This window comes from Candidatus Krumholzibacteriota bacterium, assembly GCA_034520215.1.
Classification (GTDB): domain Bacteria; phylum Krumholzibacteriota; class Krumholzibacteriia; order Krumholzibacteriales; family WJIX01; genus JAGHBT01.
Genome location: JAXHNR010000002.1, coordinates 173,014 through 403,699, shown reverse-complemented (window position 1 = coordinate 403,699; position 230,686 = coordinate 173,014). Strand labels below are relative to the sequence as shown.

The window sequence follows — 230,686 nt, the reverse complement described above, 5'->3', positions numbered from 1 at the left end:
TTAAAAATACTAAAATAGTTTGCGGAGACTTCGAGAGGGCCAAAAGGCATATAACTAAAAACAGCATGGTATACTTTGACCCTCCCTATAGACCTATAAGTAGTACGTCTAATTTTACCGGCTATTTTAAAGATGATTTTAACAATGAAGATCAAATAAGATTGGCTGAATATTTCAAGAAAATGAACAAGAAAGGCGCTTATTTGCTTCTCAGTAATTCGGATCCCAAAAATTACAATGTGGATGACGATTACTTCGATGATCTTTATTCGGGATTTAATATTGAAAGAGTGACTGCCAAAAGGGTTATCAATTGTAATGCTGAAAAAAGAGGCGAAGTTAAGGAACTGATTATAAGGAATTACGATGCGTGAAACTAAAAATCAGAAGGCTTGGAAAGAAATAGACAAGCATCTAAATCTTATTGAAAAGATAGAAGAACAAGGGATATATAAAATTTCTTCAACTGAAATAAAGGATATTTCAAATAGGGAACCCCGATTAATGGCCAAATTTGATCATTCCGAGAACAGACCGGAAATATTTAAGGAGAATGATATTTCAATTCTACCCGTTGCAAGGAAAGACTATGTGCTTTTAAAGTTCAATTCTTATTGTGAGGTTAAATATTCAGATAAAAATAGAATGATTGACAGCTCAATTATTGATGATTATGAAACAATTGATTTAAAAAGTATCACTTCTGAGGACAATGCCATAGTTATCTCTGATATTTCGAAAATGTTATCCGAATTTCTGGACGATGAAATAAAGTTCACAGCCAGAGGAAAATTCGGCACTGATGATTTTAAATTTAAGGTTAAAACATTTGATAGAGATAGAGAAATTACAGTTTCAAAAACTGGAGCCGAACTTGATGCAGGATTTGAGGGCGACCAGTTTTATATTGTTGAAGCTAAAATAGGCAAAGTGAATGATTTTAATATCAGACAGTTGTACTATCCTTATAGACATTGGATGTCTAGAATCAATAAAAATGTGATTCCGGTATTTTTTTCATATTCTGACGGTGTTTTTAGTTTTTGGAAGTTCGAATTTGTTGAATACGATAATTTCAATTCGATAGTCCTTTTAAGTAGAGCTAATTTTTTATTTCAGGAAGAAATACAGCCAATTCCCGATGAAATTCTTGATATCAAGGACTTTTTACCAATTGATCCTGCGAGTATTCCATTTCCGCAGGCAGATGACTTTGAAAAGGTTATAAATATAATGGAGCTGGTTAAATCGGACGTTAACAGTAAAGAAGATTTCGCAGATTATTTCTCTTTTGATCCAAGGCAGGCGGATTACTATTACAACGCCGCAAAATATTTAGAACTTGTTACAAAAGAGAAAGGGATTGTATGTCTGACTGAATTAGGGGAAGAACTCGTGAAACTTCCCAGAAGCAAGAGACATGAGGGTCTGATAAGACAAATATTCAAGCATAAAGTTTTTTATGATTCCTTTAATGCCTTGAAGTCAGGCGATGAATCGATAGAAGCCATTACAGAGATAATGAGAAAGAATTCAGTTTTAAATGGTGGTACAGAAAGTACTTTAAGAAGAAGAGCATCAACCATATTATCCTGGTGCAGGTGGATTGAGGAAAAGATTGAGGAAAGTAAAAGGGTATGATGAGGTGACGGAGACCACAACCGTGTGGTCTTTTCCTCAAAGAGGAAGTTGGGTTACACATAATTCGGATTACAGGGGTAATTTCGCACCTCAGATAGCGACGAATGTAATTCTGAGATACTCAAAAGAAGGAGATCTGATTTTAGATCCCATGGTTGGTGGGGGTACAACTTTAATTGAAGCAAAATTATTAAACAGAAGGGCAATAGGGCTTGATATTAACCCGGAAGCCGTAAAACGAGCACAGAGAAATATAACATTTAAAGGTGATTATAAGTATGAACCTGAGGTTAAAATTGGCGATGTAAGAACCTTAAATGGCATTAAAAATGAAAGCGTTGATTTAATACTCACACATCCTCCTTACCTTAATATAATCAATTATTCAAATGGAAAAATCAAAGGTGACTTATCGAATATCGGTGGAGTCAAGAAATTCTGTTATGAATTAGAAAAAGGTATTGCGGAATTTTTCAGGGTATTAAAAGAAGACTGCTTTTGTGCAGTTTTGATCGGGGATACTAGAAGAAATCGGCATTATATTCCTTTGTCTTCATATGTTTTAAAAAGATTTCTTAAGCAGGGTTTTGCTCTCAGAGAAGATGTTATAAAAATCCAGCACAACTGCAAATCCAACCCGTACTGGCAGAAGATGTCAGAGGAATTCAATATTCTTCTTATAGCGCATGAGCATTTATATATTTTCCGAAAACCCAGAAGCGATGAAAATTTAAGCAGAATCAGATATAGTATAATTAGTTGAATATATATCACTCGATGCTTCGATCATTAATTTTCTGATTTCGCCAAAATAATGTGTATTCCGGTGAAAGTTGCCACTCATTCCGGTTTTAACCTGCCACCCCTGAGGTACTTTCTATTCCCTGCTGTTTAACCATACCAAAGTGGCAGGTTTGATCCGGAATCTACACAACTATCTGATCAGGAATGAGCAAAGCAGATTCACTCTTATTTCCATGCCTATAGACAGCAATAATTTTATAGAAGAAAGTCGACCCAACATTCCATTCGGAATCAAAAGCATCTGTTTCCGATGTTGCAGATATTTGGTTTGCCAAACTTGGGAGAAAATCTTCAAAGATCCAATGGTAACTGCCGCAGCCATAGATCGAATGGTTCATCATAGCGTTATACTTGAACTCAATCTAGCCAGTTACAGATTAGAAGAATCAAACAAAGGAAGGAGAAATAAAAAAACGAAATCGGCCACAAGAAAATCCAGAAACTCTACCGGAAAGAAAAGGGAAATTTAATTGTCGTTAAAGAGAAAAAATAGTTGACGCTAGACACCCTTGTTTTGTTGGTACCTTTTATTATACAATTGGAGCCTATGGAGGACTTTATTAGCGTAAAGAGTTGTGTGACTGAGCTGTGATTAGCTGGTATGTTTCTAACCACAGCTCAGCTGAAGCCTTTTTCAAGAAATATCAATCAAAAGTCTTTATTTCTTAAAAAGAGCAGAAACGTAGTTTGACATTTCTTGTGGAGACTGGTTCGAAAAAGCTTTGCCGAAGCCTTTCTTGTAAGACTTGTGAGACTGACCAGGCATCTGTACTAGGGGTATGCCCGAAGGATAAAAATTAATGCGGAGTCCATCCTCAGTCACTTTACTGATCTTGTCTCCATTCCTAAAGTAACCATTACTATTTGACATTATTCACCTCCTTTCCCCAAGTTGAAAACTCTAATTAAGCATCATATACTTCCATCTCGTTGATAACGGATACATACTCATCAACTGCCTCCAAATCCATGTCACTCACAAAAGCCCCTTTAAACCGTTCTCTTCCCCTTGAATGTTTAACAAGCCCATCACCCTGCCCTAGCAATTTGTAAGCATCTGATTCTTCTATAATAATCCTGCTTGCAGATTTAGTGGCTGTCTTAAAGGCAATTCTGCCAGGGCAATTTGCAGTCAGCTTGGTGGGTAAAACTGTTGATTTAGGGTGCTGGGTTGCAAGAATAATTGATATTTTGAGGCTCCTGCACACAGCAAGAAGTCCGGCAAGTCTGTCTCTATCCTCAAATCCGTGAACTTCGTCTATTATCGCAACCACTTTAGGTAATCTGTCAAACTCCTCTGTACCTATAATCTTTTTACGGAATTCCGTCATATCTTCAAGATAATTTATGAAATCGATGAATTCATTATCATCTTTTGCTATAGGTATTTTCATATGAGGGAGTGCTTCAAGTCGGCGAAGATCTCCCTTGTGATCTGAACAAACCAGCCAAAGATTTTCAGGAGAATAACGACATGCAAGGCCGAGTGCGATAGATTTCAGGCATATCGTTTTCCCACTTCCAGTACTGCCGCCTATGAGGTAATGAGGATCTTTACCGAAATCCAACAGTGTCGGTTTTCCGTAGCTGTCTTTTCCGATGGCCGCTTTTATTGAATCATCTGAGAGGTCTTTTAAGTCATAGAGAAGTTCTTTTAAATAAACTGTCTTGCATTCCTCAGGCTTCAAAGGTATTTCAAAGACCACGTTATCCTTGAAATATATCGATATCGGGTTCCTTCCTATTTTAATCTGAAGGTCATTTACAATCCGGGAAAGATTTGTTATCACAGGTCCTTCCCTGCCATTTCTTGTAAACTTAATAGTCATCGATGTCATACCTATTATTTTGTTATTGTCCATAATGCCGAGACGGACCCCTTCCATCTGATAAGCCATGCGAATTATAGTCTCTTCTATGAAATCCATTTCATCATGGAGTTTCTCTCGAGCTTTATGTATCTCGTTCGGTACATCAGGTAGTATTTCAAGAGGGAGAGGATTCTTTAAAAGTATATCCGGTAGGTTTCTGTGCATATCTGGATATCGGCTCTCAGTTTTATTTGAACTTATTACTTGGCTTTCAGTATCTTTTTCATTTTCACTATGATCGAGTGAAGAAGAATTAGAAGCCATGTTATAAGTTATTCCATTGATAGGTTTGGTTGCCTGAGGATATAAACTTGCTCCTGATAATGATTCTTCTTTTTCATCCTCAAGGAGAAAATCAAGGGTTGCATAATACATTCTGTGCGCCAATCTGATGATTTCAGAATGGTGATTCTTTAAGAAATTCATAATATTCCTTGCCCCCTTTGAGATCATATTTCCTGCTGAAATAAAAAGATTTTTTATATTCTTGTGGTTAATAATTGACAATCTGAATCCGAACTGAATTATCGCGATTACCAGTAAAGAGATAAAAAGCAGTCCTCCGATTATTCCATACTCACCCATACTGCTTTTAAGAACTGCTTCTCCTATAAGGCCTCCCCATGGTTTGCCTGCATCTCTAATCCTGCCGATGATCTGCATAAAAAAGATTGATATGATAAGAGAAGTCATTATACCTGCTCGCTTTCCCCTGCCCGGCACTAAACTCCCGGAAACGTTCTTTGTCAGGTAAGCCAATATCATTGCCCATGCAACGAGAAGTCCTCCCTTACCCACCAAAAACCTCAAAGAATGCAAAGGATACCTGCCAATTTCCATTACAGTTTCAGTCCATGGCGTCCTGATGTATTCAAATCCATATAGAAGGAGTATGAAAATTCCAGCCAGTAACAAACCATATTTTCTTAAAAATGACTTATTATTTGCTTTTCTCTTTTTTCTTTTCATGACATCCTCCAAAATTCATGTTTTCTGTTTTAGCTTGCGGTTTCTTCGGCGCCAGATTCTCCGGACTCAGGATCATCCTCAATTTCCTTTTTTGCCTGCCTGTAATCCGCTATTGAGGGCATGCCCATTTCTATTCTCCTCTGGAGAATTCTCATCGCGATTCTTAGAGCCGCAGGGCTGGTATTCTTGGAAAGTTTCCACAGGAATTCCGGATACAGGTAGTTTGTTGAGTTCTTCGCTTCCTTTTTGAAATAGGGTTCCTTTTTGGGGTCGATCTCTTTCACCAGTTTGTCTATTGTCCAGAGATCGAGCATTTCAATAATCGTATCCCTTTCAACACTCTCAAGATCCTCGGAATCAAAATTGATAATATACCTTCCATCCGGGAGCAGAGTCATATTTTTGCGAAGGAACCTTCCGAGATCCTCAGTGTCCCTATCCATACTGATGTAACTTAACAAAAGCCTCTTATATTCAGGGCGAACCAGCATCTTTTTGAGTGTTCCAGCAGCATTGCCGAGAAGGGGAGTGTTCGGATCAGGAGAAGAGCCCCCCGTTGGCCCATAAAGAAAACCAACCAGGATTATAAGAAGATCTACAGTGCATCCAATGAGAATGGCAACAGGTTCAACTTTCTTAGAGGAATCTTCATCGACCGCGGGAGAGTTTATCTTTTCTCTTCTTTCAGCTTCAAGCTGTTCAGTCGATTTGGGCATAAAAGTAAGTGCGTTCTTGAAAGCACTGTAAACGTACTTGATAGATTCGATTGCATTAGAATCGTCAATCCTGATATCTCCGGGATTCGGCAGAGGAGAAAGATGTTCAATGGAGCTTCTTAACTCCAGCATTTTCTCTTTGAGAATGGGATCCGGGCAGGTGTACTTCTTGCCTTTATCATAAAATCCATCTTCGTTCTGCTTGAGCCGCTTAATGAGCCATCCGTCAAGAATGGCTATCTGTTCGTCTCCAATGAACTTGTTTGCTCTGAGAATGTCAACCTTAAAGGATTTAGAAAAGTTGTCTACATTATGGACATCGAAGTTCTCAGTCCGCGCAATCATATTATTATATACGTAATTCAAACTATCCCTGAGAGCCTGTATATGCGGAATACGAGAACGCATGGTATGAAAATCTGTCATTCTCTTTCTCCAGCGTGGTCCCTGCCCGTCCCTTACTTTACAACCACAAGAGGATCCCTCTTTATCTTCTAACTCAGCCATTTTTTCTGAATGCTCGGCAAGGTCCTCGGAAGCGCGAACAAATGTGTCAAAAGTGCTGATCCCTTTTCCCAATGTTTCCATTGCGTTATAGGCTATGCCATCTGCTTTGACCTCTATTCGTTCTCTAGCCCCTATGGCTTCATCCCAGTATGAAATTCCATACCCGGTAGAAATCATCATCGCGAGTACGATCATTACTACCCAGGCAAATCTTCTTATTAATCCTTTTGAGCGTTTGAATTTAATCACACTGGCGATCAGGAGAATTTGAACTCCGAAGGTGATAAATATGGGGAGAAACCATGTAAGCCAAGCTTCTTCAGCATGATAAGCATAGGTTGAGCGAAAACCATAGTAGGTAGAATTAAAACTGGCAATACTGCAGAGGACTATTGCTATGGCCAGCAGTGAATCGATTGAAACTCTTCTCTTCTTTTTCGCTTGATTGGGTATGTCTACACGCACTGTAATGCCTCCTTTTCAAATGGTTAAAGTACGTCATTAATTGCCAGGCGGATAAGCGGTGCTAGAAATTCACCAGCGGATATATTTTTTCCAAGAGGGCGCGTAGGCATAGGTGACCTTATGGCCACGAAGTAAGTCAATCTCTTGTAGTTGGAATTTCTCAATACAATTCCACCTGTCATTAAAAGATCAGTTATCTCATTATGATCTTCTGTTGTACCAGTTCCTGTCTTTCCGATAGCAAGTTCAATCCTTGGATCGTTTTCGGGTATTAAATCTGACATTCTCTGACCGGTTCCCCCCAAATGCACCACTGAACTGAGTACACTTTCAACGAAATCTCTGGATCGATAGTCATCCAGCCAACTTTTTATTCTTGGCCTGAATGAATCCGACATAATAATTCTTTCAGAGCTTCTATATTTTCGGACAGATTCTACAATATGTGTTTCTCTATCAGGGAGGCCCCCGTCATCTATATAAGCCAGCAAATCTGATATGAATGTATGTACTCGTTGAGGTGTAGCAGAGCAATGTCCCAGAACAAATGCAGTAGCCAGAGGAGTACCATCCCACAAGGTAATCCCAAAATCCTTCTTTGCCTGAATAATTTTATTCCTGTCTGCTCTTATCATTCGGTTCAGCAGGGGAAGATTAAGTGACCTTGCGAAAGTTATTTCAGCTGGATAATATGCATCACGCTCTGAAGAAGATTTTACACCAGGAATGCCTCCAGGATTCCTTACACCGGGGATACACTTATTAATAAACATATCATCAGGAGAACAGTTTTCATCACCGAGAATTACCGCACAATAGGCTTTGCTAATTGAGCCGAGTGTTCTCCCGCCGATTCTATGCTGATATTTTCCATCGGAATTTCGCAATGAATTTTTTCCAAAGTATGCGCCCGCTGTATTAGAGTAAAATCGTATTATCCGCCCGTTTTCATCCGCCATCGCGAAAACTATTTCTGCTGTATTATACTTGGAATCTTCGTAGATTAATGGGATATTAATTTTGTCCTTATAGCACTTCTCCAGATGTGAAAGTCTTTCTTCAAACTTTTCCTTGAATGTCCGGTTTGCCACCGCATCAATAGATATGGTTACCGTCGCAATTTCTTCTCTGAAAGACCATCCGAACCTTTCCAGAAGTTCAGCTATAACTGAATTGCTTTCACCTTTGACCGCATATATTGAAAGCCTCTGGGGATTTGCATAGGCCTTAAAAGTTTCTGATTCATCTGAGGGTAAAATTCTTAGCCATTCCGGATCAATTCTTACTGTCGGAGCAGACATGCCTTGTAACTCGTTAATAGCGGCATTCTTTTCTGTCTCATCCATGTCAATCTGGGAAATTCCGTAAACAGCCCTTCTTCGTGTTTTTAAAAATTGCGTTTCGTCTACCGAATAAGAATCTTTACGAAGGGGTTTGAGCAAAAAGTGATGTTTGACTGCCGCTGCCAGCAGCGCCTGCTCTGCTGCAGAAAGCTCATTGGGTGTTTTGTTAAAAACGGCCAGGGAAGCCGGGCTGATGCCGTGGAGAACGGCACCGAAATCCGATCCCCTCGCTCCCCTGGCCACGGCGAGATGTAGCGAAGCCCAGCGGATAATGCCATCTTCGCCTAATCTTAAATACATTGCCGGAGTATATAGTATTTCCTTTAATTTTCTGTTGTAGCGATACTCAGGAAAAACAAACGAGCTGTCATCTATGAGCAAGGTCCTAATTATCATCATTCCTAGAGTTGATCCTCCAAATTTTCCTCCCGAAACAACGGCCCGAATTAAACCCACCGGATCAAGGCCCATGAACCCCGGGAAATTACCGAGGTTACGGTCTTCCAGAATTCTAAGAACTGACTCCCACACTTCAGGGATTTCTGGTGACGCTTCAAAAGTTTTGTGATCAATTCCCCAGCTTCTACTGGTTGAGAAATCAGCGTGAGGATCTATCGCGCCAGCAATAATGCCGCAGTACTTTCCGCTAGAATCGTATATTGCCGGGTGGAGGCTCCTAACATGAGCGTAATCCATTTTCGGCCAGACATAGGAAGAAACTAATAAGGAAATTAAAATGACTAATATCAAAATTGAACTGGCGAGTATTAAACTGCACCTGATAATTTTTTTTCTATTTCCATATATAGTGATGCCCTTTATACGTGATGCATATTTAATTCGCTGCAGCATAATTCCTCCTTTGACTTGGAGACAAAATACCATTGAGCATATAAATATTTTTCTAACTTTTTATTTGGAATTTCGTTTCCGGAGATGGAATGGATCGTATCAATATTACTATTTATCTTCGTTATTCATTAGGGCTCATATTTTCAGTTGGAAGCTGCACCAACACTATTGAAAGTTTCTCTATCCACTTATCTATGCTCAGTTCCCAGTTCCATTCACAATTATGTAAGCCTTTTATCTCCTCAATAAGGGTATGCTCACAATATTCTAAGCTCTCAGAAATAAGTGTTAAATCTTCAATATACCAGGGTTCCGGTTCAATCTTTGACAACTGCCAATGAAGAAAATCAAATTCCCTTCTGATCTTAACGAGATCCGGAAGTACACTGAGATCTACACCTTTCGGTTCAATCCCCAACAACTTGCAACATTTAATTTCCTCAAGAAGTTCTTCTAATCTATTAGTTGTGCTTTCGCAAAGGGTTCTCACTTTAAATAAATTATTCTTCATAAGATTCTTCCATTCATTTTTTGCTCTAACACTCAATAGATTTTAAAAGATGGGGGCGGGATTAATCGCCCCCATCTTAAATAAGAGCTGCTAGAAACCGATCCTGGGAGGAGGGAGAAGGGTATTACCGGGCCCTATCTCTCCAATCGTGTTTCCCAAAGGATCTCTTATAAAACCTCCCGGACCGATATCCATCGGCATAGGGTCACTAAGCGGTTTAAAGCTATTCAGGTACCTATCTCGATGCCCCAAAATGGTGCCACCTATATCTCTAACCGGATCAATGGGGTCAGCTACAGGCTCAGGAAGGTCATTGTAATAATCTTTCTTATGATTAATGCTTCCATATCCAGGAAGTTCATAATCATCATTATCGTCACAACCATAACACCAGCAATTTCCGCAATTGTAACACATAGCAACTCCTATTCTTTTAAGCTTCAAATCACTGATTAAAACTATCAATTTCAAAATTTTCGTAGAATGCATCACCACCGGGAAGGCGTGTAGTCACAGTGAATCCATTCCCATCACTCCAGGGATGAAAATGCGTGTCACCCCCATCCTCAAGCGGCATACTTGACTGGCGAATAATATCCTTTTCGAATGATTCCATTTCATCTCCTCTCTTTCTACCCCTAGTCGTTTTCTGTTTTGTGGGCAACGGGGCTTTTTGCCCAGAAATTTTTACCTGCTGCTTATATATCTTTTAGGATAATAAGTTTTCTGACATTTACTGACAGGTACAATCAGAATTGTTTTACAAGAATTATTCGCTTCTACCCAATTATAATTTGAACAGAGAAAATTACGGACAATTGTCGACGACACTTAAAGGACAATTTCGTAATCACGATTTATATAAATTAAAAGAAAATTAAAGCTTCAGACAGTTTACATCTTCTGTCAGTGATTGTCTGAATTTTTGGAATATATCTGCATATAAAAATAGAGGCCCATAAGTTTGGACATTATTTATTCACCAGGAAAACATTTACCTGTGCGGGAAATGATAGTAATTAAACCCTCATTTTATGATTCTTATACAAAGATTAACCCTAAGGGAGAACAGTATGAAAAAACATGCTTCATCTCATGGATTAGCAGTACTCGTTTGCACAATATCAGCTGGATTTATTGTCAAAATTTGCGAGGAATATTATCCCAAAGCGGTGCAACTTATTAACAAGTTTAGTGATTACTTTGTCAGGCTATTTGATCTTAAATATTCAGTTAATACAATTTCTGTCCTTGCTATCGCATTCATTCTTGCATGTATCTGGGGATGTGCATTCTCCTTCATGCACGCAGATTAGACCTGATTCTTATTCTTTCGTCTCAATTTCGGCATTTTCTCCACTAAGCCCGTATTTAATAAAGGTATTTCTGCGGGATAATACAGCTAACCTCTGAGCTTCAGTTTTGTCATCTTTTAAATAAATATCAGGATGAAGATCAAATCCAAGACCTATGTATACTCCACTCCAATTCTTTTTCCCAATTCCAAATTCGATATACATGCGACGCCTTGATAATACCCTTTTCCCTCTCTGATGTTCTCTTTTAGCCGATTCTAGTTCAGAAATTAATTCTTCTGCTCTTAGCTTTCTTGTATAAGCAGTGTCAATATTCATATCCAGGCTATTTGGCATCTGAGTCTTACTTTTATCTATTTTGTCGTCCTGAAAATCTAATACTTTTGGGCCAATCAAATCATCTTTGCCCTTGAGTTCTCTTGTAAACTTATGATACAAACTTCCTCTAGCATAATTCTCAAAAGGGCGAATTCTGTCCCAGTTTTCAATCATTTCGCTATAAAGCAAACTCATGGCAATAATCTCAAGTTCTTTATCCGTATATCTATTCGAGACAACTTTCAAATTATTATTTGCTCTTAATCGCCCTATAAATTCTTTGGCAAATTTATTTAGTTCATTTATAGAAAGGTCTTCAAGCATAATACTGTTTCACCTCGGAAATGAATCAAAAAGGTCCAAATAATATGTTATTCAAAACAGAACCTTTCTTTAAGTTCTGTCTGTTGCCACAACCAAGCCCTACAGAGAACATTCGAAGAATTTTCCTTTCAAACGAAAATAACCCATGTGAATTTTCGTCAAAATCTTTGCCTGCTAATACATCAACGACACTTATCCCAATTTCACCCCAGCCGCTTGAAGTGGATCCGTCTCTATTTAATCTTTTCAAATATTTTGTATGCTCACCTGATTCTTTACCCATAGGCTCATGCAGATAATAAGGCAGGTTAATTGCCAGGGGGAAAAGTGCCATATATACGTCGTGAGAGGAAATTCTTATATCACGGTCCAATTCCCTTGAGGCATGCCATGCAATAATTGCAAGCCTTACAATCGTGAAGAGAATAGCCCACCTTTTTACAATAACATCACAATTATAGGCTCTAATATCCCCCCCATCTGTCTTAAGAGTATACTTTCTTTTTTTTAAAGTATTTATAACGTCTTCCAGGACTAAGTCATATTTAGCGCACCATCTATCCAGTTCTTTTATTTCATCTTCTTTTAAATCTCTTTCGCCCGCTTTAACTACCTGTTGTACTTGCCCGAATATTCTTGAACATTCCATATGTTGGGGCACTTCTTCGCCTTCCCATTTATCCCAGAGGTCTCTAGCTACTCCTAAACCTTCTTCAATTTGATCTAAAGTACTTACATATTCCTCTGGTTCAGATCCTTTCTCCATATAAGTCAAGGCTTCTTCGATTATTTCTTCGGCCCATTTCTTGGCTTTTTCTTTTCTTACTTTTTCATCACGTTCATCTATAAATAGGCCTTGAACTGGCAAACTTCTTTTTCCATATCTTGAGGAATATGATACTGTTGGGTGGCTTGTATTATGGATAAGCTGCAAAATATCCTCGAGGTCCAATGTTATTATACCAATGCTGGCAAGTTGCTTAATCCTTTCACGGAGTTTTATGGCACCCTCAGAAATTATTTCAGTCCAATCCAAACTTTTTGCTCCCGTACCCTTTAATTGAGTATTTGTCTGTTTTTCCATCATCCATTCAAAAAATGCTACATCCTTGGCATTTTCTAAGAAGTCCGACTCGCCATATCTTGTTATTGTAACGGCTGAAACTGGATAATCCGCGAAGGTAGATAGAATAAGGCCACCAATATAACAGCCCCAGAATTCACTTCCAGCAGACGGTGTTACCGGCGGTTCCTTCAAGACTGATATGCCTGAACTACTAATTCCAAGTTTGGAAAGAGCATCCTCAAGGTTGGGCAAGGGGCTCAAATCTGTATACTTATCTTTATTTCTTCTAACTCTATCTAATACAGGGATTTCTTCTTGTGTCAGCGCGTAATCAATTACAAATATTTCTGGCACCCATCCAAGTTTATTTAACAATTCAGGTTCTCTGGTTATACAAACCCATGATGAATCCCTATAGGCACGAGCTTCTGATGGTGTAGCAATCCATTTTACGTCGAACCATTTCTTTAATCTCGGAGAAAGTCCGTCCTGAGGTCTGAGACTGTCTCTATCATCTAAAAGCAGAATGCGGATTTTGTCAAAACCTGCCGCCATCATTTCTAACCCCCATGTTTATCATTAGTTCTATTTATCATATTGAATAAATAAAGACCAATCCTAAAGTAATATTTATCATTTTTTAAATCAGGTTTGGCTAATAGGAGCCCCTGATTTGTCGCTTTTAGACGAATGGCGATTTGCCTTAAAGCGCCTTTTGGCCCTTTCTCCCCGATATCCCATTCAGTCCAATTCCCAACAGAAAGCCCAAGCCTGCTTTCAAAATCACTATACCTGGTTTCATTTGATATTACAAGGCATTCAAATTTATCTTTAGAATTATCTAATTTTAAATCTATTGGCTGATAATTAATTTCCAGTTGTACAATATTATCTGTAGTTGCTTTTACTGCATTTGCTAATAATTCGTGCAATATGTCATCATAAAATTCATCATATAATCTTCTTTTATTTTCATCAACATTATCGATAATACGTAGATTTTCAATATTACTAGCGTTCAACTCGAAAGGCACATCAAAAGTCTTTATTTCATCTTTTAGATGTTCGTGAATGTTGTATGGTCCTTCATCTTCTTCCGGAAAGAATCTGGAATCCACTTTTTCGATCTCCCCGTTAACTTGAAACAAGTTAGCCATAAAATCCATTGTTGTTGAACTATCTGCTGCCTTTTTCGCGCTTGCTCTCGCTTTACTTACCCATACAGCAGCTTCGGCCGAATCAAGAAGATCAGGGGACAAATAATCTTCAGCGTTTTCAAGCTGCCCCCGAAGTCTGGTAAACCTGTCTTTTTGAGTATGGCCAACTCCATAAGCACTTTCAGCAAGAAGAAGGTTTCTTTTTGTAGTCTCGTGCCTGTGTTGGAGCACTACCGCTTCTGCTTTTGAAATAGAGGATATGGCCGTATCGGCCAGCAGACTTATATAGCTGAGAAGTTCATCCCTAAGCATAAAACTGTTAATTGCCAGCGTACCGGTACCGACCGGAAAATCATCATCTCTTTCTTCTTTAATTGCCGGCCCAAAATGCAACAGATAAAAATAGGGCGCCTGGTAAATAACCGACAAAGATAATACAAGATTGGCGAATTCCTTAAGAGAATAATCATGGCCCGTTTCCAAATTTTCCGTTGAAAGGTAATTAATGTTTTCTAGTTGTAATTTGTTCGACATTTTCCTTTCTGATTCATTGAATTTGCCATTTGATAGTGGGAAAAGGGCTGTTGATTTAAATTGTTCGTAGATATCCACAACCAGATCTAGAACATCTGGGCTAAGGAAATCAGCTGTCTCAGCCAGCTCCTTTTTTATGGAAGAAGAAGATCTTATAGAATCGTTTTCAACGATAGATTTGCCTGGAGCAATATCTGCTAATTTTTTCAGCTCTGTAAATACACGTTGTGCTTCAGCATCATTGGATGCTACTTCATTTAGTTTTTCTAATTCAAATGAGATAAATGATCTTACAGGTAATTTTCTCTCAATAAGTCGGCTACCAGTATATTTAATCCTGTCGAGAAATTTGCCTAGGCAATTTCGCAATTCTGGACATTCATGTATGTTTTCAATATCGGGATGATTACAGATTTCGTTTTCATTAGATTGAGATCTCAAGGTATCGCAATACATTTTAAAACCCGGATTTACTGAATGCTGCACTTTGCCGTCTGTCTTATCCCAATTTAAGAAATAGGGAATGGCCTTCCCGGCTTCACCGGAGAAATATGTGAAAGCCCCAGAGATAATATTCCAATTGTTCTTCAAATCAAGAGGATTTGCCTTGAGGAAAGGTAAAATTAATTCATCCTGTATAGTCCTGAAAGACAAGCTTAAGAAATTCTCAATATGTGCGGGGTAATCACCGGACTTCATTACACGGTCTAAATATAATCGAATATTTTTATGATCATTTGTATTTTTTAAGGAACGCAGGTATTTTGAGAATTCCATTCTTGGGCGTATGCGATGAACCAGGCTGAACAAATCCTTTTCCTTGCTCAAAAGCTACCTCATGCTTTTCTGTAAATACCCAAACGGTAATTGCCCAACACTGAATATACAGGCTCTATGAAACCCGCTTGTTTAACTAGGTCTTCGATGTAATCCAGATTCTGTATTTTGCCATGGCTGGTTATCAAATACAACAATAAATCAAATCCTGCAGGTGATGAAGTTAATTTATTATTAGCACTGTAAAAATAATCCAGAATCGCCAGACGGGAACCTTCATTAAGAACCCTAGAGCAACTCTCGAGTATATTAAGAATATTATCACTACTTTCATTATGAATTATATTTGATAAAAGAATAATATCATATTTCTCATCACTCCTTAAATTCAAATAATCTCCTTCAGTTAAAATTAAGTTCTTGGATATATTCCACTTCCCTGAAAATTCTTCTTTTAGAAGTTTAATAACAATGGGTCTATCAAGTAATGTTACTTGAGCATCTGGATGTTTTGACAATATTGCACGTGCATGTACGCTGCTTCCCCCACCTAAATCAAGTACTCTATCTCCAGATTTTATGTCGAGAGCATTTACAAGCTCTTCCGAAATGGGCATTCCAAGAGCATCCATAGCTTCAATATACGATTTCACAATTTCAGGAGAAACAGAGATATTCGGATCAATTGGCAGCGAAGATCCCTTTTTAAGTAATTTATCGAGATTCGCCCAATGATTGCTGAGCAACGAGTGAAATTTTATATAACCAGATAAAGACCTGTCTGGAAGAGATGTTTCTCTACCTAATGCCGTAAGACTTATTACATCGTTCTCATTATTGACTATCCCAATGTCACTTAAAGTTGATATCAGAGCTCGCATCCCTCTCTCATCAACAGATAGCTGATCCGCTAACTGGGGAATTGATAGACCTGACTTCATAAGAAGTTCCATAATTCCTAATTTCTTTGCCGCTAAAAGAGCATGGCCTGTCCACAACCCCCTTATCTGCCTAAAAATTGCATCTTCAAAATTGCTCAATTTTCTTCTCTTTCTATACTCTGGACCAATGAATAACCATTTTTTCAGTGTATAATAACCCGCGACTCGCTATATAACCGATAGCGCCGAGAATTATTATCACTGCATACATCGTAGGAGTATCGTATGCCAGTTTTGAATTCATAATTAAGAATCCAAGCCCTCTATTTGTTCCAATGAACATTTCAGCTACAACTGTCATAATAAGCGCTATCGAAAGCGCATTTCTTAAACCGGCAAATATTTGAGGCAAAGCATCAAAAAGAATGATTTTTGTAAATATCTGATAATCATTAGCGCGAAATGCCTTGGCCATAATAACTCTTGTCTTCGGCGCATTCCAGACTCCGTATATTGAATTAATTAATATTACGAAAAAACATGCAAACGACACTATAGCGACCTTTGAGCTGTCTCCTATTCCGAAAGCGAGAATGAATAGCGGATATAGAGCCGTTGCAGGAATAGAACGTGAGAAATCAATTAGAAATTCGCTATATTTATAGGCGCGTTTCATATAACCAAGAACAATACCAATGGGGATTCCGGCAGATGCCGCCACGGCAAAACCGGCAAACATTCTCCATAAAGTTGCGCCTGCTCCTTTCCAAAAATCTGCTTCCCCAAAGAGTCGCAAAACGGCATTACCCACTAGATACGGGCTCGGTATGTAGAGAGGATTCACCAGGCCGGATGAAGATATTAATTGCCAGAGAATTATCGCTGCCAGGGGAACCATTAATCCCCTTTTTATATTAACCCAACATGAAATTTTCATTGGATCTCCTCATTAGCCTGGAATATTTCTAAGACTTTATTCCTCATCTCGTTATAAGCAACAGAACCGGCCGTTCGATCTCTGGGCCTCTCCAGAGTATTTGGTATCACCCGCAATATCTTGCCAGGGCGCTCAGACAGAACGACTATCTTATCTGATAGATAAACCGCTTCTTCAACATCATGAGATACGTGAAGAGTGGTTTTATTCGTTCTCTGCCATATCTCTTCTATGGTAGCACGCATTCGAAATCTTGCTTTTAAATCCAGTGCGCTCAATGGTTCGTCCATTACCAGTACGTCCGGGTCCGAAACGAGTGCTCGGGCTATTGCTACAAGTTGCTGCTGCCCGCCACTCTGCTGGTATGGGTAGCTTCGAAGATCAATATTTAAATAAAGATCTTCAACTATTTGTTCAGCTCGATTTCTACTTTCCTTTTTGTCTATTCCAGATATTTCTAAAGGAAAAGCAATATTATCAAGGCAGGACCTCCAGGGAAGTAAAGCTTCTCTGTAATTTTGGAAAACAAACCCAGTGAGCGCCTCATGCGGCGAACGATCGTTAATGAGGATCGAACCGGTACTTGGTTCTTCAATACCGGCAACACACAACAGCAGGGTTGTTTTCCCGCATCCATTAGGACCGAAAATAGTTACAAATTCCCCTGATTCTATTGTTAGATCAATCCCTTCAAGAGCAGAAATGTCCTGGCCATTTCCCCCGCTTGATTGTTTATATTTCTTGGTCAGATTATTAATTTCAATCGCATGAGACATAGTACAAGTCCTAACCCATTATCTGATGATTAAAAAACTCAGCTTTTCTTTTTCCAAACCAGCCGCGACGCATCGAGGTTACTGTTTAATTTAAGCCAATCAATATCATAAATATAGTCACATGCCCTCTGAAGCTGCTGAACATCGATCTCGCTGTGCTTGGCATATTTTACTGGCTCCATCGTCTTGGCGATTTCAACCGGCAAATTCGTCCATTCAGCGAGCGATTCCACGGTTTGATCAGGATTTTCGCGGACAAAATCTATTCCCCGCGAAATTACTCTCTCCACCTTCGCCACTATTTCAGGATATTTTTCTGCAAATTCACGATTAACCGACGATGCGGCCGCAGGAAAGTTATCAAAGATATATCTGGCTGAAACTCGATCCGCTAATACCTCAGCATCGTACCTTTTCTCTATCCCGCTTGTGATTGGATCGAGTGATAAAAGAGCGTCTACTGATTTAAACGCTGTCATCTGCTCTTGCGGCGGAATCTGGACAACATTAACGTCTTTTTCTACATCTATGCCGTGTTCACTTAAAACGGCCTCCAGGAATATTCTGAAATTGACTCCAGGGAATATACCTACGCTTTTCCCCTTTAGATCTTCTATGCCGCTAACCCCGATACCTTTCTTTACCACAAGTGTGGGCCCACGCATGGGTGAATCTAAAGCGTCCAGGTCTAGAGATAGGAAGAGCACCTTATACTCCCCTGTGCGCATCATGGGAAGCAATTGGGTAACCATACCTAAATCCGAGGCGAAATCAACATCTCCGGCCATTACAGCGTTAGTAAGGTCACTGCTTCCCCTGAATATTTTAACCTCAACATTTAAACCTTCGTCTTCAAAAAAGCCCCGGTCCATTGCCACGAAGAAATCTATGGACGGAGAAATTGGCCTGTAGCCGAATCTGATAGTGCGGCTCTCCGAAACTTCCCTCTGAGAAAGAACTACAGCCAAAACAACTGCCACAATTACTACAATTATTGCTGATAAAGATATAATCTTTTTTGTGCTCATAATTCGCCTCCCTATTTTAAGAATCCACCTTCATTTTAACCAACCTGCAATTCGCAGCAAGGATCGCCATAAAGACCTCCTGTCAAATAATAAGACATAGTTCTGCACCCTCCCCGGCAAATATCTGATTGTTCACACGCAGCACAATCCCCAGCAAGAAATTTCCTGTCAAAAGTTCTGTTGTAACTGAAGGAATCATTATCTTCCCAGATCTCTTTCAAGCTTTTATCTCGAAGATTCCCGGCTGTAAGTTCATCTGGCATGGTTAAACAACCTGTCACGTCACCATTACTTCTTATTCCGACCATGAGAACGCCCGCATAGCAGCCAGTCCAAAAACCAAGCCCTTCATTTCGCGCGGTTCGGATAACTTCTTCCTTATCTCCAAGATAACCGACGTTACATCCCGCATAAGTCAACAGGTTGGAATTATCCTGAACTTCGGCGATAAAGTCTACAAGCTTTTTAGCTGTTTCCGGCTTCAACCAACTTTTTAATTTGTAACGCCCGCAGGGAATTGGCAGTTGTAATTGCCAGTATTTCGCTCCCCGAGATTCCAATATCCTCGCAAGGTCATTGAGTTCATGAAAATTCTCAGGCAGTACTACCGTTACAGCACATACTGAGATACCGGCCTTCACTGCCAATTCAGAGGCTCTCAGAACTTTTTCAAAAGCATCATTTCTTCCTCTTAATCGGTTGTGGGTGTTTTCGAGGCCGTCAACGCTTAACCCTAATGACCTTACTCCAGCATCTCTTAACCGATGGACCACTGAATCATCTACGAGCACACCATTAGAAATTAACGTGGTCTCAATCCCGTTAGATACCAGCCGGGAAGCTATTTTATCCCAGTCGTCGCGTAGAAACGGTTCTCCGCCCAGAAGTGTTACATTCTGGCATCCCATTTCAGACAATTGGTCTGCGACTGAGAACGCTTCCTCTGTATTGAGTTCATCTGAAAGTTTCTGGCCTGCAGAAGATCCGCAGTGCGAGCAGCTCAGATTACAACCAAGCGTCAGTTCCCACGAACAGCGCCGGGGAACCGGTTCCAGCTCTGAATTTATTTTTTTCATGACTATCTCAAACTCTTTTTAAGAAATTCGTCTTCTTCATCCCTGCCTGAACCTGCATGACTGTAAATGTCAGAAACAGTAGGCATTACAGCATCTTCCGCCAACTCGGGATGCTTACTGACTAAATTAGTAATCAATTTGCGTCTTTTTTCTGAAAAATTTGCCAAAATAGAATTTTTTTTCATTTAAATGCCTCCATTTAGTCCATCGTTAATATTTGCATAACTTATTGTATTAACTTAGCTTATTGTAATAAGCACAACTTAATGCATATAGTTCGACACTTTTATCTTTCGCTATATATCAATATAGATATTTATATCCGGACAATAGCGGACAAGGGTTCACGATTTTGATTAAAAAAGAATCAAAAGAGTTAAAAAATATGGTTCATTAAGTGAATTCATTCGTGTTATACAGAAGGCTTATAATGCAGTTATTTAGTTATACAGTGCTGTATACTGTATGCCCCAAGTATTAATGATAATTGGAAAAGTACATAGAGTGTTAAATGAATTGTCATGATCGAAATATAATGGAACAATGGTTTTACATGAAATTTACGGATACCCTTTCAGATATTCGACGTGAAGAATATGGCTATTACAAATACTTTGTCCATAATTTCGTTACATCTTTTTTTACTGAAGAAAAAGTAAATCGGAAAAAAGTTCTTGACTATCAATAAAAATAATATAAATATAGACAATAAAAAGATATGAAGCAGTCCAATATTTGGGCATAACACCTATGAGGCCTTCCCTTGTCAAGGGATAAAATTCTCCTCCTTGTTAAAGGTGAAAATAGCCGATTAATCTTTATTATACCTCAGTGGTATGCTGAGGGGGAGGCCTCAATGAGTATCAAGTGGCTGCTCTTGACGGCGGAGGCACCGTGCAAAATTTAGAATTAGTCGTTTGTCTCAATTTCTGTGGTATATTGATGTTCTGTGATCGAAATCCCCGCCGCAAGAGAGCTGCAGCGTTAGCATTCTCGATGGGACATAAAATACAGAAAATCAGATTAAAAGTGTAACGAGTGAAAAGATGAATATGTTTTATGATACCAAGCACTTCTTCAGTTATAGCAACTCGCAATGGGAGGAAATAGAGCAGATTATAGATTCATTCCAGAGGGGGCTCTGTTGAATTCAAAACAATATAAGTCAACTAAACTTATCCATGGTGGCAGCATATTAAAGGCTATGTCTATGATTTTTTTTATTGGTTTTCTAGTGCTGCTGATTATCAATTTCCTTATTCTTCTTTTGGCCACAATACTAGGTGAGCACATTTCTGGAAGTGACTTAATAACTGCACTTTGGATTAGCATTCTGTGTCCAGTTTTTCCGTCACTAATATCTGGGCTTGTCCATTCAAAAAATAAAAAGAAATTAGCATATTATGAAGAACAGCAAAAACTAGTGAAAGAAGATAAGAACCGACAAAAATACCCGGAAGAAGTAGACAAGAAATTCAATTCCAAAGCATTTATGAATGGAGTTCTCAGTGGGGATATTAAGCCGGCAAAAACAACAAAGGATAAAGATAAAAACGGATCTCCGTTTATTTGGTTTGATTTTCCAAAATATAATTGTCAAATTCATGCTCATTACAATGATGAAAATTATGAAAAAGTTGGAAAAGCACTTATAATCCTCTATTCAAGGGATAAATCAAAAAATATCTTTATAAATAATTATGAGTTAGCAATTTTACGTCACTATATTGAAATTAATTAGACCATTCCTAATATTGAGGAGTGATTGATTTCCTTAATGGGTTTTTCTCTGTAATTGATAATGCACTAATATCTAATAAGTTAAAGATTTTCTGGGATCATGCAACATCTTTTCTGTAAATTCTATCAGCGGGCCATTCGTTTTCCATGTTTAAATACCTTCTACCGGTCTCCCATTCTTCACTGATCTCAGATAAAACTGCACTGACCAGCCGAAGAAGCGACGCTTCATTGGGGAACAGCCTTGCTACTTTGGTTCTTCTCTTTATCTCTTCATTCAATCTCTCCAGACCATTGGTAGTTCGGAGTCTTCTTCGGTGACTCTCCGGAAGCTCGAAGATGGTGAAGTGTCTAGCGTCAACTATTTTTTCTCTTTAACGACAATGAATTTTCCCTTTTCTTTCCGGTATAGTTTCTGGATTTTCTTGTGGCCGATTTTGTTTTTTTATTTCTCCTTCCTTTGTTTGATTCTTCTAATCTGTAACTGGCTAGATTGAGTTCAAGTATAACGCTGTGATGAACAAGTCGATCTATGGCTGCGGCAGTTACCATTGGATCTTTGAAGATTTTCTCCCACTTTGAGAACGGCAGATTGCTTGTGAGCATCACACTGCCTCTTTCGTATCGTTCTGCTAGCAGAACGAACAAAACTTCCATTTCTTCCCGGTTCTGCTGCACGTAGCCTATATCATCAATGATGATCGCGTCATATTTTGACAGTTTTTTCAGTAGTCGCTTAAGTTTCAGGTCTCTCTTTGCTTCCAGTAGATCCTGGACCAGGGGACTGCACGGTCTAAAATAGATTCTCCGGCCCTGATGGATCAGTTCCTGCCCTATTGCACAGAGAAGGTGAGTCTTGCCAGTGCCCGGATTACCAAAGGCCAGCACATTCTCTCTGCGGTCTATAAAAGAACCTTCCAGAAGTACATCGAGATGAGCGTTAACATTACGTGGAAGACGGTTCCTGTCGAAAGTATCTATTGTTTTCTCCAACGGCAGCTTCGATTGCCGTAGTAACCGGATTACACGGTTTTGGGCTCGAACCTCGCGTTCACGCTCCATAACTTCTAACAGATAATGCTCATAACTTAAGCTTTCCCGTCTTGCCTCTTCAGCCTGATCTTCGTAACACTCACGGACTGTCGGCAGCCGGAGAGTCTTGAGGCATTTCAAAAGAAGATCTCTTTGTTCTGCTGCTTTCAGCATGTCGCCACCTCCTTTTCACCGAGAAGAGCGTCATACTCACTGAGATCCACATCTGCTATGTTCACATCAGTGGCAGGCTCCGGTTCATTGCCGCTGAGTGCTATCTCCTCGACAGAATCGGCTGTAATGATGGCATTCCCATCAGCACACGCAGCGCATCATTAACACGCTTTTCGTTCTCTCTGGGTGCCAGATATAGTATCCGAAGATATTCTCTGCTCGCCTTTTGCTGTGAATGCCTCCTTTTAAACGCATCATAGGCCATCCTGAAACGGCTCGTTGGGAAAAGATCATCTCGGTAGCGGTAGTTCTCGAAGGCTCCCGGCTTCCTGACAAGCCAGTCTATTATGTGCCGGTATTGGATATAATGCTTTCCTTCACCTCTCTGCCGGGGGATGGTCTCAACCAGGCGTTGAGCGTACCAGACCTCAAGATGCTCAACGTAGAGCCGAACATTGACAGTCTCTCCGATCAACCGGCCGTCAACTGAGTACACGTTATGGTTAACCCTTATAGTACTCCCGCGTGTTACCCTCGCATCAAGACGTTTGCATGCCTCATGACGTCTTTCTGGTAATCGCCGCAGCACCTTCAGCTCCTCTTTAAAGCGCTCCCTGCGGCCAGAATTCAGCTGATCGTATATCTGGCCCAGGAAACCGGAATATTCATTTCTGTCGGCAAAGTCCCTGCTGCCACGAAGCATTAGAGACTGCTCTGCCGCTTTCTTGAACCTATAATGACTCTGCTCAATATCACCATTCTCGTTCGGGGATGCTGTCTGTATTTTCTGGCCCCTTAGACCATAGTGTTTCAGCAGACCTTTATAACGCCGGGTGAATTCCTCCGGATGGACAGTCTTATGAACCGCTGTTGTTAAACGATCAGTCCTGTGTGATACCGGAACTCCCCCAAGCTCCCATAGCGCGTTCTGAAGACCCTCTGAAAGACTCTCAAAACTCTCCGAGAAACATATCGTCCCTGTCTCCCAGTTCGAGTACGGCAGGATAAAATGGTAGATCAAATGATCAAACGGTTGCCCCCCGATAGTGATATTCAACTTGTTCATACTGGTGAAATCAGACTGGCAAAGAACACCAGGCTCGTATACCTGGTCAAAAAACACTTCCTTCGAGGGCCCTTCTGTAGCTCTCCACGTTTTTACCCTTCGTTGAAAGGTGCGAAGCTGCCCATCTGAAAATCGCCCCCGATATTGTCTCTGCAAATCCTTAAACAGTGTCTTCGCTTCCAATCCGGGATTCAAGCCCAACATGGCGCTGACCTCATCCCATACCTCCGCAAACGGATCCCTCCTGGTTCGCCAACTATATTCTCGCTTTAATTCACTCGGTGATTTCCCCAGTTTCCGGTACTTCCTCGCTGTCTTCTCATCCATACCCGATTTCGCCGCAGCTACCCTTAATGTTTTCTCATTTTGTAATAGTTTCATCAGTAATTTCACCTGCCTGTCCGTGACCATCCAAGCCTCCTTATTCTCATGACTTGGACAGTCTATCAATTCCCTTAATAACCGGGAATTCTAATTGTCGCCAGACGGGAAAAATAATTGTCGCTAGACACTGAAAGCTTTCCATAAGATCGGGAGAAAGAATTATCTGTTTCCCAGCTCAAACCGAGAAGTAAAACGAGCAGCAATGTTTTGCTCATTCTTTGCAAGCTTTTTAACCTAATGGAGCTAATTTGTATTGTATTTCTGATTTAGTGATTTTTTTAATCTCATTTATTGAAATTAAACTGTCCTGATAGTATATGGGATATATTTGATTATTATCGTATTTAGCTACGATATCGAATATGTATTTTTGTAGAATTATTAATGTCTCTTTTTTTCTTTCGTATAACTTTAATGGCATGATTTCATTCTCAAAGTTTATTAGCATTGATTGAATGTCTATGTCATTGGAATATGGATACCTATATTTTATTGGGAATATTGATTTCGAGAAACAAAGGATTAGAGAAAAGTGCCAATATGCTTTTGATCTATCAATATAGTGTTCTTCATTTATCAATTTTAAAACTCTACCAAGATGGTAGGACAATAGATGTAACCAAAATCTCTTAATAGATTCTTCTATCCAATATGAAATTTTTTCTTTAATATTAACATTTTGCCACAGGTATAATCCTTCTGCAAATTTGCCCGCAATAATGAACCATCTATTTGGATCATAAAAAGGATGATCAATAAAATGTTTAATAGAAAAAAGACCAATAATATGTTCATCAATTGGGATAATCGATCTATTAAAATAATTAAACTCTTGTTTCCCTTTAAATACAATTTTTGTAATATCAAAATCACTGGGCTCTTCGCTATATAATGCTGAACCATATAGAATAACACCAACACAATAATAATCAGAAGAATATATATCAACGCACTCTTTTAAATGAGCTTGATAAATTGGCTTGAGTTGTTTTGGAATTAATGAATATGCTTTTTCATTTTTTGGTGAGATCAATACTTCTTCATCATTAACTGTAGCTTCTTTTTTATTAAAAAGGGCACGAAGCATGAGAAAACCTCTATCCTTTGAATTTTTAATATAAGTATTCCAGTTAATTCCCCAATGCTCTTTCCATCTATATGGTTGAACAAGATGATCATAATGCCAGACCAAAGATGGAGCCATACTAATAAAATTGACAGTTTGTATTAATTTTCTCATTAGATCTGTATCCTCAAGACCCCATCCCTCAAACTCTTCATCATAACCACCTACTTCATTAATACATTTTCTTGATGCTCCACCAAAACACGATATAAATGTCGATTGTTGTAGTAAACCATTATATTCTCCCTTAGGAGAGGGTTTATACGATGGTTCATCAGAAGCTAGATTATCTATATCCTGATAATTTTGCTGCTTTAAATATTCATTAATAGTAGAGACTTTAGTATTTTGAGGAATATAGCGTCTCCAAGCACCACATAGAAATGAATGCATAGATATATTTTTGACGAAAAAATTAATTGCTTCAGGAGATACTATTATATCATCATCCATAAACATTACAAAATCTGATTTGCTTTTTCCAATACCAATATTTCTTGCTTTAGCCCGATTTGCTACTTTTTCTTCAATTAATACTACATTTTTAAACATTGAACATGTTTCGTGCAAACGGTTCTTTGTTTTCTCATCATCGCCATTACTTATTATGAATACATTGATTGGTTGAACAATAAAATTAGAGATTCCTAAAAGTGTTGGTAAAATTGATCCTTTTTTTTCATCAAAATTTTTATGGGTTGGGATAATTATATCGTATTCGATCATGTTTAAGCCTTAAGTTTTGATAAATAGTTAGTTGCCGTATGTAAAAAATTTAAAATATGAAAGACTTCCTTATCAAATGTAAATCTTTTACTTTCCACAATTTCATTATGAGTTCTATTGTACAATTCCAATTCTAATATCCTATTGGATTCAGATATAAGTAGTTGTGATTTACTTGAGTCATTTTCAGTTAGATATAATAAAAAGGAACGAATTATATGTCTAGAATATCTAATAAGTTCTAAATATTGATTTCTAGAATTGACATTTTGCCATTCCATTTTCATTTTCAATTTGTTCTTATTTTCTTTTTGATAAAACTCCCAATACCATATCTTTCCTTGACTAATTGAAGTAATGGTATTATTAATATCATTAATTAGGACTTTTCTATCAATACCTCTTACATTAATGATCTGTGACAATTCTTTGCCAAAAAGTCTAGAATTATTCATTAACCAACTACACAAGAAAGGATGTCCTTTTTTCCTTTGGATTGCCGAATATTCAAAAAAGAAGAAATGGATTTGTTTTTGTTTATTATTGTTTGCTAGCTTAATTGGTCCTTGTTTAAACTCGGGAATAAAATTTATAGAATCAAAATTATTGCTTAGTTTTTGTGATAACAGCTCCGCTCTTTCTATTGCTACCCGCAACATTTCAGTGTCAAGGTAATCAAAAATAATTGCCACATCAATATCTTTTGGGTCAATGAATAGTTCCGCGTCATGAAAACTCCCTACAATAAAGCCTGAATCTCCTATATCATTATAAAATTCTACTATAGAATTCTGAATAATATCTTTCCATGACTTAAATAAGCAATTAACCATGAGTTTTTTATATGTTTTAGTTTGTAATTCTAATATTTATTTATCATTTATCCATAATTATAAGAAATTCGATTTTTTCTGTCAACGGGGGAAGTGCGAACAAGGGGGTTTTGCGCCCCATTTATACTGTGCTTCGTCGCCATTATTCTGATTTCAGGGATGGAGAAATTTTCTTCAGCCATGTTCCGGGCCCATAAAGCAAGTTTGGATGTGGTGTAGGGAGATAAGGCCAAATCAGACCACACCCCACCTAACATCCTCTGTAGGTAACACAACTTACGCTTAATACGCCCCGCTTCAGGTTAGCGGTGAGCTGCAGATCTGGAGCGGAGGATAATAACGGGGAGGAGGTTGATCGCAGTGATTCCAGCCAAAGCGTCCGTAGAATCCTATCAATTACCACCGGATCGGCGATAAAGGAAATAATCCTCATTTTTCCCTCAGCATTTTTTGCAGAGAAGGTGGTCCTCTTTCCAGACTTTAGCTATCAGCTTAGCCCAGCTTATCCGTCTTGACTTGCTGTATTCACTCTCACCTGATCTCGAGAAGCCTTTTGCCGGCGGTGTCAGTTCTTTTCCATCCTGTGTTGTTCTGCGCCTGCCGGAGGCGTTCGAGTATGGGCCGTAGTATAAGACAATCCTCTCATGGGGATCCGGGATTTGTACCGAAAGCCTGGCGATAAACCTGAGTACATCCAGGACGATCTCATCACCGATTGCAGGGTTACGTTTTTTAATCCTGACCTACTGTGCTTCTCTGTGATAGATTAGTCGTGAGATTACTACGGGGCTCCTCATCATATATCTGGCAACCCGGGTGAGTGCCTCTTTGTCACCTGCCCGGATCGCTTCTGAGATATGAACATTAAACCCCGAATGCCTTTGCTTCTTGAAGTACTTGAGAGGATATCTCTCTACAGGAAGATCTTTAAGCTCGCTCTTCTCGATCTCCTCAAACAGCTCCCTTCTGGATACTCCAAGCCGCGTGAATGGCTTATCATTATGACGCCCCAGAAGTGGAAGGATCGCTTCGTTTATCTCCTCAACAGAGTGGAATATCTCGTTTCTGAGAGGCGCATATATTCTCTGATAAACCAGCTTTACCCCGTTCTCAGCCAGTGCCTTATCCCGGGGAGCACCAGCTCTGGCAGGAAGTATCACCGTCCTGTAATACCCGGCAAAATCATCGAGGAGATCATTAATGCCCGGTTCATACCTGCTGCTGAGAGTAACACCGCTTTTTAAGTTGTCAGGTACTATCGCCGCCGGTACACCGCCAAAATACCACATCGCCCTCTCGTTGGACCTGATCCAGTCTTGCTTCTGCTGCGTCATGGACTCCTCCTTTAGGTTATATTGTAACCTAATTGGTGTCTAGAAAACCAGGGGAAGCCCATTCAGCACTGGGGCATCAGGCATGCGTCTATGGCCACAAGGTCGGCTACTTCCCCTGCTCAAAGCTGTTCGCTAATCTTAAGCTCTCAAAAGCAGATGGAACTTATCTGAAAGAGCTGATCAAAATAAGAAAGCTTGATGTCTTTATAATCGACGACTTCGGCCTCGAGCCCCTCGACGCCCCCAACCGCCTCACCCTTCTGGAAATCCTTGAAGACAGGCATGGCCTGAAATCATCAATCTTCGTATCTCAACTGCCAGTTAAAGACTGGCACAAGATAATCGGTGATCATACCATCGCAGATGCTATCTGTGACCGGGTAGTCCACAGCGCTAAAAGAATCGAACTGAAAGGAGAATCTGTGAGAAAAATGTACTCAAATCGTTGATTCAAACCTGCCACTTTGGTATGGTTAAACAGCAGGGAATAGAAAGTACCTCAGGGGTGGCAGGTTAAAACCGGAATGAGTGGCAACTTTCACCGGAATACACACTTTTCCTTAAACCTTGCTGATACCCGACAAAAAATCGAGGATTGAAGGTGCGAGCACAATACATTCAGGCCGCACAGTTCACTTGGGAGCATGCCCCCAAGTGAGTTTGCTTCTAGACAAATGAATGAATAAAGAAAGATTAGCTTTGAGCGTGGTAGATTATTAAACGGGGGAAGGTCACATGAATGAGTTTAATGTTGAAAGGTCACTACTACAAACCAGGTTTTGAGTAGGGTTAAAAGTAAGCTGGCTTGATATAATCAGAATGATATACTTAGGCTACCGTAAAAGAAGAATGCTTAAAAAATTATAAAACGAAAAATTGTTGGCACAATCTTTATTACCAAATATCTTCGTTTATAAGTTTAGGGATACCATATTGTTGAAAAAAGTATTTTCTCTTTGCACAAATTAGATATTTCACCATTTCAAATTTAGCAATAATACGCTGCAAAGTAATACTCAAGCTCCTTTCGTCATCTACATCATATAAAAAACCAGTCGCCTCATTTTCAATTGATTCTCTAAATACCTCTAAATCCGGTGCAATAGGGACTTTACCTAAAAGCTGTGATTCACGAATTATTCTTGATAAACCTTCTCTTTGCGACGTTACAACCAAAATGTCCGCCTTATTCATAAAATCTAAGGTTTGTTCATAAGGTAACCATGCGATATTTACTACATTGTTTTCTATGTCAATAACAGCTTCATTAAGATGAGGATTACCAATTGCTAAAAATTTTAGATTTTTTCTATCCTTCATAATTGAAGCAAGTCGATAGAATTCATTTATTTGTTTCCCTTCTTTAAAATTTGATACATGCATTATTTGAATCTTTTTTTGACTACTTACTTGTTTTCTTTTATAAGAATTGAAAAGATTTGTGTTTAATCCATCGCCAAAAGGAAGTGAACTACGTATATGGAATGATTTCAACAAATCACTTAAATATTTAGATATTACAAATACTTTTTTCATTTGAGATAATGTGTTTAAAAAATAATCTCTTTCAATACTGCCATAGTCTGAAAGTTGAGTTATAGGCGATCCATGACAAAGGCAATAAAAAGGTACATTCATTTTTAATAAGTAGCCCTCTAAATACCATAATATTGACTCATGCATAATAAATACAATATCTGGTTGAAATGAATTTATATAGTTTAATATCTCAGGTGAAAACCTTTTCCCAATTTCTGTAATTGTATTTTGATAAACCCTTTTTGAAGCAGGCGGCAATTTATTTTTTAATTTTACTAAAGAATATTTTTTTGTCTTAAAATACTTGTCTACCGGCATTTTTGCATGCACTTCTAAGAGCGGAGAAAGAGCAATTACTTTATTGCTTAATGATAACTTATTGCATATTTCATGATTAGTAATTGCAGCTCCGCTTCTACGAGGTGGGAAAAAACCAATAGAAAGTATTTTTTTAATTACCATTTTCCCGTTCCCAAGACATCCAGATATTCAACAATTTGATAGGTGTGATAGGAATATTTTCTGAAACTAAATATTTTTTAGGGTATGGTAAATCAAAACAGACCCCTGTTAGCTTTTCAACTGGAATAAATACTTCCTTAGATGTATTTATCCGTTCTATTATTCTTTTTTGTGATTTGAATATATTTAATAACTGCGATTTTTGATAAACATCAATATTATTAAGTTTAAAAACAACATCATTTAAATTTTCATAGGAATATTCATAATAGAATCTCCCATTGTAAGTACCATACATTGGAAATGAATACATATTAAATCGAAGATCTTTTGAAATTTTTCTAACAATAAAATACAAAAGATCGTGATCAGGATGTCCAAATTCAAGATGATGACTAATTATTATTGAATTCGTAATAACATTCTTTACTACTATATTTTTTAAAGAATGATACAATAGAGAGACATTACTACTCAAATACTGATCTATGAAACTTAAATTTACAGAGTGGTAAGAATAAGAATAAAATAAATTATCAAATTTACTCGCCTCATTTTCTCTTATATTTACAACTAATTCCCTCTCCTTATTATTTAAATAATAAGGAGCCCCCTTAGTAACTCTTATAACACAAATAGAAAAACCTTGTTCCAGAGTTTTTAAAATTAGGTTACCACAAGCTATCGCTTCATCATCGGGGTGAGCAACAACTATTATTTTATTTTTTTTATAGAATTCGTCTCTAAGCATAGCTACAATTGCCTGCACAATATTTTCTTAAATAGCAATCATAACATTTGCTAGAATATAATTCTCTCCTAATATTTATTTGCAAGATATTCCATAACTCAATGAAATTCCCATCATCAATTTGACCTACAGGAGCCCTAGTTACTGGACAATTCTGAAGATAACCATAACTGTCAATAGAGCAAAATGCTCCTCCCATCTTGCATCCAAAAAAAGCTACCCTTTTGTCTGAGTTATAGTTATGTGAATCATTATATTCCAACTTATTGGGTAAGTTTATTTTTTCAATTACGCTATCAATTCTTTGGAAATCTTCAAAAGATAACGAGTACATGTCTATAAATTCTGGGTCTAATGTTTTGCTCTTCAAAGGAATCAATTTTATAATATCTATGTTTTGCTCTTTTACTAATCGTGAAAGATAATCAATACAATCTATATTAATTTTTGAAACTGCCATTGAAATACCCAGCTTTATATCATGTATTTTAACTTCTCGGATCGTATTAATCGCTTTAACAAATGATCCTTTTCCTCTTATACTGTCATGTATTTCTTCATTTCCGTCTATTGATATGAATATTTCAACGTTGGGATAGCATTGCAATAGCTCGTAGAGTTCATTACTCCAAAAATATCCATTCGACATGATACGAAAATAGCAATTATTTTCAATTAATAATTGAAGTATCTCCTTAAAATGTGGATGTAATAGTGGTTCTCCTCCAGTGAGCTCAAAATTTTCAATGCCAAGATTTATTAGTTCATTTAATATTGAGATGTTAATCCCTTTTTCATTTCTTTTTTCAGTAATACAACAATGTTTACATCTTAGATTGCATTTATTTGTTAATTCAATAATTGCATTTAGAGGCTTTGCAATAAATTGAAAGCCATCATATTCAACATATTCTTCGTTAATTTCTACAAGTTCTACTTCATCCTTTATCTTGCAAGGGCAAAACATGGATCTTAAATCATTAATTTGACTATTAGTTCTCATGTTGTAACATCCTATCGATTGAAGTCAATGCATCATTAGCAATAGAATCATCAACAATAACTTCATGTTCTACATTTTGAAGTGCACTTAAAATGTTTTCTATGTTATTTTCTTTCATTCCTCTACACAAATGTGCAGCTCCTGTAAATTTCTTATTTGGAAACATTTTGCTTAGAAATTGGACATAATTGTTTTCTGTTGCTATAATAAACTCGTTATTATTAGTATTATTAACAAATGATATCATAGCACTTGTAGAACCTATAAAGTCAGCACGTTCTTGGATACTGCTATTGCATTCAGGGTGCACTAGTAATTTAGCTTTAGGATATTTAGCTAGTTTTACATTAATTATAGAATCACTAACTTCTTTATGAACATAGCAAAATCCTTTTGGCACTGAAATATGTTTATTAGTATTTAATGAAATATATGAAGCCATGTTTTGATCTGGTACAAAAATAATATTTTTAGATTTTAATGACTCTACAATCGAAATTGCATTGCGAGATGTACAACATATATCACTCATAGCTTTAACCTCAGCTGATGTATTGACATATGCTACAACTGCAGCGTCAGGATTTTTTGATTTAATTTCCTCTAAGTAATCAGCTTCTACCATATCAGCCATTTCACAATAGCTATCTAAACTTGGTATAAGTACTTTTTTAGTCGGATTAAGAATTTTTACCATTTCTGCCATAAACTTAACGCCAGCCATTATTATTATATCAGCATCAACATCTTTCGCTTTCATTGCCAAATCAAGAGAATCACCTACGAAATCAGCCACATCTTGTACATCAGAAGAAACATAATAGTGCGCTAAAATAATAGCTCTCTTATTACTTTTCAAATCTATGATTTTATTTTTAATTTTGCATCTCCTATTCATACTAAATTTTTATTTCACCAGGTAATCTTATTCCGTTTTTCACAGCAACTAGGTGTGATTTTATATATGGTATATTTAATTTTTTATGATACTCGCTTGGAAAGTAATTATATAACCGCATAGATTGAAAACGACAATCAATGTTAGGGACATATTTAGAAAACATTTTATTTGTATAATACAAAAATGAATTATAATTCCAAAACGAACAGTGTGTGGGGTCTTGAAACGCTCCTCGACCATCCGTACTTGGAGTGTCAGATATTAGCCATCCTCCATGAATTAATATTCTATATATTTCATTCATAGTATGCACGGGGTCTTTTAAATGTTCTAAAGCATCTGTTGCTTTTACAACTGCTACAGAATTGTCTTTTAATGGAAAATTGCAATTTAAGTCTGAAATTATATCTCCTTGAGAAATATCCATACCGATATACCCTTTATTCGGTGAGTTACCGCAGCATATATCAAGTTTTTTGTAATTATTTATGGAGCACCATCGATCAATTAATAAATCGATATACTCGTCATATATTGAATAAGTAATATCATTCATAATATCAAGATTCTGCTTATAAGTGTTCTTGCTATGCTCTCTGTGCAAATACAAACACTTTGGTATATATTTAAATTTTGCTTTAAGATAAAGCTTGCATAATAATTCATGATCAGCTGCTACTATTAAATTAGGATTATGTCCATCAACTTCTTTATATAATTTAGTTTTCCATGCCCTAATATGGATAGGAGCAAAATAAACGAGAGAAATTGATTGAGCTGTTAACTTAAATGCCCTACAAACATCAAACTTTTTGCCATAAAACTCTTCTTGTCGATATAACCAACCATTTTTCTCTGAATTACGATGTGGCCTCCACGATTCATCAATAAAATCAGCAAAGTCGCTATACACAATCCCAACACAATCATCCTCAAAAGCTTTCTTTACCAATTTCACAGCATTCGGTGTTAATAAATCATCATGATCTAACTCCAAAGAAATTCCATCATCAACAAGGTTAAACGCATAATTTTTTATAGCACCAACATTATTTCTGGGTATGTCTGTAGGAGCTTCAACAACAATGACTCTATCATCTTGAATTTCTGGATTTTTCGCTCCACTATTTAAAACAATTAGCCATTTCCATTTTCTATCTGTTTGCTTTAGTAAAGATTCATAAGTTTCGCGCAAAAAAGAAATATTATGTGTAGGGGTTACAATGTTAAGATTAACCATCAGATAACTGCTCAATCTTTTTAAAATTTTACAACCATTTTGTACTTAGTTCACCGCAATAACTGCTTCCTTTTCTAAGCGAAGTAACGTTTCATAAAATTCATCATCATAATAAATATTATTAACTTTACACTTAATTATGCATTTTCTAATCGTACTTCCTTCACATGCTAATTTATAAATTGTGGCTTCTAACTGATTCATATACATGATGCTATCATCAAAAAGGAGTTTAACATAAGCATTATTATTATGATCATATTTCAATTCTCCGTAAGCACATCTTTTTATTGTTTTGCCTAACTCTGATGGTTGTCTCTTATGAAATTTTCTTTTATTACCTTTTTTTATTGCAATAAATTCATATCCATTTTCTGACATAATAAGATTATCTACAAGAAAATATTTTTCATTTTTCGACAAATTAGCAATTTCCTTTAAAAGCTCAGGATTATTGAAATATAGGTTTGGGTCCCAAGAAGTTTCGTTAACAAATCTTACAAAATCCAAATTGGCCCTATCCAAAAATCTGAACACTTCAGGAAGTGAAAATAGTTTTTCAAAACCTGGGGCAAACATATCAACCAAAAAATTATCACTATAGCAATCATTTAAAACACCATGGTTTTGTTTCCAGGAAAGAACCGTTCTTAATCCTTTGTTATTTTCATTTATTAAATCCCTAACTATAGAGATTTGCTCAGACAAAGTCTTTTCTCGATACAATAATGATAAAGCATTCTGGATCCTTAAAACGTCAAAACGTCCATTTAATGAATATATATAAAATGCAAAAACACATGAATCAGTACATAGCTTTAAAATATTATTAATTCCGATTAATGGATTTTTTAAATGATGGATAACGCCACTTAAAATAACCGCATCAAATTTTATAGGGAGATTTATAGTATATATACTTCCCACATAAAACCTGATATTATCAACATTATATTTTTCTGCTAATTTTTTACCATACTCTAATATATTTTCACTAACATCTACACAATGTATCGTTACATTCTTATACTTAAGAGCTGCAGCTACCGCACATTCACATGTTCCACATCCCATATCAAGCACATTAATCTTGTCTTTAGCATACCAATCAATAGTACCAAATGATGAGTAATGAAAAAGCATTTCAAATAGCCATAGTCGGTCAAAGCGCAGAATTCCAGTATTTAAACAAGGGTAATCCTCATAATTAAGATTACACATTAACTATACCTCTTTATTTTCAAGAACATTACAGTTTGGTCTAGAAACCAAAATATCATTCATGATTAAATAATCCAAATTTAGAGTTTTAAATGCTACGATGGCCTCATTTGGAGTATTTACAATAGGTTCCCCTCTTGTGTTAAAAGAAGTATTTATCAATAAAGGAATACCTGTAATTTCATAATACTTTTTTAATAGATTATTTAATTCTTTTTCTGATTCTGTAACAGATTGAATCCTACTCGTATTATCAACATGCACAACTGCAGGGATTTGTTTAGCTTTATTCTTTCGAACGGGCAATGCAACATTCATGTATCTTAGATCTGGCAATCTTTCTGTATTTATTTCGAAATACTCTGCAATCTTGTTTTCTAGTATAATGCAACCAAATGGTCTCCACTTCTCTCTGCCCTTAATATAGTTAAGCTCATCTTTTCCTGAATTAGTATCAGCGGAGGATAGAATCGATCTATAGCCTAAAGCTCTAGGTCCAAACTCAATACCTCCTTGAAACCATCCTACATTCTTTCCATCTGCAAGTACTCGTGCTATAAAATCGATTGTGTTACTAAATTTCGAAAATTTAAGGTTGTGTTTATTCAAGCATTGCAATATTTCATTTTCCGAATAGATGTGGCCATTAGCAGATTCATGGTCAACATATGGTATTTCGTCTGAGTTCAAAAAATAAGCATAAACTCCTGCTCCAATTGAAGTTCCAGCGTCATTACTACCAGGGGGCACAAACACGGAGCTTACTTGTGGATTTAGCAATAACTTACCATTTGCAAGGCAATTTAGTGAACATCCTCCCGCAAGACAAACGTTTGAAATTTTTGTTTTTAAAATCCAATACTCGGCCATCGACAATAAGATTACCTCATATATATTCTGTGCTGTTGCTGCAAAATTAGCCATTGATGTTTTGTGTAATTCATCACAAATAAAGCCTTCATTTAAAATTAAGTGTTCAAACTTATTTTTTAAATATTTATTGATCTTCCTTGTAGCAATTCTAAATGTACATTTCTGGTCAGATTTAACTAAATCATTTACAATCGTATCATTTGCTGTTCCATATGATGAAAGACCCATTACTTTGCCTTCATCATAATGCGAGCTATATCCTATAAAATCTGTAAATGATTCATACATTGACCCTAAACTGTACTTCAAAGGAATTCTATGCAATATTTGAAATCCTCTTCTATAAAAAACAGAAATCAAACCAGATACTGTTTCGCCCTCACCATCTAATGAAATTACTAAAGCCTTTTCAAATTCTGATGAAGAAAATGAGTGAAATGAATGTGCTAAATGATGTTCAACGTTAATTAACTTATTTTTATTCTTATTTAGAATATTCCAGCTATTAAGTTTCTTGAAATGCTCACTATTTTTAAAATAATAATATGGAGCTAACAGATCGTCTATTGAAAGATACTTTAGACCATACAAAAATCTACGGACAAGATACTCTTCATTACTCATGTATGCAGTAGCTATACAATCAATATCTTTCATGCTTAGATTTGATGTTTTTAAGCAGAAATCAATAGAATTAATTGGTTCATGATGAGGAGCATGCTTTATACGTATAATTTTTTCTTCTTCTGCAGCAGCGAATAATTGGCCAGACTTAAGTATGCAAGCTGACGAATCCCAACTCATAGGAGATGTAATGCCAAGTATATTACAATCACTTTTCAAAATACAATTCCTAAAAAAATGTCAATATTTCCAGTTACGTAATTAAATGAAGAATTAAATTAGACTACAATAACCTGTGTATATTCCGGTGAAAGTTGCCACCCATTCCGGTTTTAAACTGCCACCCTTTGAGCCCTTTCTATTCCCTGCTAGGTTACCATACCAAAGTGGCAGGTTTGATTCAACGATTTTAGTACATTTTTCTCACAGATTCTCCTTTCAGTTCGATTCTTGTCTGGCGTCAAGCATTTTTTCTTTTCAACGACAATTATAATTCCCGTTTCTTTAAGGCAAAAAGCCCTGGTTATTTTGCCACCGAATTTATTGTTTCTTTCTCCTTCCTTTGTTTGGTTCTTCTTCTCTCAACATCACTAAATTTTCATCCAGTCCGTGGCGTATCATGTCCAATCGAGATGATATGGAAACTAACTGCTCTGCTGACATATGTATAAATCGAAAGGGGAAAAAAATTGTACTATCAAGCAGGTCCTTTATCACAGCAGAACCGTTTGAACGTGCGTGCAAGGAGACCTCGACAAGCCAGGAGATAAGTTTAGGGTCATTTATAGAAAATGTGCGTCCCTGACTGTAGATACCTCTATTTTTAGTGTTACTTAAAACATGCCAATAGGTAAAAGACTGAATAACACGGCTCGCCGCTCTTGAAACCGTTTCTCGCTCTCCATACTGTTCCCTAAGACGCCGCTGTATTTGGCTTGCAGCTACATTCTTCTGAAGACGAAGCAAGCGCCCGGTTTGTCCGGCAACAACCCCCCAGAAAGGGTAGGCAGCCATAATCATTCCCCAGTGGATTGCTAAACGGTCATTTTTTTTCGCCGATTGAAGTAGTTCGAGGCCAGTGTCTCTCAAAGAATAAATATCTCGAGGTACGCGGACCCATGTCTTTAACAAGATTGTGATTGTCTTAGAAATTGTACCCCTTTTACTCGCCGACGAAGAAGGGAAATCAATTGTTAGTAATTGCTCAAGTTCATTCTTGATTATATTCTCATAGTTACCGGCTAGCAGCAAATCAGATGTACGTTCAAGCCATTTTAACCTAATAAAGCGATCAACACCAATTTGTTTCAGTCGATTGTTCATTTATTCCTCCTATAGATCTGAACCAGAGGAACTATCAGTTCTTCGATAGAAATTCCGCCGTGTCCGACGGTGGTTTCGTTTTTCCGAATGAATGCCTTTCGGTCTGGTGCCAGCAGGGCGCGATAGTCCTCCGGCAGGCCAATCGGCGGCCATTCTATAGCTTCTGGAAAATCTTTCCTGACCGATGCCCGCAACAGATCATCCGGATACACGCGAATTCGCTCGCCCCTTATATCCGCAACAGAACCTTCAGCCGGCCTTCCACAACCCTGCGCCTCAATGTTACCATGATCTGAACTTAAAAAAACCTGAAAGCCCTGACAAAGAAGAATGTCAATAAGATCAGACATAAAACCCTGCATAGCCCACTGACGAACCTGGCTCAACATACCAGCCGCACCCAGTTCCATGCCGTGCATAATTTTGTCTACCTTATCGATAACAAGCCCTACCACACGAATCTTCGGGCGCGATAGGATCTCACGCACCTTGTCGATATCACCATCCCCAATGCCCCTTGCGTATGCTTCAGCAGTGCCTGTCAGTCCTTGATCCGCCCAGAATTGAGTCCAAAGGGATTGTTCCTTATTCGTGGTATGTATACTCGAGGGAAAGTAAATCGGTGGTTTACCGGCAAAGGCAGCCTGCCGTGACACTGATGTCACGGTGGGAATCCAGGCGAAAACAGCGCTTTCTCGGAATTCTAATTTTTTCCTTTGATACTGGAGCACATCACGTAAGACAAGCCACTGATTAAGAGCTAACCCATCCACCAGCAGAAATGCGACCTTCTTTTTACTTGAGTCACCAATCTCCCTTGCCAGGACCCTCGGGATGTGGTGAATCATTGCCGGTGGCACGGGGGGCTGATTATGTAGACCTGCAAACCGATCCTCAACCCACTCGCGAAATGCCTCATCAACTGATAAACGAAGTGAAGCAATACGCTCTTTTTCATCACCCGACAGTCCGCTGTTTATCTCATGTTCGAGTACACTAATTTCAGCATAGCTATAACCGAAACGGAACCAATCTGTATGCCTGGCATCCTCTGTTGGAATATTGTTACGGATCATATCAATCAATCTGTCCAGTCTATACTGATGATCTTCTTCTGCATCGGTCTGGATGCCAACTCCGGCCCAGGTTGACTTCAATTCATCACCCTTTTTGTGATAGACAGAATGGAGTAATCCCTCTATGAACAAATTGTCAATATAAACCCGAATATCGTCATGGTCGAAGGGAATATCTAGGGGGCCTGAGTATTGGAGTCCGTAATCACCTTTTCCTTCATTTCCCGTCTTTGGTTGTTTTCCCCGGTCAGCCATGCAATCCAGGAAAGCCGGCCAGCGCTCTTGCAGAAAAGCAAAGAAAACTTCACGGTCGGAAACAATTTTGTCGAGCTGCCAATCTTTAAATAGACCATTCTGTCTTAACACCTGGATAAAACGCTGATCAAGCATGGCAGGTATCCGCTGTCTCCGGTAGTGACGGCGCAGCAAAACCCGCAGAAGATCGGATGGCTGTTTTATAAGTTCGGGGGCAATCTCGAATACATGACGCAGCACAAATTCTTTTGTCGCATTATCACCCATGTTACCAGGCATATACTGTAGCTGAGCCAGAAAAAGAGCATCAAGATCTTGCGCGTCCAACGCGGCAATCACCGGGTAACTTAGATTGGGAAACAGCTCTCCTAGATTAAAAGACAGTTTTCGCCCTGCCTGCAGAAGATCATAGGGAAGAGAATCAAGGTCGCTTGAGGGCGATCTCAATACGACCACCAGATCAGTGTGTTCACCATGATCCCAGCGAGAACGGAATTTAGATTCGTAAGCGTAGCGAAATGCTACATGATCCTCGAAAAGGATTAGTTCGAAGCCACGTTCGCGAATCCCCTTCAAAATACCTTCCTCCAGTAAAAGCCCATCCGGGTCGGCAACCAGCGTCAGGCGTGCAACCCGAGGAGTAAATTCCTTTAGAATCTGCCCTCGCCAACTATTCATTAGTATCTTCTCCATTTATACTGAGCAGATCCCATGGAGTAATAAGGCCAAAAGGTTTTTGATCAGACTTACCCGACTCTGACACGAGGATGGCTTGCAATCGTGGTATGTTTCTTTGAATCGCCTTTTCAAATAGTTCAAAGGCAGAATCAATTGGTTCGTTTCGAGACAAATATTCGCATGTTTTTTCGTCTTCGAATATTAGGGAATTCTCAACTTTAGAACCTTCCAGATCAGCAATTCCAACACCGATGGCGCTTCTTAACCATCCTACAATAGCCTCAGAAGACAATGTTTGGTAATGCTCATTGTTATATACAACAACCTGCGAGAAATCGTTTTTGCCCATATATTTTAAAACCTTAGTAAGTTTTTCTTCTAGGGAAAATACTTTGATATCTTTCTGAAACTTTGGAATAACTTTTTTAGGGTTGGTGATTGCTTCAAATACATTTTCTAAACTATCCAAAGTCTCACGCCGCGGATCGGCTAGAATCTTCTTGGGATACTTAGTATCATGAACAATAGCGTTCCTAAGATTACCAAAATCTTTCAGAATATCCCGATTTCTATGAACTACGGAATACTTTTTAGCAGCCACATTTACTAATTGATAGAAAGACTTATGATTATTCCAGTTTACTTTTTGTCTTAGAGTTGTCTCGAGCTTATTAAATAATTCGATAAATTTGTCACCTGATCGCATTGGTTCCCTCCATGTATATCAAAAGAAGAGCTGCCATTTCGGGAATCACTTTAGCTCTGCGTTCCAATTGCTCACACCATTCATCCTCTTCACGATTCAATTTACCCAACCTGTGGTCTCGAACTTGCGGCAATCCAATTTGTTCCATGGCCTTTCGCCTTGCATTAAAGGCATATGTTCCCTTGCTGCGTTCACGAATTAAGCGTTTACGGTGCATTTGAACGATTCCATCATAAATTGCCTTTCCATCCTTTTCTGCTGCTTCCATTACTCGATCAAATGCGTCATGAGCGGAATCGCTTTTAAGATGTCTGCCAATCTCCGGAGAAACTGCCAGTAATTTATTCCAGATGTGGCGTGCTGTAGGCTTAAGAATTCTGCCGTCATCGTGCAAAAATATGGCCAATACCCGCTGCCATTTCCAGTCATCAGCATGAATTGTGATTGTCCAGAGAGACCAAAACCCTTTAATTTCATTGGAAAGCCCCGGAATATTAACTGACTGTATTGGCTGCCCCCTTACCATTCGAGGCAACTTCATTACCAAATTGCGAACTTTTTTATTCTCCAAGGTCAAGTGGTGAGCAGTTGGAATATCAAAGGCATCCTTTCTTGTAAAAACCATGTTCGAAAACAACTCCCCGTCCGGCCACTCAAGGTCCCACGTGCGTCGCTTTTTTTCCGCCCTGCCTCCGTTTGCATGCAGATAATTAACCGTCATACTTTCCACCCAGTCGGGAAGCGGATGAACCATCAGACGTTTTGCTTCACCGGGGTCTAAATCCTCGGCTTTTCCAAGGACCGAAGAGCTTTTCTTAGCTTCCAGAATCTGATCATGGATACGGGAAACAACCGTATCAACTGATGATTCCACGTCTTCCGGATGAAGAATGGCTTCCACATAAAGATCGTCGAAAATCTGTCCTGCTTGTGCTGAATCAAGCACATCACCGGTTTTATCGATACCAAACTCTTCGAGGATAACAGCCAGTTTTTCTTCTAGCACCTCCTGCACACGATGCTCCACGGAACTATCAAAAATAAAGTTAACAGCTCGTACAACATGCCCCTGACCAATGCGATCTACTCGTCCAATGCGCTGTTCAAGCCGCATCGGGTTCCATGGAATATCGTAGTTAATCACAGCATGACAGAATTGTAGGTTTAGGCCTTCGCCGCCCGCATCTGTAGAAACCAAAACTCGCACATCCTCCGCGAAAGATTCCTGGACATCTTTGCGGTCATTCATGTTCAGTGAACCATTCAGACAAACCACTGAAAACCCGCGATCTTTCAAGAATTGTTCGAGCATTTTCTGGGTAGATACAAATTCGGTAAAAACGAGGATCTTTAGCTCCGGATCGCCTTCTTCCTGTTGCAACCGATAGATCCAGTCCAGTAATGCCTCAGTCTTCGCATCCGGTCCAACTTGTGCGCAGCGTCTTGCGACATCGAGGAGCAATTTTACCTCAGCTCTCTCATTTTTCATGGCATTCAAACGGGTCATCAGCAGAGTTTCGATCTGTTCCTCTCCATCCATATCCGCCCAATCCTCTTCTGAATAATCCGGGAACAGATTTAACTGTTCCTGCGGCGCTTTTAACACCTCCAGTCTTCGTTCAAGAGTGCTGCTGATCGCTGCTGTACTTGAGACTACTAGACGTTGCATAAGAATCATAAGAAAACCAATATAGCTTCGCTTTTCCTTTCTAGCCTGATTGTAACCCTGCCTTACATATTCGGTAACAGCTTCATAAAGAAGTTCCTGATCCCGATGTCGTTTTTCCCATGCGATCGGGGCAAGTTCCGTACGCCGGGGCTTAAAGAGCGGCCTTCCCTTTGCGTCTATGGCCTGACGTTTCTCGGTGCGTATAACGTAAGGTTGAACCCTCTCACTAGTGACACTGGCTTCATTCGGAAAGGCCTCAGAATCGACAAGGGAAACCAAACGGTGAAAAGCATCGGTCTTTCCCTGATGAGGTGTAGCGGAGAGCATCAAGAGATAGGGAGATGCCGCGGCCAATCCCTTGCCAAGTTTGAAGCGGGCGATCTGATCTGTGCTTCCACCAAGACGGTGCGCCTCGTCCACGATAATAAGATCCCAGCCGGCAGCAATCAGATCTTCGAAACGTTCGCTGTTGTATTCAGTGATCCTCTCCTGCGTCCAACCACGATGTTTGTCCATCGGTTTTACAGAATCCATGGAACAGATAATTTGATCATGGCTTTTCCACATATTTTCTTCACGGGTTATACGCCTATAGGTTGAAAAATCACCTGGAATAAGAATTCGAAAATCCTCTCCAAAATGAGTCTGCATTTCGGCCATCCATTGCGTAAGCAGGCCTTTGGGTGAAATAACTAAAGTTCTTGTAACCAAACCGCGCAATTTAAGCTCTCGCATGATCAAACCAGCTTCGATGGTCTTTCCGAGCCCAACCTCGTCTGCCAAGAGATAGCGTATCCTATCACCAGAAATCGCCCGGGACAGTGTCTTGATCTGATGGGGGAGAGGAATAACCGAAGATTCAACAGGCGAAAGCAGGACATTCTGAGTAAGCGCTTCTGCTACCCTGGCTGCAGCTGCAATGTAGGTAACATGCTCCGGCGTACATGTTACAATGTCCTCAATCGGTTTAAGTCCTGCCGCAGAAACATGCACCACCGAGTCCGAAACCGGAAACCAGACACAGCAGGTGGTTTTGCCCCAAAGCTTCTGGGTTTCAATAACCTTGCAGATTTGGTCGTGATCGAGACTGTAGTGCCATTTGTTCCCGTTCATCAGATCACACTTCCTGCCAATTTTCTTATTCCATCACGGAAAATCCTGAAACTTTTTGATTGATTATTTTCTACATCCATATGAGGAGCAATCTTTTTCGCCCAACGACATTTTAACTGTCCTGTATGGGGCCATCCCTGTTTTTTAACTTTTTTCGATCCCCCAGAATATATGGCATCCGCAAGTTTCTCCCATGTATCACATATACTGTCTTGCTGATAACTGTTTAAAACCTGATTTTTTGCGTGAGGGTAAGCAGTTTTAATAGCATTACGATCTCCCAACAACCAAGCTTCTATTTCCTCTATCGCAATCCTGAATAGCGTTTTTGGCTTTGGATTGCAGGCATTTAATACATCAATCATTTCTTCTTTGAATGCTATACAATCCCTATAATCGAGATCTACGACAAACACCACAACAGAAACAGAACTATGCTGCAAACTTTTCCCGTACCCTCTTAGTAACTTTGGCAATCTATCCATAAGAATGCGCTTTTGTGGATCTATTGTTCCTTTTAGGTCATTTGGAATACGCCCAATGCCTTTGTAAGAATATATTTTATATGTGTGATTTAGGTCCTGTGGGCTCAGAATCTTATCCATAATAGATTCCAACACGATTTTCCCAGACGCATCTTCAACATGTATTTGAAAGTGCATTGGCTCACCTCGCATCCAGATAATCACTGTACCAGAGGCCACCAAGCGGTAATCCTTCATCTACCATGGCTTTGACGGTTGCATCCTCGCTGGCCCTTCGTATCCTCGAAAAACCGTCCGAGCCTTTTTCAAGAATCCATGTCTCTTCTGGCGTTAGTGCATCCACAAAATATGGTTGATGCGTGGTAATAAAGAGTTGCGGCGAGTTTTTTCTGCCCGTTGCATGCGTACGGAATTCAGCGGCCAAAGGCTCCAACAATTTGTGATACAGCCCGTTTTCAGGCTCTTCAATACAGATAAAAGGCGGGGGTGTCGGATCCTCCAATAACAAAAAGTAAGCAAAGACTTTTAGCGTACCATCAGACATTTGCTGAGCATAGAACGGACTATCGAAGCCTTTATCATTAAAACGCAAAAGCAGCCGTTTATCCGGACTCTCTTCGGTATCAATTTTGTCAATTCCGGGAATTTTTTCAGCAATGCGATTGAGTATACTATTAAAACGTTTAGGATGATCACGCTGCATGAACTGAACGACATTACCGAGATTATCTCCGTGGATATTCAAATGCCTTTGTGGCCCGGCCAATGGAAGACTGCGAGCAGCATCCGGAGTAAAGTAACTCATATACCAGCCCTCGATAAACTGGCGAAATGCCGATATCCTGGGATGTTGTTTTAGTGCCCCAAGGGTTGCAATGCCAAGCTTGCGCTTGTCTTGTAGTTCAATAATCTCTGTTTCGCGGCTTTCTTCTTTTTGTGGTGTTGCTCCAATTTTCTTCATCAACCCGAACAAGTCAAAATCCACTTTACCTTCATCAATCTGCTGTCCATGTTCTTCGCCTTTCCATACGACTCCTTTTCCTTCATTCAACACAAGAAACGAAAAAGGCCATCCATAGCTCTGTCCCTTGCGCCTCTGTCTGAGCCGTTCCTTTTTTACGTAGGATCGGCCAGCCTTATCTTTGTCAATTGCAATTTCATATGTAATAGGTCTGGCATTACCATGCTGCCTGTAGTATATCTGAAACTCGATCGGGCCATTACTCCCTTGAGAACAAATACGCTCAAAGCCGCCCCGCCCCCTGGCATTACATGCATCTTCAACTCCCAATTTCAGGCAATCAGCAAGAAAACCAAAGGCATCGAACAAAGAACTCTTACCTACCCCGTTTTTTCCAATAACCGCAGTCATGGGTGTCAGTGGTTTGGCATTTTGTAAGTTCCATAACTTTCCCAGTATTATATCTTTTAACACACCGTAATTTTGAATTCTGATTCCTTCTATTTTCGCCATAATTATTCCTCTCCTGTTCTCGTTACAGCCTGATCGTACCACATAAGGAGCTTGGGATCTTCCTGAATAATCTTGTCCGGAATCTTTTGTGCCACATCAATTATTGTGGTGTAGTCTCGCTCCTGCCATGCTTTCTTAAAGCCAGCGCGGACAGCTTCCATACGAAAAACACGTATTCGTTTCTTCTTGTACTCAACATATTCTTTAAATTCCCTCATCAAAACCCTCGTTCGGAGTTGTTCAAGATCACTAGCCTTCCGAGGATCAGGTACATACCAGCGGTCTTTGGCCTTGGCTATAAGCGCAGGATCATCCTTTTCAAGGTTGCGCAGCTCTTTAAAATTTGAGGAGAGATAGCTGTGAATCTGACTGGGCACATTGCTCTTGCCGTCGTAACGCAAAAAGTTCTGTTCCAGAATTTCAGAAAGCTCAAGGGCTTTTTCATGCTTATCCCAACCGGAAATTTCTTTCAGAAACTGTGGATTTATATCTTGGAAGGTCAACGGCTTTTTATTAAGTATCTGTTTAAGCCACTGAATAGAGGTTGCCTCATCTGATACAAAGAGGTTCAGTTGAATAATTTCTTTTGCGTTCATCCGTTTCTTGTCGTATTCCGCTGTCTGCTCAGGCAGGAAGTACATACCGTCGCGAAGAGAAAAACGCTCAGCTAATCCCTTCTGAAACTCCGGGCTAGATACTGGAACCCGATAACCTTTGCTGACATAGAAAGCAACAACCTGATCGAAGAGTATGCGCGGATCTCGTTCAGGGACAGGAACAAGTTCATTCCCCTGTTTCTTTATTACGGGTAGATAGCCGAGATGAGTACGAATAAAATCCCATACACCTTCTTCGGTTGATGCTTCTTTCAAGAATCGTTCTACAAACCCACCGTTGGGTTTGTAGGCGGAGATTACGAGATCTTGTTTGACCGCTGTAGGTCCAATCATAGCATGTAGCCCCCCTCTTGTTTTGTCCAGAGCGGCAACAGATGCCACAATAAAACCTGCTTCAGAAAGAGCACGTTGTATGCTATTCCACACAGATGATTTAGTGTTTGAAAATTCAACCGTCATCCAATGTCCTGGTTTTAGCATTCTATATGTTTCCTTGAAACACTCGGCCATCAGTATTCTATACACATCAATTGTTTTCTTTTGCGATTTATTTTCAATTGCTTCTGGTTTAGAATTTGTAAAAACCTTTAACCAAGCTTCCCTGATAAAGCTTAACTCTGAGTACATTATATTTGCCCCAAATGGAGGATCAAGAAACAAATAATCAATTGAATTATCAGGCACATTTATCTGTTGCGCAGCTTGTGTTAAAACCAAGTTGCTCTTAAGTGAATTTAATGCTTTGGCGATTTTATTAAATTGAAACCGAAATTGATCGATCACATTCTTCTCAACACATACTGGGGGCACATAAAGTGTATTTGCCATGGGGCCAACAAGTGCTCTTCCCCCATGTTGTGGCATGTACCTATTCATAATAGTTAGTTTTGGTAAAGCACTTCCGAATAAAAATAATAACAAAGGATTATTGTCAGCTTGTTGAACGAATTGCGAAAGAGATTGAAATAATAATCTTATTTTAAGTGAACACATATTCAGCACCGCCCCCAACACCCACAAATTCCTTTTCGTATAAAAATGATGCACATGGGTAATGCCAAATCTATCGTTGCGCCTTGTTTCCTCACCTTCCATCATACGGTCAGCAGGAAACCAATATGGAATCTCACTATTCTCTATTCTTTCAATAAGCGCTAGATCAGATTCTTCAGGTGTTTTTTTAAACCGCTTTGGCCTTTTCCTGTCGGGGACAGGAAGAGAATAGTTAATCAGTACCGGAACCTGTTTGGCCTGTCGTATGGATTTGTTTAGCGCGGAATCGTACTTTGTTACCCATGCCCTATCCATTTTCCTTTTGGTAAGTTGAACCTGGCAGTGCGGGCATGGAAACTCTTTATGTACCTTCCCGGCCTCTTTATCCACCGCCGCTTCCGAAAAGATTATTTCCCCGGAACATTCCGGGCAGACGAAGACATCCGACCAGACCGTGTAATTAATCCTGCCCTTTTGTCCATCTTCATGAGCAGTCTCATACATCCAGCCGCATTCTTCTTCTACTTCCTTTAAGATTCGTTTTGCTTCCCTTTCAAACTCAACAACATCAACGGGGGTGTTATAATTATACGCAATAAAGGTTGCCGCTGGGGAAAGGTCATTTAGAACCGCTTTCCTTGCTCCAATTTTGGAAAATGGTGTCCATACGGTTTTCCCCCCTTCGTTCACCTTTTTTTCTGATATTGTTCCATCCTTTTCAACTCTGTATTTCTTTTCAGGAGATTTTTTGGTAACACCCAGAGATTCAACCGCATCTTTGTTTCCACACATCTGCGCCGCGACACCCGTCATACCCGTACCGCAAAATCCATCAAAGACAATGTCTCCAGGGGCGGTGTAGTGAAGAATATACCTCATGATCGCTTTGTGAGGCACCTTTGTATGATAAGAATGGGCGTTGTATATTGGATCGTTTTTACCTTCACTAACATCAGCGACAAATGGTTCTCTGTGATATTTTTTGTTGTCCCTCTCTGGTTTCTGACTTTCCCATAGCTTTATAAAACCACCGATCCACGGGTTCGGACAAGCAGTGTAGTAAGGGGGATCGGACAGATTGAGAATATCTTCATCCTCTCCGAGTGGAAAACCCTCGATTTTGCGAAATTCAGGGTCTTTAAGTTTTTCTTTTAATATTTCCAGAAAATGCTGCCGGCGCTTTTTATCATTTTCAAACGTCATACCGAGACATTCCACGAGTCCCTCATCACGGATAAATTCCTCTTCAAATAGATTCTGTGAACCTGGTTTGCCGGGGACAATTTTTGTCTTAAATAATGGTTTCTGTTTATTGTTTTCTTTTGATCTACTCATCACAAATAACCCCTTCGGCCATTAATGGATTCGAATAAACACAAATAACAGTCGTGGATAATTTATACCTTTTCATTCGTGATCATCTTTTCCTTCGGATTGAAGCTTTTCAATTAGTATCCGTTCCCGCTCCAATTCCTGCTGCAGCTCTTCCTCTGTAGGCAGACAGAGCATATATTTGGATGCGAAGAGCTGTTTGCTGTCTTTTAGTACCGAATAGCGGGCGATGGTTTCGTTTTTCTTTGCGCAAAGAATAAGACCTATTGATGGATTATCACCCTCTGTAAAATATTTATCATCGTACATCCGGATATAGCTGTCCATCTGACCGATATCCTGATGTGTCAACTTACCTATCTTCAGGTCAATTAGAAGATAGCACTTCAAAATGCAGTTATAAAAAACAAGATCAATATAGAAATATTCATCCTCGTACTGGAGACGTTTTTGCCGGGCAACAAATGCAAATCCTTTACCTAATTCCAGAAGGAATGATTGTAGATTGTCAATAATCGCAGTTTCCAGTTTTGATTCGTGTATTTGCTTAAAATCAGGCAGACCAAGAAAATCAAGGATATAAGGATCTTTTATGCTGTCACTCGGAGTTTTTATTAATTGTCCTTTTTCTACCAACTCCATAACTCCGTCTTTATCCCTACTTTTCAAAAGCCGAGGGAAAAGGAAGGAGTCTATTTGGCGTTGCAGGGCAGGAACGCTCCAACCTTCTTTTTCGGCCTCAATCTCGTAAAAGAGGCGTTCATTCTTTTGCTCAACTTTACTTAATGTACGATAATGCGACCAGCTTAAGAGAGGGGAAAATCCTTTGATATCTTCGCATTTTTCAACAACCATACTTAAATCATTTGAAACTCCACAAGCCTTGTGGAGTTTTTCTCCAGAATTCAATTCTCCACACGCCTTGTGGCGAATCCTGGGTTCCCGATCTGAATACACCAGATAGAACTGTCTAAAATACCATAAATTTGTTGTAGAGAATCCCTTGCCGTATTTTTTATTCAACTCTTTAGAAAGCTCTTTAATAACTTGCTTTCCATATCCAGCACGTTTATCACCGCTCTGCACTGACTGGACAATCTCTCGTCCGATTTGCCAGTATGCAAGCACCATTTCGTTATTAACTGTGCGAATAACATTTGTTCGCGCCTGCTCCAAAATAGTTACAACACGACTAAAAAGGTTACCTTCAGATTCTATTGATTTCTTTGATTTTTTTTTCATATAATAAATCCCTACTCCAATACAACCCGCACCTTGCCGGGTTCCTTTCCCTTGGAAAGCTCGTCGATGTAGTGCTCAAACCGTTTTTTCATCTCTTGCAGTGTGGCGGGAGAACCTCCTACCAGGAGCGCTTCTCGTATATCAGCTGTTTTTACCGACACCTTCACCAATCCTGAGAGTACTTCCCTTAGCGCATTAATGAAAACCTGATCCATATCCTCCGGCAGCTCCCTGCTTTTGATAAAACCTTTTACCAATTTCTTTTGTTTGGGCTTAAGCAGTTCCAAATGTTCCTTTGTAGTGGGATCCTCCATGTTGTTAAGAAGCGTTCGAATCCAGTCATTAACAAGTTTATCGAGCACATCATCAAGTTCGTCGATCAAGTTTTCGGCAGGTACCGCTGGTATTTCTTCTCCAGGCCTGTAGTCGCAGTGCGGACAAACTGGAGAAACATCGAGGTCCTGCTCTGTAAAAGCAAAACAACTCTTCAGACCTGCAAGTCGGTTCTGGAAATCGCTCAGATGCTGACGCGGCATCAGATCAATAGTCGATAGTTTCTGCAATACTTTGAGCCGTTCGTCCTTCGTCAGGCGAGTTTTGCGTTTATCGTAATTCACCCCCAGCCGTGCCTTGGTGTGCATTGTCAGGTATATTTTATGATATTCCTTCTTTAGTTTGGTGAGTTTGCGCATCATATTCTGGCGAAAATTCGTTGCATCGCGCTTTTTCGGATCGATAATTTTTTCTAAAACATCCTTCCTGGCAGTTTTTATCTTGTCTGTCCACTCATAATCAGATGGTAAGACCGCTTCAGCTGTTGACAGATAGAAAGCAGTGCCCCCCAAGTCCTTTACCAATTCCTGAAGCGATTCGATCTCTTTTAGGGTTTTAATTCCATCCCGGTGGTTTTTGACTTCTTTTGTATCGTAGCGAAAATTCTTAAGCTTGCCCGGAGAGGAATAAGCCTGCATGGATTCCAGAAAATCCTTCGTTTTATCCAGCCGGGTTAAAATTTTTTGTGACTCCTTTTCTTCAAACAACTTGCTTCCCCAGAACGGTATACCATCCTGCAAATTCTGTCTGATACGAACCAGTTTCTCTACCCTTTGCGTAATTGCTTTCTGAAGCTGCTGTACTGGTTCCCCTTTCCCCTGTGAGATCAGCCGGGCCATACCGGGTGTAAGATCAAGTAGTTCGAACAATGTCTTTAACGCTGGTAAATTCCAATCCTTTGGTTGCTTGATGTGTTTGAACTGAGCCAGATCCTCCACTTTGGTTCCGGCGAGTTTAGGAAGCTCCGTTGCATCAAACTTTTTGCCCGGGATAACCAACACCAAATCGCCGGTATAAACCAGTACGGCTAGAATTACGACAGCCCACTCCGGTTCGAGCCTCAGGGTCTGTGGGGCGAGGTATTCTACACTAAATACATCCTGGATCAATTCCGAACGATTGATTACCTGACCACGACCCTTCTTCTTGAGCAACCCGAGGATATACTTGACATACTTTGATTTATAGGGATCGAGACGTTCACCATCAAGAAGCTCCAATGCGTCAAGAACAGCCGTACCCTGTTTTGTGGCTTTTTGACCCGCTATGAAACGGAGTGCATCCTGAGCAGCTTGTGCCCTGTTGTCGCTGGTAATGAGAACTGAAAAATGCGGATACTCAGGCGCCTGTTCCTTAAAATTCGGGGCGAGGCATACGCCCGCCACTGTGTTTATTAAATCACGGAAGTTGAGCCGCTCGTGTGAGGCGATACCAGAAAGTTCGCGTATAGATTTGCCTTTGTTCCACTCAGTGATGGTTTTGCTGCGTCCCTGATAGGTCACTTCAAATGCGTCTGTCATATGCTTCTGCAGCCACTGCACCAGATCGCGCACGAAATTCGATGATTTAGATTCATAGGTAGATTTGGCATGCCCTGAAGAAGTGGATGCAAGATCGAGCGCTGCAGCGTAATTGCTGAGTGTGGTACGGAACTCATCGCCCGGGTTTTTCAAATGCAGAAATACTTCATCTGCTTTTTTTTTATCCTTAAACTTCGGCGTTTCAAAGGGCTGGATGAAATAGATATAGAAATCACGCGGTGGAACGGCGGTAGAACGCTCGTTGGGCGCTCCAAAGAAGAGATACCCTTGGCGGGATGCTTTACATTCCAGCCATTCCAGTTCGTGCTGCCATATTTTGTAGCCGGTAACATAAGTCCGATCTGCACACTCCATAACAATTCTCAGGGCTGCATAGTAATAGCGATCGAGCTGGGATATATCGAGACTTTCGGCCCGTTTTTCAATCAGGGCATCGAAGTCATCGGTTTTCTTAAGATCAAGATAGAATTGCTGGTTGGCAGGGTTAACGGAGATAAACTGTCCGCTTACTGTCTTATGAATTTCCCGCAGAACTGTTTCTACATGAGAAAGCAGATCATCGGCCGGATCACCACCCAAATCCTCAATCTCAGGCTGATAAAGACAGAGCGCATCCCGCAGTTCCTTGGGTGTAGCCCCGAGAGTAGCATGAATATCGCCAGTAGTAAGCCGATGCACAGATAGTGCATGGATAAGCCGAATCGCCATGGGCTTGTAGGGCGGGCGTGTGAAAGCCTGCTCTATACGAGACTCCAGCACCCGGCTGCAGTCGATAACAGCCTTGATGTCGGGCACGGAACGAAACGAAGGGTTTTCACATAGCCTGTTCCAATAGGTATCGTAGGCAATAAGACCAGGCCTATCTTTCGGAATATCATCGCTTAGACGTTTTTTCATCGCCATAGACAGGGTCTTTAACACTTGACGTTTTTCCACCGAAGTTACACGTTCAAATGTATCGATGTAGTCAGGATGTACGGGGAACAACCGAACGAACTCGTTCATGCGTTCATTCATATGCCCGTATAATTTTGCATAAGGTGTGAGATACTCCTGAATTTTATTTTGCTGCTCCGCAGTTTTCTTGAGAAGTCGTTCTGCTACTACAAACTTAACATCCTTACTGGCGATGAGAATCTGTTCGAAACGATCCTTTACACGGCGAATACTGTCGGATACGAAGGAAAAACGGGGACTGTCGAATATGGCTTCCTGCACACCGGCTATAAAGCGGAACCGCAGATCCTTGCAGACCTCACCGATTTCACGGAGAAAATTTAAGTCCAGAATGAGTTCCTGGTCTTTGCGTGTACGCAGATAGTCGAGCAGCTCGTCAACCACCAGGAGCAAACCGTTATCTGGATACTTCTGGTGAAATGCAGCCATCATCTCCTCAAAGGAACTCTTGTTGTTAACTACATCGTCTGCAGATGGAAAATTATAATTAATATCCATCTCCCCCAAATGTTCTTCGAGCTCGGCTACAATGATGTCACGCAGAGACATGGTGGTAGCCCCTATCTCGGTTCGTACAACCTTAAATTTTCCACTAATCCTTGAGGCAGCAGCTGCAACCTTCGCATCGTTTATACTGGAGGCGAGATCAGGGTTCTCGGCAAGTGCGGAAATTACCGACATTAGGTGTGATTTACCGGCTCCGTAATTACCTACTACAAGCAGTCCTTTATTGTCAATTGGTTTTTCAAACTGAAGTTGAGGAATCACAATATTGGAAAATTTATCAGCCATTTCATCAGAAATAACATAGGTACTTACAAGCTGCCGTGCGGCAACTGCACCATCAGCATCCCGCAACTGAACTACGGACTCGATAGGCTCAAACTGAATTAGATCACCATATTTCATTCCATATACCTCCCTGTAATTTTCTCAGCCAAATTCATGGCGTAACCTCCGGACTCACCACCAGAAAATCACGGATTTTATAGCGTCTGTATTCCGGATGGTTTGGTTCAGCATATATCAAGTTGTCGCCGTCAATGTAGCCATTCCATGATGCAACTACTGTCTTGTTACGAGAAATTCCCTGAAGAATTTTCAGAGGATCCTGCTTTAGTGACACATTAAATAAAATCTCTATGTTGTCAAACAAAACAAGTTCACCAGCTGTATCCTTTATAATATCTCTCATTAGTCGTGAAAGCTGCAACGCTCGCTGGCGCTCAGTCATGTCAAGCATCTGTTGTGACAATTCAAGATTGATGTTAAATACTGGAGCGCCAACATGTTCTTGTACATTTTGAAGAGTAGTAGTTTTTCCCGATCCCGCTGGAGCAACAACCAACATCAGCCGGTAATATAACGCATTTGTTTTTTTGATTTTATTCATAATCTTATCTGTGAGCGGCTCTGCCATTATTGTTCTTTCTTTCTATCAGGTTCTTAAATTCGCTTCTCATCCAACCATCTATCGATTGTCTCCTTCCGGAAACGCCAGTGCCGTCCTACCTTGTGTGACGGAATCTTGTCTTCCCGAACAAGCTTATAGAGCGTAGATTTAGAAATTTTCAGGTACGCGGATAGCTCTTCGATGGTCAGAATATCGCCAGGGGTTCTATTCATCAGGTACACCTCTAAAGCTTCGGAATAAAAGTCTCTTCTAAATGGATTACAATAGTTATTCACTTTACAGTTAGTGGCAGTTACTGTCAAACATCTTCTGAATTGTGGGCAAGAATAATTTTCTTGAGCTTGGGATACGCTTAAAACTAAAATATTTTAACATGGGGAAAAAGCCTGTTATCACATTTTATCATGTTAAAATGGGAGATATCCACTTGAAGCCAAAGCGGGAATTAATCTGCGCAGTAAAAATTTATTGTTTTATGATAAAAAATATAATCCCAACCTATTATCCCGAACTACATTATTTAATTTGAAACATGACGTAAAAATATGCAATTCCCCTCTTTATGCGATTTTTTTATTTCCTGAATTGTCAACTCATATCAATCGGTAATAATGAATTGGTGAAGAAAAAAATCAAATGCATCTCTGGGTTATCACTATTTTGGCTCTGCTGAAAAAGCAATAAATTGTTAAAGCCGGATTATTGGTACAATGGGGCAAGAAGAAAAGTGAAAGCGAAAGGTATTAACGAAACAGCGCTCAAAATCCTTGCGATTTCAAAAACAAAAGGACGGCCGAAATGTACCATACAAAGTGACAGATTGATATTCAGAGTCCTATGGGAAACTAAGAACCGGATGGAGAATCAAGATAAAAAATGGGGTCGCTGACTGAGATAGGTTAGAAATTGCCTGATCGCCGAACCGGTAACCAATTAGTATTTTTTTCATAATACAACAAGCCTTGCACACTTGGTAAAACCGTAAGGAGGCTATTAAATGGGAAAAGTAAAAGTACCAAAAAAAATGTTATGGAAAGCTATACGATCAAAATGTTTAAATTGTGCAGCTGGAAGTTATAAGGCGATCAGATTCTGTTCATCAACAGACTGTCCTCTATATTCTTATAGATTAGGTCATTTTATAAAAAAACTCTGACAACAGTGGCTGAGTTATTGAAACAAAAAGACATCTGGTGGTATTACTACATTTCAATGCTTTTATTGCTTATTTTGAATATTTACGAATTTTTCCGATTATCTTTGAAATGAAATATTTGGGTGTTTAAATGAATAAATTTTGTTTTTATATAGGTTCAAAATAGCCTAAAAGGTAAGATTGATAGCTAAAACGTCACTGAACTATAAGACATCTTGTAACCACATGAATCTATGATTTCGAAGCTCACTAAAATTAAAACCCTACCGATTTCTATACGAATCCTTGCCGATAAGTTCGTATATCATAATTTTTTATTCTTTTGAATTATTGGGGGAGAATCGCCAGCGCTAACAACAAGAAATTAACGGTGTATATTCCGGTGCAAGCCGGACAGTGATTCCGATTGATTCCGGACATCTGATCAAAGGTTTGATAATCAATAGCGACAAGAGATAAATGGCGGCGCTGGATAACCAGAAAAATAGTAATCTATACCCTTTGTAGATAATTAAACGGGAGGTACAAATGCCAGCAAAGAGGTTATCAATGCGCAAAATAAAAGAAATACTAAGGTTAAAGAATGAGGTTGAGCTCAGCGTCAGGCAAATAGCAAAAAGTTGTTCTGTAGATAAGAGTACGGTCTATGAGTATCTGAGCCGCGCCTCTGATAAAGGCCTGAGCTGGCCTCTTGACGATGGTATGGATGAGATAAGTTTACAACGATTTTTGTTCTCATCGGACTTGCAAGTGCCATCTTCAAAACGTTCCTTACCCATTTTGGGCGGATAGTTTATCAAAATCCCCTTTAAACCGGTAATTATAATTGTCGTTAGCGGGAATTTTGAGTGTCGCTGATCAGAAACCAATGTGTTTCTAGGTCGTGTGAAGCTTAAAGTTTCCCCAGTTAATTTTTGAACTGTGAACCTGTATAAATTTTTGGCCGCAGGGACTTCCCGGCGGCCAAATCAGAAATTAAGTTGGGATATGGACCTATGATAAAAAAACTGGAGATTTAACCGCTCGTTATTGGGTAACTTTTTGCCTTGACAGTGGGAGGCCTCATAAGTGTTATACGAAGAGCGAAACTACACCTAATATTTATTCTATATTCAATTCCCCTTCCAATAAAAAAAGGATTAATTTTGTAGGAATGTCAAACATCTAAAGTCAATGATATTTATAATGCTCTGAATATTATATCCAGAATTAAATATTAAAATCATATTATATGAAATTAACTTCACAAAGAGATTATAGATCTCAAGGCTGAGAATGGTGTTGTTCCCCCCGTAAGCAACAAGCCATTATAAATAACAAAGCGATTCTTAACCATTATATTTAATAAAATTACAATTAAAGATAATGTGTAACTAAAATCACATTCAAATTATATAAAAGTCTTAAGTAATAGACAGCAATTTAAGCTGAGATGTTTACTGTTGATCCCTTTTGTATTAGTTTTTAGTTGATGAATAAATATAAATATTTATGAAAAAGATCAATCTTCCACTAGACTCGGTCTTCTAGACCACAATTTTGGTCACTCAATTTACCCGAATCATAATCTCCACAGTTAAAATCCATTTCTCTTACTGTTCGTTTTGCTATATTAACAGGATCAACGGCCTCAACATTCCATCCTTTTTTCACTGTTCTAATTTTCATCTCCGCCTCCTATTTTAATAAAACTTGTTCCCCATATAATGATAATCGCATTTCCCATGTATCACATGAAGGGTTTTCGATATCATTGGATAATATCCCTGCTGGACATATTCCCCCACAAAAAGTATAGTATTTGCAACCAATGCATTTGTCAAGCATAATATTATCTAAGCTCAAAAAATCATCAAAAGTTTGAAAATCTATGCTATGTTGAGGATTTTCCAAGAAGCTGTCCAAATTAATTGTTTGTGGCACACCTAATTCAGCTTGGTGCTGACATTGAAATAACTCTCCATTAGTTGAGATCCACTTCGGTATTCTAAATGCTGCGTAACATGATAAATAACGTTTCTTGGGCACAAGAAATGGGTGTGCTCGCAAAAATTCAGAATAATACCATGAGAAAAAGTCATACAAAATATTTGAATATTCATGACCTGAAATAGTATTAAATTCTTTTGTATTTTCAAAACGTAAATGCGACAAATAAATATCTAGATTACTAGAACCAAGCAGATTTATAATTCGCTGTGCTAAAGGTATTATGTCTTCTTTATTTTCTTCGCATACATTTAATCTGCAAATCAATTTCTGGGTTCTATCAGATATTTCAGTTAAATTATTCCACAGGATGTCGAAAGAAGATTTTCCATCTCTACTCAAGGGTCGTAAAAGATTATGATTATTTCTAAGACCATCAAAAGAAACCTGCACTTTGTAAAGATTTTCTTTTGAAAAAATCCGTTCAATGTTTTTTGACCATAAAGTTCCATTAGTTGTAATTTCATATAATATCTTATCCCAATTGCATTCATTTTTTGCTTTTTCAAATGCCTTGACAATATAATGAAGCAAATCTATATCAAGTAACGGTTCACCACCAAATAGATGAATTTTTAAAAGCCTATTATCCTTATAATTTAATTTGGCATAATTTATAGATTTGTCTATTGTGACTTTATCTATAAATGCAGGGATATTTTTGTTTTTTTGATAGCAATATATACATTTACAATTGCATTGATAAGAAAGGAATATTGTCATATTAGGAGCAGATTTTCTTTTTTGCTGTAATGCATCTGCAAGCACGATTTCTTTTAATAACTGATTTTCATTGATGTTCTCTTTTACTAATACCCCATTTTTAATTAGTGTAACTAAGTATTTATTAGGGATTGTATCAAAAGACTCGTTGATAATCATACGAGCAATATTTGGTGAAACTACACCGATATAACCCGTCAACCCAGACCATATTAATGAAGCATGATTAGATAATTGTATAGTCCCAATATATACAGAGGTTTTTAACTTTTCGGAATCCAATGGAAAAGTACTTTCTCTAATTTTATAATTTTCTTTCTAAGGGTATTCTGTTTTTCTAAAAGTTCCCGGCAACAGCGTTTTTGTTTTTCTGCCTCCTCAGCAGGAAAAGTTAGTAAATCTGATGCACTATATGATTCTATTTCATCATTAATTATAGCTTCCTCCAGTGCCCGCCACATTGTATAATGAAAAAGTAATTTTGAATAATCGGTATCATCCGTAGAAACTTTATGATACAATTGATTAAGTATAAGATTTTCAATGCCCGTGTTTAATGGTAAGAAAAATCGTCTTACTACAATATTTCTTAAGGCTCTTGAATTTGACGATTTAATATTTAATATAGAATTATGATATTCTGATTTAGTATTTAACCAAGAACGGGTTACATTAAACAAACTTTCCATTGTAATCAATCTTTGGTACATAGGTAAGTAGAATTCGCTGATTCTATGATCTAATTCATCAAGCATTTTGCTCAAAGTATCATGAAGCGATTGTAATCTTTTTGCTTTAACTATACCCCATACTTCTTTCCCGACTAAAAAAAGTAATGTTAACAATATTACGCCTAATGCAGAAAAACCTAACTGCTTTAATATTTCAATCATTTAGCACCAAACTATTAACAAAATTGTTCTTTTGAAAGATTGACCCCATAAATAAAAGTTTTTATTATATATAATATACTATGTTCCAGCAGCTAACAATTCAAGCATCTTTATGTATTCTATGATATTTAATAGTTTTTCTTTTTTATTTCTTTATCCCCAGTTTTATTTCATTTAGAATCCTTAAATCTATATTCATAATTGGGTGGGGTCTATTAAGATAAATTAACTCATTTCGTGGATTAGTTTAGTGAAGAAAGGTCATGGCGAAGAAACCCAGAATTTATGTGACTACAAATCCTCTTGTCCACGATTCACTCGTTGACAGAAAAAATCGAACTTCCTATAATGAAATGAAACTGTATTCTCTGTTTTACTAAATGTTAAGGAAGTAGATATGGTAGAAAAACAAATTGTATTTTTAGCCTTTGCTATGGAGGATAAGTCAGCTCGAGACTTCCTTAAGGGTCAATCACTTAATACCAATTCACCATTCGAGTTTATCGACATGTCTGTAAAAGAACCCTACGATAGTGAATGGAAGAAACGGGTCAGAACTAGAATTCGTCGGTCCGATGGAGTTCTTGCAATTGTTAGCAAGAACTCCTTAACCTCTAGTGGACAGAAGTGGGAAATCAAGTGTGCAAAAGAGGAGAAGGTCAAGTTAAAAGGAGTATGGGCATATAAGGATGATCGCACTAATCTTGAACGTGTAAATACTATGGTTTGGACTTGGAATAACATCGCCAAGTGGATTGATACTCTATAAAGGTTGAGATATGAGGAAAGCACTAGTTGTTGGGGTAAATTACTATTCCAATTTTTCATCGCTTTCAGGCTGTGTTAATGATGCTAATTCAGTGAAGGCAAAACTGGAGCGTAATGGCGATGGCACAGTTAATTTTCAAGTTAAGCTCCTTCAAAGTACGGGCCCTACAGAAATTGTAAGCCGTCCAATCTTGCGCAATTCGATTGAAGAACTTTTTTCTGGAGATGGAGAAATAGCACTTCTTTATTTCTCGGGACATGGATACATTGAAACTGCCGGTGGTTATTTATGTGCGAGTGACTGCGAGAGAGGCGATGATGGAGTTGCAATATCAAATATCCTGACTTGGGCCAACGGGGCCACCATGATTCAAAACCGAATCGTAATTCTTGATTGTTGTCACAGTGGCATCGCTGGAAGCCGGCCACTCCAAAATGATGCTAGCGAGATCTATGAGGGTGTAACTATTCTAACGGCATCGACTTCGGAACAGTACGCATCAGAAGTGAACGGGTCTGGCGTGTTTACATCTTTATTAGTCGATGCACTAGCTGGTAGTGCTTCAAACCTCGTTGGAGACATCACACCGGGCAGCGTATATGCTCATGTCGACCAGTCACTAGGTCCATGGGCTCAAAGGCCGATGTTCAAGACTAATGTGAAGCGATTCATATCGCTAAGAAAAGTGACACCTCCTATTGGGCTGGAGGATTTACGCCGTTTAGTAGAGTTTTTCCCCGAACCTGGGTATAGGTTCCAACTAGATCCTACTTACGAACCAGAACGTTCGTCAGATGACAAGAAAAAGAATGTGCCTCAACCGATTCCTGAGCACACTGAAATTTTCGCAATTCTTCAATCATACAACCGATTGAATTTGCTAGTGCCTGTTGATGCACCACACATGTGGCATGCTGCTATGAATAGTAAAACAGTGAAATTAACGGCCCTTGGGGAACACTATCGTAGACTTGTCGAGGAAAAATTGATATAAAATGGACAATAAGGAAATCCAAATTAGACTAAAAAACATAACTGAACAGTTGGCAGCAAAGGAGCATCAGCGTTGGTCACATTGGCAACACTATCTCCATTCTGTATGTATAAAATGCGAAGATGGTTCGTTGCAAATTCCACCAGAACTTGTTGAAAAATGGGAACGTCAAATAAAAACCGAGTACAAAGACTTATCGGAACCCGAGAAGGAGAGTGATAGAGAACAAGTTCAAAAGTATTTGCCACTGATAATCAATGCGTTAACTTCTAGCTCCTACTAGCCACATGACGTAACAAAACGGAGGTTGACCTGCCCCCAGTTTCTGAATCACTCTAATTTAATTAACAAATGGGTGAAAAAGATAACTCATTAATGCTTAATTTCATATAATCTGATCAAATGTGAGCATAAACAATATATAACTTATGGTTTACCGCTTAGCGCTCCACTATTAATCTCAATAGAAGAATTAACTAAAAAAGATATATCATTAGTTGATATTAACTTAAAGCCAAATTGGCCAAATTCAATTAATGAAATTGAACAATTGTATAGTTCAAAACGGAAAAGATTCTGTGGTTTTGCATCAACCGAAAAAGCAAGTATACTGCCTAAAGAAAGATTATGTCCAAATACGGCAATTGACTTACCATAGGGCGTGGTTTCAACAATCTTTAAGAATGAGGAAACCACACGATCGTGGAAATCTTTTAGAATCTCACCGCCAGGAACTAATAGATCATTTGGCCCAATTTTACAATGACGCATGCGTTTCCATTCAGCTGGCCAAGAATTTTGAATTTCCCCAACTGTTTTTCCTTCCCATAAACCTGTGTTTAAATTTGAAAGCCCTTTTTCAATATTTACAGAGAGGTCCAATATATTCGAAGCAATCATAGCAGTTTTCTTAGCGTGCTCAAGAGGACTTGTCCAGACTTTCGAAATGTTTCTAGTTTTTAGATTGTGTATTCCGGTGAAAGTTGCCACTCATTCCGATTTTAACCTGTTTCTTATAATTTTAGAGTGTTCGCAAAATCGAGCCAGGGATTTGCGCTAGCATTGTCGGCCGGGTTGCCTTGCAGCCCGGGTGCCAAGCACAGCCGCGAACACTTTGATACTCATTGAGGCCTCCCCCTCAGTATAAAACTGAGGTAAAATGAAAACGCCAAATAACTCTTTTCACCTTTAATAAGGAGGAGACCTCATGAAATTCTACACTCATGAACATAAATTCTACTGCGGAATTGATCTTCATGCAAGATCAATGTATCTCTGCATACTTGACCAGCACGGAGAGACCAAACTCCACAGCAACATGAAAGCAGAGCCGGAAGGCTTTCTAAATGCCATAAAGCCTTATCGGGAAGACATTGTAGTATCTGCAGAATGTATGTTCGCCTGGTACTGGCTTGCCGATCTCTGCGCCGCCGAAGATATCCCTTTCATTCTCGGCCATGCTCTCTACATGAAAGCTATACACGGGGGAAAGGCTAAAAACGATAAAATAGATTCCAGAAAAATAGCAGGACTTCTTAGAAGTGGAATGATCCCGGAGTCTTACGTTTATCCCGCAGAGATGAGATCAACAAGAGATCTTCTAAGAAGAAGAAACTATCTCGTACGCAAGCGTTCTGAACTTCTCACTCACATCCAGAATACCAACTCTCAATACAACCTACCTGAGTTCGGAAAGAATATATCTGTTATTAAAAATCAAGAAGGGTTTATAAACAGATTTAATGACCATTTAGTACGTGAAAGTATCCGAGTTGACATTGAATTGGTAAACCATTACACACGGTTATGTGGCGTACCTAGCAATTAGTACCAATGCCACTTTCCCATACTTGGGGACATGCCGATATAAGCTTTTACTGTTATACTTCCATCAGCCACCACAAGATATGAAATGATCCTCATATGTCCTTCAAGAATCACTAAATGATCTCTAGCAGTTCCAACTAAGATAACAGGAGGAAAACTCTCCCCGTTCTTAATTCTGTCTACGATACCGGATATGTTATCAAGTTCAGCGTCTAAAAGAGCTGTCTTTGACATATATGTCAATACCTCTCGAGACATTCTTGTTTCATTTGTCCAATGAATCCATTTCCCCTGTTTGATTACATATAGTTTCGATAACTGATCAAGTGTTAGATCTTCCACTTCCCAAATAACATCTCTAGGAAATCCATGAAATAGACTCCTATCTGGATAACCTCTTGATTCCGACATTATCTTTCTTCTGTCGATGTTTTCTGAGTTGTCTTTCAGGTTAGCGTCAAATAGCAGACTTTTATCTCTATCTAGATCTATGAGCATTTTGCTTATTTTGCTACCAAATCGATTCGATTCGTACTCCGCTCGTAAAAATGCGAGAATAACTTCATCTTTAGAAATATGACTCATCTTTTCACTCCATGGTATGGCACATAACATTTCGCAGGTTTGCGAGGTGGCCGGTCCTGGCGTCAGCCAGGCTGGCGCGGCGGGTGCGGGCTGTGCTGCGGCCAACTCGCCATATTCCAGTAATAGCACCCGCCGTGACAGAGGCCATCTACGCCGGAAGGCCGCCAGGCCTGGAGGCCGCAAACCTGTTATGCGAAGGATTTTATGTTCAATCAAGGACTAATTTCATCACAAATACATTCTATTCTGATGATTCTTTTAGGAAATACAATCAATTTAGCTGCGCAAATTGATGATAGGAGTTCGAATGCACGTCTGTTTCCGAACACGCTTATAAATTCATCGACATTCTCGACCGAATAATTGCTTATCTTGTTTGGAAAATCTCTCTGATACGCTTTATAAGCTTTTTTACATGAATTTATAATTTGAACGAAAAGTGCATTAAGTTCGTGGTACATATTTTTCAATTTGTCTTTAGTTGAATCATCATCGAATAACTGTTCTTTATAATTATGTGCAAAATCATTTCTGATCTTTCTGACAATATCCAAACTTTTCTTCATACTCTCAGAAATTAATCCCAGCCTATATGACAATTCAATTTTAGATGCGAATGTTCCTAATATTGGATGTGGAGATTTAAAAAGAGAATCCTCTTTATCATTTGATTCCAAAAGCCTTGCCTGAATCATCTTTTCAAGAGCATCGTCTAACATCGCAGCAGCAACAATCACACAACCTCTTTCGCTTTCTTTGGAAAGAAGTTCATGAAAAGTTCGAAATTTATTTCCCTGCGCCTTCCAATAATTGTTTTTCTTTCGCTCATTCATTACATTTCCCTCTTTATATAAATAGTAACGGAATGACTTGAGCTCTTAGTTCAAGTGCAAAAAACAGCCTAGAATACACCAATGTGATAGAAAATATTATTTTCTCATAGCAAGATTTAATTCCTCCAAATAGTTTTCTAGTACGCTGAAATCTTTATAAACAATTTTAAAATGAAATGGTTTTTTCATTTCTTCTAACCAAGATTCGTGAATCATTTTCCCCGCATAATTAGCAATCCGATTAAAATTAAAATGGATATTCTTTGGGAAAATGTACTTATTTGCTGACACCCAATCGTATATTTTGCAAGATTTTTCAACTCTCCAATCGAAATCATATTGATGTCCAACATTGTGGAGTTTATGAAAGTCTGTCTGATATTCCCCCAAAAATTCAATTAGCAAATCACGCTGTTTTCTGAAATCCTCAATCTTAATTTGCTCTGAACGGTCTTTTCTTTTACTCCAATTATCAATAAAAGACCTTAGAAAATATCCAAGTATCCCACCAATCCCAACTAATAATACATCAATGAACTTATTTAAATACTGTTCCATAATAATTCTTGCCAATCTTTCGCATAACATTTCGCGGATATGCGACATCCGGCTATGCCGGATGTGCCGAAAGGCCGAGCCCGAAGGGCGAAGCGCATATCTGCTGTTAGGCGATGTTTTTCGAATTATGTAGTAATTTCTTTAACCTTATTGATTCAGAAATTAATAATATTAATACCCCGTAAAAAACAAATCGAAATTTTGCCCAAGGAATTAATAATGGGCTAATGAATAATATTGATCCTGTTAAGTACATTAATATATTTGCTTTAGATAATTGTTTGAATCTAAAAGAAATATCTATATGACTATCCTTAATATTTAAAATATAATTAGAGCATATTCTCATAATAAATATTGTTGTTCCTGAAAAATATAATAAAATAAATAAAAACTCCAATAACTCAATAAACATAAAATAAGGATGTCCTGCATAAAATATTGATTTTAAAGGACAACTGATCATTCCAAAAAATAATTCGAAAAATGTGATATAACACATTTCAAATATTACACCAACTAAGACAAAGAATATAGAACTGACAAATACAGATTCTTCAACTAATAGGCTTGTTATCTTATTGCTCAGTACTAGTAAAAGAATAGATAAAATGAATATAGCAGAAAAAAATAAAACGAATTTTAATGCGAACGGCATATAGTAGTAATAACTTTGTTCAATGAGTTGGTTATTCTTAGATACTTGATTCGATATTATATTCAGTTTTTTTAGTACTTCTGGAAAACTATGTACTCCAGTTATAAACATAATAATTGTTATTAAATATACTAGTACTTGTAAAAACTTATTAATATATAAATTTGATAACATAAAATTCCTTCTACCTTAATTTGACATACAAATATCGCCTAACATTTCGAGCGTTTGCGACGCAGAGCAAGCGGCAACCCCTATTAATTACGATTCTAACAAGAAAACTCCAAGCTTACAAGAACCTGATCAGTCAGTCTATCAATTATTGCCGAATCCCTGGGGCAGCGAAAAACCTAAACAACCAGAAAACTCACTACAAATACAAGAAGCCCCCTATCCCCTAACGCCAAGAGCTACCAAATTACGCCGCGCAGCGCCGTGTCCCGAGGCTACGCGTCAGCGGAGCCGAAGGGCAAGCCGCGTCCCCGCGGCGAAGCGCAAAAGCCTCTGTTATCGGTAGTGCGAACGAAGAACTAGAATCTATCCCGAATTCTAGCGAAGCAAAAACTAAATTAGTAAGATAATCGGACAGTCTTATTACAAATCTTCTCGATAAAAAGGAAATATTCTACTTACCCACCATACGAAAATGTATTTTGACACTTAACCAAAAGAGGCTAAGTCAGGTTTTTTTCTCTTAAAAAAAGAAAAACAATTTACCGGAAACCTCACAATTTAATACTGAGAGAGCATTTCCGTAGTCACGGTAGGGACACCGGTTACCCGGCGCCCCCCGCACAGATCCAGGCGTGCGGAATTCCCGCACCGGGCTCCTCAAGGATACTCGCTTCCGCAAAAGACAAAATCAACGACAATTATCATTGCCGAATTTAACCTTCTTTGCTATCCCCCGCAGTGAGGTTTGCATGTATTCTCCGATCCTACGTGTCCGGTACATGTTTCCTTTACAAGCTACGTATCCCTGTCAGCTCCTTCCCCACGTGAACGGCTCTCCCGCTCTCAGAGTACTATGAGCTGATCCGACTCCCTGCCGGCCATCGGCCTTCCTTCTTTTCGGTTGGATAGGCCTACCAGCCCCCAGGGCTGGAACCAACAGGGCATCCCAAGTTCCTAACGCATCTCTACATACATGCCACGTCCTCTGACCCCGACAGACCCTCCGGAATCTCGCCACTCGCGATTCCTTCGTTTCGGCTTCCGTCATGTTAACAACGTCGCCATCTGCTTTTTCCCGCAATAACGGGGCTGAATGTGCTTCAGGGAGTACGGTCTCCCCTATGGCCTATATGTTTCCCTGTGTACGCTTCGTGTTACTGTTACCAGTTTCCACGCAACACTCGGTATGGGCGGCTGGCTAAACCTTACCCAACCGGGACTTCCACCCGGTAAGAATGCGCCAAGCTTGCTTGGCGCTCTAACATTTCGCAGGTTTGCGAAGTGCCGAGCGGCCAGCGAGGCACTTGCGCGAAGGGCCGCAGGCCCGAAGCCGCAAAACTGCTGTTATGCGTAGTGAGGGCTATTAATTCTCACTATCAGGTTTTTCAGGCACACCAGAGGGTTCCTCTGGAGGATTATTCGTGTCCAAACTCTCCTTAGGCTGATGCCCCCGCTTAATTGGTTGATAGCCAAACTCTTCCTTATCATCACTCTGAGTGTTCTTCTTTTCTTCTTCTGACATTATTATAACCCCCTATTTAAATAGTTCTATTGCAAGTATTTCATCTCCAATTATAAGTATACCCTTAGATCTTGCGACCTTTCTCTCAAATTTACCCTCATCCGACAACATCCACACTTGCTCAAGGTATATCTGTTCTTTAGCAGGATATGACGAAGAGAACGATTTTGCTGCGTATACACCAGCAATCTTCCGCCCATCCTTTAAGTGTACAATTGCCCAGTATGATTCCTTTTTTCCAAATACATAATCCCAAGGTTTTGATATAGAAGAGATAACATGTTCTTTGACCCATTTCCACTTCAATATTTTTAGGATGATTATCGGCCATAAAATGGGCGCAATCAACAAAACGACTAGGATTACTATTATCAATAAGTATGTGTGATTAGATATACAATTGGATATCTGTGGAATTAGCATCCAAGAAAAGACTGCGTAGTTGAGAGCGCTATAACCTATGACCTCTGCAAGTTGCTTCGTGAAATCAAACCTCTCCCCAGGTACTAGCAGCGAATATGTCTTTATAGATATGAATCCTGGAATAAAAAACGCCAAGAACAATTGAATTTTATCAATGCTCCATATATCCATTTAATCTCCTCTCTATACTACCCTTCATTACGCATAACATTGTGAGTGTTCGCGAAATCGCCCCAGCGATTTGCGCGAGCATTGGCGACCGGGGTGCTACGCAGCCCGGGTGCCAAGCACAGCCGCGAACACATTTGTTATCCGCAGTATCGCAATTAATATACTTTCCTAATTTCTTTTCCGTTGTATTCCCATCTTTCATCCAAAGCGCTATCAAATATTTCTCTGGATAGTGGGATTCTCGCATGTCTATTCTCCCAGACAATTACATGGAGCGGTTTATCATCTAAATCTATCAGAGATATAATAGCGCTTATTGTTGTGTTTTGTGAATCGGCAGAATTTGGTCTTCTCATTTTACCTCTACGTCCAAAAACTACATCGTCCTCCAAGCCATTTTGGGGAATATCTGACTGGGGTATTGGAACTCTATAGGTCAGATCACCCTCCATGGCTCCGTATATTCTTACATAATTTGAGATATCAAAGAATGGATTAAGATTATCTGCGTAAAGTACAAGGCAACATGGATATTTTTTAAATTCTTTAAATTTTCTACGTGCTTCTTCAATCTTGCCCCTAATTCGTTTATAAGGATCGTAGCTACCAGCCTCGAGCATTCTCTTCATCTCAAAATCTTTTACATCTATAATATAATCTCGATCCTTATGGTGTATTACGTAATCAGGTCTTTTTGTCTTACCTTTAAATTTAAGTTCAAAGTCATATTCGTAACCCATTTTTTTCATATACTTCTCAAAATTAATTTCCCCAATAGTATGCTTAGTCATGATTCACTCCATATTACGATATTGCGGATAACATTTCGAGCGTTTGCGACGCAGAGCAAGCGGCAACCCCTATTAATTACGATTCTAACAAGAAAACTCCAAGCTTACAAGAACCTGATCAGTCAGTCTATCAATTATTGCCGAATCCCTGGGGCAGCGAAAAACTTAAACAACCAGAAAACTCACTACAAATACAAGAAGCCCCCTATCCCCTATCGCCAAGGGCTACCAAATTACGCCGCGCAGCGCCGTGTCCCGAGGCGACGCGTCAGCGGAGCCGAAGGGCAAGCCGCGTCCTCGCGGCGAAGCGCAAAAGCCTCTGTTATCGGTAGTGCGAACGAAGAACTGGAATCTATCCCGAATTCTAGCGAAACAAAAACTAAATTAGTAAGATAATCGGACAGTCTTATTACAAATCTTCTCGATAGAAAGGAAATATTATAATTGTCCACCAAAGGAACTTGAATTTTTATAATTAACCAAAAGAGGGAAAATCGGATCTGTTCTTCTTAAAAAAAGAAAAATAATTTACCGAAAACCTCACAATTTAATACTGAGAGAGCATTTCCGTATAACATTTAGAGTGTTCGCGAAATCGCACCAGCGATTTGCGCGAGCATTGGCGGCCGGGGTGCTCTGCAGCCCGGGTGCCAAGCACAGCCGCGAACACATTTGTTATGTGAAGCCAAACTAATCCTTAATCTTCTTATTAATTATTGGCTTTATTTCGTCAATTTCTTTCATAGACATCTTAACAAAAAAGTTGCTCGCCCTCTCAAAAACTATATTTTCAAATCCACATTCGCGGATATCGGATTCAAAATCCTGTATCCCCTTTTTTAATGCTTCAATTAATACTTCAATTTGTATAGCTGTTATGTTTTTATCTTCATGAGTAAGTTTTATGGATTTTCTCAAGTCTTTTACTTTAGCTGGTCCGCAAGCATAATATACAGTTTTAGCTTTATTATTTCTAGTAAGTGCAGAATCTGGAGTGTAGGTATGGATAATTCCACACCTAGCTGAATATAAATCTAAAGGAGTACAATCAAAATTTAGGTATGGAATGATATATTTTGAGCTCCAATCAAGAAAATCCTGTTTTTGTACTTTTTGCTGATCAACTGGGCGATGCAGAGCTGACATACAATCGATAGCGGAGTAGATTAGAATTAGACAAGAAGTGATTAGATTATTTTCGAAACACAAATATACTGATTTTAACATTTGATCTATATTAGCTTTTAGCAATTCTTTGGACATAATATCACCAATTTTGGTTTCACATAACATTTCGAGCGTTTGCGACGCAGAGCAAGCGGCAACCCCTATTAATTACGATTCTAACAAGAAAACTCCCAGCTTACAAGAACCTGATCAGTCAATCTATCAATTATTGCCGAATCTCTGGGGCAGCGAAAAACTTAAACAACCAGAAAACTCACTACAAATACAAGAAGCCCCCTACCCCCTATAGCCAAGAGCTACCAAATTACGCCGCGCAGCGCCGTGTCCCGAGGCTACGCGTCAGCGGAGCCGAAGGGCAAGCCGCGTCCCCGCGGCGAAGCGCAAAAGCCTCTGTTATCGGTAGTGCGAACGAAGAACTAGAATCTATCCCGAATTCTAGCGAAGCAAAAACTAAATTAGTAAGATAATCGGACAGTCTTATTACAAATCTTCTCGATAGAAAGGGGGTTTATACTTACCCACCATACGAAAATGTATTTTGACACTTAACCAAAAGAGGGAAAATCGGATCCGTTCTTCTTAAAAAAAGAAAAACAATTTACCGGGTACCACATTTCTTAATACTGAGAGAGCATTTCCGTATAACAGTTTATTTATGATGAACAATTTCGTATTAGCCCCATAGTCCCAACCTTATACGATTGTTTATATCAAATCAAGTCAGGTTTGCACAAATTGTAAGAACTTAAAATGTCAATAAGGTTCCGTTGACCCGTAACCATTCTTTCCGCTTAAGGTAATCCGGTAGGATTTGGCCTAACAAACGCCAGAACTCCTTGGAATGGTTGTGGTATTTGAGGTGGCAGAGTTCATGGACTATCACATAATCCACGATGCTCAAAGGAGCCATAATGATCCGCCAGTTGATATTTATATTTCCGGCCTTTGAGCAACTTCCCCATCGGCTTTTTAGATTCTTGACCTTTATGTTCCTGCACGAAACACCCACACGCTCTGAATACATGCTAATCCGACTTCGTAATTTATTCTTGGCATGTGACTTGTACCACTCGCCAAGTGCATCCCGAATAAGATCATCCCTCTTTTTTACACTATCCGGAACATAAACGTAAAATCGGCCATTCTTCAACTCAACGGGCTGAGGATTCCCCCTTGCTATCTTTAAACGATAATTTCTGCCGAGATAAGAGAAGGCTTCTCCGCTGACATATTCCTTGGGCTTTGGAGGATGGCGCACAGCATCATTGGTTTTAATTTTATTAATGATCCAGGAACTTTTCCTTCTGATAATATTATCGATTTTTACCTGCGCTAGATTATCCGGCACGATGATGGATACCTCATTTTGAGGCGAAACCTGAACACTTGCTGTTCGGCGTCTTGGTGTACGGATGATCTTGTATTTAAATTCATTCATTTCGGCACATCCTGAACCCTCGCTAGTTCCATATATCTTTCAATAATACGATTCCGCATCTTTGTTTTTGGAGCTAACTCACTGGCCATAAGAACCCTTTTGATCTTGAGTCTCAATTTCTTCTTCTCATCCTCTTTCTGAAAAAAATCAACTATGTACGTAGATTCCTTGATAGAATCGAATATCTCGGAAGTAATATCACACATCCTGTTTCGTGTCTCCGGATCAGGCGCATAGTAATCGGCGTCTTCCTTCATCTCTGCTTCTAGGATATTGTAATAGGCAAATTCTTGCTTGCTGAGTCCAACGCTCTGAGCCTTTTCGCCTCGTTCTGTTTCTATCGAAGAGCGAAAATCCATTAGTATCTGGACAAGCTCATCCCATTTCTCATGATACGCATTAAGTATCGCTTCGAGTCTTTTGCTAAGCTTATGGTAATATTCCGGATCCTGTTCGATGTTTACCGTGATATGGTGCTTGATGGCATGCTCTATCTCACTTGCCTTGGCTTTATGAGACTTGATACTGTCAACGTGCTCCCCGAAGTCCGGAGCAAGAAGCGCGACAGGTGAAATTCTGGGCTCTATCCCAGTGGAATAGATATGTTCATCAATCAGTTCACGCACCTTGGCACCAGCTCCAGCAATGGCATACAGGTTTTCCCTGTACCTGTTCTGTGCCGCCAGATTGATCTGACCAAGGCGCTTCATATCCGAAATGAATGGTAACGCTTCAGGTCTCGGCATTACGATATCCATGCTTCTTAGAAATTTCTTAAGGTTAGCTTGAAACTGAGCACGAGCTTCTTCGTTTTCCAAAACCTCAACGCATTTCTCAATTTCAGACAGCGCTATTCCCTTAAAGTGGGACAGAACTTTAGTATGCCTTCGCTCAAGCTTGGGAAGCTCTTCCTTGATTGGAATCAGCGCGCCATGAACATCCTCGGAGCTGAATAGCTCAAGAGCATCTTTCAGATAATCCGACAATCCGTAATAATCGACAACATAACCACGTGTTTTTCCTGTGCGTGTCCTGTTGACTCTCGCTATAGCCTGAAGAAGCCCGTGATCCATTAGCCTTCGATCCAGGTACATAACCTGCTCAACCGGCGCGTCAAATCCTGTAAGAAGCATATCCTTTACGATAAGAATCGATAGAGAATCCTCAACCATAGGCTTTTTAAACCGTTCAATATACTGTTTCTGCTTTGTACGGTCGGTGTGTTCCCTGATATGAGCTGGATCATTGTGATCACCTGAAATAATTACGGCCGATTCAGGACCACCCAGCTTATCCAGGGCTTCTTTATAACGAACCGCCGACTCACGGCTCGCAGTTACAATCTGAGCCTTAAAATCGTTCGGCTGGATATTATTTCTGTAATGCTCAAGGATATCAACACAGATCATCTCTATACGTTTTGTGGCTTCGAGCACCGCCAGCTCCCTGCCATATCTCTTCTTTATGGCTTCTTTCTCTTCTGCCGATTTATCCTCGAAATAGGCGTCAAACAACTTATCAAGAGAATCTCCTGTTACCTTTGTGTTCGATTCCCGACCCTCATAGATAATCTGAAGTGTTGCCCCATCATTAACACTTTGATCAATCGTATATGTATCGATATAGGACCCGAATTCGTTTGTAGTCTTCCGAGATTTAATAAGCGGCGTACCCGTAAAAGCAATCTTCGGAGCATTGGGAAGTGCCACGTTCATATTGGTAGCAAGGGTAGCGTACATGCCCCTGTGCGCTTCATCAACTAACAGAACGATCTTATCGCTGGCGTTTAACTCCTCCATCTTCCCGAAATCTTTTTCCCGGAACTTCTGGAGCATTCCCGTAACAAGATCACTGCTGTCATTTGCTAATATCTTCTTAAAGTGCTTTACATTCTTTGCGTGCTGTACGGTTTCATCCTGGCACCTCTTAAATGATTGCGTTAGCTGCCGGTCAAGGTTTGTTCTGTCGGTTACAAAAACCAGTTTATAATCCTTAAGTTCCGGATCACGCCTCATCTTTACTGCCACAAATACCATTGTCAGTGACTTGCCGGACCCTTGAGTATGCCAGATTACACCACCGCGCTCTTTCTGCGTCTTTCCGGTTTTTAACCTTATGAGAGTTTTGTGTACCGCACGGTACTGCTGATACCGCGCCATCTTCTTTATCATTTTCCCGTCCACAGTCTCAAAGACGGTGAAATTCCTGATAATATCCAGAAGGTTCTCTTTACAGAACACCCCCTTCAGCATTATCTCCTGTGATCTCGCACCTTCGACAAGTTCAGATATTTTAGCAGGAAATGGATCTTTCCACTCCATATAGTGCTCATATCCTGAGCTTATGGTTCCCATAGTCGCTTTATCGCCAAAAGTAGATACCATCATCTGGTTATACCAGAAAAGGCGTTCAGCACCTTCAAGTTCAGATTGATTTCTTCTATTCGAGTAGCGAAGAAGCTGGTTTATCCCTGTTTCCATCGGATTTGTGATGAAAGGGGATTTGCACTCGATCACAGCCATAGGAAGTCCATTGATAAAAATAACGATGTCGGGGATAATATTCTGTTTCGGGCCATGTACCTTAAACTGATTTACTACCAGGAATTCGTTATTGTCCGGGTTGTCAAAATCTATAACTTTGACTGTCTGACCTTTTTGTCCATGCCCCATATCCTGTTTATAAGACATGTATTTGACCAGATTTTCGTAAACCTTCTGGTTCGCTTCGATAAGAGATGTTGACCTTATATAAATCAGGTCATGGACGATTTTGTTCAGGTTCTCAGGACTCAGCCAGGGATTAATACGCATAAGTGCAGATTTTAATCGTTTATCCAGCACAACATCTCGCCAGCTTGAGCGCTCCTTTGCAGGCGAATCTGGCGCGAGTTCTTCGCCCCGAACATAGGTATAGCCAAAGGTCAATAATTGATCTATTGCTGGTTTTTCTACTTTTGTATACTCGTCATTCATGCCACATCATCAACTTTTACTCGAACTTTGCCGGTTAGAAGGTCTTGCATAAGGGCTTTTTTGAGATCTTGGAGTTTTTTACAGCATTTTTTCACATTGCTTATTTTATACTGAATGGAGTTAAGCAACTGTACAATAATATTCATTTCTTTTCGCCGAGTTTTTGGTACACGTAACTCCCTAAGGAATCCCAACCCAACAAATCTCTGACTACTGCCCGAAAGCTGGGTATCAAGAGATTTCAAGAATGATGGTGAAGACAAATAGTAAAAAAGCCACTGAGAAAGCACAAAATCTCCGTTTGTTTTAAAAAGTCCTACGTTCTTGATTGCAAATGGTAGATCACGCTCTTCTACAACAACAGGATTACCCACAGTCCCTATCATTCCAAATAGAACATCACCAGCGTCAACTTTACTTCTCTTGTTAACTTCATGATAATCATGATTACTGATCATGTAAGAATTCTTAATCTCTATGCGTCCATCCCTAAGGTTTTTTGAGGTAACAAGATGGAACCCATATTTTGACGGTTTCGGGGTATCATGAGTTCCATCAGTAACACGCACACACACATTTTCTAACTTAGCAACCTCCCACTCCTCCGGAATCTTCCCAAGTGACGAGTCTTTGAACTTTCCGCCCTTTTTGATTCCATATTTTGCTGCGACTTTTGGTGGGAGACCTTTTGTTAGCAATTCCTGCATAAGCGCCTTTTTCAAATTCTGAAGCTTTGCGATCATCGCCTCTGTTGTCTCAATGCAACTATCTACAGATGATAATATCGATGCGATTTTGCGTTGCTCGGAGAGAGGAGGGATGAGTATATTTATTTCTTCAATCTGTTTTCCGCTCACATTAGGTTGAGCCCCACCAATAGCATTTATTAATAAATTTCTAGTGAACTCATTTCTTGCCGTAACATAATAAAGGAAAATCTTATCCATATTGCCATTAGCTAAAATCCGAAACAAACCAACTCGTTGATTTAAAAAAGCTCTGTTTTTTATCCTATATTTACCCGTTTTTCCCGTCGTTGCCCCAGACATAGCAACTAAAACATCACCATTCCGAACAACAAATTCATTAGGAATATTGCAATCCATGTAATGAACCACATCAGATAGATCGATTAATCCATCTTTGATATTGGATATTCTTATAATAGGAATCCCTTGTTCCATAAAGTTCTCACTTTTAAATGCGTAACCACCTTGTACTTTAACATTTGCACCCAATTTCGCTTTTCGCCAACCATCCGGCGTTATACTACTCATAATACCCCAACTCTTTTAGAAACCCCTTCATTGTTTCATCAGCTTCTGCGTATTCACGCTCTATATCCTTAAGCGATACCTTGTATTTATCCCACCAATGTTCAAACTGGCCGATTATGACACGATCTTCAGTAGTCAGATGCTTAGCAATATCCTCCCGCTTCTCGTTATCATCTTTGAAGTGGTAATAACCATCAACGGGACCAGAAAACACTTCGCTAACATCGTATCCTTTTAGAGTTTCCTGAATATATTCGTCTTCCACTTCAGATACTGGAATTCCACCATTCAAGATTGCATGCACATCATACTGTTCTGGCGGAGGTGTGGTGTCAGCATATCGCCTGATGTTAAGATTCCAGTCGTTTTCTTCTATCTCAGAGATTTCAACTACACGGGAATAACGTTTCTCATCTATATATTCATCGAATACTCTTACAATATGTTCAATATCCTTTTCGCGCAGCCTGTTCTGGTTTTTCCCTTCCTCATATTCCAGTTCGCTATTGATAAAGAGCACTTTGCCCTTTCGCTCTTTTGGCTTTTTTTTGTTGATAATGAGGAGCAACGCAGGGATACCAGCTCCATAAAACAGAGCCTTTGGTAAGCCAACTACTGCTTCAAGTATGTCATCCTGCAAAATCCCTTTGCGTATCTCCTTTTCCCGGTTGCCGCGAAACAGTACTCCATGCGGCATAACAACCCCCAACATCCCTTCAGCATTCAGGCTTGCGATCATGTGTTGTACAAAAGCCAAATCTCCATGACTTTTGGGAGGAACCCCATACCGCATTCGCCCAAACGGATCATTCTCTGCGAAATCATTCCCCCAGTTTTTTAGCGAGAACGGAGGATTTGCGATTACCCGGTCAAAAGTCACCAACTCGCCATCTTTTAAATGCTTCGGATCTCGAATAGTGTCACCTTTAGCAATTTCGGCGTTCATCACTCCATGAAGAAACATATTCATCTTGCAGATCGCCCAGGTATTCAGGTTCATCTCCTGGCCATACAGCGAAATGTTGGCATCATTCCCTCCGTGCTCACGGATATAACGCTTCGACTGAATCAGCATGCCGCCGCTCCCACAAGTGGGATCATAAATTCTCATCCCCTCCTGAGGTTTTAGCAATTTGGTTAATAGACGAACAACCTGATTCGGGGTGTAGAATTCACCTGCCTTCTTACCAGCGCTATCCGCGAACATCTTGATCAGATACTCGTACGCTGCTCCAAGAAAATCGGGATGTTCGAAATCATCCTTTCTGAGTCTGTATTTACTGAAATGACTCAAAAGATTCTGGAGTTTGTTGTCCGGCAACTTGTCCTTGATATTGAAGTCGATAGATACAAGCACGCCTTCCAGAGATGGATTATATTCCTCGATGCCTTCGGTTGCCTTGTTGAGTTCAGAGCCGATGTCGTGTTTTAGGTTCTTGAGGTGATTCCAGCGAGCCCGTTCAGGGATATAGAACGCATCTGTATATTCATCCATGTCGTTTGCAAGCTTTTCAGCTTCTGATTCCGAATAACCCTCCTTCAAATAATGAGCAATGATTTTCTCCTGCGTTTCCTCGAATGCGTCTGATAATCTTCGAAGGAACAACGTGCCGAAGATATACTCCTTGTATTCCGAGGCGTCCATATTGCCCCGCAGGATATCCGCAGCACCCCAGAGGTATGATTCAAGCTGTTGGAGTGTTAGTTTTTCGGGCATATTTTAGAGCATTCCCCTTTAGTTAGATCGCACATGAAAAAATTTTCTTCAGCCAGCTAATTATTTCAGGATAATAATCGCAATCAAGAACAAACTCTTGTCCACGGGCAACGGTTTCCAGCATAACATTGCTCTCCTTGGAATGCCATCTATTTAAATTGGAATGATAGGTGAGCGGAGGCTTTTCATCACCAGGATAAAACCAAGCAGGCAACCGCCAAAGACTACGTTTTTTTGACTCAGGCGCAGTAAGATATAAAACAGGTTTGAACTGTGGGAAAACTCCTCGCCCTGGAATATCTTTCGGAAATCCAGGCAGATCAATATACTCGGTTGCAACATAGAGAGTATTATTCTCACGCCGATCCTCCGCGCTTTCAACGTGGGAATGTGAGCATGCCCATTTCGGTAAACTTTCTTTATCCACTGAAGGTTTATAGATTGCTCCGATCTGTAACCAACCAAATAATACATGAAGGTGTTTTGACACGCGTTCATAAGAAAGCATCTCTCCAGTGTTTTGTGTCTTACGAAACCAGCCGAAAAACAAGAAGATATCACCAAGACCGACATGGTTCTATTCTAGATGGGATTGAGCGTGTCCGATCAACCCGGACCACCTCTGACAATAGAAATAGGCTGACATTAATAGAATCCTTATGTCAAACACATGATTTACCAAATAATATTTTATTTTAATGTAATTTAAAAAGATTTCTTAATCCCATACATATTCAATGCTAACTCTAATTCTACAAAAACACGATCTCCCACATCATAGTTTCATGTTCCCCAAATAAAAATATTTCAGTACAGAACCAGCCATCTTACCTACACACCAGCATGGGGTTCCCCCTGTTCTCGATTGGGTCGGGGCGCGTTGCTTGGGGGTGTGCTGGGATCCGCACTTATTGAATTCTGTTTTTTTGGAATTAATAGGAGCTGTGGGATGATGCGAATGTTGAGACTATAATATTCAGGCTGTCGCGTTTCGCTTGTATGCAAACAGTTAGACTCTCTACAGCTTCATCTCAGAAGCACCATTTTGCGAGTAATCACACCTCCCTGGCTCTTAACATGCATAAAATAGACACCTTTTAAAACTTCTTTCCCCTTCTCATCTTGCTCATTACATGTCACTCGGTTTTAACCAAATGGAAAACTTTCGCCTACAAGCGGAATCACTCTTCGACCAATCACCGAGTAGATATAAACATTGATGAATGTTGTTGATGTATAAATGAGATTAGCCACTGAGGTATAAACCGCGTTGACAGTATTATGGGTGAAAGAAGTATTATGTGCCTGTTGAATGAGCAGAAAAGGGAATTGCTAGGATAACGATTCTCACAAAATTCCAATTTTATTTGGTTTTATTTGTTTGTGTCTATTTCAGCTTGTTTTTCATCCAATTTGGCACAAATCTGGCACAAAATGTTTGGAGTTGTTATACAACGATATACTCATTGGTCGTTTTGAATTGCAATCGGGACCTCTATTCTTTCCTTAATTTCGTCGTAAATTGGAATATCAATATCTTCTTTTACTTCCAAAGTTACTGCTAATCCATAGTAGACTGATTCATCTAAGCTCCCCGCGTCTTCACGGCATTCCACAGGTATTAAAATCGTATCCCCGTCTACAAAAGAGGCAACATTGCTTCCTATCAATACCTCGTGCTGTGCGGTACCTTTCTTTACTTTTTGCCAATCTGCTTCGCTTCTATCATCTGCAATACCTGCTTTAGGAGGATCAAATGTTAGATTTGCTTTACGGTAGTTTCGGTTTGTAAAACTGACAGGGCTCATCCAAGCCAAAGAAATGGTTAATCTCCTGCCTTCACTTGAACCATTCAGGCTTGGAGGAAGCGGTAATTTAAACTCATGTCGTTCATCTTTGCCAATTTGGCCGTATCCTATAGCAGTTGCCCTTTGATTCGTACATTCTAAAACTCTTTGCAATAAGGGTATCCCATATCCAAGATATTTCGTTAAAGATTTCCTATTTAATCCGCCACTCATGTACAGGTCCATTACATCTTTGCTCTTACCCCAGGACGCGCTATGTATAAGCAAAGCCTTTACTAGAGGAGAAATATTTTCATCTGGTATATTTACCCGAGTTTGATCAGCTAACTCGTAGATTGACTCTACTACCATCGCACCAAATCGTGTCGCAAGTGCAGCTGCATTACTTGTACCGCATGAATAAGTAGCACGAGTTGTATCTCCAGCAGCAACAGGTGCTGCTGCAACTTTTTGCCCAGGAGCCAAAGGAGATCTACTAATTCCATAAGAATTATTTTGGTGATAGTCATAGAGCTGCCTACCAGCAGATATGTAAATTTCAGGTTTTATTGACGAACGGTAACCAAAACCAAACGGTGAAATAGGAGATGGCAAGTTAATATCAGGCAATATATCTACTCTATTGCCCAATCCAGCAATAGTTGAATAATCATTATGTATTGCTCCAACAGTGATTGCATTTATGGATTCTCCCGGAGCAATTATCCTATAATTCCGAGAATTACTATGAATGAATTTCAATGTGGTAGTAGCTTGCTCTTCTTGTGATAGAGATAAAAACTGATCTTCCGAAAGACCTAACTCAATATCATCAGTAACATTTCCAGCACTTACACAAAAGAGAACACTATATTTGTAGGACAGCCAATCCAATAATTTGGACACAGAACTTAGGCGGTGAAAGAAGACCTTGGCGGGGTCTCCTATAGAGATATTAATAATCTTAATTGTAGGGGCAATAGGATCTTCCCCTTCAGAATTTTCAAATATACGACGTACAGCTCTTTCGATTAGGTCTTCGAAAAATTCGTTCTCTGGAATATACTCATTTCTATTGAGATCATTTTGATTTGGTATCATTATAGGCCTGATGTAAATTGGCGTATTCAACGATATGCTGTTTTCATCTAACTCGCCGTGACATATAAGCGATGCCATTGCAGTACCATGTCTTCTCTCACTTGCTTGATACATGCTACTGAAATCATCTGGATCATCTAGAATGAGGCGATTGTCCAACAACTTATGGTTTGTAAAAGGCGCTCCATCTAAGATCCCCACCAATGGGTCACCTGATACTTCTCCAGGAGTAAATTCTCCAACTTCTCCATCGGGCAAAATATCTACGGCACATTGCCCAGTAGGATGGAAGAACATTACATCATTACTTCGGAATAAGGCCACATACTGAGATTCTAGTACTCCTTTGATTTTTGCATGCGGTAGCATAGCTTTTACAGCGCAAAACCGGATTTCCTCAATAGTGCACGTTTTTATGATTTGTCCATTTTCAGCTTGGACCAATTCTCGAATATGGTCTAATGCAGCGCCGCGTTTTGCCCTATCCTCTCTATACCAAAGTTCAACTTCAAAAGGGAACAGCAGGTTCTGAGATTGATAAAAATCGAGGTTTTCACGCCAATATTCCAAGACTCGAGTTTCTCTTAATCTATCTGATACATCCCAGCGTCTAAGAACCTTCAAGAATGAAAATATTTCTGACCACTTCTGATATCCTCTTGGTAGCTTCCTCTCAGAATCCCATTGATTCCATTTAGACAGTATATCGTTCATAGCATGTTGGTTGCTCATACTAAGAAATAATCGCCCAGAAAAACACTCAGATGGAACCGTAGCACTTTTCAATACTTCTATTATTTGATTCTTCACATCATTGAACACATCAGGAATTAGGGAAATGAATTCATCGAGGGGTTTTTCGGTTCTATAACCAAATTTATCAATGAAAGAATTATCTTTAAGAAGATTCCATATTTGAGATGATTGATTAGTATTTAGTGAATCTATTTTATGATACAGAAGTCGTTTCCTAATTTTAGGAGACACAAAAAAATCATCATCAGGATCAATAGTTTCAATATCTATCTCGGCCAACCACTCCAATCCATCAATTGCTCTGACTGCTCGAGTAAAATCTTTAATCTCTCCGACTACTTCCAATACAAGAACTGCTTCCGGCTCTATACCAATAGAAGAGTCTGTAATGAAAGATTGGTTCATCGCCTGGAATTGGGGGGTCAAACGGTCTTTTTGCCTGTTAACATCTGGAAAATGATAATTAGGTGCGCCCCTACCTGTTGCCTTTTTCATTCTATCGGCAGTAGCTGGATTAGGGAAGAAAAGAAGCGGTTTGTCCGCCATTATTTATACACCTACATTTTTTCCAGAGTATTTTATTTGCCATTGTTTCAAGGACTTTGAAACTATGGCTTTTGCATCATCCTGTTTATGTTGTAATACAGCTTTACGAATTATCTCGACACAAAATTCCTCAATTTCCGAATAGCTTTTTCCTTTTAACTTATTTGATAAAGTTTTATAACTATAATTAAAATTACATTTACTCTTTTTTGCGATATTGTCAATAAAAGATTCAATTTGAATATTTTTCGGACGTTTTAATTCCAATCGAATTTGAAATCTTCGCCAAACTGCTCGATCTAATAATTCAGGATGATTACTAGCAGTAATAATAACCACATATGTAGGTAATCTGTCCATCTGCAATAGCAGTGAACTGACTACCCTTTTGATTTCTCCAGTTTCTTTCGTATCTCCACGTTCTTTTCCAATGGTATCAAATTCGTCAAAAAACAAAACACAATTTCTTGTTTTAACATACTCAAATACTTTTTGAAGTCGCGATGCAGTTTCGCCCAAATAACTGCCAATGAGGTTTTCATAACGAATGATATAGAGCGGATACATTAAATGTGTGGCAATTGCTTCTGCCAAGCTAGTTTTACCATTTCCTGGTGAACCCGCAAGCAAAATACGATTACGCGGTTCTAAACCATGACTTCTTAGTAAGTCCGCTCTATGCTGTTCTTCAATCAGCTCATTACATATAGATTTAATCTCATTATCTAATAAGAGACCATCAAATGTTCTATCCGCAATGGATTCAAATAATAGGTCTCTTGCTTCACCCTTGGATTGGATTGAGACACCATTATTGCTTCCGTTTTTAAGAGAATTTGCTAGTCTGTCTGCTAAAATATCGTGTTTCTTAGATCTTTCCTCTGCAATCAATATCTCTACTGCCTTTCGAAACGATACCATATCGCCACGATTAGCAGACTGAATTAACGAAATTAATATATCTGATCTAGCCATTAATTCGTTCCTATTGCGATCATAAAATTAATCATCATCCCCAGTATACATTCTCTTAGCTTGTTTTGGGAGACTTTCCCCTTTCTTCATACATTCGTCAAGTTCAGTAACGTCATAAAGCCAGTTTCTTCATGCTCTATGGGCCGGCATTTCTCTTCACAGTTTATTATATATTGTTGGCCTAGTCAATTATAGATAATCAGCAAACTCATTTCACCTATATTATAAATGTCACTTTATTTTTATTGATAATAAATCAATCAACGTATTATAACAAATCAAATTTATAATAAATTAATATGCAAATCAATAATTGACTCTAAAACCCTTAATTTTCCAGAACAAATCATTCAAAAACAATCGTATCACTAAACCATAGTCATTTTTGGATTTATTAACTCCACAATAATTTGGACATTCCCCAGTTTTTAGGTCTAATATATTCTAACCTATTGTTAATCATGCAATACCTTTTATGTAAATTCTTTTAACAGGCCATTCGCTTTCCATGTTTAAATAACTTTTCCCAGCTTCCTATTCATCACTGATTTCTGATACAACAGCACAGACAAGCCGAATAAGAGATGCTTCGTTGGGGAACAATCTGGCTACTCTAGTTCTTCTCTTTATTTCTTCATTTAGTCTTTCCAGGCTGTTCGTTGTCCGAAGTCTTATTCGATGTCTTTCCGGTAACTCGAAAACTGTAAATCCTTCCGGAAGGTTTCTTTCAGCCCATTCGGTCAACTTGGGAACTTTTACTCTATATTTTTCAACCATCCTGGTTAATGATCAGCGTTAATTATTTTTCCCGGTCGCATTGACTCCCTATTTTTAACTGAAATAGGGTTGTTGCCTCATACTAATTTTACTGAAACAAAGAGAATTCAATGTGCAGAAATATCAATAAACACAAATTGGAGAATTGTTTGGAGTTTTAATTGTACTTAATCATTCACGAAAGGCCTCACATTGATAGAATTAAAAAACCCCCACTGGTACCTATGTGGTACCTGCAGGGTGCGTGACCGGTTCTCACTTTTTCTAACAAATCCTGTAACTTATAAATAATCAAAGACATAAAAAAATACACCGCCAGGGAATCGAACCCCGAACCTACTGATTAAGAGTCAGTTGCTCTGCCAATTGAGCTAGCGGTGCAGAAATAAGTATCTTTTTTCAGGTCTTTAATGTAAGCCCCGCATCTTTATTATGCAAGCAAAAACCCCCGGTAAGAGGGTAAATCTTCTGTAATATATCGCCTGCTCTTCTGATATGTAAAAAAACCGGATGTGATTATCTTCTTATCACACCCGGTAAAACCTTTTCGGGATCTTCAAATTTATCACGCCGCTCTAACAATCACATAGATCCGCGGCGCGGGATTGCTGCTTCCTAAAAGGGAAGATCGTCATCGTCGTCTGCCGCTGAAGGGACAGATTCCGCTTCTTCCCCTGAGCTCTGGCCGGAACTGTCATCTTCCGGCGGAGAATAGGGAGCGTCTCCCGCCCTTCCGAGCATTACCATCTGGTTACAGACAACTTCGGTGGTATACCGCTTGTTTCCCGAGCGGTCTTCCCACTGTCTGGTCTGAATCCTTCCCTCTATATAAACCTGTTTGCCCTTTTTCAGATACTGGCCGCAAATTTCCGCGAGCTTTCCGAAGGTTACTATCCTGTGCCACTCGGTCCGCTCATTGCGCTCGCCGTCTCTGGTTTTAAAACTTTCGTTTGTCGCGATCGTAAAATTAGCTACCGGCGTGCCGCTTCCGGTGCTTCTAACTTCGGGGTCTCCCCCGAGATTTCCAACAAGTATAACTTTGTTTACTCCGCTGCTCATCACCACACCTCCTGTGTGAAAAAATTGAACCTGCCCCTCTATCCGCGTCAGCTACCTCCCGAAAGGCTCGCCTCCATTGTAATGATATATGTAAATAGGTCAAGAAAAAAACCGCCCGTCTTACTTCAACCGGCGAACAGCTATAGCGTTTATGGAAAAGTTAGATCAGGATTGTAAAATAAGAACGAAAAATGGGGTGGACGACGGGATTTGAACCCGTGGCAACTGGATCCACAATCCAGGGCTCTACCAACTGAGCTACGCCCACCACACAATAGTTATATTATCCGCCGAAGGATTATCCTTCAAGAAAAAAGATTCTGCTTCGGCGGCTGTTAACTTTTAAAATACGCCTGGCAGGATTCGAACCTGCGACCTACGGATTAGAAGTCCGTTGCTCTATCCAGCTGAGCTACAGGCGCATCGAACATGCGTTGGCGCCGCCCCAGGCCGGCGCCCTCATGTGACAAATTTGAACGCATAGATCCTCTTAGTCCGCTCAATTGTCAATAATCCGCACGGCAATTAATATAACGCCGCCGGCAAGGCGCGTCAATATCACTTTCGCATATAACTCTTTAAAATCTGACGGGAGGCGGCGCCGGGGCCTGGAAAAAGATGCCGAATTCCCTTCTGCTGTATGAAAGAACACGCAGGAAAGATCTGCCCTTTGTTCCTGTTGCATTTTAAGCTGACTCCTGATAGAATCCTAGCAGGGTTTCTTAAACAGAAAAAGGAGGCGGGATATGCAGACTTATATACTTCTTACCAAGTTTTCGGCCGAGCAGAGCACGGAGATGAAGAACCGCAAGAAGCAGGGGCGGGAGTGGCTTGAACAGGTAAAAAAGAAATGCCCTGAGGTAAAGTTTATCTCGCACTACGCTCTTCTTGGAAAATACGATTTTATGGATATCTATCAGGCCCCTGACGAAGAGACGGCCGCTAAGGTTTCCATGATAAGTCTCTCTAACGGCGCTTTTCAGTCTGAAAGCCTTATGGCGATACCTTATAAGAGGTTTCTTAAGCTGGCAGAGGATATCTCGTAATGTAAAGGTTTACCGGAAGCGGTTATCTGCTCTTATCTCTGCCCGTTACTGAATCAATTGAGACCTTCCATATCCTTACGGCCGCGATACGGGCATCTTCGAACTCCCATTTCCTGCCGGAGTATTGAAGCATTATCTGATTGAGGGCGTATCTTTTATCCTCTTTCAGAGTCAATTCACTGACACGGCCGAACCCTATAACACTTTTATAGGTAAATGTCCATTTGCAGGGATCTTTTCTGTCGCCTGCGAGGGCGACATCATGGTCGAACTCAAAACAGACAGCCGGGCCGCGCTTGAAACAGTCAATCTTCTTTCCCTTTTTGCCGGTATGAAAGTAGAGGAACTCTCCGTCATAACCAAATGACAGCGGAACGATATACGGTATGTTATCAGTTGCCACGGCGAGCCTGCAGACGCGCGAGGAGCGGATAATTTTATCTATCTCTTCCCTGTTGATAATTTCTCTTTTCGCTTCGAACAAGCGGCTGTCTCAGTCGATTTCGGGCTTTATCTCTTCGAGGTCGCCCCTCTTTAGAACTTCAATATTACCTCGCAAAGTTCCCGGCATCGACCGGTAGACCTTTATCCCCTTGCTGTTGAAAGCGGCTAGAAGCTCATCTTCCATGTCCCCCACAAAGACAGCGTCAACAGATTCGCGGCTTAAGATATTCACGTATCTGTTGACTCCGGGGCTCTGGCCGTCCGATTCATTTTCAATAACATCGGTAGTTCCCTTATCCACATCATGAATAACAAAGAAAGCAGCCGATCCGAATTGGCGGCAGGGAATACTGTCTAAACCTCTGTCCTCTTCTACCGGAGCACATATCGTCATAGCGGGATCTCCTTTCAAGAGAGATCTCTCGGTAAATTTTCGTGTCTTCTTAAGTAACTGACACTATACCTAAAGAAGGTATTTTTTACAATCGATTATAATTTCTTCTAATTATCAAAATCCTGCTTATTCTCGTCCCGTTTGACGAGCATTCCCGTGTTTTCAGCTATTCGGAAAATGACTATCACAATCTCAAGATATATCCTCGCGATTATGACATAGATCAAGAAAATAACAGGCGACAACACGAGCATTAGAATCCCCAGAGCAATCGACTTGGCAAATCCGCCTGCAATAACCGCTATCGCTCCTATCGCTGAAGCAATTACAGCGATAATAAACAAAAATTTAATTATCTTTGTAGTTACAAATTCAGAAAATGACAGATCAAAGAGAGATCCGAAAAACCCCTTGTTCTCATTCATTTCTTTCTCCTTTTTTGGGGATTTCCCCAGTTTGGTTTAAAAACAGCACAGCTTCTTGCCCGCATCCTCTCTTTTCATTCTCAAACATTTCAGCCGCGCCGAATACCGTTATCACACCTGTTTCTTCAATCTTATCCGCTTAAGGGATATAATTCAAACATTAAATTCCTTGAAGCCGCCGGATTTTCTCCCTTCAGAACGGCCTTTTCAAATATCCCTTGACTGATTTTATTCGGCGCGATAGAATTCTATCTGAAAGTATCTTCGGGTGTCCCTTCAGGACTTAATGGGGAAGGGAGTGAAATTCTCCCACGGACCCGCCACTGTGATTAGCGATGCTTTATGCCTGAATCCACTGGCCTTAATCGCCGGGAAGGAAGACATATAAGCGCTGGAGCTATGAGTCAGGAGACCTGCCCGAAAACAGCTTTCCTTAGCCTCTTCGAGGAGTAGGAGAATGAGGAAGTTCGTTTTAATTATTCTGCAAATTACTTTACTGACTCCGGCGTTAGCGCCATTTGCGCCGGCCGGCTGTGCCGAAGCGTCAGATAAGCGGCATGCAGTGCCGGACACCGTGTTTCTTCTTCCCGAGATTATAGTCGAAGCGGAATCTCCTGAAACGGGCGGCGAACTCTTCCGGCACTCGGGCTTCGTAGGCATTATAGACGCGGACGGCACAAGGACCCCTTCGCAGGACGCCTCCCGCCTTCTGTCCAACGCGACTGGAATCAGAGTAAAGCAATACGGGGGGCTGGGAAGCTTTGCCACTGCCTCTATCAGGGGGTCATCCTCATCTCACGTGCAGGTTTACTTAGACGGCGTGCCGCTGAGCGATCCCTGCACCGGGGTTTCAAACCTCTCAGACATTGCGATCGGCAATATAGACAGGATAGAGGTGTACCGGGGGTTCAGTCCCATCTCATTCGGAAGTTCTTCTATAGGCGGCGCGATAAATTTTGTGACAGCGGTGAGCTCGAACGCGGAGGGTCGCTCAGCCCCTGCGCCCGTGGATATCTCCTCGAGCGTTACCGCAGGATCGTTCGGAACCCGAAAGGGCGCGCTAAGGATGAGCTCCGCCGCGGGCCCTTTAACGCTGAACTGCTTCGGAGGTTACGCGGAAAGCGAAGGCAATTTTACATTCTTAGACGACAACGCGACTCCTTTAAATATCTCCGATGACAGGGTCGCCACGAGATTAAACAGCGATTTCAGCAGGTGGAACTTATCTCTCAGAGCGGACATAGAGATACCTGAGCTCGAAAGGGTCTCCCTTAATTTCGACAGCTTCGAGAGGGAGGGGGGTGTGCCCGGCACTGGAGCCAATCAGTCTTCAAAGGCCAGGATAAAGAGAAGACGCAGAATAACCTATCTCAGGATGAAGCCCGAGCCGCTATTCTCTAGACGCCTTCGGAGCGAATTCACGGCGTTTCACTCCTGGACAGCGGAGCTATTCGACGACCCGCTCGGTGATATAAGTCTTGTAAAACAGAAAACTGACAACAGAATCTTATCATACGGCGGCAACATGAAGGGAAGCTTCTTTTTCTCATCCCTCCCCCTGTCGGCGGACCTCTTCCTTGAAGGCAGAAAGGAACGCTTTACACCTAAGGACTTTCTGCCTGATCTCAGAGAAGGCCCGGACAGACTGAGAAAAAACCTCACAGCGGCAATTTCGGGAAATCTGTCTCTCTTTAAGGACAGGGCGGTTCTCTCGGCCGGCACGAAGTATCTCTGGAGCCAGAGTGAGTTCTACGATGAGGCTCCCTTCCCCTGGATGCCTCCAACACCGCAGGGTGAGATTGAAAATGAATATCAATCTCCTCGCGCGGGATTCAAACTGCATCTAGCTAAAAGCTTTACAATTAAGGGAAATATCGGCAGGCATTACAGAACGCCGACCTTCTTTGAACTCTTCGGCAACACCGGGAGTGTGACAGGAGACGGAAATCTGAAGCCCGAAAAGGGACTTAACCGTGATATAGGAGCCGTTCTCTCAAAAGACAGGTTCATGTCTCTTAAAGATCTCTACCTTGAAATGCTTTATTTCGACAACGAGATCACAAACCTTATACTCTTCTTCCCGAATTCACAGAGGACGGTTAAGCCTGAGAATATAGGATCAGCGCGGATAAAGGGATGTGAAGTCTCAGGTTCCCTTCGCCTATCTTCTCTTATCGGTCTTTCGGGAAACTACACATATATAGACGGAAAGAACACAAGCCCCATCCCCTACTACAACGGAAACGAGCTGGCTTCCACGCCGGCTCACGAGGCCTCCTTTACGGTAACCCTTTCCGCAAGAAGATGCAATCTCGCCTGGAAACTGCACTATATCGGCTCGAACTACTTAGACAGGGCGAATATGGACAGGGTGCCGGAAAGAGAAATCCACAGCATCTCTCTGGAAACCAAACCCTTAGGAGAGAGGTTTTCGATCACCTTAGAGGGCAGAAATCTCACGAACAATCAGATACGCGACATAAGCGGATTTCCGCTTCCGGGAAGAAGTTTCTATATGACAATAAAATTTAATACAAAGAGAGGAAATGACGATGAAGGACAATAAATCAAATGTGTCAATAAAATCAATAAGCGCGGCGGCGGCCGTTATATTCACCTTTCTTATGCTCTCCTTAAACGCGGAAGCTGGTGAATTCGCATTTATTACGACAACGGATTATTCTACGGGATCATCTTCTGTTATCCGTCTCGACGGAAATTATACAACAGAGATCGATGTAGCTTCCATCCACAGCGACGCTGTTTCGAGATGGTTTGGCGGACTTGTCTATGTCGTAAACAAAGGGGGCGCAGATAATATTCAGGTTCTAGACCCCGCCTCCGGCTTTGAGACCCTTCGGCAATTCTCAGTCGGCAATGAATCCAACCCTCAGGATATAGCCTTTATGTCCGAGACAAAGGCGTATGTGACAAGATATGACAGCAATACTCTCTGGATCGTAGATCCATCTACAGGCGCTCATACCGGCAGTGTCGATCTATCGGCGCTTGCAGACAGCGACGGCCTGTGCGAGATGGACAAAATGATAATAAAGGGCAGCCTTCTGTTTGTAAGTATTCAGAGACTGGACAGAAACAACTACTGGCTTCCCGCAGGAGGAAGCCTCATAGCGGTTGTAGACTGTCAGGCGGACACACTCTTGGATACCGACCCCGGCCAGCCGGGCAAACAGGCTATAGAGCTGGGAAGCGAAAACCCGTTCTCCAACATTCAGTATAATCCATATACGGACAGATTATACGTTGCCTGCCCCGGCTCCTGGGGAACAAACGACGGCGCCGTAGAAGTGATAAACCCCGAAACGCTCCAGGCGGAAAGCCCCATGTTGACCGAATCAAACGCTGAAGGTGATATCAACGACGTTGAAATATTCTCTGCCGATCTTGGTTATGCTATCATCACAGATTCGAGCTTCAACACCGTTTTTATAAGCTTCGATCCCTCTACCGGAGAGAAACTCTCCGCGATATATTCCCCAGGCGACTACGTTATAAACGATATCGAAATTTCTCCCGGCGGAGAGATATTCCTGGCCGACCAGACGAGCACAGACCCCGGGATAAGGATCTACAGCGCTTACGACGGAAGCTCCGTCTCCGGCGGAACAATAAGCACCGGGCTTCCCCCCTTCGATATCTGCTTCAGCGGAGGCGTCCAGACAGACACGGAAGCTGTACCCATAGCCGTACTTGAGCAGAACTACCCGAACCCCTTCAACCCGATAACGACAATACCCTTTTCAATCAAAAAAGGGTGTAAAGTGAATATCTCTGTCTTTGACGCCGCGGGAAGAAAAACCGCCACTATCGCTGACAGAGAATTTACCGCCGGCTCGCATAGAGTGGTATGGGACGGCAAAGACGGCAGGTCAAGAAACCTCGCTTCAGGATTCTACTTCGTAAGACTTGAAAGCAGGGGGTTTACGGCCGCAAAGAAGATGATTCTGCTCCGGTAAGCCAGGGGCAGCATTGAATATAACTCTTAAAACGCGGGCGCTTTCCGGCGCACGGGGTGCCGTTTATTCAAGTTAATTTTTAAGAGTAGGCGTGTTCGCCGTAAACGCCTGAGTGCCCCGGGCATCGAGCCGCGTTTTAACCGGAGCGGGTTGCCATCTGCGCGCTGAGAAAAAGGTGCGCGAATAACTAAGATGCTTGTTCATGATAACCTGTTAATATTATTTATTTTATATACTCATTGACAAAAACGCCCTTCACAACTATAATTCTTTTAAGCGATGTAATTTACCTCTCTTAATATTTGAAAGGAAATCTTCCGAAATGAATATCCTTCTTGTAAGTCCGGAAATCCCGGCGACGCTTTTTAGTTTTAAATACGCTCTTAAATTCTTAAAAAAATCAGCTTCCCCTCCACTCGGCCTTCTTACAATAGCCTCGATGCTTCCGGATGACTTTAACTCCAGGCTGGTGGACCTTAATATCGATACCCTGAAAGACTCAGACCTCAAATGGGCGGACTACGTTTTCCTGTCAGGCATGGATGTTCAGAAGAAATCTTTCAGAGAGGTTGCCGCGCGCTGTAATAGTATGCAGACCAAGGTAATAGCGGGAGGGCCCATGGTCACCTTCGAACACGAGCTTTTTCCCGAAATAGACCACTTCGTGCTGAAGGAAACGGAGGATATCATGCCGGAATTCATCCGCGACCTGAAAAACGGAGAGCTCAAAAAGATCTACGCGGACCCGGAATTCCCCGACATCAACACCACGTTTGTTCCCAAATGGGACCTTCTGAACATGAAGAGATACCACACCATGAATATTCAATACTCCAGGGGCTGCCCCTTTAACTGCGAATTCTGCAGTATCAGCACTCTGAACGGCCGAAAGGTAAGGACCAAAAACACACAGCAGTTTTTAGAGGAACTGGAGAGCCTCCGCCTTCACGGATGGAAGGGCTCCGTGTTTGTGGTTGACGACAACTTCATCGGAAAAAGAGAAAAACTCAAGAACGATGTACTTCCCGCGATTATAGAATGGTCCAAAAAACACGATTACCCGTTTAATTTTCTAGCGGAAGCCTCTATCGACCTCTCCGACGACCCGGAACTTATGAGCATGATGGTCGATGCCGGATTCGACGAGGTCTTCGTCGGAATTGAGACCCCCAACAGCGAAAGCCTCTCGGAATGCGACAAGAGACAGAACCTCAAGCGCGACATGATAGAATCGGTAAAGACACTTCAGAGAAACGGTCTCATTGTAACTGCCGGTTTCATAGTCGGTTTTGACAGCGACCCCCCCTCCATATTCGAGGATCAGGCCAGCTTCATTCAGAAGAGCGGTATAGTGGCGGCAATGGTGGGAATACTAAACGCCCCTCCCGGAAGCCGTCTTTTTACCCGCCTCCGCAAAGAGGGACGGCTGGTCAGGAAGCACTCGGTCACCGGCGACAACACCGACGGCTCTACCAACATCATTCCCAAAATGAACTATCATACACTGACCGACGGTTACAAAAACCTTATGGGCTGGCTATACTCGGACAAGAAATACTATGAGAGGATCAAAACCTTCCTCAGCGAATACAAGCCCGTTCTAAAGGGAAAAAACCAATTCAGCTTCTCCAACATCCCCTCCTTCTCCAGGTTACTTTGGAAGTTGGGCGTCGCCACCCGGGGAAGATGGTACTTCTGGAAACTTCTAATGCTCGGTATATTCCGCTACCCCAGGACATTTCCGACGGTACTCACCATGGCCGCCTACGGGTTTCACTTCAGAAAAGTAATAGGGACGATTTCTACCACATCCTGAGGGTTGGGGTTTTTCCATTCTGCGGCTGGAAATAGGAAGAGCCGCATGATATCTCTTATTATCCCCCGATAATGCAGCCGATTGACATTGACAGAAGTGCATTTTCGAACTAGAATAAACGGGTCAGTTTATAAAGGGCCTTCTATGAAAAATGTGCTTAGAACATTTTTAAAAAGTACCGAAGTTTCGGGGCTTAACCCTGAGGAATCCCGCCGCAGAAAACTCATTAATATTCTGCTTCTGACCATTGCGGCAGGCGCTGTTTTAGTTCTGGCAACACTTCTTGTCGCGCTTTCTCTCGGCAAAGTGGGGGGAGAGCGGGAGATAAAACTTCTCATTTTTGCCATTTCATCTTATCTGACAGGAGCCGGGGTTATTTATTTTATAAACAGATATTTTTCAGTTTATCTTGCCGGCACACTTTTATTGCTGCTCATAATCGTAATTGCATCTGTATCGGATCTACCCCGGGAGGTTGTAGGCGGAAGAGGTCTGTTACTTTTTGCCATACCTATCCTCGCGGCAAGCTTTATTCTGAGCCCCCGGGCAAGTTTTGTCGCCGCGGCTGTCTGCTCAGCAGCAATTATTTCCATCGGGCTGCTTGCCGATCCACAGATACTGCCGAGCATCGCTGCCGTTATGGGATTTTTTATTCTCGCGCTGTTCTCATATCTCTCAGCCAAGAGTCTGAGAGATATCCATAGAGACATTCTAGAATCAGAAAATAAACACAGAATGTTCTTTGAAAACGCCTCGGTGGGCATAGGTATTTCTGATCCTTCGGGAAATATGCTGTATATCAATGAGCGTATGACCGAAATCACAGGTTACACACCCCGGAACTTTTCGAAAACAAATGTAATTGACACTTATGTCAACCCGGCGGACCGGAAGAGATTATTGGAAACAATCGACCGGGAAGGTGAAGCTGACAACTTTGAAGCTCAGCTTAAGAGGGAAAACGGCGAAATATACTGGGCGAGTCTCTTTGTCAAACCAATTGAATATGATGAAGCCACAGCGTTTCTGACCTCTATAATAGATGTAACAGAACGGAAAAAAACGGAAAGACTGCTACTCGAAAAGGATTATCAGATTCAGGCCCTCTATGAAGCCCCCGAGATATTCATGGGCATCCTTGATATTGACGGCAAACTTCTGAGCGCGAACAATTCAGCCCTTGATTTTATCGGTAAAACCTTTTCAGAGATAGAGGGGCGCTATTTCTGGGAAACACCCTGGTGGAACCATTCGGAAAAGCTGCAGAAAAGACTTAAAGAAAGTATCGAAAAGGCGGGCAGAGGGATTTCCGACAGGTTCGAGGCGAAGCATATCGGAAAGAACGGCGAAATTGTATTCATCGATTTCTCATTGAGGCCGACAAAGGATGAGAAAGGAAATATATTTAAGTTGTTCGCGGAAGGGATCGATATCACCGAGAAGATAATTTCCGAGGAGAGGCGAAAACTTCATTCAGATATTCTAAGAACACTTAACCGCGCTAATCAGTGGAAGGATCTGATTAACGATATCCTTGATCTGATAAAAACCGATTTTGACGCTGTCGGCATCCGTTTGATAGAGGGTGAGGATTATCCCTACTACGTGACAAACGGTTTCTCCAATGAATTCGTCAAGAAAGAAAGGCGTCTCTGCTCTATCGGTCCGGATGGTGAAATTGAAAGGGATTCCGAGGGAAATGCCATTCTCGAGTGCATGTGCGGCACTGTTATCCGCGGACGGACTGACCCGTCGCAGGAATTTTTCACTGATCGAGGGAGTTTCTGGACGAACAGCACGACCGAACTTCTTTCCGGAACAACCGGGGAGGACAGACAGGGCAGGACAAGAAACCGCTGCGCAAGGGAGGGGTATGAATCTGTCGCTCTTATCCCGATCCGGGTCGGAAAAGAGACGATAGGACTGCTCCAGCTGAACGACCGGCGGAAAAACAGGTTCACCGCCGAGTTGGTCGAATTCTTTGAGAATATTGGCAACAGCCTGGGGGTAGCTGTAAGGAGAAAGCAGATAGAAGAGGAGCTTACCAGAAGAGAGCGTCTTCATGAAGAAGCCCAGAAAGTTGCCCGTATTGGGCACTGGGAACTCAACCCCGGTTTTGACGCCATGAACTGGTCCGGGGAGATATTCAGGATCTTAGGGTTAAATCCGGATAAAGGAGAACCAACCTTTGCCGAGCATGAAAAGTATATCCATTCTGAAGACTGGCCTGCTCTTAAAAAAGCTTTAACGGCGGCCGCAGATGAGGGAACTCCATTTAATCTGGTAGCAAGAGCCATCAGGCCCGGCGGAGAGATAAGATGGATAAATATGATCGGAATGGCAAAAAGAGATGAAGATGGGAATGTTTCCGGGCTCTTCGGTACAGTTCAGGATGTCACAGATCTTAAGAGGACAGAGCAGGACCTGGTCGACAGCAGGGAAAGTTACCGGAAAATATTCTCGACCGCCGCTAATTTAATAATATCCTTGGACAGCAGCGGTATTATAGTGAACTGCAACGATCAGATTGAAAACCTCCTCGGGTACCGGAAAGATGAGATAATCGGAAATCCGATGTTAGAAATAATTCATCCCGATGATGTGGAAAGAGCGAAAGATTCTTTAGCTGAAATCCAGAAAACGGGATATTCATACGACGAAGAATACAGAATAGTCCGTAAAGACGGAGGCGTAATAGATGTAATTGTAAATTCTTCAGGGATAAATCCCGAAGGGGATTCCTATAAGAACACGATCTGTATAATTAACAATATAACTTCCCGGAAGAAAACAGAATCGGCGCTTCGGGAGAGTGAAAGAAAGCTCTCTACATTGATAGGCAATCTTCAGGGGATGGCGTACCGCTGCAGAAACACCCCCGGATGGACAATGGAATTCGTAAGTGACGGATGCCTCGAACTGACCGGATATGAACCGGAAGAGATCCTTAAAAACAGCCTTATCTCGTACGAGGAGATTATCCATCCCGAGGACAGGATGATGGTCCGGGAAGCTGTCGATGAAGCTCTGGAAAAAGGGAAGCATTTTGAACTGCAGTACAGAATTATCACAAGAGAACGGAAGGTAAAGTGGGTATGGGAAAAGGGGAAACTTATCCGGAGCGATGAGGGTAAACCGGAAATCATCGAAGGGTTTATATCCGATATATCAAGCCGCAAGAACGCGGAGGAAAAGCTTAAGGAGAGCGAACTCCAGAAGAAAGTTATTTTGAACGCGTCCGCTGAGATGGTGGTTTATTACGATACAAATCTAAGAGTGATATGGGCAAACCGTGTTTCTGCTGAATCAGTTGGAGAAACCCCGGAAGCGCTTGAGGGAAGGCATTGCTATGAGATATGGCACAATAGAAATCAGCCCTGTAATGATTGTCCCGTGTTAAAAGCCCGCGATACTAAAACTCCCCATAAGGCCGTTCAGAATACTCCGGACGGCAGGCACTTCTTCGTTCGGGGCTATCCCGTCTTAGATGAAAATAAAGAGGTAACCGCGCTGGTTGAGTTCGGTCAGGATATAACAGAGAAGATAAACAGGGAAAAAGAACAGGAAAAAATGCTCGAAGAGCTTAACCGGGCCAGGAAGATGGAATCGATTGGACAGCTTGCGGGGGGTGTGGCTCACGATTTTAATAATCTATTGACAGTAATAAACGGCCATGCCGATCTGCTGCTAAATAATGACAAACTCTCAGAAACGTCCAGGCAGGGGGCCAGAGAGATCAGCGAGGCGGGAAAACGCGCCGCGGAATTGACCAGTCAACTGCTCGCTTTCAGCCGGCGTCAGATCCTCGAACCTGAAGTGATCAATCTGAATAATGTCATTGCGAATCTGAAGAATATGCTCACCCGGTTAATAGGTGAAGATATTGAACTGATAACCGAACTGGACGATAATCTTCCAAATGTAAAGGCGGATCCCGGACAGATGGAGCAGGTCATCGTAAATATCGTGGTAAATGCCCGTGAAGCGATGCCTGAGGGGGGGCGTTTAACGGTCACGACCGGAAAAGTAGAATTGAATGAAGAATCTCTCCCGGATCACACTTCAATCGAACCCGGCCGGTATGTTGAGGTCTCGATCAGCGATACGGGTTTTGGTATGGATGAGCAGACCAGAGAACAGATTTTTGAACCGTTCTTTACAACCAGGGGGATGGCCAAGGGGACGGGGCTTGGACTGTCAACGGTTCATGGAATTGTAAATCAGAGCGGAGGGGCCATCTCTGTAGATAGCGAACAGGGATCAGGGACCACTTTTAATATTTATCTGCCCGTTGTGAACGAACCGGTTAAACCGAAGCGGGATGAGAAGCAGAAGAGCGGGGATTATTCAGGCACTGAAGCAATATTGGTTGTCGAGGATGACAGGAGAGTACTGTCAACGATTTGCCAAATGCTGGAAAGCAGGGGTTATAAGATCCTTAAGGCGCTCAGCCCTGAAAAAGCCCTGAAAATATTCCGGGAAAACAGAGATTCCCTTCAGCTGGTATTAACCGATGTAGTAATGCCGGAGATGGACGGAAAGGAGCTTGCCGGTAAAATCCTTTCTCTCAACCCGGATATAAAGGTTCTTTTCATGTCGGGATACACGGACGACGCTATAGCTCCCCGGGGTGTCCCCAAATCGAATATCGTCTTCCTGCGGAAGCCGTTCACCCCGGACCAGCTTGCCGGCAAGGTCAGAGAGGTGCTGGATGATAAGGGAAAGGTGTAGTCTGATTCAACCTTATCCCCGCGCCGAAATTAATTTTGCTTTAAGAGCTTGCTTCAAGGAAATCTTTCCACGACTGAAATCAGGATGATTGCGATGAAGCAAAGTATAAATGAGGCTTAAAAGACTTTTGTCAGCGCTTCTCAAGTTGACGGGAAAAATCCAATCTCTTATAATAAAAGGGACTGGCAGGAGTGGTGAGGGAAGAAATTGTAAAGGAGCTATAGTACTTCAACTTCGCGGAACTGAACATAACCGAGGAAAGGAAACAGGAAGTGCTGTCCGGGGGCGGTGAAAGAAATAATGCCTGCCCCTTGCGAAATACCGTGAGCCCTCCGGATTCGCCAAATCTTAGATCACCACAAACTAAGACTACCGCGAGGAAGTAGCAAAACTTTAAGAAAATCTATAACTGTTCATTAGGTAACGAGACTTTAAGAAGTTTCGTGAAACTGTTAACTCTTACTTACGAATTTTACAAATGATTATTACATAATCCTCTATCCGGCCACAAAGAGCAGGCTGACGGAACGGCTGAAAAGATGATCGTAAGACTGCTCCTTCGGGCATAATTATGAACAGGAAAACCTATGACGAATAATGACCAACCCACGATATGCGCTGTTTCCCTTGATTCTTCCGGAGATATAAAGAAGATTATTAAAGCTATGGCCGGGGGTTCCCCGGTGTCCGCGACGGGGGAAGAACTCCGTTTCATAGACCCTTCCCGCCGGTTTGGCATAGCCTCTACGAAAAGTGAAAACAATAACGGCTTCTTCCGCTATTCCAGCACGGAGCTGGCCGTAGCCTTTACCGGCAGGATCACAAATCACACGAAGCTCGCCTCCGAGTCCTTAAAAGAGGGCGGGAATCCGAACCCCGGCTTCGCGGAACTGGCAGCCCGGCTTTATCTTCGTTATGGTTTTGATTTCATCGACCGGCTTCAGGGACACTTCAGCATAATAATTTGGGACGGCAAACAAGAACAGCTCCTGGCATTCAGGGATCAGGCCGGATTCCTTCCGCTCTTCTACGCCCTTTCAGACGGGCGGATTCGGGCGGTGGCCTCGAGCATAAAGCCCCTGGTCTATTCTGGAATTGTGCCGACCTCCTACGACCGCCGGGCGATAAACTATTTTATCTGCGACAAGGCCTTTACCGATGAAGACACGCCTTTTGAGGCGATAAGGGCTCTGGGGGCCGGAGAAGCGCTTATCATAAAAAAGGCAGAGTGGAGAAAGAAACGATACTACCACATTCCGATCAGTAAAAAGCCGATGAGTGAAAGAGAGGCGGTAGACAGAGCCGATAAGCTCCTTGCCAGCCTGCTGGAAGAATACACGCGGAACTTTGATCGAATCGGTCTTCTGCTCAGCGGCGGCGTCGATTCCATGCTGCTGTTGAGCGCCCTTAAGAAGGTCACCGACAAACCGCTGCTGACATATTCGATATCAGTCAAAACGGGGGCTACGGACAACGAGTATGTCGAGAAAGCCTCCCGGTATTTCGGAACCCGCCATACTGATATATACCTGGACGAATCAACTTTTCACAGTCACCTGACAGACCTGATCAAATCATATCCTACTCCGGCGGCAGGCGCCTGGCATATCTACCTTGGTACCCTCGCGGCCGGGAGGGACGGAGTGCGGGGAGTTCTGGCCGGTTTCGGAGGAGAACTGGTATTCGGCATTCCGCCGGCGTACAGATATTTCGAAAAGCTTCACAATCTTTTCGGATCTTTAGACCCTCGAAAACCTTTTCATGAAAATCTTCTCAAGCTTCAGGGAAAGGTGGGCAGTCTGCTCAGCGGCGTTATTCCTCAAGCCGGGCTGCTTAGCGGATACTCTGACCTGCGAAGGGGAATTTGGAGCTGGCTGGGATCCAGGTTGCAGGAACCCCGGGTTCACCGCCTCTTCTTGTCCAGCGAGGAAAAATTCCCCCCGGTCAGGGATAAATACCTGCGCGATTACGCCGAGTCTAACGCGGATAATCTGACCGACACCCTCCTCTACTCCCGCCTGAAGAATTTTGAAGGGAACAAGGTGCTTGGTAAATGCAACGGGATCGCGCGTATAAACAAAGTAGAACTTTTGATGCCCTTTATGGACAGAAGAATGGTTGAATTCGGATTCAGTATTCCGCACAGGCTGAAGAGGACCGGTGGTCGATACCGGCATCTGGAACATAAGCTGGCTGAAAGATATCACGATTTCGAAAGGGACAAATCGGCTTTCATTGTGCCGTTCAGCGACTGGCTGCGATCCGACCCGCCGCAGGAGGCTGAAACAGCCTTTGAGCCTGAACGGATCAGGAAAAAGGGTATCTTCAATGACCGGAAGCTTAGAGGCCTCTGGGAGGAGTTTCTTCAAGGCGACCCCAGCATCACCTGGGCAGACATATTCGTTTTTATATCACTGGATATATGGCTCGAAGAGGTCATGAAAGGCTGATTCCCGGGCCCGCTCAAGCTTAGAATTAGGGTAAGGGGTAAAGGTTTCATCCGGCTCCCATAGTGTCAGTCAGTTAAGAATCAGCTCCATATGAAGACCAGCTTTCTGTCTTGATACTCGTTCGTAATGTTCCGTATTGGCGGCAGGCCGCCTTGCGAATGAACTTCTGCCCGGCGGTCAATACGTATTTGAAATAACGCTCCACGGGAGGCGGAAGCTTGGCAAAGGAATCTAAATCGACTGCCCTGCCGGTTGACTCAGGCGCGCTCTTAAGAAGGTCTGCTTCTATCTGTTTCACCTTTGAGGATTCGAGCTTCCGCCCGATAAACACGGCAACGGCAGCTCCAAAGACAATAACTCCGCCGGAAATTAAAACCCATTTAGTTATTTTCACGGGTAACCTCGAGCGTAAGTCTAACCTTCAGCTTCATTTTCTGTCACCTGTCTGACGCGGCTTATGCCCCGCAGCTGCTGTAACATCCAGGACCTGCTGCAAGCGGCTTTAAGGTCTCCCGGGAGTTAACTGAGCTTGACAGCTGTTCCGTACACCAAGAGCTCGGCAGCGCTTCCTACAACACTCGTGGTCATATAGCGAACGTTGATTACGGCATCCGCCCCCATTCCGGCAGCCTTCACCTTCATCCGGCTGGTAGCGGATTTTCGCGCCTTCCCCATCATCTCTGTGTATTCGGTCAATTCTCCACCAAGAATGAGTCTGACCAAGGCGGACAAATCTCTGCCCAGCCAGATAGCAAATACCGTGTGGCCCTGGACAATACCCAAAACCTCTGTGATCTCACGGCCGGGGGGTGTATCAGTGTTTATCAGCAGTACCTCGCGGTCGGGCTCAGGAGATACCGGTTCTTCCGCGAATGCCCTCCGTGTCCTCTTTTCGAAAGCCAATGTCACAAGAACAACAAGAATGCCTCCCAGAAGACCGAAAATCGCAATTTGCAGCCACAGCGGCACAGCTGGATCTTCCGCGATAAGCACATACCAGGGTACGCCGACAAATATAACAACGAACAAACCAACTACGAATATCAACGAGCCGATCTGCCTAAGTACTTTCATCGCTCCTCCTCTATATATGGCCGGCTGCTACATAGCATACAGCCCCGCATAATCAAATAACCGCTGTATACCTCGAATAATTCCAAATTATTTGTCTTCAGATTGCCGTAATTAAATATTATCAAATGAGTCCGTAATTACGCAACCGATTAATTATGGCGCATAATCACTGCATTATACCGTTCGGCAGGTTATCCGCGAGCCGCTCAGAAGAAATCTCTGGAAGCCGGTTCCCATTGCAGAGCCCTCTCGGCAGGCGTATCACTTGAGGGCTCTCGTGATAAATTCGTTCTCTGCTCTTCAAGGAGAACCGGTTCTGTCATAGATGATCGCCGCGGCAACGACGCCCGCCCGGCGAAGAACGAGGCAACGATCGCCGCCGCGATGAGCAGAGCTCCCAGATAGACCGGAATCGGCCTTGGCCGGAATGCCGTCAGCCAGGACGGCGATGACCTGCGGCCGTACTTTTGCGCGTAGCGTTTCATCACCGATCGCTTTACATTTCGGCCAAGATCGATTCGGTAGTTTTTCAGTTCTTCTTCGATATCAAAATCTTTTTTCACTTCTTATCTCCTTTGCGTATCGTCTTGAGCGGTGTCGGAAAGCCCGCGGCGGGAAATTGCCAGTGACAGGCCTCATTTCTTACCGCGTCTAACGGCTCGCTCTCCGTGCCCCCACCTTCTCACGCAGCACCTTCACCGCGTAGTGCATGCGGCTTCTCGCCGTACCCTCCGGTATACCGAGCATCTCCGCTATCTCACCGTACGGAAGTCCGCCGCCGATCCTGAGAGATACCACCTCGCGCATATGCTCGGGGAGGTGAGAGACTAGCCTCACCAGCCTTACAGCGAGCGCCTCCCTGGAGAAATCGCAAGGCGGGTTCGCCGTGGCGGCCGCGCCCTCGAGATCGCCGGGATCGACAGGGATCTCTCTTGAACGTGCGCGAACGTAATTACGCCCGACGTTAAGCGCGATAGTATAGAGCCAGTGGGCAAACGGCCGCAGAGGCCTGTAGGATGAAAGGGAAGCTATGACCCGGCAGAAAACCTCCTGCGTCAGATCACAAACCGCTTCCCGGTCCGGTCCCGCGTAGGAGGCGAGAGCGCGAGCAACCCCCTCCGCGTGGCGGTCGTAGAGCTTCTCGAACGCGCCGGCGTCTCCCTTTCTCGCCAGGATGACCAGGCCGGCATCGCTCATCCGCTTTCGTTCTTCACTTCTCACTATTTCAAAAGCTTTCCTATGTAGCCGATTTCTCCAGTCATATCGTGAAACTCCGCGATTTGAAGGGCGCGCTCGAGAAGACGGTCTCTCGTCTCCGCCTCCACCCCGTCGAGCTGTGAATGCTTAATCATGGCAACAACGCAGTTCCGGAAAAGCTGCGCTATGCTTGGATAAAGATCCCACGCGAAGTTCCAATCGGTCGCGGAATCCAGCCGGTACCGTTCGAGAATCAGATCCGCCGCCTCAGCCGCGCCCAGCCCCTCTCCGGCAGCCCGCATATTGATCCCTTCTATCTCATGTTCGAGCTCGAATCCGAGTTGACCGAGCGGAACCGAAACCGCAAAATAGACCGGCGCCTTCTCCTCTTCTACGATCTGCTCGAGTAACTTCCGGGCGCGGATTTTTCCGTCCCCCTCGTCCGGCACGCGGTCGGGTCGTATCGCCGGATTGCGTTCGAACAACGCCTCGGCGAACGGCTCTATTTCCAAGAGGTGGCGGTTGATGACCACGACGTCGTCTCTGAACCCCATTCCCGCCTGAAGAGCTATAGGCGGAAAGGTGTCATTATCCCCGTTGGTGATCAGAACGGCCCCTCGCGGCAACCCCACCAGCATGTTATAGGCATAATCCTGAAGCGGCCGGCGTATCATTCTTCTATCGAAGATCGTCTTGAATATTTCGTCCGCCCGCTTTAGCTCCCCCCTCCGCAGGTAAATCGATACCAATGAAGTCAACGCGTCCTCGTAATCGGGGGCGATTTCCCTGCATTTTACGAGAAGCTTCTCCGCCTCATCCGTTCGCTCCCCCTCTACCCCCAGAATCTTCCCGGCGAAAGCGAGCGCCTTCGGATTCTCAGGCTCCAGCTCGACCGCCCGTTCCGCCGCCCGCACGGCCGCCTCTATCTCTCCGCTGTAATGGTAGGCCATTCCGAGATTGACCAGCGCCTCAGCGGTCTCCCCGTACCTGTCAATATGCTCTTGCCATTTTTTGGCGAGAGCGACATAGGAAGCCTTGCTGAGTCCCCGCTCGGTGAGCTTCGGCACCTGCTGCGTCTGGGATCGCGGCGCCGTTGCTGCGACAAGCACGAATAGCGCGCATATCGCCGCACAACTCCATATGAATCGTCTCATGTTCCCTCCTTGATTCTATTACTGCATCATAATACGGCTGTCATAATAAGAACACGAAACAACAGAAAACGTTCACGAAAAAATGCCGGCGGCGTTGAGATATCGGTTTAGAGTTTCCCCGCAAAAGAAGAAATAAGCGCTGACGCCTTGTCATAATAAAAATTAAATGGTCGGGGTGATAGGATTTGAACCTACGACTTCCTGCTCCCAAAGCAGGCGCGCTAACCGAACTGCGCCACACCCCGCCATAAATTTCCGGTAAACCGCTTATATACTCATAAAAGTAAGTTAATGGAGTGGTATAAAGTCAAGAAAAAGAATTTATATATCAATCCCCTTGTCCTTAAGCACCTTATTATAAATCTCCGTTATCTTTTCATAGTGCGACTTTGAGTTATAAACCTTCTCCGCCTTTTCTCTTCCGCGCTGTCCGAGTTCGCGCCTCAGGGCCGGGCTGGAGATGAGCTTTTCCAACCTGGCGGCCAGGATGCCGGAGTCTCCGGGGGGAAAAAGATATCCGTTTACACCGTCTTTGACCATTTCGGGAATTCCGCCGATATCAGATGCGACTACGGCCTTGCCCACCGCGAAGGCCTCTATTATGGAAAAGGGAAGGTTCTCATACCAGCGCGAAGGGAGTACCGCGAACTGCGCCCGTGAGAGTATATGCCTTAATTCATCCTTTGACTTGTGTCCTGTGAATTCAACATTATCGGCGCCAAGGCGCGCGGCCAACCCCTTCAGCCTCTCTTCTTCAGGCCCCCCGCCCACTATCAGCAGCCTGCCGCTCTGAAGCTTCGCCGCCGCCTCTATCAGAATGTCTATTCCCTTTTCGAAACTTAATCTTCCCGAATAAATAAAATAATCTTCCTCTTCGGGGTCTGAAGCGAAAGAGGAGAGATCAACGAAATTCGGAACAGCCGTTATCCTGCCCTCATCGAAACCGGCGCTTACCAGCTTCCCCTTTAGAAACAAGCTCGGCGTAATAAAATGACTTACGCGGTTTTTGACACGGGTAAGGCGGCCAAAATAGGCAGACAGCATCGCCACCAGACTCGCCGGCAGGCTGCCCTTCTTACATCGGCGCAGAAGAACATTATAAAACCTGCCGGGAAGACATCGCTCGCAGATTTCGCCTTTGCTGAGGAACGTTGAATTCGGACAGATCAGCCTGTAATCATGAAGTGTCCATACGATAGGGATCCCCCTGCTGTAAAAGGGTTTGACGATAGATGTTGAAAGATGATCGTGAATGTTATGAAAATGGGCTATGTCCGGTTTAAAACTCTCAATGAGCTCTGTTATATTCCGGGCTGCTTCCCTGTTGTATATACTCTTTGTGATCACCTTGGCGGCAGAACGGGGAGAAAAATCTTCAAGAAGCTGCGGAAAATCAATCTCGGATGCAAAATAGCCGGAGTATTCAGATTCTATATTCTCAGGATGACTCATGGAAAAATGAGCGACCTTATGTCCCCTGTCGCGATGCAGCTTCGTCAGGTTGAACATATATGTAGAGTCGCCGCCTCGGTAGAAATGAAACTTCTGCGCCATAAGAATTCTCAATATATCTCCCCTTCTTCGAGAAAGAATATATCGCCGAAAACAAACTTTTTCACTCTTTTAAGAAAAATAGCCGAAATCTCAATATTATTCAACGAATTATAAGGATTCAACTGCTTTCCAGAACCCCAAAACAGCTTGACGGGAGAGCAGTTTTGTATTATATGAAAAATAGTGCGAATGATATTTCAGCTATGATCGGAGGCCTCCGGTGAAGATTACTAACGTTCTTTCAATAACAGGAATTACAGTTGCTTTTATAATGATTATAGCCAGCCCCGCGTTAGGCCAGGCAAACGCCGGTAAGGGCGTAGTTCATATCGGCGGTTCGTTCAATCAGCCGTTTATCGACGATGCCGATTCCGGGTTTTTAGGGGCAGATATCTTTGCCGGAAAGATGTTCACGGACAAGCTGTGTTTGGGATTCAGAGCCGGCTACGACATAATATCCTTCCAGAGATACTCAAACGGTTTTAATAAGCAGCTCGGCGTCATTCCCCTTCAGATTAGAGCGAAATACTACCACACTTTCTCCAGAATGCTTCAAGGCTACGGCTCGCTCGGCGCGGGTGTCTTCAGAACCCAGAACCAGCTCGGCGGAGAAGAAGTAGGAGGCATTAAATCCGCGGCAAATTGCGGCGGCGGTTCTATCTCCGTGGGGCTTGATTACTGGTTTCTGCTCACCACGGGAGTCGGATTTGAACTTGAATATAATTTCTTCAAAGTCCCGGACGGAGGAGATATGCTGAGTTATCTCTCCGTGAGAGTAGCTTACTGCAAAATCGGATTCTAGCTTACCCCTTATTTAAAAGACCGCTTGAAAAATCAATTCCGCCCTATCATTCCTCGCGGCCTAAGCTCTTCTTATCCATTTGAGGATTTCCCTCGCGTCGGGGCGCTTGCCGTACATAAGAATGCCTATCCGGAATATCTTAGCCGCGACCTGCCCCGCGATGTATATGCTCCCGAGCATGATAAGAATACTCAAGGCTATCTGCCACGCGGGAGGTGTCAGAATGTTAATGCGCATGAACATCACAATAGGAGTGAAGAAGGGTATCATCGATACCACGGTGGCGAAAGTCCCGTCGGGATTCTGAATAATAATCATCGGAACTATTATAGTAAAGGCAAGCGCCATAACCACCGGCGTCTGCAGCTGCTGCGCTTCCCTGTCGGTGTTGCATATAGCTCCTATTCCGGCGAACATCGTTGAATAGAAAAGAAAACCCAGAAGGTAGTAGACAATAAAGAAAACTATGGTCACAGGAGAGAACGCGCTGAATTTGGCTATAGTACCCCCCATCGAAAGGCCGTAGGCGGAGAGAGCCCCCGCAAAGACACCCCAGATAGCGTACTGAGTCAATCCCACCGAACCTACGCCCAGGATCTTTCCGCCCAGAAGGTCGAAGGGTTTTACCGAAGAGAGGAGCACTTCTATGATCCTGTTGTTCTTCTCCTCTATGATACTGCGCTCAACGGCAATCCCCCACATAAGAATAGTCATGTAGAGCATCATTATAAAAATAAAACTGGAGAAATAGAGAAAATCAAAATCGCTTTCCTTCTCCTCGCCCTTTTCTACCTGAATGGTTTTCAGATCCACCTTTTCTATCAGATCCTTCACCACAGAGTAATCCATCCCCTCGGAAGAGAGGCGCCTGCTTACGACGCTGTGAGTCAATTCGCTCTTTATCCGCCCTATGGATTTGATATCCCCAACCCTTTTTCCGTAAAAAACCGCTTTCCCTTCAGTCGTGATGTCTGAGGGGATAACAAGATATCCGTCTATAATACCCTCGCCGACCCGCCGGTTGAGTTCACCTTTGATCTCTTCGAATTCATCCCGCCCGCTTACCTCCAGAGGTGAAATGTCAAACATCATCCTGCCGTCATCGAGGGTGTCGGAGAGACTCTCCTTCAATTCACCGTAGATAGAACCGCCCGTCATGTCGACTATCTCCAGCCTTGTCTGCCTCTGGCCTCCGCGGTTTAAAATAAGAGCCGGCGCGAGAATCATTACGCCCATTAATACAGGCCCGAGAATAGTACCTATTAGAAAACTCTTTCTCTTTACCCTCTGCAGATATTCCCTCTTAGCTATTTTTAAGAGTTTCATTTCCCACCTCACCTCCTTCTTCCTTTACTTTGGTAATAAATATGTCGTGAAGGGACATCTCACCCACTTCGTATCTGTCCACCTTTCCGTTATCAAGGGCCGCCCGGAGAATCCTCTCGGGGTCGGTCCCCTCTTTTACGGTCACGGAAAGATCCTGGCCGAAGCTTCTTACCTCTTCTACTTCCGGATGGTTTTCGAGAACTTTGATATCTCCTGAGAATTTCAGCGATATAACATTCTTGCTATAATCCAGTTTGATGCCGGAAAGATCGCCTTCGAGCACCTTTTTTCCCTTGTTTATAAGGCAGATTTTCTCGCACAGCTTTTCAACCTGATCCATAAGATGCGTGGATAAAATCACCGTTTTTCCCTGATTCTTCATATCAATCACAATATCTTTCAAAAACTGGGTGTTAATCGGATCGAGCCCGGCAAAGGGTTCGTCTAAGATAACAAGTTCGGGATCGTGAAGAACTGTAGATACAAATTGGATCTTCTGCTGCATCCCCTTAGAGAGCGCGTCAACGTTCTTGTCAGCCCACTCGCTCAAATCGACCCTTTCAAGCCACTCCGCGGCCCTCTTTCTGGCGACATCTGCGCTTATCCCTTTTATCTCGCCGAGAAAGACAAGATGGTCGAGAACCTTCATCCTCCTGTATAACCCGCGTTCCTCGGGAAGGTAGCCTATTCTTTCTTTCATCTTCTCGCTGAACGGTTTATCAAAGATCCTTATTCTGCCTTCATCCGGATAAATTATTCCCATAATCATCCTGATAGTTGTTGATTTGCCGGCCCCGTTGGGACCGAGAAGGCCGTAGATGCCGCCCGGCTCGATGCTGACTGAAAGATCATCCACAGCCCTTAATTCATCGTATGTCTTTATAACATTTTCGAGTTCAAGCAATCCTAATCCTCCCTGTCAGATTGATTCACCGTCACCCCTGCCGGGCAGAACGCGAACTCCCTCTGATTTCTCTATTTAATGAAAGAGAACAATTAAACATCTCTCTTTTTAAGACCAAAATAACTCGCCAAAAGGCTCTTCATCTCCACAAGTGCTCTGTAGCGGTGGCTGATCCTGTTCTTCTCCTTCCGGCTCATCTGCGCCGCGGTCCTCCCCTCTTGGGGAATGTAGAAGACAGGGTCGTATCCAAACCCATTCTCTCCGGCCGGCTTGTCAGATATTCTTCCATACAGAAAGCCCTCTGTTACAAACGCTCCGGGCGACCGATCCCGTCCGCCCCGGAGCGGGTCTTCCGGTCCGTCCTCTTCAATCTCCTTGATGTGTGACAGAAGATACTCTGAAATTTCATTGTCTTCACAGCCGGAGACGGTTTTCGGCAAGGGATAAAGTGCCATAACACATCTGAACCTCGCTCCCCTTTTCGATTCCGGAACACCCTTTAATTCGTCAAGCAGCTTTATATATCTTTCGCTGTCATCTAAGCCTTCTCCCCCGTATCTGGCCGACCTGACCCCCGGCCCGCCCCCGAGATAATCCACTTCTATACCCGAATCATCCGCCAGAGCCATTACCTGTGTCTTCCGGTAAGCCGCCCCGGCCTTTATCAGGGCGTTTTCCAGAAAGGTCTCCCCGGTTTCTTCCGGATCGGGAAAGCTCTCAAAGTCCTCTGCGCTTAAGATCTCAATATCAAGGTCCGAGAGGATCCCCTTTATCTCTGAAATCTTTCCCCTGTTGCCCGTTGCCAGAACAAGTTTCAGGTCCACTTCAGACACCTTTTCTCCCTTTCAATTATTTTTGCGATACCCCTGCCGGCGGATTTTGCGAGAGAAGACAGCTGGCGTGAGGTAAACGCCCTCTCCTCGGCCGTTCCCTGAACTTCAATAAAATCACCTTCTTCATTCATCACGATATTCATATCCACTTCGGCTTTTACATCCTCGGAATAATCGATGTCGAGATATACACTGCCCCCCACAATCCCAACGCTTACGGCGCCTATAAAGAACTTTATTGCCTCATTTGCGAGTTTGAGCTTTTTCAGCACACCCGCGAGGGCTATAAAACTCCCGTTTATAGAGGCGGTCCGCGTTCCGCCGTCCGCTTCGATCACGTCACAATCAACGGTTATTGTTCTGGGGCCAATCTTTTCAAGGTCCACCGCGGCCCTGAGAGATCTTCCGATCAAACGCTGGATCTCCTGAGTTCTCCCCTTAAGACGCCCCCTCCTCGATTCCCGCACTATCCTCACGGGACTGGACCGGGGAAGCATCGAGTATTCAGCCGTAATCCATCCCTGCCCGGCGCCGCGGAGAAAAGGCGGAACCTTCTCCTCAATCGAAGCAACGCATATCACCCTCGTGTTTCCCATTTCGAAAAGCACTGAATTTTCAGCGCTTTTTATATAGTTTCTCTTGATTTTTATGGTCCTCAGCTGATCTCTTCTCGTTCTTCCGTCATTCCTTGGCATTTGACCCTCTTTCCCCCCTGTTAAACCTGAATCTTTGTAACCTCGCCGAGAGACCTTCCCAGAAACCTTTCGCCGATCTCTCTGAACTTATACGGCACATCACTCATGAATACTTTAATCTCCCCGCCGCTTCCCGCTCTTTTCTTCAAATCATTGCCGATAAGAATCTTTTCAACCTCAACCGCGCATTCATTCGCGGAATCAACAAGCCTGACGCCGGGCCCCATCACCTTTGAAATCACCCCTTTGAGCAGAGGGTAGTGGGTACATCCGAGCACAACCGTGTCGGGACCGAAATCAATCACCTCTTTAAGGTATTTTTCGGCAACAAGCCTTGTTACATCATTGTCCAGCCAGCCCTCCTCGGCAAGAGAGACAAACAGGGGGCAGGCCTTGCTGAATATTTCCAAATCCGGATTTATCGCCTGAAGGGCTTTCCGGTAAGCGCCGGAACGAATCGTCGCAGTAGTTCCGATAACAGCCACCCTGGCGCTTTTTGTAGCTTTAGACGCCCCAAGCGCCCCCGGCAGCAGCACCCCTGTTACAGGCATATCCTCTTCGGACTTCAGAACGGGGAGCGCCACGGCCGAGACAGTATTGCAGGCCACTACTATCAACTTTATATTTCTGGATTTCAGGAACTTGAGGTTTTCTCTGGCAAATCCAAGGACAGTTTCCGGGCTCTTTGTCCCGTAAGGGACACGGGCGCTGTCGCCGAAATAAACGATTCCCTCGCCCGGAAGCCTCCTGATCAGTTCACGCACAACCGTAAGACCCCCGATCCCCGAATCGAACACCCCTATTCCCTTACTCCTGTTATCTTCCATCAAGCTCACTTTTCTTTAATAAATGCCGGGAGTAATAAATGATTGCCGGCTCTGTTCTACCGCCATTCTCTAACGCTCAAAGGACTGTCCACCTTGTAATGTCCGGCGATAGTATCAACGGGATAACCGCCGACCAGAAACTGTACCCTTGCCACCTGCGGAAAATTCACACCGATAGTTTTAAGGATCATCTTTATCGTATAATATTCCCCGGCGCTGCCCCCCTCGTGGTTTGAAATTAGATCCCTGCTGAAATCAAGATAAACCGTCTTCTTATCCTCAACACGAAAGACTCTCTCTATCTTGGTTCCGCGGGGTATCGCTGAAACACGCCCCCCTTTTTCAGGTCCCTCTAAAAGGGCTTCTATCACCTGCTTTACCTCATTTTCAAACCCGCCCTCGCTTGTAATGTCTCTGGTTTCCGAAACGAGACCGTCCGCCGTGCTGTTACCGAAAAACAGGGTGACCGTTCTTATTTCGCCGGGCACTTCCCTTACCGTTCCGGGCCTCTTCACTTCCCTGCTCCTCCAGCGGCTTACAAATATCACTGCCGCGATTATCACAAAAAGGGCGATTAGAACAAACATGATCTTTCGTCCTATATTTTCCTCTTTCATTTTTCACACCTTATCGTTTATAAACATAATCCACTGAAAACCGCCCCCGGCTCCTTTTCCTAAGGGGCTTGGGCGCCAAGGCCGTTAGCGCTGAAATCTCTCACGGCTTCAACAATCCCCTCGCAAACAACTCTTCTGAACTTATTATCCATAAGCAGCTTTTCCTCCCGCGGATTCGAGAGAAAAGCGATTTCAACAAGTACCGCCGGCATTTTTACCCCCCTTAGCACCCTGAGCCCCGCCTGCCGCACGCCTCTGTTTCTGATATTTAATCTCTCACCCAGGGATTTCTGGATAATTTCCGCCAAATCGCTGCTTTCATTTATAAATTCATTCTGAACCATATCCCAGAGAATAAAATCAAGCTCTTCGAGCTTTTCAGAGTCAAGATCAGATCCTTCGAATCTTATCGAAGAGTTCTCCTGTTCCGCCTGGCGGCTTTCCTCGTAGTTACGGGCCGGTGAGAGAAAAAATGTTTCGAACCCTCCGGCATCCTCGCTGAACCAACCGTTACAGTGTATGCTTATAAAAAGATCCCCCTTCTGTACGTTTGCTATTTCACCCCTTCTGTCGAGGGGAACTATCTTGTCGGTTCTCCTGGTCAGAACAACCTCGACCCCGAGTCTTTCAATAAGCATTCGCTTTAGCATCCTGGATATTTCGAGATTTACCAGCTTTTCCTCGATTCCGGAGTCGCTTACCCTTCCCGCGTCATCTCCCCCGTGCCCCGGATCGATCACAACCCTTTTGACCTCCACATTTATCTGTTCCGCCGTCTTTTCTCTTAAAATCTCAACCATTTTTTTGCTGGCGAAATCAGCATCCGGTATTTCGGGCAGTTCACCCTTTTCTAAGAAGATAACAAGTTTTCTGTCTTCGGAATCTTCCCCGGCGGGCCCCAGAAATTCCACGCGGAAGCGTCTCGCGCTCTGCTGAACCTCAAAAAAGAGATAAGCGTCATACTCGGTCTGCTCTGCTCTTACCCGCTTGAAGAGTCCTTTACACTCGGTGGCGGATATCTTCAGAGTATTCATCCTGCCGCCGTATATTTTCAGTCTGAGAAGCCCCGGTGTTTCGTTATCCACGTGATAGAGAAGCTCGTCTTTGAGTGTAAGGACCGCCCTTGTTCCTTCATCGCTCTCTTCGAAGGCGATCTCCTTCACGTTATAACTCGGGTCTCCTATTGTAAGTACAAATCTCTTCTCATCGAACTCTATCTTGCCCGTTCTGGATTTTGCCAGATGATCCCTGATGAACTCGAGGGGTATCATAACAAAACCGCCGCGGTACCTCACAGGCACGCGCAGGAGAAAAGATTTATCATCCGCTGTCACTACACGGGTATCGAGTGTAAAGATATATTTCTCTGCCCCGATCCTGACTACGAGTCTCTTCCGCCCCGGCTTCCAGTATTTTGTCGCCTTGAAGATACGGGCGAGGTCATACGCGGAGATATATAGCTCTTCACTCTCACTTTCAACCTTTGAGAGTGTGATGTCTTCCGTCCGCCTTCCGTCGGCGAAGACCACTCCCAGCGTTTTTCCCTCGTCTTCCTTTGCCGGGACCCCGGTTGAGTGACAAACATTGACCGCGGCCAATAAAGCCGCGACAAGGAAAATCCCCCGCAGGATATTCTTTCCGGCAAAAGAACTATATTTACAGCTTCCGCTGTTTATCTTTAAATTCACGCCTCATCTCCCTGTTGGCGTCCCGTTCAGCAATTTCACGCCTTTTATCATAGGCCCTTTTTCCCTTTCCGAGACCGAGCTCGACTTTAACCTTTCCGTCATCATTAAAATAGAAACTCAAGGGAATAAGTGTAAACCCTTTTTGCTGGATCTTGCCGAAAATACGCTCTATTTCGCGTTTGTGCATAAGGAGTTTACGGACCCTTTTGGGCTCATGGTTAAACTGGTTTCCTTCTTTGTAGGGGCTGATGTGGGAGTTATACATAAAGAGCTCTCCGTTTTCCACAGAAGCGTAAGCGTCCTGCAGATGCGCGGTCCCGTCGCGGAGAGACTTAACTTCGGTTCCAAGAAGAGAAACCCCCGCTTCCATCCTCTCTACTATATGATAATTCTTCTTAGCTTTCCTGTTAGAGCAAACTACCTTCACAATATAAATGTCCCTTAAAATATTAAAACTAGAAAGATCAACGCAACAAACTAGCTTAAGGGAAAATTAGCAGAGGAAGGCCCGCTTTTCAAGTTAAAAGGGAACACGCGGGTAGTCTCAAAGATATCTTTCCGTCTTCCCCTCAGGCACGGAGAAACTTCCCGCCGGCAAATCCCCCCGCCCGCGGTATTACAGAATTTAAGGTGTTTCGCCCTGACTTGCCGCGACTTGGTCCCGCATTAACAAAAATTCTGCCGCTCTCTGATTATGAGAATAGCATAAAAACTCCTTTAATATCTCTATTCTCTGTTGACAATAACCTTCAACAGCTTATCTTTCGGAAAGCTTTTGCTTGCCGGGCGCTGATGCCCCCTGGAAATTATGATGTTCGGAGTTTTTTTATATGAACATAACCGCTGAGAATAAAAATATAAGGAATATTGCCATAATCGCGCACGTGGACCACGGCAAAACCACTCTCGTGGACTCTATGTTCAGACAGAGCGGGCTGATCCGCGACGGACAGATTGTGGATGAACGGATAATGGATAATATGGACCTCGAGCGCGAGCGGGGCATCACGATAGCCGCTAAGAACTGTTCGGTAACCTGGAAAAACGTGAAGATAAATATTATCGACACCCCCGGCCATGCCGATTTCGGGGCTGAAGTTGAGAGGGCCCTTTCGATGGCCGACGGCGCTATTCTGCTTGTTGACGCGTCCGAAGGACCTCTGCCGCAGACTCGTTTCGTGCTGAAAAAGACCCTTGAAGCGAACCTCAAGATCATCGTGGTAATAAACAAGATCGACCGGAAGGACGCTCGGCCTGCTAAGATCCTGAACGAAATCTACGATCTGTTCATAGACCTCGGCGCGGACGACGATCAAATCGATTTCCCCGTTCTCTACGCGACAGGTCAGGACGGAATAGCCAAAAGGAGACTGGAAGATAAAACAGACAACCTTCATCAGCTGCTGAATATTATCATCGATGAAATACCGCCTCCCGCTTACGATCCCGAAGAACCCTTCCAGATGCTCGCGTCCGATCTCGGTTACTCCGATTACCTCGGCAGGCTCGCCGTGGGAAAGGTCATCAACGGCAAAGTCAGCTCGAACGATTTGCTCGTATGTATAAACAAGGAGGGCGGGCGTATTCCGCTCAAGGTAACAAAACTTCAAAAATACGAAGGGATGACATGCAGGCCGGCTGAATCTGTCGCCGCCGGTGATATCGCCGTTCTCGCCGGAATCGACGGAGTAAAAATCGGCGATACTATCTGCACCAGCGAACACCCCAAGGCGCTCAGGCGGATCACTGTCGACGAACCGACTATCTCGATGCGATTTACAATCAACAATTCCCCGTTCAGCGGCCGGGAGGGCCGTTTCGTCCAATCCTCGAAGATACGCGAGCGCCTCCATAAGGAAACTCTTATGAACGTGGCAATTCAGATGGAGGAAAACCCGGAGCGTGACGCTTTCATCGTCAAGGGGCGCGGAGAGTTCCAAATGGCAATACTGATCGAGACGATGAGGAGGGAAGGATATGAGTTCTGCGTGGGACGCCCGCGTGTAATATACAAATATAAAGACGGAAATAAGCTCGAGCCGATCGAACACCTCACAGTCGATTGTGAAGAAGAATTCCTCGGCGCTGTCACCGAGAAGCTCGGGCGGCGCAAAGCCAGGATGACGAACCTTATTCACGGAAGCGGCGGCCGCGTCAGAACCGAATTCTCTCTGCCTTCAAGAGCGCTTATAGGATACCGGGATGATTTTCTGACTGACACTAAGGGAACAGGTGTAATGAATTCCTATTTCACGGGGTTCGAGCAGTACAGGGGTGATTTTAATACCCGTTTCACGGGATCGATCGTCGCCGACAGACCCGGCAAAGCCGTAGCTTACGCGCTCAGCAACCTTGAAGCACGGGGCAGGCTTTTCGTAAGGCCCGGCGACCCCGGATACGAGGGAATGATAATAGGAGAGCACAACCGTTATAACGACATTACTGTTAATCCAACAAAAGAGAAAAAGCTGTCAAATATGAGAGCGGCCGGAAAGGACGATGCCGTAACTTTAACCCCTGTTAAACCGTTAACGATAGAAAAAGCGCTCAGCTTCATCCACGATGACGAGATGGTCGAGATAACGCCGAAATCGATTAGGCTGAAGAAAACGTTACTCTCCGCCGGCCTCAGAAGGAATTCCAGGCCGAGTCCCCCCGCCAACCCGGCGTAAAGAGAACACTCTTACAGGATAGAGTAAATTGAGCCGGCCGCAGCCGGGATATATACCGTTATTAGTTGAACAGCTGTCAGGATTTATCGAACTGCCCCGTCTTGAGCAGGACAATGCTGCACGCCTCGAGAACGAACTTTCCGCTCTCCTCGATCTTTTTCCGCAAGGGTTCATTCTCCGTTCCGGGATTGAATATAACCCTCCGGATATCAGATCGGACTATATCATCTACATGTTCGGCAAGATGCTTCGGGCTGAGATATACGGTCAATGTGTCTATCTTCCCGGGAATTTCCCCGACCCTCTGATAGCTCTTGACCCCCAGAATATCATCTCCGCCCCTGGAAATTGGAACTACTTCATACCCCTTCTCGGTCAGAAGCTCCTGCGCCATTCTCGAGTATCTCGTTTTTTTATTGCTCGCGCCTAAAATTGCCACTCTTTTCACAATTACAACTCTCCAAAGCTATTCTACATAAAAAATATTCCATTTTCACCATACACACAAAGCTATAATATCGGGTAGATATCATCATGTCAAAGCTTTATAAAGGTGGAGCTTCCCCGCTTATCAACCTGCTAAATGAAGATTAACATAATTTTTCCGGGTATCAAATAAAACAAGAGAGGTTCAATTGAACGGCAGCGGAAGATATTGTCCCGGCGTCCGGACAGCTCATCGAAAGGCCTCGAAACCGCAACGGTCAACAGGGCCGGAATGGCCATTATTGAGGCGTTATAAACGATCAAAACTTCCCGCTCGCAGAAAGGCCGCCGGAAGTAGGCGGGAACAAACCAGAAGAGATAGACGGCCGGCACACCTGCCGCCAGAGGCAGGATAATATTGGTCAGGATTTTGAGAATACGGATACCGGTTTTAATAGCCCCTCCCTGTTGGTGCAAGTGGTTTATCAGGAGTCCACAATTTCGCGTTCGCTAAAAATAGAATAATAAAATTTCTATAAACCGTTTAGAGGCGGAAAATTAAATTGCGGGGATATTATTGATTAAGAAAGGAGACCGACTGCCGAGGTATTAACTCAGGGCATTCCTCGAAATCAGGGCAATACTTTAGTAATGGCATAACTATCAAGTAATTACCCATAATGATAAGTGGAATTGATATTTAGTTTCTATCCGGCTATTGGTATTGTCAAAAACGCCGTCTATTTCCCCTGCGAGGAAATAGCGTCTCCCGCTCTTAGGACTCGCTCTTTCCCATTTCCCTAAAGGAAATGGGAAAACCATGCCCGCTCGTCTTCCGAGAGGGTTTTTTAGGTACCAATAGCCGGATATACAAAGGAATGTAAAAAATTGGGGAAACTCCACGTATTAACTTCGTTGACAGTTTTAGTTCTCTTTTGTCATAATTGAATTGTGAACAGAACTATTATAAGAAACGGGATATTAATTTGAAAAACTTCCTTCGCACAAAAATAATAGCAACAATCGGACCCGGCAGCGCGGGGAAAATTACAGAACTTATAAACTCCGGCGTCAGGGTATTCAGAATCAATTCCTCTCACGGTAATCAGCGGGAACACTTGATAAACATTCAAAACATAAGGCAAATCTCAGAGGAATTAAACTTGTTTATCCCTATAATACTTGATCTTCAAGGTCCTAAGATAAGGATAGGAAATTTAACTGAACCGATGAATCTGATAGAAGGGGAAAAAGTAATCTTAAAACCCTGTGCTGAACAAACAGAACCGGGAGTTATACCCGTCAATTACGAAGAAATTACACAGAAATTGGCAGCGGGCTCCACAATCCTGCTGGATGACGGGAAAATTGAATTAAAAGTTACTGACCCGAAAAAAATAGAAGCACTGGTTATTAACGGCGGGATTTTAACTTCAAGAAAAGGGCTGAATATCCCGGGAGCTACAACCAGCTTTCCTTCAGTAACCGAAAAGGATATAGAATATATTAAATTCGCTGTTGAGAACAAAATAGATTTTCTCGCGCTGTCTTTTGTCAGAAGCGCAAAGGATATTGAAAAAGCCAAAGAGTATGTGCACAAAGCCGGCGGGAATATTCCCATCATAGCAAAAATTGAAAAGCCTCAAGCTGTTGAGAACCTGACTGAAATAATGCTGGTTTCAGACAGTATCATGGTGGCAAGAGGTGATCTTGGGATTGAAATATCCCCGGAACGTGTTCCAATCATTCAAAAACATCTTATCAAAGAAGCAAATTCCTATAAAAAAGCGGTTATTACTGCTACGCAAATGCTGGAATCCATGATCCATGATCCTATTCCAACCAGGGCTGAGGCAAGTGATGTTGCAAACGCGATAATAGACGGAACTGACGCGGTCATGCTGTCAGGGGAAACCGCCGTCGGGAATTATCCGGTTGGAGCGGTGAAGATCATGAAATCCATCGCCGAAAACGTTGAAAAGAGCAACCTGTGCAAATACAACGTATATGAGTCAAGAAACGGTGATCCCCGCAATATAGACTCTCAAACCATCGTAAGCGCAACGATAAGAATGCTTGGCGAGGTGGGAATTAATGCCATTGTCGCGTTTACCAGGTCGGGTTTTACGGCGGGACTTCTTTCAAAAGCAAAGCCAAGCGTACCTGTAGTTGCAATTTCTGACAGCAAAGAGGTGTGTTTAAAACTGAATTTGTTGTGGGGAGTTTTACCTTTCTACATGGAATTCAGCCCGAGTCTTACAGAGGAATTTTTAAGAAAAACAGATGAATTTCTCGTCGCTGAAACATTTCTTGAACAGGGAGATAAAATTGTAATTACAGGGGGAATGCCGCGTCTTTCGAGGGGTACAACAAATTTTATCAGGCTTCACCAAATAGGTTCTTTATAATCTGCCGGCCCCGGCGTCGTTGGTAAGAACACCGTCTGTAAAATCACCCTTGCTTTTTCCTCGGAAATACCTGCAGACAAAAGTGTGATTCGGGAATCATTAATCATAGTAATTTCCTTTGTTTTTGGTAAGAATTTGTTCATAACTTTTGTTTACTAAAGTTACTTATTAGAAGCAGCTTATCCATTATCAAAATTATGCGCGATATACAGTGTGAGGGGAGATTGATAAAGAATGCCGCCCGCGGGCGATATCCTAAAAACTCACTTGACTGAAGAAAATGATAGAAATAGAATATGCTCCGTACTATCGTAAAGGCTAAGTTGCGCGCCCCTTAGAGAGGGCGCTCAAATTAAAAGAAGGAAAGGAGGTGAAGAATGCATGTCAAAAGCTTTTTTATGGATTTTGTGATCACATTCATTACCACACTGGTCGCGGCTGTTGTTGTAACATTCCTCTGGAACCTTATCGGCAACGGCAGCGGTAGCGTTGACTGGGCTACTTCATTCCGGCTCGCGATCATTCTTGGAGCTACAATGGCCATAGTAAACAGAAGGAAATAGACTGAAACGGACGAATAATCAGAAACTCGCCGGGCGGCTCAACCGGCTTGACAAAATCGGACTGTTTAATTATCGTACTGAGTCATAAGTTTTGCTCTGCCTGAGTGGTGGAAATGGTAGACACGCTGCGTTCAGGACGCAGTGGGCTTACGCCCATGGGGGTTCAACTCCCCCCTCAGGCATTTATTCTGTCATAAACTGAAAGAATGATATGGATCTCACAGTAACCTTTCCCGGAAATCAAAAGGTAAGAGCCGAATACAACGGGTTTATTATAAAAAGTGATCAACCCGAAGAAGACGGAGGCGAAGGATCGGCGCCCTCTCCTTTCGATCTCTTTCTGGCCTCGATAGCAACCTGTTCGGGGACCTATCTTCTTCGTTTCTGCCAGAGCCGCGATATCGCGACAGATGATATCAAGGTTATTCAGAAGATGGAAAGCAACGGAGAAACCGGCAAACTCGAAAAGATAAGAATTATCGTTGATTTGCCCGATGATTTCCCTGAGAAATACAAAAAAGCCGCGCTTAACTCCATGGAGCTCTGCACTGTGAAGAAAAATATAATCGATCCGCCGGAGTTCGAATTCAGCGTCCTTTAGAAGAAAGAATCAAGGGCAGACGGCATCGGGAACGCCCCTGAGATATCTTTCAAAATGCCGCGTTATCTTCCTGAAGAGATGAATCCTGCTGGCGTCTGACCTTATCCCGTGTCTCCCTCCGGGGTAGAACATAACTTCAAAATCGACACCCGAATCGATCATCTTGTCTACAAGCTGAACGGTGTCCTGAAAATGAACGTTGTCATCCCGCATCCCGTGGATTATAAGAAGATGGTTTTTCAGATCCCCCGCGTAACTGAGAGGATTCGCTTCTTTGTAAGCTTCTTCGTGTTCCCCGGGCATTCCCAGTCTTTCCTCGGTATAGTGGGTGTCGTAATTCTGCCATTTATTCACTGGCGCTACCGCGGCGCCCGCTTCAAACGCTTCGGGGCGTTTCAGCATTGCCATCGTCGTCATAAACCCGCCGTAACTCCATCCCCATATTCCAATCCTGTCAGGATCTACCACGGGCAGTGTTTCGAGAAAGTTCAGTCCGGTTATTTCATCCTCAAGATCGGCCCCTCCTATATCAAGATAGACATCTGTCCGCCAGTCCCTTCCATATCCGGAACTGCCCCTGTAATCCAGATCCAGTATCACATATTTCTTCCCGCCCGCGAGATATGTGTCAAATAGAGAGCGCCAGCGCCATCCCTTTGTAACTGACTGAGAATATCCCCCGCCGTGGACGGAGATAATTGCCGGAAACTTCATCTCCCGCTCACCCTGAAAATCACCTGAAATAAGCCCTTCAATCTCATCCTCTTTAATTTCAGGAGGAAATACGGCGAGAGCGTGTATTCGCTTGCCGTCAAACTTGGAAGGGAGGGTAAAATATACGGGGACCGCTATATCGATCTCTCCCAGATCATCCGCCGGTGAATCTGTAACCCTCTCTAGGCCGTCCGGAACTGTCCATTTGCTTTTATAATATATTTCAGAAGCGCCGTTTTGAGAGTTCGCGGCGCCCGCCACCTCTCCCGTCCCCTCGAACTTTTCACCCTTTGCCGATTCGAGGATATAGATATCGGGCGGATAAAGGGGATTTGAATATATGACAGCTGTATTGCCGGCTCCTTCAGAGACGCTCGCTGAATACCAACCCTCACCGGGAGTGACCTTGCGCTTTTCCCCGTCACTGCCCAGTCTGAACAGATGCCTCTCCGCCGGCCCCGCTTCAGTGGACGTGTACCATATATCCCCGTCATCCTCTATAAGCTGAATCGATGTAACCTGCCAGGGACCGCGAGTTATCTGATCAACCTCGCCGTTATTCCATCCGCGGCGGTAGATATGGTTCCACCCACTCTCCTCCGAGGTAAAATAAAAGACTTCTCCTCCCTCTCCCCAGCGTATAATTGTATTATGAATGTTTACCCACTTGCTGTCCCTGACGGTGTAAAGCGTGTCAGTCGATCCATCTTCAGGGTCGGCCGCAAGGAAATTGAGTTCTTTGAGGTCCCTGGGTTCACTGAGGAAAAGGAGTTTTTCTCCGCCCGGATGCCAGTGAACCTGAGGTATATACTCGTCCCGCCTGACCCCCGGATCTATCCAAACAGTCTCTTCTGTTTCTAAATCTATAACCCCCAGCCTCTTCAGCCCGTTCTTTCCGCCGGCAACCGGTCTGGCCTGCTTGCGCACCTTGACGAACCGCCCCCTGTAATCCGGGATTAAAAGCTCCGATACCGGACTTACATCTGTCTGAAAATACGCTATTTTCGAGCCGTCGGGTGACCACCAATACGCCCTGTCAACTCCAACTTCTTCGTAATCCACATAATCACCCATCCCGTTATAGAGAGTTTCGCTGCCGGAATCGGTAAGCTGAATCGTCGCTGAGCTTTCGATATCCAGAATCCAGATATCATTATCCCTTATAAAGCTGATTTTTCCGCCGTCAGGGGAGAATGCCGGATCTGTCTCGGAGGCTTCAGTACGGAAGAACCTTCTTACACTCCCCGAACCGGCATCAAGCAGATAGAGATCACCGCGCAGAGGGAAAAGGATGCTCTCCCCGTCAGGCGACCAGAGGTAGGAAAATATGCCGCCGCCCTTCCTTCGCAGTGTTGAGAGTCTGTCTATTTCGGCCTTTGAAAGAACCGCTTTTTTAGACCCTGTAAGTGCGGCCGCCTCTGTCGCTTTGCGGAGTTTGCCGCTTCGGACGTTATAAATATAAATGTCGTAAAACCTCTCCCCTTCGCTATTCCAGATAAAGGCAAACTCTTCTCCCCCGGGAGCCCACTTCAAACTCCTAGGAGATACCCCCGTAAGACGCGGGTCCCGGTACATTCTTTCAATCGTAAGCTTCTCCGCCGGCTGTCCCCGCAGAAAGACAGGAATAAGAAGGATCGCCAGCATAAAGCCGGCCGCCGCCCGGATGGATATGGTTCGCTGAAAGCCTTTTTTTTCTTCTTCTTTTTTGCCGGTAAATACATCTCTATTCATTCTCAAATTTAAGACCTCCAGTTTAAACGCTATCTATAATTTTATCTTGAAGTTACGCTGTTTTATTTTCAGCCGGGGATCTTTTCATCCTACGATTGTAATTTCTGGCAAGCTCGATGAATATTTCCAGGTCATTCTCAAGGTCGGTGCTTGTACCGTCAAAATAGAAGGTGCGTATGGGGATATCATCATGATCTCTGCTTACTTCCGGATAAACCGCCTCTGAGATCACCCCGTTCATGCACGTAAACGGGCTTATGTCAATAATTCCGTCAACCCCCTTCTCATAAAGATAGATTGCCTTTCCCACACTCAGAGTCATCTCCCCCTTTGCTCCCCTCGCGGGCAAATACCTTTCACTCCGTTTAAGTATTTCATTTATATCATGCGGCTCTTCAATCCCCTCAAATTCCTCCTCTAAAGGGGCAAGGAGTCTTTTTTCATACTTGCTCTGTATATGCTTCGTCATCATCAGCTTTACCATATCCAGCGTGAAGAGGCGGTTATAAAGTTTTAATCTTTCTTTTTCCTCCTCGTTGGTATACCAAACCCATTCCGATATATCAGAGAGCCAGGCCCGGCCTCCCGCCCTCTCCAATTTACGAATCAAATCCTGATTGCTGAATGTGCTCAGCCGGCAGAATATTTCACCGATAACGCCGATTAGTAATACCTCCCTGTTCCAATCCGCCGGAACGGCTCTGAAGGCTTCCCTCGCCCTTTCCAGAGAAAGGGCAAGCTCTCCGAGTTTGTCTTTGAGAGGAATACTCCCGTCCTCGAGAACAGAGCAGTAATCCTCCAGGGCTTCTTTGTAGACTCTGTCAACAACTTCGGGCTGCTGCTCATAGGGACGGTATTTATGAAGCATCTTTCTTAAGGCGTCACTTCCTACAATCCCCATCCATCCGAGCTTCACAAAAGATTCCATTACATCGCCAAGATCCCTGTACCCGTCTTTACTCGAAGGAGAGAGGATCATCAAATCATCGTACCCCATATCCTTAAGGGCGAATTTCATAAAGGGGGCATACTGCCCCAGACGGCAGGGGCCTTCTGAAGTCGGCATGAAGAAGGCGGCCTTCGATTGATCAAAACCCGGCATCTCGGTAATTTTCAGGAAATTGCCGAGTGTAACCCTCGCGGGCAGGCACTCATCCCCCCTCGTATGCTTCGAAGCAAGCTCCAGTGTCCTTTCGTCTCCCTCGGGAACCGGCTGAGAATCTATACCGAGATATTTGAACGCCGCCGCGAAGGCTCTTGATCCTCCGTACGACATTCTCGGGATATAGACGGTTCTGTCTTTGAGAGATTTTCTTTTCCCGCCCACCATCTAAGTACTCCTTTACTGTCAAGATAAGCCTCGCACCTCGTCATAATGCCCGCGTCGTTGCCGTGCGAGTCGAACTGCAGCGTGAGAAAAGGCTTTGTTGAAATCTGCTTTACAAAAGACTTTATGTACGAATCCGGGCCGCATTTGAAGTTGGTTATATATATCATGTGAAGATTATCATTGCTGTTGACATAACGCGCCGCCTGCATAATAGCCCGCCCGTAGTTCCAGAACATATTGTATCCAACATCCGAAATATCAATCCCTTCGAGAGGAAGGAAAGAGAACGGAATCACATTTATTCCGTAATAATCTCTGATCTTCCCGGGCACTCCCATATTTGCTTCGGAATCCATAATATTATAGGGCCGTCCCACCAGGACAATTCCCAATTCATCTTTCCTGCGGAGAATATCAAGGGCGCCTCTTCCGGCCAGCTGAAGGTCGCGGCGAAACAGTTTTTGCGCGGCAAATGCCAATTTTACAGCTTCCCTGTGCCTCTTGCGCTTTACCTTAAAAGGTTTAGCAAACTTCCAAAGCTCCTTTTCTACAAATGATTCTCCTTCCCGGAAATGGACCGTCGGGTCGGCAATAAGGCCCCGTCTGCCGCTAAAGGCGGGAGTGCTTCTGAGAACAAACGGCAATGTCTGCCCCCAGGGGCAGAGAAAGGACTTGGTTCGGGGATTATCTGTCTCTGAGTCGATAACATTAGGTACTAAAATAGAATCCGGGTTTTCCTCAAGGAGAGAAACTGTGTGGCCGTGAGCGATTTGAACCGGAAAGCACGGGTCGGCCACATTAGAGCTCATCCCCAGGTGTACTATTTCCCTGTTAGTCTCTACGCTCGTTATTACTTCAAATCCCATCGACCTGAGATATGCACTCCAGAAGGGATACCTGTCATAATAATACATAGCCCTGGGAAGCCCGATTTTTGGAGCCCTTCCGCCCCCTTCCCAGCTGCAGTCAATATCTCCGCCGATTTCACTGCCGACTGTTTTTACGGCATCTCTCGTCAACAGATCATTATACAGAGCCAAGAGGTCCGGAATAACAGGCTTCTTTGAACCCTGGGCGCGTCTGCGAAAACGGCTGCATTTATCCCCCCAGTACGTGCGTTCGCCTTCAACGACAAACTCCTGGATTCCGCAGTAATTCGTGCATCCCTTGCAAGTAAATTCCCGGATGCTGTAGTCTATTTCGTTTATGTCATAACCCCTGAAGGTCGTTTCCGATTCAAGCGCCAGAACCTTCTCTCTGGCCAGCAGCGCGGCTCCTATAGCTCCGACCACCCCGTTGTGCGGAGGAACAATTATTTCCTTGCCGAGAACTTCACTGAAAGCGGCCGCTACAGAATCGTTATAGGCAGTTCCCCCCTGGAAGAAGATCGAATTTCCAATCTTCCTGCCCCTCACCACGCGATTGAGGTAGTTCTGAACCACCGAATAAGCAAGCCCGGCAATAACGTTGTTTTTCTCGGCTCCCCGTTTTAAATATGAAGTGACATCTTTTTCCATATATACTGTGCATCTTTCGCCCATTCTCAAAGGATTCCCGGATGAAAAGGCTCTTTTTGCAAATTCATCGATTATATTAATATCCAGCTTTTCAGCCTGCTCTTCCAGAAATGACCCCGTACCCGCCGCGCAGGCATCATTCATAGTAAAGTCAACCACCACATTATCTTCAATAGATATGAATTTCGAGTCCTGCCCGCCTATTTCGAAGATCGTATCAACCTCGGTATCCAAAAGGCGCTTGGCCACAAATGAAGCCCCCGTTTTATGAGCCGTTATTTCATCGTTGATCGTGTCAGCCCCGACAAGTTTTCCTATAAGTTCTCTTCCTGACCCCGTCGTTCCAACTCCGCGGACCTCCACCCTGCCGTCAAGCTCTCTTTTGATTTCCATGAGCCCCTGATCTACAACCTCTATAGGCCTGGCCCTTGTCCGGAGATAGATCTCCTTTATAACCGATCCCCGAGTATCTATAAGAGCCAGATTGGTACTTACAGATCCGACATCTATGCCCAGAAAAGCGTTGATTACATTATTATCCTCAAAGGAGTAAGCTTCTGTTTTATCCCGCATAAACTTGACATTTTTCTTAGAAAGCCTCGGCAGGGAAGGGAACGAACTGTCTTCTTCCTCTGAATCCGGTCCGACGGCCTTGCGAATAAGGTCAAGAGAGCCGCCTGTCCCGTTTGATCCAAAAAGAGCGGCTCCTATAGCTCCAAGATGAACACACTCGTCGGGAACAAAAAAATCATCTTCATCGAGCTTGAAAACTTCTCTTACCGCTCTCGCGACACCCGCGTTAAGCGCGACGCCTCCCGCGAAAACCGTCTTGCCGGTTACATCTTTTCCCTTCGCGATATTGCTCTTGAAATTTCTCGCTACCGCCTCGGACAGCCCTTTCAGTATCTCGTCCGGTTTATACCCCTTCTGCTGGGCGTGTATCATATCGGATTTAGCGAAAACACTGCACCTTCCGGCTATTTTCGGGGAACGTTCCGCCTTCATTACGACATCGCCTACTTTGCCGATGTCGAACTGCAACCTGTTTGCCTGCTGGTCCATGAAAGACCCCGTACCCGCCGCGCAATCCCCGTTTGTTTCATAATCCTCTATCCCGGTAACACCGTCTACTCTTGAAATCTTGATGAATTTGGAATTCTCTCCGCCCATTTCGAATATATTAACAACATCGGGATAAAGAACAGACACGGCCTTTGAAACGGTCTTGAATTCGTTTTCAACCGGAATGCCGAGTTTTGCCCCGATAACACCGCTTGAAGAACCGGTAAGAACTATACCTCCAATATTCTCCCAACCGATTTCTCCGCTGACCCTTCTGACAGTTTCCTTAACCGCGGTAACCGGATTCCCCCCAACTCTCCTGTATTCTGAAACGGCAAAAGCGGTGTCCGCTTTTCCGGGAATTTCACTGATTTTTTCCAGCCCGTTACCGCCTGTCGCGGCCAATTTTTCTATTATACCAGTAGGCCCGGCAAGCGCCCATTTCACACTTACAGTACCGATATCAATACCAAGTGTTAAAAGCACTTTGCTGCCCCCTATTCTAAACCGTCAACCCCAAGAAACTTTAAAATAACCTAAAAAAAGTCAAAGCAGAAACCGAGTATACTGTTTTCTATTCGAAATTGCAAGAAATTATATGTTGGAGTTTCCCCAATTTTTACATGTTCTTTGTATATCCGGCTATTGGTATTTCAAAACCCTCTCGGAAGACGAGCGGGCATGGATTCTTGATTTCCACAAGGAAATGGGGAAGAGCGAGCCCTAAGAGCGGGAGACGCTATTTCCTCGCAGGGGAAATAGACGGCGTTTTTGACAATACCAATAGCCGGATAGAAACTAAATATCAATTCCACTTATCATTATGGGTAATTACTTGATAGTTATGCCATTACTAAAATATTGCCCTGATTTTCGGGGAATGTCCTGATATCAAGGGTGAAACTTTACATAATGGATTGACGCGCATGAGCCCTTCCCCCGCTGACTTAAAGAAGCTTCCCTCTCTTTAGCATACTGACCCGCGCGGCTCTTTCCCCATATCAAAAATTGTTCAGCGTAACCTCCGCCGTGAAGAGTTTACAAGCCCCGTGTTAACAACGAGATGCTTTCGCTGACCGTCAGATGCGGACCCAGATCACATATTAATCAGCTTCTTTGTTTTGAAGCGCCCGTTGCAGATTTCAGAGTAGAAAAAAGAACGCAAAAAGATACGGAAAAGACGAACGTCACCTTCGGGCGTTTCTGCGTTCTTCTTTGTATTTCCCGCGAATCCAGGCGAAATCATCCGTATAGAGTCCCAACTCAATATCGGGGAATGTCCACGGAAGTGATTTAAAAACCCCGTCCCGGAAGAGAAGAACCATATCGGCAAAAACGCCGCCGGAGAGATATATCTTCTGCGGTGCTTCTTTGAATGAAGCGAGGACCACCTTGTAGTAATCTATATAACCCGGATCGAGATTGACTCTTCTTCCCCTCTCGCCCGCGAACAGTTTTTCAATTCCGGCGGAGATCATCTTTTTGGCCGGAAGGTCTTCCGCCGGGCCAAGTCCGGCGAAAGAAACAATCCTTCTCTTAAGCCCGCCTCCCATTTCATTATTATAATAATCCGTTAAGTTAAAGGGATGATCTTCTCCGGAACAATCAACCTTTCCCAGTTTATCTTCGAGCTCACCGTAAAAACTGCTTTCAAGATCAAACCTCCCGCTGAAAAGCACGGCCGCGAAGAATTTCACGGGCACATAACGTTTGCCTAACGATTCTTCTTTCGCCATGACTCTCTCATCCTCTCAATATGCTCTCGCGCCCGGGCGGTGATTTCCGCCGGTATTCCAAACTCGGATTCGATCCTGACCTCCATATTATTCCTTATATTCTCATTCAATTTCTTATTTCCGCTTCTAAATCTCAAATGATGGTCCCTGATATATAGATGCCCCTTCCCCGAAAGCCTCGTAAGCTGAAGGGAATTCATCATCGGCTGAGAAAAAGAATCCTTCCAGTAACCCATAAACCGCCCCTTGGAAACCGGAATATTCTTGAGTCTGTATCTCCATTTTCTTTCAGATCCTGTAACTGTATAGAGATCATATCCCGTTTTACCCCTGGGTCTTAATTCCGCGAATCCGAAGGGAGTTGATATTTTCACGACCGATCCTTTTAGTTCAACCGGTTCTCCGAGGAGATATCCGGGATCTACCACGTACTTCTTGTCGCCAACACAAACAACCAGAGCGCAATGTATGTTCGGCTTTTTCATGTCCGCCATAACGGGATAACAGCGGAATCCGGCGTCAGAAAGTATCGATCCGAGGCAGAAAGTAAGGGAAAAACACGTGCCGCCCGTATTACTGCTGATATATTCTTTCATAAGCCTTTCGGGGGTTCTCATCCTGCTCGAAAAATCATCCCCGGAAAATTTATTGATGATCTTAGTGAGATTTTCATAGGGTATCTTAGAATATTCCGATATTACGCGCCTGAGCATTTCAAGCTCGGGCTTTTCAAATCCCACTTGAAAATGCCCCGAGAAGAGATCCGCCGCGCTGCTATTCATTAATGTCAAGATCCTCCGCCTCCTTCTCGGTCTTGCCCCTTTGATGCCGGAAAACAGTTCAAGATATAAACGCCCCCGGGCGCCCGGGAAGAGTCAGAATTCCCCCCCTTAGAACACCCGGAGATGTGTCTTTCTTTTAACGGTTAAATCGAAGCGGTGTCAACATAATAATTTTCCTCGCTTTGCTTTCCCGCGAGCCGCGCGGTGTGTTATTATAAGCCCATATCTTGTATTGTTTCACAAACGGAGGTCTTTACTTCTCCCGAGGAATTTATAATGAATACAGGGTTGTCGTTTCTGCTTTCACCGGAGTCACGTACATGAAATTAAACACCGGCGACAGAATCTGCCCCTTATGCGGCGCGGCTGAAGCAAAAGACTTTTATCGTGATGAAACCCGCGATTACTTCCGCTGCCGTAGGTGTAATCTGGTCTTCGTGCCTTCACGGCAATTTTTATCTCCGGAAGATGAAAAGGCAAGATACGACCTTCACAGGAACTTGCCGGATGATAAAAACTACAGGCGTTTTTTAGGCCGCCTCTTTATTCCGATGAGAGATATCCTGACTCCGGGAGCGAAAGGGCTGGATTTCGGTTCCGGGCCGGGCCCGACACTCTCTTTGATGTTCGAACAAGCGGGACATCCAATGAGTGTGTACGACTGTTTTTACTCCCCCGATCAATCCGTTCTGAAGAAACAGTACGATTTCATCACGGCGACAGAGGTCGCTGAACACCTGCATAGACCCGGAGAAGAACTAAGCAGATTGTGGCGCTGCCTCAGGCCCGGAGGAAAATTAGGTATAATGACAAAGTTCACTCCGGGCCCCGATGAGTTCGCTAGCTCTCACTACAGGAAAGATCTCACACACGTCTCATTCTTTTCAAAGGCGACATTTGAATGGCTGGCCGCCAGATGGCCGGCTAAGATCCTTTTCTGCGAAAACGACGTTATTATCTTTTCGAAAGAGGATTGATGATATAAGGATAAATTCTTCTTTTCCGAGTCGGACAGTAAGCACATAATAATAAAGGATCTGACGGAAAATTTATCCTAAGAAACGGATTTTGCGCAAAATCCCGCTTAAAATATTTTTTTATTGGAATTTAATAATCAAAAGTGTTTAGTTTGAAAATAACAGAAAATAAACTTTATTTTACAGATATCCTGCTCGAATACAGCTCCGGAATGGAGGAATGCTTCTATGATTATCACAATAGCAAGCGGAAAAGGCGGTACCGGGAAAACAACTTTTGCCGTAAACCTCTCATACGCGCTGGCCGGCAGGGGGGAAAATGTGCGGCTTCTCGACTGCGACGTGGAAGAACCAAATGACCACCTGTTCATTAAACCTGATTTTACCGAAGAAGAGAAAGTCACGGTCCCCAAACCGGTCTGGGATCAGGCCAAATGCACCGGATGCGGCAAGTGTGCAGAGGCATGCAACTACAACGCTATTGTTGTGATAAATGATAAAGTTATGATCTTCAATGAACTTTGCCATTCATGCGGAGTTTGTTCAACCGTATGCCCGGAAAACGCCCTTACAGAAGTAGAGACCCCTGTTGGAACAGTACAGGCAGCGCCGGAGCATAAACCATTCTACTTCGCTCACGGGCTGTTGAATGTTGGAGAGGCCCTTGCCCCTAACGTAGTGCGGGGCGTAAAAGAGCATATCGATCCGAACGCCGTTAATATAATCGACGCCTCTCCGGGCACTTCCTGCCCGGTTGTAGAAGCTGTTGAAGGAGCGGACGCCGCTCTGCTCGTTACAGAACCTACCCCCTTCGGCCTCAACGATCTAAAACTGGCGGTCGGGCTTACTCTAAAAGTCGGGGTTCCCACAGGCATTATCATCAACAGATCCTACGGAGAAGACAGTATAATAACAGAATACGCCGAAAAAACCGGAATCCCGATAGCTGGACGCATCCCCTTCGACCGTAAATACGCGGAGGGCTATTCAAAGGGAGAGATTCTCGTGGAATCCTTCCCGGAGCTCAGCGAGAACCTTCTTAGAATTTACGATGAACTTAAAACAGCGACTCCTCCCATTCCAGAAGAAGATGTTTTCGAACTCGCCCTGGGCGAACCGGCCCCGTTCTCTAAAGGCACCTCGGAACAATACAAGGAGATAACGATTATCAGCGGTAAAGGGGGGACGGGAAAGACTACTGTCGCCGGCTCACTTGCCCACTTGATTGAAGATAAGGTCCTTGCCGACAACGACGTGGACGCGGCGGACCTTCATCTTCTCCTGTCGCCGACCGTCTATGAAGCACACGACTTTACCGGCGGAATAAGCGCGGTAATAGAAAAAGATAAATGCACAGGGTGCGGGATATGCGCCGAAGCCTGTCATTTCGATTCAATACGAAGAGACGGCCCTCCAAACGATAAAACAGAAGCCACCTGCGAGATAGATGAACTGATGTGCGAAGGATGCGGTTTGTGTCCGCTGGTATGCCCCGAGAATGCTATCTCCGTGAAAGATAAAATAACGGGCCGCTGGTATGTATCTGGCACGGACTACGGTCCAATGGTGCATGCCAAGCTGGGTATTGCTGAGGAAAACTCGGGCCGGCTTGTTACCAGAGTAAGAAAACGGAGCGCGGAATTTGCCGGCGAATTAAAGAAGAAACACATACTCGGCGACGGCCCGCCCGGTACGGGCTGCCCCGTCATAGCTTCTGTTTCCGGGACTGATCTTGTTGTTATAGTCACAGAACCCACTGTTTCCGGAGTTCACGATATGGGGCGCGTGCTGGACCTCGCTGAACACTTCAGAACCCCCGCGAGAATCATAATCAACAAGCACGACCTCAACGAAGAACAGGCTGAAAGAATCGAAAAAATAGCGGAAGCGCGGGGCTCGCGGATAATCGGCAGAATTCCCTTTGACCGGAACGTAAACAACGCCCTGATGGCCGGAAAAACTGTGATTGAATACGACATGGGCGCTGCCGGAGAAGCGATGAGAGAAATCTGGCGCGAAATCAAAAAAGAATTATGGGAATAAAGAGGTTTAATTCATAAATTACCTGGAATATTCGGGCTAAAGGATCAGGTCAATGAATATAACTATATGGGCGGGATTCATTCTATCTCTGATAGTGATGATCGGCGTGGCCAGGAAGAACCTGCCTCTCGGCTTTATAGCCGGAGCAATTGTGCTTGGAGCTTTCAACCTTTCGGCAAGAGAGATATATAATGAAATCGCGCGAACCGTCACGGATCCGTCAATACTCCTTCTCGCTTTTTCCGTGGGGACTATTCCGCTTATAGGGGGGGTGCTCGAAAAATCGGGTTTGATGAACTCTCTGGTCTCAAATCTGAAACTGAAAAGAAAACTCTTCCTGATATCCGGGCCCGCTTTCTTCGGAATGCTTCCGATGCCCGGCGGAGCCCTGCTGTCGGCGCCGCTGGTCCGGCGCGCCGGAGATGATATAACCGATGAACAGCTCGCCTCGATAAATATCTGGTTCAGACACGTGCTGGTCCTTATTTACCCGCTCGGACCTCTCCTGGTCACAACCAAGATCGCCCAGCTCAATCTTTATAAAGCGATGGTGTTTCTCTTGCCGGCATTTTTTCTTATGATCATTCTCGGCTGGGTCTTTCTACTCCGGGGTATCGAAGGAAACATGCCCGGGGAAAAAACTATAAACCCGAGAAAGATGCTCAGTCCCATCGTTATTATTATAGCGGCTCCCGTTATTCATGTTTCCCTGATGTCTCTCTTCCCTTCTCTGATGCAGGAAATACCACTTGTAATAGGAGTTGTCTGCAGCCTTTTCCTCGCGGTTATTATCGGCAAACTCCCTTTGAGAAAGATGGCGCCGGTAATAAGGGAAATGAAACCCTGGAAATATTTCATGATTATTATCGGGATGTTTCTCTTTCTAAACACCTTTGTGGCATCAAATATTTCAGCTATTATAGCCGGCGCCGTTTCATCCCGTCATTTCCTGGTCGTCATTGTAGGCGCGTTTCTAGGTTTTGTTACCGGACGTGTTCAAATACCGGTGGCAATTATACTGCCCATCTATCTTTCCATAACGGGCGCGGGACATATTGGATACATCGTATTCAGCTGCATCTTCCTGTCCGTTTTCATGGGATACATAATATCACCGATTCATCCCTGTGTTTCCGTTTCACTTGAATTTTTTGATTCCACCCTTAAATATTTCTATAAGAAGCTTCTTCCCATCACCTTGATTTGTCTTGCAGCCGCTGCAGCGGTATCACTGATTTTCACATAAATCAAGTTGTATTCGAAAATTGGAGTTTCCCCAATTTTTATAACCTATAAGGTAGTCGATGATTTGTAACAGTATGCGGCTGATTGATATTTTCAAAATCGTGGTCAATTCCCCCGGCGAGGGAATTGTACGCTCTGCGCCTCGAGCTCGCTCTTTCTGCCCCTTCGGGCCAGAAATCCTTGCCCGCTCGCCCTCCGGAGGGTTTTGAAAATATCATTCAGCCGCCTTAAATAACGTTGATAGACTTATTCCAGTTGTTTTTCCCTGTAACTAATACTCAATTCAGTGGATTCATTGTTAATTCTTGGGGAATATCCTGGTATTCGAAAAGGGCCGCCCCGGGTCTCGAAGGCTCTAAGCCCCCGTGAAATGGAAGAAGAATCAAATCTGAATTAATATAGCTAACCTCTGTGATTCCCGGCATTCTCCGGGACGATAACACGGAAAGCGCTCGGAATAACTTCTACGGTAATTGGAGTTTCTCCCGTCACTTCGCCGTCCGCCTGAACGGTTATTTTTTTTTCGGCGTCTATTGTGATCTTTTTGCGCGCCTTTAGGCAGCATATCCTTGAACCGGTCGGTTTTCTGCCGAGAACATTAAGCATGAGGGCGGGGTAGTCTTTAACTGAATTCGCCTTTACGTAACAGACATCGACGGCCCCGTCGTCAATCCGTATACCCAGTCCTTTCGGAAGTATCATGTCGCTGATTATGCCTCCGTTGGAAACAGAGACTTCAGGCGACCTGATTTTCATCCTCTCCCCGTCCACTGTCAAGGTGAAGTCGTGCGGCTTGAACTTGACAATATGTTTCAAAGCGGAACCTACATAGGCGAGAAGCCCGAAACGGCTTTTGTCTTTCCTGGTCAGATCTCTGACGGCCAGGGAGCTTATACCCACCCCTATGGTAAGTATGAAAGTCCGGTTGCCGAGCCGCATCGCGTCTATTGTTTTTATAGTGTGTCTCGAGGATATTACCTCCGCTGAACGCTTTATGTTAAGCGGTATCCTAAGCTCCCTCGCTATCATATTGCCCGTGCCGACAGGTATGATTCCCAGAGGCGCTCTCTCGCCCACAAGTCCGCCCGCGACCGCCGAGATCGTTCCGTCGCCGCCGGCGGCGACAATCAAATCGTAACCCCTTTTTACGTGATCCCGCACAACATCCTCAATCAATTCTCCCCCTGTCACTTCATACAATTTGTAATTGAACTCGGGAGCGCTGAAATACCTGTCGAGAACTTTCTTCAAATAAGGCGTTTTATGATTTCCGGACGCGCTGTTATGTACTACGAGGACATCTTTCATGATCATTCCCATATTAACATCTTACGGCGGTAAATTCCGCCGGGTGAACACTTGTATTCTAATATAACAGGGCTTGATGCCGCTGATATATATTTCATAACGTGTTTGCTTTCTTGAGCCGTCCTGCAATTTCAGTTATTCCATATTCTATGTAAAACCGCCTCAATTCTTTCCATAAGTCATCGGGCAGGCGATTCCGGACTTCCAGTAAGATCTCCTTCGGTATATCTCTGTAATACGCTTCAGCTATCGCTCCGGCGATACAGGCCAGCGTGTCGCTGTCTCCTCCAAGAGACACGGCGTTTCTGACAGCGTCTTCGTAGGAAACAGAATCGAGAAAAGAGACAATAGCCTCGGGCACTGTCTTCTGGCATGATGATTCCCAGCTGTAACCCGGCCTTATATCCATCACAGTTCTATCGAGATCATAACCGAACTCCCGCTCGATTTCACTTTCTATCACTTCCTTGTCCGCTCCATTTTTCGCCAGAAATACCGCGAGCGCGGTAGCGCAAGCGCCCTTTATACCTTCAGGGTGATTATGCGTTATTTCTGCCGTTCTCTCCGCTTCCTTTAAAACCTTCGCTTTTGTTTTGAAAGCAAAGCCCACCGGCGAAACACGCATCGCCGCTCCATTTCCCCAACTGTTGTATGAATCTTCAATAAGTGAAAAAAGCCAGAGTATAAATGTGCTTCCGTAGCCGGCTTCAGGGTAACGGTTTCCGATCTCCCTGACAGCCTTCTTATATGAAGATTTTGACGTAATAGCGTGTGCTACGGCAACTGAAAGAACAGAATCGTCTGTAAAACGGGATTTCTCGCTGAACAGGGGAAAATCCTTTGTTTTAATCGGGCTGTGCTCATACACAGAACCTATTATATCTCCCGCTATCGCTCCTATCATAAAACGGCAAATCCCTTCCCTTTACAGATCCCCAGTTGTCGACGGTTAATAAAAAATCTGCTTTGGATTTAACCAGAATTTTCAATCCTCGATCTTTCCTCAGGGGAAACCCGCTGTTAATAACTGATGATCTTATCTTCTTTTAAAGCGGAGCGACCGTCTGCTCCTTCCGCGACAAATGAAAGTATAGCATCTTACTCCGGTAAATCAAACTGTAAAGATCAAGCCGGGCAAACCCCCGCTGATAAACCCCTGGAGCCAAAACCACCGCATCACGGTTGACAATTACCGTTTATATGATTTATATTATTGTTTCAAGATAAAGAGATTTGACAGGTACAAGTTAACACCTTTACACATTAAGTTATTTACCCGCAACTTCAACAACGGAGGAGTATTTTGGCTGCTGACTCATCTATCAAGAAAATGAATTTCGGGCCCAGACGCGGATATTACGCTGAAATAGGCTCAGACGCGGCGCCATCAAATTTTTCAGAAGACGCGTCTGCCGCATTCGAAGACTACGATTTACTATACCGAACTCTATGCGGAATTTTATACAATTTCGTCCCCAAGTCGGGACATCCCGGCGGAAGTATTTCATCCGGAAGAATAGTTGAAAGTGTTCTTTTCTCCATGATGAATTATAGAATAGGCGACCCTGAATGCCTTGAAGCGGATATTATATCATACGCTGCGGGACACAAGGCAATGGGGCTCTACGCCATGTGGGCGCTTAGAAATGAAACGGCAAGAGCCGGCAATCCCGACCTCCTTCCCAAACCGAAATTTCAGCTTAGAATGGAAGATATGCTCGGTTTCAGGAGAAATCCTACTCAGGAAACGCCGTTATTTGATAAATTCAAGGCTAAACCCTTAGACGGACATCCAACGCCGATGACACCTTTTGTCAAGCTTTCAACGGGAGCCTCCGGCGTCGGTATCCCGACAAGTTTCGGTCTGGGGTTCGGCGCTATGGACTATTACGGGAAAGACTCGCCCTTTATTCATGTTATCGAAGGTGAAGGGGGAATGACCCCGGGCCGCGTTTCTGAAGGATTAGCGGCGGCTGCCAGCGCTCAACTCTGGAACACAATTCTTCATGTCGACTGGAATCAGTCTTCGATTGATTCCGATAAAGTCTGCCGCGAAGGCTCCGTGCCCGGAGATTATGTTCAGTGGACGCCCGCGGAGTTCTGTTATCTCCATGACTGGAACGTTATATCCGTGGAAGACGGCAAGGATTTCAGGCAGATTCACGCCGCTCTGGAGATGGCCGCAAAACGCCGTAACGATCAGCCTACCGCGATCGTCTACCGCACTGTAAAGGGTTGGAAATATGGTATAGAGGGAAGAAAATCCCACGGCGCCGGTCATGATTTCTGCTCAGACGCTTATTATGAGGTCCTCAAACCGGTCGAAGAACGCTTTGGAGTAAAATTCCCGAAATTCGAGGGGGAACAGACTCAGACGAATATTGAAAAAAACTTCTGGGACACATTGCTCGTCTTCAGAAATATTCTCGAAGAGAACAATGAAATAGCGGAATTTTTCTCAACCCGTCTCGCCGAAGCTGACAAACGGCTTTCGGGCATTGACAGAAAGCGCCGGAATGATAAGGTAAATCTCGACCTTATTTATTCCGATGAAATTAAATATGACAAAACCCCTTCCGAGTGCAGCTACGAACCGGGATCAGCTCAGACCCTTCGCGCGGCTCTCGGGGAAACTCTCGGATATCTTAACAAGAAGACATCCGGCGCTTTCATAGGCGCTTCGGCGGATCTGCTGGGTTCGACCAGCATAAACAAACTGAACGCCCATTTTCCGGACGGATATTACAACTCGATCTCGAACCCGGACTCCAGGCTGATAGCCGCGGGCGGAATCTGCGAAGATTGTATGGGCGGGCTTATGGCCGGAATATCCACTTACGGTAAGGCGATCGGCGCGGGATCTTCCTACGGCGCTTTTATTACATCGCTTGAGCATATAACGGCCAGACTGCATGGAATCGGACAGCAGGCAAAGAAGGCTTACTTGGACCTTCCGTATAACACCTTTATGATTATAAACGCGCACGCCGGGCTGAAAACCGGCGAGGACGGACCAACGCACGCCGACCCTCAATGCCTGCAGGAAATTCAGGAAAACTTCCCCCGCGACGTTATGATCACGCTGACCCCCTGGGACCCAAACGAAATGTATCCCATGGTTGTCGCCGCCCTTAAGAAACGCCCGGCTATTCTGGCTCCATTCGTGACACGCCCGAAGGAGAAAATCATAGACAGAAAAGCTCTTAATCTGCCGCCTGTCACAGCCGCGGTGAAGGGAGTTTACGCTATGAGAAAAGCGGATCCCTCAAAAGAACCCTATCACGGCACACTGGTTCTCCAGGGCAGCGGAATCACGAACACCTTTGTAAACGGCGTTCTGCCCAGAATAGTTGAAGCCGGGCTTAACATGAATGTTTTCTACGTGAGCAGCGCGGAGCTTTTTTCAAGACTTTCCGAAAAAGAACAGTCGGAAATTTATCCTGACAAACTCGCGGGAGAAGCAATGGGTATAACGGGGTTTACTCTGCCTACATTATACCGCTGGGTTACATCACGTGATGGCAGAAACCACAGCATCCACGCTTTCAAACAAGGACATTATCTGGGAAGCGGAAAGGCCGATAAGGTCTTTGAAGAAGCCAACCTTGACCCTGAAGGACAGTGGAAAGCAATCAAAGAATATGCCGGCTGGATGAAAAACAGATAAATCCATTGAGATTACCGGCGGCGGGAAACTCTTAAATATTCCCGCCGCTTCATTTTCCTCGTTAGAAAGCATCTTGATTCAACTGATCATGACGGTTTTGACCGAGCTGAGCCGCATACCGTGCTTGTAACCCTGAACAAATTGCCGCCCATAATCTTTCCAATATCACCGGCTGAATAACCCCTTTTTACGAGTTCATCTCTAAGGTCAGGCAGGAAGGAAACGTCGTCGAGCCCGGACGGAGTAAGGGGAATTCCGTCAAAATCAGATCCAATGCCGACATGATCTACTCCCGCGACACCGGCCGCGTGGTCGATATGATCAGCGACCAGAGAAAGCCCGGGCATAGTCAGTTTCCGCAGTTTTCTAATGGCGTCCCAACGCAATTCATTGCTCGCTCTACCTGGATCTCCCCCGTATCGGCGGGAAAGAATACTCTTTTTATTTCTGTAAACACTCCATATTTTCATGATATCCCTGTGGCTCTTTTCTTCTAAAAAAGCGGGGAAATAATTAACACAAACAACACCGCCGTTTTCAGCTAGGGCTAAAAGCTGGCTGTCGTCCGCGTTTCTCGGAATATCGCAGAGCGCGCTCATACAGGAATGTGAAAGTATAACCGGATTGGCAGAATGCTCCAGCACATCAAAAAAAGCGCCGCGGGAAGCGTGAGAGCAATCTATTATCATTCCGAGTCTATCCATTCTCTCTATAATTTCACCCCCGAACCCGCTCAATCCGCCCCACCTCTCTCTGTCCTCCGAGGAATCCGCTATAGTGTTGGTGTTTTTCCAGGTTATCGTCAAACACCGCACACCCTCTTCGTACAATCTCTCCAGCGCGTCAAGTGATGAAACAACATGTCCACCCTCAACACCGATCACCGCCGCGATCCTCCCCCCGCCAACAACCCTCGCTATATCACTTCCCCGCAGAGCGGTCTTGATCTCTTCGCTGTTAGCTTCAACAGCTCTTTTGAAGATCTCTATAGACCTGAACGTTTTCTCTTCCCACAACTCCTCCGGATAATCGGGGTCTGTATGAATCGCGAATATCTGGACGTTGAGCCCGCCCTCTTTCATACGCGGAATATCGATATGGCCGTCTGTGTGTCTTTTTCCAATATCGAAATCTGTGTCGGCGGCTATTCTTGTGGCAGTATCGCAATGTCCGTCAAAAACAGGCCTGAATTTTTCATCTTCCATAATTATCAGCCCCTTCGTTCTTCCAATTCTTACTCCACTCTGAATCATGCTACACCACTTATCAGGATTAGTGTATCTAAATGTCGTTTTTTAACAGAGATATGCGGTGAGTTAACTGTGCACCATTATAAGGGGTTTGGGTTTTTACTCTATGCTTACGGTAAATCTTCCGGCCCGCTTCAAGTGAAGTAGACAAGAAAATATAAATGGGCGAAAGAATGATGTCGCGGACACAGACGCGTAAAATCTAGTGGACTATTTTAGCGGAGGTTATCGGATCACCGTAAACAAATCTGGCATACGGCAGAAGGTTTCCGGTGCTCCTTATAGCATATTGACCACTTTTAGGCCCTGCCAACTGTATATCCTTGCTGTTACTAGCGAAAAAGCTCCATCCCCCCTGCTGATCCGCCGTAGCCCCTCCAATATATTCTAAATCCTCTATTACTTTTCCGTTATAGAACTGAAGCCATATTGTATTAAGCGAAGCCGGGTATTCTCTCTCCATTGCGTAATACGAAGCCAGCGCTGTCTGCACGTTCTTTACATTCTGAACGAATACAGCCACTTGGGCCGCTTTCTTTGAGCGGTAAAAATTGGATATTACTATTGTGGATAGAAATCCGATTATTTCAATAACGATAAAAAGTTCTAACAGAGTAAACCCGCGTATTCCGGTTTTTCTCTTGATAAATTTGCCGGCGTTTTTGATTTTTTCGGCAAAATTTGCAAACTTCAATATAACTCCTCCTGAACCTCGCATCATGCACTCCCTGAAGAGTAAGGATAAATTCAAATTATTTCTGAATCTACTACGAGCAAAAAACGTGACACTTCCCATTAATAACCGCTTATTTACTATAAACGGCGACAGATATCACACTCGCGGTTGTTTGTCTTTGCTCCAGTGTGCCTTTGAAAGCTCTTAAGATGAAACACGTTGGAAAAACCGGGCGGGGGTCACTCGTTCAATTAAAAACGGGAAAGTATAATCCGGTCTGTTCCGCTTTCTGAACCAAAATTCGGGCTGGCAGATTATATCTAATCAAATATTATACAGATACAACCTTTTTAATCTCCGGAATATTTTCTTTTAATACCTTTTCTACACCCATCGCGAGTGTCATTTGAGACATGGGACAACCCGCGCAGGCACCTTTGAGCCTGACCTTTACCACAAAATCCTCTATGCCGACAAGCTCGATATCCCCTCCATCGGCCTGAAGGTTAGGTCTTATCTGTTCTATTATCTTCTCTACTTTTTCTCTCATATCCTCAGCTCCTTTAATCTTAAATGAATTATACTTTGGCTGATAAATTTGTCAACCTATTAATAGAGTGGAGTTTCCTCAATTTTTATAACCTATAAGGTAGTCGATGATTTGTAACAGTATGCGGCTGATTGATATTTTCAAAATCGTTGTCGATTTCCCCGGCGAGGAAATCGCCACTCCCGCCTCGGGCTCGCTCTTTCTGCCCCTTCGGGCCAGAAATCCTTGCCCGCTCGCCCTCCGGAGGGTTTTGAAAATATCAATCAGCCGCCTTAAATAACGTTGATAGATTTATTCCAGCTGTTTTCCCCTGTAACTAATAGACAATCCACGATTTAGTGGATTTATTGCTAAATTTTTGGGGAAAGACCTGATATATGAGAGCAACCCCTTATCAAGTACTAACACAAATTATTTTTCCACGTCTTGAAGAAAAGGTTCGAAAGTGCTATATTTATAAGCAGAAGTTATCAGCATCTACTTATTAAATTTTTCGTCGCTTAAAAAGGCTTTTTTTAAAAAAACAGGAGTTGCAACCTATTTAATAGTCAGGAAATTTAAGCAGGTATGTTATTTGCAACATAACAACCTGACAGATTTTCCGCTTTTAAGCGAGAAGCATCAACAGGACGTAACACCACAGAGGAGTTGAACAATCCATGAAAAAACGGTTGATTATATTAACTTTAATAGTAATAAATCTGTTTGCGATTTTCACCCTTTCCTCCGGAGCAAAAGCCGAAGAGACGGCGGAAGAAAAGATCGCCCGCCTGAACCGGGAGATAGAAGAAAAGGGATGGCTCTGGAAAGCGGGGAAAACCGGTTTGTCGGGGCTTTCACACGAAGAAAACCAGAAAATGAGAGGGCTCCTGCCCTTACCTGATCACATGAAGAGCAGAATCCCCCTCTATTCTCCCTCAGAACCCGTCGCGCTTCCGGAGTCTTTTGACTGGAGAGATCAAAACGGAACTACACCCGCTAAAAACCAGGGCTCCTGCGGTTCCTGCTGGGCCTTCGCGGCTACAGCACAGATGGAAGCTCATACCTATATATACGACGGACGTATAGAAGACTATTCAGAGCAGGCGGTTATGGATTGCAACTCATGGGATCAGGGATGCGGCGGAGGATGGGCTGTAAGCGCCTACGGCGTTTTCATGGATTACGGAGCGGTAGCTGAATCATGCATTCCTTATCTGGCCAGCAGTCCGCACCCCTGCACTCAGACGTCGTGCGAATCTCTCGCTAAAATGTCAAATTATTCGAGCGTTTCTAATTCAATAACCGCTATCAAAACCGCAATCTATAATGACGGCCCGGTCTATACTTCTCTTTTCGCGCATGATAATCTCGGCAGCTACACAAGCGGCTGCTACAACGCGGATTACCCAGACAGCCCAAACCACGGCGTCTTAATCGTCGGATGGGACGACAGCGGATGCGCGGGAAACGGAGCATGGATAATAAAGAACAGCTGGGGCGAAGGCTGGGGAAGCAACGGTTTCGGCAGAATTCAATATGGAGTATGCAGTATAGGAAGCGGAACATACACTATCGATTACATTCCAAGCAACGTCTTTGTCTATGTCCAGAATCCCAATGGAGGCGAAACACTGGATGTAGACACGGGGTATCAGATAAACTGGGAGACAAGCCGTTCAGCAGCTGATTCTATAAGTATTCTGCTCAGTCTTGACAGCGGAGACAGCTATTCAGAAACGATCGTCTCAGGCCTTTCCGGCTCGAGCACATCCTACTCATGGAATGTTTCAAACCTGCCTGTTGAAACGGCCCGCCTGAAAGTAGTAGCTTATTATGGAGGATCTGTCGGCGGCTACGATCACAGTGACGCTGATTTTACTATTTCAGGTCTCCCGAGAAGATATGTTTCTTCTTCGGGTAGCAACACCTACCCGTATTCAATTCCCGTCTGGGCGGCCCATTCAATTCAGGACGCCCTGGACGCGGCAAACAGCGGAGACACAGTATTTGTTGCCGAAGGAACATACAGCAGCTCGCTATCTGTGCCCGCGCCCGTTTATATATACGGCGGATGGGACAGCGGATTCGAATTCAACGACCCTTCCACCTACGTTACATCCCTTAATTCATCTGGGAGTCTCATTCTTTTCTCCTCGATCCCGTCAGGAACCTGCGGTGTGGAAGGTTTCACCCTCAGCGGCGGAACAGGAACATCGCTTGCAACCCCGCAAAGCGGAAATTACGGAGGGGGAATTCTGTTTTACAATGCTCCCTACTGCGTGGTAAAAAATAATACTTTTTCCGGCTGCGGATACATTAACGGAACCAACTTTTCAGGAGGGGGCGCCGTTGCCTGCGTTAACACAGACTCTGTCATGATATCTGGAAACGACATCTCCTCAAGCGAGGCGCAGAGCGGAGGCGGAGTTTTCCTCTACCAGTCCGATGCCGTAATAAACGGAAACAGAATCACGGGATCTCTGCCGGATCCGTCATTCAGCGGCACAAAGAAAGGCGGCGGAATTTACGCCTCCTATTCTTCAATTGATTTAAGCGATAACTTTATAGGCGGCAACACGGGGTATGCCGACGGAGGCGGAATATATTCAGAATTCGCCCCGGTCACCCTCTCAGGCGATACTATAAAGTCTAATGAATGCAGCGGTTCAGGAGGAGCTTTATATTCCGCTGATTCACCAACAACAACTGATAATTGTGTTATAGCTGAGAACATCGCCGCTTCCATGGGCGGAGGAATCTACTTTCAAGAGGGAATATGTCATTTCGAAAATTCCCTCTTCTATCTGAATGAATCCGGCATGCTGGGCGGAGGGCTTTACGCGCCTTCGATCGGCGGAGATATAACAAACAGTACATTTGACCGCAACTCGGCAGCTTATAACGGAGGCAACATCTTCATAACTACACCCGTCGATCTGGAAATAAAGAACAATATTATTTCGTACGGTTCGCAAAACGGAATATTCTTCAGCAGTACAGACAGTCTGACGTTTCAATATAACAACTCTTTCGGAAACACGCCGGAAGATGTCGTATCACTTTCTCCCGATTCAACAAATGTCAGCAGAAATCCGGTTTATTCCGACACAACCAGCGCCGACTATCATCTCGCTCTGCATTCCGGCTCGATTGACGCAGGTGACCCGGCCTTTGCCGACCCTGACGGTTCCAGGGCGGATCAGGGATTATACGGGGGGGCAAGCGCTATTACCGCGTCTCCCGAATATGTCAAAAATCTCATAGCGAGTGCGGCAGGCGATACTACTATCTCGCTCAACTGGGATGAACTTTCCGAAGGCAACCTCGATTACTACGCCGTTTACGGTGATACTTCCGACGGATTTTTGCCCGCCGCGTCTTTATTTCTCGGTTCGGTGCCGGCCGGAACTTCCAGCTTCTCGCATCACCCCGTGGAAAGCTGCTGGTACTACCGTGTATCAGGTGTAAATACATCAGGATACGCGGGAGGATATTCAGAACAGGGTGAAGCATGCACTTCCGGTGAAGATCTTATTCCTCCGGATGTTACTGTGATATATCCTAACGGGTCGGAAACAGCGGAAGCAGGCGACACACTCGATCTGCGGTGGATCGCCACTGACAACGCCGGCGTGGATTCTGTAAACATTTTCTATTCAACAAACGGCGGCGGAGATTATTCGGTGATTTCAAGCTCAGAGCCGAACGATTCACTTTATAAATGGATAGTGCCTTCCACTCTTTCTGATTCCTGTCTCGTAAGAGTAATCGCCTACGACCCCTCTCTTTTAACAGGGGCCGACACAAGCGACAGCCTGTTCTCTATTAAAAATACGACAGGAACTGACGGAGAAGAAGGTAATGACATACCGAATTTCGTCAACGCCCTTCAGCAGAACTATCCCAATCCGTTCAACGGAACAACGACGATCACATATTCAGTAGGGGAGTCCGGCACTGTTGATCTGCGCATCTTTGATACCGCCGGCCGCCTTGTCCGTGTTCTTGAAAATAAAACACGAACACCGGGCAATTACTCAGTTATCTGGAACGGCAAAGATGAATCAGGACGCGCAACTTCTTCAGGGGTTTATTTCTGCCGGATCAAAATTAGTAAATTCACGCAGAGCAGGAAGATAATTTATCTGCGGTAACCTGTCTGGTAGATATTTGATTCAGTATCACGGATTAATGAAAAATGACCGAGTTAACCCTGAATCAGGAAAAAGAGAACACCAGGCGGCATCCTATGTGATGCCGCCTTTTTTCAAAAGGGGATATATTGAAAAAGATAGAATTTTTTAAACACAATATCGGCGAAGAAGAGATCAGACGGGTTCGGAATGTTTTAGGTTCCCTGTTTATCACAACCGGGGGTGAAGTTTCGGAATTTGAGGAAAGCCTCGCTCAATATCTTCAAGTTCCTCATGCCGTGGGATTGACCAGCGGAACAGCGGCGATGCATCTGTCTCTTCTCGCGGCCGGAATCGGTCCCGGCGATGAAGTTATAACAACACCCCTCACCTTTATCGGCACGGCTAACAGTATTCTTATGTCAGGCGCGACTCCCGTTCTTGCCGACGCGGAAAGATCAACGGGCAATATAAACCCCGACGCTGTTGAAACCGCCGTTACTTCCAACACAAAAGCCATTCTTCCGGTTCACCTCTACGGCCACCTCTGTGATATGGATAAAATACGGAAGATAGCGGACAAACACGGGCTTGTAGTAATCGAGGACGCGGCTCATTCGCTTGAGGGCAGGTGGATGGGAAAACATTCGGGCGGGTGGGGAGATTACGCCTGCTTTAGTTTCTACGCGACAAAAAATATCACGAGCGGCGAAGGGGGAGCAGTCTCCGTCAAGAGCGAAGAACAATACGAACTGCTTAAAAAACTGCGTCTGCATGGATTTGACAAAACCGCCGCGGACAGATACACCGGCCATTTCAAGCAGTACGACGTGGATATACTGGGATGGAAATACAACATGGATAATATCCACGCGGCAATACTCATAGAACAATTAAAGAAGATCGACACAATGAATAAACGCAGGGCGGCTATCTACAAAAAATATCATGACGCCTTCAGTAGAATAGACGGAATTGAGCTTCACGCGGTAAAGCCTGAAGCTGACCACGCCTACCATCTCATAACAATTCTTGTCGACCCCGATATACGCGATAAAGTGCTCAGTGAACTTCAGAATCGGGGAGTGGGAGTATCTATCAATTTTCATCCCCTTCACCTTATGACCTATTATAGAAAAAGATTCGGATACAGGCGCGGTATGTTCCCGGTAGCGGAAGAGATCGGCGCCCGGACAATAAGCCTCCCCTTCTATCCCAAATTGAAGGACGAAGAAATCGAATATGTAATTGAATCTGTCGAAGATATTATTCATACCTTCTAATCTTTATTTTATTCGTACCTTGTATTCTATTATTCCCTCCTGGCCGCTTTCGAGTGTAAACGGATTTTGTCTGGACAGTATAACCCGAAGCTTTCTATCTGATAAATCGTACATCCCCTCGTCCGCGTCCATAGTATCCGCTGTAAAATAGGCGGTAGCGCCGCCGCTTGTCCAGGCAATGTCTCGCTCCGCGCCGTAAGCGTCTGTAACAAAATCTACAGATTCTGAAACAGGATCAACTATTTCTATATCTTTTACGCCTTCTACACCCGGATTGGAAAGAGTTATGGCGTATGTTACTATTTCACCCGGTCTCGCCCGCGCCAGATCCACTTCTTTGACAAGATTCATCATACCTGTCGCGCTGGCCAGTATAACAACACTGCTCGTGACACTTGATTCAGAGACAAACGCGGTTCCGCTCAGAGTTTGCCTTAGAATAAATTCGATCTCAAAACTGTTTCCAGCCGGAGCCGAGGACGGCACAAATATCCTTGTTATCACTGGAACTATATCACTTCCGGGTACTGCCGGATCCAGGGAGAGATCCGAGCTGGTGAGTCTTGTGTCACCGCTGTCCAGCACGCCGTCCTGATTCTGATCCCGGTAAAATACTGCCGTCCAGCTCACGGGAACTCCCGCGTCAAGAGACGCCTGCCCGGCCGTACCCGCTGTTATTGTGTGCGCTATATCGACTATCCCTCCCGCGGGCGCGTTTTTGCTGCTAACCGGCATTATAGACGATAGCCTTACGTCGCCGAAAAATACCCAGACTGTGTCTCCGGCACCCGCGGCAGCCATACTGACAGTATCCGGAGTAACAGACATCATTCCGGCGGGGGTTTTCTCGATAATATTTCTGCTGATATCTGAAGCTTCTTCGAAGAGAAAATTCCCGCCAGCTCGTGTAAGCGTCTTTATCTCTCCGGCTGGATCACTCAGAACCACTTCGACCCCCTCAAACCCTTTTTCATCAATTCCACATATTCCATCATGATTGGAATCTTCATACACTCTTCCGGTAAATACACATCCTGTCCCTATCTCAAGCAGAATACTGTCTTCAAGATCCAGCGATAAACCTTCCGCGTTAATTATCAGCCTGTTTCTAAGATCGGCATTAACCGGAACAGCCGCTTTCACAGTATAAATTACAGAATTGCCGGAATCGAGAACCCTCGTTACAAAAGGAGAAGAATAATCATCCGTTCCGTCTGACAGGACAACAGATCCCGAAGGCCATCCCGCGGGCGGACTCCAGGTTATTACGAAGGAGTCGGGAAATCCTCCCCTGTTTACTACCTCCAGCGACGCTGTTACGAGAGAGCCGGCCCCGCCGTAACAAAGAGCAGACCCTCCATCCCCGGAACCCTCGATGCCATACAGATAGTTTCCGCTTGCCTCTATTACAAGGTCTACGCGGGGCGGCTGATTTATATGCACGCCGGCAGTGACACTCTCGGCGTTCGTTGAATCAACTGTCGATTCAAAATCAATAATGTAATTATAATCGCCCTCTTCCGCGGATGCCGGAATAATCACTTCAAATGTATAGAGGTCCGCGCCCCCAGGCGGAATATCCGGCGTAGTATATCCGGATGACGCGCCTTCGACAGAAGCGCTCCAACCGGAAAAAGTGTTCCATGAAGCGGTATAGCTTTCCGCTTCACCACCCTGATTCTGAAGTTCAAGCGTAAAATTTACGCGCTGTCCCCCTATAGTGCTTTGAATCGAGTGTCCTCCGGCGCCCGTTCCAGGAGCGCCGAAGATTTCGTTTCCATTTCCATCTATAAGAGCATCGACAATATGCGGAGAAGAAACGATTACTCTTCCCCTAACACTGTCAACCAAGTATTTTTTGTTCGTTTTCATTCCATCAATAATGATATCGAATGTCCCTCCAGTACACGAGGCTGGAATTCTGACTTCAAGAGTATAAATTCCAGACGGCACCCCCGACAGGGTCGACGATGAATCTCCTATTACAACCTCCCATCCGGCGGGAGTTGTCCACGCCAAATCAAACAGATTCTCGCCGCTTTCGTTCTGGGCCTCTATCTGAAAGGTCAAGGTATCACCCGGCTGCGCGGTCTTCTGCGAACTCCCTCCCAACCCGGTACCGAGGGGACCAAATGTATCATTTCCATTTCCATCTATAAGAAGATCATTTTCATTTACCGAAGTTACGCTTATCGAAGCGGTAACGCTCTCCGATATATTACTTTCATTGATGCTCACAAAATCAAGAAGTGAATTATACGTATCGTATCCCGCTCCTGCTGGAATTGTCACCGCCAAATAATAGTTTTTCCCGCTGAACGGTTCAAATACCGGAGTCGTCCATGGGAAATTATGATCAGATGTTCCGTCTTTGATTACTGCCGACCAATCGTTTCCCGGCGAGTTCCAGTCTACACTGAACGAATCCGCCACCCCACCTTCATTCTGAAGCGTCACGGGAAAGCTGACAGTGTTTCCTCTTGTCCCTGCAATCGTACTGCTTCCTCCGAGCCCGGAGCCCGAGGCATCAACAATATCATCACCCGAACCGCCTATTATAACATCTACGGCGGGAGCTATCACTCTTGTTACAGCGCTGACTCCGTCCTTTTTAAGTGTGTCGCTCAAAGACTGGGCAAAAACGAAACTCTTATAATCTCCTCCCCTTATGCCATTGGGTATTGTAACTTTAAGAGTAAATTCTTTTGTCTCCGAGGGGTTTACAGGTCCCGTCGTAAACTGGCCGCTGTGAGTAATTGAGTTTTCCTCAATTACACAAGAAAGATAGTCGGCGGGGGAAAACCGTATTCTGAAGGAATCTGCCTCAATCCCGCCGTTTAAAAGTTCGAGGTCATAAGAAATCGTCGTGTCAGCCGGGCTTTCTTTATAAGATATCCCTCCGCCTCCAGAGGGATCTATTATTCCGAAGCCGTTGTCATCTATAGCGAGGTCCGCGAGATAGAAAGAGGGCACAACATACGTTCCCAGCGTAACGCTGTCGAACCTGTTGCCCGCTGAAGTAGAAACAGCGTCAAGCACAGTCAAATACTTTCCCGCCGCTTGACCCTCTGGGATATCTATTCTTACTTCGGCCGACAGATCTTCTCCGGGCGCCAACGCGGGGGTTGTCCACGGAGGCGAATAGTCAGTTCCCTGATAATTCACTAATACCGTCCAACTCGAAGGTGGAGAAACTGTAATGGCATAGGAGTCTGAATCGAGTCCTTCGTTTTCGACATCTAAATTGTAGACAAGCGTTTCTCCCCCTTTTCCGCTGAGCAGCGAATATCCCCCGTCTCCGCTTCCAGGATCGCCGAAGACATCTTCCCCATTAAAATCAACCGTAAGATCTACAAACTTTTTATATACAAAAGAAACATCGTCTATAAAGGTCCATGTCTCATATTGATTATCCCAGCTGTTTATCTGCTGAAAATATATTCTGATATCCTGCCCCGCATACGATGTCATATCAACACCCGCCGGGCCTGCCCCGTCGTCATCTATCCAGCCGCTGTCCTTAAATTGATTATTCCATTCCGAGAAGGAATAACTGATTATCGTTTCCAGAGTGCTTCCGGAAAGGTTTTTCACTTCCGCCGTGAAGGGATCATAGTTCAACCCGTCATACCCCTGTTGACGGAATTTAAAATTTAATACCGCTCTCGATATATTCGCCGGGACCGCTATATCCTGGTACATAAAGCCGAAACGGTTCCGTCTCTGCGCGGTATACTTAAACCCAAGCAGTGCTGAATAATTTCCGCTGTATGGAAGATCCGCTACGACAACATGATCGGCCCAGGAAGGGTTTGTGTTTCCGAACAAATTGCCGGCGTTATGAACCCAGCCGGATGAGAAAGACCCTGATTCAAAACCTCCTCCGGAAATGAGCTCGCCCGAACTTACCGGAATTGCCAGGCAAACAACCAGCAAAGAGAACACGGCGTATATTACACTGATTGGAAATTTATTTTTTCTTCTTTTCATCTTCTTTTCGTTCCGATCCTGCTATCTGTAAAAATAATTCATCAGTTTTTCATTGAATTTCATCTTCATTCCAACATGAAATCCATTCTGCAGGAAATCATTTTCTTCGACACCGTCATCCTGATGTCCCGAGAAGTCATAACCGGCCCCGAGCCAGATATTCTTAGCGACGATCTTTCCGGCTTCAATACCCGCGCTGAATCTCACGGTACCCGTTTCACGCTGGCTGACAATCCTTCCGGTCAGCGTAACATCCCATTCGCCGGGGAGAAGTTTTATCACCTGGGTCTGATACATAAATGTGGACGCGCTTGCCGAATATTTCCTGAAAGTGTTCCTTACCCATTTCGCGGCCACTTTTCCCTCGAGTTTCCATTCCGGATTAAGATCATAGACGGCTTCGGTCGAAAAGAGAAGCTCCTTGTCAACACCGCCGGGATGGGCCGGGCTGTTCTTTTCATATCTCGTTTTAAGAAATGCCAGAAGAACGAGCGCGTCTGCTGATTCTGGACGCAGAGACAACCCGAAGGTCGAACTGGCCTTCACTCTGTCACTTTTATTATCCTCGTCGGAGAACCAGATATCACCCTTGGTAAGTCCCGACCACCTGTCATCCATTCTCTTTATCCCTCCGGCGGAAAAGAGGTGTTTTGTTCTGTCACTGTCAAACCTGATTTCATAATCACCCTTAAGCCGGTAGTCCTTTTTATCCGGAGTGTAATTTCCCGATACAGACAGTGAAGTAAAATCATTCTTTTCAACCCCTGAAACAGTCGAGAGCCTTTCCGCCGCGATCGTTCCCGATAGGTCATTCGAAAAACTGAAACGGTTATTAAGTCCGATTGTCGCCTGTCCGCGCTTGCCGCTCATCGCTCCTTCGAGACTGTACCTGGAATAGACATTCAGATTCCTGTTTATCTTAGACTCCACTCCGAATCGTGTCCTGTGTCTTGTGCCGCTTCTGCTTCCCGTACGGTATTCATGTATCAATTCAGCGCTTATATCTTTCCAGATAGTTCGAGACAACCTGCCTTCAAGACGGTTGGGATATTCTTCTACCTCCATTCCCGATAATTTCTGATCGTATGTCACTTCCCCTTCGAATCCTTTTCTCTCAGCCGAAACTGAAGTTGTCAGCATAACAGCCGAATGCGGCGGGTCTGTTATGCTGCTGTGGGTGATCCCCGCCAGGCCGGCCTCGCCGCGCAGCGAGCCTTTTCTGTAAACGCCCGCTACATCCAAATATTTCTTTTTCTCATCCCTTTCCATAAAACTATGAGTGTACCCCTTTGATTTCAGGGAAAATTTTGTGTTCAGCTTCCAGTCAAGCCCCGCTCCAAACTTCTCGCTTCCAAGTTCATTCTTGCCGCCTGAAAACGAAGGATTGAAGAATGTCTTGTCTATTCGCCTGTAGTAAACATTCCAGAGCGGAAAGTTTTTCTTTCTCCCTTCAAATTTAACCCTGAAGGCATCTCCCGCCCCGAGAAGGAATTTTTCGCTGTGGCCGAATTCTCCTTCGACCCTGACGCCGGGCAGTATTTTTCCTTTCAAGTCCACCCCGAAAAGTGACGAATTTTCATCTCCCTCCTCCTCAAGAACAGCGGTAACGCCGGCTTTTAAACTATCGGTCACAGAAATTGAATATCTTGCTCCGTATATAAAATTGCTGTCCTTTGAATCGGCGCTTTCATAGCTGACGATTATCACTACCGGATTTAGATTTTCATCAACCGTGGGCAGCGGTTCCTTAAAGAGAATTGTGCCGTCGTTATAATTAATATCGTAATCTCTGTTTACGGCCTTATAATCCACCTTGACTATTTTCTCCGGCTGATACCTGTCACGAACCTCTATTCTTATTTTTTCGCTGTTTTCTATAAGAGGATAATTCTCCAGGAAATAGAACCCGCTCGTTCCATCTGCCGGGATTTCTTCCTGAAACGTGGCCTGATCGGTTCTGGTAACAAAAGCATTTATACTTCCTCCTTTGAATTCGGCCTTCCCTTTAAATCCCGTAAAAGTCCTTTCATAGCGATTAAACTGCATTCCGCCCAACTCTGTTCTGAAATCACCGAACATCGCCGAATACTTCTTGTGCTCCATCTTTAGATAAGTTCCGCGTCTCGAAGAAGAGTTGAATCTAAGGCGGCTGGCGTCTCCGTATATTGGATAAAACTTTTCGGGTTCAATCCTGTCGAGCAGCTTGTCATACCCGGCTGGACGAGTATCGACCGCGACGGTCATAAGGTGTCCCTGAGCTATTTCCCCCTGACCGTAAAAAGCGATTTTCCCTTCCGCGAAAAGGCCTTTATGCCAGCTTCTTCCCGAACGGTCCCAGGCGCCGCTGCCCGTTATATTATTTATGCCGATATCCGTCTCTCCATAACCAAACAGGAACCAGTCGCGAATAAGAGATTCGTAGGAGATGAGCGAACCGGCGCGTATATCATCATAGCGGACGGATATTCTCGTTTTCTCAGTCTCAATTGAGGGAGGTATATTTATAACCGCCTTACCGCCTGCTGTCGCGACCTGCACACCGTTTCTCTGGGGATTGGCGTCGATCCCTTCAATCAGCGCGCCTGGTCCTTCCACATCAACGAAGATCCCGTCTCTTACTGAGAGACCATTTCTGTCTTTTACAAGAAATACGAGTTCTTCAGAACTCTTCCCGTCGGCGGGTATTGAAACCTCCGCTTTTTCGGGAATTATTCGGGCCGGATTCCCGGCAAGATAGACATGTCTCACACAAGTATTCTTTTTCCCTCCATACTCTTTGGAAACGACCAGCAGTTCATTTTCACCCGGTTCAATCTTGACTCCGTAAAAGGCTTGAACGATAGTTTTTCTGCCTATATCAATCTTCTTTTTCCCTATCTTTTCTCTGCCGACAGGAATATTATTCACGTAAAGATTCACAACCGAACCAAGGGGCGAACTTACTACAACTTCTACTCTGTCTCTTTGCCTGAAGAGGGCACCCTCTTCGGGTTCTACGATTTCAGAACATACTTCGGTCCCGCTGATAAACCTTTCTTCCCCCTTTGTCCCTTTCAGCATAGTATCTGGTTGAGATTCTTCTACCTGAGAATCCTCCGGCGCTGCAAGTTCTACATCAATTCTTCTGTTATCGGCAGCTTTAATATAGTTTTTCTCTTTTCCCTCAATTTCAGCATTTACTGCCGGCCCGTAAGTTCCGGCTGAATTTTTAACCGCTGAAGTTCTCCTCTTCCCATACTCCTTTACATCTTTCTCCCCGCGGTTAGACGGAGGGTGTTCTCTTTGTTCGTTCATTTTCAATACGAGCGGGAAATCAACGCGGCGGTTTCCCGAAGGGGGTAAATCAACAATCGCTTCACCGCCCACTCCCATTCCAAAATGCCCGGTTTCACTCGAAATCAAGGTGTCGGGCAATGACTCCGGATCAACTCTCAAAACATGAGTTCCTTCGATTACCCCCGGAATTGAATAGGCCCCCGACGAATCAGTAATGCTGTAAGTTCCATTCTCCAAAAACACGGAAACTCCAAAGATTCCGTCCTCATTCTCACCGCGTCTTCCGCTGCTGTCCGAATCGAAAAACACACTCCCCGTTATAATACCCTTTCTCGTGAAAATCCCTTCCACGATTCTGATTGAAGCCGACGCGGGACCCGCCGCGGTCTTTTCTCCATATTCAGACACTCCATATACTTTTGCCCGGCTGACGAGTCTTCCCCGCTGCTGGCCAGCTTTGACTCTCACCCTGAATACTATTTCTTTCTTTTCACCTGCCTCGAGGCTTTCAATATCCCAGCTAAGCTTGTTGCCGTTTATTGTCGGCTCGATACTTCCTCCGGCAAAACCGAGTCCGGGACAAAGGGTCTCCACCACTGTCAAGCTGTCAACTGATGTATCCTCCGTGAGATTATTTACAGTAAGAATGCAGCTTAAAACATCCCCTATTGAAGCGACTGGCTCTTTGATCGATTGCTCAACTGAAACAAGGGGTAAATCGGTTTTGACGAAAAGATCGGTCACCATATCCTGTGAATCAACATCAACCAGTGAATTTGCTCTCACTTCAAGCCCCAGGGTGCTGCCGGTGAAACTCCTGAATGCTTCAGGCGCCGCGTTATACCTTATACCAACTGTGGCGCTTTCTTCAATACCGAGAGCGCCTATGATCGCCGTATAACCGGAGCCCTCTGTTATCACAGTGCCGCCTGAGTCAACAAATTCCACACTCCACCTATCCGGGATAAGCACCGAATCGCTTATAGAAACCGCGACTGTATCGACGAAATTGCCTTCACTTAATACTTCGTGCCAGAAGGTATAACTTGCAGTGCTTCCATCCACGTTCATAGTAATTACATTTTCGTCATTTTCATTTTCCATCATCTCCGGCCTTAAAGGCCCGATTGAGATCGAACTTTTTCTTCCGACAAAAACTGAAATTTTATCTGAATAGACATTATAGTCCGCTGAATCACCGGCGGTGTACTCCGCGAAGGAGGAATTTTCGATCTGGCCACTTTCATGATCTTCATTGACTCTGACCATAAAAGAAAAACTTCCAGCCGCGTCCGGAGGCAAATAATCCAGTTTCAGCCGAATTCCCTTTATGTCGCTCGCCTGCGGTTGTGATTTAATCCAATCAGGATAAGTAACATCATAAAACTCTATTTCACCTGGTAATGTGCTGACAACGGAACCCTCTATAAATTCGGTGTTTTCTATATTCCCTCTGTAATCAATAAACTCTGTAATTGTTACATCCCTGGCTTCCCTGTCACCTTCGTTTGAGTAATCAACGGTAAAGGTAACGCTATCCTCAGGCATGACAGTTGTCCTGTCAGAACTCATAAGAAGTGATATTCTAGCTTCTTCACGCGCCGCCACTCTGACTACGTTGTCTGAGTCGGTCACCGACGTGTCACTTTGAGACAGAACTTCCAAATTCAAATGAGCGGTTTCTCCTCCGCGGGCCCCCGCCGGCAATTCCGCCTCGAGGATGACCGCTAAAGATTCTGAAGGATCCAGAAGAACAGATGAATTTATTGCATCCTCACCGGGATCTACCGCTCCGTTTTTGTTATCATCCATATAGAGCTCTGCTGCCCGGAAGGAAAAGTCTGAAGGGGGAAGCTGTATTATATTCAGAGTGTATTCACCCGGAGTATTCCCCGAATTTGTAATTGTGTACTCGAAAAGCGCTTTCTCCCCGCTGAAAGCTGAGTCGATTACAGCGGGCGAGGAAACCGTCCCGTCCGGTAAGACAAGGAGATTAAAAATGGGCAATATCTCTAAAAGGATTTCATTTGAAAAAGCCGAGCAACTGCTTCCTTCAAAAGAATATGTGGCGTATGACTGGCTCGATACAGTTTCGCCTGCGGGCGGAATCTGAGCTGAAATGCCTGAAGGGAACCAAAAGAGGACAAAGAATATCATCAAAAAAAGGGTTTTCCGTTTAAGCAACCCCTCGCGGATTAATTTCTTCTCATTCCTGTATTCCACGGCGCTTCCCAGCCGGCTGTTGAAACTCTTTAACATAACAAAATTAATAGACACTGATAGCTATAACCGTTCGCCTTTTTCCCTCACGCGTTCTCGCTTGCCATTCCATTTACGCGAGGGGCAAATGTCGATTGCCGCCAAACTGTTTTCTATACTTCAATTTTGATTTAAGCCGCGGTTGGTGAAAGTGGAGTAAATCCACCTTCACCAACCAACCCTAAAAATCTACTCCGCGATGATCCTGACTACAAAGCCAACACCATCCGTAGTGCCGTCACCGCCGGCCAGGCTTCCCGTCAAAACCCACCGGATGTCGGTAACAGTCGCGTCGAAATTCGCTGGAGCGCCACCGGCGCCGCTTGCGGGTGTATAGGTCCAGGTCGTTCCGCTGTCATTCGAAAATTCTATTGCAATTGATGAAATGCCGGCGGTAAGAGTTCCGGAATTCGCTGAACCCACACGATATTGAGTCCAGCCGGGTATCGCGTCATAAATTACGACCGTATCCAAATCAGCGGTCCCCACATTGGAATAGTCCGTTCTGTAAGTCAATTCAGTTCCGGGAACCTGGTCCCCCGTGGGATTAACAGATTTGTTAAGCACAAGATTGCCGGCTACAATCGTAGTAACATCGAGTAGCGAGTCCGCCGCGGCGGTCCCGTTTCCGGTAACAGTAACCGTACCGTTTTCCACCGTACCATTGGTACTTCCGCCCGGAATAGAAACCTGCACGATGATATTCTCAGCTGTTCCGGCTGTCAATGTTACCGAGCTGATTGGATTGTTCGAAGTATCAAAGAAGGAGTAACTCCATCCGTTTGAACTTACAAAACTCAGCATAAAGGTGTCATCGACGTTTCCCGTGTTTGTAACAGTATGATCGTATCTTATTGCGCCTCCGGCAGTCCCCGTCCCACTTCTATCGGGACTGATCGTAACTGAAGCTGCACTATTAATAGTAACCGTATTTATAATCTCATCGAAAACAGCCCCGTTATTATTTGAAGTCGCGGTTAAACCGATATTATTGACTCCGGGGACTTCACCGCCGGGTACAGTTACGCGCGCTATAACAGAAACTTCTCCGCCGGCAACTACCGGTCCGATACCTGTTATAACTGTCAATTCCGGCACGTCAAGAAGACCGTTATTATTAGTGTCTTCGTAGTAAACCACTCCCCAACCGGCCGGATAATTTGCTGAAAGGTTGTAATTGTCACTCGAACCGCCTGTATTTACAATGTCTAAAGCAAAATCGACATTGTTCCCGGGATCGGTGTTCTGGTTTACCGGAGTATCGTTTATACCGGGCGCCCCGTCATAATTTCCGATATCTACCACGGACGGATTAACTTGAGTGATTTCATCTGTCGTCAGGTTCGATACCGTCGGGTCATTAGTGGATTGTGATCTAATAACTGCCGTATATGGACCGCCGGAAGCCGCGTCGCCCGGAATCAAAACTCTGACTATAAAATCAACCGACGCGCCGGAGGCTACAGAGCCGACATCAATTATGCCGTCACTTCCCGAATCAGAAAGGGGGATTGACCCGTCGTTTCTGAAGAACTGAACGCTCCACCCGGCGGGGATGGTTGAAGTACCATCCAGTATAATATTTATCTCATCAGCGCTATTCCCGTTATTTATCACTGTGTTAATAAAATCGACCGATGTATTCGCGTATGCTTGTGCTACTGCCTGTGAATCATCATCATAATCAGGCGGTGTTCCCGCTCCCGGTGATCCGTCCGGACCAATCAGCACATCAGAGTTAATATTGACATTGATCTGCGTGTTGTTGGTTGTAACCTGGGTCGGATCCGGTGTGCCCGGATTGTTGTCCACATACGCCACGGAGGCGTCATTATTGATTATTCCGGCGGGCATACCGGAGGGAATAACAATATCATAGCTGAAATTATAGTTTTGCCCTATTGCCATATTTCCGTTTGTTATGTACGCGACAGCTATATCTCCCGCGGCGCTGCTGAGTGACCAGTTCCAGCTTTCAGGAGATCCGGCAGTAGAACTTCCCGCCGGCAAATAGAGCACAGTGCCGCCTGAAGGAGCTCCCGAGGGAGAACCTGACAAAGCAAGCGGATTACTGCTCGAGGGGTCTGTAGGAAGAATATCGTAAATAAGAACACCGGTAAGGCTTACGGACGGAACCGTTACACCATTGGCAGTGTCATTACCCACATTCGCTCCGTTTATAGTATATGCCGCTGTATTTCCCGGATCCACACTGGCCGGTACTGCCGACATTGAAGCCGTAACTGAGGCATCACTTACAACGTCTGTTCTGTGATAGTTTCCAGTGTCAACCTGTGAGCCGTCGCCTGCTGAAGTTGCCCGCATTCCAACGTAACCTGCTTCACCGGCAGAAGCGCCCGCCGGAACTTGATAAGATACCAGGAGATTAACGGTAGTCCCCGCGGCTACAGGACCGATATTCCCCGGAGTACCCCCTGAAGAAATCGCGGGTTCTCCGCCGTCAAGAACTCCGTTGAAGTTCAAATCCTGGTATATAGTAACATCGCCTATCCCGATAGCCATGGTTGTATTAGCACCATCGAGAAGAGGTTCAACGGAATAAGTGTCATCATCATTACCGCTGTTCGAAAGATTATAGCTGTAATACATCGTCTGGCCCGGTATGGCCGTCTGCACCATCGACGGTGTTACAGGCGGTGTTTCTCCGGAATCATCGGGAAGAACTGAAACACCGTATACGGGCAGCACTATAGTAATAACTTCGTTTGAAGTAGCCGTATAAGTATTACCTATCTGATCCTGAAATGTCGCGGAGGCCTGGTTCCGTATCGTTGTTCCAGCCGGAGTTTGAGCCTCTGCCGAAGTGCCGATCATAAGCGATAATGCGATAAAGGCCATAATCGCCGGGCCAGCCAGTTTCCTTCCTACCATAATTTCACCTTCCTTGTAAATAGCCGCTTTTTTTAAATCGAATCCCTAGATTTCTTTCCGTTATCCGAAAAATTGTCACTCCGGATAACATCATACGCTCCCCTATCGAGTTACTCTACCAGCACACGGTATGAGGCAGTGACAATGCCCGAGGCTTCCAGGTCCTCGTTCATTTTCCACTTCAAGTGGGTAACCATCTCGGGAGTTGCTTCTCTTTTTTCTTCTTTGCCGTCCTCATTCACGACAGTAAATGTGACGGGCGGTTGATGATAAGATTTTCCGCCATCAATACTAAGCAATGCCGTAAAGACTCTGCTGCTCGATATGGAATCGTCGATATAGGCAGTTCCCGGAGGCACCGGACCAATCAGCTCCACGCCCGAAGCAGAATTTTTCCCCTCGTTACGGTATCTCAGCGTATATTCGACAACATCATCCGGTACGACCTTATCTGCCGGAACGGCAGTTTCATCTTTCCTTTTATCAGCTACTATTTTATGTGCTTCCATGCTGCCCCTGAGCAAAGGCTCCTGAGCAAAAGCGCTTACTGAAACTGATAGAAGAAGAGAAAAAACGATCAGGTTAAAAACAGTTTTCATTCAATCTTCCCCCCTTTCTTTCCGCCGCTTCGCGCTCAAATTTCTTGCCGCGTTCATTGCCGGCGGAGGAATTTATTAAAAATTCCTAGGTATAAACACTCATTTTTCAATTTCTTGGTTGAATCATTTGCAAATCCTGTGCCATAAGCTGGGACTTAAGTCATGAGCAGATACACCCAGGCAATTCCCGTCTCGGGCTGAACTTCTATATTTCTAACGTTAATAACCAGTTATTCCATATTTTATTAATTTAAAAAAAATTCAGTGAAGCTTAGGGGGCGTCAATTCTCAAGTTGAAAGAGAAACAAAATGCACCCTGCCTATAGTCCTATGCAAAATATTTAGAAATTTGCGCTCAAAAAACAGCCTTCACGCGATCGATTCTGAATAAAAAGATGTTGTTTTCTCCGGATTTTTTTCTATCAGCTATATTCTATTATCCTTGTTCTTGATTTACGCAACATTTTGATGAATTCTTCAGGTATATAATATATAATGCTTTTATGGCATTTTGAGGCGTGCCCCGCAAAGTTAGAAAGGGCATGTCTCCTTTCGGCTCAAACGCCGTTGCGTCAATATTACGGTCTGCGTTTTGTTCCGGAATATTCAAGCAGTCGGGAAAATCGAAAGGAGCTAATATGGGATCTGCGAAAAGAGACAGTCATGGACCTGAAAACAGAAAAGCACGGAGAAAGAAGATAGAGAGAGTTTCCATCCTTACGGGAGGAGGAGACTGCCCGGGGCTGAACGCCGTCATACGCGGTTTTGTCCGCGCTTCTGTAAATATATACGGCTGGAAGGTATTCGGCATTATGGACGGATTCGACGGCCTGCTGAAAAATGAATTCATCGAATTATCCTCAAGCGATGTTGGCGGCCTTCAGCTCCGCGGCGGGACTATACTCGGAACATCCAATAGAGGCAACCCTCTGCGTTATCCGGTAAAAAAGGATGGGATCGTTGTGTTTGAAGATGTTACCCCGGATATCGTAAAGAATATAAAGAAGCAGAAAATTGATGTTGTTGTCGCGGTCGGGGGTGATGGAACAATGAAGATAACCCAGTCGCTTCGAGAAAAAGGCGTAAACGTAATTGGTGTCCCTAAAACTATAGATAATGATCTCGGTGTGACAGATGTCACCTTCGGCTACAATAGCGCTGTCGCGTGCGCCACATGCGCCCTTGATAAACTCCACACAACAGCCGAAAGCCACCACCGGGTTTTGGTACTGGAAGTTATGGGGAGAGACTGCGGATGGATAGCGCTGGAGGCTGGAATAGCCGGAGGCGCCGACGTCATCCTTATACCGGAAATTCCCTTTGAGATTAATGAGATTTGTAAACATATACATAACCGCAAACGTGCCGGCAAGAAATTCAGCATCGTCGCGGTTTCCGAGGGCGCTTATCCAAAAGGAGGAAACAAGGTTTATGTAACCCCTCCAGGCCCGGACGGAACTCCAGGCAAACTCGGCGGGCTTGGTAACTGGGTCTCGGACAGAATTTGCCAAAGCACGGGGCTCGAAACCCGCGTAGCGGTCCTGGGCCACCTTCAGCGCGGCGGAACTCCAACCACATTCGACCGTATACTGGCTACAAGATTCGGAGTAGAAGCGGCAAACCTCATCGCTGAGGGAAAATTCGGCAAGATGGTGTGTCTTAAAGGGCGAGCCATCAAATCAGTTGATATTAAATCAGCTATCAAAGAACTAAAACACGTAAATCCAGACGGGCAGACCGTTAAGACCGCCGAGGCTCTCGGCGTTTCATTGGGAAGGCCGGATTAGGAGTCTCTAAAAAGAGTTTTCCGGCTATTTCTTTGAAAAATGGGTCTTCAAGGTCGTAAATCTTCCAGACAAAACGGCTGTCAGGCGGTTTGCTTCAAGCCATAAAGGACATATCATAATGTAAATCAGGCGGAATAATTCTTCAACACACCAGGGCAGCTCAACCCCGCGGCTTAACTTCTTCTCCAAGTTCACTGTCATAACTCTCTGACAGTCTCTTTGAAAGTGTCTGTACCATCGACTTGAGCCAGTCCGTCTGCTCTTTGTGCCTTATGGAGGCCCCGACGTTCTCTGAAAAAACCTGCAAAGTGCTCAGGTCTTCTTCGCTGTACCTTATCTCTTCAGATTTGGCGCTTATATTCATCACGCCGATTACTTCATCCCTGAGAATTATAGGAACAATCATAGCCGAGCTAAGAGAAGGGTTCTTGAAATCCAATTCCGGATATTTTTCCAAATCTCCCGCGTCGCTTATCAGAACAGATTTCCTTGTCTCCGCCACCCACCCCGCTATCGATTCTCCCATCTTGACCCTCGTCTTCAGAATCGGACTTTCCATCTCGCCGCTCACTGAATCAACTACAAGTTCCTGCGTTTCATTGTCCAAAAGCATAAGGGAAGCTCTCTGGCAGCCGAATGTTTCAACACAGGCGTCTGTTATGGCGTTGAAAACATATTTATTGTCGGTTTCCATCGACATCTTCTGACTCACACTAAGAAGGGCGCGGAGTCGGGCATTATCGCGCTTGAACCGTTCTCCCTGGTACTCTATCAGCTCATACACAGCCCTGCGCATCTTATCGACTTTCCGCTGCTGTTGAGTCAGGTAGCCTATAAATGCCAGCACTACAACTGAAAGACCTACTATCAGAACGAGGTCGGTCTTTACCCACGGCCAAGGGCTGCTGACCCTTCCGCTTAGAAGCGGAGGGATCGCCGTCGTAAGCCCGGCTATAGCTATAAACAGAACAGTTGACAGAAAAATCCAGTTTCGCCAGAAACGTTTATCAAGCCTCTTTCCGGATGGATTCGAGCTGTATCCGGATATATTAATTTTCGTATTCATTATTTAATCCTCTTATTAGAAAGACTATCCCGGATTTATTAATAACACCTGTAATAAAAACAAACATTATTGTGAGACCGGGAAACCTATTCTCCAGTTAACTTATTTTCTAACAAATTGTTTCGCAATATATGTGCCTTCTAAGACGATTAAAATTCACTGAATTATGAGACCTCCGGCTGTTCTTTAAGAGGATAAACTGTTTGCCGCCTAATTGTTTTATTAACAGAGGGTAAGCCGCCTCTCGCATTGCCGTTAAAGACAGGGAGTAAAAAGGCCAGGTCCTATAATGAATAGAACCGCCTATCTTTAGAATCGCTGAAGATCAATTCCTCCCAATTTCAACAACGATTTACCGGAATTCTCTCCCAATATTGGCAATTGAGTGTTGCAATATACAAGAACCACCAAATTCTGAAGGCTTAAGAGGGTTTTCTCCTGTCGGAAAGAGGCCTGCTGTTCAATAAGTGGTTTTAAATTGGAGTGTTCCCAATTTTTACAACCTATAAGGTAGTCGATGATTTGTAATAGTATGCGGCTGATTGATATTTTCAAAATCCTCCGCAGGGCGAGCGGACAAGGATTTCTGACCCGAAGGGGCAGAAAGAGCGAACCCGAAGTGCAGAACGAGCGATTATTCTCATACAAAACAGCCGGAATGCTTTGCCTATTTATTCTTTAATCCCAACTCTTCGACTGCCATTTTCCTCATTTTGAATTTCTGAATCTTTCCTGTGACGGTCATGGGAAATTCGTCAACAAACTTTATATAACGAGGGATTTTGTAATGAGCAATTTTGCCCTTACAGAACTCCTTGATTCCATCTTCTGTTGCCGATTCTCCCTCTTTGAGCTGTATCCAGACACAGATTTCTTCTCCCATTTTCTCTGACGGCACGCCGAAGACCTGAGCGTCCCTTATCTTGGGATTCGTAAAAAGGAACTCCTCTATCTCACGGGGATAAACATTTTCTCCCCCGCGTATGATCATATTCTTTATGCGCCCGGTTATTTTGAAAACGCCGTCTTCATCCATAACGGCCAGATCGCCGGTATGAATCCACCCCGCCCTGTCAATAGTTTCCGCTGTGGCTTCAGGTTTGTTATAATATCCCCGCATTACCTGATAGCCGCGGCAGCAAAGCTCCCCTTGTTCCCCCACAGCCACAATCTTCCCGGTCTCCGGAGAAACAATCTTTACTTCCGTATGAGGGATTGGGGGACCCACTGTTTCTGTGCGTTTTCCCAAAGAAGCGTGATTAGGGGTCTGTGTTATAACGGGAGATGTCTCCGTCTGCCCGTATGCTATTGTAACTTCCTTCATATTCATTTCATCATTAACGCGCTTCATAACTTCGACCGGACAGGGCGCGCCGGCCATTATGCCGGTCCTTAAACTTCTGAAATCAGTTTTCGAAAATTCAGAACTGGACAGTTCTGCTATGAACATTGTCGGCACACCGTGAAGAGCGGTGCAGTGTTCCTTCTCAACTGTTTTCAGCACATCTTCAGCGTCAAAGTATTCTGACGGGATTACCATAGTCGCTCCGTGAGTAAGGCACGCGAGATTGGAAAGAACCATTCCGAAGCAATGATAGAAAGGCACCGGTATACAGAGTCTGTCCTGATCTGTGAAACCCATGGTTTCTCCAACGTGGTATCCGTTATTAAGAATATTGTGATGGGTAAGACTTGCCCCCTTGGGAAGCCCTGTTGTTCCGGAAGTATATTGAACATTAATAACATCATCAAAATCACATTCCGCGCGGCGGGCCTGAAACTCCTCGTCGCTTATCTCCTCACCCAACTCCATAAAATCCTTCCAGGAGAACATTCCGGGATGTTCTCTGCCGCCGATTAAAACAACATTTTCTAAATAAGGGAGTTTTTCAGAATTAATTTCTCCCGGCACACAGTTCTTAATCTCAACGGCAACTTCACAAATCATGTCAAGGTACTTGGAAGATTTAAATTCAGGTATAAGAAAAAGGGTCTGTGTTTCAGAGTCTTTGAGTCCGTACTCCAGTTCATGCGTTCTGTACGCGGGGTTTACCGTTACCAGTATCGCGCCTGCCAAAGCGGTTGAAAACTGGGTTATCACCCATTCCGGATGATTGGTAGCCCAAATTGCCACACGGTCTCCCTTGCGAACGCCCATAGCCATGAGGCTCTTTGCCGCCCGCCGGCAAATATCGTAGAATTCAGCGTATGTATATCGCAGATCGTCGGGGACATAAACAAGTGCTTCATTGTCGGGATATTTATCCGCTATCCTCTCGAACATATCTCCAATCGTTTCACCAATCAATGGCTCTTCAGAGCCCGTAAACGCATAACTTAATTTCTTCTCCGTCATTATGTTAAGCCTTTCTTACAATAAAAATTTTGAATTTATTCGTTTATCTCGACCTGTTTAATTGTTTGCCTCTCAATTGATGCCGGCGCGCGCGCCTCCCTCCATCTTAGCCCTCCTGCCTGTCTCTTGAGCGCAAAGAAACGAACCTGTATTCACGCGAAAAAAGCAAAATCAGGGAAAGACCCACTAAAGCAGTGTTTTCCAGTATTTTCTTCCAGGCATAAGTTGGTTTGAACCCGCACCCGCAGTCAAAAAATACTTCGAAAAAAGCTGTATCCCCGGAACTCATTACATTTAAGACTCTATAGATTATAAAAATCAAAAACATAATATTTATAGCTGTTAGAACAAGTGAAGTCCCCCGAATGAATATTCCGGTAATAAGAGAAATTCCGCATAAAAGCTCAATCCACGGCAGTACTACAGCAACAGTATAGAGAAGAAATGAACCATCGAATATCCCGTACTCCTTTATCTGCTGGGAAAACAACATCGGCTTATTTATCTTTCCAAAAGCGGCGTAAATAAAAACGGCGGCAAGAATTATTCTGGCGAGTATTACAAGATACTGACGGCAACTCTTTTTTCTTCTGAAATCTGTTGACAGAGGGGGTTCTAACAGTAATTCTTTCAAAGCTGAACCATCCGTTTTGAATATCCGCTTATTCTTCATTCCAATCCTTTTTCAACAGGAAGTCCTTCTTCTTTCCAATTTGAAAAACCACCTTCGAACACAAAAATATTTTTATACCCCAGCTGGTAAAGCTCGGCGGCCAGCAAATCAGATGAATCACAGGCTGGTGACGAACAATATATGACCAAACTGCTCCATGGATAGATAAGCGGAATAACTTTGTCCGCAAAACTTCCGAATTTATAATAATCAAATAACAACGCGCCTGGAATATGCCCATTTATATATTCACTTTCCGTCCTGGCATCTATAAGAAGGATTCCTTCTTCCTTCATCTCCCTGAATTTTTTCAGATCGATTACTGTTATATTTCCGGCACTGTTATCGATATTTTCCGCGATTTTCTCCGAGGCGGCCTGGCGAAACGGGTTTATTCCATTATCAGAAAAAGCGTTGTATGTAAAAGCAATTAAAGTGCTCGCGCAGCAAACTGCTATTGCCTGTATTATTGTTCTCTTTATTTCCATCACTGATCCGTTTATTAAAAAATTAAATGTGTATTTAATTTTTAAGATAGGACAGCCATGCTTCCTTAGACTCCGCGGGGGTTATATAAGAAAAAACATCTGCCTCGAAAAATGCTTTAATTCAACATAGCTTTCCTCTACCAGATACTCCTGTATATGTCTCCGTTCAAGTTCGCTATAAACACTTTGCCGTCACTTCTTATAGCTATGTCCTGAATTTGCAGGTCGGTCAACCTGCCGTTTATTGCTTCCCATGAAACTCCATGGTCTGTCGATCTGAATATTCCGCTGCCATAATTGCCGGCGTAGATTGTTCCGTCCGAATTCACTGCAAGACACCTTATATCCACTGATTGTCCGGAATTCTCAGGAAAACCGTTATTCTGAGGTATCCACATACTGCTGTCAACTACAGCGGGATCAGTTTCATAATAACAGAAAAAACCTTCATACCCGCCTATAAGCTTGTCGTCTTCTCTGATATCAATACAATTTATGAAGTCAGGAAAGTACTCTGTTATGAATGTATTAAGGGAATTCCAGTCACTGCCGTTATTCTCGCCCTTGTAGACATCTCCTCCCCAGCTCGCAGAATAGATATCTCCCGCAGAATTGGCTACCAGCCCTCTTCTTATGAAGTCCTTGTTCTCAAGACCGAGACCAACATTAGTCCAGCTTCCCCCTTTATCCTCAGAACGGTATATCCCGGCCCCGCTTACAGCGGCAAAAATATAACCTTCATCCGTGCTTATCATCGACCGGACATCGATAAAAAGCCCAACACCAAGAGTATCTATAACGGATAAATTGTCCGGGTAATCTACGGAGGAGAAAATAACTCCTTCTTTCGTGCCTACAAATAACTCGTCGCTGTTATTAAATGCAAAGGATCTTATTGTGTAGAGCACGCTGTCAACATTCACAGAGTCTGTCTTCCCCCATATCTGGCTGTTGTGATCCTTGTAATACAAAGCTCTGCTGTCGCGTAGCGTAAGGACATAAAGATCATCGCTGGAATTAAATTTCATTGAAAGAATACCGCCGCTATTCTCGATCTTGTTATCTAGCGCTTCCCACATTTGTTCCGCGGGAGCCGGCGGCTTAATCATATTCTCTTCACTGCAGCCGTAAACTAAAACAGCGCAAACAGATAAAACTAAAATTGTTGTTACTTTGAAATTCAAACTCCTCACTTCATCTCCTCCTTCCGAATAAACTGTCCGTTATAATATCTCTCGGCTGAATATTCTAATTTTCCAAAGGCATAAAAGCGCAAACACTGAGCCTCTTGACTCCACAAATATTGACTGTCCTATTATTACACAATTTACTATATTAAAGATAATAAATTCAAGCTTATCCGCAACATAGAAGAAAATTTTTTCCTGTTTAATATGGAAAAAGTATATATAAACTGTTTTAATAATATTATGAAAATCGACCTCGAGCATTTTTACAAAGAATCAATCAGGATAAACCCCGGCGATATTAATATCGGAAGAGACGCTCCCCTGAGGGTAAGAAGACACCTTCCGGGAGAAAAAGCTGAAAGCAAAAGCGACCAGCAGCTCTCAGAATCTGTAGCCGGCCTGGGACTGCTGCACCCTCCCGCGCTTATGAAAACAGAAGGCGGAAGTATAGAAGACAGTGTTGTCATTTTCGGACACAGGCGTCTTGCCGCCGCGGCCAAGGCAGGATTGAAAAAAATCAGCGCCGTTGTTCTTCCGGCCCCGCGGTATGAAGCCCTTGAAATACTCAAGCTGCGCGTCGAAGAATTATCGTTCGGAAAAGAGCTCTCCGAACTTGAAAGAATAATCGCCATCGATAAAACCGCTTCTTTTTCCGGGTTAAGTGCGGAAGAAATTTTGCCTCTTCTCTTTGGGATTTTTAAAAGACAGATCTCTGCCGGCTATGCTCACCGTCTCTTAGAGTTACTGAAGCTTCCGGACAATATTCTCCAATTTTTGCACAGAGGTGACATTTCCACCGGAGACCTCCTCGCTCTTTCAGAACATCCCTCTATTGATCCGGCAGAGGCCGCGTATCTTCTCGCCGGTGAAGGGCTAAACCGAGGCAAGCAAAAAAAAGCCGTCCGTCTTATGCTGTATCTCGCGGATCAGGGCGGGGGGAAATGGGATAAATTTCTGTCCGGGTTTCGCCGAGGAAAAGATTCACTTGTCGAATCACTTCACAACGCCTGTTACCCCGTGCTCGGGGAGGACCTTAAAAAAATTTCATCAATCATAAAAAGCGCGGGTCTTCCCAAAGACGCGGTCATCAAACCTCCCGACAACCTCGAAGGAGGACACTTCACCCTTCGCGTAAAGATACGCGAAGATGAACGCTTTTCCGGTATTCTGGCAAAACTCGGAAAATTCTCTGAAGAGGGCGGCATTTTAAATCTGCTTGATATTCTCAAGGGGAAGAAGTAGAGCAATCACTCATACCTCAGCGCTTCTACCGGTTCTATATCCGCGGCCTGACGAGCCGGGAAAATCCCGGAAAGAAGAGCTATCAGAACAAGCATAGTAACTGTAACAACGGCAATATGCCAGGAGAAAATCGGATGGCCCATATATTTCATGACGCCTGAATCTATTGGGATCAAACTCGCGAGCCCTATTACGCCAAGTGAAAAAATAATACCAAGAACACCTCCCCCCCCTGTTATCAGAAATGCTTCGCCTACAAAATGGTATACGATATGTTTTCTTTTCGCTCCCGCCGCTCTCTTTATTCCAAGTTCTCTTGTCCTTTCTTTTACCACGACATACATGATATTGGCAACCCCCACTCCCGCGATAACAAGCGTCAGCGTTCCAATAACTCCAAAAAATATGTTCAGTCCCAGGAATATCTTGGAAGCGATCTTTTCCATCTCAATATCGTCCCAGACAGACAGGGCATACTTGTCGGTCGGATCAAATCTGTATTTTTTCCCCAAAATATGCCTTATATCCCTTACAAGCTCCTTCGATCTGGATTTCACGGAGGGTCTTACAAGCATATGATTTATCCATCTTCGCTGGTATGAAACTGAAAATGTCGTATAAGGAATTATCACCCTTTCCGAATCGGGCCCATTACTCATAGAGGTCTGAAGTTTCGGCTGCATTACACCTACTACGGTATAGGGTATATCATCGATCAATATATTATCTCCCACAGGCTCCTCGTCTCCGAATAGACTCAAAGCCAACTCATCACCTATAAACACAACTCTCCTTGATTTCCTTATATCATTTTCATTCAGAAACCTGCCCCCGCTCCGCGGAAACATGTGCCTCATATCCTTAAAATCAACACTGACGCCTTCAGCGTATGTCGTAGTGCGGTTATCCCCTTTGCTGACGCGAACCCCCTTTCCGAAGCTTGGACTGATCAAATCGACGAGGGGAATATTGTTTTTCAGCAGAGCGATATCCTCCTTGTGCATATATATATTCCGCCCCAGCCCCAATCCCTGAAATTTCTTTGAAGTCTCTCCCGACCATACACTTACAACGGCGTCTCTCGCGTTCATTTGCCCTTCACGCATTCTCTTTTCAAGTCCGAAACCGAAAGCCAGAAGAAGGACAACAGACATCGTCCCCCAGATTATTGAAACCAGAGTCAATACGAGGCGCGTTCTCTGATTCTTCAGATCAAAAACGAATTCCTGAAAAAGTGTACGCCACATATCACTCCTAGTAGTTGAGACAATCCACAGGGTCGAGCCTCGATGCCTTTCTGGCCGGGAAATACCCCGCTATCAGTCCGACGAATAGTATAATTAACCCCGAGACAACGGCAACTAGCGGATCGATAGTCGGGATTCCAATAGAGTTCTTTACCGCTTCAGGCATATTCGCGAGAAGCGATATAATCCCCCACGCGATAGTAAACCCTATTGAGGCCCCTATTATTGTTATCAAAAACGTTTCCGCGAAAAACTGCGACTGAATCACCCAGCTCTTAGCTCCCACCGCTCTTTTGATGCCAATTTCTCTCGTCCTTTCCCTCACGACAACATACATGATATTCGATACTCCAAGCCCTCCCACGCAAAGTGTCGCCGCTCCCATTACGAGGAGAAATATGTTGAACCCGGTAAAGAACATCATGAATTCATTGAAGAATTCCGCGGTATCCCATATGTGAAGAGCGTCTTCATCTGCAGAGTCGAATATATACTTATCCCCGAGAACTTCCCTGATGCCCTGGACGATTTGATGAGAATTCGCGGCTTCTTCCCCGTGTTGAATAATCATGTCATTCAAATGCCGATGCCCGAACATAGTCTGGAAGGTTTCAGAAGGAATATACGCTCTGTCCTTATCTCTAGAATTATAACTTGAGTTCTGGACCTTTTTCCTCAAAACGCCTATCACTCTGAATGGAATGTTGTTGATATTGACGAATCGTCCCACCGCCGGTGATTCTTCGCCGAAGAGGAAATCCTTCAATTCATTTCCCAGAAAAACGACTCTCCTTTTTTCCCTTTGATCCCTCTCATTTATAAAGCGGCCCCCTCTCTGTGGTATTACATTACGCATCTTCCAATATGAAGGGGCAACTCCCGCTACAAGCGGGGTTCTTGTCTTCTTCCCGACACGGACCCAGGATCTCCACGTTGAAAATTCTTCGCTTATTCTTTCTATTTGTGGAATCCGGGTTTTAAGTAATTCCACATCGGATCTTTCCAGTCTGATATCTCTGTCAACACCAAAACCGCGATAGGGCTTCGTTGTTGTGCCGGGGAAAACAAGGATGATATTGTCTCCGAGCCCTTTGAAATTCTTGATGTTCTGTCTTCTTGTGCTGGTCCCTACGGCCATCATCAGGACTACCGCGGCTGTGCCCCACACTATCCCGAAAAGAGTCAGCATTGTGCGTTTCTTCTGAGATTTCATATCCCGGAAAAATTCTCCGAGGAGCATAAAGAGATAACTTAGATTAACAAAAAGTAATTTCATCAGCTTCGCTAGATTTCCTTCCGGGGTTTTTCAAGCACTTCCTGCCCCTCTTCAAGTCCTGATTTTACTTCAACTCTTATCGCGTCAGAGAGTCCGGTTTCTATCATGACCTTCTTGCGCGTTTTATTTTTCCCCGGAATTTCAACATATACGGAATCGCCGCGGTAATATACGACCCGCTCCGGTATATTAAGCACACTGTCCGCTCTATTAATGATTATGTCGGCGTTAGCCGAATATCCCGCCCTGAGAACCGTCCTTCCGGCGTCTTCCAATGATATTTCCACCGGGAACATACTCGAACTGTTTTCTTTTTTCGCCTTCAGTGAAATTTTTTCCAGCAGTCCAAAAATCTCAATGTCAGGGAGGGCCCCGATTTTTATTTTCGCCGGAAGTCCTAAATCCAGCTTGCCTACATCGATCTCATCTACCGTCCCTTTGAAAAGCAGGCTGTCCATATCCGCTATCGTCATAAGGACTGTTCCCTCCTGGTAAGAGGTAAGGGGGACAACGGGATCGCCTATATTGATCATCTTCTCGAGAATCTTCCCGGTGACCGGCGCCTTTATGACCGATTCTATTTTTTTCCCGGCAATAGTGACTTTTCCCTCTTCGAGCAGATCGAGCTGTTCGTTGCTTATCTTCAGCTGCAACCTCGCCTGTTTGAAATTCCTCCGGGTTTCTTCAAAATCCTTTTCTGAAATAAGATTTTTCTTGAAAAGTTCTCTGCTTCTTTCAATTTCCTTTTCGGCAGTTTCAAGGGTTATCATATCCATTTCGACCTGCCGTTTAGCCTTCGCGATCTCGATGGGTGTAGGATTTGGAGCTATTTCAAGAATAGGTTCCCCCTTTTCTACACTCTCCGGCGGATCCACGAATATCTCTTTAACAACCCCTGACACCTTCGACTTAACTGAAATTTCCCTGTCCGGTTCAATAGAACCAACCGCAAGCGCTTTTTCTACTATTTCCCCTCGCTTAACCTTTACGACGGGACCGAGAGTATCCTCTCCCCCGCTCATCAACTTCACTATAAATCCCGATGCTGCTAGGACAACAACCACCGTTATGGTTATCCACAGCTTTTTCTTTCCCCCGCTTTTCTTCTTGTTTTTCACGTTTTCACCACCGTTGTTATTGGTAATTTTCCCTTTTTCCCCTCCCGTTATACTGCCGGCAGGGCCTTAATACCTTTTATTTACGAAATTCTAAGAGTATTTGTTTCATACTTGTCTCTCCAGCCCCGAGGATTATACATTTCATTTCCTAAAATCAACTGGCGAAGATTTATTGTTTACAGCATAGCCTTTATATGCAATACATATGTAACTATCTCTGTCGTTCTAATTAAGAACGCTTAAAATACGGGAGGGAGCATGGAAAGCAGCAGATATAAAAGAGGACTTGAAAAATTCCGCGCTGTTGACGGAAAGAGCGGCAAAAAAGCGGTAGACGATCTGAAAGAAATTATCCCCGAAATTGAACGTTATATAGTAGAGTATCCTTTCGGCGATATTTATTCGCGTCCCGGTCTGGATCTTAAAATCAGGGAACTGGCAGCTATTTCAGCTCTAACGGCGATGGGAAACGCCGAGCCTCAGCTGAAGGTACACATTCACTCCGCTCTGAATAACGGGGCTACACGTCAGGAAGTAGTCGAAGTGATTCTGCAGATGTCAGTCTACGCGGGATTCCCCGTGGCGATAAACGCCCTGTATACAGCGCGGGGAATATTCCGGGGCCGTGATCAAAAGGGAAAGAGTTGATTCTTCCCGCCTGATGTTCCAACCGTACATCTACGGGGAACAACTGATCCGTTTCTGCAGAAACTATCTCGCGAGGAATAAGATGCGTACAGTTAGGCGAGACCCGTGACACTCTACACAACTTTACAAGCTCCGCTCGAAGCTTACAGGACGAATTTCTGTTCGCCCGCGGCAACTCCGGCCTTAATGAGCAAAAAGGGCCGGGCAATACTTTCATCAGCTGGTAATAATAAACCCTAAAAAGGTACTCTGCCAAATACACTTTCTCCCCACAGGAAAAATCAGGTTGGAATATTTATAAAGACCTCTTGATAATACAGGGAAATAACACTACTTTATGCTCAGTCTTTATCGAAGAGTACGCCAGCTGTTTATCAGACCAGTCGAATTTACTTTTCTCCAAGGAGCCGGAATGAAAGAACAGGCAGAAGCAGAAGAGAAGATCAGGAAACCATTCGGTAAAATCGTCAAGGACTCTTTCCGTGAACTTAAAGAAACATTAACAGCTTTCTTAAAAGCCCCCAAAGCCCTTTGGGGTATCAATATTCCCTACATCGTTGAGGGGCTTGTATATTTCGGAATATTAACTATTTTAGGGAAATTTTCATCGGAAAACCTCTCCCTTCTTGATACCCAGGCGAGCTTGATCTACAGTTTTGTAACCGGCGGAATTACTCTCGCGATGCTCCTGCTTGGGGGGTTTACGGATAAGATAGGAGTCAGAAAATCACTCCTTCTCGCTTTCGCTACGATGGCCATCGGCAGGACTATGGTGGCTCTGTCCGGCACCCTCAACCTCGGATCCGGGCTGTGGTCTCCGATGTTTTTTGTAATGAACAGCGGCCTCTTGATCATGGTTATAGGATACGGTCTATATCAGCCGGCGGCCTACGCGGGTGTAAAAAGGTACACAAATAAAAGAACCGCGGCTATGGGATATGCTGTAGTTTACGGACTTATGAATCTCGGCGCTTTTTTCTCCGGATTTCTCTCCTCTTTTACAAGACAGAAATCCGAATCCGCCTTTCCTCCCAACGGATTGACGGCTGTATTCTGGGTATACGTTATTCTCACAGTTCTCGCGTTGATAATCACGGCTTTGATCCTTACTAAGAAGACGGATAAAAACGCGGTCAAAAGAATCGCCAGAGAAAATGACGAAATATCCTCCGGTGAAGAAGAGAAAGAAGCTGAAAGCAAAGGTGAAGAGCGCCCAGAGGAAAAAATCAATAATATTCCTCTCATAGTATATATAACCGCCGCGATTGGTCTATTTCTGATCTCAGGTCCGGGGCTTGGACTTTCATTCAACAAAATCTTCCTTTTCAAGCTTTTCGGCCTGGAAGTTAGAATTGACACAGTTTTCACACTCTTTATTTTAACGGCGGTTCTTGCCGCGGCTGATTTTCTGAAAAGACGCCCCTATCACCCGTTCAGAAACAAGTATTTTTCATTTTTTATTTTCATACTCATTCCGGTTCAGACACTCTTTGCCCACAACTGGTTAACGCTCCCCTATTATTTAGACAGGGCGTTCGAAGGAACCGTGGTCTCTGAGTACTTCGAAGTTTTTACCAATCTCAATCCCATTTTGATCTTCTTCTTAACTCCTCTCGTCGCGGGATTGACCGCCAAGGCAAATATCTACAAGATGATGATCCTCGGCACTTTCGTAATGGCTTTGCCGACATTTCTGCTGTCTTTCGGGCCGAATGTGATCCTCTTTCTGACATACATATTGCTTATGACCATAGGTGAAGCTATGTGGCAGCCACGCTTCCTGCAATGGATTGCCGAAATTGCTCCGGAAGGCAAAACCGGACTCTACATGGGAGTAGGACAATTCCCCTGGTTTTTGACAAAAGTTGTAACCGGATTTTACTCCGGCTGGTTCCTTGTACAGTATTGCCCCCTGGATACCTCTCCCGCTGAAATGAGTACGGGTTTCATGTGGTTAATCTACGGGTCTATTGCCGTTATAAGCCCGATCGGATTACTGCTTGCCCGAAAATGGATGCTCGGTGAATTTAAAGCCCTCAGCAATTGATCCTAAAAGATCGGTTCAGGATTGTCTGCTGTTCTTCCGTGTAATAATACTCAGCCCGGGCAGATCTATCCGGTCCTTATAGGTTATAAAAATTGGGGGTACTCCACCAAACAGTGGTGCTTGACAACAGGCGCAAGTCAGTTTAATCTGGATAATCGGATATTCGGTAACTTACAAAACCAAATCTATTATTTTTAAAAAGGAAACTGTTATGATTCATGATCTGCTCAGACCCTCGGACGCGAAAATAGTGATGCTGATTCTAGACGGACTCGGCGGAATAAGAAACGGCCAGTTCGAAGCTACGGCCCTTGAAGCCGCCGATACTCCCAACCTGGACAGACTCGCAGCTGAGGGAGCTTGCGGCCGCAGCCTGCCTGTGTCAATTGGAATAACACCGGGAAGCGGACCCGCTCATTTTGCCCTCTTCGGCTACGACCCTTTATCCCCGGAAAACTCAGTGGGCAGGGGCGCCGTGGAAGTTACCGGTGTTGATTTTGACCTCGAGAAAAGCGACGTGGCAATCAGGGGAAACTTTGCCACAATGAGCGGTGAAGGGATAATAACAGACAGACGGGCGGGGCGCATACCTCATGATGAAGGCGTTCGGATCTGTGACAAACTGAACAATAATATAAAAGAGATTGACGGTGTGGAAATTATCATAATGCCTGTCCGGGAATACAGATTCGGCGTTGTTTTAAGAGGCAAAGATCTTGATCCGGACATAGAAGAAACCGACCCTCAGCTTACAGGCAAAAAGCCTTATCCGCCAAAACCTCTCTCCGATAAGGCAGAACACACAGCCGAAATAATCAAAAAATTAATCCGGCGCGCCAACGAACTTCTCTCTGACGAAGAAAGGGCAAATACTGTTCTTATGAGGGGGATATCCCGAAAGCCCGACATAGTTCCCTTTCAGGACAAATACAACCTCAACCCCGTCGCCATAGCCGCCTACCCGCTATACCGGGGCGTCGCCAAATTGTGCGGAATGAAGCTGGTAGACACAGGATTCAGTCCGGCAGAGGAATTTGAAACCCTTCGTTCTATTTACAATGACCGATACAACTTTTTCTTCATACACATCAAAAAAACTGACTCTTATGGAGAAGACGGAAATCTCCGGAAGAAAAAAGAGGTGATCGAAGATGTCGATTCCAACCTGCCCGCCATTCTCGACCTCAACCCTGATGTGCTAATTGTAACGGGAGATCATTCAACACCTTGCGCCCTTAAAAGTCACTCGTGGCATCCCGTTCCTTTCCTGATAAGATCAAAAGCGTGCGGAAGGGATAACGCAGAAGGTTTCAGCGAGGCTGAATGCGACAGGGGAAGTCTTGGTATCTTCCCGGCTGTTTCAATTATGAGGCTGGCTCTTGCCAACGCGGGGATGCTCAAAAAATACGGCGCGTAAGCGGCGGTTTTTATATAATCTTATCAGTTCCGGCTTGCCCGTTCTTCAGAAATCGTCAGAAATGTAGATACTATCTCTTCAAGATCTCTTATACTTTCTTTCTCTATCTCTTGTTTTCCTCCGGCGGTCGCGGCGCAGAGAATAGTATATAATTTGCCGTTTTCAATAACTGCCGTCAACGTCCACATCCCTCTTAGGCTTACTGTTTTTGTCTTTTGAAACCAGGCTCCATGAACAGCTTTAACCGGCTTTGCTCCAATAAGAACTTCTTTTTTTCCCTTTATTTTAAGCTCTCTATGCCCGGCAGTGCACTCAAAATTGCCGGCCAGATCGTAAATATCCGGCATTATTATCTGCCTGCGAGCTGTCGGCTGCCACTGAACTTCGATCTCCTCATATTTCTTTCCCGTTGCCTTCATCCAGTAGATACTGCCCGCCTTTCTATTTCCGCCCCCTCCGCCAACACGAAAATCAGAAGGGAGAACGAATTTAAAATCAGGATTAATCGTAGAAAAAGCCTCCTTCCGAAAGAGAGAACGAATATTGAAAGATAGAATATTTTCCTGATGATAATCTTCTGAGCCCTGAATTACCCCTTCCGCGGTTATTGAAGATACCGCGGCCTCTACCGGAACCCCCCTTCTTATTTTTTCTCTGCACATATTCCTCAGAGAGGTGATATACTCCCTCTGGGGTTCTATATCATCTGTCAAACATACTTTACCTTCGCCGGGAACAAGGTAGGCGGGATTCATTCCTATTAGCTTTTCAAGCACAGTTAACCAATTATCATAATCGGCGTTTGGATCCGCGAGGTTTGGGTGATAACCTTTACTGAGAATTCCGCCCGTAAATATTATTTCGCCTTCCCCGACCGAGACGATACAATCCCCTTCCGTGTGAGCCGGGCCGAAATAATCCAGGGTAACCGCCGTCCCCCCCAAATCCAGCGACAATCTTTTCCCCATGACAGAATCCGGAGGAACAATTTCAATATCCTGAAGCTCTTTATATTTTTTCGGGGTCTTTTTCATGTAGTAATTCTTATACATGGGAGAATATTTTTTAATGTCGCGCTTTGTTTCGGGGCGCGCGATTATAACCGCGCCCTCTTCCCTGAAAACCGAGTTTCCCCAGACATTGACAGGGTGATAATGAGTATTCACCAGGTATTTAACCGGGAGGTCTGTGACAGTTCTAATTGACCGGAGCAACTCGCCGGCAAGTTCTGGTGTATACCTCGAATCAACAACAAGAACGCCTTCCTCTCCAACTACAAAACCAGCGTTAGCACCGAGACCATTCTCAAACGAAGGGCTCTCCGCTATATAAGCGTAAGTTTCTTCATTCAGTTTGACCAACCCGGTCTGCTCCCTGTCCACACCTCTTTCACATCCGCAGATAACCATCACCGTTAATAAAACTGCTGCTGCGGTTCGCGTTTTCATTTCACTTTCCTCCTCGCGTAAGTTTACCGTGTAATCGCCTGCTCTGAGCTTACGCGCGCCGCTCAGACAAACTGTTCGCGGAGAATTCGGCTTACTGCCTGCTTCCATGGGGCTACTCTAACATCATCTCTCGAGCTGACGGAAGCGAAAAAAGAACCATATCTCTTGCCGGATAAATTATATTGATCTTGCCCTTTAACTCTGTTTCATCAAAATCATGCAACCTCTCAGGTGTTGAGACAAATGCCGCGCCGGGGTCTTTCTTTGCGATCCGTAATATTTCCCCCGGGTTCGTGTATTTCCCTTTTGGCGACCATCCACCGTAAAAGAGAAACATTGCTTTCTGATATCTATTAATATCCATTCTGTAACTGTACACGGGGCTGCTCTTCTCCATCAGTTTCTCTTTGGCCTCGGATATGATCTTAACCGAATCTGTCTCCCTTCTATGGAAACTAAGCGGGGTAATAAAGAGAAGGAGCATAAGTAAACACAACACTCCTACCATGACTTGATTAAAGGACCAGAGTCTTTCAAGGCTTCTGAGCCATCTGGCCATTTCCCTCGCGGAGAGTACCGAGAGGACCGGGATAAGGGGAAGAAAAGCACCGGATTGAGAGGGCTTTACAAGAACAATAAAAACAAATAAAACAACGGCAAAAACGAAGAGGCTCAAATCGGTTCCTGAAACTCCCCGATAGCTATTCTTTTTTTTATGTGCAAACAGGATTCTTACCGCCGCGGCCGCAGCCGGAATCGACCAGGGAAGAAATCCCAACCATAGTTTTCCCCCGTGTTCGAGAATCCTGTTTAATACGTTTGAAAATCCCGCAAAATCGCCAAAACCAAACCAGACGAGAAAGTCAAAAGAGACAGCTGAGCCCGACTTTAATATGGCCGGGAAAACCCAGATACTTCCAATGGCCGCGAAGACAGCTGTTGTTAACCAGAATTTCAGACTTTTCAGAAACCCCCTTCTTTCACTGTCAAATGATGCCGCCGCCACTCCCGCGGCTATTGGAAAAACTCCCGCTGTTCCGGCGCTCAGCATTCCCCCCGCGATACCAAGACCCCATAGTAACAAACCTTGCCTCCTCTTCCGGGGTAACAACAGCCACCCCGTCAGCGAAAGAGTTGTAAACATGGCGAAAGGAATATTAAAGTTGATGTGAGGAGAATATTTAGCAAATACGGGGTTTGCCGCCAGAATTACAGCGGAAAGCAGTCCCAGCGCGTGCCTGCCTGTTATCCACTCTTCGGAATTACTACTCTCGCCTCGCTCGGCGCCCCCCGCTATAAAAATAAGATAAAGAATCGCAATTGAAAATAGAACAAAAGGCAGGCGCGCGGCAATTTCGTTTGTTCCCAGAACCTTGATAAAAACCGCCGCGAACACCGCGGGCAGAGGAGGGACATCATAAACAGGTTCAGAATCAAAGTGCATAACCCGCAGGTCGCCGGTTTCAAGAACTTCTTTTGCTATTTCAGCGGCGACGGCTTCTTCGCTGGGAGAAAGAGAGCCTATCCAGATACCCCACAACGTTATAACGGATATACTTACAAAAAAAAGAATAACAAGAAAAGGACCTCTGCCGCGTTCTCCTGTGAGAAAGGGAAGTTCTATCAATTTGCCCCCCTTAGTACCTCCGGTGACCAAGCCGGGATAGATTTTCCGGACAGCTCTTCAATCCGGAGTTCTACAGCTCTGATAATCTAAAGGCAATTATAAATCAGAGAGAAAGTTTTTGCAAAGGCATCATTTTTATATCACATAAAACAGACAACAATAAAGGCGGCAGCACATAGGTAGAATCCAAGCTGCTGCCGCCTCGCTGAAAATTTTCACACTTCTTCTTAAATACCCAGAGCTTTGTTGATAAATTCCATCAAGTACTCCTTAGGCGCCGCGCCTGCCATCGAATCGACAACTTCCCCGTCCTTAAAGATCTTCAGGTTCGGTATGCTCATAATTCCATATTTTGCGGCTACATCACGGGCCTGTTCCGTGTTTACCTTAACAAATTTCACCTTGCCTTCGTATTCTCCAACAAGTTCTTCCATTACGGGAGCAACCATCTTGCAGGGCCCGCACCACGGTGCCCAGAAATCAACGAGTACCGGAATATCTGAATCAACTACCTCTGATTGAAAATTCTCATTCGACACATCCAGAATCTTGTCGCTCATCTTATACCTCCTTAAATAAAATTAAAACATTCTATCTTACTTTCCACATTTTTTAATACACTTCATAAATTTTATGATTCTCTCTTCCTTCAGTTTATAATATACTCGCGGCGCCTCCTTTCTTCTGTCAACAATATTATTCAAACGCAAATTTTTAAGCTGCTGTGAAACCAGAGATTGTTTAAGATTAGTTTCCTCGCAGAGCTCTGAAACCGTAAACTCACCCCTGCTGAGTAAATTCAAGAGTTTCAGGCGGGCCGGGTTTGACAGGATCTTTAAAACCTCGGTAAATTCCTTAACTTCTTCGTCACTTAATAATTCAATCATGCCTTATCTTCCGCAAAGTTAATTATCATATTATAATATTATAATACAATAATATTATAATTATGCAAGGGCTTTTTTCTTTTTTTCTGAGTAATTCTGCTGTAGGGGAAACTCCCGGCTTCTAATCTCCTTGACACCTCTGCTTTTCGAGCATAGAATCATCACGTCTTGTAGCTTGAAAACTAAACAAAATGCTTCTCCAGATAATAATCGCTCAACCCGAAAGCATGAAATTGGAGGGATACACAATGCTTAAAGGATTGTATATAGCTCTTGTCACTCCATTTAAAGATAACGGCTCTCTAAACGAAGAGAAGCTCGCGGAGCTGGTTAAATTCCACTCCTCCGCGGGAACAGACGGCCTGGTTCCTTGCGCCACGACGAGTGAAAGCCCGGCTCTCTCGAGAGATGAGCAGGACAGAATGATCAAAATTGCAGTGAAGCACTCATCGGGAAGGATGAAAGTAGTAGCAGGATGCGGCACGAATTCCACTGAAGGCTCTATAGAGAATATCAGAAGAGCCCGTTCTCTAGGAGCGGACGCCGCCATGACCGCGTCTCCCTATTACAACAAACCAACACAGGAGGGGTTATACGCTCATTTCAGAAAACTCGCAGACGAGGGCGGATTACCCCTGATGTTATACAATGTTCCCGGCAGAACCGGAGTCAACATAGACCCCGTCACCGTGGAACGTCTATGCGATCATGAAAATATTGTTGCCGTCAAGGAGGCAAGCGGCGATGTGGAACAGGTCTCGGAAATCATTGCCCGCTGCGGCGAAAGGATAGATCTTCTTTCGGGTGACGACGCAATAACATTGCCTGTACTTTCCGCCGGAGGCAGAGGAGTCGTAAGTGTCGTCGGCAATATTATCCCCGGGCTTATGCTCAAACTGATCTCTCTCTTCAATGAGGGGAATCAGGCTGAAGCAACTGAACTTCACCTCAAACTTCTGCCTCTCTGCCAGGCGATGTTCCTTGAGACAAATCCAGTTCCCGTAAAAGAAGCTATGAATATGATCGGAAAGGAAATAGGCGGCCCAAGGCTGCCTCTGGTAGGATTGCGCGAGGAAAATAGAATAAAATTAAGAGAGGTATTAACTGATTTCGGGCTGCTCGGAAAATAATCAAAATATTAAATATTAACGGAGGTAATCGAAATTGATAAATACAATAATTTGCGGCGCACTTGGCAAGATGGGCGCTGAAATCACAGGAGAACTAACCGCGAGCAGAGAATTTAAGCTTTCAGGCGCCGTTGAAGCCCCCGGCCACCCCGGCCTGGGAAAGAAGCTTGGCGGCATTTCAGTCACTTCATCGCTCGAGGATATTATTTCAAACACAGACGCGGTGATCGATTTTACGGCCCCCTCTGCGGCGCTTGTCCACACTGAAGCCTGCCTGCTCGCCGGTAAGCCGATCGTAATAGGCACAACAGGGTTTACTTTGAGCCAGAGGGAACAGATAGAAAAGGCCTCGGATAATATACCGGTTCTCTTAAGCCCAAACATGTCATCCGGAATAAATCTCATGTTACGGCTGGCCGCCCAGGCCGCCCGTTCACTGAGCGGCTTCGATATTGAGATCACCGAAATCCATCATAACAGAAAGAAGGACGCCCCGAGCGGAACAGCGGCGAATATCGCGGAAAAGCTGAAAAAAATCAGAAAGGGATCCCGTCTGGTTTACGGAAGGGAAGGAGAAGCCGGCCCCAGAAACAAAAATGAAATCGGCATACATTCTCTCAGAGGAGGTGATGTAACCGGCGAGCACAGCGTTATATTTTCCGGCCCGGGGGAGAGATTTGAAATCACGCACCGCGCTCATTCAAGGCGCGCCTTTGTCAGCGGCACCCTCTCAGCCGTGAAGTATATTGTCTCGAAGCCGCCCGGTTTGTACTCGATGGAGGATCTCTTTGAACTCAAATAACAATATCGCGGCCTCCCGTGTAACAGATCATCGCTCCGGATTCACCGTGCGAGTTAATAAAACCTTACAGCCCTGCCCCGCCGGAAATGACTTGCTTTCAAATTGAATTTGCTAAATACTTGTTTCTTAATCAATCAATGGAACTGAATCAATTTATCTATTTCTTAAAAGATAAAATTCACTGTTATTAAATTTTTAACGAAATATGATAATGAATTATCCAAAAGTATCCATAATAATTCTGACCTGGAACAATTATAAAGATACTAAAATATGCCTTGAATCTTTGTTAAAAAAGGAAAACTATCCCCATAAAGAAATCGTTGTTATAGACAATGATTCGAACGATAACTCCTTTCAAAAACTCCAAGAAGAATTTTCTCAGTGTGTTTTTATGCGTAATAATAAAAATCTGGGGTTTGCCGCCGGAAATAACCCCGGTATAAAATACGCCCTTAAAAACGGCAGTGACTATATCTTTATTTTAAATAACGACACGGTATTTACCGAGCCCGTATTAAGTAAATTGATTAAAATCAGTGAACAAAATAAAACCATAGGAATCGCCGCGCCGAAACTCTTAAACAATGATCAAAGCGTTCAGCAATCTATAGTCCCGATAAAAACACCCGCGAATTTTCTTTTATGGCTGTTCCGCTTAACCCGCAATCCTGATTTAAATAAAATCAGCGGCAACCTGATCTTTAACAATTACTATATCAGCGGGGCGGCAATGTTAATTAAAAAGGGAGTTATCAGGAAACTCGGGGTTTTTGACGAGAGATTCTTTTTCTATAGTGAAGATATGGATTTTTCTTATCGGGCCGTCAAAAGCGGTTTTAACTTGGCATATATCCCCGATTTAAAAATAATCCACAAACACGGGCAGAGCAGCACGCGGGAAAAAGCCTTGGTTCAGTTATATAGAGCTAATTTTCAATTCTTATATAAATATTGGAATAGCGTTCTTATCAATTCCATAAAGCCGGCCGTTAGCGTTACCGTTTTCATTCGTTTTCTGAAGAACGGGGCGGAATTCCTTCTGACACGGAAAGAAACTAAGAGGATATATGCTAAAAGCCTTTGGAAAATATGTTTCAAAGTTTGGGTTTTTAAAAACTGAACATTATTTATATCAACAAGTTAACTTATTGGAAAAAGTCCTTGTTTATATTTTCCTCCCACAGAAATTCCCCGGACAATTCGTATAGTTTTTTATGTATCTGCTGATCATGAATTAACGTGTTCAATAATTCGGTATCGAGCTTTTTGTTTTTTAAATTTAGGACCGCGCCAATACTATTAGAATTCACCAATTCTGAATAATCGCCTACGCCTATGCTAATTATTGGAATCAGCCCCTGTGAAATATATTCAATAAATTTTATCGGAGAAGCTACATTATTAAGCAAGATGTTATCTCTAAGGAGAAAACCGAAATCATATTTCCGCAGGTCTTCAATCACCTCTGCGTGGGATAAAGATTTAACTTCAGCTGAGGCGATCTTTTTATCTTTCAATAGTCTTTCCGCGTGTTCTTTTCTTGTCGTAATTACAGTCAAGGATGTGTTTTTCATGTCCTCTGATATCCCTTTAAAAACATCGAGGATAGCGTCAAAGCGTTGCCATTTTGACATTCCTCCGACATACACAAATTTGATTTCATCACTCTTTTTTATATCTTTTAAGTAATTCTTGCTTGTACAACAAGGTATTACTTTAACTTCTCTTATGCCGTACTTACTATTAAGATGTTTCCGCAAAACATGTGACACGGCATGAACTCTGTCCGCTTTTAAATAGATAAATTTTTCAATTTGAGCCAACACGGCTTTTCTGATTCGTGATTTGTGCAGTAAAAAACTCTCTTCGGAAACAAGCGCCCTGAAATCAAACAGCAATTTGAAACCCCTGTTGAAAATCCATCTAAAGCAAAATAATTTCAGAAATTCAAATACTGTTCTGATATAGAAATAATCTATATCATCCATTCGGGAAAGGGCGATGATATTTTTATAGACAATAATATCACCGGATGGCCTATACTTATTTTTATCATAGCTATGTACCGCCAATTTTGTATTCAGATTTAATTCATTTAATCTATTAATTACCGGTATCATCTGTGATTCCACAATGTTTACCGACTCCCCTTTACGTGCCACAAAAACGTTCATTGAATCCCCTTCGCGCAAACCCCGGTTTCCCTCAGCCGTACAGCGAAAAGTAAAATATATTAAATACAAAGACCTCGGGTCCGGCAAAAGCCAAGAATGATCGGTTCTTGCCGCGCGTAAAATTGTATATAACTATTAGTTCAGGCTTAGCTATCTTTATTTTTTTTCATTACATTTTTTACCGCGAATAATTGGAATGCCTTTCCCGGATAACGACAGGTTATCTTTTGAGTAATATCTGAAAATCTCTCCCAGAGAAAAGCCGGCTTATTTACTATTTCCCCCTTATACCCCCTCAGTTTTTTCCAGCCCTTCATTCCGTATACTTTAAAATCAAGTTCTTCCAGCTCTTTTGTAGTCCAGCCGGAAATATGTTTTTGGAGAGGGTTACTATGATAACCGTTCTGGCTCAAATACCCGTTCGGTGTTGAAATTATTATTTTTTTACAGGCCCATGTTTCCGCTTTCTCGAGCAGTTTTTGTCCGTCATCCTTCGTTAAGTGTTCTAAAACCTCCAGTATGATAACAGCATCAAAAGCCTTCGGCTGAAATTCCACTTTCCTGATATCCGCTTTTACATATTGGCTGTGATGCCTTTTATCACTGCTTTCCCGCAGGTACGAATCGAACAAATCAACACCAACTGAAAAGGGGACTCCGCACCTCTTAACCGGAGAGTTAAAACCACAGCCCAGATCTAAAACTGAACCGCAATTTAAAAGCTCTCTTCTCAAACAATCAAAGGAAGTTTGAAAAACTCTTTTATATAACGGTTTTATTATTTTATGTTTAATGAACCGTGATGAGAATTTTCGGCTATTCACAAGTTTTACCTGTCACCTTTTTAAATATTTTAATATCATCCTTATCAATCCCGCCAACTATAAATAATATGCTGGTATATAACAACGATGATATTAATACTAATATTAACAGATTCAAATCCCTTAATTTCCAAATAAAAACTCCCATTATTAAACTGGAAACAGCTACTCTGGATACAGCTGCCAGAAACTCCCCTCTTTTAAAACCATATCCGACTCTGTAAGCAAAAATTACAAGAAGAACAACTATAGTCAACTCCGTTATAACTGTCGTAATACTTGCGCCAATATAACTAAACCGCGGAATTATCAACAAATTGAGAACAACATTTTCTATCATACAAACGCCCGTTATTTTTGTTACAATCATCTGCCTGTTTATAGATTCAAATAATCTTACAAAAGCAGCGTTAATAAAGATAAAAACCGGCGCCCATATAAGTATCTTAAGTGCGATTATCGACTGCGTATACCCTTCGCCGAATATCAGCAGTATCCCCCTGTCTGCCAGAAGCGTAACCCCCACCCCCATCGGGATACTGATTATCAGCATAAACTTAAAGTATTTCCTAAATATCAAAGACAGGGAGTGCCGTGAAGAAACATAAAATTTTGACATGGCCGGGAAAACTGTAGTATTAAGGGCAACGGGGATAAATAGCAGAACAACGATTAATCTATAGGCCGCATTATACCAACCTACTATTTCGTTTCCTTCCATTAGAGAGAGCATAATTGAATCTATCCAGTAATAAACGGTAATAAAAATTCCGCTCAGCCCGAATGGAATTGCTTCTTTAAGCATAGGCTTCCAAAAAGCTAAATCGACGGCAAATTTCGGTTTGACAAAATGCCATATTAAAACAGTGAAGCTGTACGCCAAAACAACCGCGTTAACAAACAAGTAAATTGAAGCAAATACTTCGATGCCAAACCCCTGTTTTATAGCAAACAGAGCAATAGGGAGTTTTAAAAAATCCCCCAAAACATAGCCAATCGCCTGATATTCCATCTTTTCATAAGCCTGGAATATTGAATAAAAAATACGGGAGAAGGCATTTAAAATAACAGATAGGGCTATCAAATAAACAACATTTACCGTCTGCGCGGGGTAATCCAGCAGATTGATCGTTAAAGCAATCAATCCGAAAGTTGTTACCGCCAAAATGCAGTTCATTACAATAATATTATTCAGATATTTACTCGCGAGGAACCTGTCCCTCGAAACTTCCCGTACAATTAACCTGCTTAACCCCAAATCAGAAATAATTCCGAACATGCCGGTAAAAGCAAGAGCGAATGATAAAATCCCGAATCCTTCCGCCCCCAAATAGCGAGCAACGTACATTATATAAAAGAAAGCCAACACACGACTTACTATCCTTGAAACAAGCAGCATGCCCGCGTTTCTTGCTATTCTTTGCACAACGTTCATAATTTCATTACCTTACCGCCGCGGCGTTTCGTTTTGGAATGTTTGCAATAGTATAGATTAACAATAATTATGAGTCAAAACGTTATTTATTTGAACTTTCCTCTTTTCTATGAAGCTGAACGGATTCCGCCGAGTTAACTTCCCGGACATCCCGGCCGTTATTTTTCCTCGAACCGGGAAGATAAAAATAGGGCGGTCCCGCAAAAAAATGCTCCGTCTCTTTACACTATATTTGAATATTGTTGAAAATTTTTGTATTATTACCTCTAATTAAGAAAATAATACTGTGCGGTCTTAAATTATCCGGGATAAAAGAAAGAAACTATTATGATGGAAAAAGAAATCGCCCTTATTGATTATTTGAATATAATCTGGAAACATAAAAAATTTATAATAATTTCGGTGCTGGCTATTTCAATTGTAACTGCCGGCATAACTATGGTGTTGCCAAAATGGTACAGAGCAACCGCCGTTATCATGCCTCCAGAGAAAAATAGTTCAGTCTTGAGTAATTTGGGAACTGATCTGCCGACTTTCGGATTTCTGGGAAGATTCGGCGGCGATCAGAATCAAGTAAAGCTATTGGCAATTATGAAAAGCAGATCGTTGCTCGAGGCGATGAACAATAAGTACAATTATCAAAAACGTTATGACTTGGAGAACAAACAGCAGACTTACGCCGCTTTGAGAAACAATATCACCGTCTCCGTTGAAGACGAGATGCAAATTTCGTTTTCCATTAAAGACAAAGAACAGGATCTGGTCGCGAAGATGGCCAATTACGCGATTTATTGCGCGGACAGTATAAATATAAATTTATCAACTCAAAAGGCAAAGAGTAACAGGAAATTTCTGCAACAAAGGCTGCGGATTGTTAATGACAGTTTGCTTTATTATGAAGCCAGAGTTTGTGATTTCATGAAAAAATACGGAATAAAAAGCCTGGAAGAACAATTAATCGTTGAAGTTAAAAAAGCAGCCGACATGAAAGCTGATATTATGGAAAAAGAAGCGCGAATTGATGTCATGAAAACAAGTTTAAACCCTAGCAACCAGCTTTTGATAAACTCGGAAATTGCTCTGAAATCAATAAAAAATAAATATAATGAATTTTTTGATTATTCAAATCTGGATTCTCTTTTTATCAATTTGGGAAATGTTCCGAAAATTAAAAAGGAATATTCACAACTCCAAAGAAAAGTTATTTATTTTACAAAACTATTAGAATATTTGGCCCCTCAATATGAAAAAGCAAAGATACAAGAGAAAAAGGATGTGGAAACCGTTCAAATTTTGGATAAAGCGATTAGGCCCGAAAAAAGGTGCTCTCCGAAGAGAAAAATTATTACACTATTATCACTCGTGATTTCTTCCTTTTTAATTATCGCGGGTGTATTGTTACATGAAAAGTATCTGTAACAATATTTATTCAGGGCGTTTTATCCAACTGTCTCCAGAGGTTATTAATTGACGATTTCTATGATCATTGTTTTTCTGGTATTCTTTTTATATTCCGCATACCGGGGAGTAAAAAACAAATACTATATTGGGCTGCTATTAATCAGCACCTATGCGGGTTTCTTGTTATCCGCCGTAGGATTAAGCCATGGAAAGACTTTAAGCGTATATATTCTCTACTCTTTAATCATATTCCTGTTTGTCTTGCAAAAAAACAGGCTGGCTGTAAATTCAAAGAATTCCGTGCTCATTCTTTTCTTTACACTGTTTGGAATCTATTATCTCGCTTGCGGCTATTTTCTGTCCCCCGCTGCCGGGTATTCCTATTTCAATTGGAAATTATTAATGTATTTTTTACAGGTTTATCTACCGTCAATACTCATTCTTCTTTTTGGAAGAGTAAAAACCGGTGAAACAAAATTTATAAAACATTTTATTCTATCCGTCACATTAATATTAGGATTATGGCTTTTAATAATTTTTATCCCGAATTATAAAGCCGTAGTGGGCGGTACTTTTTTTGAACGTTATTCTCTAGGAGAAATTAATACAATTTGGTTAGCGCGGTTTATGAGTATTGGGTTTCTGATTTCGAATTCCAAAGACATATATCCCGGGAAAGGGATAGTAGGGCTATTTATTATTTTATTTATTTTTATCACAATGATTTTACCGGGGTCTAAAGTAGTTTTATTTTTTACCATCCCAATAGCAATAATCTATAGATTCCAGCAAACGGGGGACAGCAGAGAAGCAAAAGTGCACATAGTTAAAACAATGTTTTTAATTATACTGATCGTTTGCGCGGGGATCGCTGTTTTCGCGATTTTCAATCAAAAAGCCATTATCGGAAGGTTCAGCCTCGAGAGCGCGTCGATTGGATTTCGTTTAGCCGGTTATAAACTTACAATAAAAAAGATGGCCGCTTCCGGGAAATACCTTTTCGGAAACGGCCCGGCATCTATAAGTCAAATTGTTTCCTTTGGATATAACACCCGCTGGTATCCGCATAATATACTATTGGAGCTTCTCTATGAAGTCGGCTTACTGGGGATGATAATTTATTTTATACCCATTTTCTACGCGGTCGGGTCAACCATCAAACAACAAAAAACATGGATATTTTTTGCTGTTGTTTTATTCTTTTTATTTGCCCAAACAAGCGGAGATTTAGTGGCAAATAATTTCTTCCCAATATATTTATCCTTATATTTCGTCTCGCGCATAAAAAAAGAAGACCCCCACGATTATAAACTTGTATATTAATATAATTTGCTTTACATAATTCAATATTAATGGAGTTGATTTTGAAAATAAAATATCTTTTTTTAAAAATTCTAAGAGTAATCCCAGACGATCTTTTTAATAAAGTGCTCTTTTTGTTTAAGGTTAGATATTACCCTAACTTTAAAAACCCCGTCAGCCTGAATGAAAAAATTAATTTTATAAAGTTGCATTCAAAAAATAAATTAAGAAAATTTGTGACCGATAGACTGAAAGTTAGAGAATATGTTAAACAAAAGAGTGACCAATGTAGCTTGATAGATATACTGTGGTCAGGGTTCTCCATATCCCGCGATATTTATGACCAAATGCCTAATGAGTTTGTTATTAAAGCAAATCATGGTTCTGGAATGGTTTTGTTGGTTGATAAAAATAAACATACTTTTAATGAGATTTTTACAATAACAGAAAAATGGAAAGAGACCGATTATGCTTTGCTAACCAGACAGTGGGTATATAACAAATTGGAAAAGAAGTTGATCATTGAAGAATTTTTATATTTTGATTCAGGAGTACCCCCAGATTATAAATTTTTTTGTATTAATGGAAAGGTTGAGTTAGTGCAAGTAGATTTAAATAGATTTCAAGAACATAAAAGGAATTTATATGATAAAAATTTCGTCCGTATTGATGCCGCACTTATGTATGACCAAGGTCATAACATACCTAAGCCAAAACTATTTGATGATGCCGTTAGTATTGCCGAGAAATTATCTCAAGATTTTGATTTTATTCGTGTTGATTTGTACATATTACCAAACGCGGTATATTTTGGTGAACTTACAAATACTCCGGGCAATGGCTTTGAGCCTTTTTATCCTAAAGAATTCGATTTTGAAATAGGCAAAAAAATGAAATTTATTAAAGAATTTAGTGAATCAGTTTAAAAAATAACGGGTGAGTACCGTCAGCCTTGAAGAATTTAAGATTTGAGACATTAATTCAGCAAAGCATCTACTCCCGGGGGAAAAGCATATGGCTAAAGTATTATTGATAGGACCATTACCTCCGCCAGTTGGAGGAGATACTGTTTCATTTAATAGATTGGTTCATAGTAAATATTGGGAGAAAAATGACTATGAAAAAACGATAATAAATACTTCACAAAAAACAGAAATTAAACTAACCAATAGAATCCTGGGGTTAAAAGATTTTATAAAAGTCATAAACATAATGTTTTCTATGCTTAAAAAAATTAATAACGTTGATCTGGTAATATTATGGGGGAATTCTAGGTTTATTTATACTGCAGGATTATTAATAATCTTGATAGCTAAACTATTTAAAAAACCCATTACTATTAAAATGTTTGGAGGAACATTTAATGATAAATTTGAAAAATTACCGAGAATATATAAGAATATAGCAATTAGAATTATTAAATTTGTTGATATTATTACTCCTGAAACTAAATTTTTATGTTATTATTTTATAAATAAATTGAAATTCCCCAAAAATAAAATTCATCATTTGCCAAATTTTATAGCAAGCGTGAAGAAAGAGCCTTTTACTATAAATAAGATAAATAAATCTAATATAAAATGCGTTTTTATTGCTCAGTTAAAAGCTGAAAAAGGTCTCTTTGATGTTATAGATATGTTAAAATCTGCCGGTAATGTTAATTGTGATTTTTACGGGCCTATTTTATCAAGAGATCAAAATAAATTTTTGAGGGAAATTGCCAATATAGATAATGCCAAGTATAAGGGAATTGCACGCCATGATGAAGTTTGTAAAATTATCAGTCAATATGACATCTTGCTCCTACCAACATTTCATCCAGGTGAAGGGTATCCTGCAGTAATATTAGAAGCATTTAGCACTGGCACTCCTGTTCTTGCCACAAAGTGGAAGGCGATACCGGAGATAGTACAAGACCTGAATAATGGATTTTTAGTTAAGCCTAATTCTTCAAATCAAATTCTAGATAAATTGTTATCAATTTTAGATAAAGAATTATATGAGAAACTTTGCTTTAATGCTCAAAAAACATTTCAAAATAATTATACTGAAGAAAAGATCCTCGGTGAAAATTACTTTAAAGTAATAAAAACATTGATAGAAAATTAATGATTAATAAGGAAATGCGAGAAGGCAAAGATACTTGGAAAAACTCATGTCATCAACGAGGAAGGTTATGAAGGAATGGAACTGGCCAAATATCTGTACTTTAAGACTGCGCCGTTTTCCATATAGAACTTTCTGGGAATTTAGATTTAATCCCTTTTCAATTTTTTGTAAATATTTTAGCTTTTCAGTTTCGTTATTCACTGCTAATATAACGTAAGGAAAGTTTAGATGAAAGGCATGTAAATTGAATAAAAATGAAATTCGCGTAGCTATGGGGCAGATCAATCCCACGGTGGGTGATTTTCCCGGCAATCTTGAGAAAATAAGGGAAATGACAGAAAAAGCCCGGGGTTCCGGCGCTCAAATAATCGTTTTTCCGGAACTGTGCGTTTGCGGGTTCCCCCCTGAAGACCTCCTCTTCAAACAGCATTTCATCAGGGAATGCAAAAAGTATTTGAGTAAGGCCGCCGCTTACTCTGAAGAAATAGCGCTTATTGTCGGCGCGCCTGAACTTTCAGGTTCACGCGGAGATAAAAAACTGTATAATTGCGCCTATATCCTGCTGAATGGGAAAATAGCCGCCCGATACAGGAAGATAAACCTTCCGAATTACGGCGTCTTCGATGAAAAGAGATATTTTTCCCCGGGGAATAAAGCAGTTGTGGCCAGCGCGGGAAGACTGAATATCGGGCTGACTATCTGCGAGGATATCTGGGTAGAAGGCGGACCCGCATTTATCGAATCAAAGGAACTTTCCGCTAATATTATAATAAACATTTCCGCCTCGCCGTATACAGAGAACAAATGCCGGGAAAGGGAAAAACTCTTGCGCAGAAGAGCAAAGAACGCCGGCGCCCTTCTTTGCTTCGTGAACACAGTCGGCGGTCAGGATGAGCTCGTATTTGACGGAACGAGCTTGATCGCGGACCCGGACGGCAGAACAGTAGCCCGCGCCAGACCTTTTGAAGAAGATCTTGTCATAGCCGACGTGGAAATAAGTCCAAAGAAGAAAAAGAAGAACAAAAAAACATCTGTTCTGTCTAACGACAAAAAAATCTACCTCGAATCGATTAATCTTCCGAAAATCCCGCGTTCCAAATCCCGAAAGAAGATCAAAGCTCATGTGGCTAAACGTCTTGACCATAACGAGGAACTCTATAAAGCCCTCGTTACCGGAACACGCGACTATATAATCAAAAACGGATTTCAAAAAGCTGTTCTGGGACTGAGCGGCGGTATAGATTCAACCCTCACGGCGGTTATAGCTGTCGACGCCGTTGGGAAAGAGAACGTCGTCTGCGTAACTATGCCTTCCGCTTTTACATCTGAAGAAACGCTTCGCGATTCCCATCTTCTGGCGGAAAATCTCCAGATCAAGATTTTCGAATATCCTATCAATTCAATCTACGAATCCTATATTGAGCATCTCCCGAAATTGCTGGGTAACAAAAAAATTACTGAAACAGAAGAAAATATCCAGGCCAGAATAAGGGGCAACATACTTATGGCATTCTCAAACAAGTACGGCTGGCTGGTACTGGCCACCGGAAATAAAAGCGAACTTGCCGTCGGCTACTGCACACTATACGGTGATATGGTTGGCGGGTTTGCCGTATTGAAGGATGTCCCGAAAACAAAAGTATATTCATTGAGCAGATATAAAAACGGTATTTCCGGAGGACACCTGATCCCTCAATCAATAATTCACCGGAAACCTTCCGCCGAGCTTCATCCCGGCCAGCTTGATCAGGACTCGCTGCCTCCCTACGCCGTACTTGATCGAATTGTCGAACTCTATCTCGAAGAGGACCTGGGGCTTGAGGAGATTATAGCGAAGGGGCTGGATCCAAAAACAGCCAGGGAAATGATTGTAAAAATAGATAAGAACGAATACAAAAGGCGCCAGGGGGCGCCCGGGATAAAGATCACGACGAGGGCTTTCGGGAAGGACAGCAGATTCCCGATAACAAACAAATATAAAAAGAAATCCTGACAACTTATAAGTTCGAATCTCTTATGCCGATTATAATATCTTCTTATAAAAGCGGCGCCGATATCTCTAGCGGCGCCGCTTAATATCAAAAGATCGGCCTCGGCATTACTCGATCTCTATTTCATTCACTTCTCCAAATGTGCTTAAGGGCTTATCGAACTTTTCCTTATCTCCTACTACAAGAACCGTAAAATCCTCCGGCCTGAGATACTTCCCGGCGGCCCTGATTACGTCGTCAATCGTAAGAGAAGCGTATTTTTCCATATCCTTTTCGGGTGTGTCAAGCGGTCTTCCCTGAAATCTCAGATCGATTAGCCTTCTTACTATAGCTTCCTTTGACTCATAATCGAAAACATGGCTGTTAAGAAATGAGTCTACAGCTTTGTCGAACTCTTTCTGTGTCGGCCCCTCATTTTTCATGCGCTCTATCTGATCGTAAATCAGATTGATCGTCCTGCTGTACTCGCCCGCTTTAGTTTGAGAATAAGCGGTGAAAGTACCCTTCGCGAAGCTTCCCGGACTGAAAGATGACCCCGCTGAATACGCGAGGCCTCTTTTAACCCTCACTTCTTCCGTGATCCATGAGGCGAACGATCCTCCCCCGAGGATATAGTTCATAATGTCTATCGCGCATCTGTCCGGATTATCATTCTTAATGCCCAGATGTCCTATCATAATATAAGCCTGATTCATGTCCCCCTTATAAACGTAGTTATAGTTCTCTTTTTCATCTATCTGAACCTGGGGAAAATCCTCAATCTCGACATCTTTTCTTTCCCATCCGGAAAAATTCTCCTCGAGAAGATCTGTTATTTCAGATTCTGTCACATCTCCGCTTATTCCTATTATAGTGTTGCCGGGATGGAAGTATTTCTCGTGGAATTTTACAAGATCCTCCCTGGCAATCCTGTTGCACGCTTCCTCCGTGCGGCTCCATCCGTATGGGTGTCCTTTATATACAAGTTTTCGGTACTCTCTTCTGGCAATATTCATCGGCTTGTCATTTTTACGCCTTAACTCTTCAAGCATGGTTTTCCGCTTCATCTCAATTTTTTCCTCGGGGAAAACCGGATTCATTATAAGGTCGGCGTATATACCAAGCACACGCGGCAGATCCTTTTTAAGACAGTTAAGAGATATCCTGGTGCTCAGCCCCCCGCCGTTAAAGTTTATGTGGGCTGCGAGAAATTCCAATTCGTCATTAAGCTTATCGGACGGCCACTTTTCCGTTCCGCCGTTTCTCATAACCCAGTTTGCCATCTCGTTTCGTCCAAGCTTGTTTTTGTCAGGATAATAAGTCTTTACCAGCATCGTAATGTTTACAACCGGCACCTCATGATCTTCTATGAAAAACCCTTCTATGCCATTATCAAGCTTGACCAGTGTGTATTCAGGCGTCTCGACTTTAAGCTTCGGATACTCCAGATTACTCGGATGTGTCCTCTCCACGCTCACCCCGGCCCTGTGCTTTCCGCACGAAACAGCCGTCAAACCGGCAAGGAGTAATACAAATAGTCTGCTCTTCATTGTCATTCTCCTTCCTCTTTAATATAACCCGCGGCTTTTGCTCTCTCGAACAATTCCTTCCCGAATTCCATCATTTCTTTCCTGGATCTCATGCTCTGGAACTTCTTTCCTATTTCCATCTGTTCCTGCGGAGGAAGAGATTTTATATATCTCATGACATCCTTCTGATATTTCTTCATCGGGCTCATCTCTTCATCTCCGGACTTATCCTCATCCTCTTTAACCTGAACCCTGCGCGCGACAACCCGATTCTTCTTTTTCAGGAATTCTCTTGCCGCGTCTCTTATTTCCTCGGCCTCCACTTTTTTGAGCTTTTCAATCATCTCGAACATTTCGGCGTAATCTCCATAGTAGATCTCGCCTGTAAGAAGCTGAAATCCTATCCCGAGATTAGATCCCATCGAACGAACCATAGAAGCGTTGGTCTTGTTCTTCACGCGCTGCAGCTCTCTTTCGGTAACAAGTTCTTCTTTTAGCTTGTCCAGCTCGGTGTATATCGCCTCTTCAACCTCCTTGAGTGTGTGAGGGTGTCTCGGCGCCGCGCTGATAACGAGCATATTATCATAACGCTCCGAGGGACCGATATATACGCTTGGAGCGTCCGCTGTCAATTCCTGCTCTTCATAGATAGATTTGTACAGACGCGACGTCTTTCCGGCGCCGAGAATATCAGCCATTACCGAAAAGGCCAGTCCCCGGGGATCTGGATAATTCGGCTTGTGATAACCTATCATAAGCTTCGGGTTTGCGCTGTGTTCTATTTCTATTCTGACTTCGCCCTGCTGCTCCGGCTCCCTTGTTTCGATTGGAGGAACGGGAGGTTGTGCGGGAATCGGCTCAAAATATTTCACTGCCATCTTCTTTACCTTTTCGACATCAACATCACCGACAATTACAGCTGTCGCGTTATTGGGTGAGTAGTACTTTTTATGGTACCCGGCAAGCTCCTTCCGGTCGATAGTCCGAAGATCACTCATCCATCCTACCACAGGCCATTTATACGGACAGGCCTTGAATGCTGCCGCGTAGAAACTCTCTCTCATAACATCGTCCGGATCGTTTTCTCCCAACCTCCTCTCCTCCATAACTACATCGCGTTCCGTCCAGAACTCTCTGAATACAGGCTGATCCATACGGTCGGATTCCGCTGTCATCCAGAGCTCGAGCCTGTTCGCCGGCAGGTAGGCGAAATACACGGTAAAATCGTAAGAAGTGCCGGCATTTAGAAAGCGTACTCCGTTGTTCTGATAAGTTTCCCATAATTCATTATTTACAATATATTTTTCCCTCTGCTCTTCAAGGAGCCTGTAGAGTTCGGCCCACGCCGTTTTATACTCCAGGTACATCTTCAGATAATCAGTTCCGCCATCCTCAAGCAGATAATCCCTTTCTGCAATGCTGTCGGGTAATGTTTTCATGGCTTTGATCTTCTTTACCACGAGACTGTTCTGGCTGGACTTATCCGTTCCGGCTTCACCGGTTTCTTCCACAGAAAAACCGGAAACTACATCCTTGCTGAAATCTTCGAATATTTTAAACCGCCACTCGCCAATTTCTTTTCTGAGTTTAATGCTTCTTTCGCCGAGCGAGTCTGTTTTTTCGATATAGGGAATCTCTGCCTCATAATTCTCCGTTCCCATCATCTTTGTGCCTTTAAACATCATATGTTCAAGAAGATGAGAAATCCCCGTAACATTAGGCCACTCATTTGCCGAACCTACATCCATAACTATGGCGCCGAACATCACGGGCGCCTCGTCACGATTGACAATCAGAAATTTCATTCCGTTTTCAAGCTCAAACTCTTTTACCTTTTCCTCCAGCTTGGCCCCACTGGCGGGAGACTGCATAAAAACAGCTACCGCGAGAAAGACGGCAATGAAGAAAACTTTTCTTCGATCTCTATTCACGTTTCCCCCTTTCAGGTATCGCGACATCAGAAAAAAACAGAAAATACCCTTGCCTGTTTTCACGTTTGACAATTTATAAGCGGCATTCTATCAGCAATTCGGTCAAGTATACAACAAAAAACCCTTACATCATTTAACAGACTTGATTATTTTTAAAAAGCTGTTATAAATTAATGGCATACGGATGTTTTATAATATTCATGTAATCTGCATAGAATGCAAAAGTATTCTGGAAGGAATAATTATGAAGATTCTCCGGTCAACCGCAATAATAAACTCTTTCCTGCTCCCTTTTCTTTTGACGGCCCTGAATCCCGATGACGCCTTATCTCAACGGGGAAAATACTATGCCGGCTTAGACCGGCCATACTGGCAGCAGGAGGTTGATTGCGAGATCCGCGTAACCCTGGATACCGAAGACCATACACTCGCGGGCAGCGAAAAAATCGTATACACAAACAATTCTCCCGATACTCTAAGCCGGTTTTTCTTCCACCTCTATCCGAACGCCTACAGGGATAAAGTCACTCAACTCGTCAGAGACCATATGCCTGGAACTAAATATTTTCTAGCGGGCCTGCCGGAATCAAACCGGGGATGGATAGATATAACAAAACTTTCCTCGGGGGGCGAGGAAATCAAGTTCCATGTCGAGGGCACAATACTCTCCGCAGAGTTTCCCTCTCCCCTTCCTCCGGGCGGCAAAGAAACTCTGGAAATAGAATTTAAGGAAAAAATCAGGAAAAGAATCGGACGCTCAGGTTTTAGCGGCAATCACTATGATATAGCTCAATGGTATCCGAAAATTGCAGTCTACGACAAGAACGGCTGGCATCCGGATCAATTCAGAAAGGGAGAATTCTACGGTGAATTCTGCGATTTTGATGTCTATATTACTCTTCCTGATGAATACGTTGTCGCCTCTACGGGCGTTCCCGTCTCCGGTGATCCGGGCTGGGGCAAATCCGGTTTGAAAGAAAGCCTTAAAGATGATTCTTCCCCGGGGAAAAAAACGGTTCATTTCAGAGCACGGAAAGTCCATGATTTCGCCTGGTGCGCGGATCCCGAATTTGTGGTTCAGGACACTACATGGCATAATATTCAAATCATGAGTTTCTACAGAAAGTCAAGCTCGGCGTGGAAAGACTCTGTTCTCGCCCGCGGACTCAGAACGATGAAGTGGCTCGAAGAATTCGCCGGACCCTACGGATACCCTCAGATAAGCATAGTCGATTGCCCAACCGGCGGCGGTATGGAATATCCAATGCTTGTCATGAACGGCAGCCCCGATGAAGATTTGATACTTCATGAGGTTGGCCACAACTATTTCTACGGCATGCTCGCGAATGACGAGCGCGCCGAAGCATGGATGGATGAAGGGTTCACTCAATACCAGACTCTGCGCTACTCCTATGATAATTACGGTCCTTTCGGCAGGGCCGGAAAAGACAGCGGACTGCTTTCCCCTTCCGGTATCAATTTATGGGAAAGAATTTCAAAACCCGTTATTACCGCTCACCGCACAGGTTACGCTGAACGTGTCGCCACTCCCTATCACGAATTCAAAAATAACGCGAGGACAATGGTCTATCTCAAAGGTTCTCTCTTTCTAAGATACATTCGATATATAGTGGGAGATCAAAAATTCGATGAAATCATACACACTTATTTTGAAAGATGGAAATTCAAGCACGTCGACGAAGAGGCCTTTCTCTCCGTGTGTGAAGAAGTCTCCGGGATGGACCTGGAGGAACTGTTCAGACAATGGCTCCATACTACAAAGGAGTGCGATTATAAACTCAAACGTTTTGACGTAGAAAAATCCGGGGAAGACTACGAAGCAACTGTTGATATCGAACGAAAGGGGGAAATGATCACCCCCCTTTCTCTGGTTTTCAGATTCGCGAACGGAAATACCCTTTCAAAACGCGTTGACGGAATGCTCAGGGTTATAGAAAAGAGCTACACTTTTAAAAATCCCCCTGTATCGGCGGCTGTCAATCCGGCAAATGAAATACTCGATATATACCAGATCGATAACTTTCAGCCGCGCAGAAGAGATCTCGCGTTCGACAACCCCGCGGGCATCCGTTATCCACAGGACGCTTACCAGCTGCGCTGGCTTCCGATAGGTTTCTACAACGACATCGACGGCGCGAAATTCGGCCTCAGATTAAAGGGCGGCTATGACAACAGGTACCGCAAATTTACCCTTCAGTCACTGTACAGCGCGGAGAGTGAAAAATACGATTTCTACACTGATTTCGAACATCCCATAGGTTACCTGGGGCGGGACGCATCATTAAAATTAACAGGATATTACAGAGAAGGCAGGCAGGGCGCCTCATTGAGGTTAAACAAAATTCTAAGAAAAAGCTACTATGACCCCGGGGCGAAGCATCTCTCATTCAAATTCGCCTACAATGAACTTACAGATACGTCCTATGTCTATCGGGGCACATACGAAAAAGGTGTTAATATTAAAAGCGGACTCAGTGTCTCCATTTACCCGAAAACAGACCTGTTTGATACCGGCTTTAAGTTCTCCTTCGACCGTTCTTTCTGGGGCAGTGATTATAACTACGAAAAATCTTCACTCGAGCTCAGAGTCAGCCCGTCGAAGAGATTTCCCGTTCCCTTCAAGCCGAGGATGAGATTCTACGCCGGCCACAGTTCTATCAATCCTCCACTTCAGGAGAAATACCGCCTCAGCGGCGCCGGGCCTCTCGTCAGGGAAAACTATTTCTGGCTCAGAAGCAAGGGGGCTTTCTGGAAAGACAGTTATAATAATTTCCGTGTTCCCGGAAGCGCTAATCTCCGGGGCTATTTCGACTGCGCGTTGAGCTTCAAACGCGTTTACGCGTCAAACTTTGAAGTTCAGCTGCCTTTTCCTCTGCCTGAGAAGATGAAATTTAAACGGGACCTCTATCTCTTCTACGATTGGGGCGGGGTATATGACAAGGATCCGTTCTCGGGGCTCTCCGGAGAGGAAATAGACCAGCTGGGAGTAAGCTCCGGTATATTCAAGGACGGGATCAGCGATTTCGGCATAGGTATCAGCCTGTTTGGTGTCACAGCCGAATTCCCTCTCTACCTCAGCAATCCCGCTATTGTGGGCGGAGAGGACAAATGGGATTTCAGATGGACTGTGGGGATAAATAAACTATTTTAGAACCCTGTCCGCTGGCCGGTCCCTTTCCCCGGTTTTAAAATTCTAAAACACTCGTCCGGCGCCCTATAGTTTCAACTGCTTCACGGTATCTATAATTGTTCCGTCGCGATATTCTATAAGAGGCACAATTCTGTCTTCATACTCCGGTTTCTTCGGCGTACCGGCAATATCGACCGCCATTTGCCTTAATTCTTCAATCGGTTTTAACGGAAGATCGCTTCCTTTTAGATTTTCTATGAGGTCCTTCCTCTTCGGATTAACTGCGATTCCCCGTTCTGTAACGATTACATCAATTAGTTCTCCGGGTGACGTTACAGTTGTAACACTGTCGACTATAGAGGAGACCCGCCCCCTCAAAAGAGGCACGGTAATAATCGTACAGCCGCTGTCACAGACATCGGTGAAGCCGCCTGTTCCGTGAAGCAGCCATCCGTCGGAATGGGTGTTCACATTAACGTTAAAATCCAGGTCGACTTCAGTCGCGCCGAGAACAGCTGCTTTCGCCCGCGTGGCCAGATTACCCTTTGTGTGATAATTGTATGATGTAAAGGGATCCGATTCAATATGCCTGGGGTTTTTTATAACCGACTCGACAGCGGGTATATCGAAACACTGAAGGTCAAGAATATAATCTATAAGCCCCTCTTGAAGCATATCCACCATGAATTTTGTCGATCCGCCTCTCGCGAAATCAGCCTTAACGCCCTGCTTCCTCATAATTTCAGCCAAATATTTTAAAAATGCCAGGGAAATTCCCCCCGCTCCCGCCTGGAAAGAAAATTCCGGTTCATTCATAATCCCCGTATCTTCGATAACTCTCGCCGCGTATTGGGCAATCAGGAGCCGTGTAGGGCTTCGTGTTAATCTCGTGGTTCCGGACAGTATCTTTTCAGGGTCACCCAGATTTTCCACCTGGCAGACATGATCCACGTTGCCGCCCCTTATTGTCCATGGATAATTGGGGAAAGGAACAAGGTTGTCTGTTACAACAATAACATTATCCGCGTAAAGTGAATCGGCAAGCGAATACCCCAGAACACCGCACGCTGACGGCCCGCCCCGCCCGCTCGCGTTACCGTGGGGATCGGCGACCGGCGCCGCTATGAACGCCGCGTCTATATGTAAATCCCCATCCTGTATCGCCCTGTAACGACCCCCGTGAGAACGAAGCACACAAGTTTTGTTCATCTTTCCAAGAGAGCAAGCCTTTCCCACCGGGCCGTTCATCGACCCTTCAATATGTGAGACAACTCCGTTTTCTATATGTTTTACAATCGGTTCATGAACAGGGAAGAGCGCCGAAGGAGCCACAACCATATCTTTCAAGCCCCTTTCGGCGAGCTTGTCAACAACCATGTTGCCGAGGTGATCTCCGTTTCTCAGATGATGATGAAACGACACCGTCATACCGTTCTTCAGGTTACAGTCATCAATCGCCTCATCCAGAGAGGATCGGATTTTTGTCTTATAGTCGGCAATCGCTCTTATAGGCGGTCCTATTTTCCTTCCGCCGCCGTGATCTTCGTGCGCCCCTTTAAAGGGTTTGAGCTTCTTCCCGTCAATTTCATCCGGGACCATTCTTCCCGCGGCGTTTCGAATCATTTTCATGCCCCATCCCCCATATTTCTTAGCGGGCTGTGCCCGCTGTTGAATTTCACCCTGTTTTATCGATCAGACCGAGAGTCTCCGCGATACTTAGAACCTTCCTGGCTCTTTTTTCAATGGGAGCATCGATCATTTTCCTCCCTATAGTAGCAACTCCACTTCCCTTTTCCCGCGCCTCGTCAATAGCGGAAACGACTTTCCTGGCGTATTCAATCTCTTCAATCCCGGGGGCGAAAACATCATGTACGGGTTCAATCTGAGAAGGATGAATGACTCCCTTTCCCGCAAACCCCAGGTCTTTCGCCTCACGAGCACTTTCTATTAAACCTTCAGTGTCTTTAATATCAGAGAATACCGTGTCAATAGCCTGCACCCCCGCCGCTCTTGCTCCAATAACCAGCAGGCTTCGAGCCACAAAGCTTTCTTTGCCGCTTCGTGTCCGGCTCACACCCATATCGGCCGTAAAATCCTCGGCTCCAAAACAAAGGGCGACAACCCTGCCGCTTGCCTCAGCTATCTCACGCGCGCTTAAAACACCCGCGGCTGTCTCAATGAGCGGCATAAGAAATGTTTTATTTTTTAGACCCTCCCTTTGCTCGATTTCCCCTGTAATCTCCTCGACATCCCTTATGTCGCGCGCATTCTCCGATTTTGGTATAAGTATCGTGTCCGGCCCGGCAGGCAAAACCGTCTCAATATCGCATCTCCCGTACCGGCTCGAAAGCGGGTTTATTCTCACGATCTTTTCTGCTTCTCCGAAATCAACCGACAGCAGAGTGTTTCTTACCAGAATTCTCGCGGCATCTTTCTGAGCTGGAGCAACGGAGTCTTCAAGATCAAGTATCACACAATCGGCTCCGAAAATACCCCCGTTATACATCAGGGAAGGGTTGTTTCCGGGCATATAGAGGCGGGTTCTTCTGAGTCTTTCTTTCCCGGGTTTCCTCCGAGGCACTTTCCTTTCAGGCAAACATCCCGGCTCTTCAATATCATACAATCTTCTCGCGGCTGCTTCCACGCGTGCTTGAATAACATAATCAAAAGCCCCGTTGTCACTTACTTCAACGCGGCAGTGTTTAACTCCAAGGGTCTTCAAGGTCTCTCTGACGGTCGCTTCTATCTGGTCACCGTACATACTCATGACCTTACTCTCTATACTTACGCTAACGCTGCCGCTTTTTTTGGCTTCCATCTTAACGAGAAGGTCATTCTTCTTGCCCTCTCTTCCTGTAAGCGTCTTCATTATTCTATTCATATCTCACTTCCATCAAAGTAATTACACCTTCCTTAATACCCAAAGCCGGTCCTTTGCCGCTTCGGGTCCCGGTTTATTACTTAAAAAACCCCGCTGGAAAGCCAAGCAAGCGCCGGCCTCATAACAGAACGAATTTTAAACAATTACTTACTTTAAGTCAAAAGAGAAAATAAACCCTCGTGATTTTTACACAAATAAAAAGGGGCAGGTAATTCTACCTGCCCCTAAGGTCCCGAAGATTAGAATTTCAAATAACGACTGCTAATCTCCCTCTCATTAATAACCTGATCAAGCCTATTCTCCTACTACCTGGGGGGAGAATTATTTTTTGAATCGCGGGCTCATATCTCAGGTACTGTCATTAATTACATCAAGTTTTATGCCAAAATGAGTAAACCGGATTTATTTTTAATATATACTTATCAACAAATTGTGGATAACTTCTTATTTGCAATTATATAAACCATTTACGCGATATTTATAATGCGTTTTATCCCCCCTGTTCATCCAATAATATGGGTTTTAAGCCATTTTTGTGCTAATTCAATTTATTAAATATTTTTACGCTTACTGATATAGTGTAAATATATTTACCTTGTATGTGAAATGTCTTTGCAGTGCCTTCGGATTATATCTCATGTTTCAGAGCCGACACTACACCCTTGCTATCTCTATTGCCAGCTTACTTTAAGATCGCGGAAAGAGAGCCCCTTTCGGTCTAATTCCAGTCATTTATAATGTTCATATTCTTTAAAAGATCAGGGAGGGATTTTCAACCCTATTGTGGAGTTTCCCCAATTTTTATAACCTATAAGGTAGTCGATGAATTGTAACAGTATGCGGCTGATTGATATTTTCAAAATCGTTGTCGATTTCCCCGGCGAGGAAATCGCAACTCCCACCTCGGGCTCGCTCTTTCTGCCCCTTCGGGCCAGAAATCCTTGCCCGCTCGCCCTCCGGAGGGTTTTGAAAATATCAATCAGCCGCACTCATCAGCAATGAAAACCCTATTCCACTTACCAATCCTGATAACTGATTGTATCTCGCAATGTTATTACAATACTTGCCGAATTTTCAGAGGGAACTCCAAACCCTATTCTCTGGACATCTTTCGCTTAATATCGTATAATGCCCGGTATGGAAAAACGGAAACTCGGCAATACGGATATTATGGCATGCCCCGTAGGTTTCGGGGGCATTCCCATACAACGGCTTTCATTCGGCGAAGCTGAAAGGGTCCTCGCCCGCGCGGTTGAAAGAGGAATGAACTTCTTTGATACCGCCCGCGGCTACACAGACAGCGAGAGAAAAATGGGTCAAGCCCTTAAACCCCACAGGGATAAAATCTATCTTGTAAGTAAGGCCATGTCCCGCGACTTCAGGGGCATGACCCTTGAGCTTGAAACCAGTCTTCGAAATCTTCAGACAGACACTATCGACCTTTACCAGCTGCACTCTGTGGGCAGTGAAAAAATCCTGGAAAGGATCACGGGTGAACGCGGAGCCCTTGAAGCTCTCGTCAAGGCACGCGAAGCCGGCAAAATCCGCTGGATCGGCATAACCGGACATTCCCGTCCGGTTCTATTAAAAGCGGTCAAAACCGGCCTCTTCGATACGGTGCAATTTCCCTTCAACCCGATCGAGACCGAATGGGAAGAAGAAGTCATACCAGCGGCAAAAGAAAAGGGCGTGGGAATAATAGGCATGAAACCGGTCGCCGGCGGCGCCATAAAAAACGTCTCCGCTTCCATAAGGTTTACACTTTCGAAGGGGGTGGATGTTTCCATACCGGGGATGGATTCAATAGACCAAGTCGACGAAAACGCTCTTGCCGGTGAAACTCCCGGCAAAATAACAGACGCCGAATTCGACAAGCTTGAAGAAGAGAAAAAACTCTGGGAAGGCGAGTTCTGCCGTCGCTGCGGCTACTGCATGCCCTGCCCGGAAGGCCTTAACATACCATTTCTGCTTCTCATAGAAGCTTACTACAGCCGTTACGATTTAAAAGATTGGGCGCTTTCCAGATTAAAAAAGCTGGAAAAGAATTATGACGATTGTATTGCATGCGGCCAATGCCTTGAAAAATGCCCTTACGATCTTCCCATTCCCGAGCTCTTGAGCAGAGCTTCGGAAATAGTCCTCTAACTCAGAGGACCGCATAAACTCTCCCGTCATTTTCTCCATTCTGCCTTTGTTCTTTGCTGGCAATCGGTCCATACTTCATTTATATTGATAATTGCGGAGCCGCTTTAAGGCCGCCTCCGCAAGAGAATCGAAGGGAATAAACAATGGATATCACGGGCTTTATAAGAAGACTGCTGGGCCTCGAAGTAAAACCGGGAGAACCGGAAAAATTAAGTGACGCTTCATTCGATGAAGTAATAAAAGAAGATGGCAGCCTGTGTTTTGTACATTTCTACACGCTCTGTAGCGCTTCATGTCAGGTAATGGGGGGGTTGCTGAACGAAATCGGGCCGAACTACATAGGAAAGGCAAATTTCTACAAGATGGATATAAGAGATAATCCCTATACCCCTCAGAGATTTAATATTACTGGTGTTCCCGCAGTCGTTGTCTTCAAAGACGGAAAACCTGTCGAGACGCTTACAAGGCTGACGCCGCTCAATCAGCTGAAAGAATGGATTGAAAAGAATATACAGAATCTGAATTCTGTTGATTCTTAAACTTTCGGAGCTTGAATGAAAAAATACACCTCAGAAAGTACGGGGGCGTACCGTTTTCCCGTTGACAGAGCCGCTCTTATCGCTCTTAAAACCATCGCCGGTGAAATAAAGACAAGCTCGGTCAGTGAAGTAAGAGTCGTTCTCTTCTCTAAGAAAGATTTTGACATATATTCAGCCGCGCTGGAGAAAATCTCGGAATAATCAAGGGAGATGTTCGATGGCAAAACATTTACTTAAACAGATAATCTTTCTAACTGTATATCTTGCTTTCACCCCCGCCTGTTTTTCCCAGGATACAGGTGTTTATCTGCGGGCGGGCCCGGGAGCCGGAAAACCTCTTATGGAGACACTTTCCGAAGAGCTTGAGGAGCAGGGAAACGAGATGCCGGAATTAGGATATGTACTGCCCGTTTCAATAGGGAAGAAATTCCTGGATGAATCGATAGGGGCTGAATTGATGTTTTCATATTCCATAATTCCCGGCTTGAGATATAAAAACGACTATGAGGATTTCAAAGAATCATTCGGGCATTACAGCTTCTCATTTCTACTGAGAAAATATCTGCTTCCCGGCAAAAGACAATTCTCGCCTTCTGTAGGCGCGGGAATTGGTTACGGCAGATCAAACCTGGTCTCCGGGGGTGGAAGGCTTGAATCAGCAGAGCTTATTCTATCCGCTCTAATTGAGTCTGGTTTCAGGAAGAACAAGAAATTCTTTATTGAAGCCGTCTACACGCGCGCGTTAAACACCGGAACATTCGAAGCGGCTCATCTTGAAAATGTGAGCGGAGATATTATTCTAGACAGCCGGGGGAATCCTCTGGAAGAAAACTATTCTTTTTTCGAAATAAGGGCGGGTATCAGCTTCTATCTTAAAACCCCGAAAAGCTACTATTGATGCTTATAAGCCTGATATACTTGCCGTCAACGATCCTTCTTTACAACTACTAAAACAACAGCTTTCGAAGAAACCTCTGAAGATACTCGATGAAGATCGGGCTGGTCACCGTTTCCGGCCGTGACAACCGGTGTTCACATTTACCGATTTTTTCAATTACGCGCCGCGGAACTCCGAATCAGGTATGTTTTTTGCTAAAATTCCTCTTTGATTCTCATATTTTGCCGATACAAGATAAACCGGAGGGTATTATGTCTCTTTTATCAGCTGAAGACAAGCGGAACAGGAACGATAATTATACTGAAACGATTGGAACAACAGCCTATGCAGGAAATTACGCCAACGCGGGAAGGTACACTAATACAAAATCTCAGTTTGCAATGAATCTGGCAAAAGTAAACAAAGAATTGTGGATTATCCTCTCCCTGATATTTTTGGCCGGACTGATGAATTACGCGGTTACCTCCAACCGCATTGTTCTGAGTTTTTATTTCCTTCCGACACTTTTTGCCGCTTATGTATACGGAAGACGGCACTCCGTGCTGACAGCTTTTGCAAGCACCCTTGTTATATTCCTCCTCTCTTACTTAAAACCTGATTTATTCAGCCGGAATTTCTCATCTCAACTCCCGGGAGGACATTGGTACGACCTCTCCCTTTGGGCCGCCTTACTTATTGTCACCTCCTACGCCATGGGCACTCTGTATGAACGCCACGAACGGCGGCTGCGGGAACTTAACCAGGCGTATCATGGAATTATGCACATCCTGCGGCAATTTATCTCCAAAGACAAGTATACTGAAAATCACTGCTACCGCGTCTCGGTATATGCGGCTAAAATTGCTGCTCAGATGGGGCTGCCGCGTGAAAAGATAGAAGATGTCCGCGCGGCCTCCCTCCTTCACGACCTTGGAAAACTCGAGGTCAGTCGCTCAATATTATACAAGGCTTCCCGGCTGACACAGGAAGAGCAGCGGGAGGTTAAAAGTCACGCCGACAGGGGCGCCGCTATACTGAATACCGTTGAGGGGCCGCTTTCTAGAATCATCCCGATAATTCTAGCCCACCACGACAAATTCGACGGTTCGGGATATCACGAGACACATGGAAAAGATATACCCCTGGAGGCGCGTATCATAGCGGTTGCCGACGTATATGACGCCCTTACAAGCGACCGCCCTTACCGTAAGGCGATGTCTCCTTTTGATGCTAAAGAAAACATTGCCAGAGCCAAGGGGACTGAATTCGACCCTGATGTTGTCGAGGCTTTTCTGAGTATTTTCAGTATGGGGGAGATGGAGGTTCCCGAAGTTATGGTTTGACCGTACCTTCAATTCGCGGGCGCGGACCCCTCCGATTTATAATAAGGGAAAGATGCCCGTCAATCCTTCATACTTAAACAATGTTTGCATTTCTCCGTAAACCGGTGTATTTTAGACACTGAAAATCGCGTTTTTCCGATTTTATTTACAATTTCAATAATTTCAATCCTTCAGGAGGAATCCAATATGGAAATGCTTCTTGCCGGCAACGAAGCCCTCGCCCGTGGTTTCTACGAATATGGAGGGGAGTTTGCCTCGGCTTATCCGGGAACTCCCAGTACCGAGATCATGCAGGTAATGGGCAAATTCTTCAAGGACGATCTTTATTCAGAGTGGGCGCCCAACGAAAAGGTGGCGCTTGAAACCGCAGTTGGAGCGAGTTATGGGGGTGCAAGGTCAATAGCCGTAATGAAACATGTCGGCCTTAATGTGGCCGCGGACCCTCTGATGACTTTATCCTATACAGGTGTCGGCGCGGGGCTGATTATAGTCAGCGCGGATGATCCGGGCATGCATTCGTCTCAGAACGAACAGGATAACCGGTTTTATGGAAAATTCGCTTCTATCCCCGTGCTTGAACCCTCTGACAGCCAGGAAGCAAAAGATTTCGTCAAGGACGCTTTTGAAATTAGCGAAAAATTCGACACACCCGTTCTTCTAAGATTAACCACCAGAATATCTCATTCCAAAGGAGTAGTCCGGATAGGCAAAAGGAACACAGTGGACCACCCGGGGTTCGAACGCAACATTGAAAAATATGTGATGGTTCCCGCGTACGCCGCTAAACGCCATTCCATAATCATCGACAGACTCAGTAAATTGAAAGAATTCGCTGAAGAAAGCAGCCTTAACAAAATATTATGGAACGGTAAAAATGTGGGCGTTGTCACGGGCAGCATTGCTTATCAGCATACCAGAGACGCCCTTCCCGAAGCCAGTGTGCTTAAACTGGGTATGGGATACCCCCTTCCAATAAACAAGATAAAAAAATTCGCCTCTGAAGTGGACCGCCTCTTTGTAGTCGAAGAACTTGAACCATTCTATGAAGAGCAGATAAGGGCCGCTGGCATCGAGGTTGAGGGAAAAAAGTATTTCACAAATTTTCTCGAACTCAATGTAACCAAGGTAAGAAAGGGATTTGCCGACGCGGGTGTGCTCGAACCCGACTCATCTTCTGCTGACAAAAAAGAAGAGCCTCTGCTTCCCAGGCCCCCCGTACTTTGCCCCGGCTGTCCTCACAGAGGTTTGATGGTGGCGCTTCGTAAGCTGAAGGTGTTCACGACCGGCGATATCGGATGCTACACTCTCGGGGCACTTCCCCCGCTGAGCCAAATCGATACATGCCTGTGCATGGGAGCATCCATAGGCCACGCTATGGGCATTGAAAAAGCCGGCAAAACCAGCAAGAAGGCCGTCGCTCTCCTCGGAGACAGCACTTTTCTTCACAGTGGAATGACCTCTCTCGCGAGCGCCGTATACAACAATTCTTCAATTACTGTAATCATTGCCGACAACAGGATAACCGCGATGACCGGCGGGCAGGATAACCCGGCAACATCTAAAACTCTAATGGGCGGCGATACTAAAGCAATCAACCTATCTGATCTTTGCGGGTCCCTCGGCGTCGAGAATGTAAAGACCGTGGATCCATACGATATAGATGAAACTTACAATACTCTAAAAGAGGAAATAGACCGGGATGCTGTCTCAGTTGTCATCACCAACAGACCCTGCATGCTGTTTCCGCGAAAAATAAAAGACGAGCCCTTCAGGATTGACACTGACAAATGTATAGCCTGCGGAGTCTGCTTTAGTGTGGGATGCCCCGCTATATCCGGTTCCGGCGCGACAAACGACAAGGGTAAGCCCATTCCGGCAATTGATCCGGCGATGTGCACGGGCTGCGGGATTTGCGCGAAAGTCTGTCCCTCCGAAGCAATCGTTGAGGACAAATCATAACAGGGAAAAAGAAAGGAAACACAATGAAAAACGCAGCGACAAATATTCTAATAGTCGGCGTAGGAGGGCAGGGGGTCCTTCTCGCCAGTGAGATCCTGTCCGAAGTAGCTAAATCAAGCGGCCTAGACGCTAAAAAGAGTGAAGTTCACGGGATGTCTCAGCGAGGCGGCATAGTTACCAGCCATGTCCGTTTCGGCAAAGAGGTCTTTTCGCCGCTTATCCCTGAAGGTGAAGCCGACGCTGTTCTCGCGTTTGAACTCGCCGAGGGGCTTCGCTGGACAGGTCAATGTAAAAAAGACGGCGTAACAATCGTCAATAACCAGAAGATCATACCTACAATCGTAAGCACAGGTAACTTCTCATACCCGGACGCCCCTGGAGAAGCAATCAAAAAGAAGAACGAGGGCGCCAGAATTATAGACGCGTTTAAATTGGCAAAAAGCCTCGGCAACGTGAGACTTGTAAACACCATTATGCTCGGCGTCCTCTCGCAATCGCTCGATCTGAAAGAAGAAAAATGGATTGAAGTCATTCAACGAATGGCGCCGAAGGGAACCGGAGAAATCAACAAAAAGGCGTTCTTGGCGGGAAGAGAACTAAAAAACTGATTCAGAATTTTTCAAGCCCCCCCATGGGGGGCCAAATAAACACTGTTTTTTGAATAACGGACGTTTGTTGTTTTCCTATTCCTTACCTAAACCTTTTCTGACAGCTTCTTCCAGCTCATCTCCCCTCATATTTTTGGCTATTATCGCGCCGTCGGTTCCTATAAGAAAGGTTGATGGAATAGAGTTCACAGCGTATATTCCGGCAATCGGAGCCTTCCAATATCCTCCGAATATCTGCCGCCAGCTTATATCATTTTCTTTGATATACCCCTTTAACTTATCAATATCTTTGTCGAGTGAAATACCTATGATTTCAAAACCCTGATCGTGATACTTATTATAGGTCTTTATTACATTCGGCATTTCGATCATACAGGGCTGGCACCAGGTTGCCCAGAAATCAAGAAGAACCACTTTTCCCTTAAACTCCTTCAGCGATATATTTTCGCCGGAAATATCCCTGGTTGTATCCGGAAAAGAAATAGCGGGAGATCCTACAGTAAGTTTTTTAAGTGTCTCTATTCTCTCCAGGTCGTTGCGCGCCGCCGCGAGCATTTTTTCATCTGATCCTTCCGCCTCCCCGGCTATTTTTTTTAGAAGTTCTTCCGCCTTATCAAAATCCTCGTTTTTCAGGTAGGCTTTGGACAAAAACCAGCGCGCCGCCTTTATATTATCTTCTGACAGGGTTATATCACCTTCTAATGTCATCTTAAACTGCTCTATAGCCTTTTTGCTATTCCCGACACCTAAATAGATCTGCCCTATACCCATTCTTGCCTGCACCGCTTCGGGACTGTCGGGATATTTTTCTATAAACTCAGCGAGCTTTTCTTCTGAAAACTCCGCCGCCTGCTCAGGCTCCATAGTCCGGTTTTTACTCCTTATAGCAGTCACGACCTTTTGAAATTCTTCCCCGGCTGATGATTCAGAGCTCACCTCTTTCTGATCCCCGGAATCGGCCGCCATAGATAGACCCGGATTAATCAACATAACTACCGAGGCAAATATAAGAAGTGGTTTTAAATAGTTTATGATTCTCTTGTTCATTCCATTTCCTTTACCAAGTTTAAAAATAACAACTGAAAACTTACAGCCTCTGCTCAAAAAAGGGTTGACCTGCATCGATTGACCGGAAGGCATTTTACGCTTTAGAGTTCGAAGAAATTACGACTTGTCCGAATACTCCCGTCCGGCAGCCGACAGAGCGTTCCCTAATCTTTTCCTGCGGGCATAACTCTCACGCTTCCAAGAATTTCAACCTTGATTTCTTCATAGTTTTCATAATTGGTAAAAAATGTCAGATATCCGTGATATTCTCCCGTTTCACTCTCCGGCCTTATAGTAAGTTTACAGCGGTACATTTTTCCGGGCCTGACTTCTTTGACATTTGTTACTATATCTTCTCTACTCGGAACGACCTTGAGAATTTTTAAAGAGTCGCCCCTCATAGCTACAATTCTTACCAGTTTGTTGAAACTTCTGGTTGTCCCTTCGGGAATCAACATCTCGGGCAGAATCAGCCTTTCCGGATACGCTCTTACTTCGGCGTTGATTACTACCCTTACATTAATATTCTTTTCCTTTACCTTATCAAAATCTGTTTTGAGAATAAAAGCTCCGGCATAGGTTCCCGGCTCAAACGGTTCTTTATCGTCAAAAACTATAGCGTATTTCTTTCCCTTTTCGATCTCTTCGAGCTGGACTCCGAGTTTTTCCTTAAGGGCTTCGTCGGCGCTCTCATCCCAGTATAAATCCTCTATATGAACGGGCTCTACAAGCAGGTTCGTAACGATAGTCTTGAGCTTGAGGTTTTCACCCATAAACCCCGTTATCGAAACAGGTCTTGAGAGTTTGAATATCGTTTTTATATTGCCTTTTACTTTCAGCCGCACCTGTTTATTCTCAGGGTCATTCGTATATACCGTAAAACTCTTGTTAAAATAACCGCTGAAACTTCTTGTATTGATTACTGTCTTTATTTTTCCTTCCTCCCCGGGAAGGATGACCTTATCATAATCGGCCGCGGAACATCCTCAACCGGCTTTAACTCTGTTAATATGCAGCTCTCCCTGGCCGTGGTTCTCCACGATAAAATCATAAGTCACATTTTTTTCTTCATATACTTCTCCTACATCAACTTCCCTCTCTTGAACATAGAAGACGGGGTTGTCCGATTTCTCATCCGCGCAGAAAGCAGCCGAAAAGGAAGTAAAAACAAGAACCGCGGCCGCTGAAAAAACGGATAATTTAATAAAAAACTTCATCTAATCCTCCAGTAATAAAAACAGCCCCCTCCCGATATTTCAAACCTGCGGGAACGGGACAATATTCCAGTATTTGAATTCTATCCGGCATCCGTTATTATCATACCAAACTATATTCCGGCATACCCATTACTTATTATAAACAAATCGCGGCCGATAATTCCATAAAAATCTTCTTTTTCTTTTTTTCTCATCCTGTGCTTTCTCTACAATGAAACATTAAAAACATCTGTTCAAACGGAAAAATTGAGAATTTGTTCTTGTAAATCAACACTTAATATCTTTTAATCTCCGTGACCTGTCAGCTGCCGGCGAACATTTTGCCTGAAAGGAATATCAGTAATGATTAAAGAAGAAATTCTCGATCTGAAGAAGAAAAAAGGCGTCAGCATCCTCGCACACAACTATCAGATTCCCGAGATTCAGGACATAGCGGACCATATGGGAGATTCTCTCGCTTTAAGCCGCAGAGCCAGGGATCTTGACGCGGATATTATTATTTTCTGCGGCGTACTGTTTATGGCCGAAACCGCGGCTATTCTGTCGCCGGATAAAAAAATTATTATTCCCGACCCCAAAGCCGGATGCCCTCTCGCGGATATGGTGACGCCTGAAGCCCTCCGGAAACTGAAACTGAAGCATCCCGACGCGGTTGTAGTAACTTATGTTAACTCTACCGCTGAAGTTAAGGCGGAAACCGATATATGCTGCACGTCGGCAAACGCGCTTGAAGTGGTAAATTCAATCCCCAAAAGCAGGGAAATTATTTTCGGACCTGATAGAAATCTCGGCTCCTGGGTTTCCGCGCAGGCGGAACGGGACCTCATCCTCTGGGACGGGTACTGCATAGTTCACCAGATGTTTTCAGCTGACAGAATAAGGGAACTAAAAAAGGAGTATCCGGAATCCGTGGTTATGGTTCATCCCGAGGTTCCGCCCGAAATTATAAAGGAATCAGATGTCGTTCTCGGCACCGGGGGCATGATACGTTTCGCCGGAGACAGCGACTCGGACACATTTATTGTCGGAACGGAAACTGGCATGGTCTACCGGTTGAAAACGATCTACCCCGGCAAGAATTTCATTCCGGCTTTTTCCGGCGCTGTCTGCAGGAACATGAAGAAAATTACACCGGAAAAACTTCTTCTTTCGCTTAAAACCTTAGGGCCTGTCGTTACCGTGCCCGAGAAGATCGCCCGAGGAGCCAGAAACGCTATCGAAAAAATGATGGAAATCAAATAAGTCTTCCCGTCACTTCTCTTCTTTAAAATTCCCCGCTCAATCCCGCAATTCCGGAAGGTTGTCCATTCCGCTTTTTTCCGCTTCCCGCGTCATAATTTCTTCTATGGCCCTGGATTTTTCCTCTTCGAGCGGAACAGGCCGGTGGGATCTGAGGATTTCCTTCACTCTTTCCGAAGCTCTCTCTATTATATCCCCTTCGCTGACATCACCTTCACTATCCCCCATGGTCCGGTCGATAACACTGTCTGGAAAATATGTTACCTCGCGGTAGAATTTCAGGGTGTTTTCAAGTGACAGGAATGTCTTTTTCCTTATCCCCTCTTCAATAATCTCTTTCGCGCTTCCCGAGCCATCTATTCTAATGCCTTCCCTTAATCTCTTCGCCATCATGCAGACCTCATGGTCCAGCACGAGTTTTTCCATGCTCTGGCAGGTCTGGAAGTTATGCATTCCCGGACCCGAAACATTATTTACTCCGCTGAAAGCCGCGATAACCGCGCTCATTGCCGTCTCCATACCCGCCTGATAGTCAACGGCCTTTGAGTCGCTCAGAGCCATATAGGCGTGCGACGGCAACCCCAGACATTCAGCAATTTGAGCCGCGGCTCCGCCTATAATCTGTGTTTCAACAGCTCCCATCGGCGTCGTTCCTTTCCTCATATCGAAACATGCCGGAGACCCTCCGTATATAACCGGAGCGCCGGGCGCGGCAATTTGATTGATCACTATGCCGCTTAGATTTTCCGCGCACTGCTGAGTGATCGTCCCCGCCAGAGTAACGGGGGAAGTGGCTCCTGCAAGAGGCATTGGAACGATTTGAGCCGGAATCCCCGCCCTGGCGCAATCTACCAGATTGCCGGCAGTCAGGTCACTCCACAAAAGAGGCGATGTAGGACAGCAGTCAAAAACCGCGATTGGCCCGGCCCTTAATTCTTTTTCTCCCCCGGCAGCCGCCCTCAGCATATCATTCATAGGTTCAAAGCCGTCGAGGCTGAATGTTCCGGTAACCACGGGTTTTGGGGAAAACTTCAGCGCTAAGTAGAGTCTGTATCTGTCGGCTATCGCCTGCGGCACATCGCCCGGCACAAGAGCTGTGCTTTGGGCATCGTAAGCCTCGAGGTAATCCGTAAGTATGGCAAATCTTACCAGGTCTCCGCTGTCAGGCACCTCCGTCCTGTTTGAACCATGCCGAAGTATCTGAACGGCCGAGGACCCCGGATTAAAATTTAGACTACTTCCGCCGAGATCCATCGCGGGTTTTCCCAGCCTGTTATAAACAGTTACTCTTTCCGGCGCGGATTCTACCGCGTTTCTTACCACATCTTCCGGCATAAAGGCTCTGAAATCGCAGGTTCTTATCCCTGCGTCACTTACGATGGACAGAACTTCTTCATTCTCTATATACACGCCCGTTTCGGCGAGGATAACTATAGCTTCTCCTATTATACGTTCGACATCTTCATCTTCGAGCCAGTTAATTCGGGTTGGCCGTTTCATATTTTACTCTTAAAAGCGTTGAAGGTTAATTATTGTTTTAAGCTGAGATCCTAAAGTTTTTCCAGATAATTTTTGCCTCTTAATCTTACCGGCGTTTCCGAAATATGTATCGCGAAAGTTGTCGATTTCCGCGGAGACATCATCATGCTCTTTTTCAGGGCAACTCCAATTCTGTCCGGACGTAAAAGTTCAAAGAGGTTTTTCTGATTACTTATCTTCCATTCTCCGTACCCGGGACTCGCGCGCGGCGATGTTTTTTCCCCGTCTTTTCCGGCAATCTCTGAAATTATATTTTCGATATAGTCCGCTACCTCTTCGACCGCCACGGATCCGGCTGAATCCAGCAGCACAGCTTCCAATATCACGCCTTCTCTGGAAAGAGCAGTCACTTCCGCCTCCAAATCTTTCCCTATTGTACAGGCGGAAAAAGCCATTTTCCCGAGTGAGTCGAAGATATCTGTTCCACCGAGGTTCTTGCCCTCCGTGATTACATACATGCCTCTTGGCTCTACGAGTTTAGACGCCAAATCAAGGGCCTTTTCGATTCTTTCCTCGAGCCCCTTTCCCTTCCAGCTTTCAATCCTGCCCATATTGCCGAGAGTTTTGAAAAGTTCCGTTTCCTTGATTTCTATCTCTATATTATCGTATATAACCGGCTTCATGTATTCTCCGGGCTAAGCTCCTGAACCTTCCAGTTTTCTCCTGATCAATCTGATAAACTCCGGAGTAGTACCGCAGCATCCCCCGACGGCATCCGCTCCGGCTGACACTATTTTTTCTATGTCTTTCGCGAAACTTTCAGGTAACTGCCTGTAAAGCGTTTTCTTTCCCTCCAGAACAGGCTGCCCGGCGTTTGGCTGAAAAAGAAGAGGGGTTTTTGTCTGTGATCTCATCTCCCGCGCCAATTCTATCATCTTGCTGCTCGACAGAGTGCAGTTAGCTCCAATCATGTCGGCGCCTTCCTCCGCCAGGACTTCTGCTGCTTCACGGGGCGTGTTTCCCATAAGTGTAAAGTGTCCTTTTGGTTTCCTGCTGAAAGTCAACTCCACCACGACAGGCTTGTCGGAAACCTCTTTCACGCCCCTCAGGGCCTCCACCGCTTCTCTAAGGTCGGTCATCGTTTCTATGAGAAAAAGATCTACCCCCCCCTGATCGAGTGCGCGGGCCTGCCGCGCGAAGTTTCCTCTCACCTCATCTTCTTTCATTTTTCCTACCGGCGGGAAGAACCCCCCCGCGGGACCGATGTCTCCCGCCACAAGGACACGTTTGTCTCCAGACCTCCTCCTGGCTTTACGCGCTAAAACCGCGGCCCTCCTGTTTGTTTCCTCCGGATCGAGCCCGGCTCCCTGCCTTGAAGAGGAAAGCTTTATTTCACTCGCCCCGAATGTGTCTGTCTGAATAACATCAGCGCCGGCGTCTATATATTCTGAATGTATTCTTATGAGGTCCTCTTCTCTGGAAAAAACCCAGCTTTCCGGTATTTCATCGCCCGCCATTCCCGCCGCCATCAGCATAGTCCCCATCGCCCCGTCAAAAATCAAGACTTTCTCGTCAAGCATCTTCTTCAAATCAAAGCTCATCGGGAATCCTCACGCCGGCCTTTTCTTCTCAGCCGCCGTTTATCAGTCTTTCTATCACCTCTACTGCCGCCACCGCGTCCTTGGCGTAACCGTCAGCTTCTATTTCGTCCGCCCACTTTCTGCTGCACGGCGCTCCCCCCACTATGACCCTGTATTTATCCTTTAGTCCGCGAACTTTAAGTTCTTCGACTATTTCACGCTGCTTCTGCATAGTTGTCGTAAGAAGCGCCGAAGAGGCGATACAGTCCGCTCCTCTTCTTTCCGCTTCTTCTATGAAGCTGTTCGCGTCTATATCAAACCCCAGATCATAGACTTCAAAACCTGTTGCCGACAGCATTGTCGCTACCAGTGTTTTTCCAATATCATGAATATCCCCTTCAACGGTGCCAATAACCACTCTCCCCTTATTACACCTCTTTGTCTGCTTATCCGCGAGCATGGGATTAAGAATAGACAGGGCCTTTTTTATAGCCTCGGCGCCCATCACGAGTTCGGGCAGGAAAAACGCGCCGTTTTCCCAGAGCCTCCCTACTTCCCTTATCCCCGGGACAAACCCCTTTTCTATTACGTCAATGGCCGGTTCTTTGTTGTCAATGGCTTCCTTGGCGAGTTTCAGGGCAAGTTCGCCGTCGCCGTCTATAACCGATTTTCTGCATTTATCATAAAACTCCTTCATCTTTCACCTCTGCTGATCTGCCCCGCCTTCCCCTTCCGCCCCCCCAAACTGTTAAGGGCCGGATGCCTGACAGCTATTTCCTGTATCCCCTGAAGGCCGACCAAACCCAGAGGTTGACATCCGGCCCGAATCTATCACTGATTTTCAGCCCCGAATTTATCCTCGATACTGTATTCGGGGATAATATCCACAGGTATCTCCTCAAGTTTCGAGAGAGATTCCTTTACGTCCTTCCCCATGGCGCCATACTTCTCGATTAAATCTCCGGCCGCTTGATAGGAGCCGCGCGCCTGTATCATAAGAAGCTCCCGCAGAAGCGACTCTACAGCACCCTTGATCTTTTCAAAGTCCACTTTCCAGCGCCCTGTATCATCATCGAGAATATAGGCTCCCTTTTCCCTGAAATAGTTAAACGCTATCATGTTCGCCCTGCCGTGAGATTCTTCAACACCGAACCTGACAGACCGAAAGAAGCCAGCGAGAAAAGTAACCGCCGCTTCTTTTTTCATTTCCTCCGGAAAGAGGCCCTCATTAATAAGATAATAGAAATTATACTCTCCGCCGACATCGGCTTTCGCTTCTTCAATAGCGGAATATCTCTCGCGGAGAACTTTGGCGACAGTCGTTTCAGTGCCGTCTTTGAGAACAATATTTCCGGGACCGAGCCCGTGTGTAAATTCGTGCAGAAGTATGTGGTTAAAATACCCATCGAATGTTACCTGCGATAACTGTTCCCTGTCTATGACCCGGCTTGCGATGGGCAGGAGTATTTTATCGAACTTGGCGTGGCATATATTGCGGAGCATGACCTTCTTACAGCCCTTTGCCTCGCGAACTCTCTCGTCATTAGGCAGATTAAACGCTAGTGTCTGTACTCCGGCTTTCGTATCTCCGGCCGCGAAAACTTCATCTACAACAGAGACGGGAGAAGACATTCCTCTTTCAAAATTCTTGTACTTGTCCTCTATCGGCAGGTTTTTTTCCATTTCGACAATATAGCTTTTCAGCTTCTCGAGTCTTTCGCTTTCTTCCGGATCCCTGACGCAGAGAAAGGCTTCAAAAGCAGCTTTATAATTAAAAAGTTTATCTTCATAAACTTCATAAGGCCCTATCGTAACATCCAGAATGTTGTTTTTTATATCCATCCAGGCCATGTTGCTTCGATAATACTCATCGCTCAAAAAAGCGTCCGCTCTTAATCTCAGAAACTTCTCCAGCGAGCTGTTTTCAGTCAAATCGGCCGCCTGCTTCAAATATCCAGCGGCTTTTTTAAGCAACTCTCCATACTGCTGTGAATAAGGAACCGCTTTAAGGCCGCCGTCTTTGTCCCTTCTTATAACAGTATATTTACTCTCAAAATCCTCTCTGTCTTTCGGGTGATTCCGAAGCCATAAATTGAATTCTTCTCTTGTCATATCCGCAGGATAAAAGGCGGCCCCTTCCGGTTTTGCTTTCTCTCCGAAAAAGGGTTTATCCACGTCCAATCTGTCCCACGGACCGAAATTAAGATTAAAAAAGCGAAGAAGATCTCTATCTCCCTTTTCCTTTAATATTTTCTCCAGTTCGACATTCCGCTCAGAAACCTGCCTGAGAAATATTCTGTCTATTACCTTGGCGGCCATATAAAGCTTCTCTAGAGCGGCCGTTTCTTCCTTACTTAGAAGTTCCCAAGGAACACCAACTTTTACCACGGCATATTTCTCAAGCCTTTTTTCAATATTGTTCTGTTTCATCTCTTTTTCACCATCCCCCTGTCCACATCCTGTCAAAACCGAAACCGCGCAAAAGATCAATCCCGCAATCAAGCGTCTGTACATTTTTGAACTCCTTCCCGTTTTTTTTTGGCTGATTAAAATCTTCCTGGTTTGGAAGATTCACATACTTTATCCGGCTCAACCCGCCTGATCAATCTGAAAATTCGTTTGCCGAGTTCATCACTGATTATTTAACCAGAACGGGGGCTTCAAAGTCAACTCAATTTTCCGGTGCTCCGGGGTGTTCTGAGAACACTCTCAGCCTGAAAGCCCTTGCCGGCATTTACCCTTACAGATTTACTTAGCGGCGATAGAAACTTTCTGTAAAAATGGGGTTTTAAGTCCTGTCGCCGGTACCGAGTGAATTCTAAGAAGATCCACTCTCGCGGACTACTCGGCCCTCTTATAAGTACGGCCCTTTCTGATGGAGAAAGGGGTTTTCTTTTACGGCCCCTGCCTGTCTCTGCTCTTTTCCCAACACTCCTTTTTTTCCCTGTGGAGCCGCCCTGTCAATAAAGAAACTTCCATATTTCCGCCGGCGCGCATGAAAGACCCTAAGACTAAGATAAAGAACTTGACCAGCCTCCTTACCGGTGTTAAGGATAGTTAGTAAAAGTTTTTCGCTGTTTAAGAATTTATTCTGTTAAGGGAGATGATCATGAACTCTGATAAACTGAATAAAATATACAAAAAGATAGAAAGCTATGAAGATGACATGATAGAGCTTCAAAGGGGGCTTGTCGCCATTCCGGCGCTAGGCCCCGACAATGACGGTGACGGGGAAACTGAGAAAGCGGAATTTCTTGAGAGCTGGATGAAAAAGGAGATAGGATTCGACCGGGTGGATCATTATGACGCGCCGGACGAGCGCGTCTCAGCCGGCACAAGGCCAAATATCGCCGCCATAATGAAAGGTAAGTCAAGCGAGAGAAAAATTTGGATAATGGCTCATATCGATGTAGTGCCCGCCGGAGATCTTGATAAATGGGAAACTGACCCGTTTACGCTTGAAGTCAAAGACGGGAAGATGTTTGGACGGGGCGTCGAAGACGACCATCAGGGCATTGTCCCTACACTTTTTGCCCTGAAAGCCATCCGCGAACTCGGCCTCCCGCTTCCCTTCGATGTCGCCCTGGCCCTTGTGTCGGATGAGGAAACAAGCAGTAAATACGGGATTGAATATCTACTTGAAAATTCCGACATTTTCGGAAAAGACGACTTTATTATTGTTCCCGATTCGGGAGACCCCGAGGGAAAAACTATTGAAGTCGCGGAAAAATCAATTCTCTGGCTGAAGATCAAGGTTTCGGGCAAATCATGTCACGCCTCGGAACCCGACAAGGGCATTAACGCGCACAGGGCGGCCGCCCATCTGACGTCACGTCTCGACAGGCGGCTCGCTGAAACCTATAACCAATCCGACGATCTCTTCGATCCGCCCGGCAACACCTTCGAACCCACAAAGAAAGAACCAAATGTCCCAAATGTCAATACTATACCCGGTGAAGACATCTTTTACATCGACATGCGGATTCTGCCCGGCATAGAACTTGACGATGTAAGAGAAACTGTGAGCGAAGTCGCCGCTGAGATCGAGGCGGAATTCGAAGTGGAGATATCTACAAGTATAGCTCAGAGCGATAAAGCCGCCCCCGCCACTCCTGCCGACGCGCCGGTGGCAGTCGCGCTGTCAAAGGCGATCAGAGAGGTAGGCAAAATCGAACCTGAGATCATCGGAATAGGGGGAGGAACCGTCGCGGCATTTTTCAGGCGTCACGGCTACAACGCTGTTGTATGGTCCAGCATTGCCGATGTCTGCCATCAGCCGAACGAATATCAGTTTGTGAAAAACATGGTTAATGACTCGAAGGTTCTTGCCAACCTGTTTCTGCAGGAATAGCCCCGCATAGAAAGGACGGTCTTTCTAAAAGGGTTTTTTATGTGAGAAAATGTTTTGAGGCGTTCTTTTTTCTACAAATCCGGGGCTTATTAATGTATAATATGATAAGGTATAACGGCCTGCGGCCGGACTGATAAAAGTACTTAAGGGGTGTTTTTTAATACTGTGAATCGTAATCTCTTAATTTTCCTTGTTCTTCTACTACTGGGATTTATCGCGTTCAGCCTTACTCTTAACAACGGCTTCTGGCATGATTTTGATTTCATAACCCTTCAAAGCAGCCTGGAGATGAGAGATGATCCCGCGGCAGCTTTCAACAGCACATATCCGTTCAAATTCCAGCCCCTTGTCTATTACGTTCATTTTCTTCTGTTTAAATTATTTCATTTTAATCCTCAAGGATATTTCATATTCAATATTCTTCTCCACGCCGTTAACTCATTTCTTGTTTATACCCTCGTCAACTCTCTGCTTCGCGACAGAAAGGTCGCGCTCCTTTCGGGCATTCTCTTTGTATTCACTGTCGGCAACTACGGAAAAGCCGTTATGATAGCATCCGGGTTTGAAGATCTTATGATTACCACGCTGACTCTGCTGACAATGCTGTTCTACTTTAAGAATGAATTAGAACGCGACGGAGAGATTCGTACTATTTGGTTTTTCCTCTCCGTTGTTTTCTTTATAGCTTCGATGTTTACAAAGAGCACCAGTTTTTCGATTCTAGGCTGTTTTCTCGCCTTTAATTTCTTCTTCCGCGACAGATCTGATATTAAAAAACCTGTTTTTAACCCCGGTTTTATCATTCTTATTTTCATTGTAGCGGCCGCGATAATTACAAAAGTTATCTTCTTTCGCTACAGCCCCGCTTTTTACTCTGAAAATCCGGGGGTTTTTAAATTCATCTATTACGCGGCGAAAAATGTTGTCAATTATATGGTCAGGATGATATTCCCCATTCATACATCTCACCTCGTCACCGCTTCCGGAAAAGCTGTAGTGTTGATATATAAGCTTGCCACAGAAATTCGTGTGTTGATCGTCCTTACAATCTTTTCCTATTCTTTCTTCGGGTTCATTTTCGGAAACCGCACAATCCGGTTCTTTATCGCGTGGACTTATATCATGATTCTTCCGTTCGCGTTCTTCCAGTTTCCCAGAGACTGGCTCAATATCCGCCATCTCTACCTGGTTTCCGTCGGTTTTGTGGCAGTTATATCTTCGGGAGCGGTTTATTGTTCACGGCTTGTCTCACACAGAAAATGGCAGCAGTTTATTCCGCTAATCGTCCCCCTTGCCTTCATCCTACTATCCCGGTTCATAGTTGTCCAGCTCGACAGGAGTTATGAAAACAAGGTAAATCATAAGGACGCCGCCGCCCAGAGAGAATCACTCGCGAAAAATTATGACGATGTTATTCTGGAAAACAACAAGCTCCGCTTTAAGGGAAAAGCCCAACACCCCGGCTCTTTCTAAACAACACTTAACAGCCTTACTCCGCGCTTTTTTTCAAGAACCGGCAGATAGGCCCTGTCTATTACGGCAGTCACTGTTATTGACCCTCCTGAAATTTCCCTTTGATCCACTTCGGCAACTCTTTCAATTAAATCGATAGTCTTTCCGTCTGACAGAGAAACCTTTGCTTCAATTTTAACTCTCCCACTTTTTGTGTGTCTTTCGATTTCTTTAAGTATTCTTCCAACACCCTCCCCCTTTAAGGCGCTTATTAAAACGGCCTCCGGGTATTCCCTTTTCAGTATGCGCTCCGACCCCATGTCGCCCAGGCGGTCTATCTTGTTAAAAATAAGCTTTGTGGGCACTTCCCGCTCCCCTTCTCCTTCTTTCGAGGCACGTTTGAATATACCGCCCAGAACATCGTTTACAACTTCGATTTCATCCTCGAACGACGGGCTCGAAACATCAACAACGTGGAGCAGCATGTCCGCTTCCTCTACATCAAGGAGAGTGCTTTTGAAGCTCGCCACAAGATAAGGCGGAAGCTTTCGTATGAATCCTACGGTGTCTGTTAACAAAACGGGGAAGTTTTTAATACCCTCTACCCTTCGGGTAGTGGAATCAATTGTGGAAAACAGTTTTTCGCTTCTATATATATCGCTTCCGGCAAGCCTGTTAAGTAGAGTTGATTTTCCCGCGTTTGTATATCCTACTATCGTTACATTGAAAAGTTTTTTTCTCTTTTTGCGTCTCTCGAACGTGCCCCGGGTTATCTTATCAAGCCCCTTTTCCAGATGGGATATTTTATCTCTCAGTCTTCTTCTGTCAACTTCAAGCTGTTTCTCGCCCGGCCCTCTGGTTCCGATCCCCCCCGCCTGCCTCGAAAGATGATCCCACATCCTTTTGAGTCTCGGCAGAGCGTAATTCAACTGGGCGATTTCCACCTGGAGCCGGGCCTGGCGGCTCCTTGCCCTTTTGGAAAAAATGTCAAGGATCAGTTCTGTTCTGTCAATGACGTTTACTTTCAGTATCTTCTCAATCTTCCCGGCCTGGCCGGGTGTAAGAGCATCATCAAAAATTACCAGATTTATCTCTTCCTCTTGGATTTTTCTTAGTATTTCCCGTAATTTGCCCTTGCCTACATATGTAGATCCGTCAACACGGGTTCTCTGCTGAATCACTGTGCCGGCAACATCAGCGCCGGCTGTTTCCGCGAGGGCCTTTAATTCCTCAAGATTTGCTTTTTCTCTGTCTAAACTTGACCCTGGAAGCCTTACGCCGATAAGCAACGCCCGTTCATCCGGGGAACCCGATGACCCATAAAAATCCATAATTACCTGAGAAGAACGATCCTCTTGGTTAACGTCATCCCGTCTATTTGAAGGTTGCAGTAATATACACCGGGAGCCGCCTGCTCTCCCCTCCTGTCCCTGCCGTCCCAGAACGCGGAATATCTTCCCGGTGAGTTGATTTTTCTTTCAAGAACCTTCTTGACCAGCATACCCTTTACGTCATAGATCCGAACAATCCCGTCTCCCTTCAAAATCTCCGCGGAATTAAAAAGATCCGTTTCGTCTTTCCTCGGAATGCTGAGCGTAATGTTTACCTTTTCCACAAACGGATTTGGATACAGATTCATTAAGCTGCGGGGCAGCCTGCCGTCATCGGGAATTTTTCCGGATGAATCTTCTTTGCCGGCAGCCAGCGCTGTCTTGCCCGCAAACAAAATTCCATTTATGAATTCACCCTCTATAAACACGGAATCCGGCCTGTTCAGAGACCTTTCCTCTAGGGGCACAATAATATCTGTCCCTAATTTCTTATAATCCGGCACCCTGGAACCGTCAACCTTTATCCACTTAATGCCGCTGCCGATAAAATCGAAAGGAATCTTCATCGCCGCGGCTCTATTTTTTCTGTTATCTTTCCAGACGGCCAGCAACCTCGTCTCCAGATTTATTATGCTTGTTTTTAGCGGCGGCACCACCCATTTTGTCCTCTTCCCTTTCTCATTAACTGTACCTTTGTAGGTTTCAAGCGCTGCCGTTAAGTTCCTCTTTATCTCTTCTTCGGAGTTGGCAAAAACCACCGCCCAGTCTACCTGCCTGAACCCGGATTCACTGCTGCCGCTGTTCGAGGCCGCAAAGAATCTCGCGGAAGGAAATCTGACTTGTTCTCTTTCGTCGCCGTTCGTTCTGTCTACCGCCCTTGCTCCCGCGGCTTCAGACGAGTCGCTCTCTGAACTAAAGCGCGGCTCGAGCTCCAGCCTAAATGCTCCGCCGGGGTTAGCCCCCAGAATAACAGCCCCCGCAAAAAGGCTGTCGCTGGAAAAGACGACCCCGTTAAGCGAGTCGGCGGCGAACTCAGGATACTCCGATAAAACCTTTGAAGACAGGTCATTTTTACTGCCCGGCGATTCGCCCGTAAAGAAACGGACACGCAAACTGAGAGCTCTATCTCTCTTCTCTTTTACGCGGGCTTGGTCTTGGAAAACAGTCGTTATTCCAACAAAATCTTTCACGTGCTTATAAGCCCATGTATAGCATTTATTATATACTTTTTCTTCCCCGACCGCTATATGCATCCTGTCCCCTATAGGGGCAAAATCTCCGTTCTCATATCCATCCCCTGTGAATTTCTCAAACAAACCTTTGATTCCATTCTTCTTTTCGGCTTCCCTTAATTTGACGATTTGTGCAGAGCCGGCGATTTTTGTATTTGGTTCTTCCTTTTGCAATTCAATGTTATACTCTGCCGTAATTTGTTTTGAGCCCTTTTCCCACCTGAGAACTACCGTTTTTTCATCCCGCACGGCAACTCCTATCATTTCCTTCAGGGCCGCGTCTTTTCCCTTCTTGTACTCTTGAGCTATCTTGTCATTGCCGCCCCTAACAGAAGATGCCGCGCCGCCGCTAATCGCAAGCGCGAGCAGAGGTGTTAGAATCGCCAGCCATATTCTTATCTTTTCTAACTGTTTCACTCTTCCCCCTGATTATTACTCTCTTCAGCGCCTCCGCCGGCGGGAGTGCCGTTTTTGCTCTCCTCCTCATTTGAATTCCCGTTCTCCTCTTCATTTTCTCCTGCTACCAGAGTAACTCCTACAAGGGAATCCCCTTCGTCGAGATTGATCAATCTTACACCCTTGGCGTTTCTTCTGATCACTGAAATCTCAGATACTGAGCTTTTTATGATCTTCCCCATTTTCGTTATCATCATGATCTCATCGGTGGGGAAAACTTCTTTAATAGTTACCAGGTTCCCGTTTCGCTCATCGGTCAGAATGGATATCACACCCTTTCCCCCCCTCCTTATGTTTCTGTACTCCTTGATGTCTGTTCTCTTTCCGTAGCCTTTCTCCGTGACGGTCAGTAGGGCGGCTCCCGCTTTTACAACAACCATTTCAACTACTTCGTCGTCTTTGCTCATCGAGACCCCTTTTACTCCCATTGTTGCCCTCGCGGTTATTCTGACATCTTTTTCATTAAACCTTATCGCTTTGCCTTTCTTCTTCGCGAGAATAATATCATCATTTCCGGAAGTCATTGCTGCGCGGACGAGACTGTCATCACCTTTCAGGTCGATCGCTATTATTCCGTTTTTTCTGGGATGGGAATATTCAGCCAGGGGGGTCTTCTTGACGCGACCGTTCTTTGTGGCCATTATCAGATTGAGGTCCCTGCCGAAATCATCCACGGAAACAAACGCTGTAATCCTCTCTTCACTCGATAACTGGAGTAAGTTGACTATGGCTTTGCCCCTTGAAAGCCTTCCCCCTCTCGGAATCTCGTGAACTTTCAGCCAGTGGCATTGCCCCTTGTCGGTAAAGAAAAGGATATAAGTGTGAGTTGACGCGATAAAGAGATGTTCAATGAAATCTTTGTCTTTCATCCCCATTCCCTTGACACCTTTGCCCCCTCTTTTCTGTCTGCGGTAGGTGTCAGAAGCAATCCGCTTGATATACCCCGAGTGCGTTATAGTAATTATCATGTCTTCTTCAGCAATAAAGTCCTCTACTTCGAACTCGCCTTCCTTTTCTATTATTGACGTTTTTCTTTCGTCTCCGAACCTCTCTTTTATATCGTCAAGTTCATCTGATATGATACCAAGAAGTCTCGTCCGGCTTTCCAGAATAGATTTGTAATATTCTATCTTTTGAATAAGCGCCAGATACTCTTCGTCGATCTTTTTCCTCTCGAGTCCGGTGAGTCTCTGAAGTTTCATGTCCAGAATCGCCTGAGCCTGTATTTCCGTAAGGCCGAATTCCTTCGTGAGACCGTTTTTTGCTTCCCCGGGAGAAGCGCTCTTTTTAATGAGTTTTATTACGGCGTCAATATTATCCAGGGCCTTTTTATAACCCTCGAGTATATGGGCTCTTTCTTCAGCGCGTTTAAGGTCGTGCTTGGTTCTTCTGGTTACAACTTCTTCGCGGTGATCGAGGAATGCCTTCATGGCCTGTTTCAGGGTCATCACCAAAGGTCTTATTCCGTCGATCAGAGCCAGAAGGATGATGCCGAAACTGGTCTGCAGCTGTGTCTTTTTATAAAGCTTGTTCAAGACAACCTTTGGGTACGCGTCTCTCTTCAGCTCTATAACGATTCTCATTCCGTCTTTGTCCGATTCGTCACGTATATCGCTGATGCCCGATAAGCTGCCGCTTCTTACAAGATCAGCTGTCTTTTTGATTATCTTCGCCTTGTTGGTCTGATAGGGAATTTCTGTTACGATAATATTCGACTTTCCCCTTTCGGCGGTTTCTATATTCGCCTTTGCCCTGACAAGCAGCTTCCCCCGGCCCGTCTTATAAGCCTCTCTTATCCCTTCTCTTCCACATATTATTCCCCCTGTGGGAAAATCCGGACCCGGCACAAGCTCGCAAAGCCGGTCGGCGTCCAGCTCCGGATCCTCCAGGAGAGCCTTCAGGCCGCCGATGATTTCGACAAGGTTGTGAGGAGGAATATTAGTGGCCATACCGACAGCTATTCCGGATGCTCCGTTTATAAGAAGGTTCGGTATTTTCGCGGGCAAAACAAGCGCCATTTGCCTGGTGTTATCGTAGTTCGGCCCAAACTCGACCGTCTCCTTCTTTATGTCTTCCAGAAGCTCTTCGGCGATCCCCTGCATCCGCACTTCCGTGTATCTTTCGGCGGCCGCGGGATCCCCATCTATCGAACCGAAGTTTCCCTGGCCTTCGACAAGGGGATACCTCAGCGAAAAGTGCTGAGCCATTCTGACTATCGCGTCATACGCAGATGCTGTGCCGTGAGGGTGGTAATTTCCCGTTACATCACCGGTTACTTTGGCAGATTTGCGGAACGCCCGGTTGTGGGCAAGGTTAAGATCGTCCATCGCGAGCAATATGCGTCTGTGCACGGGCTTTAAGCCGTCCCGTGCGTCTGGAAGAGCCCTGGAAACTATAACGCTCATTGCATAATCGAGATAGCTGTCTCTCATTTCATCTTCTATATAGCTCTGTTTTATCTGTTGTCTGTTAATCTGCATTTAATCTGTCCTCCTGGAAACTCTTCCGCACGACAACTCCGTTTCTGGTAATTACTTCTCATCCGGTTTCTGTTCTTATTGTATTAAACATCGAGGTTTTTAACATAGGTAGCGTTCTCCTGAATAAATTTTTTCCTTGGAGCTACCTTGTCGCCCATAAGAATCGTAAATGTCTGGTCGGCTTCTACCATATCTTCCAACCTGATTTGCTTCGTTACTCTCCGCTCCGGATCCATTGTCGTCATCCAGAGCTGCTCGGGATTCATCTCCCCCAAACCCTTATACCTTTGAAGAGAAATCCCCTTTTCTCCTCCTAAATCTTTTATGATTCTACGTCTTTTTTCTTCGTTATACGCGTACCTTTCCTTTTTCCCCTTTTTAATCCTATAGAGGGGAGGCTGAGCTATGTAAATGCATCCCTGTAAGATAAGTTCGGGCATATACCTGAAAAAAAGAGTAAGTATCAACGTTCTTATATGCGATCCGTCCACATCCGCGTCTGTCATAATTATCACCTTGCGGTACCTGATCTTGGAAATATCAAAATCCTCTCCAATACCGGTCCCGAGAGCCGTTATAATCGTTTTGATTTCCTCGTTCGAAAGGATCTTATCCATTCTTGCCTTTTCCACATTCAGAATTTTGCCCTTTAGAGGTAAAATTGCCTGAAACCTCCTGTCTCTCCCCATCTTTGCCGATCCTCCGGCCGAGTCACCCTCTACGAGAAACAGCTCAGAATGCTCGGGGTCATTCACTGAGCAATCGGAAAGCTTCCCGGGCAGATTTCCCGATTCAAGAACCGATTTTCTCCTTACAAGATCTTTCGCCTTTCTGGCGGCATTCCTGGCTCTGGCGGAATCTATCGCTTTTCTTACTATTTTCTTCGCCTTACTTGGGTTCTCTTCAAGAAATTCTCCGAGCTTCTGCCCGAGAATAGTCGTTACAACCCCCATGATTTCACGGTTTCCGAGTTTTCCCTTTGTCTGGCCCTCAAACTGAGGCTCGGGAAGTTTAACGCTGAGAACCGCCGTTATACCTTCTCTGACGTCGTCCCCGGAAAGCGTCATTTTGTTCTTCCCTTTCTTAAAGAGATTGTTCTTCTGCGCGTAGTTGTTAAGCGTTCTTGTAAGTGCGGTTTTAAATCCCGACAGGTGGGTTCCTCCGCCGACAGTGTTGATATTATTCGCGAATGTAAATATCTTTTCTCCATATGAATCATTGTACTGGATGGCAATTTCAACGGAACAGTCATCTTTCGTCTCATCGATATAAATCGGTTTTCTGTGCAGAACTGTTCTGTTTTTATTCAGCAACTTCACAAAAGAAACTATTCCGCCTTCGTACTGAAATTCGTGTTCCTTGCCGCTTCTTTCATCTTTGAAAAATATCTTTATCCCTTTGTTTAAGAATGCCAGCTCTCTTAGCCTTTGAGATATTGTGTCGAAACTGAAATCCAAAGTGGAAAAAATCTCCGGGTTCGGGCGGAATGATATTCTGGTTCCAGTTCTTTTCTTGTCTTTCTCTAAGGGCTCCGACTTAAGTGGAGCCACGGGCAGCCCTATTTTATATTCCTGTATGTGTTTCCCCCCGTCTCTCCATATTTCCACTTTCATCCATTCAGAGAGAGCATTTACGACAGAAACACCCACGCCGTGAAGCCCCCCTGACACCTTGTAACTTTTATGGTCGAATTTACCCCCGGCATGAAGCATAGTCATTACAACTTCCACAGCCGGCTTTTTCTGCGTCGGGTGTAAATCTACCGGAATCCCCCTCCCGTCATCTTCAATCGTCACTACACCGTCCGGCTCGATTCTAACCTCAATAAAACCGCAGTGGCCGGCCATTGCTTCATCTATACTATTATCTACAACTTCATAAACCATATGATGAAGCCCGTGTATATCAGTGCTTCCTATATACATGGCAGGCCTCTTTCTTACCGCTTCCAGGCCTTTTAATACCTGTATTCCTTTAGCTGTGTATTTATTACTCATTCCTCTCCTTTTCCCTCTTAATAAAAAGCCGTATCCCTTTTACTTCAATCCCGGGAAACCTGCTTTTTATCCTCCCAATTATCTTTTTCTGTAGAAACTTGATTTCCTGCATCCAGGTGTTGTTCTCGGCTTCGACAAAAAGAATACCATCTTTTATATCTCTGAGGCCACTTCTTTTTGCCAGTTCCTTACCTACTATCGAAGGCCACTCTCTGACCAGTTGTCCCTCTTTTAACCTACCCGCGATTCCAAGGGATTTAAAAACAGAGGGTAGAATCTCACTTACGGGAGCGCTTTGTTTATTTTTTCTTCCTTTTGTTTTTTTCTTATCCATACCGAATGGTATTACTAAACAGGTTAAAAATAAACAAAAATATTACATAAATCTACCCCAATCGCGCCCTCTCAACAATTCTTTTCTTCCGGTCTATCTCTTATGCTTCTATCACCCCTCCATCTATAAAAAACTCTCTTGCTCCTTCTCTGTTCTCCACGCCGGCCGTGTCGGGAGAAGTGATAAAATTCTGATATTTCTCAGATAAAAAATCCTTTACTTTCCGGGATACTTTATTGTCGAGTTCAGAAAAAATATCGTCCAGCATAATAACGGGCCTTTCTCCCCGTTTTTCATAAATAACTGAAGCCTGCGCCATCTTCATAACTATCGCCACGAGTCTCTTTCTTCCCTGAGATCCATACTTCCTGAGGTTGAGTTCTCCAATTGATATTTTAATATCATCGCGGTGAGGTCCCGCGATTGTATAACCCCTTCTTATTTCTTCGTCCCTCATTTTGATCAGATAATCCAAAAAGATATCTGAATAATTGCCGCCGTCGGGGTTAATTGAAGAGGTATACTTCATCTCAAGACAATCGTCCCCTTTAAACACATATTTGAACATCTCCGCCGCCCTGTCGGTTATTATTTTAAGTACCCTCCTTCGCCCCCTGACAAGCATTTCTCCCCTTTCAACAAGCATACTGTCGAGCGCTCTCATAACTTCCCCCCGCCCCCTTCCCGCAGCTGTTTCCTTGATCTGCGCGTTCCTCTGTTTCAATACTTGCCTATACCCTTTAAGAACCCCGAAGAAATCACCGGATATCTGCGCCGCCGTGTAATCTATAAAACTTCTCCTGTCTCCCGGAGGACCAGACGCCATACCAACGTCCCGCGGAGTAAATATCACCCCCGGTATTATCCCGATCAAGCTGGAAAACCCCTTTGTTCTTTCACCATTTATCTTTACGCGGGCGCTTCCGGATCGTTCCACTCCAACCTCAAGTATGTATTCCACCCCCCTGTCGCTCTCTACAGCCATCCTTATAAAGAAGAAGTCCTCCCCCAGCGATATAAGCTCCTCTTTATTTCTTGTTCTGAATGACCTTCCGAGAGAAAAGATATAAAGCGCCTCGAGGAGATTTGTCTTTCCTTGAGCGTTCAATCCTGTAATAAAATTAAATCCGGGAGAGAATTCGAGAGAGGCTTCAGTTATATTCCTGAAATTTGTAATTTCTACCCTGTTTATCCTCATTCCCATTCACCGCTTCGCCTCACAAAAAGATCAATTTATCCTCAGGGGCATAATAATACAAAGGTGATCATACTCTTCTTCCTGTTTTGCGGGAACAACAACTCCGGCATTATCAGGTCTGTCGAGATAAAATATTATATTATCACCTTCCATTGTCCTTAAAATATCCTGAAGATAATTAGCATTGTACCCTATTTCCATAGGGTTATCGGAGTATGAAACATCTATTTCCTCTTTTGCCCCCCCAAGTTCCTTTGTCTTAACATTGATCAGTATCTTTCCTTCTTTAATCGAAAAAACAACAAGATGGGTTAAACTGTCTGACAGTATAGACACCCTCTTTGTAGCTTCTAAAAGGGAAGTTCTGGAAAGTACAAGTTCTTTCTTGTTATTCTCGGGAATAACTTTTGAAAAATCCGGAAAGGGTCCCTCGAGAAGCCTAGAATAAATAACTACATCCTCCATCGAGAAAGAGACATTGTTTTCCGCCAATTGAATATTTACCCTGTTTTGCCCCGATGAAAACTGCTTTAGTGTAGATAGAGCTTTTGGAGGTATTATGACGTCAATTTTATCTACATTTGTAAACTTTTGCTTTAAATCAATCTTTGCCAGACGGTGCCCGTCTGTAGAAACCATCGTCATTCCGTCGGTGTTCACCTTGCATAAGACACCGCATAGGGCCGGTCTTGTAAGGTCTGTAGATACCGCGTATGTTGTTTTTTTTATAAGTTTTTCGAGAAGTTTAAAATCAATAGAAAATCCTGTCTTTCCCTCCTGTTTGGGAATCTGAGGAAAATCATCCGCGTTTCTTCCGTTAATCACAAAACTACTTCTTCCTGAAACTATGTTAAGCGCACCTTTATCGACTTCGAACGAAACTTGATCACCCGAAAGAGACTTCACTATTTCTGTAAGCTTTTTAGCCGGAGCGGCGATCGATCCATTCTTCTCTACCTTACCTTTAATCCTTGAAGTAACAGAGATATCCAGATCTGTTGCCGAGAACGTAAGTAAATTCTCCTCTGCTTTTATAAGTACCATAGAAAGAATTGGCATAGTTGTTTTTCCCGGAACTACTGATGATATAGCGCTCATTTTTTTCTGAAGTTCATCCAGAGGAATTAAACTTTTCACACCTCTACCTCCTAAAATAGATAGTTAGATTTCTTCTGTTCCACGAAAAGCATTATAAAACAAGAGAGATAATATTCAAGGTAAATAATATTTGAAGTTTTCCCAATTTTTATAATCTATAAGGTAGTCGAT

At 43.8% G+C, this 230,686-nt stretch carries 173 protein-coding genes, 5 tRNA genes, 6 pseudogenes and 1 riboswitch (1 of these 185 cut by a window edge); of the genes and pseudogenes, 53 read left to right on the top strand and 131 right to left on the bottom strand.

Going from position 1 to position 230,686, the window contains the following annotated elements; translation table 11 throughout:
- The 4 genes and pseudogenes from U5O15_08340 to U5O15_08325 form a co-directional block, all read left to right on the top strand.
- Positions 1-374 carry the 3' end of a DNA adenine methylase gene (locus U5O15_08340; GenBank protein ID MDZ7860653.1) on the top strand. It extends 577 nt beyond the left edge of the window, so 374 of the gene's 951 nt are visible here — the last part of the coding sequence; its start codon lies beyond the left edge, outside the window; it ends in the stop codon at positions 372-374.
- On the top strand, positions 367-1,641 hold the full coding sequence (locus U5O15_08335) for a hypothetical protein (protein ID MDZ7860652.1): 1,275 nt from the start codon (positions 367-369) through the stop codon (positions 1,639-1,641). Before U5O15_08340 ends, U5O15_08335 begins: the two co-directional genes overlap by 8 nt.
- Positions 1,619-2,404, top strand: coding sequence for a DNA methyltransferase (locus tag U5O15_08330; protein ID MDZ7860651.1), 786 nt, complete (start codon positions 1,619-1,621; stop codon positions 2,402-2,404). Before U5O15_08335 ends, U5O15_08330 begins: the two co-directional genes overlap by 23 nt.
- Positions 2,405-2,723: 319 nt before the next feature.
- A pseudogene (locus tag U5O15_08325) lies at positions 2,724-2,915 on the top strand (ATP-binding protein).
- A 435-nt stretch (positions 2,916-3,350) separates the two neighbouring features.
- On the opposite strand, the gene U5O15_08320 reads toward U5O15_08325, so the two are convergent.
- From U5O15_08320 to U5O15_08250, 15 genes are all read right to left on the bottom strand, one after another.
- On the bottom strand, positions 3,351-5,285 hold the full coding sequence (locus U5O15_08320; protein MDZ7860650.1) for an FtsK/SpoIIIE domain-containing protein: 1,935 nt from the start codon (positions 5,283-5,285) through the stop codon (positions 3,351-3,353).
- Between the two features lie 29 nt (positions 5,286-5,314).
- A complete protein-coding gene (locus U5O15_08315; GenBank protein MDZ7860649.1) occupies positions 5,315-6,973 on the bottom strand; it encodes a hypothetical protein in 1,659 nt (552 codons plus the stop codon).
- A 23-nt stretch (positions 6,974-6,996) separates the two neighbouring features.
- Positions 6,997-9,168, bottom strand: coding sequence for a transglycosylase domain-containing protein (locus U5O15_08310; protein MDZ7860648.1), 2,172 nt, complete (start codon positions 9,166-9,168; stop codon positions 6,997-6,999).
- A gap of 121 nt (positions 9,169-9,289) precedes the next feature.
- The gene (locus tag U5O15_08305; GenBank protein MDZ7860647.1) at positions 9,290-9,679 is read right to left on the bottom strand and encodes a hypothetical protein; all 390 of its coding nucleotides are present in this window, start codon (positions 9,677-9,679) and stop codon (positions 9,290-9,292) included.
- Positions 9,680-9,769: 90 nt separating this feature from the next.
- Positions 9,770-10,168, bottom strand: coding sequence for a hypothetical protein (locus U5O15_08300; GenBank protein ID MDZ7860646.1), 399 nt, complete (start codon positions 10,166-10,168; stop codon positions 9,770-9,772).
- Complete coding sequence (locus U5O15_08295; protein ID MDZ7860645.1) at positions 10,125-10,295, bottom strand: hypothetical protein; 171 nt, start codon at positions 10,293-10,295, stop codon at positions 10,125-10,127. The genes U5O15_08300 and U5O15_08295 overlap by 44 nt, the downstream gene beginning before the upstream one ends.
- A 709-nt stretch (positions 10,296-11,004) precedes the next feature.
- Positions 11,005-11,637 carry a hypothetical protein gene (locus U5O15_08290; GenBank protein MDZ7860644.1) on the bottom strand — a complete coding sequence of 211 codons (633 nt, stop codon included), beginning with the start codon at positions 11,635-11,637 and terminating at the stop codon, positions 11,005-11,007.
- Positions 11,638-11,662: 25 nt separating this feature from the next.
- Positions 11,663-13,261, bottom strand: a complete 1,599-nt coding sequence (locus U5O15_08285; GenBank protein ID MDZ7860643.1) for a hypothetical protein — start codon at positions 13,259-13,261, stop codon at positions 11,663-11,665.
- Between the two features lie 2 nt (positions 13,262-13,263).
- Positions 13,264-15,222: a hypothetical protein gene (locus tag U5O15_08280; GenBank protein ID MDZ7860642.1), complete on the bottom strand. Its 1,959-nt coding sequence runs from the start codon at positions 15,220-15,222 to the stop codon at positions 13,264-13,266.
- Positions 15,223-15,230: 8 nt separating this feature from the next.
- Entirely contained in the window at positions 15,231-16,211 is a 981-nt protein-coding gene (locus U5O15_08275; protein MDZ7860641.1) for a methyltransferase, read from the bottom strand.
- A 13-nt stretch (positions 16,212-16,224) separates the two neighbouring features.
- The gene (locus tag U5O15_08270) at positions 16,225-16,989 is read right to left on the bottom strand and encodes an ABC transporter permease (GenBank protein ID MDZ7860640.1); all 765 of its coding nucleotides are present in this window, start codon (positions 16,987-16,989) and stop codon (positions 16,225-16,227) included.
- The gene (locus tag U5O15_08265; protein MDZ7860639.1) at positions 16,986-17,765 is read right to left on the bottom strand and encodes an ABC transporter ATP-binding protein; all 780 of its coding nucleotides are present in this window, start codon (positions 17,763-17,765) and stop codon (positions 16,986-16,988) included. The genes U5O15_08270 and U5O15_08265 overlap by 4 nt, the downstream gene beginning before the upstream one ends.
- Before the next feature lie 38 nt (positions 17,766-17,803).
- Entirely contained in the window at positions 17,804-18,793 is a 990-nt protein-coding gene (locus U5O15_08260; GenBank protein ID MDZ7860638.1) for an ABC transporter substrate-binding protein, read from the bottom strand.
- 35 nt (positions 18,794-18,828) lie between these two features.
- Complete coding sequence (locus tag U5O15_08255) at positions 18,829-19,869, bottom strand: radical SAM protein (GenBank protein MDZ7860637.1); 1,041 nt, start codon at positions 19,867-19,869, stop codon at positions 18,829-18,831.
- Between the two features lie 2 nt (positions 19,870-19,871).
- A complete protein-coding gene (locus tag U5O15_08250) occupies positions 19,872-20,054 on the bottom strand; it encodes a hypothetical protein (protein MDZ7860636.1) in 183 nt (60 codons plus the stop codon).
- 911 nt (positions 20,055-20,965) lie between these two features.
- On the opposite strand from U5O15_08250, the gene U5O15_08245 reads away from it, so the two are divergent.
- A complete protein-coding gene (locus U5O15_08245; protein ID MDZ7860635.1) occupies positions 20,966-21,610 on the top strand; it encodes a hypothetical protein in 645 nt (214 codons plus the stop codon).
- A gap of 97 nt (positions 21,611-21,707) precedes the next feature.
- Here the strand turns inward: U5O15_08245 and U5O15_08240 are convergent.
- The 5 genes and pseudogenes from U5O15_08240 to U5O15_08220 form a co-directional block, all read right to left on the bottom strand.
- Positions 21,708-21,929: pseudogene (locus tag U5O15_08240) on the bottom strand (transposase).
- 37 nt (positions 21,930-21,966) lie between these two features.
- A complete protein-coding gene (gene istB, locus U5O15_08235) occupies positions 21,967-22,815 on the bottom strand; it encodes an IS21-like element helper ATPase IstB (protein MDZ7860634.1) in 849 nt (282 codons plus the stop codon).
- A pseudogene (istA, locus tag U5O15_08230) lies at positions 22,809-24,262 on the bottom strand (IS21 family transposase). Before istA ends, istB begins: the two are co-directional and overlap by 7 nt.
- A gap of 232 nt (positions 24,263-24,494) precedes the next feature.
- The gene (locus U5O15_08225) at positions 24,495-26,117 is read right to left on the bottom strand and encodes a glycosyltransferase (GenBank protein ID MDZ7860633.1); all 1,623 of its coding nucleotides are present in this window, start codon (positions 26,115-26,117) and stop codon (positions 24,495-24,497) included.
- Between the two features lie 2 nt (positions 26,118-26,119).
- Entirely contained in the window at positions 26,120-26,950 is an 831-nt protein-coding gene (locus U5O15_08220; GenBank protein ID MDZ7860632.1) for a hypothetical protein, read from the bottom strand.
- Between the two features lie 450 nt (positions 26,951-27,400).
- Here U5O15_08220 and U5O15_08215 point away from each other — a divergent pair, with 450 nt between their 5' ends.
- Positions 27,401-27,577 (top strand): hypothetical protein, encoded by a 177-nt coding sequence (locus U5O15_08215; protein MDZ7860631.1) that lies wholly within the window; start codon positions 27,401-27,403, stop codon positions 27,575-27,577.
- A 116-nt stretch (positions 27,578-27,693) separates the two neighbouring features.
- Here U5O15_08215 and U5O15_08210 read toward each other — a convergent pair whose 3' ends face one another.
- Positions 27,694-28,284 carry a transposase gene (locus U5O15_08210; protein MDZ7860630.1) on the bottom strand — a complete coding sequence of 197 codons (591 nt, stop codon included), beginning with the start codon at positions 28,282-28,284 and terminating at the stop codon, positions 27,694-27,696.
- A gap of 35 nt (positions 28,285-28,319) precedes the next feature.
- On the opposite strand from U5O15_08210, the gene U5O15_08205 reads away from it, so the two are divergent.
- Positions 28,320-28,733, top strand: a complete 414-nt coding sequence (locus tag U5O15_08205) for an ATP-binding protein (GenBank protein ID MDZ7860629.1) — start codon at positions 28,320-28,322, stop codon at positions 28,731-28,733.
- A 445-nt stretch (positions 28,734-29,178) separates the two neighbouring features.
- On the opposite strand, the gene U5O15_08200 is transcribed toward U5O15_08205, so the two are convergent.
- The 18 genes from U5O15_08200 to U5O15_08115 form a co-directional block, all read right to left on the bottom strand.
- On the bottom strand, positions 29,179-30,285 hold the full coding sequence (locus U5O15_08200) for a glycosyltransferase (protein ID MDZ7860628.1): 1,107 nt from the start codon (positions 30,283-30,285) through the stop codon (positions 29,179-29,181).
- A complete protein-coding gene (locus tag U5O15_08195) occupies positions 30,275-31,054 on the bottom strand; it encodes a PIG-L family deacetylase (protein MDZ7860627.1) in 780 nt (259 codons plus the stop codon). The genes U5O15_08200 and U5O15_08195 overlap by 11 nt, the downstream gene beginning before the upstream one ends.
- Complete coding sequence (locus U5O15_08190) at positions 31,029-32,039, bottom strand: radical SAM protein (GenBank protein ID MDZ7860626.1); 1,011 nt, start codon at positions 32,037-32,039, stop codon at positions 31,029-31,031. The genes U5O15_08195 and U5O15_08190 overlap by 26 nt, the downstream gene beginning before the upstream one ends.
- Complete coding sequence (nadA, locus tag U5O15_08185) at positions 32,029-32,937, bottom strand: quinolinate synthase NadA (GenBank protein MDZ7860625.1); 909 nt, start codon at positions 32,935-32,937, stop codon at positions 32,029-32,031. The genes U5O15_08190 and nadA (U5O15_08185) overlap by 11 nt, the downstream gene beginning before the upstream one ends.
- Before the next feature lies 1 nt (position 32,938).
- Positions 32,939-34,180, bottom strand: coding sequence for a methyltransferase domain-containing protein (locus U5O15_08180; protein MDZ7860624.1), 1,242 nt, complete (start codon positions 34,178-34,180; stop codon positions 32,939-32,941).
- A 45-nt stretch (positions 34,181-34,225) separates the two neighbouring features.
- A complete protein-coding gene (locus U5O15_08175) occupies positions 34,226-35,401 on the bottom strand; it encodes a class I SAM-dependent methyltransferase (protein ID MDZ7860623.1) in 1,176 nt (391 codons plus the stop codon).
- Positions 35,402-35,404: 3 nt separating this feature from the next.
- A complete protein-coding gene (locus U5O15_08170; protein MDZ7860622.1) occupies positions 35,405-37,117 on the bottom strand; it encodes a carbamoyltransferase C-terminal domain-containing protein in 1,713 nt (570 codons plus the stop codon).
- 321 nt (positions 37,118-37,438) lie between these two features.
- The gene (locus U5O15_08165) at positions 37,439-38,221 is read right to left on the bottom strand and encodes a hypothetical protein (GenBank protein MDZ7860621.1); all 783 of its coding nucleotides are present in this window, start codon (positions 38,219-38,221) and stop codon (positions 37,439-37,441) included.
- Positions 38,218-40,230 carry a BREX-3 system phosphatase PglZ gene (gene pglZ, locus U5O15_08160; GenBank protein ID MDZ7860620.1) on the bottom strand — a complete coding sequence of 671 codons (2,013 nt, stop codon included), beginning with the start codon at positions 40,228-40,230 and terminating at the stop codon, positions 38,218-38,220. Before pglZ ends, U5O15_08165 begins: the two co-directional genes overlap by 4 nt.
- Positions 40,223-40,936, bottom strand: a complete 714-nt coding sequence (locus U5O15_08155; protein ID MDZ7860619.1) for a hypothetical protein — start codon at positions 40,934-40,936, stop codon at positions 40,223-40,225. The genes pglZ and U5O15_08155 overlap by 8 nt, the downstream gene beginning before the upstream one ends.
- Positions 40,923-43,718, bottom strand: a complete 2,796-nt coding sequence (locus U5O15_08150) for a helicase-related protein (protein MDZ7860618.1) — start codon at positions 43,716-43,718, stop codon at positions 40,923-40,925. Before U5O15_08150 ends, U5O15_08155 begins: the two co-directional genes overlap by 14 nt.
- Complete coding sequence (locus U5O15_08145; GenBank protein ID MDZ7860617.1) at positions 43,718-44,323, bottom strand: hypothetical protein; 606 nt, start codon at positions 44,321-44,323, stop codon at positions 43,718-43,720. The genes U5O15_08150 and U5O15_08145 overlap by 1 nt, the downstream gene beginning before the upstream one ends.
- A gap of 61 nt (positions 44,324-44,384) precedes the next feature.
- The gene (locus U5O15_08140) at positions 44,385-45,677 is read right to left on the bottom strand and encodes an AAA family ATPase (GenBank protein MDZ7860616.1); all 1,293 of its coding nucleotides are present in this window, start codon (positions 45,675-45,677) and stop codon (positions 44,385-44,387) included.
- 2 nt (positions 45,678-45,679) lie between these two features.
- Positions 45,680-48,622 (bottom strand): DNA methyltransferase, encoded by a 2,943-nt coding sequence (locus U5O15_08135; GenBank protein ID MDZ7860615.1) that lies wholly within the window; start codon positions 48,620-48,622, stop codon positions 45,680-45,682.
- Positions 48,623-48,694: 72 nt separating this feature from the next.
- Complete coding sequence (locus tag U5O15_08130; GenBank protein MDZ7860614.1) at positions 48,695-49,861, bottom strand: PDDEXK nuclease domain-containing protein; 1,167 nt, start codon at positions 49,859-49,861, stop codon at positions 48,695-48,697.
- A gap of 11 nt (positions 49,862-49,872) precedes the next feature.
- Positions 49,873-53,601, bottom strand: a complete 3,729-nt coding sequence (locus U5O15_08125; protein MDZ7860613.1) for a DUF6079 family protein — start codon at positions 53,599-53,601, stop codon at positions 49,873-49,875.
- A 34-nt stretch (positions 53,602-53,635) separates the two neighbouring features.
- The gene (brxF, locus tag U5O15_08120) at positions 53,636-54,085 is read right to left on the bottom strand and encodes a BREX-3 system P-loop-containing protein BrxF (GenBank protein MDZ7860612.1); all 450 of its coding nucleotides are present in this window, start codon (positions 54,083-54,085) and stop codon (positions 53,636-53,638) included.
- Positions 54,086-54,138: 53 nt separating this feature from the next.
- On the bottom strand, positions 54,139-54,318 hold the full coding sequence (locus tag U5O15_08115) for a helix-turn-helix domain-containing protein (GenBank protein MDZ7860611.1): 180 nt from the start codon (positions 54,316-54,318) through the stop codon (positions 54,139-54,141).
- Between the two features lie 1,472 nt (positions 54,319-55,790).
- Here U5O15_08115 and U5O15_08110 point away from each other — a divergent pair.
- Positions 55,791-55,955 (top strand): annotated as a pseudogene (locus tag U5O15_08110) (IS21 family transposase).
- Positions 55,956-56,774: 819 nt separating this feature from the next.
- Here the strand turns inward: U5O15_08110 and U5O15_08105 are convergent.
- From U5O15_08105 to U5O15_08095, 3 genes are read right to left on the bottom strand one after another with little or no spacing between them, the layout of a single operon-like run.
- The gene (locus tag U5O15_08105) at positions 56,775-56,930 is read right to left on the bottom strand and encodes a hypothetical protein (protein ID MDZ7860610.1); all 156 of its coding nucleotides are present in this window, start codon (positions 56,928-56,930) and stop codon (positions 56,775-56,777) included.
- Between the two features lie 9 nt (positions 56,931-56,939).
- Positions 56,940-58,256: a 4Fe-4S cluster-binding domain-containing protein gene (locus tag U5O15_08100; protein MDZ7860609.1), complete on the bottom strand. Its 1,317-nt coding sequence runs from the start codon at positions 58,254-58,256 to the stop codon at positions 56,940-56,942.
- Positions 58,238-58,867, bottom strand: a complete 630-nt coding sequence (locus tag U5O15_08095; protein ID MDZ7860608.1) for a hypothetical protein — start codon at positions 58,865-58,867, stop codon at positions 58,238-58,240. Before U5O15_08095 ends, U5O15_08100 begins: the two co-directional genes overlap by 19 nt.
- Before the next feature lie 397 nt (positions 58,868-59,264).
- Between U5O15_08095 and U5O15_08090 the strand changes: the two genes are divergently transcribed.
- Together U5O15_08090 and U5O15_08085 are read left to right on the top strand one after the other, a co-directional pair.
- Positions 59,265-59,636, top strand: coding sequence for a hypothetical protein (locus U5O15_08090; protein MDZ7860607.1), 372 nt, complete (start codon positions 59,265-59,267; stop codon positions 59,634-59,636).
- A gap of 10 nt (positions 59,637-59,646) precedes the next feature.
- On the top strand, positions 59,647-60,630 hold the full coding sequence (locus tag U5O15_08085) for a caspase family protein (protein MDZ7860606.1): 984 nt from the start codon (positions 59,647-59,649) through the stop codon (positions 60,628-60,630).
- 426 nt (positions 60,631-61,056) lie between these two features.
- Here U5O15_08085 and U5O15_08080 read toward each other — a convergent pair whose 3' ends face one another.
- A complete protein-coding gene (locus U5O15_08080; protein MDZ7860605.1) occupies positions 61,057-61,620 on the bottom strand; it encodes a histidine phosphatase family protein in 564 nt (187 codons plus the stop codon).
- Between the two features lie 217 nt (positions 61,621-61,837).
- Here U5O15_08080 and U5O15_08075 point away from each other — a divergent pair, with 217 nt between their 5' ends.
- Positions 61,838-62,458, top strand: coding sequence for a transposase (locus U5O15_08075; protein MDZ7860604.1), 621 nt, complete (start codon positions 61,838-61,840; stop codon positions 62,456-62,458).
- On the opposite strand, the gene U5O15_08070 is transcribed toward U5O15_08075, so the two are convergent.
- The 19 genes and pseudogenes from U5O15_08070 to U5O15_07980 all read right to left on the bottom strand — a co-directional run bounded on the left by U5O15_08070 (position 62,455) and on the right by U5O15_07980 (position 84,190).
- On the bottom strand, positions 62,455-63,042 hold the full coding sequence (locus U5O15_08070) for a hypothetical protein (GenBank protein MDZ7860603.1): 588 nt from the start codon (positions 63,040-63,042) through the stop codon (positions 62,455-62,457). The genes U5O15_08075 and U5O15_08070 overlap by 4 nt on opposite strands.
- Positions 63,043-63,254: 212 nt before the next feature.
- The gene (locus U5O15_08065) at positions 63,255-63,875 is read right to left on the bottom strand and encodes a hypothetical protein (protein ID MDZ7860602.1); all 621 of its coding nucleotides are present in this window, start codon (positions 63,873-63,875) and stop codon (positions 63,255-63,257) included.
- A 96-nt stretch (positions 63,876-63,971) separates the two neighbouring features.
- Positions 63,972-64,481, bottom strand: a complete 510-nt coding sequence (locus U5O15_08060) for a hypothetical protein (GenBank protein MDZ7860601.1) — start codon at positions 64,479-64,481, stop codon at positions 63,972-63,974.
- Positions 64,482-66,628: 2,147 nt separating this feature from the next.
- Complete coding sequence (locus tag U5O15_08055; GenBank protein ID MDZ7860600.1) at positions 66,629-66,787, bottom strand: hypothetical protein; 159 nt, start codon at positions 66,785-66,787, stop codon at positions 66,629-66,631.
- Positions 66,788-66,799: 12 nt separating this feature from the next.
- A complete protein-coding gene (locus U5O15_08050; protein ID MDZ7860599.1) occupies positions 66,800-67,381 on the bottom strand; it encodes a DUF6338 family protein in 582 nt (193 codons plus the stop codon).
- A gap of 155 nt (positions 67,382-67,536) precedes the next feature.
- A complete protein-coding gene (locus tag U5O15_08045; GenBank protein MDZ7860598.1) occupies positions 67,537-68,172 on the bottom strand; it encodes a hypothetical protein in 636 nt (211 codons plus the stop codon).
- A 690-nt stretch (positions 68,173-68,862) separates the two neighbouring features.
- Positions 68,863-69,435: a hypothetical protein gene (locus U5O15_08040; GenBank protein MDZ7860597.1), complete on the bottom strand. Its 573-nt coding sequence runs from the start codon at positions 69,433-69,435 to the stop codon at positions 68,863-68,865.
- Between the two features lie 670 nt (positions 69,436-70,105).
- On the bottom strand, positions 70,106-70,798 hold the full coding sequence (locus U5O15_08035) for a SprT family zinc-dependent metalloprotease (GenBank protein ID MDZ7860596.1): 693 nt from the start codon (positions 70,796-70,798) through the stop codon (positions 70,106-70,108).
- Positions 70,795-73,773, bottom strand: a complete 2,979-nt coding sequence (locus U5O15_08030; protein ID MDZ7860595.1) for a type I restriction endonuclease subunit R — start codon at positions 73,771-73,773, stop codon at positions 70,795-70,797. The genes U5O15_08035 and U5O15_08030 overlap by 4 nt, the downstream gene beginning before the upstream one ends.
- Positions 73,770-75,050, bottom strand: coding sequence for a restriction endonuclease subunit S (locus U5O15_08025; GenBank protein ID MDZ7860594.1), 1,281 nt, complete (start codon positions 75,048-75,050; stop codon positions 73,770-73,772). The genes U5O15_08030 and U5O15_08025 overlap by 4 nt, the downstream gene beginning before the upstream one ends.
- Positions 75,043-76,767: a type I restriction-modification system subunit M gene (locus U5O15_08020; GenBank protein MDZ7860593.1), complete on the bottom strand. Its 1,725-nt coding sequence runs from the start codon at positions 76,765-76,767 to the stop codon at positions 75,043-75,045. The genes U5O15_08025 and U5O15_08020 overlap by 8 nt, the downstream gene beginning before the upstream one ends.
- Before the next feature lie 22 nt (positions 76,768-76,789).
- A pseudogene (locus tag U5O15_08015) lies at positions 76,790-77,329 on the bottom strand (hypothetical protein).
- Positions 77,330-78,230: 901 nt separating this feature from the next.
- Positions 78,231-80,957, bottom strand: coding sequence for a S8 family peptidase (locus U5O15_08010; GenBank protein ID MDZ7860592.1), 2,727 nt, complete (start codon positions 80,955-80,957; stop codon positions 78,231-78,233).
- Positions 80,958-80,960: 3 nt separating this feature from the next.
- Positions 80,961-81,932 (bottom strand): AAA family ATPase, encoded by a 972-nt coding sequence (locus U5O15_08005; GenBank protein MDZ7860591.1) that lies wholly within the window; start codon positions 81,930-81,932, stop codon positions 80,961-80,963.
- Positions 81,933-82,466: 534 nt separating this feature from the next.
- Positions 82,467-82,709, bottom strand: coding sequence for a transposase (locus U5O15_08000; protein ID MDZ7860590.1), 243 nt, complete (start codon positions 82,707-82,709; stop codon positions 82,467-82,469).
- A 308-nt stretch (positions 82,710-83,017) separates the two neighbouring features.
- Positions 83,018-83,090: transfer RNA gene (locus tag U5O15_07995), tRNA-Lys, on the bottom strand.
- 234 nt (positions 83,091-83,324) lie between these two features.
- Entirely contained in the window at positions 83,325-83,768 is a 444-nt protein-coding gene (locus U5O15_07990) for a single-stranded DNA-binding protein (protein ID MDZ7860589.1), read from the bottom strand.
- A gap of 192 nt (positions 83,769-83,960) precedes the next feature.
- Positions 83,961-84,036 (bottom strand) — tRNA-His (locus U5O15_07985).
- A gap of 80 nt (positions 84,037-84,116) precedes the next feature.
- A tRNA-Arg gene (locus tag U5O15_07980) sits at positions 84,117-84,190 on the bottom strand.
- Between the two features lie 324 nt (positions 84,191-84,514).
- Here U5O15_07980 and U5O15_07975 point away from each other — a divergent pair.
- Positions 84,515-84,814: a GYD domain-containing protein gene (locus U5O15_07975; protein ID MDZ7860588.1), complete on the top strand. Its 300-nt coding sequence runs from the start codon at positions 84,515-84,517 to the stop codon at positions 84,812-84,814.
- Positions 84,815-84,836: 22 nt separating this feature from the next.
- On the opposite strand, the gene U5O15_07970 is transcribed toward U5O15_07975, so the two are convergent.
- The 3 genes from U5O15_07970 to U5O15_07960 form a co-directional block, all read right to left on the bottom strand.
- On the bottom strand, positions 84,837-85,298 hold the full coding sequence (locus U5O15_07970; protein MDZ7860587.1) for a pyridoxamine 5'-phosphate oxidase family protein: 462 nt from the start codon (positions 85,296-85,298) through the stop codon (positions 84,837-84,839).
- Between the two features lie 9 nt (positions 85,299-85,307).
- Complete coding sequence (locus tag U5O15_07965; protein ID MDZ7860586.1) at positions 85,308-85,652, bottom strand: NifB/NifX family molybdenum-iron cluster-binding protein; 345 nt, start codon at positions 85,650-85,652, stop codon at positions 85,308-85,310.
- Positions 85,653-85,759: 107 nt separating this feature from the next.
- The gene (locus U5O15_07960; protein ID MDZ7860585.1) at positions 85,760-86,077 is read right to left on the bottom strand and encodes a DUF4282 domain-containing protein; all 318 of its coding nucleotides are present in this window, start codon (positions 86,075-86,077) and stop codon (positions 85,760-85,762) included.
- A 249-nt stretch (positions 86,078-86,326) separates the two neighbouring features.
- A riboswitch (cobalamin riboswitch) is annotated at positions 86,327-86,513 on the top strand.
- 21 nt (positions 86,514-86,534) lie between these two features.
- Between U5O15_07960 and U5O15_07955 the strand changes: the two genes are divergently transcribed.
- The 5 genes from U5O15_07955 to U5O15_07935 all read left to right on the top strand — a co-directional run bounded on the left by U5O15_07955 (position 86,535) and on the right by U5O15_07935 (position 99,051).
- Positions 86,535-88,643, top strand: a complete 2,109-nt coding sequence (locus U5O15_07955) for a TonB-dependent receptor (GenBank protein MDZ7860584.1) — start codon at positions 86,535-86,537, stop codon at positions 88,641-88,643.
- A complete protein-coding gene (locus tag U5O15_07950) occupies positions 88,630-90,054 on the top strand; it encodes a T9SS type A sorting domain-containing protein (GenBank protein ID MDZ7860583.1) in 1,425 nt (474 codons plus the stop codon). The genes U5O15_07955 and U5O15_07950 overlap by 14 nt, the downstream gene beginning before the upstream one ends.
- A 322-nt stretch (positions 90,055-90,376) precedes the next feature.
- Positions 90,377-91,870, top strand: coding sequence for a DUF4070 domain-containing protein (locus U5O15_07945; GenBank protein ID MDZ7860582.1), 1,494 nt, complete (start codon positions 90,377-90,379; stop codon positions 91,868-91,870).
- A 144-nt stretch (positions 91,871-92,014) separates the two neighbouring features.
- Complete coding sequence (locus U5O15_07940; protein ID MDZ7860581.1) at positions 92,015-96,601, top strand: PAS domain S-box protein; 4,587 nt, start codon at positions 92,015-92,017, stop codon at positions 96,599-96,601.
- A 587-nt stretch (positions 96,602-97,188) separates the two neighbouring features.
- Complete coding sequence (locus tag U5O15_07935; GenBank protein MDZ7860580.1) at positions 97,189-99,051, top strand: asparagine synthase-related protein; 1,863 nt, start codon at positions 97,189-97,191, stop codon at positions 99,049-99,051.
- A gap of 73 nt (positions 99,052-99,124) precedes the next feature.
- Here the strand turns inward: U5O15_07935 and U5O15_07930 are convergent, their stop codons facing one another.
- The 7 genes from U5O15_07930 to U5O15_07900 all read right to left on the bottom strand — a co-directional run bounded on the left by U5O15_07930 (position 99,125) and on the right by U5O15_07900 (position 104,042).
- Complete coding sequence (locus tag U5O15_07930) at positions 99,125-99,445, bottom strand: DUF6544 family protein (protein ID MDZ7860579.1); 321 nt, start codon at positions 99,443-99,445, stop codon at positions 99,125-99,127.
- A 125-nt stretch (positions 99,446-99,570) separates the two neighbouring features.
- Positions 99,571-100,125 carry a YbjQ family protein gene (locus tag U5O15_07925; protein ID MDZ7860578.1) on the bottom strand — a complete coding sequence of 185 codons (555 nt, stop codon included), beginning with the start codon at positions 100,123-100,125 and terminating at the stop codon, positions 99,571-99,573.
- A gap of 206 nt (positions 100,126-100,331) precedes the next feature.
- Positions 100,332-100,688, bottom strand: a complete 357-nt coding sequence (locus tag U5O15_07920) for a hypothetical protein (GenBank protein ID MDZ7860577.1) — start codon at positions 100,686-100,688, stop codon at positions 100,332-100,334.
- 88 nt (positions 100,689-100,776) lie between these two features.
- Positions 100,777-101,322, bottom strand: coding sequence for an RNA polymerase sigma factor (locus tag U5O15_07915; GenBank protein MDZ7860576.1), 546 nt, complete (start codon positions 101,320-101,322; stop codon positions 100,777-100,779).
- A 23-nt stretch (positions 101,323-101,345) separates the two neighbouring features.
- Positions 101,346-102,476 carry a tetratricopeptide repeat protein gene (locus tag U5O15_07910; GenBank protein ID MDZ7860575.1) on the bottom strand — a complete coding sequence of 377 codons (1,131 nt, stop codon included), beginning with the start codon at positions 102,474-102,476 and terminating at the stop codon, positions 101,346-101,348.
- A 167-nt stretch (positions 102,477-102,643) separates the two neighbouring features.
- A tRNA-Pro gene (locus U5O15_07905) sits at positions 102,644-102,721 on the bottom strand.
- 76 nt (positions 102,722-102,797) lie between these two features.
- Complete coding sequence (locus U5O15_07900) at positions 102,798-104,042, bottom strand: glycosyltransferase family 4 protein (GenBank protein MDZ7860574.1); 1,245 nt, start codon at positions 104,040-104,042, stop codon at positions 102,798-102,800.
- A gap of 208 nt (positions 104,043-104,250) precedes the next feature.
- Here U5O15_07900 and U5O15_07895 point away from each other — a divergent pair, with 208 nt between their 5' ends.
- Complete coding sequence (locus U5O15_07895; protein ID MDZ7860573.1) at positions 104,251-104,832, top strand: hypothetical protein; 582 nt, start codon at positions 104,251-104,253, stop codon at positions 104,830-104,832.
- 60 nt (positions 104,833-104,892) lie between these two features.
- Here the strand turns inward: U5O15_07895 and U5O15_07890 are convergent, their stop codons facing one another.
- The 8 genes from U5O15_07890 to smpB all read right to left on the bottom strand — a co-directional run bounded on the left by U5O15_07890 (position 104,893) and on the right by smpB (position 112,092).
- On the bottom strand, positions 104,893-106,158 hold the full coding sequence (locus U5O15_07890) for an ABC transporter permease (GenBank protein MDZ7860572.1): 1,266 nt from the start codon (positions 106,156-106,158) through the stop codon (positions 104,893-104,895).
- A complete protein-coding gene (locus tag U5O15_07885; GenBank protein ID MDZ7860571.1) occupies positions 106,136-107,062 on the bottom strand; it encodes an ATP-binding cassette domain-containing protein in 927 nt (308 codons plus the stop codon). Before U5O15_07885 ends, U5O15_07890 begins: the two co-directional genes overlap by 23 nt.
- Before the next feature lie 92 nt (positions 107,063-107,154).
- A complete protein-coding gene (locus U5O15_07880) occupies positions 107,155-107,895 on the bottom strand; it encodes a non-canonical purine NTP pyrophosphatase (protein MDZ7860570.1) in 741 nt (246 codons plus the stop codon).
- Positions 107,877-108,590, bottom strand: a complete 714-nt coding sequence (rph, locus tag U5O15_07875) for a ribonuclease PH (GenBank protein ID MDZ7860569.1) — start codon at positions 108,588-108,590, stop codon at positions 107,877-107,879. The genes U5O15_07880 and rph overlap by 19 nt, the downstream gene beginning before the upstream one ends.
- A 20-nt stretch (positions 108,591-108,610) precedes the next feature.
- On the bottom strand, positions 108,611-109,417 hold the full coding sequence (murI, locus tag U5O15_07870) for a glutamate racemase (GenBank protein ID MDZ7860568.1): 807 nt from the start codon (positions 109,415-109,417) through the stop codon (positions 108,611-108,613).
- A 56-nt stretch (positions 109,418-109,473) separates the two neighbouring features.
- Positions 109,474-110,034 (bottom strand): GerMN domain-containing protein, encoded by a 561-nt coding sequence (locus U5O15_07865; protein MDZ7860567.1) that lies wholly within the window; start codon positions 110,032-110,034, stop codon positions 109,474-109,476.
- Positions 110,035-110,093: 59 nt separating this feature from the next.
- Positions 110,094-111,722 carry an N-acetylmuramoyl-L-alanine amidase gene (locus U5O15_07860; GenBank protein MDZ7860566.1) on the bottom strand — a complete coding sequence of 543 codons (1,629 nt, stop codon included), beginning with the start codon at positions 111,720-111,722 and terminating at the stop codon, positions 110,094-110,096.
- Entirely contained in the window at positions 111,691-112,092 is a 402-nt protein-coding gene (smpB, locus tag U5O15_07855) for an SsrA-binding protein SmpB (GenBank protein ID MDZ7860565.1), read from the bottom strand. The genes U5O15_07860 and smpB overlap by 32 nt, the downstream gene beginning before the upstream one ends.
- A gap of 460 nt (positions 112,093-112,552) precedes the next feature.
- On the opposite strand from smpB, the gene typA reads away from it, so the two are divergent.
- Complete coding sequence (gene typA / locus U5O15_07850; protein ID MDZ7860564.1) at positions 112,553-114,394, top strand: translational GTPase TypA; 1,842 nt, start codon at positions 112,553-112,555, stop codon at positions 114,392-114,394.
- Between the two features lie 76 nt (positions 114,395-114,470).
- On the opposite strand, the gene U5O15_07845 is transcribed toward typA, so the two are convergent.
- Both U5O15_07845 and U5O15_07840 read right to left on the bottom strand, forming a co-directional pair.
- Entirely contained in the window at positions 114,471-114,842 is a 372-nt protein-coding gene (locus U5O15_07845) for a CoA-binding protein (protein ID MDZ7860563.1), read from the bottom strand.
- Positions 114,843-114,973: 131 nt separating this feature from the next.
- Positions 114,974-115,297 (bottom strand): hypothetical protein, encoded by a 324-nt coding sequence (locus U5O15_07840; protein ID MDZ7860562.1) that lies wholly within the window; start codon positions 115,295-115,297, stop codon positions 114,974-114,976.
- A gap of 509 nt (positions 115,298-115,806) precedes the next feature.
- On the opposite strand from U5O15_07840, the gene pyk reads away from it, so the two are divergent.
- The 4 genes from pyk (at position 115,807) to U5O15_07820 (ending at position 118,392) form a co-directional block, all read left to right on the top strand.
- Entirely contained in the window at positions 115,807-117,228 is a 1,422-nt protein-coding gene (pyk, locus tag U5O15_07835; protein ID MDZ7860561.1) for a pyruvate kinase, read from the top strand.
- 377 nt (positions 117,229-117,605) lie between these two features.
- A complete protein-coding gene (locus U5O15_07830) occupies positions 117,606-117,791 on the top strand; it encodes a hypothetical protein (protein ID MDZ7860560.1) in 186 nt (61 codons plus the stop codon).
- A gap of 98 nt (positions 117,792-117,889) precedes the next feature.
- A tRNA-Leu gene (locus U5O15_07825) sits at positions 117,890-117,973 on the top strand.
- 29 nt (positions 117,974-118,002) lie between these two features.
- Positions 118,003-118,392 carry an OsmC family protein gene (locus U5O15_07820; protein ID MDZ7860559.1) on the top strand — a complete coding sequence of 130 codons (390 nt, stop codon included), beginning with the start codon at positions 118,003-118,005 and terminating at the stop codon, positions 118,390-118,392.
- 9 nt (positions 118,393-118,401) lie between these two features.
- On the opposite strand, the gene U5O15_07815 is transcribed toward U5O15_07820, so the two are convergent.
- The 6 genes from U5O15_07815 to U5O15_07790 all read right to left on the bottom strand — a co-directional run bounded on the left by U5O15_07815 (position 118,402) and on the right by U5O15_07790 (position 127,264).
- Complete coding sequence (locus U5O15_07815) at positions 118,402-120,837, bottom strand: alpha/beta fold hydrolase (protein MDZ7860558.1); 2,436 nt, start codon at positions 120,835-120,837, stop codon at positions 118,402-118,404.
- Between the two features lie 52 nt (positions 120,838-120,889).
- The gene (locus U5O15_07810; protein MDZ7860557.1) at positions 120,890-122,167 is read right to left on the bottom strand and encodes a hypothetical protein; all 1,278 of its coding nucleotides are present in this window, start codon (positions 122,165-122,167) and stop codon (positions 120,890-120,892) included.
- Positions 122,059-125,232 (bottom strand): acyl-CoA dehydratase activase, encoded by a 3,174-nt coding sequence (locus U5O15_07805; protein ID MDZ7860556.1) that lies wholly within the window; start codon positions 125,230-125,232, stop codon positions 122,059-122,061. Before U5O15_07805 ends, U5O15_07810 begins: the two co-directional genes overlap by 109 nt.
- Positions 125,233-125,399: 167 nt before the next feature.
- A complete protein-coding gene (locus U5O15_07800; protein MDZ7860555.1) occupies positions 125,400-125,561 on the bottom strand; it encodes a hypothetical protein in 162 nt (53 codons plus the stop codon).
- Between the two features lie 372 nt (positions 125,562-125,933).
- Positions 125,934-126,482: a DUF4416 family protein gene (locus U5O15_07795; protein ID MDZ7860554.1), complete on the bottom strand. Its 549-nt coding sequence runs from the start codon at positions 126,480-126,482 to the stop codon at positions 125,934-125,936.
- Entirely contained in the window at positions 126,461-127,264 is an 804-nt protein-coding gene (locus tag U5O15_07790) for an arylamine N-acetyltransferase (protein ID MDZ7860553.1), read from the bottom strand. The genes U5O15_07795 and U5O15_07790 overlap by 22 nt, the downstream gene beginning before the upstream one ends.
- A 320-nt stretch (positions 127,265-127,584) precedes the next feature.
- Here U5O15_07790 and U5O15_07785 point away from each other — a divergent pair, with 320 nt between their 5' ends.
- The 3 genes from U5O15_07785 to U5O15_07775 all read left to right on the top strand — a co-directional run bounded on the left by U5O15_07785 (position 127,585) and on the right by U5O15_07775 (position 131,530).
- Entirely contained in the window at positions 127,585-128,241 is a 657-nt protein-coding gene (locus tag U5O15_07785; GenBank protein ID MDZ7860552.1) for a class I SAM-dependent methyltransferase, read from the top strand.
- Positions 128,242-128,469: 228 nt separating this feature from the next.
- On the top strand, positions 128,470-130,284 hold the full coding sequence (locus tag U5O15_07780) for a P-loop NTPase (protein ID MDZ7860551.1): 1,815 nt from the start codon (positions 128,470-128,472) through the stop codon (positions 130,282-130,284).
- Positions 130,285-130,336: 52 nt separating this feature from the next.
- Positions 130,337-131,530, top strand: a complete 1,194-nt coding sequence (locus U5O15_07775; protein ID MDZ7860550.1) for a DUF401 family protein — start codon at positions 130,337-130,339, stop codon at positions 131,528-131,530.
- A gap of 401 nt (positions 131,531-131,931) precedes the next feature.
- On the opposite strand, the gene U5O15_07770 is transcribed toward U5O15_07775, so the two are convergent.
- Together U5O15_07770 and U5O15_07765 are read right to left on the bottom strand one after the other, a co-directional pair.
- Positions 131,932-132,843: a diacylglycerol kinase family protein gene (locus tag U5O15_07770; protein ID MDZ7860549.1), complete on the bottom strand. Its 912-nt coding sequence runs from the start codon at positions 132,841-132,843 to the stop codon at positions 131,932-131,934.
- Positions 132,844-132,931: 88 nt separating this feature from the next.
- Positions 132,932-133,741 (bottom strand): ADP-ribosylglycohydrolase family protein, encoded by an 810-nt coding sequence (locus U5O15_07765; GenBank protein ID MDZ7860548.1) that lies wholly within the window; start codon positions 133,739-133,741, stop codon positions 132,932-132,934.
- A 399-nt stretch (positions 133,742-134,140) separates the two neighbouring features.
- Here U5O15_07765 and U5O15_07760 point away from each other — a divergent pair, with 399 nt between their 5' ends.
- Positions 134,141-136,504 (top strand): hypothetical protein, encoded by a 2,364-nt coding sequence (locus tag U5O15_07760; protein ID MDZ7860547.1) that lies wholly within the window; start codon positions 134,141-134,143, stop codon positions 136,502-136,504.
- A gap of 86 nt (positions 136,505-136,590) precedes the next feature.
- On the opposite strand, the gene U5O15_07755 is transcribed toward U5O15_07760, so the two are convergent.
- From U5O15_07755 to U5O15_07745, 3 genes are all read right to left on the bottom strand, one after another.
- Positions 136,591-137,757, bottom strand: a complete 1,167-nt coding sequence (locus U5O15_07755) for a dipeptidase (protein MDZ7860546.1) — start codon at positions 137,755-137,757, stop codon at positions 136,591-136,593.
- A gap of 199 nt (positions 137,758-137,956) precedes the next feature.
- Positions 137,957-138,448 (bottom strand): type II secretion system protein, encoded by a 492-nt coding sequence (locus U5O15_07750; protein ID MDZ7860545.1) that lies wholly within the window; start codon positions 138,446-138,448, stop codon positions 137,957-137,959.
- A gap of 313 nt (positions 138,449-138,761) precedes the next feature.
- A complete protein-coding gene (locus tag U5O15_07745; protein ID MDZ7860544.1) occupies positions 138,762-138,980 on the bottom strand; it encodes a NifU family protein in 219 nt (72 codons plus the stop codon).
- Between the two features lie 659 nt (positions 138,981-139,639).
- Between U5O15_07745 and U5O15_07740 the strand changes: the two genes are divergently transcribed.
- Both U5O15_07740 and U5O15_07735 read left to right on the top strand, forming a co-directional pair.
- A complete protein-coding gene (locus U5O15_07740; GenBank protein ID MDZ7860543.1) occupies positions 139,640-143,116 on the top strand; it encodes a C1 family peptidase in 3,477 nt (1,158 codons plus the stop codon).
- A gap of 128 nt (positions 143,117-143,244) precedes the next feature.
- Positions 143,245-144,378, top strand: a complete 1,134-nt coding sequence (locus tag U5O15_07735; GenBank protein MDZ7860542.1) for a DegT/DnrJ/EryC1/StrS family aminotransferase — start codon at positions 143,245-143,247, stop codon at positions 144,376-144,378.
- 3 nt (positions 144,379-144,381) lie between these two features.
- Here the strand turns inward: U5O15_07735 and U5O15_07730 are convergent, their stop codons facing one another.
- From U5O15_07730 to U5O15_07715, 4 genes are all read right to left on the bottom strand, one after another.
- Positions 144,382-148,368 carry a hypothetical protein gene (locus tag U5O15_07730; protein ID MDZ7860541.1) on the bottom strand — a complete coding sequence of 1,329 codons (3,987 nt, stop codon included), beginning with the start codon at positions 148,366-148,368 and terminating at the stop codon, positions 144,382-144,384.
- A 21-nt stretch (positions 148,369-148,389) separates the two neighbouring features.
- A complete protein-coding gene (locus U5O15_07725) occupies positions 148,390-153,921 on the bottom strand; it encodes a hypothetical protein (protein ID MDZ7860540.1) in 5,532 nt (1,843 codons plus the stop codon).
- Between the two features lie 171 nt (positions 153,922-154,092).
- Entirely contained in the window at positions 154,093-156,795 is a 2,703-nt protein-coding gene (locus tag U5O15_07720) for a hypothetical protein (GenBank protein ID MDZ7860539.1), read from the bottom strand.
- A 110-nt stretch (positions 156,796-156,905) separates the two neighbouring features.
- Positions 156,906-157,394 (bottom strand): hypothetical protein, encoded by a 489-nt coding sequence (locus tag U5O15_07715; protein ID MDZ7860538.1) that lies wholly within the window; start codon positions 157,392-157,394, stop codon positions 156,906-156,908.
- Between the two features lie 638 nt (positions 157,395-158,032).
- Here U5O15_07715 and U5O15_07710 point away from each other — a divergent pair.
- Positions 158,033-159,181, top strand: coding sequence for an ATP-dependent 6-phosphofructokinase (locus U5O15_07710; GenBank protein MDZ7860537.1), 1,149 nt, complete (start codon positions 158,033-158,035; stop codon positions 159,179-159,181).
- Positions 159,182-159,341: 160 nt separating this feature from the next.
- Here U5O15_07710 and U5O15_07705 read toward each other — a convergent pair whose 3' ends face one another.
- The 5 genes from U5O15_07705 to U5O15_07685 form a co-directional block, all read right to left on the bottom strand.
- The gene (locus U5O15_07705) at positions 159,342-160,247 is read right to left on the bottom strand and encodes a GAF domain-containing protein (protein ID MDZ7860536.1); all 906 of its coding nucleotides are present in this window, start codon (positions 160,245-160,247) and stop codon (positions 159,342-159,344) included.
- Between the two features lie 667 nt (positions 160,248-160,914).
- On the bottom strand, positions 160,915-162,603 hold the full coding sequence (locus U5O15_07700) for an AMP-binding protein (GenBank protein ID MDZ7860535.1): 1,689 nt from the start codon (positions 162,601-162,603) through the stop codon (positions 160,915-160,917).
- 106 nt (positions 162,604-162,709) lie between these two features.
- Positions 162,710-163,276, bottom strand: coding sequence for a MauE/DoxX family redox-associated membrane protein (locus U5O15_07695; protein ID MDZ7860534.1), 567 nt, complete (start codon positions 163,274-163,276; stop codon positions 162,710-162,712).
- On the bottom strand, positions 163,273-163,764 hold the full coding sequence (locus U5O15_07690) for a rhodanese-like domain-containing protein (GenBank protein ID MDZ7860533.1): 492 nt from the start codon (positions 163,762-163,764) through the stop codon (positions 163,273-163,275). The genes U5O15_07695 and U5O15_07690 overlap by 4 nt, the downstream gene beginning before the upstream one ends.
- Before the next feature lie 137 nt (positions 163,765-163,901).
- Entirely contained in the window at positions 163,902-164,957 is a 1,056-nt protein-coding gene (locus U5O15_07685; protein MDZ7860532.1) for a hypothetical protein, read from the bottom strand.
- 237 nt (positions 164,958-165,194) lie between these two features.
- Between U5O15_07685 and U5O15_07680 the strand changes: the two genes are divergently transcribed.
- On the top strand, positions 165,195-166,196 hold the full coding sequence (locus U5O15_07680; GenBank protein MDZ7860531.1) for a ParB N-terminal domain-containing protein: 1,002 nt from the start codon (positions 165,195-165,197) through the stop codon (positions 166,194-166,196).
- Positions 166,197-166,201: 5 nt separating this feature from the next.
- Here the strand turns inward: U5O15_07680 and U5O15_07675 are convergent, their stop codons facing one another.
- The 3 genes from U5O15_07675 to U5O15_07665 are packed head-to-tail and all read right to left on the bottom strand — an operon-like array spanning position 166,202 to position 169,837.
- Positions 166,202-167,443, bottom strand: coding sequence for an ABC transporter permease (locus U5O15_07675; GenBank protein MDZ7860530.1), 1,242 nt, complete (start codon positions 167,441-167,443; stop codon positions 166,202-166,204).
- A 7-nt stretch (positions 167,444-167,450) separates the two neighbouring features.
- Complete coding sequence (locus tag U5O15_07670; protein ID MDZ7860529.1) at positions 167,451-168,719, bottom strand: ABC transporter permease; 1,269 nt, start codon at positions 168,717-168,719, stop codon at positions 167,451-167,453.
- Between the two features lie 8 nt (positions 168,720-168,727).
- Positions 168,728-169,837, bottom strand: a complete 1,110-nt coding sequence (locus U5O15_07665; protein MDZ7860528.1) for an efflux RND transporter periplasmic adaptor subunit — start codon at positions 169,835-169,837, stop codon at positions 168,728-168,730.
- Between the two features lie 258 nt (positions 169,838-170,095).
- Between U5O15_07665 and U5O15_07660 the strand changes: the two genes are divergently transcribed.
- The 3 genes from U5O15_07660 (at position 170,096) to U5O15_07650 (ending at position 173,949) form a co-directional block, all read left to right on the top strand.
- The gene (locus tag U5O15_07660) at positions 170,096-170,485 is read left to right on the top strand and encodes a carboxymuconolactone decarboxylase family protein (GenBank protein ID MDZ7860527.1); all 390 of its coding nucleotides are present in this window, start codon (positions 170,096-170,098) and stop codon (positions 170,483-170,485) included.
- 412 nt (positions 170,486-170,897) lie between these two features.
- On the top strand, positions 170,898-172,532 hold the full coding sequence (locus U5O15_07655; protein ID MDZ7860526.1) for an MFS transporter: 1,635 nt from the start codon (positions 170,898-170,900) through the stop codon (positions 172,530-172,532).
- 211 nt (positions 172,533-172,743) lie between these two features.
- Positions 172,744-173,949, top strand: a complete 1,206-nt coding sequence (locus tag U5O15_07650; GenBank protein ID MDZ7860525.1) for a 2,3-bisphosphoglycerate-independent phosphoglycerate mutase — start codon at positions 172,744-172,746, stop codon at positions 173,947-173,949.
- 23 nt (positions 173,950-173,972) lie between these two features.
- Here U5O15_07650 and U5O15_07645 read toward each other — a convergent pair whose 3' ends face one another.
- From U5O15_07645 to U5O15_07630, 4 genes are all read right to left on the bottom strand, one after another.
- Positions 173,973-175,397: an MBL fold metallo-hydrolase gene (locus U5O15_07645; protein ID MDZ7860524.1), complete on the bottom strand. Its 1,425-nt coding sequence runs from the start codon at positions 175,395-175,397 to the stop codon at positions 173,973-173,975.
- Positions 175,398-175,509: 112 nt separating this feature from the next.
- Positions 175,510-177,024 carry a glycosyltransferase family 39 protein gene (locus U5O15_07640; GenBank protein ID MDZ7860523.1) on the bottom strand — a complete coding sequence of 505 codons (1,515 nt, stop codon included), beginning with the start codon at positions 177,022-177,024 and terminating at the stop codon, positions 175,510-175,512.
- Positions 177,025-177,251: 227 nt separating this feature from the next.
- Positions 177,252-177,584, bottom strand: coding sequence for a thioredoxin (gene trxA / locus U5O15_07635; GenBank protein MDZ7860522.1), 333 nt, complete (start codon positions 177,582-177,584; stop codon positions 177,252-177,254).
- Positions 177,585-177,620: 36 nt separating this feature from the next.
- Positions 177,621-177,911 (bottom strand): metalloregulator ArsR/SmtB family transcription factor, encoded by a 291-nt coding sequence (locus U5O15_07630; protein ID MDZ7860521.1) that lies wholly within the window; start codon positions 177,909-177,911, stop codon positions 177,621-177,623.
- A 248-nt stretch (positions 177,912-178,159) separates the two neighbouring features.
- On the opposite strand from U5O15_07630, the gene dapA reads away from it, so the two are divergent.
- The 3 genes from dapA (at position 178,160) to U5O15_07615 (ending at position 180,966) form a co-directional block, all read left to right on the top strand.
- Positions 178,160-179,041, top strand: coding sequence for a 4-hydroxy-tetrahydrodipicolinate synthase (gene dapA / locus U5O15_07625; GenBank protein MDZ7860520.1), 882 nt, complete (start codon positions 178,160-178,162; stop codon positions 179,039-179,041).
- A gap of 34 nt (positions 179,042-179,075) precedes the next feature.
- Positions 179,076-179,843, top strand: coding sequence for a 4-hydroxy-tetrahydrodipicolinate reductase (gene dapB, locus U5O15_07620; GenBank protein MDZ7860519.1), 768 nt, complete (start codon positions 179,076-179,078; stop codon positions 179,841-179,843).
- Positions 179,844-180,054: 211 nt separating this feature from the next.
- Positions 180,055-180,966, top strand: a complete 912-nt coding sequence (locus U5O15_07615) for a glycosyltransferase family 2 protein (GenBank protein MDZ7860518.1) — start codon at positions 180,055-180,057, stop codon at positions 180,964-180,966.
- A gap of 25 nt (positions 180,967-180,991) precedes the next feature.
- On the opposite strand, the gene U5O15_07610 is transcribed toward U5O15_07615, so the two are convergent.
- From U5O15_07610 to U5O15_07600, 3 genes are all read right to left on the bottom strand, one after another.
- A complete protein-coding gene (locus tag U5O15_07610; GenBank protein ID MDZ7860517.1) occupies positions 180,992-182,020 on the bottom strand; it encodes a hypothetical protein in 1,029 nt (342 codons plus the stop codon).
- Between the two features lie 146 nt (positions 182,021-182,166).
- Positions 182,167-182,754, bottom strand: a complete 588-nt coding sequence (locus tag U5O15_07605) for a class I SAM-dependent methyltransferase (GenBank protein ID MDZ7860516.1) — start codon at positions 182,752-182,754, stop codon at positions 182,167-182,169.
- Positions 182,755-182,836: 82 nt separating this feature from the next.
- Positions 182,837-184,279 (bottom strand): flippase, encoded by a 1,443-nt coding sequence (locus U5O15_07600; protein MDZ7860515.1) that lies wholly within the window; start codon positions 184,277-184,279, stop codon positions 182,837-182,839.
- A gap of 327 nt (positions 184,280-184,606) precedes the next feature.
- On the opposite strand from U5O15_07600, the gene U5O15_07595 reads away from it, so the two are divergent.
- From U5O15_07595 to U5O15_07575, 5 genes are all read left to right on the top strand, one after another.
- Positions 184,607-185,698, top strand: coding sequence for a Wzz/FepE/Etk N-terminal domain-containing protein (locus tag U5O15_07595; protein ID MDZ7860514.1), 1,092 nt, complete (start codon positions 184,607-184,609; stop codon positions 185,696-185,698).
- Between the two features lie 816 nt (positions 185,699-186,514).
- Complete coding sequence (locus U5O15_07590) at positions 186,515-187,003, top strand: O-antigen ligase family protein (protein MDZ7860513.1); 489 nt, start codon at positions 186,515-186,517, stop codon at positions 187,001-187,003.
- Positions 187,004-187,044: 41 nt separating this feature from the next.
- The gene (locus U5O15_07585; GenBank protein MDZ7860512.1) at positions 187,045-187,908 is read left to right on the top strand and encodes an ATP-grasp fold amidoligase family protein; all 864 of its coding nucleotides are present in this window, start codon (positions 187,045-187,047) and stop codon (positions 187,906-187,908) included.
- Between the two features lie 88 nt (positions 187,909-187,996).
- Entirely contained in the window at positions 187,997-189,091 is a 1,095-nt protein-coding gene (locus U5O15_07580) for a glycosyltransferase family 4 protein (protein ID MDZ7860511.1), read from the top strand.
- A gap of 244 nt (positions 189,092-189,335) precedes the next feature.
- Positions 189,336-191,084, top strand: coding sequence for an NAD+ synthase (locus U5O15_07575; GenBank protein ID MDZ7860510.1), 1,749 nt, complete (start codon positions 189,336-189,338; stop codon positions 191,082-191,084).
- Between the two features lie 105 nt (positions 191,085-191,189).
- On the opposite strand, the gene U5O15_07570 is transcribed toward U5O15_07575, so the two are convergent.
- On the bottom strand, positions 191,190-192,611 hold the full coding sequence (locus tag U5O15_07570) for a pitrilysin family protein (protein MDZ7860509.1): 1,422 nt from the start codon (positions 192,609-192,611) through the stop codon (positions 191,190-191,192).
- Positions 192,612-192,613: 2 nt separating this feature from the next.
- Positions 192,614-194,521, bottom strand: coding sequence for a pitrilysin family protein (locus U5O15_07565; GenBank protein ID MDZ7860508.1), 1,908 nt, complete (start codon positions 194,519-194,521; stop codon positions 192,614-192,616).
- Positions 194,522-194,765: 244 nt separating this feature from the next.
- On the opposite strand from U5O15_07565, the gene U5O15_07560 reads away from it, so the two are divergent.
- Complete coding sequence (locus tag U5O15_07560) at positions 194,766-197,693, top strand: M1 family aminopeptidase (protein MDZ7860507.1); 2,928 nt, start codon at positions 194,766-194,768, stop codon at positions 197,691-197,693.
- A 63-nt stretch (positions 197,694-197,756) separates the two neighbouring features.
- Here U5O15_07560 and citF read toward each other — a convergent pair whose 3' ends face one another.
- Together citF and citD are read right to left on the bottom strand one after the other, a co-directional pair.
- Positions 197,757-199,301, bottom strand: a complete 1,545-nt coding sequence (citF, locus tag U5O15_07555; protein ID MDZ7860506.1) for a citrate lyase subunit alpha — start codon at positions 199,299-199,301, stop codon at positions 197,757-197,759.
- 46 nt (positions 199,302-199,347) lie between these two features.
- Positions 199,348-200,553, bottom strand: coding sequence for a citrate lyase acyl carrier protein (citD, locus tag U5O15_07550; GenBank protein ID MDZ7860505.1), 1,206 nt, complete (start codon positions 200,551-200,553; stop codon positions 199,348-199,350).
- Between the two features lie 1,137 nt (positions 200,554-201,690).
- Between citD and U5O15_07545 the strand changes: the two genes are divergently transcribed.
- The 7 genes from U5O15_07545 (at position 201,691) to U5O15_07515 (ending at position 208,024) form a co-directional block, all read left to right on the top strand.
- On the top strand, positions 201,691-202,698 hold the full coding sequence (locus U5O15_07545) for an aldo/keto reductase (GenBank protein ID MDZ7860504.1): 1,008 nt from the start codon (positions 201,691-201,693) through the stop codon (positions 202,696-202,698).
- Between the two features lie 143 nt (positions 202,699-202,841).
- A complete protein-coding gene (locus U5O15_07540; protein MDZ7860503.1) occupies positions 202,842-203,237 on the top strand; it encodes a thioredoxin domain-containing protein in 396 nt (131 codons plus the stop codon).
- A 15-nt stretch (positions 203,238-203,252) separates the two neighbouring features.
- Positions 203,253-203,438, top strand: a complete 186-nt coding sequence (locus U5O15_07535) for a hypothetical protein (protein MDZ7860502.1) — start codon at positions 203,253-203,255, stop codon at positions 203,436-203,438.
- A 16-nt stretch (positions 203,439-203,454) separates the two neighbouring features.
- A complete protein-coding gene (locus U5O15_07530) occupies positions 203,455-204,135 on the top strand; it encodes a hypothetical protein (GenBank protein MDZ7860501.1) in 681 nt (226 codons plus the stop codon).
- Between the two features lie 251 nt (positions 204,136-204,386).
- The gene (locus U5O15_07525; GenBank protein MDZ7860500.1) at positions 204,387-205,457 is read left to right on the top strand and encodes an HD domain-containing protein; all 1,071 of its coding nucleotides are present in this window, start codon (positions 204,387-204,389) and stop codon (positions 205,455-205,457) included.
- Positions 205,458-205,643: 186 nt separating this feature from the next.
- On the top strand, positions 205,644-207,416 hold the full coding sequence (iorA, locus tag U5O15_07520; protein ID MDZ7860499.1) for an indolepyruvate ferredoxin oxidoreductase subunit alpha: 1,773 nt from the start codon (positions 205,644-205,646) through the stop codon (positions 207,414-207,416).
- A 23-nt stretch (positions 207,417-207,439) separates the two neighbouring features.
- Complete coding sequence (locus U5O15_07515; protein MDZ7860498.1) at positions 207,440-208,024, top strand: indolepyruvate oxidoreductase subunit beta; 585 nt, start codon at positions 207,440-207,442, stop codon at positions 208,022-208,024.
- A 75-nt stretch (positions 208,025-208,099) separates the two neighbouring features.
- On the opposite strand, the gene U5O15_07510 is transcribed toward U5O15_07515, so the two are convergent.
- The 3 genes and pseudogenes from U5O15_07510 to U5O15_07500 all read right to left on the bottom strand — a co-directional run bounded on the left by U5O15_07510 (position 208,100) and on the right by U5O15_07500 (position 210,288).
- Positions 208,100-209,071, bottom strand: a complete 972-nt coding sequence (locus U5O15_07510) for a thioredoxin-like domain-containing protein (protein ID MDZ7860497.1) — start codon at positions 209,069-209,071, stop codon at positions 208,100-208,102.
- Positions 209,072-209,235: 164 nt separating this feature from the next.
- A pseudogene (locus U5O15_07505) lies at positions 209,236-210,045 on the bottom strand (DUF1573 domain-containing protein).
- 12 nt (positions 210,046-210,057) lie between these two features.
- Positions 210,058-210,288, bottom strand: coding sequence for a hypothetical protein (locus U5O15_07500; protein ID MDZ7860496.1), 231 nt, complete (start codon positions 210,286-210,288; stop codon positions 210,058-210,060).
- A 342-nt stretch (positions 210,289-210,630) separates the two neighbouring features.
- Here U5O15_07500 and nadA (U5O15_07495) point away from each other — a divergent pair, with 342 nt between their 5' ends.
- A complete protein-coding gene (gene nadA / locus U5O15_07495; protein ID MDZ7860495.1) occupies positions 210,631-211,530 on the top strand; it encodes a quinolinate synthase NadA in 900 nt (299 codons plus the stop codon).
- Positions 211,531-211,566: 36 nt separating this feature from the next.
- Here nadA (U5O15_07495) and U5O15_07490 read toward each other — a convergent pair whose 3' ends face one another.
- The 5 genes from U5O15_07490 to U5O15_07470 form a co-directional block, all read right to left on the bottom strand.
- A complete protein-coding gene (locus U5O15_07490; GenBank protein ID MDZ7860494.1) occupies positions 211,567-213,027 on the bottom strand; it encodes a trimethylamine methyltransferase family protein in 1,461 nt (486 codons plus the stop codon).
- A 50-nt stretch (positions 213,028-213,077) separates the two neighbouring features.
- Entirely contained in the window at positions 213,078-213,689 is a 612-nt protein-coding gene (locus tag U5O15_07485) for a hypothetical protein (protein MDZ7860493.1), read from the bottom strand.
- 12 nt (positions 213,690-213,701) lie between these two features.
- Positions 213,702-214,607, bottom strand: coding sequence for a homocysteine S-methyltransferase family protein (locus tag U5O15_07480; GenBank protein ID MDZ7860492.1), 906 nt, complete (start codon positions 214,605-214,607; stop codon positions 213,702-213,704).
- 28 nt (positions 214,608-214,635) lie between these two features.
- Positions 214,636-215,283 carry a corrinoid protein gene (locus U5O15_07475; protein MDZ7860491.1) on the bottom strand — a complete coding sequence of 216 codons (648 nt, stop codon included), beginning with the start codon at positions 215,281-215,283 and terminating at the stop codon, positions 214,636-214,638.
- Positions 215,284-215,417: 134 nt separating this feature from the next.
- Positions 215,418-217,100, bottom strand: a complete 1,683-nt coding sequence (locus U5O15_07470; protein ID MDZ7860490.1) for a peptidase — start codon at positions 217,098-217,100, stop codon at positions 215,418-215,420.
- A gap of 595 nt (positions 217,101-217,695) precedes the next feature.
- On the opposite strand from U5O15_07470, the gene U5O15_07465 reads away from it, so the two are divergent.
- Together U5O15_07465 and U5O15_07460 are read left to right on the top strand one after the other, a co-directional pair.
- Positions 217,696-218,937 (top strand): M20 family metallo-hydrolase, encoded by a 1,242-nt coding sequence (locus U5O15_07465; protein ID MDZ7860489.1) that lies wholly within the window; start codon positions 217,696-217,698, stop codon positions 218,935-218,937.
- Between the two features lie 165 nt (positions 218,938-219,102).
- Entirely contained in the window at positions 219,103-220,410 is a 1,308-nt protein-coding gene (locus U5O15_07460) for a glycosyltransferase family 39 protein (GenBank protein ID MDZ7860488.1), read from the top strand.
- On the opposite strand, the gene hflX is transcribed toward U5O15_07460, so the two are convergent.
- The 7 genes from hflX to dnaN form a co-directional block, all read right to left on the bottom strand.
- The gene (gene hflX / locus U5O15_07455) at positions 220,407-221,720 is read right to left on the bottom strand and encodes a GTPase HflX (GenBank protein MDZ7860487.1); all 1,314 of its coding nucleotides are present in this window, start codon (positions 221,718-221,720) and stop codon (positions 220,407-220,409) included. The two genes, U5O15_07460 and hflX, sit on opposite strands and share 4 nt — an antisense overlap.
- 2 nt (positions 221,721-221,722) lie before the next feature.
- A complete protein-coding gene (locus U5O15_07450; protein ID MDZ7860486.1) occupies positions 221,723-223,369 on the bottom strand; it encodes a hypothetical protein in 1,647 nt (548 codons plus the stop codon).
- Positions 223,366-225,888 carry a DNA gyrase subunit A gene (gene gyrA, locus U5O15_07445; protein ID MDZ7860485.1) on the bottom strand — a complete coding sequence of 841 codons (2,523 nt, stop codon included), beginning with the start codon at positions 225,886-225,888 and terminating at the stop codon, positions 223,366-223,368. Before gyrA ends, U5O15_07450 begins: the two co-directional genes overlap by 4 nt.
- A gap of 83 nt (positions 225,889-225,971) precedes the next feature.
- Positions 225,972-227,885, bottom strand: a complete 1,914-nt coding sequence (gyrB, locus tag U5O15_07440; GenBank protein ID MDZ7860484.1) for a DNA topoisomerase (ATP-hydrolyzing) subunit B — start codon at positions 227,883-227,885, stop codon at positions 225,972-225,974.
- Complete coding sequence (locus tag U5O15_07435) at positions 227,878-228,219, bottom strand: DUF721 domain-containing protein (GenBank protein ID MDZ7860483.1); 342 nt, start codon at positions 228,217-228,219, stop codon at positions 227,878-227,880. Before U5O15_07435 ends, gyrB begins: the two co-directional genes overlap by 8 nt.
- A gap of 100 nt (positions 228,220-228,319) precedes the next feature.
- Positions 228,320-229,423 (bottom strand): DNA replication/repair protein RecF, encoded by a 1,104-nt coding sequence (locus tag U5O15_07430; protein MDZ7860482.1) that lies wholly within the window; start codon positions 229,421-229,423, stop codon positions 228,320-228,322.
- Between the two features lie 24 nt (positions 229,424-229,447).
- Positions 229,448-230,554, bottom strand: a complete 1,107-nt coding sequence (gene dnaN / locus U5O15_07425; protein ID MDZ7860481.1) for a DNA polymerase III subunit beta — start codon at positions 230,552-230,554, stop codon at positions 229,448-229,450.
- Positions 230,555-230,686 lie beyond the last annotated feature (132 nt).

Bases quoted from the DNA above. Each gene is read 5' to 3' on its own strand.
- U5O15_08335 (MDZ7860652.1), top strand. From the start codon at position 367: ATGCGTGAAACTAAAAATCAGAAGGCTTGGAAAGAAATAGACAAGCAT.
- U5O15_08320 (MDZ7860650.1), bottom strand. From the start codon at position 5,285: ATGAAAAGAAAAAAGAGAAAAGCAAATAATAAGTCATTTTTAAGAAAA.
- U5O15_08310 (MDZ7860648.1), bottom strand. From the start codon at position 9,168: ATGCTGCAGCGAATTAAATATGCATCACGTATAAAGGGCATCACTATA.
- U5O15_08305 (MDZ7860647.1), bottom strand. From the start codon at position 9,679: ATGAAGAATAATTTATTTAAAGTGAGAACCCTTTGCGAAAGCACAACT.
- U5O15_08300 (MDZ7860646.1), bottom strand. From the start codon at position 10,168: ATGCATTCTACGAAAATTTTGAAATTGATAGTTTTAATCAGTGATTTG.
- U5O15_08295 (MDZ7860645.1), bottom strand. From the start codon at position 10,295: ATGGAATCATTCGAAAAGGATATTATTCGCCAGTCAAGTATGCCGCTT.
- U5O15_08290 (MDZ7860644.1), bottom strand. From the start codon at position 11,637: ATGCTTGAAGACCTTTCTATAAATGAACTAAATAAATTTGCCAAAGAA.
- U5O15_08285 (MDZ7860643.1), bottom strand. From the start codon at position 13,261: ATGATGGCGGCAGGTTTTGACAAAATCCGCATTCTGCTTTTAGATGAT.
- U5O15_08270 (MDZ7860640.1), bottom strand. From the start codon at position 16,989: ATGAAAATTTCATGTTGGGTTAATATAAAAAGGGGATTAATGGTTCCC.
- U5O15_08265 (MDZ7860639.1), bottom strand. From the start codon at position 17,765: ATGTCTCATGCGATTGAAATTAATAATCTGACCAAGAAATATAAACAA.
- U5O15_08260 (MDZ7860638.1), bottom strand. From the start codon at position 18,793: ATGAGCACAAAAAAGATTATATCTTTATCAGCAATAATTGTAGTAATT.
- U5O15_08255 (MDZ7860637.1), bottom strand. From the start codon at position 19,869: ATGAAAAAAATAAATTCAGAGCTGGAACCGGTTCCCCGGCGCTGTTCG.
- U5O15_08250 (MDZ7860636.1), bottom strand. From the start codon at position 20,054: ATGAAAAAAAATTCTATTTTGGCAAATTTTTCAGAAAAAAGACGCAAA.
- U5O15_08245 (MDZ7860635.1), top strand. From the start codon at position 20,966: ATGGGAGGAAATAGAGCAGATTATAGATTCATTCCAGAGGGGGCTCTG.
- istB (MDZ7860634.1), bottom strand. From the start codon at position 22,815: ATGCTGAAAGCAGCAGAACAAAGAGATCTTCTTTTGAAATGCCTCAAG.
- U5O15_08225 (MDZ7860633.1), bottom strand. From the start codon at position 26,117: ATGATCGAATACGATATAATTATCCCAACCCATAAAAATTTTGATGAA.
- U5O15_08220 (MDZ7860632.1), bottom strand. From the start codon at position 26,950: ATGGTTAATTGCTTATTTAAGTCATGGAAAGATATTATTCAGAATTCT.
- U5O15_08210 (MDZ7860630.1), bottom strand. From the start codon at position 28,284: ATGACGCAGCAGAAGCAAGACTGGATCAGGTCCAACGAGAGGGCGATG.
- U5O15_08200 (MDZ7860628.1), bottom strand. From the start codon at position 30,285: ATGGTAATTAAAAAAATACTTTCTATTGGTTTTTTCCCACCTCGTAGA.
- U5O15_08190 (MDZ7860626.1), bottom strand. From the start codon at position 32,039: ATGAGAACTAATAGTCAAATTAATGATTTAAGATCCATGTTTTGCCCT.
- nadA (MDZ7860625.1), bottom strand. From the start codon at position 32,937: ATGAATAGGAGATGCAAAATTAAAAATAAAATCATAGATTTGAAAAGT.
- U5O15_08180 (MDZ7860624.1), bottom strand. From the start codon at position 34,180: ATGGTTAATCTTAACATTGTAACCCCTACACATAATATTTCTTTTTTG.
- U5O15_08175 (MDZ7860623.1), bottom strand. From the start codon at position 35,401: ATGTGTAATCTTAATTATGAGGATTACCCTTGTTTAAATACTGGAATT.
- U5O15_08165 (MDZ7860621.1), bottom strand. From the start codon at position 38,221: ATGAACAATCGACTGAAACAAATTGGTGTTGATCGCTTTATTAGGTTA.
- pglZ (MDZ7860620.1), bottom strand. From the start codon at position 40,230: ATGAATAGTTGGCGAGGGCAGATTCTAAAGGAATTTACTCCTCGGGTT.
- U5O15_08155 (MDZ7860619.1), bottom strand. From the start codon at position 40,936: ATGCGATCAGGTGACAAATTTATCGAATTATTTAATAAGCTCGAGACA.
- U5O15_08150 (MDZ7860618.1), bottom strand. From the start codon at position 43,718: ATGAACGGGAACAAATGGCACTACAGTCTCGATCACGACCAAATCTGC.
- U5O15_08145 (MDZ7860617.1), bottom strand. From the start codon at position 44,323: ATGGATAAGATTCTGAGCCCACAGGACCTAAATCACACATATAAAATA.
- U5O15_08140 (MDZ7860616.1), bottom strand. From the start codon at position 45,677: ATGGCGAAAATAGAAGGAATCAGAATTCAAAATTACGGTGTGTTAAAA.
- U5O15_08135 (MDZ7860615.1), bottom strand. From the start codon at position 48,622: ATGAGTAGATCAAAAGAAAACAATAAACAGAAACCATTATTTAAGACA.
- U5O15_08130 (MDZ7860614.1), bottom strand. From the start codon at position 49,861: ATGAAAAAAAAATCAAAGAAATCAATAGAATCTGAAGGTAACCTTTTT.
- U5O15_08125 (MDZ7860613.1), bottom strand. From the start codon at position 53,601: ATGAAATATGGTGATCTAATTCAGTTTGAGCCTATCGAGTCCGTAGTT.
- brxF (MDZ7860612.1), bottom strand. From the start codon at position 54,085: ATGAATAAAATCAAAAAAACAAATGCGTTATATTACCGGCTGATGTTG.
- U5O15_08115 (MDZ7860611.1), bottom strand. From the start codon at position 54,318: ATGAATAGAACCCCTGGCGATATTCTGACCATCGAAGAGCTATCCGCG.
- U5O15_08105 (MDZ7860610.1), bottom strand. From the start codon at position 56,930: ATGAAAATTAGAACAGTGAAAAAAGGATGGAATGTTGAGGCCGTTGAT.
- U5O15_08095 (MDZ7860608.1), bottom strand. From the start codon at position 58,867: ATGATTGAAATATTAAAGCAGTTAGGTTTTTCTGCATTAGGCGTAATA.
- U5O15_08090 (MDZ7860607.1), top strand. From the start codon at position 59,265: ATGGTAGAAAAACAAATTGTATTTTTAGCCTTTGCTATGGAGGATAAG.
- U5O15_08085 (MDZ7860606.1), top strand. From the start codon at position 59,647: ATGAGGAAAGCACTAGTTGTTGGGGTAAATTACTATTCCAATTTTTCA.
- U5O15_08075 (MDZ7860604.1), top strand. From the start codon at position 61,838: ATGAAATTCTACACTCATGAACATAAATTCTACTGCGGAATTGATCTT.
- U5O15_08070 (MDZ7860603.1), bottom strand. From the start codon at position 63,042: ATGAGTCATATTTCTAAAGATGAAGTTATTCTCGCATTTTTACGAGCG.
- U5O15_08065 (MDZ7860602.1), bottom strand. From the start codon at position 63,875: ATGAATGAGCGAAAGAAAAACAATTATTGGAAGGCGCAGGGAAATAAA.
- U5O15_08060 (MDZ7860601.1), bottom strand. From the start codon at position 64,481: ATGTCGCATATCCGCGAAATGTTATGCGAAAGATTGGCAAGAATTATT.
- U5O15_08055 (MDZ7860600.1), bottom strand. From the start codon at position 66,787: ATGTCAGAAGAAGAAAAGAAGAACACTCAGAGTGATGATAAGGAAGAG.
- U5O15_08050 (MDZ7860599.1), bottom strand. From the start codon at position 67,381: ATGGATATATGGAGCATTGATAAAATTCAATTGTTCTTGGCGTTTTTT.
- U5O15_08045 (MDZ7860598.1), bottom strand. From the start codon at position 68,172: ATGACTAAGCATACTATTGGGGAAATTAATTTTGAGAAGTATATGAAA.
- U5O15_08040 (MDZ7860597.1), bottom strand. From the start codon at position 69,435: ATGTCCAAAGAATTGCTAAAAGCTAATATAGATCAAATGTTAAAATCA.
- U5O15_08035 (MDZ7860596.1), bottom strand. From the start codon at position 70,798: ATGAATGAATTTAAATACAAGATCATCCGTACACCAAGACGCCGAACA.
- U5O15_08030 (MDZ7860595.1), bottom strand. From the start codon at position 73,773: ATGAATGACGAGTATACAAAAGTAGAAAAACCAGCAATAGATCAATTA.
- U5O15_08025 (MDZ7860594.1), bottom strand. From the start codon at position 75,050: ATGAGTAGTATAACGCCGGATGGTTGGCGAAAAGCGAAATTGGGTGCA.
- U5O15_08020 (MDZ7860593.1), bottom strand. From the start codon at position 76,767: ATGCCCGAAAAACTAACACTCCAACAGCTTGAATCATACCTCTGGGGT.
- U5O15_08010 (MDZ7860592.1), bottom strand. From the start codon at position 80,957: ATGGCGGACAAACCGCTTCTTTTCTTCCCTAATCCAGCTACTGCCGAT.
- U5O15_08005 (MDZ7860591.1), bottom strand. From the start codon at position 81,932: ATGGCTAGATCAGATATATTAATTTCGTTAATTCAGTCTGCTAATCGT.
- U5O15_08000 (MDZ7860590.1), bottom strand. From the start codon at position 82,709: ATGGTTGAAAAATATAGAGTAAAAGTTCCCAAGTTGACCGAATGGGCT.
- U5O15_07990 (MDZ7860589.1), bottom strand. From the start codon at position 83,768: ATGAGCAGCGGAGTAAACAAAGTTATACTTGTTGGAAATCTCGGGGGA.
- U5O15_07975 (MDZ7860588.1), top strand. From the start codon at position 84,515: ATGCAGACTTATATACTTCTTACCAAGTTTTCGGCCGAGCAGAGCACG.
- U5O15_07965 (MDZ7860586.1), bottom strand. From the start codon at position 85,652: ATGACGATATGTGCTCCGGTAGAAGAGGACAGAGGTTTAGACAGTATT.
- U5O15_07960 (MDZ7860585.1), bottom strand. From the start codon at position 86,077: ATGAATGAGAACAAGGGGTTTTTCGGATCTCTCTTTGATCTGTCATTT.
- U5O15_07955 (MDZ7860584.1), top strand. From the start codon at position 86,535: ATGAGGAAGTTCGTTTTAATTATTCTGCAAATTACTTTACTGACTCCG.
- U5O15_07950 (MDZ7860583.1), top strand. From the start codon at position 88,630: ATGAAGGACAATAAATCAAATGTGTCAATAAAATCAATAAGCGCGGCG.
- U5O15_07945 (MDZ7860582.1), top strand. From the start codon at position 90,377: ATGAATATCCTTCTTGTAAGTCCGGAAATCCCGGCGACGCTTTTTAGT.
- U5O15_07940 (MDZ7860581.1), top strand. From the start codon at position 92,015: ATGAAAAATGTGCTTAGAACATTTTTAAAAAGTACCGAAGTTTCGGGG.
- U5O15_07935 (MDZ7860580.1), top strand. From the start codon at position 97,189: ATGACGAATAATGACCAACCCACGATATGCGCTGTTTCCCTTGATTCT.
- U5O15_07925 (MDZ7860578.1), bottom strand. From the start codon at position 100,125: ATGAAAGTACTTAGGCAGATCGGCTCGTTGATATTCGTAGTTGGTTTG.
- U5O15_07915 (MDZ7860576.1), bottom strand. From the start codon at position 101,322: ATGAGCGATGCCGGCCTGGTCATCCTGGCGAGAAAGGGAGACGCCGGC.
- U5O15_07910 (MDZ7860575.1), bottom strand. From the start codon at position 102,476: ATGAGACGATTCATATGGAGTTGTGCGGCGATATGCGCGCTATTCGTG.
- U5O15_07890 (MDZ7860572.1), bottom strand. From the start codon at position 106,158: ATGAAACTCTTAAAAATAGCTAAGAGGGAATATCTGCAGAGGGTAAAG.
- rph (MDZ7860569.1), bottom strand. From the start codon at position 108,590: ATGCCAAGGAATGACGGAAGAACGAGAAGAGATCAGCTGAGGACCATA.
- murI (MDZ7860568.1), bottom strand. From the start codon at position 109,417: ATGGAAGATAACAGGAGTAAGGGAATAGGGGTGTTCGATTCGGGGATC.
- U5O15_07865 (MDZ7860567.1), bottom strand. From the start codon at position 110,034: ATGAAAGAGGAAAATATAGGACGAAAGATCATGTTTGTTCTAATCGCC.
- smpB (MDZ7860565.1), bottom strand. From the start codon at position 112,092: ATGGAAGCGGGGGTTTCTCTTCTTGGAACCGAAGTTAAGTCTCTCCGC.
- typA (MDZ7860564.1), top strand. From the start codon at position 112,553: ATGAACATAACCGCTGAGAATAAAAATATAAGGAATATTGCCATAATC.
- U5O15_07830 (MDZ7860560.1), top strand. From the start codon at position 117,606: ATGCATGTCAAAAGCTTTTTTATGGATTTTGTGATCACATTCATTACC.
- U5O15_07820 (MDZ7860559.1), top strand. From the start codon at position 118,003: ATGGATCTCACAGTAACCTTTCCCGGAAATCAAAAGGTAAGAGCCGAA.
- U5O15_07815 (MDZ7860558.1), bottom strand. From the start codon at position 120,837: ATGAATAGAGATGTATTTACCGGCAAAAAAGAAGAAGAAAAAAAAGGC.
- U5O15_07810 (MDZ7860557.1), bottom strand. From the start codon at position 122,167: ATGGTGGGCGGGAAAAGAAAATCTCTCAAAGACAGAACCGTCTATATC.
- U5O15_07795 (MDZ7860554.1), bottom strand. From the start codon at position 126,482: ATGGCGAAAGAAGAATCGTTAGGCAAACGTTATGTGCCCGTGAAATTC.
- U5O15_07790 (MDZ7860553.1), bottom strand. From the start codon at position 127,264: ATGAATAGCAGCGCGGCGGATCTCTTCTCGGGGCATTTTCAAGTGGGA.
- U5O15_07785 (MDZ7860552.1), top strand. From the start codon at position 127,585: ATGAAATTAAACACCGGCGACAGAATCTGCCCCTTATGCGGCGCGGCT.
- U5O15_07780 (MDZ7860551.1), top strand. From the start codon at position 128,470: ATGATTATCACAATAGCAAGCGGAAAAGGCGGTACCGGGAAAACAACT.
- U5O15_07775 (MDZ7860550.1), top strand. From the start codon at position 130,337: ATGAATATAACTATATGGGCGGGATTCATTCTATCTCTGATAGTGATG.
- U5O15_07770 (MDZ7860549.1), bottom strand. From the start codon at position 132,843: ATGATCATGAAAGATGTCCTCGTAGTACATAACAGCGCGTCCGGAAAT.
- U5O15_07765 (MDZ7860548.1), bottom strand. From the start codon at position 133,741: ATGATAGGAGCGATAGCGGGAGATATAATAGGTTCTGTGTATGAGCAC.
- U5O15_07755 (MDZ7860546.1), bottom strand. From the start codon at position 137,757: ATGATTCAGAGTGGAGTAAGAATTGGAAGAACGAAGGGGCTGATAATT.
- U5O15_07745 (MDZ7860544.1), bottom strand. From the start codon at position 138,980: ATGAGAGAAAAAGTAGAGAAGATAATAGAACAGATAAGACCTAACCTT.
- U5O15_07740 (MDZ7860543.1), top strand. From the start codon at position 139,640: ATGAAAAAACGGTTGATTATATTAACTTTAATAGTAATAAATCTGTTT.
- U5O15_07730 (MDZ7860541.1), bottom strand. From the start codon at position 148,368: ATGAAAAGAAGAAAAAATAAATTTCCAATCAGTGTAATATACGCCGTG.
- U5O15_07720 (MDZ7860539.1), bottom strand. From the start codon at position 156,795: ATGGTAGGAAGGAAACTGGCTGGCCCGGCGATTATGGCCTTTATCGCA.
- U5O15_07715 (MDZ7860538.1), bottom strand. From the start codon at position 157,394: ATGAAAACTGTTTTTAACCTGATCGTTTTTTCTCTTCTTCTATCAGTT.
- U5O15_07710 (MDZ7860537.1), top strand. From the start codon at position 158,033: ATGGGATCTGCGAAAAGAGACAGTCATGGACCTGAAAACAGAAAAGCA.
- U5O15_07705 (MDZ7860536.1), bottom strand. From the start codon at position 160,247: ATGAATACGAAAATTAATATATCCGGATACAGCTCGAATCCATCCGGA.
- U5O15_07700 (MDZ7860535.1), bottom strand. From the start codon at position 162,603: ATGACGGAGAAGAAATTAAGTTATGCGTTTACGGGCTCTGAAGAGCCA.
- U5O15_07695 (MDZ7860534.1), bottom strand. From the start codon at position 163,276: ATGAAGAATAAGCGGATATTCAAAACGGATGGTTCAGCTTTGAAAGAA.
- U5O15_07690 (MDZ7860533.1), bottom strand. From the start codon at position 163,764: ATGGAAATAAAGAGAACAATAATACAGGCAATAGCAGTTTGCTGCGCG.
- U5O15_07680 (MDZ7860531.1), top strand. From the start codon at position 165,195: ATGAAAATCGACCTCGAGCATTTTTACAAAGAATCAATCAGGATAAAC.
- U5O15_07675 (MDZ7860530.1), bottom strand. From the start codon at position 167,443: ATGTGGCGTACACTTTTTCAGGAATTCGTTTTTGATCTGAAGAATCAG.
- U5O15_07670 (MDZ7860529.1), bottom strand. From the start codon at position 168,719: ATGAAATTACTTTTTGTTAATCTAAGTTATCTCTTTATGCTCCTCGGA.
- U5O15_07660 (MDZ7860527.1), top strand. From the start codon at position 170,096: ATGGAAAGCAGCAGATATAAAAGAGGACTTGAAAAATTCCGCGCTGTT.
- U5O15_07655 (MDZ7860526.1), top strand. From the start codon at position 170,898: ATGAAAGAACAGGCAGAAGCAGAAGAGAAGATCAGGAAACCATTCGGT.
- U5O15_07650 (MDZ7860525.1), top strand. From the start codon at position 172,744: ATGATTCATGATCTGCTCAGACCCTCGGACGCGAAAATAGTGATGCTG.
- U5O15_07645 (MDZ7860524.1), bottom strand. From the start codon at position 175,397: ATGAAAACGCGAACCGCAGCAGCAGTTTTATTAACGGTGATGGTTATC.
- trxA (MDZ7860522.1), bottom strand. From the start codon at position 177,584: ATGAGCGACAAGATTCTGGATGTGTCGAATGAGAATTTTCAATCAGAG.
- U5O15_07630 (MDZ7860521.1), bottom strand. From the start codon at position 177,911: ATGATTGAATTATTAAGTGACGAAGAAGTTAAGGAATTTACCGAGGTT.
- dapA (MDZ7860520.1), top strand. From the start codon at position 178,160: ATGCTTAAAGGATTGTATATAGCTCTTGTCACTCCATTTAAAGATAAC.
- U5O15_07615 (MDZ7860518.1), top strand. From the start codon at position 180,055: ATGAATTATCCAAAAGTATCCATAATAATTCTGACCTGGAACAATTAT.
- U5O15_07610 (MDZ7860517.1), bottom strand. From the start codon at position 182,020: ATGAACGTTTTTGTGGCACGTAAAGGGGAGTCGGTAAACATTGTGGAA.
- U5O15_07600 (MDZ7860515.1), bottom strand. From the start codon at position 184,279: ATGAACGTTGTGCAAAGAATAGCAAGAAACGCGGGCATGCTGCTTGTT.
- U5O15_07595 (MDZ7860514.1), top strand. From the start codon at position 184,607: ATGATGGAAAAAGAAATCGCCCTTATTGATTATTTGAATATAATCTGG.
- U5O15_07590 (MDZ7860513.1), top strand. From the start codon at position 186,515: ATGTTTTTAATTATACTGATCGTTTGCGCGGGGATCGCTGTTTTCGCG.
- U5O15_07580 (MDZ7860511.1), top strand. From the start codon at position 187,997: ATGGCTAAAGTATTATTGATAGGACCATTACCTCCGCCAGTTGGAGGA.
- U5O15_07570 (MDZ7860509.1), bottom strand. From the start codon at position 192,611: ATGAAGAGCAGACTATTTGTATTACTCCTTGCCGGTTTGACGGCTGTT.
- U5O15_07560 (MDZ7860507.1), top strand. From the start codon at position 194,766: ATGAAGATTCTCCGGTCAACCGCAATAATAAACTCTTTCCTGCTCCCT.
- citF (MDZ7860506.1), bottom strand. From the start codon at position 199,301: ATGAAAATGATTCGAAACGCCGCGGGAAGAATGGTCCCGGATGAAATT.
- citD (MDZ7860505.1), bottom strand. From the start codon at position 200,553: ATGAATAGAATAATGAAGACGCTTACAGGAAGAGAGGGCAAGAAGAAT.
- U5O15_07545 (MDZ7860504.1), top strand. From the start codon at position 201,691: ATGGAAAAACGGAAACTCGGCAATACGGATATTATGGCATGCCCCGTA.
- U5O15_07540 (MDZ7860503.1), top strand. From the start codon at position 202,842: ATGGATATCACGGGCTTTATAAGAAGACTGCTGGGCCTCGAAGTAAAA.
- U5O15_07535 (MDZ7860502.1), top strand. From the start codon at position 203,253: ATGAAAAAATACACCTCAGAAAGTACGGGGGCGTACCGTTTTCCCGTT.
- U5O15_07530 (MDZ7860501.1), top strand. From the start codon at position 203,455: ATGGCAAAACATTTACTTAAACAGATAATCTTTCTAACTGTATATCTT.
- U5O15_07525 (MDZ7860500.1), top strand. From the start codon at position 204,387: ATGTCTCTTTTATCAGCTGAAGACAAGCGGAACAGGAACGATAATTAT.
- iorA (MDZ7860499.1), top strand. From the start codon at position 205,644: ATGGAAATGCTTCTTGCCGGCAACGAAGCCCTCGCCCGTGGTTTCTAC.
- U5O15_07515 (MDZ7860498.1), top strand. From the start codon at position 207,440: ATGAAAAACGCAGCGACAAATATTCTAATAGTCGGCGTAGGAGGGCAG.
- U5O15_07510 (MDZ7860497.1), bottom strand. From the start codon at position 209,071: ATGAACAAGAGAATCATAAACTATTTAAAACCACTTCTTATATTTGCC.
- U5O15_07500 (MDZ7860496.1), bottom strand. From the start codon at position 210,288: ATGAAGTTTTTTATTAAATTATCCGTTTTTTCAGCGGCCGCGGTTCTT.
- nadA (MDZ7860495.1), top strand. From the start codon at position 210,631: ATGATTAAAGAAGAAATTCTCGATCTGAAGAAGAAAAAAGGCGTCAGC.
- U5O15_07490 (MDZ7860494.1), bottom strand. From the start codon at position 213,027: ATGAAACGGCCAACCCGAATTAACTGGCTCGAAGATGAAGATGTCGAA.
- U5O15_07485 (MDZ7860493.1), bottom strand. From the start codon at position 213,689: ATGAAGCCGGTTATATACGATAATATAGAGATAGAAATCAAGGAAACG.
- U5O15_07480 (MDZ7860492.1), bottom strand. From the start codon at position 214,607: ATGAGCTTTGATTTGAAGAAGATGCTTGACGAGAAAGTCTTGATTTTT.
- U5O15_07475 (MDZ7860491.1), bottom strand. From the start codon at position 215,283: ATGAAGGAGTTTTATGATAAATGCAGAAAATCGGTTATAGACGGCGAC.
- U5O15_07470 (MDZ7860490.1), bottom strand. From the start codon at position 217,100: ATGTACAGACGCTTGATTGCGGGATTGATCTTTTGCGCGGTTTCGGTT.
- U5O15_07465 (MDZ7860489.1), top strand. From the start codon at position 217,696: ATGAACTCTGATAAACTGAATAAAATATACAAAAAGATAGAAAGCTAT.
- hflX (MDZ7860487.1), bottom strand. From the start codon at position 221,720: ATGGATTTTTATGGGTCATCGGGTTCCCCGGATGAACGGGCGTTGCTT.
- gyrA (MDZ7860485.1), bottom strand. From the start codon at position 225,888: ATGCAGATTAACAGACAACAGATAAAACAGAGCTATATAGAAGATGAA.
- gyrB (MDZ7860484.1), bottom strand. From the start codon at position 227,885: ATGAGTAATAAATACACAGCTAAAGGAATACAGGTATTAAAAGGCCTG.
- U5O15_07435 (MDZ7860483.1), bottom strand. From the start codon at position 228,219: ATGGATAAGAAAAAAACAAAAGGAAGAAAAAATAAACAAAGCGCTCCC.
- U5O15_07430 (MDZ7860482.1), bottom strand. From the start codon at position 229,423: ATGGGAATGAGGATAAACAGGGTAGAAATTACAAATTTCAGGAATATA.